The 223211-nt window shown below is 69.0% G+C and carries 230 protein-coding genes, 2 tRNA genes and 1 riboswitch (1 of these 233 running past the window's edge); of the genes, 105 read left to right on the forward strand and 127 right to left on the reverse strand.

Translation table 11 applies throughout. From position 1 onward, the window contains the following. Both EV668_RS20505 and EV668_RS20510 read right to left on the reverse strand, forming a co-directional pair. A partial coding sequence (locus tag EV668_RS20505) for a lysozyme (protein WP_166652570.1) occupies positions 1-185 on the reverse strand: 185 nt, incomplete at its 3' end. A 512-nt stretch (positions 186-697) separates the two neighbouring features. After that, complete coding sequence (locus EV668_RS20510) at positions 698-1990, reverse strand: tyrosine-type recombinase/integrase (protein WP_166652571.1); 1293 nt, start codon at positions 1988-1990, stop codon at positions 698-700. Between the two features lie 628 nt (positions 1991-2618). Between EV668_RS20510 and typA the strand changes: the two genes are divergently transcribed. After that, positions 2619-4442 carry a translational GTPase TypA gene (typA, locus tag EV668_RS20520; protein ID WP_133773652.1) on the forward strand — a complete coding sequence of 608 codons (1824 nt, stop codon included), beginning with the start codon at positions 2619-2621 and terminating at the stop codon, positions 4440-4442. Between the two features lie 134 nt (positions 4443-4576). Next, positions 4577-5323, forward strand: coding sequence for an SDR family NAD(P)-dependent oxidoreductase (locus tag EV668_RS20525; protein ID WP_133773654.1), 747 nt, complete (start codon positions 4577-4579; stop codon positions 5321-5323). A gap of 13 nt (positions 5324-5336) precedes the next feature. Here the strand turns inward: EV668_RS20525 and EV668_RS20530 are convergent, their stop codons facing one another. Then, a complete protein-coding gene (locus EV668_RS20530) occupies positions 5337-5918 on the reverse strand; it encodes a GNAT family N-acetyltransferase (protein WP_133773656.1) in 582 nt (193 codons plus the stop codon). Next, a complete protein-coding gene (locus tag EV668_RS20535; RefSeq protein WP_166652572.1) occupies positions 5869-6717 on the reverse strand; it encodes a thermonuclease family protein in 849 nt (282 codons plus the stop codon). Before EV668_RS20535 ends, EV668_RS20530 begins: the two co-directional genes overlap by 50 nt. Positions 6718-6888: 171 nt before the next feature. Between EV668_RS20535 and EV668_RS20540 the strand changes: the two genes are divergently transcribed. Continuing rightward, positions 6889-6965, forward strand: a tRNA-Arg gene (locus tag EV668_RS20540). A 103-nt stretch (positions 6966-7068) separates the two neighbouring features. Here the strand turns inward: EV668_RS20540 and EV668_RS20545 are convergent. Further along, a complete protein-coding gene (locus EV668_RS20545) occupies positions 7069-8124 on the reverse strand; it encodes a helix-turn-helix domain-containing protein (RefSeq protein ID WP_133773660.1) in 1056 nt (351 codons plus the stop codon). A 262-nt stretch (positions 8125-8386) separates the two neighbouring features. Here EV668_RS20545 and EV668_RS20550 point away from each other — a divergent pair, with 262 nt between their 5' ends. The 6 genes from EV668_RS20550 (at position 8387) to EV668_RS20575 (ending at position 15608) form a co-directional block, all read left to right on the forward strand. Next, positions 8387-10741, forward strand: coding sequence for a TonB-dependent siderophore receptor (locus EV668_RS20550; RefSeq protein ID WP_166652573.1), 2355 nt, complete (start codon positions 8387-8389; stop codon positions 10739-10741). A gap of 98 nt (positions 10742-10839) precedes the next feature. After that, a complete protein-coding gene (locus tag EV668_RS20555; protein ID WP_166652574.1) occupies positions 10840-11715 on the forward strand; it encodes an alpha/beta hydrolase in 876 nt (291 codons plus the stop codon). A gap of 4 nt (positions 11716-11719) precedes the next feature. Next, entirely contained in the window at positions 11720-12616 is an 897-nt protein-coding gene (locus tag EV668_RS20560) for a siderophore-interacting protein (protein ID WP_133773666.1), read from the forward strand. Beyond that, on the forward strand, positions 12606-13760 hold the full coding sequence (locus tag EV668_RS20565) for an ABC transporter substrate-binding protein (RefSeq protein WP_166652575.1): 1155 nt from the start codon (positions 12606-12608) through the stop codon (positions 13758-13760). The genes EV668_RS20560 and EV668_RS20565 overlap by 11 nt, the downstream gene beginning before the upstream one ends. A gap of 4 nt (positions 13761-13764) precedes the next feature. Further along, positions 13765-14826 carry a FecCD family ABC transporter permease gene (locus EV668_RS20570; RefSeq protein ID WP_133773669.1) on the forward strand — a complete coding sequence of 354 codons (1062 nt, stop codon included), beginning with the start codon at positions 13765-13767 and terminating at the stop codon, positions 14824-14826. Beyond that, positions 14823-15608, forward strand: a complete 786-nt coding sequence (locus EV668_RS20575; RefSeq protein ID WP_133773671.1) for an ABC transporter ATP-binding protein — start codon at positions 14823-14825, stop codon at positions 15606-15608. Before EV668_RS20570 ends, EV668_RS20575 begins: the two co-directional genes overlap by 4 nt. A gap of 74 nt (positions 15609-15682) precedes the next feature. Here the strand turns inward: EV668_RS20575 and EV668_RS20580 are convergent, their stop codons facing one another. The 12 genes from EV668_RS20580 to rimP form a co-directional block, all read right to left on the reverse strand. Further along, entirely contained in the window at positions 15683-15967 is a 285-nt protein-coding gene (locus tag EV668_RS20580) for an SH3 domain-containing protein (protein WP_133773674.1), read from the reverse strand. A 19-nt stretch (positions 15968-15986) separates the two neighbouring features. Further along, positions 15987-16478: a hypothetical protein gene (locus EV668_RS20585; RefSeq protein ID WP_133773676.1), complete on the reverse strand. Its 492-nt coding sequence runs from the start codon at positions 16476-16478 to the stop codon at positions 15987-15989. 74 nt (positions 16479-16552) lie between these two features. Continuing rightward, complete coding sequence (gene truB / locus EV668_RS20590; protein WP_133773678.1) at positions 16553-17581, reverse strand: tRNA pseudouridine(55) synthase TruB; 1029 nt, start codon at positions 17579-17581, stop codon at positions 16553-16555. Positions 17582-17585: 4 nt separating this feature from the next. Continuing rightward, positions 17586-18002 (reverse strand): 30S ribosome-binding factor RbfA, encoded by a 417-nt coding sequence (gene rbfA, locus EV668_RS20595; protein WP_133773680.1) that lies wholly within the window; start codon positions 18000-18002, stop codon positions 17586-17588. Beyond that, positions 17999-18208, reverse strand: a complete 210-nt coding sequence (locus EV668_RS20600) for a hypothetical protein (RefSeq protein ID WP_133773683.1) — start codon at positions 18206-18208, stop codon at positions 17999-18001. The genes rbfA and EV668_RS20600 overlap by 4 nt, the downstream gene beginning before the upstream one ends. Before the next feature lie 235 nt (positions 18209-18443). Next, positions 18444-18893 (reverse strand): YcxB family protein, encoded by a 450-nt coding sequence (locus EV668_RS20605; protein WP_133773685.1) that lies wholly within the window; start codon positions 18891-18893, stop codon positions 18444-18446. A gap of 334 nt (positions 18894-19227) precedes the next feature. Continuing rightward, complete coding sequence (locus tag EV668_RS20610; RefSeq protein WP_133773687.1) at positions 19228-19677, reverse strand: hypothetical protein; 450 nt, start codon at positions 19675-19677, stop codon at positions 19228-19230. A 137-nt stretch (positions 19678-19814) separates the two neighbouring features. After that, the gene (gene infB / locus EV668_RS20615) at positions 19815-22631 is read right to left on the reverse strand and encodes a translation initiation factor IF-2 (protein WP_133773689.1); all 2817 of its coding nucleotides are present in this window, start codon (positions 22629-22631) and stop codon (positions 19815-19817) included. 7 nt (positions 22632-22638) lie between these two features. Further along, positions 22639-23319 carry an RNA-binding protein gene (locus EV668_RS20620; protein ID WP_133773691.1) on the reverse strand — a complete coding sequence of 227 codons (681 nt, stop codon included), beginning with the start codon at positions 23317-23319 and terminating at the stop codon, positions 22639-22641. Positions 23320-23324: 5 nt separating this feature from the next. Beyond that, complete coding sequence (locus EV668_RS20625) at positions 23325-24062, reverse strand: restriction endonuclease (RefSeq protein ID WP_133773693.1); 738 nt, start codon at positions 24060-24062, stop codon at positions 23325-23327. Positions 24063-24113: 51 nt separating this feature from the next. After that, positions 24114-25724 (reverse strand): transcription termination factor NusA, encoded by a 1611-nt coding sequence (nusA, locus tag EV668_RS20630; protein WP_133773695.1) that lies wholly within the window; start codon positions 25722-25724, stop codon positions 24114-24116. A 5-nt stretch (positions 25725-25729) separates the two neighbouring features. Next, positions 25730-26464: a ribosome maturation factor RimP gene (rimP, locus tag EV668_RS20635; protein WP_133773697.1), complete on the reverse strand. Its 735-nt coding sequence runs from the start codon at positions 26462-26464 to the stop codon at positions 25730-25732. Between the two features lie 215 nt (positions 26465-26679). Here rimP and EV668_RS20640 point away from each other — a divergent pair, with 215 nt between their 5' ends. The 7 genes from EV668_RS20640 to EV668_RS20670 all read left to right on the forward strand — a co-directional run bounded on the left by EV668_RS20640 (position 26680) and on the right by EV668_RS20670 (position 31773). Next, the gene (locus tag EV668_RS20640; protein WP_133773699.1) at positions 26680-27945 is read left to right on the forward strand and encodes a BaiN/RdsA family NAD(P)/FAD-dependent oxidoreductase; all 1266 of its coding nucleotides are present in this window, start codon (positions 26680-26682) and stop codon (positions 27943-27945) included. Positions 27946-27958: 13 nt separating this feature from the next. Then, positions 27959-28213 carry an AbrB/MazE/SpoVT family DNA-binding domain-containing protein gene (locus tag EV668_RS20645; RefSeq protein WP_133773701.1) on the forward strand — a complete coding sequence of 85 codons (255 nt, stop codon included), beginning with the start codon at positions 27959-27961 and terminating at the stop codon, positions 28211-28213. Continuing rightward, entirely contained in the window at positions 28210-28593 is a 384-nt protein-coding gene (locus EV668_RS20650) for a type II toxin-antitoxin system death-on-curing family toxin (RefSeq protein WP_133773703.1), read from the forward strand. Before EV668_RS20645 ends, EV668_RS20650 begins: the two co-directional genes overlap by 4 nt. A gap of 72 nt (positions 28594-28665) precedes the next feature. Beyond that, positions 28666-30045 (forward strand): ABC1 kinase family protein, encoded by a 1380-nt coding sequence (locus EV668_RS20655; protein ID WP_133773705.1) that lies wholly within the window; start codon positions 28666-28668, stop codon positions 30043-30045. Positions 30046-30107: 62 nt separating this feature from the next. After that, on the forward strand, positions 30108-30401 hold the full coding sequence (locus EV668_RS20660) for an aa3-type cytochrome c oxidase subunit IV (protein ID WP_133773707.1): 294 nt from the start codon (positions 30108-30110) through the stop codon (positions 30399-30401). Between the two features lie 20 nt (positions 30402-30421). Beyond that, positions 30422-30979 carry a hypothetical protein gene (locus tag EV668_RS20665; RefSeq protein ID WP_133773709.1) on the forward strand — a complete coding sequence of 186 codons (558 nt, stop codon included), beginning with the start codon at positions 30422-30424 and terminating at the stop codon, positions 30977-30979. A gap of 11 nt (positions 30980-30990) precedes the next feature. Further along, positions 30991-31773: a YggS family pyridoxal phosphate-dependent enzyme gene (locus tag EV668_RS20670; protein ID WP_133773711.1), complete on the forward strand. Its 783-nt coding sequence runs from the start codon at positions 30991-30993 to the stop codon at positions 31771-31773. A gap of 58 nt (positions 31774-31831) precedes the next feature. On the opposite strand, the gene pntB is transcribed toward EV668_RS20670, so the two are convergent. Both pntB and EV668_RS20680 read right to left on the reverse strand, forming a co-directional pair. After that, positions 31832-33265, reverse strand: coding sequence for a Re/Si-specific NAD(P)(+) transhydrogenase subunit beta (gene pntB / locus EV668_RS20675; protein ID WP_133773714.1), 1434 nt, complete (start codon positions 33263-33265; stop codon positions 31832-31834). Positions 33266-33275: 10 nt separating this feature from the next. Next, positions 33276-34850, reverse strand: coding sequence for a Re/Si-specific NAD(P)(+) transhydrogenase subunit alpha (locus EV668_RS20680; RefSeq protein WP_133773716.1), 1575 nt, complete (start codon positions 34848-34850; stop codon positions 33276-33278). 169 nt (positions 34851-35019) lie between these two features. On the opposite strand from EV668_RS20680, the gene EV668_RS20685 reads away from it, so the two are divergent. Then, positions 35020-35412 carry a VOC family protein gene (locus tag EV668_RS20685; RefSeq protein WP_133773718.1) on the forward strand — a complete coding sequence of 131 codons (393 nt, stop codon included), beginning with the start codon at positions 35020-35022 and terminating at the stop codon, positions 35410-35412. A 59-nt stretch (positions 35413-35471) separates the two neighbouring features. Further along, positions 35472-36092, forward strand: coding sequence for a glutathione S-transferase family protein (locus EV668_RS20690; protein WP_133773720.1), 621 nt, complete (start codon positions 35472-35474; stop codon positions 36090-36092). Between the two features lie 26 nt (positions 36093-36118). Here the strand turns inward: EV668_RS20690 and EV668_RS20695 are convergent, their stop codons facing one another. The 5 genes from EV668_RS20695 to EV668_RS20715 all read right to left on the reverse strand — a co-directional run bounded on the left by EV668_RS20695 (position 36119) and on the right by EV668_RS20715 (position 40708). Beyond that, positions 36119-36817, reverse strand: a complete 699-nt coding sequence (locus tag EV668_RS20695) for an ABC transporter ATP-binding protein (protein WP_133774212.1) — start codon at positions 36815-36817, stop codon at positions 36119-36121. An 8-nt stretch (positions 36818-36825) separates the two neighbouring features. Then, positions 36826-37575 carry an ABC transporter ATP-binding protein gene (locus tag EV668_RS20700; protein WP_133773722.1) on the reverse strand — a complete coding sequence of 250 codons (750 nt, stop codon included), beginning with the start codon at positions 37573-37575 and terminating at the stop codon, positions 36826-36828. After that, positions 37572-38516 (reverse strand): branched-chain amino acid ABC transporter permease, encoded by a 945-nt coding sequence (locus EV668_RS20705; protein WP_245513334.1) that lies wholly within the window; start codon positions 38514-38516, stop codon positions 37572-37574. The genes EV668_RS20700 and EV668_RS20705 overlap by 4 nt, the downstream gene beginning before the upstream one ends. 3 nt (positions 38517-38519) lie before the next feature. Next, positions 38520-39440 carry a branched-chain amino acid ABC transporter permease gene (locus EV668_RS20710; RefSeq protein ID WP_133773724.1) on the reverse strand — a complete coding sequence of 307 codons (921 nt, stop codon included), beginning with the start codon at positions 39438-39440 and terminating at the stop codon, positions 38520-38522. An 83-nt stretch (positions 39441-39523) separates the two neighbouring features. Then, positions 39524-40708: an ABC transporter substrate-binding protein gene (locus EV668_RS20715; protein ID WP_133773726.1), complete on the reverse strand. Its 1185-nt coding sequence runs from the start codon at positions 40706-40708 to the stop codon at positions 39524-39526. Positions 40709-40963: 255 nt separating this feature from the next. On the opposite strand from EV668_RS20715, the gene EV668_RS20720 reads away from it, so the two are divergent. The 8 genes from EV668_RS20720 (at position 40964) to EV668_RS20755 (ending at position 47429) form a co-directional block, all read left to right on the forward strand. Continuing rightward, positions 40964-41818 (forward strand): D-amino-acid transaminase, encoded by an 855-nt coding sequence (locus EV668_RS20720; protein WP_133773728.1) that lies wholly within the window; start codon positions 40964-40966, stop codon positions 41816-41818. A gap of 68 nt (positions 41819-41886) precedes the next feature. Further along, positions 41887-42213, forward strand: coding sequence for a hypothetical protein (locus EV668_RS20725; protein ID WP_133773730.1), 327 nt, complete (start codon positions 41887-41889; stop codon positions 42211-42213). 86 nt (positions 42214-42299) lie between these two features. Continuing rightward, entirely contained in the window at positions 42300-42683 is a 384-nt protein-coding gene (locus tag EV668_RS20730) for a hypothetical protein (RefSeq protein WP_133773732.1), read from the forward strand. Positions 42684-42906: 223 nt separating this feature from the next. Continuing rightward, on the forward strand, positions 42907-43962 hold the full coding sequence (locus EV668_RS20735; protein WP_133773734.1) for an ABC transporter ATP-binding protein: 1056 nt from the start codon (positions 42907-42909) through the stop codon (positions 43960-43962). Between the two features lie 58 nt (positions 43963-44020). Beyond that, complete coding sequence (locus EV668_RS20740; protein ID WP_133773736.1) at positions 44021-45328, forward strand: ABC transporter substrate-binding protein; 1308 nt, start codon at positions 44021-44023, stop codon at positions 45326-45328. Positions 45329-45417: 89 nt separating this feature from the next. Further along, on the forward strand, positions 45418-46356 hold the full coding sequence (locus tag EV668_RS20745) for a carbohydrate ABC transporter permease (protein WP_133773738.1): 939 nt from the start codon (positions 45418-45420) through the stop codon (positions 46354-46356). Then, positions 46356-47258 (forward strand): carbohydrate ABC transporter permease, encoded by a 903-nt coding sequence (locus tag EV668_RS20750; protein WP_425359644.1) that lies wholly within the window; start codon positions 46356-46358, stop codon positions 47256-47258. The genes EV668_RS20745 and EV668_RS20750 overlap by 1 nt, the downstream gene beginning before the upstream one ends. Positions 47259-47354: 96 nt before the next feature. Further along, positions 47355-47429, forward strand: a tRNA-Gly gene (locus EV668_RS20755). Between the two features lie 275 nt (positions 47430-47704). On the opposite strand, the gene EV668_RS20760 is transcribed toward EV668_RS20755, so the two are convergent. After that, positions 47705-48028, reverse strand: a complete 324-nt coding sequence (locus tag EV668_RS20760) for a DUF1476 domain-containing protein (protein WP_133773740.1) — start codon at positions 48026-48028, stop codon at positions 47705-47707. Between the two features lie 269 nt (positions 48029-48297). Between EV668_RS20760 and purC the strand changes: the two genes are divergently transcribed. From purC to EV668_RS20775, 3 genes are read left to right on the forward strand one after another with little or no spacing between them, the layout of a single operon-like run. After that, entirely contained in the window at positions 48298-49092 is a 795-nt protein-coding gene (purC, locus tag EV668_RS20765) for a phosphoribosylaminoimidazolesuccinocarboxamide synthase (protein WP_133773742.1), read from the forward strand. A gap of 49 nt (positions 49093-49141) precedes the next feature. Next, the gene (locus EV668_RS20770) at positions 49142-49639 is read left to right on the forward strand and encodes a PaaI family thioesterase (protein WP_245513335.1); all 498 of its coding nucleotides are present in this window, start codon (positions 49142-49144) and stop codon (positions 49637-49639) included. Next, entirely contained in the window at positions 49617-50228 is a 612-nt protein-coding gene (locus EV668_RS20775) for a hypothetical protein (protein ID WP_133773744.1), read from the forward strand. Before EV668_RS20770 ends, EV668_RS20775 begins: the two co-directional genes overlap by 23 nt. Before the next feature lie 6 nt (positions 50229-50234). On the opposite strand, the gene EV668_RS20780 is transcribed toward EV668_RS20775, so the two are convergent. The 4 genes from EV668_RS20780 to EV668_RS20795 all read right to left on the reverse strand — a co-directional run bounded on the left by EV668_RS20780 (position 50235) and on the right by EV668_RS20795 (position 55229). Continuing rightward, positions 50235-50564, reverse strand: coding sequence for an NIPSNAP family protein (locus tag EV668_RS20780; protein WP_133773746.1), 330 nt, complete (start codon positions 50562-50564; stop codon positions 50235-50237). A gap of 214 nt (positions 50565-50778) precedes the next feature. Then, a complete protein-coding gene (locus tag EV668_RS25625; RefSeq protein WP_133773748.1) occupies positions 50779-53628 on the reverse strand; it encodes a beta strand repeat-containing protein in 2850 nt (949 codons plus the stop codon). Between the two features lie 108 nt (positions 53629-53736). After that, positions 53737-54006 carry a hypothetical protein gene (locus EV668_RS20790; RefSeq protein ID WP_133773750.1) on the reverse strand — a complete coding sequence of 90 codons (270 nt, stop codon included), beginning with the start codon at positions 54004-54006 and terminating at the stop codon, positions 53737-53739. Positions 54007-54107: 101 nt separating this feature from the next. Next, positions 54108-55229: a multidrug effflux MFS transporter gene (locus EV668_RS20795; protein ID WP_280960131.1), complete on the reverse strand. Its 1122-nt coding sequence runs from the start codon at positions 55227-55229 to the stop codon at positions 54108-54110. 338 nt (positions 55230-55567) lie between these two features. Between EV668_RS20795 and rho the strand changes: the two genes are divergently transcribed. From rho to EV668_RS20825, 6 genes are all read left to right on the forward strand, one after another. Further along, entirely contained in the window at positions 55568-56836 is a 1269-nt protein-coding gene (rho, locus tag EV668_RS20800; protein ID WP_133773754.1) for a transcription termination factor Rho, read from the forward strand. Between the two features lie 173 nt (positions 56837-57009). Next, on the forward strand, positions 57010-58380 hold the full coding sequence (gene mnmE / locus EV668_RS20805) for a tRNA uridine-5-carboxymethylaminomethyl(34) synthesis GTPase MnmE (protein ID WP_133773756.1): 1371 nt from the start codon (positions 57010-57012) through the stop codon (positions 58378-58380). Positions 58381-58382: 2 nt separating this feature from the next. After that, a complete protein-coding gene (gene mnmG, locus EV668_RS20810; protein WP_425359645.1) occupies positions 58383-60254 on the forward strand; it encodes a tRNA uridine-5-carboxymethylaminomethyl(34) synthesis enzyme MnmG in 1872 nt (623 codons plus the stop codon). Further along, positions 60251-60901, forward strand: coding sequence for a 16S rRNA (guanine(527)-N(7))-methyltransferase RsmG (rsmG, locus tag EV668_RS20815; RefSeq protein WP_133773759.1), 651 nt, complete (start codon positions 60251-60253; stop codon positions 60899-60901). The genes mnmG and rsmG overlap by 4 nt, the downstream gene beginning before the upstream one ends. Next, entirely contained in the window at positions 60882-61727 is an 846-nt protein-coding gene (locus EV668_RS20820; protein WP_280960132.1) for a ParA family protein, read from the forward strand. Before rsmG ends, EV668_RS20820 begins: the two co-directional genes overlap by 20 nt. A gap of 16 nt (positions 61728-61743) precedes the next feature. Continuing rightward, positions 61744-62661, forward strand: coding sequence for a ParB/RepB/Spo0J family partition protein (locus tag EV668_RS20825; protein WP_133773764.1), 918 nt, complete (start codon positions 61744-61746; stop codon positions 62659-62661). A 94-nt stretch (positions 62662-62755) separates the two neighbouring features. Here EV668_RS20825 and holA read toward each other — a convergent pair whose 3' ends face one another. Genes holA through leuS form a run of 3 tightly spaced genes read right to left on the reverse strand, consistent with a single transcriptional unit; the run spans position 62756 to position 66918 of the window. After that, positions 62756-63778, reverse strand: a complete 1023-nt coding sequence (gene holA / locus EV668_RS20830; protein WP_133773765.1) for a DNA polymerase III subunit delta — start codon at positions 63776-63778, stop codon at positions 62756-62758. A gap of 7 nt (positions 63779-63785) precedes the next feature. Then, positions 63786-64313: an LPS assembly lipoprotein LptE gene (gene lptE, locus EV668_RS20835; protein ID WP_133773768.1), complete on the reverse strand. Its 528-nt coding sequence runs from the start codon at positions 64311-64313 to the stop codon at positions 63786-63788. Then, positions 64300-66918 (reverse strand): leucine--tRNA ligase, encoded by a 2619-nt coding sequence (gene leuS / locus EV668_RS20840; protein WP_133773770.1) that lies wholly within the window; start codon positions 66916-66918, stop codon positions 64300-64302. Before leuS ends, lptE begins: the two co-directional genes overlap by 14 nt. Before the next feature lie 132 nt (positions 66919-67050). Here leuS and EV668_RS20845 point away from each other — a divergent pair, with 132 nt between their 5' ends. Then, positions 67051-67737, forward strand: a complete 687-nt coding sequence (locus tag EV668_RS20845; RefSeq protein ID WP_133773772.1) for a YggS family pyridoxal phosphate-dependent enzyme — start codon at positions 67051-67053, stop codon at positions 67735-67737. A gap of 4 nt (positions 67738-67741) precedes the next feature. Here EV668_RS20845 and EV668_RS20850 read toward each other — a convergent pair whose 3' ends face one another. Beyond that, a complete protein-coding gene (locus EV668_RS20850; RefSeq protein ID WP_133773775.1) occupies positions 67742-68275 on the reverse strand; it encodes a L,D-transpeptidase family protein in 534 nt (177 codons plus the stop codon). Between the two features lie 103 nt (positions 68276-68378). On the opposite strand from EV668_RS20850, the gene EV668_RS20855 reads away from it, so the two are divergent. From EV668_RS20855 to EV668_RS20865, 3 genes are read left to right on the forward strand one after another with little or no spacing between them, the layout of a single operon-like run. After that, positions 68379-69062 carry a response regulator transcription factor gene (locus tag EV668_RS20855; protein ID WP_133773777.1) on the forward strand — a complete coding sequence of 228 codons (684 nt, stop codon included), beginning with the start codon at positions 68379-68381 and terminating at the stop codon, positions 69060-69062. 7 nt (positions 69063-69069) lie between these two features. After that, positions 69070-69546: a cyclic nucleotide-binding domain-containing protein gene (locus EV668_RS20860; protein ID WP_133773779.1), complete on the forward strand. Its 477-nt coding sequence runs from the start codon at positions 69070-69072 to the stop codon at positions 69544-69546. A gap of 57 nt (positions 69547-69603) precedes the next feature. Beyond that, on the forward strand, positions 69604-70575 hold the full coding sequence (locus tag EV668_RS20865) for a Bug family tripartite tricarboxylate transporter substrate binding protein (protein ID WP_133773781.1): 972 nt from the start codon (positions 69604-69606) through the stop codon (positions 70573-70575). Positions 70576-70629: 54 nt separating this feature from the next. Here EV668_RS20865 and EV668_RS20870 read toward each other — a convergent pair whose 3' ends face one another. Both EV668_RS20870 and EV668_RS20875 read right to left on the reverse strand, forming a co-directional pair. Continuing rightward, positions 70630-70902, reverse strand: coding sequence for a hypothetical protein (locus EV668_RS20870; protein WP_133773783.1), 273 nt, complete (start codon positions 70900-70902; stop codon positions 70630-70632). A 170-nt stretch (positions 70903-71072) separates the two neighbouring features. Next, the gene (locus EV668_RS20875; RefSeq protein WP_133773786.1) at positions 71073-71528 is read right to left on the reverse strand and encodes a molybdenum cofactor biosynthesis protein MoaE; all 456 of its coding nucleotides are present in this window, start codon (positions 71526-71528) and stop codon (positions 71073-71075) included. A gap of 126 nt (positions 71529-71654) precedes the next feature. Between EV668_RS20875 and EV668_RS20880 the strand changes: the two genes are divergently transcribed. Continuing rightward, positions 71655-71831, forward strand: a complete 177-nt coding sequence (locus EV668_RS20880; RefSeq protein WP_133773788.1) for a CsbD family protein — start codon at positions 71655-71657, stop codon at positions 71829-71831. 14 nt (positions 71832-71845) lie between these two features. Here EV668_RS20880 and EV668_RS20885 read toward each other — a convergent pair whose 3' ends face one another. Further along, positions 71846-72268, reverse strand: coding sequence for a metallopeptidase family protein (locus tag EV668_RS20885; RefSeq protein ID WP_133773790.1), 423 nt, complete (start codon positions 72266-72268; stop codon positions 71846-71848). A 131-nt stretch (positions 72269-72399) separates the two neighbouring features. On the opposite strand from EV668_RS20885, the gene EV668_RS20890 reads away from it, so the two are divergent. Further along, positions 72400-72684, forward strand: coding sequence for a hypothetical protein (locus EV668_RS20890; protein WP_166652576.1), 285 nt, complete (start codon positions 72400-72402; stop codon positions 72682-72684). Between the two features lie 84 nt (positions 72685-72768). On the opposite strand, the gene leuC is transcribed toward EV668_RS20890, so the two are convergent. Further along, positions 72769-74175, reverse strand: coding sequence for a 3-isopropylmalate dehydratase large subunit (gene leuC / locus EV668_RS20895; protein ID WP_133773795.1), 1407 nt, complete (start codon positions 74173-74175; stop codon positions 72769-72771). A 121-nt stretch (positions 74176-74296) separates the two neighbouring features. Here leuC and EV668_RS20900 point away from each other — a divergent pair, with 121 nt between their 5' ends. Next, entirely contained in the window at positions 74297-74830 is a 534-nt protein-coding gene (locus EV668_RS20900; RefSeq protein ID WP_133773797.1) for a 4-vinyl reductase, read from the forward strand. A gap of 12 nt (positions 74831-74842) precedes the next feature. Here EV668_RS20900 and lysA read toward each other — a convergent pair whose 3' ends face one another. The 3 genes from lysA to argH are packed head-to-tail and all read right to left on the reverse strand — an operon-like array spanning position 74843 to position 77943. Further along, positions 74843-76111 (reverse strand): diaminopimelate decarboxylase, encoded by a 1269-nt coding sequence (gene lysA, locus EV668_RS20905; protein ID WP_133773799.1) that lies wholly within the window; start codon positions 76109-76111, stop codon positions 74843-74845. Between the two features lie 15 nt (positions 76112-76126). Next, positions 76127-76498, reverse strand: coding sequence for a hypothetical protein (locus EV668_RS20910; RefSeq protein WP_133773801.1), 372 nt, complete (start codon positions 76496-76498; stop codon positions 76127-76129). Between the two features lie 50 nt (positions 76499-76548). Next, entirely contained in the window at positions 76549-77943 is a 1395-nt protein-coding gene (argH, locus tag EV668_RS20915) for an argininosuccinate lyase (RefSeq protein ID WP_133773803.1), read from the reverse strand. On the opposite strand from argH, the gene tlpA reads away from it, so the two are divergent. The 5 genes from tlpA (at position 77942) to EV668_RS20940 (ending at position 80928) form a co-directional block, all read left to right on the forward strand. Further along, on the forward strand, positions 77942-78577 hold the full coding sequence (gene tlpA, locus EV668_RS20920) for a thiol:disulfide interchange protein TlpA (RefSeq protein ID WP_245513336.1): 636 nt from the start codon (positions 77942-77944) through the stop codon (positions 78575-78577). The two genes, argH and tlpA, sit on opposite strands and share 2 nt — an antisense overlap. Before the next feature lie 252 nt (positions 78578-78829). Beyond that, entirely contained in the window at positions 78830-79228 is a 399-nt protein-coding gene (locus EV668_RS20925; protein WP_133773805.1) for a hypothetical protein, read from the forward strand. Between the two features lie 213 nt (positions 79229-79441). Beyond that, positions 79442-79852 (forward strand): hypothetical protein, encoded by a 411-nt coding sequence (locus EV668_RS20930; RefSeq protein WP_133773807.1) that lies wholly within the window; start codon positions 79442-79444, stop codon positions 79850-79852. A 139-nt stretch (positions 79853-79991) separates the two neighbouring features. Further along, the gene (locus EV668_RS20935; protein ID WP_133773809.1) at positions 79992-80666 is read left to right on the forward strand and encodes a YiiX/YebB-like N1pC/P60 family cysteine hydrolase; all 675 of its coding nucleotides are present in this window, start codon (positions 79992-79994) and stop codon (positions 80664-80666) included. A 76-nt stretch (positions 80667-80742) separates the two neighbouring features. Then, positions 80743-80928: a hypothetical protein gene (locus EV668_RS20940; RefSeq protein WP_133773811.1), complete on the forward strand. Its 186-nt coding sequence runs from the start codon at positions 80743-80745 to the stop codon at positions 80926-80928. Between the two features lie 241 nt (positions 80929-81169). Here the strand turns inward: EV668_RS20940 and EV668_RS20945 are convergent, their stop codons facing one another. After that, positions 81170-83326 (reverse strand): malate synthase G, encoded by a 2157-nt coding sequence (locus EV668_RS20945; protein WP_133773813.1) that lies wholly within the window; start codon positions 83324-83326, stop codon positions 81170-81172. Between the two features lie 144 nt (positions 83327-83470). On the opposite strand from EV668_RS20945, the gene EV668_RS20950 reads away from it, so the two are divergent. Beyond that, on the forward strand, positions 83471-84334 hold the full coding sequence (locus EV668_RS20950; protein ID WP_133773815.1) for a DUF2076 domain-containing protein: 864 nt from the start codon (positions 83471-83473) through the stop codon (positions 84332-84334). A gap of 76 nt (positions 84335-84410) precedes the next feature. On the opposite strand, the gene EV668_RS20955 is transcribed toward EV668_RS20950, so the two are convergent. From EV668_RS20955 to EV668_RS20980, 6 genes are all read right to left on the reverse strand, one after another. After that, on the reverse strand, positions 84411-85193 hold the full coding sequence (locus tag EV668_RS20955; RefSeq protein WP_133773817.1) for a L,D-transpeptidase: 783 nt from the start codon (positions 85191-85193) through the stop codon (positions 84411-84413). A gap of 114 nt (positions 85194-85307) precedes the next feature. Beyond that, the gene (locus EV668_RS20960) at positions 85308-86747 is read right to left on the reverse strand and encodes a lipopolysaccharide biosynthesis protein (protein ID WP_133773819.1); all 1440 of its coding nucleotides are present in this window, start codon (positions 86745-86747) and stop codon (positions 85308-85310) included. A 107-nt stretch (positions 86748-86854) separates the two neighbouring features. Continuing rightward, positions 86855-88348: a hypothetical protein gene (locus EV668_RS20965; protein WP_133773821.1), complete on the reverse strand. Its 1494-nt coding sequence runs from the start codon at positions 88346-88348 to the stop codon at positions 86855-86857. 71 nt (positions 88349-88419) lie between these two features. Further along, positions 88420-89244, reverse strand: a complete 825-nt coding sequence (locus EV668_RS20970) for a TetR/AcrR family transcriptional regulator (RefSeq protein WP_133773823.1) — start codon at positions 89242-89244, stop codon at positions 88420-88422. 64 nt (positions 89245-89308) lie between these two features. Further along, on the reverse strand, positions 89309-90148 hold the full coding sequence (gene proC / locus EV668_RS20975; RefSeq protein WP_133773825.1) for a pyrroline-5-carboxylate reductase: 840 nt from the start codon (positions 90146-90148) through the stop codon (positions 89309-89311). Then, positions 90145-90645, reverse strand: coding sequence for a type III secretion system chaperone family protein (locus EV668_RS20980; protein ID WP_133773827.1), 501 nt, complete (start codon positions 90643-90645; stop codon positions 90145-90147). Before EV668_RS20980 ends, proC begins: the two co-directional genes overlap by 4 nt. 326 nt (positions 90646-90971) lie before the next feature. Here EV668_RS20980 and EV668_RS20985 point away from each other — a divergent pair, with 326 nt between their 5' ends. Further along, positions 90972-91523, forward strand: coding sequence for a DUF2336 domain-containing protein (locus EV668_RS20985; RefSeq protein WP_166652577.1), 552 nt, complete (start codon positions 90972-90974; stop codon positions 91521-91523). Positions 91524-91529: 6 nt separating this feature from the next. Here the strand turns inward: EV668_RS20985 and trmB are convergent, their stop codons facing one another. The 16 genes from trmB to EV668_RS21065 all read right to left on the reverse strand — a co-directional run bounded on the left by trmB (position 91530) and on the right by EV668_RS21065 (position 105425). After that, the gene (trmB, locus tag EV668_RS20990) at positions 91530-92240 is read right to left on the reverse strand and encodes a tRNA (guanine(46)-N(7))-methyltransferase TrmB (RefSeq protein WP_245513337.1); all 711 of its coding nucleotides are present in this window, start codon (positions 92238-92240) and stop codon (positions 91530-91532) included. Between the two features lie 10 nt (positions 92241-92250). Continuing rightward, the gene (gene metK, locus EV668_RS20995; protein ID WP_245513338.1) at positions 92251-93447 is read right to left on the reverse strand and encodes a methionine adenosyltransferase; all 1197 of its coding nucleotides are present in this window, start codon (positions 93445-93447) and stop codon (positions 92251-92253) included. A 124-nt stretch (positions 93448-93571) separates the two neighbouring features. Next, positions 93572-93982 (reverse strand): helix-turn-helix domain-containing protein, encoded by a 411-nt coding sequence (locus EV668_RS21000; protein ID WP_133773835.1) that lies wholly within the window; start codon positions 93980-93982, stop codon positions 93572-93574. Continuing rightward, positions 93979-95622: an apolipoprotein N-acyltransferase gene (gene lnt / locus EV668_RS21005; protein ID WP_425359646.1), complete on the reverse strand. Its 1644-nt coding sequence runs from the start codon at positions 95620-95622 to the stop codon at positions 93979-93981. The genes EV668_RS21000 and lnt overlap by 4 nt, the downstream gene beginning before the upstream one ends. Beyond that, positions 95619-96617, reverse strand: a complete 999-nt coding sequence (locus EV668_RS21010; protein ID WP_133773837.1) for a hemolysin family protein — start codon at positions 96615-96617, stop codon at positions 95619-95621. The genes lnt and EV668_RS21010 overlap by 4 nt, the downstream gene beginning before the upstream one ends. 19 nt (positions 96618-96636) lie before the next feature. Further along, positions 96637-97116 (reverse strand): rRNA maturation RNase YbeY, encoded by a 480-nt coding sequence (gene ybeY, locus EV668_RS21015; protein WP_133773839.1) that lies wholly within the window; start codon positions 97114-97116, stop codon positions 96637-96639. Continuing rightward, positions 97113-98198, reverse strand: a complete 1086-nt coding sequence (locus EV668_RS21020; protein ID WP_425359647.1) for a PhoH family protein — start codon at positions 98196-98198, stop codon at positions 97113-97115. The genes ybeY and EV668_RS21020 overlap by 4 nt, the downstream gene beginning before the upstream one ends. Next, positions 98195-99592, reverse strand: a complete 1398-nt coding sequence (miaB, locus tag EV668_RS21025; RefSeq protein WP_133773841.1) for a tRNA (N6-isopentenyl adenosine(37)-C2)-methylthiotransferase MiaB — start codon at positions 99590-99592, stop codon at positions 98195-98197. Before miaB ends, EV668_RS21020 begins: the two co-directional genes overlap by 4 nt. A 115-nt stretch (positions 99593-99707) precedes the next feature. Beyond that, the gene (locus EV668_RS21030) at positions 99708-100256 is read right to left on the reverse strand and encodes a hypothetical protein (protein WP_133773843.1); all 549 of its coding nucleotides are present in this window, start codon (positions 100254-100256) and stop codon (positions 99708-99710) included. Between the two features lie 123 nt (positions 100257-100379). Beyond that, positions 100380-101219: a lyso-ornithine lipid O-acyltransferase gene (gene olsA / locus EV668_RS21035; protein WP_133773845.1), complete on the reverse strand. Its 840-nt coding sequence runs from the start codon at positions 101217-101219 to the stop codon at positions 100380-100382. Between the two features lie 60 nt (positions 101220-101279). After that, positions 101280-101792, reverse strand: coding sequence for a GNAT family N-acetyltransferase (locus EV668_RS21040; RefSeq protein WP_133773847.1), 513 nt, complete (start codon positions 101790-101792; stop codon positions 101280-101282). Next, entirely contained in the window at positions 101789-102472 is a 684-nt protein-coding gene (tsaB, locus tag EV668_RS21045) for a tRNA (adenosine(37)-N6)-threonylcarbamoyltransferase complex dimerization subunit type 1 TsaB (protein ID WP_133773849.1), read from the reverse strand. The genes EV668_RS21040 and tsaB overlap by 4 nt, the downstream gene beginning before the upstream one ends. A gap of 13 nt (positions 102473-102485) precedes the next feature. Then, the gene (locus EV668_RS21050) at positions 102486-103052 is read right to left on the reverse strand and encodes a NifU family protein (RefSeq protein ID WP_133773851.1); all 567 of its coding nucleotides are present in this window, start codon (positions 103050-103052) and stop codon (positions 102486-102488) included. 134 nt (positions 103053-103186) lie between these two features. Further along, the gene (locus EV668_RS21055; protein ID WP_133773854.1) at positions 103187-103684 is read right to left on the reverse strand and encodes a universal stress protein; all 498 of its coding nucleotides are present in this window, start codon (positions 103682-103684) and stop codon (positions 103187-103189) included. An 89-nt stretch (positions 103685-103773) separates the two neighbouring features. After that, positions 103774-104403 carry a tetratricopeptide repeat protein gene (locus EV668_RS21060; protein ID WP_133773856.1) on the reverse strand — a complete coding sequence of 210 codons (630 nt, stop codon included), beginning with the start codon at positions 104401-104403 and terminating at the stop codon, positions 103774-103776. A 119-nt stretch (positions 104404-104522) separates the two neighbouring features. Next, a complete protein-coding gene (locus EV668_RS21065; protein WP_133773858.1) occupies positions 104523-105425 on the reverse strand; it encodes a LysR family transcriptional regulator in 903 nt (300 codons plus the stop codon). Between the two features lie 99 nt (positions 105426-105524). On the opposite strand from EV668_RS21065, the gene EV668_RS21070 reads away from it, so the two are divergent. Further along, positions 105525-105986 carry a YybH family protein gene (locus EV668_RS21070; protein ID WP_133773860.1) on the forward strand — a complete coding sequence of 154 codons (462 nt, stop codon included), beginning with the start codon at positions 105525-105527 and terminating at the stop codon, positions 105984-105986. A gap of 22 nt (positions 105987-106008) precedes the next feature. Here the strand turns inward: EV668_RS21070 and EV668_RS21075 are convergent, their stop codons facing one another. From EV668_RS21075 to EV668_RS21100, 6 genes are all read right to left on the reverse strand, one after another. Continuing rightward, the gene (locus EV668_RS21075) at positions 106009-106980 is read right to left on the reverse strand and encodes a Bug family tripartite tricarboxylate transporter substrate binding protein (protein WP_133773862.1); all 972 of its coding nucleotides are present in this window, start codon (positions 106978-106980) and stop codon (positions 106009-106011) included. 39 nt (positions 106981-107019) lie between these two features. Further along, entirely contained in the window at positions 107020-108003 is a 984-nt protein-coding gene (locus EV668_RS21080; protein ID WP_245513339.1) for a Bug family tripartite tricarboxylate transporter substrate binding protein, read from the reverse strand. 123 nt (positions 108004-108126) lie between these two features. Next, the gene (locus EV668_RS21085) at positions 108127-109128 is read right to left on the reverse strand and encodes an adenosine kinase (protein ID WP_133773864.1); all 1002 of its coding nucleotides are present in this window, start codon (positions 109126-109128) and stop codon (positions 108127-108129) included. Positions 109129-109185: 57 nt separating this feature from the next. Then, the gene (locus EV668_RS21090; RefSeq protein ID WP_133773866.1) at positions 109186-109719 is read right to left on the reverse strand and encodes a Smr/MutS family protein; all 534 of its coding nucleotides are present in this window, start codon (positions 109717-109719) and stop codon (positions 109186-109188) included. Next, entirely contained in the window at positions 109719-110843 is a 1125-nt protein-coding gene (gene mltA, locus EV668_RS21095) for a murein transglycosylase A (protein WP_133773868.1), read from the reverse strand. Before mltA ends, EV668_RS21090 begins: the two co-directional genes overlap by 1 nt. Before the next feature lie 90 nt (positions 110844-110933). Next, positions 110934-111665, reverse strand: a complete 732-nt coding sequence (locus tag EV668_RS21100; protein WP_133773870.1) for a Tim44/TimA family putative adaptor protein — start codon at positions 111663-111665, stop codon at positions 110934-110936. Between the two features lie 252 nt (positions 111666-111917). Here EV668_RS21100 and secB point away from each other — a divergent pair, with 252 nt between their 5' ends. Beyond that, positions 111918-112430 (forward strand): protein-export chaperone SecB, encoded by a 513-nt coding sequence (secB, locus tag EV668_RS21105; protein ID WP_133773872.1) that lies wholly within the window; start codon positions 111918-111920, stop codon positions 112428-112430. 245 nt (positions 112431-112675) lie between these two features. On the opposite strand, the gene dnaQ is transcribed toward secB, so the two are convergent. The 5 genes from dnaQ to EV668_RS21130 are packed head-to-tail and all read right to left on the reverse strand — an operon-like array spanning position 112676 to position 116338. Continuing rightward, positions 112676-113386: a DNA polymerase III subunit epsilon gene (dnaQ, locus tag EV668_RS21110; protein ID WP_133773874.1), complete on the reverse strand. Its 711-nt coding sequence runs from the start codon at positions 113384-113386 to the stop codon at positions 112676-112678. An 8-nt stretch (positions 113387-113394) separates the two neighbouring features. Further along, positions 113395-114021, reverse strand: a complete 627-nt coding sequence (coaE, locus tag EV668_RS21115; protein WP_133773876.1) for a dephospho-CoA kinase — start codon at positions 114019-114021, stop codon at positions 113395-113397. Next, positions 114018-114884 carry a shikimate dehydrogenase gene (locus EV668_RS21120; RefSeq protein WP_133773878.1) on the reverse strand — a complete coding sequence of 289 codons (867 nt, stop codon included), beginning with the start codon at positions 114882-114884 and terminating at the stop codon, positions 114018-114020. The genes coaE and EV668_RS21120 overlap by 4 nt, the downstream gene beginning before the upstream one ends. Then, positions 114881-115495: a Maf family protein gene (locus EV668_RS21125; protein WP_133773881.1), complete on the reverse strand. Its 615-nt coding sequence runs from the start codon at positions 115493-115495 to the stop codon at positions 114881-114883. The genes EV668_RS21120 and EV668_RS21125 overlap by 4 nt, the downstream gene beginning before the upstream one ends. A gap of 12 nt (positions 115496-115507) precedes the next feature. Beyond that, the gene (locus tag EV668_RS21130; protein WP_133773883.1) at positions 115508-116338 is read right to left on the reverse strand and encodes a pyruvate, water dikinase regulatory protein; all 831 of its coding nucleotides are present in this window, start codon (positions 116336-116338) and stop codon (positions 115508-115510) included. A gap of 378 nt (positions 116339-116716) precedes the next feature. On the opposite strand from EV668_RS21130, the gene hemE reads away from it, so the two are divergent. From hemE to EV668_RS21160, 6 genes are all read left to right on the forward strand, one after another. Next, the gene (hemE, locus tag EV668_RS21135) at positions 116717-117763 is read left to right on the forward strand and encodes a uroporphyrinogen decarboxylase (protein WP_133773885.1); all 1047 of its coding nucleotides are present in this window, start codon (positions 116717-116719) and stop codon (positions 117761-117763) included. A gap of 32 nt (positions 117764-117795) precedes the next feature. Then, a complete protein-coding gene (hemJ, locus tag EV668_RS21140) occupies positions 117796-118221 on the forward strand; it encodes a protoporphyrinogen oxidase HemJ (RefSeq protein WP_133773887.1) in 426 nt (141 codons plus the stop codon). A gap of 296 nt (positions 118222-118517) precedes the next feature. After that, the gene (gene rpsA, locus EV668_RS21145; RefSeq protein WP_133773889.1) at positions 118518-120221 is read left to right on the forward strand and encodes a 30S ribosomal protein S1; all 1704 of its coding nucleotides are present in this window, start codon (positions 118518-118520) and stop codon (positions 120219-120221) included. A 192-nt stretch (positions 120222-120413) separates the two neighbouring features. Then, entirely contained in the window at positions 120414-120662 is a 249-nt protein-coding gene (locus tag EV668_RS21150; protein ID WP_133773891.1) for a hypothetical protein, read from the forward strand. A gap of 334 nt (positions 120663-120996) precedes the next feature. Beyond that, positions 120997-121137, forward strand: a complete 141-nt coding sequence (locus tag EV668_RS24925) for a hypothetical protein (protein WP_166652578.1) — start codon at positions 120997-120999, stop codon at positions 121135-121137. A 130-nt stretch (positions 121138-121267) separates the two neighbouring features. After that, positions 121268-122083, forward strand: coding sequence for a HEAT repeat domain-containing protein (locus EV668_RS21160; protein ID WP_166652579.1), 816 nt, complete (start codon positions 121268-121270; stop codon positions 122081-122083). A gap of 262 nt (positions 122084-122345) precedes the next feature. Here the strand turns inward: EV668_RS21160 and EV668_RS21165 are convergent, their stop codons facing one another. Further along, positions 122346-123272, reverse strand: coding sequence for a DMT family transporter (locus EV668_RS21165; RefSeq protein WP_133773897.1), 927 nt, complete (start codon positions 123270-123272; stop codon positions 122346-122348). 179 nt (positions 123273-123451) lie between these two features. On the opposite strand from EV668_RS21165, the gene EV668_RS21170 reads away from it, so the two are divergent. Beyond that, a complete protein-coding gene (locus EV668_RS21170) occupies positions 123452-124426 on the forward strand; it encodes a hypothetical protein (protein ID WP_133773899.1) in 975 nt (324 codons plus the stop codon). A 15-nt stretch (positions 124427-124441) separates the two neighbouring features. Here the strand turns inward: EV668_RS21170 and EV668_RS21175 are convergent, their stop codons facing one another. Beyond that, complete coding sequence (locus EV668_RS21175) at positions 124442-124792, reverse strand: DMT family protein (RefSeq protein ID WP_133773901.1); 351 nt, start codon at positions 124790-124792, stop codon at positions 124442-124444. 158 nt (positions 124793-124950) lie between these two features. On the opposite strand from EV668_RS21175, the gene sppA reads away from it, so the two are divergent. The 5 genes from sppA to trpB all read left to right on the forward strand — a co-directional run bounded on the left by sppA (position 124951) and on the right by trpB (position 128828). Next, entirely contained in the window at positions 124951-125922 is a 972-nt protein-coding gene (sppA, locus tag EV668_RS21180) for a signal peptide peptidase SppA (RefSeq protein WP_133773903.1), read from the forward strand. Between the two features lie 7 nt (positions 125923-125929). Beyond that, positions 125930-126232: an integration host factor subunit beta gene (ihfB, locus tag EV668_RS21185; RefSeq protein WP_133773905.1), complete on the forward strand. Its 303-nt coding sequence runs from the start codon at positions 125930-125932 to the stop codon at positions 126230-126232. Positions 126233-126327: 95 nt separating this feature from the next. Then, positions 126328-126669 (forward strand): lipopolysaccharide assembly protein LapA domain-containing protein, encoded by a 342-nt coding sequence (locus EV668_RS21190; RefSeq protein ID WP_133773907.1) that lies wholly within the window; start codon positions 126328-126330, stop codon positions 126667-126669. A gap of 141 nt (positions 126670-126810) precedes the next feature. Next, on the forward strand, positions 126811-127518 hold the full coding sequence (locus tag EV668_RS21195) for a phosphoribosylanthranilate isomerase (RefSeq protein WP_133773909.1): 708 nt from the start codon (positions 126811-126813) through the stop codon (positions 127516-127518). Between the two features lie 146 nt (positions 127519-127664). Continuing rightward, positions 127665-128828: a tryptophan synthase subunit beta gene (gene trpB / locus EV668_RS21200; RefSeq protein WP_245513354.1), complete on the forward strand. Its 1164-nt coding sequence runs from the start codon at positions 127665-127667 to the stop codon at positions 128826-128828. 219 nt (positions 128829-129047) lie between these two features. Here trpB and EV668_RS21205 read toward each other — a convergent pair whose 3' ends face one another. The 4 genes from EV668_RS21205 to EV668_RS21220 form a co-directional block, all read right to left on the reverse strand. Further along, the gene (locus EV668_RS21205) at positions 129048-129320 is read right to left on the reverse strand and encodes a Txe/YoeB family addiction module toxin (protein WP_133773912.1); all 273 of its coding nucleotides are present in this window, start codon (positions 129318-129320) and stop codon (positions 129048-129050) included. Continuing rightward, complete coding sequence (locus tag EV668_RS21210) at positions 129317-129571, reverse strand: type II toxin-antitoxin system Phd/YefM family antitoxin (protein ID WP_133773914.1); 255 nt, start codon at positions 129569-129571, stop codon at positions 129317-129319. Before EV668_RS21210 ends, EV668_RS21205 begins: the two co-directional genes overlap by 4 nt. A 64-nt stretch (positions 129572-129635) precedes the next feature. Continuing rightward, entirely contained in the window at positions 129636-129881 is a 246-nt protein-coding gene (locus tag EV668_RS21215; protein WP_133773916.1) for a hypothetical protein, read from the reverse strand. A 45-nt stretch (positions 129882-129926) separates the two neighbouring features. Continuing rightward, positions 129927-130832: a LysR family transcriptional regulator gene (locus tag EV668_RS21220; protein ID WP_133773918.1), complete on the reverse strand. Its 906-nt coding sequence runs from the start codon at positions 130830-130832 to the stop codon at positions 129927-129929. 105 nt (positions 130833-130937) lie between these two features. Here EV668_RS21220 and EV668_RS21225 point away from each other — a divergent pair, with 105 nt between their 5' ends. Further along, on the forward strand, positions 130938-131711 hold the full coding sequence (locus EV668_RS21225) for an SDR family oxidoreductase (protein ID WP_133773921.1): 774 nt from the start codon (positions 130938-130940) through the stop codon (positions 131709-131711). 66 nt (positions 131712-131777) lie between these two features. Here the strand turns inward: EV668_RS21225 and EV668_RS21230 are convergent, their stop codons facing one another. The 4 genes from EV668_RS21230 to EV668_RS21245 all read right to left on the reverse strand — a co-directional run bounded on the left by EV668_RS21230 (position 131778) and on the right by EV668_RS21245 (position 138651). Continuing rightward, entirely contained in the window at positions 131778-132809 is a 1032-nt protein-coding gene (locus EV668_RS21230; protein ID WP_245513355.1) for a linear amide C-N hydrolase, read from the reverse strand. Between the two features lie 70 nt (positions 132810-132879). Beyond that, positions 132880-134988, reverse strand: coding sequence for a flagellar biosynthesis protein FlhA (flhA, locus tag EV668_RS21235; RefSeq protein WP_245513340.1), 2109 nt, complete (start codon positions 134986-134988; stop codon positions 132880-132882). A gap of 200 nt (positions 134989-135188) precedes the next feature. Beyond that, complete coding sequence (locus EV668_RS21240) at positions 135189-136847, reverse strand: thiamine pyrophosphate-binding protein (RefSeq protein WP_133773927.1); 1659 nt, start codon at positions 136845-136847, stop codon at positions 135189-135191. A 142-nt stretch (positions 136848-136989) separates the two neighbouring features. Then, the gene (locus EV668_RS21245) at positions 136990-138651 is read right to left on the reverse strand and encodes an adenylate/guanylate cyclase domain-containing protein (RefSeq protein ID WP_245513341.1); all 1662 of its coding nucleotides are present in this window, start codon (positions 138649-138651) and stop codon (positions 136990-136992) included. Positions 138652-138860: 209 nt separating this feature from the next. On the opposite strand from EV668_RS21245, the gene EV668_RS21250 reads away from it, so the two are divergent. From EV668_RS21250 to EV668_RS21265, 4 genes are all read left to right on the forward strand, one after another. Beyond that, positions 138861-139322 carry a DUF3859 domain-containing protein gene (locus EV668_RS21250; protein WP_166652580.1) on the forward strand — a complete coding sequence of 154 codons (462 nt, stop codon included), beginning with the start codon at positions 138861-138863 and terminating at the stop codon, positions 139320-139322. 51 nt (positions 139323-139373) lie between these two features. Continuing rightward, positions 139374-140657 (forward strand): ArgE/DapE family deacylase, encoded by a 1284-nt coding sequence (locus EV668_RS21255; protein WP_133773933.1) that lies wholly within the window; start codon positions 139374-139376, stop codon positions 140655-140657. After that, entirely contained in the window at positions 140644-141090 is a 447-nt protein-coding gene (locus tag EV668_RS21260; RefSeq protein ID WP_133773935.1) for an acyl-CoA thioesterase, read from the forward strand. Before EV668_RS21255 ends, EV668_RS21260 begins: the two co-directional genes overlap by 14 nt. Positions 141091-141152: 62 nt before the next feature. Beyond that, positions 141153-142034 carry a DUF3800 domain-containing protein gene (locus tag EV668_RS21265; protein WP_133773937.1) on the forward strand — a complete coding sequence of 294 codons (882 nt, stop codon included), beginning with the start codon at positions 141153-141155 and terminating at the stop codon, positions 142032-142034. A gap of 328 nt (positions 142035-142362) precedes the next feature. Here the strand turns inward: EV668_RS21265 and prfA are convergent, their stop codons facing one another. The 5 genes from prfA to EV668_RS21290 all read right to left on the reverse strand — a co-directional run bounded on the left by prfA (position 142363) and on the right by EV668_RS21290 (position 148042). Further along, positions 142363-143445 carry a peptide chain release factor 1 gene (gene prfA / locus EV668_RS21270; protein ID WP_133773939.1) on the reverse strand — a complete coding sequence of 361 codons (1083 nt, stop codon included), beginning with the start codon at positions 143443-143445 and terminating at the stop codon, positions 142363-142365. After that, entirely contained in the window at positions 143445-145724 is a 2280-nt protein-coding gene (ptsP, locus tag EV668_RS21275; protein WP_133773941.1) for a phosphoenolpyruvate--protein phosphotransferase, read from the reverse strand. Before ptsP ends, prfA begins: the two co-directional genes overlap by 1 nt. Before the next feature lie 271 nt (positions 145725-145995). After that, on the reverse strand, positions 145996-147237 hold the full coding sequence (locus tag EV668_RS21280) for an aspartate kinase (protein WP_133773943.1): 1242 nt from the start codon (positions 147235-147237) through the stop codon (positions 145996-145998). A 155-nt stretch (positions 147238-147392) separates the two neighbouring features. Next, entirely contained in the window at positions 147393-147806 is a 414-nt protein-coding gene (locus EV668_RS21285; RefSeq protein WP_133773945.1) for a type II toxin-antitoxin system VapC family toxin, read from the reverse strand. Then, entirely contained in the window at positions 147803-148042 is a 240-nt protein-coding gene (locus EV668_RS21290) for a type II toxin-antitoxin system VapB family antitoxin (protein WP_166652581.1), read from the reverse strand. Before EV668_RS21290 ends, EV668_RS21285 begins: the two co-directional genes overlap by 4 nt. Positions 148043-148163: 121 nt before the next feature. On the opposite strand from EV668_RS21290, the gene ubiG reads away from it, so the two are divergent. The 4 genes from ubiG (at position 148164) to EV668_RS21310 (ending at position 150491) form a co-directional block, all read left to right on the forward strand. After that, on the forward strand, positions 148164-148937 hold the full coding sequence (gene ubiG, locus EV668_RS21295) for a bifunctional 2-polyprenyl-6-hydroxyphenol methylase/3-demethylubiquinol 3-O-methyltransferase UbiG (RefSeq protein ID WP_133773949.1): 774 nt from the start codon (positions 148164-148166) through the stop codon (positions 148935-148937). Next, the gene (arfB, locus tag EV668_RS21300) at positions 148934-149359 is read left to right on the forward strand and encodes an alternative ribosome rescue aminoacyl-tRNA hydrolase ArfB (RefSeq protein ID WP_133773951.1); all 426 of its coding nucleotides are present in this window, start codon (positions 148934-148936) and stop codon (positions 149357-149359) included. Before ubiG ends, arfB begins: the two co-directional genes overlap by 4 nt. A 29-nt stretch (positions 149360-149388) precedes the next feature. Beyond that, positions 149389-150018 (forward strand): glutathione S-transferase family protein, encoded by a 630-nt coding sequence (locus EV668_RS21305; RefSeq protein ID WP_133773953.1) that lies wholly within the window; start codon positions 149389-149391, stop codon positions 150016-150018. Positions 150019-150083: 65 nt separating this feature from the next. Further along, on the forward strand, positions 150084-150491 hold the full coding sequence (locus tag EV668_RS21310) for a (R)-mandelonitrile lyase (RefSeq protein WP_133773955.1): 408 nt from the start codon (positions 150084-150086) through the stop codon (positions 150489-150491). 38 nt (positions 150492-150529) lie between these two features. Here EV668_RS21310 and EV668_RS21315 read toward each other — a convergent pair whose 3' ends face one another. Next, entirely contained in the window at positions 150530-151381 is an 852-nt protein-coding gene (locus EV668_RS21315) for a DUF1194 domain-containing protein (protein ID WP_133773958.1), read from the reverse strand. Between the two features lie 116 nt (positions 151382-151497). Continuing rightward, positions 151498-152022 (reverse strand): GcrA family cell cycle regulator, encoded by a 525-nt coding sequence (locus tag EV668_RS21320; RefSeq protein ID WP_133773960.1) that lies wholly within the window; start codon positions 152020-152022, stop codon positions 151498-151500. Between the two features lie 388 nt (positions 152023-152410). Between EV668_RS21320 and EV668_RS21325 the strand changes: the two genes are divergently transcribed. The 9 genes from EV668_RS21325 to dksA all read left to right on the forward strand — a co-directional run bounded on the left by EV668_RS21325 (position 152411) and on the right by dksA (position 160321). Then, positions 152411-152920, forward strand: coding sequence for a sigma-70 family RNA polymerase sigma factor (locus tag EV668_RS21325; RefSeq protein ID WP_133773962.1), 510 nt, complete (start codon positions 152411-152413; stop codon positions 152918-152920). After that, positions 152917-153732 (forward strand): anti-sigma factor family protein, encoded by an 816-nt coding sequence (locus EV668_RS21330; protein ID WP_133773964.1) that lies wholly within the window; start codon positions 152917-152919, stop codon positions 153730-153732. Before EV668_RS21325 ends, EV668_RS21330 begins: the two co-directional genes overlap by 4 nt. Positions 153733-153854: 122 nt before the next feature. Beyond that, complete coding sequence (locus EV668_RS21335) at positions 153855-155057, forward strand: aspartate aminotransferase family protein (protein WP_133773966.1); 1203 nt, start codon at positions 153855-153857, stop codon at positions 155055-155057. Beyond that, on the forward strand, positions 155054-156040 hold the full coding sequence (argF, locus tag EV668_RS21340) for an ornithine carbamoyltransferase (RefSeq protein ID WP_133773968.1): 987 nt from the start codon (positions 155054-155056) through the stop codon (positions 156038-156040). Before EV668_RS21335 ends, argF begins: the two co-directional genes overlap by 4 nt. Next, positions 156037-157047, forward strand: coding sequence for an Hsp33 family molecular chaperone (locus EV668_RS21345; RefSeq protein WP_133773970.1), 1011 nt, complete (start codon positions 156037-156039; stop codon positions 157045-157047). Before argF ends, EV668_RS21345 begins: the two co-directional genes overlap by 4 nt. A gap of 27 nt (positions 157048-157074) precedes the next feature. Beyond that, a complete protein-coding gene (locus EV668_RS24930) occupies positions 157075-157230 on the forward strand; it encodes a hypothetical protein (RefSeq protein ID WP_166652582.1) in 156 nt (51 codons plus the stop codon). Positions 157231-157383: 153 nt separating this feature from the next. Next, entirely contained in the window at positions 157384-158757 is a 1374-nt protein-coding gene (locus EV668_RS21350; protein WP_133773972.1) for an MBOAT family O-acyltransferase, read from the forward strand. Further along, the gene (locus EV668_RS21355) at positions 158723-159757 is read left to right on the forward strand and encodes a hypothetical protein (protein ID WP_133773974.1); all 1035 of its coding nucleotides are present in this window, start codon (positions 158723-158725) and stop codon (positions 159755-159757) included. The genes EV668_RS21350 and EV668_RS21355 overlap by 35 nt, the downstream gene beginning before the upstream one ends. A 198-nt stretch (positions 159758-159955) precedes the next feature. Then, positions 159956-160321, forward strand: coding sequence for an RNA polymerase-binding protein DksA (gene dksA, locus EV668_RS21360; RefSeq protein WP_425359648.1), 366 nt, complete (start codon positions 159956-159958; stop codon positions 160319-160321). Positions 160322-160367: 46 nt separating this feature from the next. On the opposite strand, the gene EV668_RS21365 is transcribed toward dksA, so the two are convergent. Continuing rightward, positions 160368-162164, reverse strand: coding sequence for an ABC transporter ATP-binding protein (locus EV668_RS21365; RefSeq protein WP_245513356.1), 1797 nt, complete (start codon positions 162162-162164; stop codon positions 160368-160370). A 222-nt stretch (positions 162165-162386) separates the two neighbouring features. Between EV668_RS21365 and EV668_RS21370 the strand changes: the two genes are divergently transcribed. From EV668_RS21370 to EV668_RS21380, 3 genes are read left to right on the forward strand one after another with little or no spacing between them, the layout of a single operon-like run. Further along, the gene (locus EV668_RS21370; protein WP_133773977.1) at positions 162387-162803 is read left to right on the forward strand and encodes an HIT domain-containing protein; all 417 of its coding nucleotides are present in this window, start codon (positions 162387-162389) and stop codon (positions 162801-162803) included. Between the two features lie 3 nt (positions 162804-162806). Next, entirely contained in the window at positions 162807-163736 is a 930-nt protein-coding gene (nudC, locus tag EV668_RS21375; RefSeq protein WP_133773979.1) for an NAD(+) diphosphatase, read from the forward strand. A gap of 22 nt (positions 163737-163758) precedes the next feature. Next, entirely contained in the window at positions 163759-164307 is a 549-nt protein-coding gene (locus EV668_RS21380) for a thioesterase family protein (protein ID WP_133773981.1), read from the forward strand. A gap of 27 nt (positions 164308-164334) precedes the next feature. On the opposite strand, the gene EV668_RS21385 is transcribed toward EV668_RS21380, so the two are convergent. Both EV668_RS21385 and EV668_RS21390 read right to left on the reverse strand, forming a co-directional pair. Further along, complete coding sequence (locus EV668_RS21385; RefSeq protein ID WP_133773983.1) at positions 164335-165162, reverse strand: NADPH-dependent oxidoreductase; 828 nt, start codon at positions 165160-165162, stop codon at positions 164335-164337. 10 nt (positions 165163-165172) lie between these two features. After that, complete coding sequence (locus EV668_RS21390; RefSeq protein ID WP_133773985.1) at positions 165173-166798, reverse strand: ABC transporter ATP-binding protein; 1626 nt, start codon at positions 166796-166798, stop codon at positions 165173-165175. Between the two features lie 294 nt (positions 166799-167092). Between EV668_RS21390 and EV668_RS21395 the strand changes: the two genes are divergently transcribed. Both EV668_RS21395 and EV668_RS21400 read left to right on the forward strand, forming a co-directional pair. Beyond that, positions 167093-168028: an ABC transporter ATP-binding protein gene (locus EV668_RS21395; protein WP_133773987.1), complete on the forward strand. Its 936-nt coding sequence runs from the start codon at positions 167093-167095 to the stop codon at positions 168026-168028. Then, positions 168025-168786, forward strand: coding sequence for an ABC transporter permease (locus EV668_RS21400; protein ID WP_133773989.1), 762 nt, complete (start codon positions 168025-168027; stop codon positions 168784-168786). The genes EV668_RS21395 and EV668_RS21400 overlap by 4 nt, the downstream gene beginning before the upstream one ends. A 58-nt stretch (positions 168787-168844) precedes the next feature. Here EV668_RS21400 and EV668_RS21405 read toward each other — a convergent pair whose 3' ends face one another. Continuing rightward, positions 168845-170050, reverse strand: coding sequence for an ABC transporter substrate-binding protein (locus EV668_RS21405; RefSeq protein ID WP_133773991.1), 1206 nt, complete (start codon positions 170048-170050; stop codon positions 168845-168847). A gap of 202 nt (positions 170051-170252) precedes the next feature. Between EV668_RS21405 and EV668_RS21410 the strand changes: the two genes are divergently transcribed. After that, positions 170253-170867, forward strand: coding sequence for a carbonic anhydrase (locus tag EV668_RS21410; protein WP_133773994.1), 615 nt, complete (start codon positions 170253-170255; stop codon positions 170865-170867). Positions 170868-170933: 66 nt separating this feature from the next. On the opposite strand, the gene EV668_RS21415 is transcribed toward EV668_RS21410, so the two are convergent. Then, complete coding sequence (locus tag EV668_RS21415; RefSeq protein WP_133773996.1) at positions 170934-171137, reverse strand: CsbD family protein; 204 nt, start codon at positions 171135-171137, stop codon at positions 170934-170936. Between the two features lie 114 nt (positions 171138-171251). After that, a complete protein-coding gene (locus EV668_RS21420; RefSeq protein ID WP_133773998.1) occupies positions 171252-173531 on the reverse strand; it encodes an NADP-dependent malic enzyme in 2280 nt (759 codons plus the stop codon). Between the two features lie 162 nt (positions 173532-173693). On the opposite strand from EV668_RS21420, the gene EV668_RS21425 reads away from it, so the two are divergent. After that, positions 173694-174929, forward strand: a complete 1236-nt coding sequence (locus tag EV668_RS21425; protein WP_133773999.1) for an argininosuccinate synthase — start codon at positions 173694-173696, stop codon at positions 174927-174929. 12 nt (positions 174930-174941) lie between these two features. On the opposite strand, the gene EV668_RS21430 is transcribed toward EV668_RS21425, so the two are convergent. Together EV668_RS21430 and EV668_RS21435 are read right to left on the reverse strand one after the other, a co-directional pair. Further along, complete coding sequence (locus EV668_RS21430; RefSeq protein WP_133774001.1) at positions 174942-175682, reverse strand: anti-sigma factor; 741 nt, start codon at positions 175680-175682, stop codon at positions 174942-174944. Then, a complete protein-coding gene (locus EV668_RS21435) occupies positions 175679-176233 on the reverse strand; it encodes a sigma-70 family RNA polymerase sigma factor (RefSeq protein ID WP_133774004.1) in 555 nt (184 codons plus the stop codon). The genes EV668_RS21430 and EV668_RS21435 overlap by 4 nt, the downstream gene beginning before the upstream one ends. 158 nt (positions 176234-176391) lie before the next feature. On the opposite strand from EV668_RS21435, the gene EV668_RS21440 reads away from it, so the two are divergent. Then, positions 176392-177165: a DUF4394 domain-containing protein gene (locus EV668_RS21440; RefSeq protein WP_133774006.1), complete on the forward strand. Its 774-nt coding sequence runs from the start codon at positions 176392-176394 to the stop codon at positions 177163-177165. A 19-nt stretch (positions 177166-177184) separates the two neighbouring features. Here EV668_RS21440 and EV668_RS21445 read toward each other — a convergent pair whose 3' ends face one another. After that, a complete protein-coding gene (locus tag EV668_RS21445) occupies positions 177185-177832 on the reverse strand; it encodes a DsbA family oxidoreductase (protein WP_133774008.1) in 648 nt (215 codons plus the stop codon). Between the two features lie 151 nt (positions 177833-177983). Between EV668_RS21445 and EV668_RS21450 the strand changes: the two genes are divergently transcribed. Next, positions 177984-178598, forward strand: a complete 615-nt coding sequence (locus EV668_RS21450) for a LysE family translocator (protein WP_133774010.1) — start codon at positions 177984-177986, stop codon at positions 178596-178598. 20 nt (positions 178599-178618) lie between these two features. On the opposite strand, the gene EV668_RS21455 is transcribed toward EV668_RS21450, so the two are convergent. The 3 genes from EV668_RS21455 to EV668_RS21465 form a co-directional block, all read right to left on the reverse strand. Next, the gene (locus tag EV668_RS21455) at positions 178619-179746 is read right to left on the reverse strand and encodes an NAD(P)-dependent alcohol dehydrogenase (RefSeq protein ID WP_133774012.1); all 1128 of its coding nucleotides are present in this window, start codon (positions 179744-179746) and stop codon (positions 178619-178621) included. A 100-nt stretch (positions 179747-179846) separates the two neighbouring features. Further along, complete coding sequence (locus EV668_RS21460) at positions 179847-180245, reverse strand: GtrA family protein (protein ID WP_133774013.1); 399 nt, start codon at positions 180243-180245, stop codon at positions 179847-179849. A gap of 4 nt (positions 180246-180249) precedes the next feature. Continuing rightward, complete coding sequence (locus tag EV668_RS21465; protein WP_133774015.1) at positions 180250-181023, reverse strand: SDR family NAD(P)-dependent oxidoreductase; 774 nt, start codon at positions 181021-181023, stop codon at positions 180250-180252. Between the two features lie 157 nt (positions 181024-181180). Here EV668_RS21465 and EV668_RS21470 point away from each other — a divergent pair, with 157 nt between their 5' ends. Further along, positions 181181-182098 (forward strand): 2-dehydropantoate 2-reductase, encoded by a 918-nt coding sequence (locus tag EV668_RS21470; RefSeq protein ID WP_133774017.1) that lies wholly within the window; start codon positions 181181-181183, stop codon positions 182096-182098. A gap of 207 nt (positions 182099-182305) precedes the next feature. Here EV668_RS21470 and EV668_RS21475 read toward each other — a convergent pair whose 3' ends face one another. Continuing rightward, positions 182306-183496 (reverse strand): amidohydrolase, encoded by a 1191-nt coding sequence (locus EV668_RS21475; protein WP_133774019.1) that lies wholly within the window; start codon positions 183494-183496, stop codon positions 182306-182308. Between the two features lie 194 nt (positions 183497-183690). Here EV668_RS21475 and EV668_RS21480 point away from each other — a divergent pair, with 194 nt between their 5' ends. The 4 genes from EV668_RS21480 to EV668_RS21495 all read left to right on the forward strand — a co-directional run bounded on the left by EV668_RS21480 (position 183691) and on the right by EV668_RS21495 (position 186962). Continuing rightward, positions 183691-184365, forward strand: coding sequence for an energy-coupling factor ABC transporter ATP-binding protein (locus tag EV668_RS21480; protein ID WP_133774021.1), 675 nt, complete (start codon positions 183691-183693; stop codon positions 184363-184365). Then, positions 184362-185012, forward strand: a complete 651-nt coding sequence (locus EV668_RS21485) for a CbiQ family ECF transporter T component (protein ID WP_166652583.1) — start codon at positions 184362-184364, stop codon at positions 185010-185012. Before EV668_RS21480 ends, EV668_RS21485 begins: the two co-directional genes overlap by 4 nt. Next, positions 184999-185556, forward strand: a complete 558-nt coding sequence (locus tag EV668_RS21490; RefSeq protein ID WP_133774024.1) for a biotin transporter BioY — start codon at positions 184999-185001, stop codon at positions 185554-185556. The genes EV668_RS21485 and EV668_RS21490 overlap by 14 nt, the downstream gene beginning before the upstream one ends. Positions 185557-185651: 95 nt before the next feature. Then, positions 185652-186962 (forward strand): capsule biosynthesis protein, encoded by a 1311-nt coding sequence (locus tag EV668_RS21495; RefSeq protein WP_245513342.1) that lies wholly within the window; start codon positions 185652-185654, stop codon positions 186960-186962. On the opposite strand, the gene EV668_RS21500 is transcribed toward EV668_RS21495, so the two are convergent. Further along, positions 186882-187949: a capsular polysaccharide export protein, LipB/KpsS family gene (locus EV668_RS21500; RefSeq protein WP_133774028.1), complete on the reverse strand. Its 1068-nt coding sequence runs from the start codon at positions 187947-187949 to the stop codon at positions 186882-186884. The genes EV668_RS21495 and EV668_RS21500 overlap by 81 nt on opposite strands. A gap of 129 nt (positions 187950-188078) precedes the next feature. On the opposite strand from EV668_RS21500, the gene EV668_RS21505 reads away from it, so the two are divergent. Further along, positions 188079-189260 (forward strand): pyridoxal phosphate-dependent aminotransferase, encoded by a 1182-nt coding sequence (locus EV668_RS21505; protein WP_133774030.1) that lies wholly within the window; start codon positions 188079-188081, stop codon positions 189258-189260. A 36-nt stretch (positions 189261-189296) separates the two neighbouring features. Here the strand turns inward: EV668_RS21505 and gpmI are convergent, their stop codons facing one another. Beyond that, positions 189297-190820: a 2,3-bisphosphoglycerate-independent phosphoglycerate mutase gene (gpmI, locus tag EV668_RS21510; RefSeq protein ID WP_133774032.1), complete on the reverse strand. Its 1524-nt coding sequence runs from the start codon at positions 190818-190820 to the stop codon at positions 189297-189299. Between the two features lie 151 nt (positions 190821-190971). Between gpmI and EV668_RS21515 the strand changes: the two genes are divergently transcribed. After that, the gene (locus EV668_RS21515; protein WP_208111598.1) at positions 190972-192084 is read left to right on the forward strand and encodes a Fic family protein; all 1113 of its coding nucleotides are present in this window, start codon (positions 190972-190974) and stop codon (positions 192082-192084) included. A gap of 3 nt (positions 192085-192087) precedes the next feature. Here the strand turns inward: EV668_RS21515 and EV668_RS21520 are convergent, their stop codons facing one another. After that, the gene (locus tag EV668_RS21520; RefSeq protein ID WP_133774034.1) at positions 192088-193350 is read right to left on the reverse strand and encodes a M20 family metallo-hydrolase; all 1263 of its coding nucleotides are present in this window, start codon (positions 193348-193350) and stop codon (positions 192088-192090) included. A gap of 66 nt (positions 193351-193416) precedes the next feature. Between EV668_RS21520 and EV668_RS21525 the strand changes: the two genes are divergently transcribed. Next, complete coding sequence (locus EV668_RS21525; RefSeq protein WP_133774036.1) at positions 193417-194544, forward strand: AI-2E family transporter; 1128 nt, start codon at positions 193417-193419, stop codon at positions 194542-194544. 117 nt (positions 194545-194661) lie between these two features. Continuing rightward, on the forward strand, positions 194662-195198 hold the full coding sequence (locus EV668_RS21530; protein WP_133774038.1) for a hypothetical protein: 537 nt from the start codon (positions 194662-194664) through the stop codon (positions 195196-195198). A 22-nt stretch (positions 195199-195220) separates the two neighbouring features. On the opposite strand, the gene EV668_RS21535 is transcribed toward EV668_RS21530, so the two are convergent. From EV668_RS21535 to argJ, 3 genes are read right to left on the reverse strand one after another with little or no spacing between them, the layout of a single operon-like run. Beyond that, positions 195221-195634: a (deoxy)nucleoside triphosphate pyrophosphohydrolase gene (locus EV668_RS21535; RefSeq protein ID WP_133774040.1), complete on the reverse strand. Its 414-nt coding sequence runs from the start codon at positions 195632-195634 to the stop codon at positions 195221-195223. Between the two features lie 16 nt (positions 195635-195650). Then, positions 195651-196367 carry an SIMPL domain-containing protein gene (locus EV668_RS21540; protein WP_133774042.1) on the reverse strand — a complete coding sequence of 239 codons (717 nt, stop codon included), beginning with the start codon at positions 196365-196367 and terminating at the stop codon, positions 195651-195653. Further along, on the reverse strand, positions 196364-197599 hold the full coding sequence (gene argJ, locus EV668_RS21545; protein ID WP_133774044.1) for a bifunctional glutamate N-acetyltransferase/amino-acid acetyltransferase ArgJ: 1236 nt from the start codon (positions 197597-197599) through the stop codon (positions 196364-196366). Before argJ ends, EV668_RS21540 begins: the two co-directional genes overlap by 4 nt. Before the next feature lie 152 nt (positions 197600-197751). Between argJ and EV668_RS21550 the strand changes: the two genes are divergently transcribed. Continuing rightward, positions 197752-198255, forward strand: a complete 504-nt coding sequence (locus tag EV668_RS21550) for a GNAT family N-acetyltransferase (RefSeq protein WP_133774046.1) — start codon at positions 197752-197754, stop codon at positions 198253-198255. 193 nt (positions 198256-198448) lie between these two features. Here the strand turns inward: EV668_RS21550 and EV668_RS21555 are convergent, their stop codons facing one another. From EV668_RS21555 to EV668_RS21565, 3 genes are all read right to left on the reverse strand, one after another. Beyond that, positions 198449-199429: a D-2-hydroxyacid dehydrogenase gene (locus tag EV668_RS21555; protein WP_245513343.1), complete on the reverse strand. Its 981-nt coding sequence runs from the start codon at positions 199427-199429 to the stop codon at positions 198449-198451. Positions 199430-199461: 32 nt separating this feature from the next. Beyond that, positions 199462-200436: a tripartite tricarboxylate transporter substrate-binding protein gene (locus EV668_RS21560; RefSeq protein ID WP_133774048.1), complete on the reverse strand. Its 975-nt coding sequence runs from the start codon at positions 200434-200436 to the stop codon at positions 199462-199464. 189 nt (positions 200437-200625) lie between these two features. After that, positions 200626-201702 carry a tartrate dehydrogenase gene (locus EV668_RS21565; RefSeq protein WP_133774051.1) on the reverse strand — a complete coding sequence of 359 codons (1077 nt, stop codon included), beginning with the start codon at positions 201700-201702 and terminating at the stop codon, positions 200626-200628. A 296-nt stretch (positions 201703-201998) separates the two neighbouring features. After that, positions 201999-202196, forward strand: a riboswitch (cobalamin riboswitch). Between the two features lie 27 nt (positions 202197-202223). On the opposite strand from EV668_RS21565, the gene EV668_RS21570 reads away from it, so the two are divergent. Continuing rightward, on the forward strand, positions 202224-204344 hold the full coding sequence (locus EV668_RS21570) for a TonB-dependent receptor plug domain-containing protein (RefSeq protein WP_133774053.1): 2121 nt from the start codon (positions 202224-202226) through the stop codon (positions 204342-204344). 9 nt (positions 204345-204353) lie between these two features. Here EV668_RS21570 and EV668_RS21575 read toward each other — a convergent pair whose 3' ends face one another. From EV668_RS21575 to EV668_RS21625, 11 genes are all read right to left on the reverse strand, one after another. Next, on the reverse strand, positions 204354-204836 hold the full coding sequence (locus EV668_RS21575) for a DUF2721 domain-containing protein (protein ID WP_133774055.1): 483 nt from the start codon (positions 204834-204836) through the stop codon (positions 204354-204356). A gap of 65 nt (positions 204837-204901) precedes the next feature. Then, positions 204902-208078 (reverse strand): efflux RND transporter permease subunit, encoded by a 3177-nt coding sequence (locus tag EV668_RS21580; RefSeq protein WP_133774057.1) that lies wholly within the window; start codon positions 208076-208078, stop codon positions 204902-204904. Further along, entirely contained in the window at positions 208075-209403 is a 1329-nt protein-coding gene (locus tag EV668_RS21585) for an efflux RND transporter periplasmic adaptor subunit (protein WP_133774060.1), read from the reverse strand. The genes EV668_RS21580 and EV668_RS21585 overlap by 4 nt, the downstream gene beginning before the upstream one ends. Further along, entirely contained in the window at positions 209400-210863 is a 1464-nt protein-coding gene (locus EV668_RS21590) for an efflux transporter outer membrane subunit (protein WP_133774062.1), read from the reverse strand. Before EV668_RS21590 ends, EV668_RS21585 begins: the two co-directional genes overlap by 4 nt. Before the next feature lie 133 nt (positions 210864-210996). Next, complete coding sequence (locus EV668_RS21595; protein WP_133774064.1) at positions 210997-212385, reverse strand: phosphopantothenoylcysteine decarboxylase domain-containing protein; 1389 nt, start codon at positions 212383-212385, stop codon at positions 210997-210999. Continuing rightward, positions 212382-212804, reverse strand: coding sequence for a PIN domain-containing protein (locus EV668_RS21600; RefSeq protein WP_245513357.1), 423 nt, complete (start codon positions 212802-212804; stop codon positions 212382-212384). The genes EV668_RS21595 and EV668_RS21600 overlap by 4 nt, the downstream gene beginning before the upstream one ends. Before the next feature lie 8 nt (positions 212805-212812). After that, the gene (locus EV668_RS21605; RefSeq protein WP_133774068.1) at positions 212813-213079 is read right to left on the reverse strand and encodes a type II toxin-antitoxin system Phd/YefM family antitoxin; all 267 of its coding nucleotides are present in this window, start codon (positions 213077-213079) and stop codon (positions 212813-212815) included. A gap of 52 nt (positions 213080-213131) precedes the next feature. Next, on the reverse strand, positions 213132-214697 hold the full coding sequence (gene ubiB, locus EV668_RS21610; protein WP_133774070.1) for a 2-polyprenylphenol 6-hydroxylase: 1566 nt from the start codon (positions 214695-214697) through the stop codon (positions 213132-213134). Positions 214698-214887: 190 nt separating this feature from the next. After that, positions 214888-215661, reverse strand: coding sequence for a bifunctional demethylmenaquinone methyltransferase/2-methoxy-6-polyprenyl-1,4-benzoquinol methylase UbiE (ubiE, locus tag EV668_RS21615; RefSeq protein WP_133774233.1), 774 nt, complete (start codon positions 215659-215661; stop codon positions 214888-214890). A gap of 279 nt (positions 215662-215940) precedes the next feature. Then, complete coding sequence (locus EV668_RS21620; RefSeq protein WP_133774072.1) at positions 215941-216195, reverse strand: DUF2312 domain-containing protein; 255 nt, start codon at positions 216193-216195, stop codon at positions 215941-215943. Between the two features lie 80 nt (positions 216196-216275). Further along, positions 216276-216578, reverse strand: a complete 303-nt coding sequence (locus tag EV668_RS21625; RefSeq protein ID WP_133774074.1) for a DUF1244 domain-containing protein — start codon at positions 216576-216578, stop codon at positions 216276-216278. Between the two features lie 89 nt (positions 216579-216667). Here EV668_RS21625 and EV668_RS21630 point away from each other — a divergent pair, with 89 nt between their 5' ends. The 4 genes from EV668_RS21630 (at position 216668) to EV668_RS21645 (ending at position 219998) form a co-directional block, all read left to right on the forward strand. Then, a complete protein-coding gene (locus EV668_RS21630) occupies positions 216668-217264 on the forward strand; it encodes a DUF1287 domain-containing protein (protein WP_133774076.1) in 597 nt (198 codons plus the stop codon). A 61-nt stretch (positions 217265-217325) separates the two neighbouring features. Beyond that, entirely contained in the window at positions 217326-218246 is a 921-nt protein-coding gene (locus tag EV668_RS21635) for a DMT family transporter (RefSeq protein WP_133774079.1), read from the forward strand. Continuing rightward, positions 218243-219529 (forward strand): glycerate kinase type-2 family protein, encoded by a 1287-nt coding sequence (locus tag EV668_RS21640; protein ID WP_133774081.1) that lies wholly within the window; start codon positions 218243-218245, stop codon positions 219527-219529. Before EV668_RS21635 ends, EV668_RS21640 begins: the two co-directional genes overlap by 4 nt. 58 nt (positions 219530-219587) lie before the next feature. Beyond that, positions 219588-219998, forward strand: coding sequence for a DUF1036 domain-containing protein (locus tag EV668_RS21645; protein ID WP_342636847.1), 411 nt, complete (start codon positions 219588-219590; stop codon positions 219996-219998). Positions 219999-220165: 167 nt separating this feature from the next. Here the strand turns inward: EV668_RS21645 and serA are convergent, their stop codons facing one another. The 3 genes from serA to EV668_RS21660 form a co-directional block, all read right to left on the reverse strand. Next, the gene (serA, locus tag EV668_RS21650) at positions 220166-221758 is read right to left on the reverse strand and encodes a phosphoglycerate dehydrogenase (protein WP_133774085.1); all 1593 of its coding nucleotides are present in this window, start codon (positions 221756-221758) and stop codon (positions 220166-220168) included. 121 nt (positions 221759-221879) lie between these two features. Then, positions 221880-222326 (reverse strand): SseB family protein, encoded by a 447-nt coding sequence (locus tag EV668_RS21655; protein ID WP_133774087.1) that lies wholly within the window; start codon positions 222324-222326, stop codon positions 221880-221882. Between the two features lie 169 nt (positions 222327-222495). Beyond that, positions 222496-223211, reverse strand: partial view of a phosphoserine transaminase gene (locus EV668_RS21660; protein WP_133774235.1) — the 3' portion only. The gene runs 463 nt beyond the window's last position; the window shows 716 of its 1179 coding nt (coding positions 464-1179); its start codon lies off the right edge, out of view; the stop codon is at positions 222496-222498.

A 223211-nucleotide genomic window follows, 5' to 3' on the forward strand; every position in this document is an offset into this window, starting at 1 on the left:
TTCCGGAAGAGCGCCAGGGACTCGGCGACCGTCAGGTCCTCCATGAAGGTCGCCGGATCGGGCGCCCCGGCCGCCTTGGTGTGACCGACACCGATCGTCCAGACCCCGACCGAGTCCTTGTAGCGGCGCGTGACAATGCCTTCGTGGCTCACGATCTCCGCGAGCCCCCGTGCGGACACGTTCATTGATGTCTCCAGATGTACGAAAGCCCGCGCGAGGCGGGCTGGTGGGTTGACTATGGAGGTCGATTTTCGCCGAGTGGCCGCGGCTCAGGATTTCGCCGCCCATCCCTGAGCCAGACCTGTCGGGATGGGTCAGCGCTCTCCCGGCAGGTCACCTCGGCATTGGCGGGCCGTAAGGCGGCTGTGCCGTCTCAGGTTGGAGCGGCAATGAACGAGATCGACCCGCTTGAGCCCCTCGTGCCATCAGCCGCCGACTGGCTAACCGCAATGTGGTCTGCGGCTTGGCTGGCTGTCGGCTTCCTGATCGAACTGGTGCGCTAATGATCACAGATAGAGACGCGCCGTCGTTCGGCTGTCGTTGCGAGGGGGCTCTTAGTGGGGGACTCGCGCTTGATGCGACCTGCTAAAGCTGAAAGCCGACAGGATCTATCGAGGGCGCGTTGGCTGCTGGATTGTCGCAAACGTAGCTGAAGTAGCAGTGTAGCAGGAAGCGATGTTGCGCGAGGTCCGTCCCCTCACTCCCGCACTCGCTCCAGCTTAATGACGTTGCTGACTTCCGAGGTCTTGCTTGTGACCTCAGCCGCCCAGGCTTCAAGCGCTCGCCTCCGCTCCTCCGCGAAATCGTGACGCTGATAGACGCTCGCAACGCCTTTGAGCTTCGCGGGCTTGTGAGCGAGGAGTTTGTCGGCGACGATTGAGTCGAAGCCCAAGGCCGCCAGGCGGGAGACGCCCGTTCGGCGGAAGTCGTGCAGGCGCCATGGGACCACCTTCTCGGGCTCGACGCTGGCCTCTTTCGCAGCCTTGGCCCTGGCCTTCATGATGGCGGCATCCAGGCTGGCCTTGGCCCGCGAATAGCCCGATACGGGTGTCTTGCCCGTCGTGGTAAAGACGAGGTCGATCGGCTTGCCCTTGTCGTCGACCTGACGGGGAATGCCGGCCAGGATCGTGCGGGCGGCTTCCGGTAGGTGGACGTCATGAGCCCGACTGTTCTTCATCCTAGCTGCCGGAATCGTCCACGTCTTGCCGTCCTTGGAGAGTTCCGACCAGCGCATGCCAGCGACCTCCTCGCGGCGCTGAAGGGTGAGCAGCGCGAGCCGATAGAATGGGCCGAAGGGGTATCCGAGGGCGCCAGCCGCCTCCCATATCTCGGCGACCTCGGTTGGTGACAGAACGCGGTCGCGCTCGGTCGTCGCGGATGCGATCGGGAGGCGATGGAAGGGGCTCGACGGAACTCGACCGCGCTTCTCCGCCCAGGCATAGCAGGCCCTTCCGAATGCGATGGTCTGGGCTACCGTGGCAGTTTTGCCCTCTGCCGCGATCTCGTCGAGCACGGATACGACATCAGCACGGGACAGCCGAGCGGCCGGGCGCTTGAGATAGTCGGTAAAGGCGAACTTGAGGGCGCGCTTAGCCTCGGCCGCATAGCGCGGGCGCCTAGAGGACAGGTGCAGGTCGCCCCATTGATCGATCAGCTTGTCGAGCGTCAGAGCCTTCTCTGCCTTCTCTGCCTCGGCCGCCGCCTTAGCCTTCCGCCGCTCGGCGGCCGGGTCGATTCCCTTCGCGACGTCGCCAAGACGGGTCCGCACCGCCAAGCGGGCTTGCTCGATCGTGATGGACCCCCAGGCGCCCAACGGTTCGCGAACCTTCCGCTTGGTCGCGGGATCAGTCCACTGGACGAGGAAGCTCTTGGTGCCGGACGACGTGATCCGGAGCCCGAGCCCGCGACACTCGTCATCGAACACGAGCATGTCCTTCCGGCCTTCCGGCAAAGTCAGAGCCTTCAGGGAACGGTCGGTGAACCTCGCCATGCTTGCGGACCCCATGCGGACCCCGACAGACCGTATCCCGTGACGGCTTGTGGCGGCCTATGGCGCATTCATGCTCAACAACATACTGTAAAGCAAGGCCTTATGGCATCGCGTGGCGACCCGTGGCGGATACAACCCGCTTATTCGTAATGAGGGGGTCGGGGGTTCGAATCCCTCTTGCGCACCATTTGGACATCCCAGGCCGTCCGTAGGCCACGTCTTTTCGGACCGACGGTCGCCGACAGCACCTGACCGGGTCGCGCATCCTTGTCGGGTTCCTGTGCCTCGCATCATCCTGGGCGCCTGCGACCCCGCTCCTCTGTCCCAGGGACACCGCTCGGACGCCCCTTCGCACCCATCCCGCATGCCTGGGCGAAAAATCCCGGACGCGTCGGGATCGAGCCGTCGCATCCGATCCCGGAACCGTCCACCTCCGCGCCGGGCAGCGCTGGTGTCCCGTTCGGCGACTGGCCTGCGTGCCGGCCTTCTGACGCCGAGGCGACGGCGACACCGTTGCGGAATTCGCAACTTTCCCCTATGTGCGGCGCAGCAACCCGAACGACATCCGATCCTCAGCCGCGCGTCCGCCGACACGCGGCCCGACGTGTTGAGCGCCCGAGCCGACCTCATGAATCTGCGCAACATCGCCATCATCGCCCACGTCGACCACGGCAAGACGACGCTCGTCGACAAGCTCCTGCAGCAATCGGGATCCTTCCGCGAGAACCAGCGCGTCGCCGAACGCGTGATGGATTCCGGCGACATCGAGAAGGAACGCGGCATCACGATCCTCGCCAAGGCGACCTCGGTCGTCTGGAAGGACATCCGCATCAACATCGTCGACACGCCGGGCCACGCCGATTTCGGCGGCGAGGTCGAGCGCATCCTCTCGATGGTCGACGGCGTCATCGTCCTCGTCGACGCCGCGGAAGGCCCCATGCCGCAGACGAAATTCGTCGTCGGCAAGGCGCTCAAGATCGGCCTCCGCCCGATCGTCGCCATCAACAAGGTCGACCGGCCGGACGCGCGCGCCAACGAGGTGATCAACGAGGTCTTCGACCTCTTCGCCGCTCTCGACGCGACCGACGACCAGCTCGATTTCCCGATCCTGTACGGATCGGGCCGCAACGGCTGGATGGCCGAGACGCCCGAACAGCCCGAGAATGCGGACCTCTCCGCCCTCTTCGATCTCGTCGTCCGGCACGTCCCGCCGGCCAAGGTCGAGGAAGGCCCGTTCCGCATGCTGGGCACGCTGCTCGAGGCCAATCCCTTCCTCGGCCGCATCATCACCGGCCGCATCGCGGCGGGCACCGTCAAGCCGAACCAGACCATCAAGGTCCTCGACCGCGAGGGGAAGGTCGTCGAGACCGGCCGCGTCTCGAAGATCCTCGCCTTCCGCGGCATCGAGCGGCAGCCGATCGAGGTCGGCGAGGCGGGCGACATCGTCTCGATCGCCGGGCTCGTGAAGGGCTCGGTCGCCGACACCTTCTGCGATGCCGCCGTGGACACCCCGATCCAGGCCCAGCCGATCGACCCGCCGACCGTGACGATGTCCTTCATCGTCAACGATTCGCCGCTCGCGGGCACCGAGGGCGACAAGGTCACGAGCCGCATGATCCGCGACCGCCTGTTCAAGGAGGCCGAGGGCAACATCACGCTCAAGATCGAGGAGGCGACCGACAAGGATTCGTTCTTCGTCTCCGGCCGCGGCGAGCTTCAGCTCTCGATCCTGATCGAGACGATGCGCCGCGAGGGATTCGAACTCGGCGTCTCCCGCCCGCGCGTCGTTCTCAAGAAGGACGAGGAGGGGCGCGTCCTCGAGCCGATCGAGGAGGTCGTCATCGACGTCGACGAGGAGCATTCCGGCATCGTCGTCCAGAAGATGAGCGAGCGGAAGGCGGACATGATCGAGATGCGCCCGTCCGGCGGTGATCGTCTGCGGCTCGTCTTCCACGCCCCGACGCGCGGCCTCATCGGCTACCAGTCGGAACTGATGACCGACACGCGGGGCACCGCGATCATGAACCGGCTCTTCAAGGATTACGAGCCGTTCAAGGGCGAGATGCCCGGCCGCACCAACGGCGTGCTCATCTCGAACGATACCGGCGAGGCCGTCGCCTATGCGCTCTGGAACCTCGAGGATCGCGGCCCGATGGTGATCGATCCCGGCGTCCGGGTCTATCAGGGCATGATCATCGGCATCCACAGCCGGGACAACGACCTCGAGGTCAACGTCCTCAAGGGCAAGAAGCTGACGAACATCCGCACGACCTCGAAGGACGAGGCGGTGCGTCTCACGCCCCCGATCAAGATGACGCTCGAGCGCTCGCTCGCCTGGATCCAGGACGACGAACTCGTCGAGGTGACGCCGAAGTCGATCCGGCTGCGCAAGGCGATCCTCGATCCGAACGAGCGCAAGCGGGCCGAGAAGTCCAAGGCCGAAGCGGCGTAAGCATCGCGGCCGGGTTCCGTGCCCTGCACGGGACCCGGCTGCCATCCTCCCGGTTGCGGCCGGGCTGAAAGGCGTCGATTGTCCCGACCGGGCCGTAGCGGATCGCAATCCGGCAGGCGCAGGGAGGGGACGACGTGAACCAGATCGATCTCAACGGACACGTGGCGGTCGTCACCGGCGGCGCGCAGGGCATTGGCCAGGCGGTCGTCGAGCGCTTCGCCGCGAGCGGCGCGACGGTCGAGATCTGGGACCTCGACGGAGACCTCGCGGCCGAGACCGCGCGGGCGATCGGCGGGTCCGTCACGGCCCGCGGGGTCGACGTCACGGATGCCGAAGCCGTCGAGGCGGCGGCAAAGGCGGTCGAGGCGGCGCTCGGGCCGGTCGATATCCTCGTCACCGCCGCCGGCATCGCCGGGCCCAACACCCAGACCTGGAATTATCCGATCGCCGATTGGCAGAAGATCATGCGGATCAATGTCGACGGCACCTTCCATTGCTGCCGCGCCCTGGTCCCGTCCATGATCGCTCAGGGCTACGGGCGTATCGTCACGGTGGCGTCGGTGGCGGGCAAGGAGGGCAATCCCAACGCCTCCGCCTATTCCGCCTCGAAGGCGGCCGTGATCGGGCTCACGAAGTCCCTGGGCAAGGAACTCGCCGGCTACGACATCGCCGTGAACACGATCACGCCCGCCGCGGCCCGCACGCGCATCTTCGACCAGATGACCGAGGAGCATGTGAACTTCATGCTCGCGAAGATCCCGCGCGGCCGCTTCGTCGAGACGCGCGAACTCGCCGCCATGATCGCCTGGCTCGCCTCGGCCGAGAATTCCTTCACCACCGGGGCCGTCTTCGACGCATCGGGCGGCCGCGCCACCTACTGACCCGTGCGGCGGGTCATCCGAGCCCGTCGAGACGGGCGATGAGGGCCGCGGGACCGTCCCAGGCATAGCGGCGAAGCTGATAGACGCGCCCGTCCGGCTGCCGCTTGGTCGGGTGCTCGACGAGCCTGCCCTGCCAGCGCTCGTAGGCGGCCTTGGCGCGCTCGTTCTCCTCGAGGACGGTGAGATGGAGCGGCGTCGCTTCGTGCGCGCCCCCGACGAGGAGGCGGGCCGCCTCGCGGAAGACGCGGCGCCCGAGCCGCAATCGAAGCGCGTCGGGATGGACGTGCAGGTTGTCGACCAGCGAGCCCCAGCGTGGGTCTGAGCCGGCGAGAATGCAGCAGAAGGCCAGCGGCTCAGCGCCCGGGCGCGAATCCGCCCCCTCCGCCAGCACGGTGATCTGGTTCGGATCGACGGAGCCGGCGAAGCGGCGGCGCCAGAGCGCCGTCCGTTCGGCCTCCAGCTCGTCGTCGAGATAGGCGTCGGTCAGGATGCCGCGATAGGCGAAGCGCCAGCTCGCCACCTGAAGCGCGGCGATCGCCTCCCAATCAGCGGGTTCCGCCTCCCGCAGGCGCACTCCCTCCAGCCCCCTGGTCATCGCCTCTCGCCCCTCCCGGTCGGGCGCCCCGCCCGGCCTTTCGGCCGGTGTCGGGGGCGTCGTCTTCGAGCTGCTCTATCACGTCTGCGGTTGCGATCTCCATGCCCGGCGCCCGGCGCATCTCGACGATGCCGCGGACACGAACCCTGCGTCCCCTGAGCGCGGCGGCCGACAATCCGCGCCGCTTCATCTCGTCCCAGCGACGGCGAGGGATCGAGACCGCGAAATCGCGCGCGAAGTCGCGGCCGAAATTCAGATAGGTCCATCGGGTGCGTTCGCCGACGCTCACGATCCGTCCCTCGACCAGGGCGAAGCGGCCGACGCTGCTCGCGATGACGGCGGGGTCGGCAGCCGGAAGCGGGATCTCGCTCTCCCACATCCCGACCCTCCGTCGCCGGGCGTCGTCCTCCACAGCGAGGAGGCCTCGCCGGCATAGGCCGTCCTGCTCGCCCGGATCGACGATCGCGAGCCCCTCCGCGACCAGGCTTTGGGCGAGATCCGTCCCTCCCTCGGTCAGGACGAGGCGCGCTGCGCGGCGCCCCCAGCGGTCCTCCGTCCCGGCCTTCGTTCCCGAGACCCGGGCTCCGCGCAGCGGCGCGAGCCGGCGGGCCGTCGCCGTCTCGTCGGCAGGGCGGATATCGGCGAGGCGGAGGACTTCGCCCTCTTCGAGCACGATCCGATCGACCTCGATCCGTGCGATCCGCCCGTCGACGATCCCGTCCTCGCAGGCCGCGTTCGCCGGCGCGGCCGCAGCCAGAGCGAGCCAGACGAGACATAGGGCGCGGGCCTGGAGGAGCATCGTAGCGGATCGCCGTCTCGTCGCCGCGATGGGCCGGATGCCAGCGCGGCTTCGTCCTGCGGGAACAAACCACCTGGCCGGGCCCATCCGCAACGGCTTATCGCCGCCGGCCTCTTGAACCTGAAGCCCTCTCGGCTCATACAGGCTTGCGAGTGACACGCCCTACGGCACGTCTCGGTAGCTCAGCAGGATAGAGCACAGGTTTCCTAAACCTGGGGTCGGGGGTTCGATTCCCTCCCGGGACACCATTTTCCCAAGCACTCTCAATATTTTAGAGACCGATCGGCGTCCGTAGCGGTGCGCTGGGCGCAGACGTCGCTTGCGGTCGGCCCATGAGCGCGAGGGCGTGCCTTACGAAGGGGCAGCGGGGCGCGCGCTCTCGCCATCGAGGTTGGCAGGACCGTTCCCCGCGCGCGCCTGCCGTGGCGTCAGACCGAACCGACGGCGGAAGGCCGTGGCGAAGTTCGCGGCGCTGCCGTAGCCGGCGAGTTTCGCGGCACTTGCGACCGTCTCGCCCTGCTCGAGACGGGCGCGGGCCGCATCCAGCCGGCGGCCCCGCACATATTCGTAGACCGAGCATCCATAGCCGGATCGGAACAGGCGCTGGAGGGACCCGGCCCCGAGACCCAGCCGGTCTCCGATGGCAGCGACGCTCAAATCCTCGGACAGGGCCGCCTCGATCACGTCCCGGGCGCGGCCGAGACGCATCGCATCCGTGCGGGCCAGCCGGTTGCCGGCCGAGGGCGGCTCGAGCGTCGCCAGGGCCTCCCCGATCAGGTCGAGAGCGATGCTCTCGTCGCGAAGGCGCGCCACGGGCGGCGTGCCGCGCGGATCGGTCTTCAGGAGGTCGCCGACCAGCGCGCAGAGCCGATGGGACGGGAACCAGCGCGAGATCGCCAGATGCTCGCTCGCCCCGACCGGCAGAACGGGGCTGCCGCGGCCGAAGGTCTGGTCGAGCCAATCCGGCGAGACGCTGACCATCGCCTTGTGGACGCGTGTCCCGCGCCGGGCCCGCCGCACGAAGCGGGCCGGGCGCTGCCAGCTCATCAGGAGGCCGAGGGGCGCGGCGTCCGGGCGCCGGTGCCGGCCGATGGGAAGCGTCCGCCCGCCGATCGACACGTCGAGGCCGTCCGTATCCTCGAGGAACAGATAGAAGCCGAGGCCGGGGCGCTGGAGGGCCGAGGTGTGCAGGTCGTGCAGGTCCTCCGTCTCCGTCACGTGCAGGACGAGGCCGTCGCGCAGGGAGAGGTGCCGAAAGCGGCCCGCCAGGACCGGCTCCTGGTCGTCGAGGATCGGCGCGACCGTGTACTCGCCCGACCGATAGGCGGCCGAGCTCGTCAGGAAGCTGAACGGAATGGGCGCGAGCCCTTCGCGCGAATCCGGCGTTATGGTTGGAGCCGAGGCCACGCGACCATAGACAACTTCCTTGCGGTATCGTCAAGAAAAGCAACAACAAATCAAAGTAGAATACTTCTAATCTATCTGATGTTGCACTTATGCATCGCCGAGCAAAAACAACAATCGGATGATCCGACCGCAAACATCCGTGCGCGTCTCACAAAGATCACGCCGTGGCGGGACGAAGGTCGCCCGGATAAGCCGGGCCATCGATCCGGGGCCATGAAGCATGACGATCCACTTTGACGAGGATGTGGCTGGACAGAGGGCCATGCCGACCGCCCTGAAAGCCTCGGCTGCGATGGGCCTTCTCGTCCTGCTGTCGACGACCGCGCTCGCCCAGCAGACGGGCGGCACGCTGCCGCCCGTCACGGTCGACCCGCCGGCGGAGCGTCGCATGGCGCCCCGCGCCGTGCAGCCGGCGGCTCGCGCCGAATCCGCGCGCCGGGCCGCCCCCCGCCGCGCCCGCCAGACGCCCGTCCGGGCCGTCGCCCATCCGAGCGCCGTTCCGGTCTCCGCCCCCGCGACCGCGCCCGTCCCGGTCGAGCGCGCCAACGGCCCCGTCGCCGGGATCGTCGCGACCCGCAGCGCGACCGGCACCAAGACCGACACGCCCATCCTCGAGACGCCGCAATCGATCTCCGTGATCCCGCGCGCGCAGATGGACCAGCAGGGCGTCGAGAGCGTCTCGCAGGCGCTGCGCTATTCGGCGGGCATCGCTCCCGAGGCCCGTCCGGCCAACAACCGCTACGACAGCATCTTCGTGCGCGGCTTCGGCGGCGGCGGGACGAGCGCGAACTACGTCAATTACTGGGACGGCATGCGCGTCTTGCGCGGCCAGAACTATCTCGTCCCGTCGATCGACCCCTATTCGCTGGAGCGGATCGAGGTCCTGCGCGGGCCGGCCTCCGTCCTGTTCGGACAGGTCAATGTCGGCGGCCTCGTCAACATGGTCTCGAAGCGCCCGACCGAGGTGCCGGTGCGGGAGGTCCAGCTCCAGACCGGCAGCTACGGCCGCATCCAGACCGCCTTCGATCTCGGCGGCCCGATCGACGAGCAGGGCCAGTTCCTCTACCGCGTCACCGGCCTCTTCCGGGATGCCGGAACGCAGGTGAGCCACACGGAGGAGCAGCGCATCATGATCGCGCCGTCCTTCACCTGGCGGCCGAACGACACGACCAAGCTCACCGTCTACGGCCATTACCAGCGCGATCCCGAGACCGGCTTCTACGGCTTCCTGCCGGCTCTCGGCACGCTCTACGCGAACAAGTACGGTGGCCGCATCCCGACGAAGTTCTTCACCGGCGAGCCCGGCTTCGAGGGCTTCCACCGGAATCAGGCCCATCTCGGATACGAGATCGAGCACAAGCCGATGGACGGCGTGACGCTGCGCCAGAACCTGCGCTTCGTCGACATGGATTCGAAGTTCCGCACGGTCGTCGCCGCGGGCCTCCAAGCCGACCAGACCACGCTGAACCGCCGCATCACCTATTCGCGGGAGGCCGCGAGGGGCCTGATCGTCGACAACCAGGCCCAGTTCGACTTCACGACCGGACCGCTCCAGCACAAGGTGCTGGTCGGAATGGACTACCTGAACGTCGCCTCGCATCACAATACGGGCGTCGCCAGCGGGAACCCCATCAACTACCTCGCTCCCGTCTACGGCCAGACGACGTTCGGCTCCCTGACGGCGCCGCGCGGCCAGCAGGACCAGCGTCAGCTCGGCATCTATGCGCAGGACCAGATCAAGTTCGAGCGCCTCGTGATCACCGGAGGCGTGCGTCAGGACTGGGCCGAGACGCGAACATTCGATTTCGGCAACTTCAGCAGAACGAAGTCGATCGAACAGGCGACGACGGGGCGTGTCGGCGCTGTCTATCTGTTCGATAACGGGCTCGCCCCCTACGCCAACTATGCGACCTCCTTCGACCCTCTGGTCTCGGGCAAGACCCTCGAAGGAACCCCGCTCGCCCCGACGACCGGCGAGCAATACGAGGTGGGCCTGAAGTACCGGCCGGTCGGCTACAACGCCTTCGTCCAGGTCTCGGCCTACGATCTCACCCAGAACAACGTGGCCTCGGCCATTCCGGGGCAGCCCGGCCTCTTCACCCAGATCGGACAGGTCCGCTCGCGCGGCATCGAGTTCGAGGCGCGGGCCACGGTCGCGAAGAGCCTCGACCTGATCGCGTCCTTCGCCACGATGGATGTCGAGATCACGCGCGCCGGCTGGAGGGATGCGACGGTCGGGCAGCGTCCGATCGGTGCTCCGGCCCATACCGCCTCGGGCTGGGCCTATTACACGGTCCAGGACGGTTGGCTCGACGGGCTCGGCTTCGGCGGCGGCGTCCGCTACATCGGCGGCACGCTCGGCCAGAACAATCCGACCGTAGCCCCGGTCATTCCCGGCGCCACCACCGGCGTGTTCAAGGTGCCGGCCTATACGCTCTACGATGCTGCCGTCAGCTACGATTTCGGGCGGAAGTTCCCGGAGCTGAAGGGCCTCAAGCTTTCGGTCAACGCGACGAACCTCACCGACAAGACCTACGTCGCGAGTTGCTTCGCCAGCGCCCAATGCGTCTACGGCTACCGGCGCGCCGTGCTTGGCACGCTCAGCTATCGCTGGTGAGCGGCACGCGTCGGCGCGGCCCAGGGCCGGCCGTTCTTCCGACGCGGCGGGCCTTGCTCGCCGCGTCGGCCTTTGCAGGGATGACGAGCACCTCCGCCATGGCCCTCGATAGCCTGTCGTCCGAACGGAGCGCCGTCGCGGTTCTGGGCGCCTTTTCGCTGGACGTCGCGACGCGCGGCGGCGCGGCCTACCGGATCTTCGTCTGGCGTCCGGACGCGCCGGCGCCGCCGGCCGGCTATCCGGTCACCTATCTCCTCGACGGCAACGCGGTCTTCGGAACCGCGGTCGACATCGCCCGGCTTCAGCAGATGGGCTTCGGCCCGAAGCCGAACCCGCCGGGCGCGATCGTGGCCATCGGCTATCCCGGCGACGATCCCATCTCGCCCGAGCGCCGGACGCTCGACCTCACGCCTGCAGCACCCGCGAAGCCCTTGCCGCCGCGGCCCGACGGCAGGCCACAGCCGCCGAGCGGAGGCGCAGACAGCTTCCTCGACATCATCGAGAGCGAGATCAAACCCGCCGTCGCGCGGCATCTGCCCCTCGATCCCGCGCGGACGACGCTGTTCGGGCACTCTTTCGGCGGCCTGTTCACACTGCATTGCCTGTTCACACGGCCCCACGCTTTTGCTGCCTATGTCGCGGCGAGCCCCTCGATCTGGTGGAATCCGGCGGCGATCCTCGGCAGCGAGCGGACCTTCGCCGCCCGTCCTGCCGCGGATCGCGCACGGCGCCTCCTCATCACGGTCGGCGACGGCGAGCAGCCGCCCGCCGACGCCGCCTCGGACGAGGCCTTCGCACGCCGCCTCGCGGAGGCACGCATGGTCGATCACGCGCGGGACATGGCCGCCCGGCTCGCCGCCATGCCCGGCCTGACGAGCCGTTTCCATCTGTTCGCCGGCGAGAGCCACGGCTCGGTCATTCCGGCGGCATTGTCCTTGGGGCTGCGCTTCGCGGCCGAGACGAGCGGAGGCTGAAGGGATGTCCGACGACGGCAAGCCGTGGACCAGGCGCTTCCGCCAGATCCGCGTGGTCGAGATGCTGCGGGCGACGAACGTCACGCCGCGGATGCGCCGCGTCACGCTGGGCGGGGCGGAGGCGGCCGATCTGCCGCTCGGCCCGACGCTCAAGCTGCTGATCCCGCCGCCGGGGCTCGGGCGGCTCGAATGGCCCGCGGAGACCAGACCGCTCGTCTGGCCCGACGAGGCCCTCCGGCCGGCCGTGCGCACCTATTCGGTCCGCCGCCAGGATCTCGCGGCGGGCGAGCTCGAGGTCGATTTCGTTCTGCATGGGGATGGGCCGGCCGCCACCTGGGCGGCAACGGCAAAGCCCGGCGACGTGATCGGCATCAGCCGTCCGAGCGGACGCGAGATCGCCAAGGCCGCCTGGATCTGCGTCGCCGGCGATCACACGGCCGTCCCGGCGATCACCGCGATGCTGGAGACGATGCCGCGCGAGACGACCGGCCACGTCTTCATGGAGGTGCCGGGTCCGGAGGAGGAGCAGCCGGTCTCCGCGCCGCCCGGAGTCGCGGTGACCTGGCTTCACGCGCGCCCGGACCAATCCCGGCTCGCGGCCGTGTTCAAGGACGTGCCCTGGCCCGATCATGACGATGTCGGGATCTGGGTCGGCGCCGAATCCGATACCGCGCGCAGCCTTCGTGCCTATGTGAGGGATGTGCGCGGCGTCGATCGCCGCCGGTTCCTGGTCATCGGCTATTGGAAGCGCGGCATGAGCGAGACGGCCTATGGCGAGGCGCTGGATCACGACCGGGACGCGGATTACTTCGCGGTCGCGCTCGAGGAGGAGGCGGCCCGCCACGGCCATGCCCATGGGGGCCATCGTCACCATGACGGCAAGCACGACCATGCGCATTGAGAGAGGCCGGACCGGGCTGGTGCGGGCGGCCTTCGCCGCTGTCCTCGCGGCCATGCTGCTCGTTCTCGCCCCGGCCGGCGGGGCGCGGGCCGAGCCGATCGCGCTGACCGACATCACCGGACGCAGCGTCACGCTGAAGGCGCCGGCGAAGCGCATCCTGCTCGCGCAGGGGCGGCATCTGAACGCCCTCGCGCTTCTCCATCCCGATCCCGCCAGTCTCGTCGTCGGCTGGGCGGGCGATCTCAAGCGGGACGCGGCGACCTACGACCTCTACCGACGCCGCAACCCCGCCATCGACGCGATCCCGGTCCTCAGCACGGGCACCCTCGACAGCCTGTCGATCGAGAAGGCCATCGCGCTCGAGCCGGACCTCGTCGTCCTCAGCCGTTTTGCCGACGGCGCGGGCGGGAAGGGGCAGGGAGGACTTCTGGCCCGGCGCTTCGAGGCCATCGGCATCCCCGTCATCGTCATCGACTTCTTCCAGGCGCCCCTGAAGGAGACGGAGGCGAGCCTGCGCATCCTCGGCCGGGCCATCGGGCACGAGGATCGGGCGCTCGCCTACAACGCCTTCTATCGCGAACGGCTCGACCGGATCGCGACGCGGCTCGCCGCGCCGGGCCTCGTCCGCCCCCGCGTCTTCGTCCACGCCCATGCCGGCGGGCCGACCTGCTGCTATTCGCCCGGACGGGGCACCTTCGACGGAATCATCCGCGCGGCAGGCGGGCACAATATCGGCGCGGACGTGATCCCCGGCCCGACGGGCGAACTCAGCCTCGAATATGTCGCGAGCGCGCGGCCCGAGGTCTATGTCGGCACCGGCGGTACCTACCAGGCCCGCAGCGGCGGGCTCGTCGTCGGCAGCGGGGTCGAGCCCGCCGAGGCGCGGCGCTCGCTCGAGGCGACGGTCGCACGGCTGAACCTGCAGGTGATCTCGAAGCTCGATCCGGCCCGCATCCACGGGATCTGGCAGTTGTTCAACGACACGCCGCTGCATCTCGTCATGGTCGAACTCCTGGCGAAATGGTTCCATCCCGAACTCTTCGCCGATCTCGATCCGGCCGCGACCTTGAACGAGATCAACACGCGCTACCTGTCGGTTCCGCTCGAAGGCGCCTATTGGACGAGCCTCGGCAGACCGGAGTGAGCCGATGACCGTTCAGGCGCCCGGCGGCGCGCCGGCGCTTGCGGCCCATGACCGGCGCGTCCGGCGGCGGCTCGCCATCCTGCTTCTGCTGGCGGCGATCGCCCTCTGCGGCTTCGTCCTCGACGTCTCGACCGGGCCGGCGAATCTCGCACCCGGCCAGGTCCTGCGCGCGCTGCTCGATCCGGGCGGCGTCGGCCGGGGTCTCGCCTCGATCGTCTGGGACGTGCGCCTGCCGATCGCGCTGCTGGCGCTCGGGGTCGGTGCCGCTCTGTCGCTGGCGGGGGCCGAGATGCAGACGGTGCTCGACAATCCGCTCGCGAGCCCTTTCACGCTCGGCATGTCCTCCGCCGCGACCTTCGGGGCCGCGCTCGCGATCGTGCTCGACCTCTCGGTCCCGGGCGTGCCGCAGGGCTGGCTGATCTCGGTCAACGCCTTCCTGTTCGCGCTCCTCTCCGCGATGCTGCTCCAAATGCTCGCCCGGCTGCGCGGCATCGCCGGCCCCGAGACGATCGTGCTCTTCGGCATCGCGCTCCTCTTCTCCTTCAACGCGCTCGTCGCGCTGATCCAGTTCGTCGCCAGCGAGCAGGCGCTGCAGCAGCTCGTGTTCTGGACCCTCGGCAGCCTGTCGCGGGCGAGTTTCGACAAGGCCGGCGCCGTCGCGCTGGTGATCGCCGTGACCTTGCCGCTCTCGGTCGCCTCGTCCTGGCAACTGACCGCGCTGCGGCTCGGCGAGGAGCGCGCCGCGAGCTTCGGCGTCCCCGTCGGCCGGCTGCGCTTTTTCGCCCTCGCGCGGATCAGCCTCCTGACGGGGACCGCCGTCGCCTTCGTCGGCGTGATCGGCTTCGTCGGGCTGATCGGGCCGCATATCGCGCGGCTGCTGGTCGGCGAGGATCATCGCTTCTTCCTGCCGGGAAGCGTGCTCGCGGGGGCGGCGCTCATGGCCTTCGCCTCGGTCGCGAGCAAGATCATCGTGCCCGGCGTGCTGATCCCGGTCGGGATCGTGACGGCGCTCGTCGGCATCCCGGCCTTTCTCGCGATCGTCCTGACGAGCGGGCGGCGAGGATGAGCGGGCTTCGCATCCGCGGCCTGTCCGCCGGCTATCGCGGCCGCGAGGTCGTCAGGTCGCTGGATCTCGAGGGGATCGCGCCCGGCACGGTGACTGCCCTCGTGGGTCCGAATGCAGCGGGCAAATCGACCCTGCTGCGCGCCATGGCGGGGCTCATCCCCGCCTCCGGATCGGTCGTGCTGGACGGAGAAGACCTCCTGGCTCTCGATCTCGATGCCCGCTCGGCGCGGATCGGCTTCATGCCGCAGTCGCTGCCGCATCGGGTCTCCCTGTCGGTCTTCGAATCGGTCCTCGTGGCTCTGAAAGCCTCCGGCGGAGCCGGCCGGATGGACCCGAGGGCGAGGGTGATGGCCGCCCTCGATCGGGTCGATCTCGGCGATCTCGCCAACGAGCCTCTCGACCGGCTTTCAGGGGGACAACGCCAACTCGCGAGCCTCGCCCAGGCGATCGTGCGCGAGCCGCGCCTGCTGCTGCTCGACGAGCCCACCAGCGCGCTCGATCTCGGCCACCAATTCGCGGTGATGAGCATGGCCCGCTCCCTCGCGGAGGCAGGGGGGATCGTCATCGTGGTGCTCCACGATCTGGTTCTCGCGGCGCGGTGGGCCGATCGCGTCGCGGTGCTGCGTCGAGGTGCCCTGCGTGCCTTCGGGCCGGCCGACGACGTCCTCACGCCGGAGGTCTTTGCCGATACCTGGGCCGTTCGAGGCCGCCTGATGCGCTCGCCGCTCGGCGTGCCATATCTGGATGTCGACGCGATCGGACGCGATACGCCCCCGGAATAGTGGCCGGCAGGGCCGGCTCGCCGGGCAGTTCGGGCCTCCGATCCGGCGGCGCGATCAAGGCCGCCGACGATCGATCAGCAGTTCAGGAAGTTCCGGTACACCCAGCCGATGCCCTGGTTCGTATCGAGGTTGCGGACGAACACCCAGAGGCGGCCGCGTTCGTCGCGGCGCGATTCCGAGATCGTCACCTGGGTGCCGTTGGCGATCACGCCGACGACGCGGCCGTTCGGCTCGATGCGGATGTTCAGCGGCGTCCCCGTCGGATCGGACACGTAGCAGAAGGTCTGGGCGGAGGCCGCGCCGGCAGCCAGCAGCAGGGCAGCGCCGCTCAGGGCACCGAGAAGGGCTCGATGGATCACGCTCGTCTCCGATCTGTCGTCATGAAGGGCTCAAGGCCGCACCGCTCCGCCGGACGAGCCGGCGCCCGCAGGCCTTCTCGAGGCGCTCGATCTTCGCGCGGGCGCCCGTCAACGGGAAGCTGCGATCCGGCCCAGGAATCTGCTCGGCCGCCCTGCCGGCGAGGACGAGCTCTTCGCCGGCCTTCGCCGCGGCGAGGAGGCCGTCGGTGACGCCCATCTTCGGGAGCGGGACGTCGGACAGGATGAAGGAATCGGACGCGCCGTCGATCTCGACCCGAAACGTCGTCCGTCCGATCCGGATCACGGAGGCCCGGTCGGCGAGCCAGCCGCGCGGCGGATTCGTGACACGGAGCCAGATCGCCTTGTCGGCGGCGCATTCGAACGCGAGGCGGCTCTTTCCGGCCCGCGCCGGGAAAGAAGTCTCGGGAGCCGCCGCTTTCGCCGCCATGCTCCCGGCCGGGACGGCGAGGGCGACGGCGATCACTCCGAGGGTGGCGGCGCGACGGGTCATGGCAAGCCTCCTAGATGACCATCATGAGGAGGCTATGTCGTCGCGCCGCGTTTTGTTTCGGCGGCTTTACGTCCTCAACCGCCGAGGCTGAAGACGCGGTGGGGCAGAAACTCTCCCTTCTCGACGTCGCCGACCGCGACCAGCATGTCGTTATAGGTGGCGTAGACGCGCCCTTCGAGCGGCGCATCGCGGCCGCGCAGGATCGCTGGCTGGCCGCGCATCAGGCGCCCGGCCTGATCGCGGGAGACCGGAACCGCCTCGAGATCGCAGAGCGCGATCACCACGGGTTCGAGAAGATTGGGCGGGATCTCGCCCGAGGTGCCCGCCTCCTGGAGGTCGCCGACGGACACCGAATTGCCCTCGTTGAAGGGGCCGACGCGGGTGCGGCGAAGCGCCGAGACGTGGCCGAGGCAGCCGATGGCACGGCCGAGATCGCGCGCGAGCGCGCGCACATAGGTGCCCTTGCCGCAATCGGCGCGCAGGATCGTGCGCTCGCCGTCATGAGCCATGATCTCGAGCCGCTCGACCTCGACGACGCGGGACTTCAGCTCGACCACCTCGCCGTCGCGCGCGAGGTCGTACGCGCGCTCGCCCTGGATCTTCACCGCCGAATAGCGCGGGGGGACCTGTTCGATCGTCCCGGTGAAGGTCGGCAGTTGCGCCTCGACCTCCTCGCGGGTCGGAAACCGGTTCGTCGCCTGGACAGGCTTGCCCTCGGCATCGTCCGTATCGGTCTCGACGCCCCAGGCGACGGTGAAGACATAGGCCTTCTTGCCATCCATCACATACGGCACGGTCTTCGTGGCCTCGCCGAGCGCGATCGGCAGGATGCCCGAGGCGAGCGGATCGAGCGTGCCGGCATGGCCGGCCTTCTTGGCGTTCAGCGCGCGCTTGACGAGGGCGACGGCATAGGTGGAGGTCATGCCGACCGGCTTGTCGAGCACGCACCAGCCGTTGATCGTGCGGCGCTTCGGCCGGTCCTGCTGGGGGCGCCGATCGCGCGGCTGGCGATGGCCCTCACGAGGGCGGTCCTGCGCGCCGTCATGCCTTGCGCCAGCACCTTCGGCCCGCGCTTCGGCGGGCTCCGTTTCATCGACGGTCATGTGATCAATCCTCTTGGGTATCGTCTTTGGCCGGCGTCGTATCCCGCCGCACCTTGTCGCTGTTCAGGAGCGCGTCGATCCGGGCCGCCTCGTCGAAGGTCTCGTCGCGGCGAAAGCGGAGGTCGGGCGCGTATTTCATGTTGGACAGGCGATGCGCGACCTCGGTCCGCAAGACCTTTCGGTTCCGCTCGAGCGCCTCGAGCACGGCCTTCTCGTCCTTGCCGCCGAGCGGCATGATATAGGCCGTGGCGAGCTTGAGGTCCGGCGACATGCGGACCTCGGGGATGGTCACGACATGGCCCGCCAGAACCGGGTCATGCACGTCACCGCGCTGGAGCACCTCCGCGAGGGCGTGGCGCACGAGTTCGGCGACGCGCTGCTGGCGCTGCGAGGGGCCTTTGGCTTCTGGGCGTTTGGTCATGGTTGCGTTGCTCTTTGGGGCCACAGGCAGTCGACAAGGAGCGGAAGCGCCAGAGCGACCGGAGCGAGGGCGGCATAGCCGAGGCTTCGGTTCAGCCCGTCCCGATAGGGCAGCCTGCAGCCCTCGCGGATCATCCCCTGCACAAACGGATCGGCGTCGATATTGCCTTCCAGCAGTGTCACGAGAAGCGGCGCGGTGAGCGCCAAGGCAAGCGCCCAAGCAGCCGCCTGCGACCGACGCGTGATTGCGGCCCAGGTTAAAGCCAGAAGGACAGCCCAAAGCAGAGGCGTTCCGAAGATCGCCAATTCTTCCCCCTTGTCACAGACCTCCGCGGATGCCGGAGACGAGACGAGAAGGGCGGCGGCGATCCAGCGAGTCTTACCTCTCCCGGGCGGGCTACGGCGTTTGCAGGGGGCGGAGCGGCAGTCGGTGATGATGGCGTCATCCCTCATGCGGCACCCTTTGCCTCAGGAGCGCGAGCGCGTCCTGCCACGAGGCGTCGTCCGGGAAGGAGCGGCGCGGGACGGTCAGAGCCTCCCAGCGGGCGATCTTCAGCAGCACCCTGTCGTCCTGCTCGATCCGGGCGGCGAACCGGTTCCACGGAACGTGGCTCGCGACGCCCTCCACATCCGCGTCGACGCCGTCCTCCGAGAAGGACAGGACGACGATCTTCCCGGCAATGGCGAAGGAGCTGAAGCGCGCCGTCAGGATCGCCACGGAGATCAGATGCATGTTCGCCCAGACGACGAGGAGCGCGAGCGTCATCGCGACGAGATCGGGTCGCCGCAGCAACGAGGCCCATTGGCGGCCATCCGGCCAGCCGCCGACGCCGTACATGACGGCCGCGAGCAGAAAGACGAGCGCGAGGAGCGGCAGAAGCAGACGCTTCATCCAGCTCGGCCTGTAAAGCGCGCGACCGAGCCGCCACATGTCCCGACGCTCGAACCGGTAGCGGATCGAGGGGAACGCCTCATGCGGGCCGATCCCTCCCCCAAGGGGAGGGCGAGTCGAAGCGGAGCTTCGAGCCGGGGTGGGGATATCCCGGCCGGGCGGCACCCCACCCCGGTCGGCTGTCGCCGACTCGCCCTCTCCTGAAGGGGAGGGATCGAGAGCAGCCTGCCCGTGGGGGCGAGGTCGCTGAATCCCCTGCTCCTCGTCCTGAGGAGCCCCGCCAAGCGGGGCCTCGGCATGAGGAAGGGAGGAGTCGGCGTCGCGCCGGAGGCTCTCAGGATGCATGTCGGAGCCCGTGCGAAACCCAGGCAGCGCCGGCCGCCATCGCCCAAGCGAGCGGAAGCCCGAGGGAGGGACCGGTTCCGATGTGGGCGAGAGAGGAAGCCGGCAGGCAGCCTTCGCGGATGGCAGCGGCGATGACGTCGTTCCCATCGCTCGCGTACAGCCCCCACAACAGGAGGGAATGCGCAGCCGCCACGGACAGGACCAAGGCAGCGATCCAGCGGAAATGTGGAAACCGCATTGCCGCCAGGACAGTCAGGACGAGCACGAGCGCGACGAGCTTCCAGGCTTCCACCGAAGCCCAGTTGCCCGCGGCCGGAGGCGTCCACGACACGGGTCCATGCTCACGGCGCCAGCCGTCACCGGCGACCTTGTCGCATACCTCCGCCCATGCCGGGGCGGCTGCGGCCAATGTGAAAGGCAGAATGAGAAGTCGGGTCATCGTCTCGGCCGGATTTGAACCGGCGTCCTCCATGCGTCGTTGCGTGACACGAAGCGACGAGGCAACCCGGCCCGCCGCACCGGCGTTCCAGATTGCCTCGCTTCGCTCGCAATGACGCGAAGCGCTCTCCGATCAGATCAGAGCGTGCGCTTCTCCGCGTGGACCAGGTAGCATTCGATGAAATCGCCCGCCTGGATCCGCTCGTAGTTCTCGAAGGACATGCCGCAATCCTGGCCGGCCACGACCTCCTTGACGTCGTCCTTGTAGCGCTTGAGCGTCGAGAGCTTGCCCTCGTGGATGACGACCCCGTCGCGAATGAGGCGGACATGGGCGCCCCGCTCGACCCGACCGTCCTCGACCCGGCAGCCGGCGACCTTGCCGATCTTCGAGACGTCGAAGACTTCGAGGATCTTGGCCTCGCCGAGGCGCTCTTCGCGCAGGTTCGGCGGCAGGAGGCTCGACATCGACTCGCGCACATCGTCCACGAGGTCGTAGATGATGTTGTAGTAGCGCACGTTGACGCCGGCCTGGTCGGCGGCCTCGCGGGCCTCCTTGTGGGCACGGACGTTGAAGCCGATGATCAGCGCACCCGTCGCCTGCGCCAGCGTCACGTCGGATTCGGTGATCGCACCGACACCGGCGTGAAGGATGCGGGCCGAGACCTCCTCGTTGCCGATCTTCTCGAGCGCGGCCGTGATGGCCTCGACGGAACCCTGGACGTCGCCCTTGAGGACGAGCGCGTAGTCCTTCCGGGCCGAGCCCTCCTGACGCTCGCGCATCAGTTCGGCCATGGAGGCGCGCTGGCCGGCGGCGCGGGCCGCCAGACGCTCGCGCTTCACGCGGGCACGGTAATCGACGATCTCGCGGGCACGCGCCTCGCTCTCGACGACGGCGAGCCGGTCGCCGGCCTCGGGCGTACCGTTGAAGCCGAGGATCTCGACCGGCGTGGAGGGCGGCGCGTCGCGCTGCGATTCGCCGTCATCCGAGATGAGGGCGCGGACGCGGCCCCATTCGGCGCCGGCGACCACGATCTCGCCGTTATAGAGCGTGCCGCGCTGGATCAGCACGGTCGCGACAGGGCCGCGGCCGCGATCGAGCTTCGCCTCGATGACCGTGCCTTCGGCCGAAGCCTCGGGATCGGCGCGCAGGTCGAGTAGTTCGGCCTGGAGCTGGATGCCTTCGAGCAGTTCCTTCAGGCCGGTTCCCTTGAGCGCGGAGACCTCGAATTCGAGGGTCTCGCCGCCCATGGATTCGACCTGGATGTCGTGCTGGAGCAGTTCCGTGCGCACGCGCTGCGGATCGGCACCCGGCTTGTCGATCTTGTTGATCGCCACGATGAGCGGCACTTCGGCCGCCTTGGCATGGCTGATCGCCTCGATCGTCTGAGGCTTCACGCCGTCATCGGCCGCCACGACCAGGACCACGATATCCGTGACCTTGGCACCGCGCGCCCGCATCGACGAGAAGGCCGCGTGGCCGGGCGTATCGATGAAGGTGATGAGCCCGCCGAGCGGCGAGCGCACCTGGTAGGCACCGATATGCTGGGTGATGCCGCCCGCCTCCCCGCGCACGACATCGGTCTTGCGGACCGCGTCGAGCAGCGAGGTCTTGCCGTGATCGACATGGCCCATGATCGTCACGACCGGCGGGCGCGTCTCGGTCTCGCTGTCGTCGTAGTCGGTCTCGTAGAGGCCTTCCTCGACGTCGGATTCGGCAACGCGCTTGACGGTGTGGCCGAGTTCCTCGGCGATGAGCTGAGCGGTGTCGGAATCGATCACGTCCGTGATCTTCATCATCTGGCCCTGCTTCATCAGCAGCTTGATGACGTCGACGGCCCGTTCGGCCATGCGGCTCGCGAGTTCCTGGACCGTGATGGTCTCCGGGATCACGACCTCGCGGGCGAGCTTCTCCTTCTCCTCCTGGTAGCCGCGGCCGGTCATGCGCTGCATGCGGCGGCGGTAGGAGGCGACCGAACGCGTGCGCTCGTCCTCACCGGACGTCGCGGAGGCGATGGTCAGGCGGCCGCCACGGCGTTCGCCGCCCCCGCCGCGCTTCGGCGGGGTGATGACCTTGGTCGGCATGCCGGGACGGCGGATGACGACCTTGCGATCGCTCTCGTCCTCCATCGCCGGAGTGCCGCGGCCGGCAGGGCGTGCGGCGGTCGCGGCCGGGCGCGCAGCCGCGCCGGCTGCGGGTTTCGCAGTCGCGGCAGCCGGCTTCTGCTCGGGAGCCGGCGCCGGGCGGCGGCCCAGCATGTCGAGATTCATGGGCCGACGATGGGCGTCGAGCGTGCGCAACTTCGCGGGCGACGCCGTCGGCGTCGCAGGCGGAGGAACAGGCGTCGGGGCCGAGCCCGAGGGCGCGGGCTGCGGGCGAGCCTGGGCCTCGCCCAGGCGGCGGCGAGCCTCCTCTTCGGAGCGGCGCTTGCGATCGTCTTCCTGACGGCGACGTTCGTCTTCGTCGCGCTTGCGCAGCTCGGCGGCTTCGCGCTCGACGGCTTCGCGCGCCTCACGCTCCGCACGCTGGCGGCTGGCTTCTTCGGCGACACGGCGGTCCTCGGCGAGACGCCGACGCTCCTCCTCCTCGCGGACGACGTCGCTCAGCACGTTCCGGCGTGCCTCGCGCTCCTGATCCGTCAGGGTCTGCAGGACGATGCCCCGCGGACGTGCAGCGGGCGCAGGGGAAGCGGACGGTGCCTTCGCCGGCTCGGGCGCCGCACTTGCGCGCGGCACGCTGACCGCCGGGCGCGCGGGCGCAGCCGGACGGGCCACCGGAGCCTCCTTGATGGGAGCAGCGGGCCCTTGACGGCGCTTGACCGTCTCGACCACGACCGTGTTCGAACGGCCGTGCGAGAAGCTCTGCCTCACAGTGCTCTGTTCGGCCGGGCGCTTGGGCAGCGACAGCGTCTTCGGGACGTGAAGCGTCTTGTCGCCCGGGGTCTTCGTGTCACTCATCCAGTTCTCAATCCTGCCCGTCGGGCCCAGCATTCCGGCTTGACCGATCAACGTCTCGCGGCTGCGTGGCCGCGTCGTCGTCAACGCCCCGGAATCGGCGAAGACGGCGCCAGCGCGCATGGCAGCCTTCGCTGCCGGCACCTGCGAGAAGAGCGGCATGTATCACATGGACACGGCCCAACGCCATGTCCAAATCGTCACCACTCAGATCATCGTAAGTGGGAACTGGGAATATTGGGGCTGGAGCGGCATTTCGCAATGCGTTTGCCAGTTTTCGCCGGCCGTCCTCTGCCGCCTCGCGGGCGTGAATCAGCACTGCCGCCTGTCCGGAGCGGAGCGCCGCCTCAACTTTGCCGAAGCCGCAGGTCAGCGCGCCTGCCTTGTTGGCGAGACCGAGCGCCCCTGTCAGATCCCGTACAAGGGCGTCATCGACCACGGCGACGAGGTCGGGCGACGCCTTGGCCTCGCGCTTGAAGGCGCGCGAGAACAGGCGGCGCTTGACCGCCTCTGCGAGAATCGCCGCGCTCGGCGTCACCCACGCCCCCCGGCCGGGAAGCCGTCCGCGCAGATCCGGCACCACCTCGCCCTCGGGGCCGAGGACGAAGCGCATCAGGTCCGATTGCGGCAGCGTCGTTCGCGTGACGATGCAGGTCCGCTCGGGGACGCGTTTCGAACCGGCCGGATTCATGACGCTCACTCCGGCCCGAGCCGGTCGAGGCCGGACATCTGCGTGTAGTGCAGCAGGACGACTCCGGTCGTCGCGGCGAGGTCGCGGGCCGAGCGCGTGAACTCGGCATTGGTCACGACGGCTGCGTGGTGGGCACCGTAATGCTCGCGCGCGGCGAAGGCTTCCTGGACCGCCTTGTTGCCGACGGGCCGCTGGAACAGCTTGCATTGGACGACGAGCCGGACACCGCTCTTCTCCGCGATGATGTCGGCGCCCTGATCGCCGCTCGCGACCGTCGTGCGGGCCGACCAGCCGCGCGCCGTCAGAGCGCCCGCGCAATGGGCCTCGAAGGCGCCGGGCGTGAGAGCGGAGACAGCCTGGTTCGCGCTTTCCAGGGATCGCGCCCGCGCCAGGACGCGATCCTCGATCTCGTCGCGGAAATGGCCCGCCAGCCAGTCGCCCCGCGCGACCGCCCGACGCTCCTCTTCAGAGAAGCGCGGGCGGATCACGTTGTCGACGAAGTGACGGATCTCGTCCTGCCAGCGCCCGGTATCGGCAACCCCGTAATCGTCGATGCGGATCAGCATGGCACGCCGCCGGGTCAGGGTCTCGAGATGCTCGCCGATGACGTCGGAGGCCGTCGCCATGGCGGAGCGGATGGCCGCGCTCTGGCGGCGATAGACGACAACGCAGAACAGGAGGAGCGGCGCGAGAAGCGCCGCCACCGCCACGAGAATTGTGTCGAGACCGATCGGGGCCGCCATGACGTTCTTGCGGTCCCTGGCACGGTTGCCCGCCTCAGGCTCCAGCCCCGATCAGCCCTGCGGCTCGCCCTCGGCCGGCTCGCCTTCCTCGGTCTCTTCCGGCTCCTCGGCCTGCGGCTCGATCCAGCCCGCCTTGATGCGCGCGGCGAGAATCAGAGCCTCGGCTTCCTGCCGGGAGAACTCGAACCCGTCGAGGTATCCCTTGTGATGGACGGCGTCCGCGCCCCGGCCTTCGGTGTAGCCGACGAGATCGTCGGTCGCGCAGCCCGCGAGATCCTCGACGGTCTTCACGTCGTTCTCGCCGAGCGAGACGAGCATGGCCGTCGTGATCCCGTCGATCTCGCGGAGCTCGTCCGCGACGCCGAGCTCCGTCCGGCGCGCTTCGTGCTCGGCCTCGATCCGGTCGAGATAATCCTGGGCGCGGCGCTGGATCTCGGCACCGGTATCCTCGTCGAAGCCCTGGATCGAGGCGAGCTCGGTCGGCTCGACCATCGCCAGCTCTTCGACGGAGCGGAAGCCCTCCGCGGCCAGGAGCTGGCCGACCGTCTCGTCGACGTCAAGCGCTCCCATGAAGACCTCGGTGCGCTCGAGGAACTCCTTCTGGCGGCGCTCCGATTCCTCGGCCTCCGTCAGGATGTCGATGTCCCAGCCGGTAAGCTGCGAGGCGAGGCGCACGTTTTGGCCGCGTCGGCCGATGGCGAGCGACAGCTGCTCGTCCGGCACCACGACCTCGATGCGCTCGGCCTCCTCGTCGAGCACGACCTTGACGACCTCGGCCGGCTGCAGGGCGTTCACGATGAAGGTGGCGCGGTCGTAGGACCAGGGGATGATGTCGATCTTCTCGCCGCCAAGCTCGCCCACGACGGCCTGGACGCGCGAGCCGCGCATGCCGACGCAGGCGCCGACGGGGTCGATCGACGAATCGCGCGAGGTCACGGCGATCTTGGCGCGGGAGCCCGGATCGCGCGCCACGGCCTTCACCTCGACGATGCCGTCGTAGATTTCGGGCACTTCCTGGCCGAAGAGCTTGGCCATGAACTGGGGATGGGTCCGCGACAGGAAGATCTGCGGCCCGCGCGCCTCGCGGCGCACGTCGAAGAGATAGGCCCGGATGCGGTCGCCCGGACGGAAGGTCTCGCGCGGGATCAGCTCGTCGCGGCGCACGATGGCTTCGCCCCGGCCGGCGAGGTCGACGATGACGTTGCCGTACTCGACGCGCTTGACGAGGCCGTTGATGACTTCGCTGATGCGGTCCTTGTACTCGTCGTACTGGCGGTCGCGCTCGGCGTCCCGGACCTTCTGCACGATGACCTGCTTGGCCGATTGCGCGGCGATGCGGCCGAAATCGAAGGGCGGCAGAGTCTCGGCGATGGCGTCGCCGACCTCCGCCGCCGGGTTGCGCCGGCGGGCGTCGACGAGGGAGATCTCGACCGCGTCGTTCTCGACCTGGTCGACCACCAGAAGGTGGCGCGAGAGGCGCAGTTCGCCGGTCTTCGGATGGATCTCGGCATGGACGTCGGTCTCCGCGCCGTAGCGCGAGCGGGCCGCTTTCGCGATCGCCTCTTCCATCGCCCCGATCACGATGCCGCGGTCGATGACCTTCTCCCGCGCGACCGCATCCGCGATCTGCAAGAGTTCGAGCCTGTTGGCGCTCACGGCCATGGTGCCTACTCCTCTGAAGACTGTGTCGGCTTCGGCCGCGCGAAGCGGCCGGGTCCGCGAATCGGTTTCGCCCTGGCTTTGGGAGCGTCGGATTTGGCCCGGCCGGCGGCCGGCTTCGCCGGAGACGCGATGCCTGCCTGTTCGGCGGCCTCGGGGGGAGACTCCCCTGCCTCGGCGTCGATCTCGTCCGCTTCCGCGTCCTCGATCTTACTTCGACGAAGCGACTCGCGGATCAACTCGTCGGTCAGGACGAGGCGGGCCTCGCCGATATCGTCGAGGGCGAGAGCGGCGACCACCTCGTCGCCGTCCTGGTCGGGCAATTCGATCAGGGCAGCGTCGTCGCCAAGCCCGCGGATGATGCCGCGGAAACGCTTGCGACCCTCGAGCGGCCGCGACAGCTCGATCTTCGCCTCGTGCCCCACCCAGCGCTCGAAATCGCTCGCCCGCACCAGCGGACGGTCGATCCCCGGCGAGGAGATTTCGAGATTGTAGTTGCCGGGCACCGGATCCTCGACGTCGAGCGCCGGGGAGATCGACTTGGAGGCGATCTCGCAATCCTCGACCGTCATGGTGCCGTCAGGACGTTCGGCCATGATCTGGACGGTCTGCGTGCCACCGGCCAGGATCTTCACGCGGACGAGGCGCAGCCCCACATCGCCGAGCGCGCGCTCGGCCACTGCGGCGACCCGGGCCGCGAGGCCCGTCTCGATAAGGAATCGTGGTTCGTGCTCGTCGGACATGGGAAGCCGTTCGGCCAATAAAAAAGAGCGGGACCCTCTCGGGCCCGCTCCCGACAAGGTGCTTTCGCACCACACCAGAGCTGATCTGCCTCCATTTAGTCGGTTGCGACGCGCCGCGCAAGATGGCCGATGCAGGTCGCGGCGAGCGGCCTCGCAAGTCGATCGAGCGTCCATCGGACTTGCATCGGGCGCCGAAGCGACGCCATAGCGGCGGCATGACGGGCTTCGGACGACAGCCGCGCTCGGTCGCGATCATCGGGGGCGGCCCGGCCGGCCTGATGGCGGCGGAGGTCGCGGCATCGCGGGGAGCGGCGGTCGCGCTCTACGACGCCATGCCCTCGCTCGGCCGCAAGTTCCTGATGGCCGGTCGGGGCGGCCTGAACCTGACCCATTCCGAACCTGTCCCGGCATTCCTCGCGCGCTACGGACCCGCGGCCCCGCGGCTCGGCCCCGCCATCGAGGCCTTTTCGCCGGAGGCGGTGCGCCGCTGGGCGGACGATCTCGGCGCCGAGACCTTCGTCGGATCGAGCGGCCGGGTCTTTCCGCGCGCCTGGAAGGCTTCGCCGCTGCTGCGGGCCTGGCTGCGGCGGCTCGACGGGCTCGGGGTCTCGATCGCCCTACGCCACCGCTGGACGGGCTGGTCGTCGGAAGGCGAGCTTCTCTTCGAAACCCCGGGCGGCGCCCTCGCCGCGCCGAAGCCGGACGCGACGATCCTCGCCCTCGGCGGCGCGAGCTGGCCTCGCCTCGGTTCCGACGGCGGCTGGGTGCCGATCCTGGAGCAGGCCGGAATCGCGGTCGCGCCGCTGCGCCCTTCGAATGTCGGCCTGCGGATCGGCTGGTCCGCGCCGTTCCTCGAGCGGTTCGAAGGCGCACCGCTGAAACGGATCGCGGCAGCCCTTGGCGGCTCGGTCCGGCGGGGCGAGGCGGTCGTGACGGCACAGGGCCTCGAGGGCGGGATCGTGTACGCCCTGTCGACCCCCATCCGGGAGGCCCTGGAGCGGCACGGCGAGGCGATCCTCGCGCTCGACCTGCGCCCCGACCTGTCGACCGAAGCGCTCGCGAGTGCTCTGTCGCGTCCGCGCGGCAAGCAGTCGATGTCGACCTTCCTGCGCAAGGCGGCAGGCCTTCCGCCCGTCGCGATCGCCCTGCTGCGCGAGGCGGCCGGGCGGGACATCCCGGCCGACCCCGCCGCCCTCGCTGGCCTCGTGAAAGCGGCCCCGCTGCGCGTGACCGGCACGGCGGGGATCGAACGCGCCATCTCCAGCGCCGGCGGCGTTCCGCTCGATGCCCTCGACGGCTCGTTCATGCTGCGCGACCGGCCGGGAACCTTCGTCGCCGGCGAGATGCTGGACTGGGACGCCCCGACCGGCGGCTACCTCCTCCAGGCCTGCTTCGCGACGGGCGCCGCAGCGGCGAGGGCGGCGGCGGCCGTCTCGAAGAACGTGCAGGACGACGCCATGCGTGTTATACGCTCCGTATAACGGAGATGACGTCATGGCTGACGATGTCCTTGATGCCGACGCGGAGGTCCTGCAGATCAAGAAGATCGGCAACTCCGTCGGTCTGATCTTGCCAAAGTCACTTCTGGCGCGCCTTCGGCTCGAAGTCGGAGATGTCCTGCATGTCGTCGATCAGCCGGAGCGCGGCTTCAAGGCGACGCCCTACGATCCGAAACATGCCCGCGCTCTCGCCATCGCCCGGAAGGCCTTCAAGGACTACGCGGAGACGTTCCGTGATTTGGCCAAATGACCGAGCCTGAATGGCTGACGCTCGAGATCGTGATGGATGCTCATGCTGAGCAACTCGCGATCTTCGGCGGCGGCGACGGCATTCGGGACCGCGGCCTGCTCGAATCCGCTCTTGCCCGCGCACCCAACAAATGGGCCTACGGGGAGGCTCGTCTGTCTGCGCTCGCGGCCGCCTACGGCTACGGCTTGTCGCGCAATCACGGCTTCGTCGACGGCAACAAGCGCATCGCGTTCGCGGCGATCCTCATGTTTCTGGGGCTCAACGGCGTTCGCTTCTCTCCGGGCAAGGCCGATGCGACCGTCGCGATGCTCGCCCTTGCCGCAGGCGAGATCGACGAGGACGGGCTGACGCAATGGATCGAAGATAACATCGTCGTGTGACGGGATCGCCGGAGGCTGGTGATCCCCGCCTCGGACCACCATCTTCGAGTCTCGATTTCCCGCAAGGATCTCATGCCCCAGGATCGCGACGCCCAAGACAGCGAAGCCAACCGCTTTTCAGCCCGCGCGGCGCGTTATGCGCGGGTCGGAGCCGGCGTCAGCGGGGTCGCGGCGCGGCTTGCGACGCAGCGGCTGCTCGGCCGCGACAAGACCGGTGCCTCAGACGCCGCCGCGCTCGCCCAGATGCTCGGCGGGCTGAAGGGGCCGATCATGAAGGTCGCGCAGCTTCTCGCGACGGTGCCGGATCTCGTTCCGCCCGAATATGCGAGCGAACTCCAGAAGCTGCAGAGCGAGGCCCCGCCCATGGGCGCCGCCTTCGTCACGCGCCGCATGATGAGCGAACTCGGGCCGGACTGGCGCTCGCGCTTCGGCTCGTTCGACCTGAAGCCGGCCGCCGCCGCTTCGCTCGGCCAGGTCCACCGCGCCACGTCGCATGATGGCGCCGGGCTCGCGGTGAAGCTGCAATATCCGGACATGCAATCGGCCGTCGAAGCGGATCTGCGCCAACTCGATCTTCTCTTCGCCGTCCATCGGCGCCTGACCAGCGTCATCGACACGCGCGAGATCGCCAAGGAGATCGGCGCCCGCATCCGGGAGGAGCTCGATTACGAGCGCGAGGCGAAGCATGCCCGGCTTTATGCGAACCTGCTCGCCCATGTGCCCGAGGTGCGGGTCCCGGGCGTCCACGGCGACCTCTCGACGAAGCGCCTCCTGACGCTCGACTGGCTGGAGGGACGCAAGATCCTCGGCTTCAAGGAGGCCCCGGTCGCGATCCGGAACCGGCTCGCCATCGCCATGTTCAAGGCCTGGTGGCACCCCGTCGGACAGATCGGCGTGATCCACGGCGATCCGCATCTCGGCAACTACACCGTGTTCGAGGAGGGCGGTGAGGCGGCCGGGATCAATCTCCTCGATTACGGCTGCATCCGCATCTTCCCGCCGCGCTTCCTGGCCGGCGTCGTCGACCTCTATTTCGGCCTCCTGCACGACGACCGCGAGCGGATCGTGCATGCCTACGAGACGTGGGGCTTCAAGCGGCTGACGAACGAGCTCGTCGACATCCTCAACATCTGGGCGCGCTTCATCTACGGCCCGCTCCTGGAGGACCGCGTGCGGACCATCGCGGACGGCGTGAAACCCGGCGAATACGGGCGACGCGAGGCGTTCCGGGTCCATCAGGCGCTCCGCGAGAAGGGGCCCGTGACCATCCCGCGCGAATTCGTCTTCATGGACCGCGCGGCCATCGGGCTCGGCGCCGTGTTCCTCCATCTCGATGCGGAGCTGAACTTCCACCGCATGTTCCAGGCCGAGATCGAGCATTTCGACCGCGATGCGCTCGCGGCCCGCCAGGCGGCCGCCCTGGCCGCGGTCGGGATCGCAGCATCGCCTTGACCGATTGCGAGCGGGTGCGCCTTCGGGTAACACGCCGCTAGCAGCAAAGGGGGAGCCGCCTGATGGCGCACGGGAACTTGGATCAGGCATCCGCCTACCGTCCGGAGATGGATGGGGAATCGCATGAGCGGACCTATGACGGCTTCATGCATTTCAGCATCGTCGGGACGGTCTTCGTCATCGCCGTGGTCGTTGGACTTGCCGTCGGCAGCCTGAAGCAAGCTTGGCCCTCCGCCGTCGTCATGATCCTGCTCGCCCATATCGCGACCGGGGTCGGCCTCGCCTCGAAGACGATCTCCTGGCGCGCTCCGGCGGTCGTCCTGGGGATCCTCCTGCTGATGCTGCTGCTCTACTGAGCCGCCGACGACCGGGCGGAATGCGCGGCTTTACCGGCCTGAGGCTGCTTCGACAGGGCGCCATCCTCCTGGCCGTCATGGTGCTGACGGCCGGCTCGATGGTCCCGGCCGCGGCTCGCGACCTGTCGGGGCTCGAACGGAGCGCCCTCGCCCGGACCGTGAGCCGTTTCGACGACGCGATGCGTCGCAAGTCCATCCCGACGATCATCGACATCGTCCCGCCGCGCATCGTGGCGCATATCGCGGCCCAGCACGGAATCGACCCGGGCACACTTCGCCGCTCCATGATCGAGCAGACGCGAGCGGCCTTGAACCCCTCGGTCCTGCGCGCCTTTCGCATGGATCTGGCGCGCGCCCGCTACGGCGCCACGCCGAGCGGCGCCCCCTACGCCCTGATCCCCACCGCGACGACCGTTCGTTCCGGCGGCCGGGACATCGAGAGCCGCTCCAACACCCTCGCCATGATGGATGGCGGGCGGTGGTACCTCCTCGATCTCAACCAACCCTCCCGCGTCGCGATCTTCACCCAGGTCTATCCGGAGTTCCGGGGCGTGCCCCTGGGCGGCCAGGGAATCTGACGGAGCGCGTGATGCCTGGCGACGAGACCCGAACCCGTTTCGGGGACGATCCCCGGGAGCGGTTTCGCCGGAATCTGGAAGCGGTCGAGACGCGGATCGCCGCCGCATGCGCGAGGAGCGGGCGTGCCCGCGCCTCGGTCCGGCTGCTGCCGGTCAGCAAGACCGTCCCCTCCGACGTGGTTCGCCTCGCCGTCGAACTGGGGCTCACGACGCTCGGCGAGAACAAGGTCCAGGAGGCGGCCGGCAAGGCCAGGGACCTCGCCGATCTCGGCGTGTCCTGGAGCGTCATCGGCCATCTGCAGACCAACAAGGCGAAGGCCATGGTCGCCTTCGCCAGCGAGTTCCAGGCGCTCGACAGCCTGCGGCTGGCCTCGCTCCTGAACGATCATCTCGTTGCCGCGAAACGGACCCTCGATGTCTTCGTCCAGGTGAACACCTCGAACGAAGAGAGCAAGTACGGCATCGCGCCGGACGATGCCGAGCACTTCGTCCGGGCTCTCGAGCCGTTCACCGCCCTGCGGCCGAAGGGCCTCATGACGCTCGCCCTCCTCGACGGCGGACCGGACGAGGTGCGGGCCTGTTTCCGGCGCCTCCGGGCCGTGAGGGACGGCTTGCGGAAGACCCAGCCGGGTAGCGGCATCGACCTCCTGTCGATGGGCATGACCGGCGATTTCGAGATCGCGATCGAAGAGGGAGCGGATATCGTCCGCGTCGGTCAGGCCATCTTCGGCAAACGCCCGACGAAGGACGGCCATTACTGGCCGGGCCTGCTCCCGGACACCAAGCCCGCCTGACCCCGAGGCCGGAGCCATTCCGGCCGCGGGCGTGCCGCGCGGCCGGAGGGACGATGCCTCAGCCGATCATCGGCAGCAGCTTGTCGATCGAGGCCTTGGCGTCGCCGTAGAACATCCGCGTGTTCTCCTTATAGAAGAGCGGGTTCTCGATGCCCGAATAGCCCGTGCCCTGGCCGCGCTTCGAGACGAAGACCTGCTTCGCCTTCCACACCTCCAGCACGGGCATGCCGGCGATCGGGGAATTCGGATCCTCCTGCGCGGCCGGATTCACGATGTCGTTCGAGCCGATGACGATGACGACATCCGTCGAGGGGAAGTCCTCGTTGATCTCGTCCATCTCGAGCACGATGTCGTAGGGCACCTTGGCCTCGGCGAGGAGCACGTTCATGTGCCCCGGCAGGCGGCCGGCGACGGGGTGGATCGCGAAGCGGACCTCCTTGCCGGCCGCGCGCAGCTTCCGCGTCAGCTCCGACACCGATTGCTGGGCCTGGGCCACGGCCATGCCGTAGCCGGGCACGATGATGACGCTGTCCGCATCGTTGAGCGCGGTCGCGACGCCGTCGGCATCGATGGCGATCTGCTCGCCCTCGATCTCCTGCGCCGGGCCGGTCGTGTTGCCGAAGCCGCCGAGGATGACGGAGACGAACGACCGGTTCATCGCCTTGCACATGATGTAGCTGAGGATCGCGCCCGAGGAGCCGACGAGGGCACCGGTGACAATCAGGAGATCGTTGCCGAGCGTGAAGCCGATCGCTGCGGCCGCCCAGCCCGAATAGCTGTTCAGCATCGAGACGACGACGGGCATGTCGGCGCCGCCGATGCCCATGATGAGGTGGTAGCCGATGAAGAAGGCGAGCAGCGTCATCAGGAGGAGCGCCCAGATCCCGGCCCCGTTCACGTAGAGGATCAGGAGCAGGAGCGAGAGCGCGGCCGCACCCGCGTTCAGCATGTGTCCGCCGGGCAGCTTCTTCGCCTTGCCGTCCACCTTGCCGGCGAGCTTGCCGAAGGCGACCACGGAGCCGGTGAAGGTGACGGCACCGATGAAGACGCCGAGGAAGACCTCGACCTTCAGAATCGCGATCTCGACACCCGTCTTGTGCGCCAGGACGCCGGCGAAGCCGGTCAGCGCCTGACGAGCGAAGACGTCGAGCCTCTGGACTGCGATCAGTTCGAGATGGGCGTTGAAGCCGATCAGCACGGCGGCGAGGCCGACGAAGGAATGCAGGGCCGCGACGAGCTGCGGCATTTCGGTCATCTGCACCCGGATCGCCACCTGCCAGCCGATCACGGCGGCGACAGCGAACATCAGGATGACGAGCCAGAGCTTGCCGGCGCCCGGCCCGAACACCGTCGCGACGACGGCGAGGGCCATGCCGGCGATGCCGTACCAGACGGCGCGCTTGGCGCTCTCCTGGTTGGACAGGCCGCCAAGCGACAGGATGAAGAGGATGGCGGCCGAGATATAGGCCGCGGATACGATACCAGCGCTCACCGCGACCTCCTCAGGACTTCTGGAACATGGCGAGCATCCGGCGCGTGACCAGGAAGCCGCCGACGATGTTGATCGAGGCGATGAGGATCGAGATCGCCGCGAGGAAGGCGACGAGCTTGCCCGAGGAGCCGATCTGGAGGAGCGCGCCCAGCAGGATGATGCCGCTGATCGCGTTCGTCACCGCCATCAGCGGCGTGTGCAGGGCGTGCGAGACGTTCCAGATCACCTGGAAGCCGACGAAGCAGGCGAGGGCGAAGACGATGAAATGGCTCATGAAGCTCGCCGGGGCGACCGCGCCGACGAGCAGCATCAGCACGGTGCCGATGCCGAGCAGCATGATCTGGAACCGGGTCTGCTCGCGGAAGGCGGCCGCTTCCTTGGCGCGCTTCTCCTCGGGCGTCAGCTCCTTGGCCTTTGCCGCCGGCTTCTGCGCGGCGATCGCCTGGACCTTGGGCGGTGGCGGCGGCCATGTGATCTCGCCCTGGAAGGCGACCGTCGCGCCGCGGATGACGTCGTCCTCCATGTTGTGGACGACGGCGCCGTCCTTGCCCGGCGTCAGGTCCGTCATCATGTGGCGGACATTCGTCGCGTAGAGCGTCGAGGACTGGGCCGCCATCCGGCTCGGGAAATCCGTATAGCCGACGATCGTCACGCCGTTCGGCGCCACGATCTTCTGGTCGGCGACGGTGAGCTCGCAATTGCCGCCGCGCTCCGCCGCGAGGTCGATGATGACCGAGCCGGGCTTCATCGCCTCGACCATGTCCTTCGTCCACAGGACCGGCGCATCGCGGCCCGGGATCAGAGCCGTCGTGATGACGATGTCCATCTCCGGGGCGAGCTCACGGAACTTCTTGAGCTGCGCCTCGCGGAATTCCGGGCTCGACGGCGCGGCATAGCCGCCGGTCGCCGCCCCGTCCTGCTGCTGATCCTTGAAGTCGAGATAGACGAACTGAGCGCCCATCGACTCGATCTGCTCGGCCACCTCCGGCCGCACGTCGAAGGCATAGGTGACGGCGCCGAGCGAGGTCGCCGTGCCGATCGCGGCAAGACCGGCGACGCCGGCCCCTACGACCAGCACCTTAGCCGGCGGCACCTTCCCGGCGGCCGTGATCTGGCCGGTGAAGAAGCGGCCGAAATTGTTGCCGGCCTCGATGACCGCGCGATAGCCGGCGATGTTGGCCATGGACGACAGGGCGTCCATCTTCTGGGCGCGCGAGATCCGCGGCACCATGTCCATCGCGATGACGTTGGCGCCCTTCGCCTTGCAGAGATCGAGAAGATCCTTGCTCTGCGCCGGATAGAAGAACGAGATCAGGGTCTTGCCCGGCTTCAGGCGCTCGGCCTCCGACGTCTCCGGCGGCCGGACCTTGGCGACGATGTCGGAGGCCTCCCAGAGGGCATCGGCCGTCTCGACGACCTCGACGCCCGCCGCGCGGTAGGCGTCGTCGGTGAAGCCGGCGGCGGCACCCGCCCCGGCCTGGACGAGGCATTCGTAGCCCAGTTTGCGAAGCTGCACCGCGCTGTCGGGCGTCATGGCGACGCGCGCCTCGCCCGCGAGCACTTCCTTAGGCGAACCGATCTTCACTGACGCCCCCTTTTTCCGCATCCGCCCGTCGGCCGAGCCGGGACGCGGTCGGATTTTGACGATCCCACCGCGCCTCGGTAAGTGGCAAAGGAGTTCGATTCAAGCCGGGTTCTGTCGAACGGCCCGCCGCACCGTGAATCGGACGGAATAAGAGGGGGAGCGCAGCGAGATGCCGAGTTTCGAGCCGGTCTTCGACCACATCCACCTGCGCAGCCTCGATCCGGACAAGGCCGCGACGTTCTACGTCGACAGGCTCGGCGCAAAGGTCGCCGACCGGATCGAGACCGACAAGATGCTCCGTGTCGCGATCCGGATCGGCACCCTCGACATCTTCATCGACCGCGTCCCGGACGGCACGACTCCCGCGGCGGCGCGGCCCCATCGCGGCCTCGAGCATTTCGGCCTCAAGGTCGACGACCTCGATACGGCCGTCGCCGACCTCAAGGCGCATGGCGTCGAGTTCACGATGGAGCCGGTCGAGTTCCGGCCAGGCCTGCGCATCTCTTTCATCCGAGGCCCCGACGACGTCTCGATCGAAATCCTCGAGCGCAAGACCGTCTGAAACCCCTCTCGATCGATCCCCGCGAACCCGCAGCGGCGGGTCGCATCACGGAGGACAGCATGAAGCTCTATTATGCGCCGGGCGCCTGCTCGATCGGCATCCACGCGCTCGTCGAGGAGATCGGCAAGCCCTACGAGGGCGTGCGGCTCAGCATCCCGTCCGGCGACACGCGGGCCGACAGCTTCACGAGCGTGAACCCCAAGGGCAAGGTGCCGACGCTCGTGCGCGACGACGGCTCGGTTCTCACCGAGTTTCCCGCCATCGCCGTCTGGCTCGCCCGCAACAGCCCCGAGAAGGGCCTCCTGCCGTCGGATGCCGACGGCGAGGCGCGGGTCCTCGAGGCGATGGACTACGTCGTGTCGACCATCCACATGCAGGGTTTCAGCCGCATGCTGCGACCCGGCAATTTCGCGCCGAGCGAAGCCGACCACGAGACGGTCAAGGCGCGCGGCCGCGAGATCTTCGAGGGCGGGCTCAAGACCATGGACAAGGCCCTGGCCGGGAAGGACTGGATCGCCGGGCCGCTCTCGGTCGCCGATTTCGCGCTGTTCTACGTCGAGTTCTGGGCGACCGCCCGCATGGCGATCACGCTGCCGCCGAACTGCGCGGCGCATTTCGACCGGATGAAGGCCCGCCCCGGCGTCCAGAAGACCTTGGCGGACGAAGGGTTCGGCGGCTGAACCCAGCCGTCCGAAGCTCCGCGCCGTCAGATGTGGAGATGGCGGTCCTTCACCTCCGGTGAGGTCCGCAACTCCGCGCTGGTGCCCGTCCAGACGACGCGGCCCTTCTCGATCACGACGTGCCGGTCGGCGAGTTCGGTGAGGATGTCGACGTTCTTATCGACGACGAGGATCGACTGACCCTCGGCCCGCAATCGGCGAAGCACGGCCCAGATCTCGGCCCGAACCAGCGGCGCGAGGCCTTCCGTCGCCTCGTCGAGGATCAGAAGCTTCGGATTCGTCATCAGGGCGCGGCCGACGGCCAGCATCTGCTGTTCGCCGCCGGAGAGCTGCGTGCCGAGATTGCGGCGACGCTCGGCCAGACGAGGGAAGAGTGCATAGACCTCCGGCAGCCGCCAGCGGTCGCGCCCGGCACGGATCGCGGCCGTCGCGACGAGGTTCTCCTCCACGGTGAGGGTCGGGAAGACCTGGCGGCCCTCGGGCACGTATCCGATCCCGGCCTGGCCGATGCGGAAGGGGGGCGAGCCCAGGACGACGCGCCCGTCGAAGGCGATGCGGCCCCGGCAGTCCCGGTGGAGCCCCATGATCGAGCGGATCGTCGTCGTCTTGCCCATGCCGTTGCGGCCGAGGAGGGCCACCACCTCCCCGGCACCGACCGAGAAGCCGATGCCGAACAGCACCTGCGCCGGCCCATAGGACGCTTCCAGCGCCTCGATCTCGAGCAGCGGCGCGCTCACGCGGCCTCCTCGCCGAGATAGGCCGCCCGGACCTCGGGATTGGAGCGGATGGCCTCGGGCGCTCCAGTCGCGATCACGCGGCCATAGACGAGGACCGAGACCCGGTCGGCGAGGGCGAAGACGGCCTCCATGTCGTGCTCGACGAGAAGGATCGCGACCGAGCCTGTGAGACCCCGAAGGATCTCGACGATGCGTGCCGATTCGGCATGGCTCGTGCCCGCGAGCGGTTCGTCGAGAAGGAGCAGCTTCGGCGCGGTCGCGAGGGCGATGGCAAGTTCGAGCTGACGCTTCTCGCCATGCGACAGCGCGCCGGCCGGCATCTCCGCCCGTTCGGCAAGGCCGAACCGGGCCAGAAGGTCGCGCGCGGGCCCGGTCAACGCCGCCTCGCCGTCGACCGGCGAGAGGAAGCGGAAGCTCGACCCGGATCGGGCCTGCACCGCAAGGGCGACGTTCTGGAGCGCGCTGAAGCGCGGCAGGATGGAGGTGATCTGGAAGGACCGGGCGAGCCCAGCGAGGGCGCGCCCGGCCATCGAGCGGCCCGTGACATCCTCGCCCGCGAACAGGATGCGCCCGGCATCCGGCGGCGTCATGCCGGAGATCTGGTGGATGAGCGTCGTCTTGCCCGCCCCGTTCGGGCCGATGACGGCATGCAGTTCGCCGGGCTCGACCGAGAGCGACAGCCCGTCCGTGACACGGAGCGCGCCATAGCTCTTCGACAGCCCTTCGACCCGAAGCAGCGCCGTCACGGCCGTGCCCCCTTCGTCAGGAGCCCCGCGAGCCCGCCGCGCGCGAACAGCACCGCGAGGATCAGGAGCGGGCCGAAGACGATGCGCCAGTGCTCGCTCCAGTGCGACAGGAGCTCCTCCGCCAGGATGAAGGCGATCGCGCCGAGGATGGCGCCATGAAGGGAACCGAGCCCGCCGAGGACGACGATGAAGATGAGCTCGCCCGAGCGCTGCCAGGCCATGGTGGCAGGGCTGACGAAGCCGGTCTGGTTGGCGAGGAGGACGCCGGCCACGGCCGCGATCATCGCCGAGATCAGATAGGCGGCGAGGCGGAAGCGAAATGGCCGGAAGCCGATCGCTTCCATGCGCACCGGGTTGTCGCGGGCGCCCTCCAGCACCCGCCCGAAGCGCGAGGCCGCGATCCGCCGCAGGAGGAGATAGGCTGCGAGCAAGGCGCCGAGCGCCGCGAGATAGAGCACCGTGTCGCTCGCGAGTACGTCGCGCCCGAGGACGGTGCTCCTGCCCGGCAGCGTGATGCCGTCATCCCCGCCATAGGCCGAGAGGGCCGTCGCCAGGAAGTACAGCATCTGGCCGAAGGCCAGGGTGATCATGATGAAATGGACGCCGTCGGTCCGCATCGCCACCGCGCCCGTCGCCAGCGCGAAGAAGGCCGCCGCCGCGATCGCGACGGCGAGATGGGCACCCCCGTCCGTCACCCCTTCGGCGGACAGGATCCCGACCGCGTAGGCGCCGATGCCGAGACAGGCCGCATGGCCGAAGCTGACGAGCCCACCCTTCCCGATGAGCAGATCGAGCGACAAAGCCGCGAGCGCCACGACCACGATCCGCGTCATCAGCGAGAGGATGAAGCTTTGCGGGCCGAGCGGCGCGAGCACCGGCACCAGCGCGAGCGCCAGGAACAGGCCGAGCGGCAGCCACTCGCGACGAAGACGGCGCGCCACGGGTCAGCGCCGTGCGGGAAAGAGGCCGGCGGGGCGCACGAAGAGCGTCACGGCCATGAGGATATAGACGAGCATCGGGGCGAGGGCGCGCCCGGTCTGGCTCGCGGCGGCGGGGTCGAGCAGGAGGCGGAGCAGCATCGGCGCGAGGAAGCGGCCGAGCGTATCGACGAGCCCGATCAGGAGCGCGGCCACGAAGGCGCCGCGGATCGACCCGATCCCGCCGATCACGATGACGACGAAGGCGAGGATCAGGATCCCGTCGCCCATGCCGGGCTCGACGGAGAGGATCGGCGCCACCATCGCGCCGGCGAAGCCGGCCAGCATCGCGCCGAAGCCGAAGACGAGCGTGAACAGCAGCCGGATATCGACGCCCAAGGCCGAGACCATCGGCGCGTTCGAGGCGCCGGCCCGCATCAGCATGCCGATGCGCGTGTGATGGACCGTGAGGTACAGGCCGATCCCGACGCCGAGCCCGGCCGCGATGATGACGAGCCGCCAGACCGGATAGAGCAGGCCCGGCGCGATCTCGATCGAGCCCGACAAGGCCTCCGGCATCTCGACGCCGATCGGGGCCGAGCCCCAGACCATCCTCACCGCCTCACCCAGGAAGATGATCACGCCGAAGGTCGCAAGCACCTGGTCGAGATGGGAGCGCTCGTACAGGTGGCGGAAGACGAGGAGTTCCAGCGCGAGCCCGATCAGGAGCGCCGCCGGCAGGGCGAGCGCGAGGCCGAGCCAGAACGATCCCGTCGCCGCGGCGAAGGCCGCCGTCAGATAGGCCCCGACCATGTACTGAACGCCATGGGCGAGGTTGATGAAGTCCATCACCCCGAAGACGAGCGTCAGCCCCGCCGCGATCAGGAACAGGATCACGCCGAATTGCAGGCCGTTGAGGATCTGGATCAGGAGGAGGGTGGAAGACATGGGACCGTCAGGGTGCCGTCAGGCCCCAGCCTTCCCTCGAGGCGGAGGGTTCGAGCCCACCGCCTCGGCCGAGAGCACCGCCCTCACTTGATCGAGCATTCCGGCAGATAGGAATCCACGTAGTCGCTGAAGACCTTCTCGACGATCTGCGTCTCGAGCTTGCCGTCCGGGCGCTTGCCGACCTTCGTCAGGTAGAAATCCTGGACCGGAAAGCCGTTACGGCTGAACTTGAAGGCGCCGCGCAGCGAGGTGAAATCGGCCTTGAGGAAGGCGGCCCGGAGCGCCTCCTTGTCGTCGGTCTTGCCCCCGGTCGCCTTGAGCGCCCCGTCGAGCAGGAGAGCGGCGTCGTAGGCCTGGAAGGCGTAGGTCGCCGGCACCGCCTTCTGCTGCGCGACATAGGCGGCGACGAAGGCCTTGTTCTGCGGGTTGTCGAGATCGGGCGCCCAGTTCGAGCCCGCGAACATGCCGAGCGCCGCGTCGCCCTGGGCGGGGAGCGTCGATTCGTCGACGGTGAAGGAGGAGAGCAGCGGGATGCGGTCCGCGAGCCCGGCCTGCTTGTACTGCTTGATCAGGTTTACGCCCATGCCGCCGGGCATGAAGGTGAAGACGGCGTCGGGCTTCGCCGCCGCGATCTTGGCGAGTTCGGACTGGAAATCGAGCGTGTTCAGCGGGACGTAGGATTCCTCGACGATCTGCCCCTTGTAGTCGCGCTTGACGCCGGCGATGGCATCCTTGCCGGCCTGGTAGTTCGGGGCGAGGAGATACAGGGTCTTGTAGCCGCGCGACTGGGCGACCTTGCCCGAGACCTGGTGGACCTGATCGTTCTGGTAGGAGGTCGCGAAGAAGAAGGGGCTGCAACCCTTGCCCGCGAGCGGCGAGGGGCCGGCATTCGGGCTGATCAGGAAGACCTTCGCATCCGTCACCGGCTTCGCGATGGCGCCGAGGATGTTCGAGAAGGTCGGCCCGACCACGACATCGACCTTGTCGCGATCGATGAGGCCCTTGACCTTGGTGACGGCGACGTCCGGCTTCAGTTCGTCGTCGGCCACGACGAGTTCGACCTCGCGGCCGCCGAGCTTTCCGCCGAGATCCTTCAGCGCCATCTCGAAGGCGGCGCGCGCCTGCTGACCGAGCGCGGCGGCAGGACCCGAGAGCGTCAGGATCAGCCCGACCTTGATCTTGTCCTGCGCGAGGGCCGGCGTGGACAAAGCCACGGCGGCGCATAGTCCTGCCGTCAGAAGACCCGACCGCGCAAAGCTCGACCTCATCCCATTCCTCCTTGATCCTGGGCTGATAGCGGAACGCGGCCGCCCTGTCGCGATCCTCGATGGTCTTACACTCAAATCGAGCGAACCATGACCTCCGCTATCAGTATGCGTGAAGCGCGCCATCGCGCGTGATCCATCAAGCGAAGACACACCGACCGTTGCATGCGTCGCAAATGAGCCACGGCCGCACGGGACTTGCATCCCCCCGCGGGCTCCGGCACCTCTGCCGGCCTCAGGCTCCCAGGAATCGTTCCCATGTCCCGTATCGTGTTCGTCAATGGCTCCTTCGTTCCCTACGAGGAGGCGAGCATCCCGATCATGGATCGCGGCTTCCTGTTCGCCGACGGCATCTACGAGGTTTCGGCCGTCATCGACGGCAAGCTGATCGACAACGAGGCGCATCTCGCCCGGCTCGAGCGCTCGCTCGGAGAGATCAGCATCAAGAACCCCTACACGACGGCGCAGTGGATCGAGCTCGAGAAGGAACTCATCAAGCGCAACAACGTGCGCGAGGGCCTCGTCTACATGCAGGTGACGCGCGGCGTCGCCGAGCGCGACTTCGCCTTCCCGAAGGGGGTCGAGCCGACCGTCGTGATGTTCACGCAGGAGAAGGCCATGCGCGCGTCGTCCGCCGCAGAGGCCGGCGCGGCCGTGATCACGGTCGAGGACCTCCGCTGGAAGCGCCGCGACATCAAGTCGGTCGCGTTGCTCGCCCAGGTCCTCGCCAAGCAGGCGGCGGCCGAGGCCGGCGTCGCCGAGGCGTGGATGGTCGAGGACGGCAAGGTGACGGAGGGCGGATCCTCGACCTCCTTCATCATCACGCGGGACGGCACGATCGTGACGCGGCAGCTGTCGAATGCGCTGCTTCCGGGCATCACCCGCAAGACGGTCATGCGGCTCGCCGAAGAGGCGCAGCTCCGCGTCGAGGAGCGCGCCTTCTCCGTCGAGGAGGCCAAGGCCGCGGCCGAAGCCTTCCTCACCAGCGCGACCTCGCTCGTCATGCCCGTCGTCACGATCGACGGCCATCCGGTCGGAGACGGCAAGCCGGGTCCGCTCGTGAAGCGGCTGCGCGAGCTCTATCTCGCCATGGCCGACGCGACGCCGGCCTGATCCGGAACCCCTGGGCGACGGGCCTGTTGACATCCGAAGGCCGGGCATGGCCCGGCGAGGAGGTTCGCATGTTTCGCCCGTTCGCCCGCGCGGCTCTCGCGGGATCGCTGAGTCTCGGCCTCGTGGCCGGGGCCGCGGCTCAAACCCCGGTCCAGCCCCAGCCGAAAGACCCCAACATGCCGGCGCCGCAGCACACGGTGCCCGAGAAGCTGGAAGGCAAGCCGGACGATACCACCGGCAGCCTGAGCGACCGGCTCGAACGCAGCGACGGCGTGGTGGCGCCCCCCGCTGGCGGAGCCGGCAGGACCATCACGCCGGCCGATCCGGGGACGACGCCCGTCATCCCGCCGCCCGGATCGCCGGGCAGCGGCCGTCCGGACGTCGAACCGAAATAGCTGTGGACGCGAAGGCTCGAGGCCGAGCAGGGGCGATCGGTTAACCGGGCCCTGGCAGTGTCGGGATGTCTCTAGCGGAGGCTTCCGTGCGGTTCATCGTTCTCTTCGCCGCCCTCATCCTGGCGGCGCCCGCTCAGGCGAAGGAGCCTGGCAAGATCCCGGCCCTGAAGCCCGGCATGGCCTATTCCGCCGCGCGCGGCGCGCTCATCGCGAAGGGTTTCCAGCCCGTCAGGTCGGCGGATCGCCGCGACGATCGCTGCTCTGCCGGGCGCCAGGACGTCTGTACCGCCTATCCCGAAACGGTCTCCTGCGACGGCACGGGAGCGGCCGCGTGCCGCTTCATCTTCTCGCGCAAGGACGGCACGACGCTGACGGTCGTCGCCGACGGAAGCGATGTCGGACGCCTCAAGGTCGCCGTGGTTCGTCGCTCGTCCGGGAAGGATGCGGCCTGGCAACGCTCGGGTCGCTGAGCGCCTGATTCCGTCTCGCGAGGCGGCCGATCCAGGGCGGAAGCAGGCGCCGCGTCCATCGCGCCAAGCCCTTTCCGCTCGGCGCGGAGGCATGAGGCTTCCCCGTGGTCAAGCCTTCGCGCCTCCTCTTATAGAACAAGCTCGAGGGGGTTGCCGCCCGGCTCTCGCGTGGTACGGATAAAGAAGAGGCCGGCTCAAGACCGTGCCCCCGCCGGGAGGAACGATGGCTTCAGTGACCATCAACGACGTGCGGAAGTCGTTCGGCTCGACGAAAATCCTGCACGGGGTCTCGGTCGATATCCGGGACGGAGAATTCGTGATCCTGGTCGGCCCGTCGGGCTGCGGGAAGTCCACGCTTCTGCGCATGATCGCCGGGCTCGAAAACATCTCCGGCGGCGAGATCAAGATCGGCAGCCGCGTGGTCAACGATGTCCCGCCGAAGGAGCGGGACATCGCGATGGTGTTCCAGAACTACGCGCTCTATCCTCACATGACCGTGAAGGACAACATGGCCTTCTCGCTCAAGCTGCGGAAGGCGCCGAAGGAGGAGATCGACCAGCGGGTCAATCAGGCGGCCGGGATCCTCGGGCTCGGCCAGATGCTGGAGCGCTATCCGCGCCAGCTCTCGGGAGGCCAGCGTCAGCGCGTCGCCATGGGCCGCGCAATCGTCCGCGACCCGCAGGTTTTCCTGTTCGACGAGCCGCTGTCCAATCTCGACGCCAAGCTTCGCGTCGCCATGCGGACGGAGATCAAGGAGCTGCACCAGCGGCTCAAGACGACCACCGTCTACGTCACGCATGATCAGATCGAGGCCATGACCATGGCCGACCGCATCGTCGTCATGCATGACGGCAAGGTCGAGCAGATCGGTGCGCCGCTCGATCTCTACGACAATCCCGCCAATCTCTTCGTCGCGGGCTTCATCGGCTCGCCCGCCATGAACTTCATCCCCGGCAAGCTCGGCCAGGGCAACGAGTTCCTGGCGGACGGGGGCTTCACCGTTCCGCTGGCGCAGCGGCCGGCGGGACAGGACGGCAAGGCGCTGATCCTCGGCATCCGGCCGGAGCATTTCCATCCGGCACCGGACGGCGTTCCGGTCGAAGTCGTCGTCGTCGAACCGACGGGCTCGGAGACGCTGCTGTCGGTCAAGGCCGGCAGCCAGGATCTCCTCTGCGTCTTCCGCGAGCGCGTCCTGCCGAAGCCCGGCGAGACGATCCACATCCGGCCCGACACGAACGTGCTGCATCTCTTCGACCAGACCACCGGCGATCGAATCTGACGACACCCGCAGAGCGGGGCATCGAACCCCGCCTCATCGTCTCTAGGGAGGACCATCGATGACGTTTTCCAGGCGCGACCTTCTCGCGACGGGCCTCGCGGCCGGCACGCTTCCCCTCGTCGGCTCCTCGCCTGCCTTCGCCCAGGCCGCACCCACCTTCACGCCCGAGAAGGGCGCGAGCCTGCGCGTCCTGCGCTGGGCTCCCTTCGTGAAGGGCGACGAGGATTCCTTCATCGCCAATTCGAAGAAGTTCACCGAGGCGACCGGCGTCGACGTCCGCATCGACAAGGAGAGCTGGGAGGACATCCGCCCGAAGGCCGCCACCGCCGCCACCGCCGGCTCCGGACCCGACATCATGATGGTCTGGTTCGACGACCCCTTCCAGTATCCCGACAAGCTCCTCGACGTGACCGACCTCGCAACCTATCTCGGCGGCAAGTATGGCGGCTGGTATCCGGGGCTCGAAGGCTACGGCAAGCGCGGCAACCAGTTCATCGCGCTGCCGCTCGCCGCGATCGCCAACGCGATCTGCTACCGCCAGTCCATGGTCGAGGCGGCCGGGTTCAAGGAATTCCCGCGCGACACCAAGGCCTTCCTCGAACTGGCCAAGGCTCTGAAGGCCAAGTCCAAGCCGATGGGCTTCCCGCACGGCAAGGCCGTTGGCGACGGCAACAACTACGCGCACTGGATCGTCTGGAGCCACGGCGGCAAGATGGTCGACGACAGCGGCAAGGTCGTCATCAATTCGCCCGAGACGATCGCCGCGCTGAAATACGCCCGCGAGCTCTACCAGCAGTTCATCCCTGGAACGGAATCCTGGCTCGACATCAACAACAACCGCGCCTTCCTCGCGGGCGACATCTCCGTCACGGCGAACGGCGTCTCGCTCTACTATTCGGCCAAGAACGATCCGAAGATGGCGGATCTGGCGAAGGACATCAAAACCGTCCAGCTGCCCATCGGGCCGGTCGGCAAGGGCGTCGAGCTTCACCAGACGACCGAGCTCGTCGCCTTCAAGCACACGAAATTCCCGAACGCCGTGAAGGCCTATCTGCAGTTCATGTACGAGAAGCCGCAGATGGAGAGCTGGATCACCGCTTCCTCGGCCTATTGCTGCCCCGCGCTCAAGAGCTACATCGACAACCCGGTCTGGACCTCCGATCCCAACCACGCCGCCTACAAGACGGCGTCGGAGACCCTGCGCCCGAACGGCTATTCCGGGCCGCTCGGGCCGGGCTCGGCCGCGGCGATGGCCGATTACATCATGGTGGACATGGTGGCCGAAGCCGCGACGGGGCAGCGCTCCCCTGAGGATGCGGTGAAGCGGGCCGAGCAGCGCGCGACGCGGGCCTACCGGAACACCTGACCGAGGCTCCTCGAGCGGGAGCCACGCGGCTCCCGTCCTGGTTCTCCCGCATGGGGGAACCCGTCATCAGGATCAGAGCGAACACCACCATGGCCCAAGCGACGCTGACGACGGCCCCGCCTCACAGGTCGCTTCTCGCCGATCTGAGTCATAACCGCGCCTTCCTCGGCATCCTGTTCATGGTGCCGGCGGCCTGCATCCTCCTGTTCTTCCTGACCTACCCCCTCGGCCTCGGCGTCTGGCTCGGCTTCACCGATGCGCGGCTCAACCGGCCGGGCTTCTTCATCGGCTTCGAGAACTACGTCTCGCTGTCGGGCGATCCGATCTTCTGGCTCTCGGTCTTCAACACGCTCCTCTACACGACCGTCGCGTCCATCCTGAAATTCGCGCTCGGGCTGTGGCTGGCGCTGATCCTGAACGAGAATCTGCCGTTCAAATCCTTCTTCCGCGCCGTGGTGCTGCTGCCCTGGGTCGTGCCGACGGTGCTCTCCGCCCTCGCCTTCTGGTGGATCTTCGACAGCCAGTTCTCGATCATCTCCTGGGTGCTGATGAAGGCCGGACTGATCTCCTCGCCGATCAACTTCCTTGGCGACACGACCAATGCGCGCGCCTCCGTCATCGCGGCGAATGTCTGGCGCGGCATCCCCTTCGTCGCCATCACGCTGCTTGCGGGCCTGCAGACCATCTCGCCCTCCCTCCAGGAGGCCGCGACGCTCGACGGCGCGACGCCCTGGCAGCGCTTCCGGCACATCACGCTGCCCCTGCTGACGCCGATCATCGCCGTCGTGATGACCTTCTCGGTCCTCTTCACCTTCACCGATTTCCAGCTGATCTGGGTGCTGACGCGCGGCGGGCCGCTGAACGCGACGCATCTCATGGCGACGCTGAGCTTCCAGCGCTTCTCCTCGGGCCAGCTTGGCGAGGGCGCCGCGATCGCGGTCGCGATGGTGCCCTTCCTGCTGGCCGCGATCCTGTTCTCCTATTTCGGCCTGCAGCGGCGCAAATGGCAGCAGGGAGGAGACGACTGATGTCCGCCGCCCAGAAAGCCATGGCCGAGGCCGATCTCGTCGACGACCGCGAGGGCATGACCTATCTGAACCGCCTGCCGAGGCGGATCGTGGTCATCTACATCCCGCTCGCGATCTTCGTCTTCGTGCTGCTCTTCCCGTTCTACTGGATGGGCGTGACGGCGCTGAAGCCCAATGCCGAGCTCAACAACTTCAACGACTACAACCCCTTCTGGCCGTCCTCCCCGACGCTGCAGCACATCAAGTACCTGCTGACGGAGACCTCCTATCCGGGCTGGCTCTGGAACACGATGCTGGTGGCCTTCGGCTCGACGGTGCTGTCTCTCTTCTGCGCCGTCCTCGCCGCCTATGCGATCGAACGGATCCGCTTCAAGGGCTCCCGCGTGACGGGGCTGATGATCTTCCTCGCCTATCTCGTCCCGCCCTCGATCCTCTTCATCCCGCTCGCCTACATGACGATCCGCCTCGGCATCTACGACAGCCGCATGGCGCTGATCCTCACCTACCCGACCTTCCTCGTGCCGTTCTGCACCTGGCTGCTGATGGGCTATTTCCGCTCGATTCCCTACGAACTCGAGGAATGCGCGCTGGTGGACGGCGCCTCGCGCTGGGAGATCCTGACGAAGATCATGCTGCCCCTCGCGGTGCCCGGCCTCATCTCGGCGGGCATCTTCGCCTTCACCCTGTCCTGGAACGAGTTCATCTACGCGCTGACGCTGATCGGCTCCTCGGAGAACAAGACGGTCCCGGTCGGCGTCCTGACCGAACTCGTGCGCGGCGACGTCTACGAATGGGGAGCCCTGATGGCGGGTGCGCTCGTCGGCTCCCTGCCGGTGGTGATCCTCTATTCCTTCTTCGTGGACTACTACGTGTCCTCGATGACCGGCGCCGTGAAGGAATGAGAGGCTTTCGACAGATCGCTGTCGAAAGCCTCTTGCCAAGCGCGCCGCGTTAGGGCACATGAGCCGCCTCGCTGCGGGGTCGCAGCCGAGACGGATGCGGGTGTAGCTCAGGGGTAGAGCACAACCTTGCCAAGGTTGGGGTCGAGGGTTCGAATCCCTTCGCCCGCTCCAGTCTCTCGAGGCGCCAGGATCAGCCAGTCATCTGGCAGGACCGGCATCAAGCGATCAGGGATCGCGCCGCTTTTCTATATTGTCGTTCGTTCCCCATCGGGCGTAGCGCGAGCGAGCATGCTCGATCCGCCGGTTCTCTCACGAGCCCTGCATTCGGCCGAATCGTGTTTGGCTGGAGATACCGTCAAATGCCGACATCATGCGCGTGGCGATTGCCGACGCGCATGATGAGAGAGAGGGTGAGTGCCCGGTTGCGGCCGCAGCCGCAGAGAGGATCAGCCGCCTGCCTGGATGTCCCGGATGGCCTTTTCCATCAACTCGATCATCGTGCGGTTGATGGCCTCGTCGCCGACCGAGACGCCGGCGGCTTCGAGATCGGCCTTGACCTTGCGGATCACGTCGCCGTCGCCGGCTTCCTCGAAATCGGCCATCACGACCGATTTGGCATAGGCTTCCGCATCCGCACCGGACTTGCCGAGCTGGTCGGCAACCCACAGGCCGAGCGCCTTGTTGCGGCGGGCCGTCGCCTTGAAGCGCAGTTCCTCGTCATGAGCGAACTTCTTCTCGAAGGCGTCCCGGCGGTCGTCGAACTGGGCCATGCTGCTCCGTCCTCTGGATGGTTCTGTCGCGAACGCATATGCGGTCGCGGCCAGCGATTGCCAAGCTCCTTGCCAGGGTCTTGCGGCCGGTTCGTGACGGAGGCCTTGGATATGCCGCTTTCCCGCACCATAATGACGGCAATTCCCCAGCCTGCGTTGCCCCGCACTGGTCGATCGTCTAGGTTCCGCCCGGACGCGACCGGTCTGCATCGCATTTCGGCCGCGCCGCGCACAAGCCGCGGACCAAAGTCGAGGAGCCCCGGCAGCCCATGGATTTTCTCAAACCACGGTACACGCCTATGAACCGCCGCCGTCGCATCTACGAGGGTAAGGCGAAGGTCCTGTATGAGGGACCCGAGCCCGGCACCTTGATCCAGCACTTCAAGGACGACGCGACAGCGTTCAACGCCAAGAAACACGAGGTGATCGACGGCAAGGGCGTGCTGAACAACCGGATCTCGGAATACGTCTTCCAGCACCTCAACGACATCGGCGTGCCGACGCATTTCATCCGCCGGCTGAACATGCGCGAGCAGCTCATCCGCGAGGTCGAGATCATCCCGCTCGAGGTCGTGGTCCGCAACGTCGCCGCCGGCTCGCTCGCGACCCGTCTCGGCCTCGAGGAAGGCACCCAGCTGCCGCGCTCGATCATCGAGTTCTACTACAAGAACGACGCCCTCAACGATCCGATGGTCTCGGAGGAGCACGTCACGGCCTTCGGCTGGGCGACGCCCCAGGAGATCGACGACATCATGGCCCTCGCCATCCGGGTCAACGACTTCCTGTCGGGCCTCTTCCTCGGCGTCGGCATCCGGCTCGTCGATTTCAAGATGGAGACGGGACGGCTCTGGGAAGGCGATCTCATGCGTATCGTCGTCGCCGACGAGATCTCGCCCGATTCGTGCCGGCTCTGGGACATCAAGAGCCAGGACAAGCTCGACAAGGACCGCTTCCGGCGCGACCTCGGGGGCCTGATCGAGGCCTATTCGGAGGTCGCCCGCCGCCTCGGCATCCTGGGCGAGAACGAGAAGATCCAGACCGGCGGCCCGCGCCTCGTGCAGTGAGCCCCACGGCAAGAACGACCCAAGCCCGGCCTTGCGCCGGGCTTTTCACGTGAAACGTCTCAGGACCGGTCCTGTCGTGTCGAACCCGCCGCCGAACGCGCCCCGTGACGACGTCTACGATCCCGCAGCCGATGGCTGGACGCCTCTTCCGGACCAGGGCTTCATCCAGCTCGTCGGCCCCGTCTGGACGAGGCGCCATGCCGATGGCCAGCGCCGCTACGGCTTCCTGCCCGAACCACGCCACGCCAATCTGGTCGGCCTCGTCCAGGGCGGGATGGTCATGACCTTCGCGGATCGAGGCCTCGGCCTCCTGGCCTGGGAAGCAGCGGGCGGACCGGCCGTCACGCTCTCCTACGAGCATCATTTCGTCGGTCCCGGCCGGATCGGCAGCTTTCTCGAACTCTCCGGCGAAGTCGTCCGCAAGACGACGGGGATCGTGTTCATGCGCGGGCTCGTCACGGACGGCTCGCAGGTCGTGGCGTCCTGCCAAGGGACCTGGAAAATCCTCTCGAAGCGCCGCGCCCATGCGCCCGTCGGGCTGGACTGACGCCATCCGGCGGAGGTGGAGGCCGGCCTGCGGCTGCGTCGCGGGGGCGGCTCTCGTCGTCCTCTCGGCGGGAGCCTGCCGCGAACTGGCGACGCTCGTCGACGTCGCCTTCCCGACGGCCGTGCCGGGCCTTCCGGGCGACCGGCCCTGGGTCTCGCTTCCCGTGAACCGCTGGCTAACCGAGCCTGGGATCGAACCGATCGCGATCTCGGCCTGTTTCGCACCCGCCTGCGCCGCGCCGGCGGCCGTGATGATGTTCCGCGCCCATGGGCCAGAGGGCATCCGCCTCGCCCAGGCGGCCGCCGATCCCGCGCGTCTCGTCGCTCAGTTGAAAGCCGGCCCTCGTGCGCCGGCCGACCGGCGTGGCCGCCGTCCGCCGCGAGCCCTGGCATCCGCCGAACCCGCATCGGAAGGCGGCCTGACCGGATACGCGATCCGTCTCGAGCGGCCCGGCGGCGGACGTTCGGCCGCCGGCTACGTTCTCGCGGCGAGCCGGGGAGGGGCGACCACGGCGCTCGTGATCGTCACCCCGACGCCCGACGAAGCCGCGCGGCTCGCCCGCGCCGTCGCTCCCCGTCTCGCGGACTGACGCCCGTCAGAGCAGCGATTTCAGCGCGCTGCGCCGGATCAGCTGGTTCTGCTGAGCGGTGATCAGATGAGCGGACGCCTGCAGATAGGCTGGCCATTCCGGATCCTTGTCCCGCGCGGCCGCGCGGCGCTCGAGATCGGCGAGGCTCTCGTATTCCCACAGGTGGATGATCTGGTTGAGCGCACCATGCGCGCTGACGAAGACCCCGATCGGCGGACGCAAATGCCGGAGCTGCACGGGCATCGCCAGACGATCGAACACGTCGAGAAACTCGGGCATCTTGCGAAGCGCGATCGTGTAGGTGCGCAGATCGACGAGGGGCAGGTTCTCGGCCACGTTTGTCCTCCTGGCGCCGTTTCGTCGACGCCGCCCGAGACCATAATCCGCTGGAGGGTCAGGTCCAGAGAAGGGAGCGACTGTCCGCGGCCCGCCCCATCGCCCGAAACAAACCCTTCAGCTCGACAGCCCTCGGCCGCAGGCCATCGGGCGACCTCTTCCTCTCATGATCGCGAGCCGTGTTGCCCTCCGCCGCACCGGTCATGGAGCCCCGTCAGGACCAGAGAAAATCGGAACCGCCGAGTTGAGCGGGATTCGTCATGCCCAGCATGCGGATGGTGATGTCGGCCCGACCATCGCCGTTGGCGTCGACCTGAAGCAGATCGGCTCCCGCGAAGCGGGCTTCGGAATTCCCGGTGCCCGAGAAGGTGCCGTCACCGAGATAGGCGAAGCTGCCGGCCAGCAACCCTTCGAAGACGAGCTTGTCCTGCTGGCCGCCCGTGCCGCTGAAATCGGTGACGGTATCGATCCCCGAGAGCAGCGACGTATAGACGAACTGGTCGGCCCCTACCCCGCCGGTCAGGGTATCGTCGCCTCGGCCGCCGACCAGCCGATCGCCGTCGAGGTGATCGCCCCCACGGATCGTGTCGGCCCGCTTGCCGCCGTTCACGACGAAGGCGATGTCGGCAAGGCCCGTCAGATCGAGCGTGTTGCCGCCGCCATGGAGGTTGAACACCTGCGTCAGCACATCCGCGTCGGTCAGGTCGACCGCACCGGCGGACATCAGCGTGATCGCCCCCGTCTCGAGACTCGTGAAGGCATCGAGCTGCGCGGCCGAGAGCGAGACGGCTCCCATGCTCTCGAGCCGCTCGATATCGTCGGCAATGGCGGCATGCGATAGCCGGATCGGTGCGCCGGCCACGTCGAGCAGCAGAGTGTCGAAGCCGCTTCCACCCCGATAGCTTTCGCCGATGACGATGTCGGCCTGCCCCGTGATGACGAGCGTGTCGTCGCCGGCGCCGCCGTCGATGACGTCCTTCGCGCGCCCTCCGGTGATGATGTCTCCCCAGACGCCACCGGTGATGATGTCGGCGCCAGCCCCACCGTTCAGGACGCCACTCCCGCTGATGACGTCGTTTCCGCTGCCGCCGTTCACGGTCAAGCAGCCGCAGCCGCCGAGCGTGATCGTGTTGCCGGCGGTCGCGAGGTTGATCGTGGACAGCGACAGATAGGACGCATCGGTCAGGTCGATCGTGCCCGCCGTCGTGACGCTCACCTCTCCGACATCCAGCCTGGAGAAGGTGTCGAGCTGCGCCGCAGTGAGGCGGACGGCTCCGTCGGAATCCAGCGCCTCGACATCCGCTCCGACCGTGACCCGGCTGATGTCGATCGTCGCCGGCGTGTCGGCCCGCAGGCGGAGGGTGTCGAAGCCGGCCCCGCCGATATAGATCTCGCCCGGAACGAGCTCCGCCTGGGAGACGGCGATGAACGTATCGTCGCCGGCTCCGCCATCGAGGACGTCGCGTCCCAACCCGCCCCATAGGGTATCGGAGTTCAGGCCTCCGCGAAGCAGATCATTTCCCCTTCCGCCGAAGAGATTGGACGGCCCGTCACCGCCGATGATCGTATCGTTACGCGTGCCCCCGAAAATGTCGTAACCCCACCATTGGCCTTTGAGATTGATCTCGTTTCCGAAGTTGCTCAGGTAGATGTTGTCGACATAGGCTTGGCGAGCAAACGTGGGATCCCCCGGAAGGTCGATCGATCCTCCTCTCGAGATGATCACCGTATCGCCCGACACCCTCTGGAACCCACCGAATTGCTGGGCGGTCATCGTCACAGCATTGTCGAAGATCAGTTCCTCGACATCGGCATCGACGATCACCCGCGTGATATCGTAGGCCTCCATCCCCAGAAGGCTGAGCCCGTCGTAACCGGCGCCGCCGGTATAGCGCTCGCCGACCGCGAGTTCGTCCTGAGCGCTCACGAGGAAGAGGTCGTGCCCGTCGCCGCCATCGAGCACGTCGCGGCCGAGCCCGCCGATCAGCACGTCGCTTCCGCCGCCGCCGAACAGCCTGTCGTGTCCCGAGCCGCCATCGATCAGATCGCCACCGTTGACGTCGTCGCTTCCCGTGATGTGGTCGGCTCCCGTCCCTCCCGCGATGGTCAGGACACCCGCCGAAACTCCGGCCAGGCTGAACGTATTGGTGCCGTTCGCCAGGACGAAACCGGCGACGTCCACGCTCCGCCCGGCCAGGTCGACGCCCCCCGCATCAGCGATCAGGATCGTGCCCCCTTCGAGGCTGCGGAACCCGGTCAATTGCGCCCGCGAGAGGGAAACGGCGTCCACGACATCCAGCACTTCCACGTCGCTGATGGTCACGCCGTCGAGATCGACGAGCTCGTCGGCCTCGATCGCGAGCGTATCGGTGCCCGCGCCGCCGTCGTAATGCTCGCCTGCGACGAGATCCGAGGCCGCCGCGATGACGAGGCGGTCGTTGCCACCGCCGCCGCTGACGGAATCCAACCCGCTTCCGCCGATGAGGACATCGCTCCCGGCTCCGCCGACGAGGATGTCGTCGCCAAAGCCGCCATCGATGACGTTGCCGGCCTCGCCACCTCTGACGACATCGTTCCCGATATTGCCGATCACTTGGTAGCGGGCATTGGCGGTTCCCACGAGCGTCAGGACATTGCCGTCGGCGTGGAGGTCGAACCGCGTGTTGAGGACGGCCGAATTGCTCAGGTCGACGAGACCGCCATCCGTCAGCGTGATGCCGGCCGCCTCCACCCTGGTGAAGGCCCCGAGTTGCGCCGACGCCAACATGACCGCGCCGCGCGCCTTGAGCTGCTCCACCCCGGTGATGATCGTTCCGGACAGGTCGATCGTGGCCGTGGTGTCCAGGAAGAGCTGATCGACACCGAGTCCGCCATCATAGGTCTCGCCGTCGACGATCTCGTTCTGCGCGAAGATATCGAAGCGATCGGCCCCGTTGCCACCGAAGAGCAGATCCCGCCCCCGTCCCCCGATCAGGATGTCGTTGCCGGCGAAGGCGTTGATCGTGTCCGCGCCGGCGGTTCCCGTCAGGGTTTCACCCGCATCCGTCCCGGTGATGATGGCCATGCTCGCACCCGCAGTCGAGGCGAAGTTCTCGCCAAGCTTTCAAGCTTGTCCTATCCGAAAACTCTTGGCTGTACAGGCCGACGAATGGCCGATCTCGGTATTTACTTCCTAGAGCCTCGCGAGCTGCCAGACGGCGAAGACCGCCAGCACCACCGGGACCGCCGCGACCAGGAGGAGGATGGGGAGTTCGGCACGAACCGAATAGCCCGCATGGCTGACGCCGATCCAGAAATTCACGGCGGCGATCACGACCCAGACCGGGATGAAGGCCTTGGCGGCCCCGCTCTGTCCCCCGACAGCGGCTCCCCAGAGGTGCCCGAAAAGGAGGAAAAGCCCGAGCAGCACGATGCCGCCGAAGATCACCAACGTCATATGCATCTTGCCGCCTCCCGCACATTCGAGCCCGGATGGGCCCCGTCAAACCGACCGCGAGCACCTCGCTCGGAAAACGCCTCGGCCTGCATCGCCCGAGCGGCGCGTCAGAGCCGCTGGAGCGCGATCGCCGAGGCGACCGAAACACTCGTCAGCACCACGGAGAGCGGCAGGGCCGTCCCGTCATACCAGAGACCGACCGCAAGCGTCGCGAGGGCGCCCAAGGCCATCTGACAGAACCCGTAGAGCCCCGACGCGCTGCCGGCCGCGGCGGGATCGACGCTCATCGCCCCGGCCACCGCGTTGGGGCCGCCGAGGCCGGCTCCGAAGGCATAGATCAGCATCGTCCCCGTGAGGGTCCCGACCGACACCATCCCCGCGAAATGCGCCGCCATGAGCAGAAGGGCGGCAAGGACGCAGATGCCGTTGCCGAGCCGGGCCCCGTGCCGGATCTCCATCCGGCCGATCAGCACCCTCACGGCCATCGCCCCGGCGGCAAGGCCCACCGAGACGACGACGCAGAACAGGCCCACCTCCTGCGGCGAGCGGTGCAGGAGCTCGATGTAGAGGAACGGCGCCGCGGAGAGGAAGGCATAGAGGCTCGTGCCCGCACAGGAGCCGGCCAGCAGGTAGCGCCGGAACTTGGCCGAGCGCAGCAACCTCGCGAACCCGCCGAGGACGAAGCCGACGCCGCGGCCGGAGACGGGATTCCGATTCGTCTCCGGGATGAGCGCAACGGCGAGGAGCAGCAGGGATCCGACGACGAAGGCCAGCACGACGAAGATGGCCCTCCAGCCGAGCCAGGCCTCGATCAGGCCGCCGAGCCCGGGAGCGAGCGTCGGTGTCAGCGTCATGCAGGTGATGAGAACCGCGAGCCGCTTGGCGGCATCGGTCTCGTTCGAGATGTCGCGGACCATCGCTCGTCCCAGGACCAAGGCCCCGCAGGCGCCAAGCGATTGCAGCACGCGGGCGACGATCAGCGCCCCGATCGATTCGGCCGGAATCGCGAGCAGCATGCCGAGGAAATAGGCGACGAGGCTGCCGAGCAGCACTGGCCGTCGGCCGAAACGGTCCGATAGCGGCCCATAGACGAGTTGCCCGATCGCAAGGCCCACGAGATAAAGCGTGATGGTCAATTGCGCCGTCGCAGGCGAGGCGCCAAGCTCCCGACCGGCCGTCGAAAGGGCCGGAATGAAGATGTGCAGAGCGACGGTGCCGGACATCGTCACGGCGATGAGGAGGGGGAAGGGCGGAACCGACCGCCGCCTCTCAGGATGAATAAATGATTGGAAAGACAATGGCTTGACCCAAAGGTTCTGTCTTCTAGCATCGCGCGTGCCGCGGTGCTGCGCAAGAATCCGGCCGGCAGCCTGCGTCTCGCTGAAAGCTTGAGCGTTCCGGCTCTTGAGCGATGGACGGAATCTCCCTATAGAGAATCGTCCCCAATTCGACAGGTCGCCGTGCGCGAGGCCTCCCCGGCCCACCTCGGTCGGGCACGCCCAGCCGGGCTCGCCTGCCGAACCCGCACCGCCATTCTCCTGCCGCCTAATCCGCGAGAGTGTTCCCGATGAGGGAAGTCAAACTTGAAGACCTGAAGGCGAAGTCGCCGACGGAGCTATTGGCCTTCGCCGAAGAGGTCGAGGTCGAGAACGCGAGCACCATGCGCAAGCAGGAGCTCATGTTCGCCATCCTCAAGCAGCTCGCCGCCCGCGAGACCGAGATCGTCGGCATGGGCGTCGTCGAGATCCTGCTCGACGGCTTCGGCTTCCTGCGGTCCTCCGATTCGAATTATCTGCCCGGGCCGGACGACATCTACGTCTCGCCGTCGCAAATCCGGCGCTTCGGCCTGCGCACGGGCGACACCGTCGAAGGCCCGATCCGGGGACCGAAGGAAGGCGAGCGGTACTTCGCCCTCCTCAAGGTCAACACGATCAATTTCGAGGACCCGGAGAAGATCAAGCACAAGGTCCATTTCGACAACCTGACGCCGCTCTACCCCGAGCAGCGTATTCGCCTCGAGCACGTCGAAGAGACCGGTAAGAAGGATTTTTCGGCCCGCATCATCGATGTGGTCTCGCCGATCGGTAAGGGCCAGCGTGCCCTGATCGTCGCGCCGCCCCGCACGGGTAAGACGGTTCTCCTGCAGAACATCGCCAAATCCGTCACGGCCAACCACCCCGAATGCTACCTCATCGTGCTGCTGATCGACGAGCGGCCGGAGGAAGTGACGGATATGCAGCGCTCCGTGAAGGGCGAGGTCATCTCCTCGACCTTCGACGAGCCGGCCCAGCGCCACGTCCAGGTCGCCGAAATGGTGATCGAGAAGGCGAAGCGGCTCGTCGAACACGGACGCGACGTCGTCATCCTGCTCGATTCGATCACGCGCCTCGGCCGCGCCTACAACACGGTCGTGCCGTCCTCCGGCAAGGTTCTGACCGGCGGCGTCGACGCCAACGCCCTCCAGCGCCCGAAGCGCTTCTTCGGCGCCGCCCGCAACATCGAGGAAGGCGGCTCCCTCACCATCATCGCAACGGCCCTGATCGATACGGGCTCGCGCATGGACGAGGTCATCTTCGAAGAGTTCAAGGGCACCGGCAATTCGGAGATCATTCTCGACCGCAAGGTCTCCGACAAGCGCATCTTCCCCGCGCTCGACATCACGCGCTCCGGCACGCGCAAGGAAGAGCTCCTGGTGCCGTCCGACACGCTCAAGAAGATGTACGTCCTGCGCCGCATCCTCAATCCGATGGGCACGGTCGACGCGATCGAGTTCCTGCTCGACAAGCTGCGCCAGACCAAGACCAATCAGGACTTCTTCGATTCGATGAACACCTGAGGACGGGCGGGGCTGCCATGGGCGCCCCTCCTTTCTCGCTGTAACCGGATCAGAGTCACGAATCGGCAGGGCCTCCTCGGCTCCTTCGCCCGCAAGGGGAGAAGGCGTCGCGTGCCGTCCGTCCCGAGCGAAGCACGGGGCCGTGTGAACGCCGAAGCGGGCGGGAGTGCCGCGTGACCCTCGACACGATCTTTGCAATCGCCTCGGGGATCGGCCGCTCGGCCGTCGCCATCGTCCGGATCAGCGGCCCGCAGACGGATGCCGTCCTTGAACGGCTGCTCGGCGGTCGTCTGCCCGAGCCGCGCCGTGCCGTCCTGCGACGCCTGCGGGATCCGGCGACAGGCGAGATCCTGGACCAGGCTCTGGTCCTGCGCCTGCCGGGACCCGCCAGCTTCACCGGCGAGGACCAGGCCGAGCTTCAAATCCATGGCAGCACGGCCGTCCGGACTGCCCTCTTGCGCGTCCTCGCCGCCATGGCCGGCTGTCGTGCAGCCGAGCCCGGCGAGTTCACGCGCCGTGCCTTTCTCAACGGCCGGCTCGATCTCACGGAAGTCGAAGGTCTCGCCGATCTGATCGACGCGGAGACCGAGGCGCAGAGGCGCCAGGCTCTGCGCCAGATGGAGGGGGCGATCGGGCGCGACGTCGCGCGCTGGCGAGACCGCCTCGTCGATGCCCTTGCCGCCTGCGAAGCGGCTTTGGATTTCGCCGACGAGGACGATGTCCCGGACGATGTGGCGTCAGGGGTCGCTGCGGCGACAGCAGGAATCCATGCCGAGATCGCCGCAGCGCTTGCCGGTGCCGCGCGCGGCGAACGCGTGCGCGACGGGTTCCAGGTCGTGATCGCGGGGCCGCCCAATGCCGGCAAATCGACCCTCCTCAACGCGCTCGCGCGCCGCGACGTCGCCATCGTCTCGCCGATCCCCGGCACGACGCGCGACCTGATCGAGATCCGCTGCGATCTCGGCGGATTGCCTGTGGTCTTCGTCGACACGGCAGGGCTGCGCGAAAGCGAGGACCTCGTCGAGCGCGAGGGAATCGCGCGGGCTCGCGACCGGGTGCAGCGCGCCGACCTCGTCCTTTGGCTGGTTGCTGCGGATGCGGAGGCTTCTTCCGCTCATCCCGGCGCAAGCCGGGATGCGGCGGCGGTCGAAACCTGGATCCCGGCTGCCGCCGGGATACGCGGCGTCGAGGTTCTGACGGTCGCAACGAAGTCCGACCTCGGGCAGGCAGGTGATGGCTCTCTTGCGGTCTCGGCGAAGACCGGCGAGGGCGTCCCGGCGCTGATCGCTCGCGTCGAAGCCGTCGCGGCCGCCGCCATGACCCATGGCAGCGATGCCGTTCTGACGCGCGAGCGCCACCGCGCGGTTCTGTCGTCGGTCGCTGATTGCCTCGATCGTGCCGCTCTTGCGCGTCAACACGGCGGCATCGAACTCCTGGCCGAGGATCTCCGCTTGGCACTGCGCCATTTGGGGCGCATGACCGGCGAGGTCGATGTCGAGGAGGTGCTGGACCGCATCTTCGCAAGCTTCTGTATCGGGAAATGAACGTGAGCGGGTTCGACGTCATCGTGGTCGGGGGAGGGCATGCCGGGGTCGAGGCCGCCGCCGCGGCCGCACGGCTCGGCGCTGCGACCGCCCTCGTCACGCAGAGCCTCGCGACGGTCGGCGTCATGTCCTGCAATCCCGCCATCGGCGGGCTCGGCAAGGGCCATCTCGTCCGCGAGGTCGATGCATTGGACGGGCTGATGGCGCGAGCGGCCGATGCGGCCGGAATCCAGTTCCGCCTTCTCAATCGACGCAAGGGGCCGGCTGTTCGAGGGCCTCGCAGCCAGGCGGATCGCAAGCTCTACGCGCGGGCGATCCGGACGCTCGTCGACGAGACGCCGGGCCTCGTCGTCGTCGAAGGCGAAGCGGCCGATATCGAGATCGCCGGAGACCGGGTCGAGGCACTCGTCTGCGCCGATGGCCGCCGCTTCCCCACCGGAGCCGTGGTCCTCACCACCGGCACGTTCCTGGGCGGCCTGATCCATATCGGCGAGACCCGCATCCGGGCCGGCCGCTACGGCGAGCAGCCGTCGGACGCGATGTCGCGGACGCTCGCACGCTTCAACCTGCCGCTCGGCCGGCTCAAGACGGGCACGCCGCCGCGGCTCGATGGGCGAACCATCGATTGGAGCGCGGTCGAACACCAGCGTGCCGACGACGAGCCGGAGCCGTTCTCGTTCATGACGGACCGGATCACCGTGCCGCAGATCGAATGCGGCATCACCCGCACAGGGCCGGCCGCGCACGATCTCATCCGCGCGAGCCTGCACCGCTCACCGCTCTATGGCGGCGCGATCCAGGGGCGGGGACCGCGCTATTGCCCCTCCATCGAGGACAAGGTGGTCCGTTTCGCCGACCGCGACTCGCACCAGATCTTTCTCGAGCCCGAAGGCCTCGACGACCCGGTCGTCTATCCCAACGGGATCTCGACCTCGCTGCCGGAGGATGTCCAGCACGGCGTCGTGCGCAGCATTCCCGGTCTCGAACGCGCGACGATCCTGCGCCCGGGCTACGCCATCGAGTACGATTACGTCGACCCGCGCGCCCTCCACGCGACGCTCGAGACGAAAGCGGTCGGCGGCCTATTCCTGGCAGGCCAGATCAACGGGACAACCGGCTACGAAGAGGCTGCGGCGCAGGGCATCGTCGCAGGGCTGAATGCGGCGCGTCGAGCATCGGGCGCCGACACGGTCGTCTTCCCCCGCTCCGAATCCTATATCGGCGTGCTGATCGACGACCTCGTCACGCGGGGCGTGACCGAGCCCTATCGGATGTTCACCTCCCGGTCCGAGTTCCGGCTGAGCCTTCGGCCCGACAATGCCGACGAGCGGCTGACCCCGCTCGGCACCCGCCTCGGCATCGTGTCGTCCGATCGCACCGCGCGGTTTGCCGCGTGGTGGAGCGCGTTGGAGGACGGCCGTCGCCTGCTGGGACGATTGAACGCCACCCCGAACGAGGCGGAGGCTCGGGGCGTGCGGGTCAACCAGGACGGCATCCGCCGCTCCGCTTTCGAGCTGCTATCGCGGCCCGGCTTCGACGCCTCCTCGCTGGACGCGATCTGGCCGGATGCCTGCCGCGAGATCCCACCCCGGGTGATGGAGCGGCTTCGCACCGATGCGGTCTATTCGGTCTATCTGGATCGCCAGGACCAGGACCTCGCCACCTTCAAGCGTGACGAGAACGCCCTTCTGCCTGCGGATCTCGATTTCGAGACCCTTCCGGGGCTGTCGAGCGAGATCAAGGGCCGGCTCTCCGCCCTGCGTCCGGCGAGTCTCGGCCAGGCATCGCGCATGGAAGGTATCACCCCGGCCGCACTGACCATCCTCGCGGCCCATGCGCGCCTCGCGGCGGGCCAGCGGGCACCCAGCGCGTGAGCCGCCGCAACGCGAACGGCCCGGTTGTTTCACGTGAAACACGGGACCGCCTGAGCATCTTCGCCGATGAACTGACCCGCTGGCAGCGCGCCCTGAACCTCGTCTCCCCCGCGAGCCTGCCCGACCTCTGGACCCGGCATATCGACGACAGCCTGCAGCTCGCGGACATCGCGCCCGATGCCCGCACCTGGGTCGATCTCGGCTCCGGCGGAGGCCTTCCCGGCCTCATCGTCGCCGCGGCCGACCCGACGCGGCGCGTCGTCCTGGTCGAAAGCGACTCGCGCAAATGCGCCTTCCTTCGAAGCACTGCCCGCCGCATGGACCTCAGCGTCACCGTCATCGAAGCGCGAATCGAGACGGCGCTGACCGATGCCGCGATCGAGGCCGAGGTCGTCAGCGCCCGAGCACTCGCCCCTCTGGCGCGTCTGATTGCTTATGCACAGCCATTATTGCTCAACGGCGCCATCGGACTGTTTCCAAAAGGCCGTAACGTCTCGCGCGAATTGACCGAGGCGCAAGAATGCTGGAATTTCGAGGCGGAGCTCCTGGCGAGCCGGACGGAGCCCGATGGGCGGATCGTCAGAATCCAAAATTTCGCCGGCCCTGCACTCACTGGCGGCAGACATCGTGACGACATCGCCCCTTAGTTCAGCCTTCCAGGGACAGCGGATTCCGCGCGTCCTCGCCCTCGCCAATCAGAAGGGTGGTGTCGGCAAGACCACCACCGCCATCAATCTCGGCACCGCCCTCGCCGCGATCGGCGAACGCGTGCTCGTGATCGACCTCGATCCGCAGGGCAACGCATCGACCGGTCTCGGCATCGATCGCCGCCACCGCGCTGTCTCGACCTATCACGTCCTGTCGGGCGAGGCCGACCTCGCAGACGCGGTGCAAGAGACCGTGGTCCCGAACCTCTCGGTGGCTCCTGCCACGATGGACCTTCTCGGTCTCGAACTCGAGATCGCGCAGGAGCGCGATCGGACCCAGCGCGTCCGGCGAGCGTTGGCCGGCCTGCCCACGGGGGCCGAATCCCAGCCGGCCTACACCTACGTCCTGATCGACTGCCCCCCCTCGCTGAACCTCCTGACGATCAACGCCCTCGCGGCGGCCGATGCGGTGCTGGTTCCGCTTCAATGCGAGTTCTTTGCTCTCGAGGGGTTGAGCCAATTGCTCAAGACGGTCGAGCAGGTCCGCACGACCCTCAATTCGCGCCTCTCCATCCACGGGGTCGTGCTGACGATGTTCGACCCTCGCAACAACCTCGCCAACCAGGTGGTCGCGGATGTGCGCCAGTTCATGGGGGCCAAGGTCTACGAGACCGTCATTCCGCGTAATGTCCGCGTCTCGGAGGCCCCGTCGCACGGCAAGCCGGTGCTGCTCTACGATCTGAAATGCACGGGATCGCAGGCCTACCTTCGGCTCGCGTCGGAGATCATTCAAAGGGAACGAGCGCTTGTCGGAGCGGCCGCGTAAGGGGAGTGGTGCGAAGGTGAGTCGAAAGACCACGACGGAAGAACCGATCCGGTCCCGGCTAGGGCGGGGCCTCGCGGCCCTGATCGGCGATGTGGGCGAGGAATTCGGTGGGACCGGCGAGCGCCCGGCGCCCGGTACGCGGCGCGTGCCGATCGAGTTCCTGCGTCGGAACCCGCATAATCCGCGCACCCATTTCGACGAGACCGAGCTCGCCGAGCTCGCCGAATCGGTCCGCGAGCGGGGCATCATCCAGCCGATCGTCGTCCGCGCCGTCCTCAACCTGCCGGATGTCTACGAGATCATCGCGGGAGAGCGACGCTGGCGCGCCGCGCAGCGGGCCGAATTGCACGACGTGCCGGTCGTCGTCGTCGAAGCGGACGACAAGCTGGCTCTCGAACTCGCCATCATCGAAAACGTCCAGCGGGCGGACCTCAATCCGCTCGACGAGGCTTCGGGCTATGAGCGCCTGATCGACCAGCACGGCTACAGCCAATCCGACCTTGCCGGCACGCTCGGGAAGAGCCGCAGCCATGTCGCGAACACGCTCCGTCTTCTCAAGCTGTCTCCCCATATCCGCGGCCTCATCGAGCAGGGCAAGATTTCGGCAGGGCATGGTCGCGCCCTGCTGGCGGTCGAGGATGCGGACACGGTCGCAGACCGGATCGTGGAGCGTGGCCTCACGGTCCGCGATATCGAACGGCTCGGTCGGGACGAGGCCGAGGAGGCCGTCGACGGGGACCAGGCCAAGGCGAAGGCCGGCAGGCCTCGCCGACAGCGCACGGTCGACAGCGATACGCGCGCCCTCGAACGCGAGATCGAGGATGCGCTCGGTCTCTCGGTCCAGATCGACCATCGCGGTCCGGGCGGCGATGTCCGTCTGCGTTACACGTCTCTGGAACAGCTCGACGCCTTGGCCGCACGGCTGCGCGGCTGAGAGGGCCCTACCCGCGCGCTCGATCGACAAGGCTTCTTCGTCGGCAGGAGCCGGCGCCGAGGCGGTCCGAGCGACGGCCAGGGCGAGTTCCGCCTCAGCGCCGCGAGGCCGCCTGGGCGATCCGGAGCAATGCGGCGCCGGCAACGGTCTGAGCGAGCCCCGGGTTGCGGCGTGACTGGAGCGTCGCATCCTGCAGCGCGTCGACGACGCGTCGAAGGCTCGGCTCCCGCCAGCGTGCAAGTTGCCGCTCGACGGCATTCCTGCGCCGGAAATGCAGTCCGCGCCACGACCGCACGGCCGCCTCCGGGTCGCTGCCCGAATCGATCCCCGCCCGCCCGGACAGAAGCTGGAGCGTATGGCGGAGGGCGAGAATGAGGATCTGCGCCGGCGCGACGCCATTCTGGGCCAACTGGCGGAGCGAATCCTCCAGCGTCGCAAGATCGCCCCCGAACGCCGCATCGAGGGCCATGTCGACACTCTGGCTCGAGACATCGCTCACGACGGCCGCGACATCCTCGGCGGAGACCCTCTCGCGACCGAGACAATAGAGCATCAACTTCTCGAGCTCGCCCCGGCTCGCCAGACGGTCGCCGCCGAGCGACTCGATCAGGAGTTCGCGGGCATCCGCGTCGATCCGAAGGCCGCCAGCGGCCAGAGTATCGGTCACGACCGTCGCGAGATCCCGCGTCTCGTCCGCATAGCAGGGCAGGGCGAGCGCCCTGTTCGACTTCTCGCAGGCGGCGCGCAGCGGTGAGGTCTTGCCGAGATCCCCGGCCTCGACGACGACGAGCGTGCCATCCGGCGCCCCCTCCAGGCAGGCGGCGACGGGGCCGGCGATGTTGCGGGAGGTCGGCCGGACCCAGATGACGCGCCGTTCACCGAACAGCCCATACGTCGTCGCTTCCTCGACGAGCTTGCCCGGATGGTCGAGGAGATCGTCCCCATCCAGCCGGATGAGCTGGAATGGATCGGCAGGATCGGAGACGGCGGCCTCCGCAGCCGCCCGGGCCCGTTCCGAGACCCGGCCGGAATCGGGCCCGTAGAACAGAAGCACGCAGATGTCGGGGCGTCTCGCCTTGACGGCGCGATCGACGTCCCCGGCCTTGACCGCCGTCACGAGGTGATCAGCGCGTCGTCGCGAAATGCGCCGCGATGCGGTTCTTGATCTCTTCCGCGATCTGCTTCGAAGCCCTGATCTCGGCATCCCGCGCGGCCCGCACCGAAGCGAAGCGCTGAGGGTCGCGGAAATAGGTCGCGGAGGTCTTCGCGGTCCCGGTCAGGACCTCGCGCTTGCCGTCGAGCGACGTCAGCGTGTAGCGCGCGGTGACGTTCAGCTGCGCGGCATCCGCCCGGCCGGTGATCGTATCCGTGATCGTGATCTGGATCGCCTCGGCCGCGTTGACCGCGAGCTGATAGCGTTTCTGGGACACGGTGCCCGAGCCGTCGAGCTCGAAGACCAGCTCGCTCCGCAGGTAGTGGGAGAGCTGCTCCTGACCCTGCGGCACGGTCACTTTGGCGACCTCGATCGCGGCCAGCGATTGCTGGACCGGGACGCCCGACGCCGTGGGGCCGTAGAGCGGCCGGAAACAGCCGGCCAAGGGGAGGGTGAGAGAGGCCGCCAGGAGAAGGCGGCAAAGCTTAGACGACCACATTGACGATCCTCTGTGGCACGACAACGATCTTCCGCGGCGTCTTGCCTTCGAGCGCGCGGATCACCGCATCGAGCGATAGCACGGCCTGCTCTACGAAACTGTTGTCCGCAGTCCGCGCCACCGTGACTTCCGCTCGCTTCTTGCCGTTGATCTGAACGGGCAGGGTGACCTCGTCCTCGACCAGCAGGGAGCGGTCGAGGGTCGGCCATGCCGCCTCCGCGACGAGGCCCGGCCGTCCGAGGATCCCCCAGCATTCCTCCGCCAGATGCGGCATCATCGGCGCGAGCATCTGGAGCAGCATGCCGGTGGCAGCCCGGATTTGCTCGACGGCCGACGGGTCGGCCGGAGGCGCCGGCGGGGCGTCCTTGGCCCGATCCGCGGAGACGCCGGAGAGAGCATTCACCAGCTCGTTGATGCGGGCGACCGCGACGTTGAAGTGAAGGCGCTCGAACGCCTCCTCGACCGCGGCCAGCGTCCGATGCGCGGCCTTCGCGGCATCCGGCGCGGCCGGCCCGAAATCGGGCGCCGCGATACGGTTCACCAGGCGGTAGACGCGCTGCATCAGGCGGTTCGCACCCTGCACGCCCTCGTCCGACCAGATGGCGTCCCGCTCGGGAGGCGAATCCGACAGCATGAACCAGCGCGCGGTATCGGCACCGTAGCTCGCGATGATGTCGTCGGGATCGACGGTGTTCTTCCGCGACTTCGACATCTTCTCGATCGGACCGATGACGATCGGCGCGCCCGTTTTCACGTGAAACGCCTGCCGCTCACCCGTCCCGCTCTCGAACCGCACGTCGACGGGCTGAACCCAGGTGCCGTCCGCCTCGCGATAGGTCTCGTGAACCACCATGCCCTGGGTGAACATGCCCTCGAACGGCTCGTCGAGGCCGACCCAGCCGGTCTTGCGCATCGCCCGCGTGAAGAACCGCGAATAGAGGAGATGCAGGATCGCATGCTCCACGCCGCCGATATACTGGTTCACGGGCAGCCAGGAATCGGCGATCGCCTTGTCGGTCGGCGCCGAACCGAGATGCGGCGCCGTGAAGCGCGCGAAATACCACGAGGAATCGACGAAGGTGTCCATCGTGTCGGTCTCCCGCCGCGCGGGCTTGCCGCAGGCCGGACACGGAACGTCGCGCCACGTCGGATGCCGGTCGAGAGGGTTCCCCGGCCGGTCGAAGCTGACATCGTCGGGGAGGAGGACCGGAAGATCCTCCGCCGGCACGGGCTGGGTGCCGCAATCGCCGCAATGGATGACCGGGATCGGGCAGCCCCAGTAGCGCTGGCGGGAAATCCCCCAATCGCGCAGCCGATAATTGGTCCGCCGCTCGGCCACCGCTCCGCCGCCCGGCGCGGTCTCGCTCTCCAGCCGGCGCGCGACGTCGTCGAAGGCCTCCTGCGGCGTCATGCCGTCGAGGAAGCGCGAATTGATCATCCGGCCCTCGCCCGTATAGGCCGTATCCGTGATGACCACGCTCGCCGGATCGGTACCGGCCGGGCAGACCACCGGAACGGCGCCGAGCCCATAGGCCTGCGCGAAATCGAGGTCGCGCTGGTCGTGTGCGGGACAGCCGAAGATCGCGCCGGTGCCGTAATCCATGAGGACGAAATTCGCGACATAGACCGGCAGGGTCCATGACGGATCGAAGGGATGGACGGCGCGGATACCCGTGTCGTAGCCCTTCTTCTCGGCCCGATCGATCTCCTCTTGCGCCGTCCCGTGCCGCCGGCACTCCTCGGCAAAGGCCGCCAGTTTGGGGTCGCGCTTCGCGGCCTCGAGCGCCAGGGGATGGTCGGCGGCGATGGCCATGAAGCGGGCCCCGAACAGCGTGTCCGGCCGGGTCGTGTAGACGGGAAGCTCCCGCTCCCCGGCGGGCGTCGTCGCGGGATCGAGCGCGAAACGGACGTGAAGTCCATCGGAGCGGCCGATCCAGTTGCGCTGCATCAGCCGGACCTTCTCCGGCCAGCGCGTCAGGGTGTCGAGCTTCGCATCGAGATCGGCGGCGAAATCGGTGATCCGGAAGAACCACTGCGTCAGTTCGCGCTGCTCGACAGCCGCACCGGAGCGCCAGCCCTTGCCATCGATCACCTGCTCGTTGGCGAGCACGGTCTGGTCGACGGGGTCCCAATTGACCTTCGCGGACTTCCGATCGACGAGCCCCGCGGCGAGGAAATCGAGGAACAGGCGCTGCTGCTGCTTGTAATAGGCGGGGTCGCAGGTCGCGAATTCGCGCGACCAGTCGAGCGAAAGGCCCATCGACTGGAGCTGAGCGCGCATCGTCGCGATGTTGGCGTAAGTCCATTCCTTGGGATGGACCTTGTTCTGCATGGCGGCATTCTCGGCCGGCATGCCGAAGGCGTCCCAGCCCATCGGATGCATCACGTTGAAGCCGCGCGCCCGCTTGTAGCGCGCCAGGACGTCGCCCATCGCATAGTTGCGCACATGGCCCATATGGATGCGCCCCGACGGGTAGGGGAACATCTCCAGGACATAGTATTTTGGACGCGGATCGTCGTCGCGCGTGAGGAAAAGCTGGCGATCAGCCCAGGCCTTCTGCCATTTCGGCTCGGCCTCCTTGGCGTTGTAGCGCTCAGACGACATCGTTACACGGTGTTTCGGTGAGAGGGCGCGCCCTCGACGAGGGCACCGACGCGTAGCGTCAAACACGATTTGCAGAAGAGGGTCAACGTCTTCGGCTCGGCCGCCGACGAGGCCTGCAGGGTGACGGAAAGCATGGGCGATCACGATGTTGCCGACAATCTGGCATTGATCCGGCAGGCCATCGCGCGGGCCGAGGCCGATTGCGATCGGCCGCCCGGCGGCGCGGCGTTGATCGCCGTCTCGAAGACGGTCGAGGCGGTGCGGATCGAGGACGCGCTGAAGGCGGGGCAGCGCCTGTTCGGCGAGAACTACGTCCAGGAATCACAGGCCAAGTGGCCGGAGCTGCGCGAGCGCTGGCCCGACGTCGAGCTTCACCTGATCGGCCCCCTCCAATCGAACAAGGCCGGCGAAGCCATTGCCTTGTTCGACGTGATCCATTCGCTCGATCGCCCGTCCCTCGCCAAGGCGCTGGCCAAGGCCGTTCAGCGTGCGGGACGGCAGCCCGCCCTCCTCTGTCAGGTCAATACCGGCCGCGAGCCGCAGAAGGGCGGCATCGATCCCGATGCGCTTCCGGGCTTTCTCGAGGAATGCCGGACGAGCTTCGGCCTCGCCATATCCGGACTGATGTGCATCCCGCCCTTCGACGAGCCGCCATCGCCGCATTTCGCCTGGCTCGCCTCGCTCGCGGCCGATCACGGTCTCGCGCTTCTCTCGATGGGCATGAGCGCGGATTTCGAGGCGGCGATCCAGCTCGGCGCCACCCATGTCCGCGTCGGAAGCGCGATCTTCGGCAGCCGCCCGCAGCCCGCGGCTGCGTGACAGCTCAGCCCCGCACGACGATCCGCGTCCTCGGCCCGATCCGCTCGACCAGACGGGCAATGACGGCCCGCCCGACGGCGACACAGCCTTCCGTCGGCGTGAAATCCGGACGCGCCGAGTGCAGGAAGATCGCGCTGCCCCGGCCCCGCCGGATCGGGCGCCGGTTCCACGAGAGGTCCACGACGATGTCGTACAGCGCATCGTCCCGCCACATCCGCTCGTGCGACGGGTGTGCCGGAAGGCGGATGGGACGGTTGTAGAGCCGGGAGGCAGAGTCGTCGCACCAGCCATCCGCCTTGCCGATCCGAACGAGAGGCAGGGACGTGCGGGGGCGCGGTGTTCGATCGGGCCGGTAATGGACGCCGAGCGCCTTCAAGGAGGCGACGGGTGTCCCGCCATCGCCCTCCCGCTTGTCGCGGATCATGCCGCCCCGGCCGAGAGCACAGCGCAAGCGGAGCGGGCCGGCCACGACGACGCCCTTGCGCTTGTCGCTGGGCGAGCGGAAGACGAAGATGACGTCGAGGCTGCGGCGCTTCACGTGGCGGCAGGGACTTCAACCCCAGGGCCCTGTCAAGCTATAGGATGCTCATGCGCGAGAATGCCCCGGCCGCGCGGCCCGCCGCCGCGTCCTGCCGTTCCTGATGCCGGCGGCTCGTATCCTCGTCGTCCAGGGCGACAAAGCGCTTCACGACGTGCTTGTGGAGCAGCTCGATCCCTCGCCGGATTTCGAGATCTGCGGTTGCGCAACCGGTGACGAGGGTCGACGCGTGCTGCAGGAGCGGCCCTTCGATCTCGCTCTCATCGACTCCGACTTGCCCGACATCGACGGACGAGACCTCATCGCCCAGCTTCGGCAGGACGGCTTTCGCGGCCCCGCCCTCATGATGACATCCGCCGCGAGCGATCCGGAGGGCGCCCACGATCCCGACTCGGGCGCCAGCGACACGATCTCGAAGCCGTTCCGATTCTCCGCGCTCCTGCCCCGCATCCGCGCGCTCATCCGCGCTCATGAGGCGTCCGACGAGGCGGCCTTCGCGATCGGGCCGCATCTTTGCCATCCCGGAGCGAAATCGCTGGTCGGCCCCGACGGGACGAGCCTGAAACTGACCGAGAAGGAGGTGGCGATCCTGCGCTATCTCCACCGCGCGGGCTCCTCGACCGTGAGCCGGGACGAGCTCCTCCAGGAGGTCTTCGGCTATCATGCCGACGTCACCACCCACACGCTGGAGACGCATATCTACCGGCTTCGGCAGAAGCTCGAGAGCGATCCGTCCGCTGCCCGGCTGCTCGTCACCGATCCGGGCGGCTACCGGTTGATGGGGTAAGACAGCGATGCCCCTCGACGATCTGATCGATTTGCTTGCGAAGGTTCCGGTCTTCGACCTGCTGGGCCGGGATGCGCTGCGGCTGATGGCATTCGCGGCCGAGACACGGCGCCTGCGCACGGGCGAGTACCTGTTCCGGCAAGGCGAGCGGTCGGATGGCGGTTATGTCGTGCTGTCGGGCGAACTCGAGACGCGGCGGGAGGATGCCGAAAGCGGGCGCATCCAGCCCAAGGGCGCCCTGATCGGCCGGACGGCGCTGTTCCTGCGGACCAAGCGACCGGTCTCGGCCATCGCCCGGGAAAGGTCGGAGGTCCTCCGGATCTCCCTGACGCTGATGCGGCGGACGCTCGAGGAATATCCCGACGCCGCGCTCGCGATCCGAGAGGCCCTCGCCGAGGACCTCGACGCCCTGGCCGGCGATCTCGACAGGGCGCGCCAGCTTCTCGACGCCGTCACGCCGAGCGAGCGGCGCAGCGGCGGCTGATCGAGCAACAGACCATCACCGACCCAAGATAGGGCCGCTCACCGGCCGGAGAATGAGATGATCGATCGCAGACGGGCTCTGATCGGGGGCGCTCTCCTGGCGGCCTCCTCCCGCGCGGCTCGGGCGGAGTGGAGCCCGAGCCGGCCTGTAACCATCATCGTGCCCTATCCGGCAGGAGGCGGGACCGACGTGCTCGCGAGGATCGTGGCGCGAGACCTCTCCGCCTCGCTTCGGGGCAATGCGGTGGTCGAGAACGCGCCGGGTGCCTCCGGCGCCATCGGCTCCCGCCGCGTGGCCAAGGCGGATCCCGACGGACACACGCTGCTCGTCACCACCAACCAGACCCACGCGACGAACATCTCGCTCATGAAGGATGGCGGCGGCTATCATCCGATCGACGATTTCACCGTCCTCGGCCAGCTGGCCGATCTCCAGCATCTCCTCGTCGTCCGGGCCGATCTGGCGGCGAAATCCGCGGCCGATGTCGTGGCGCTGGCGAAGTCGTCGACGAAGCTGACCTGCGGCTCCACGGGCATCGGGTCCGCGTCGCATCTGACGATGGAGCTCTTCAAGGCGAAGACGAGTCTCGACCTCGTCCATGTTCCGTATCGCGGAGCCGCTCCGCTGCTCCAGGATCTCGTCGGCGGCCGGATCGACATGGCCTTCGCCACCGTCCCGACCGTGCTCGGGCAAGTTCAGGGAAACCAGGTCAGGGCGCTCGCCGTCGCCTCGCCCGCTCCCTGCCCGCAACTGCCGGGCCTGCCGACGCTGGCGGGGGAGGGGATCGCGGGGGTCGAGGCCGATGCCTGGATCGCGGCATTCGGGCCCGCGAAACTGCCCCCGGAGATCACGCGCCGCTATGCGTCCGCCCTGCGGGCGATGATCGCGCAGGCTGACATCGCCGACAACATCAGGACGCTCGGCATGCTGCCGAACTGGCGCGAGCCGACTGCCTTCGCCGCCTTCCAGCGCCAGGATATCGATCGATGGGCGGCGATCATCCGCGCCGCGAGCGTCGCGGCGGAATAGACAAGGTGCGACGCTCCCTTGGGAGCGCCGCTTCCTCTGTCGGGTGCGCCCGGGTTAACGGCTGCCGGGCCGGTAGACCCGACCGTGCTTCGCCTCCCAGGCCGCCCAGCGGTCATCCCATCCCTCGCTGGGATAATAGGCGCGGTAGCGCTCCCGCGAGGCCTTGCTGTTGGGATCCAGTAGCGCCGGGTTCTTCACCGCGTCGTTGAGATAGGAATCGCCGGCCTCCGAATTGCCGCCCAGGCGGCCGAAAGCGCTGGCGCTGGTGGACAGCGAGGCGGCGGCGAGTGCGCCGGCCCCCAGCACGAGGATGGTCCGTAGCAGCATTGTCGGTCTCCCGATTCTTCCAGATCGGCCGATTCGCATCGGCCTGAGCGGATCGACATGATCCTATATGGGAAGGGAACGCCGGAGGACGCAACCTGGTTCAGGTGCACCACATCACAGGCCTGCCGTCACGGTTATCGGGACGTTCAAGCCGGCGGCGCGGGCGTGCGTCAGCGCCAGACCGCCGCTGCGAGATCGTCGCTGGCCTTCGCAGCGACCCATTCTCCGACGCGTCCATCCGCGCGATGCTCCCGCTTCCAGAAGGGCGCGCTGGTCTTCAGGAAATCCATCATGAAGGCGGCTCCCGAGAACGCCGCCTCGCGATGGCTCGCCGCCGCGGCGACGATGACGATGCGGTCGCCCGGCCGGACCAACCCGTGACGGTGGATGACGGTCAGGCCGAGAAGAGGCCAGCGCGAACAGGCCTCGCCGGCGATCCTTCCGATCTCCTCCTCCGCCATGCCGGGATAATGCTCGAGTTCGAGCGCCGCGAGTTCCCCGCCCTCGTCACGGCAGAGGCCGACGAAGCTCACGACCGCACCCACACCCGTCCGGTCAGCGGACAGCGTCTCGACGACGGCGCCGGGGTCGAAATCCGCGAGCTGGACACTGATCGTGGGGACCATGAGAATACCGTGCCGATCACCCTCGCTCGTGGCAAGCCGTGCCATCCGAGCGAGGCGGGACGAATGCCGGAACGGATCGCCGCAGCGGGTCGTTATCGGCCGGTTCGACGCCGGGAGCACGACGACATGGACAGGGACCGCATCGAGGGCGCCGTCGAGAAGGCCAAGGGCGCGGCGAAGGAGATTGCCGGCAAGATCACCGGCGATGCCAAGCTCGAAGCCGAGGGGAAGGCGCAGAAGGCCGCCGGGTCGGCCCAGAACGCCGTCGGTGGTCTCAAGGACACGATCAAAGGCGACGCCTGATCGCTGAGACGCGCTCAGCCGGCGGCGGCCTCGACGCGCTCCATGTCGTCGTCCGACAGGCCGAAATGATGGCCGATCTCGTGGATCAGGACATGCGAGACGATGGCTCCCAGCGTCTCCTCGTGCTCAGCCCAATAATCGAGGATCGGCCGCCGGTAGAGCCAGACCATGTTCGGCATCTGCCCGGTCTGGAGCGCATCCGGAAAGGCGCCCTGCGCCAGCCCGAGCCCCCGGAAGAGGCCGAGGAGATCGAACGGGCTTTCGATCTCCATCTCTTCGAGCGTCTCGTCATCGGGAAAATCGACGACCTTGATGACGACGCCGTCGCATAAGGACTTGAAGGCATCCGGCAGGTTGCCGAACGCTTTCCTGGCGATTTCATCCATCTCATCGAGCGACGGTGCGCGACGTTCCTCCCATCCGATCTGATCGCTCATGTCAGGTTCATCTCTGGTGTTCTAGAGAGACACGATGCGATCATCCCGACCGATCGCGGATATCGACGCAATAGGAGGAGAACACATGACTCTTCGTCGGATAGTCATGGCCGTTGCGCTAACATTCGGTCTTGCAGGCGCAGCATCCGCTGCGCCGATCCCGTCGGCGCAACCCGCCGCATCCGAGGACCTCGTCCAGACGGTCCAGCACTGGCATCACCACCACCACCGCCGAAACTTCCACGGCCATCGTCACCGCCATGGCCACTGGCATCATCAGCGGCGTTGGCACCACCATCATCATCCTCGCCGGCATTGGCACCATGGCGGGCGCCACCATCACCACCACCGTTCGCGCGCTCCGCGCGTCTACTTCTACTGACGCGGAGCGCGTCGTCGCCGGAGAACCCGGCTGACGATGAAATGGTCCGGAGCGCGGGCAAAGACCGCGCTCCGGACGGACCCGCCAGGGCCGATCGGGCCCCGCGAATCCACACGCCTCAAGCGAGGGTACGGACGTCGACGAAATGTCCGGCAATGGCCGCAGCAGCCGCCATCGCCGGCGACACGAGATGCGTGCGGCCCCGATGGCCCTGCCGCCCCTCGAAATTGCGGTTCGAGGTCGAGGCGCAGCGCTCGCCGGGCGCGAGCCGGTCTGCGTTCATGGCGAGGCACATCGAGCATCCGGGCTCGCGCCAGTCGAAACCCGCTTCCTTGAAGATCTTGTCCAGGCCTTCGGCCTCGGCATGCATCTTCACGATGCCGGAGCCCGGCACGATCCAGGCATTGACCCGCTCGTGGACCTTCTGGCCCGCGACGATCTGGGCAGCGGCCCGCAGATCCTCGATGCGGCTGTTGGTGCACGAGCCGATGAACACGCGGTCGATCGGAATGTCGGTGATCTTCGTGCCGGCCGTCAGCCCCATATAGGCGAGGGCGCGCTGCTTGGAGGCGCGGGTGTTCTCATCCTCGATGAGGTCGGGATCGGGCACGATCCCGGTGATCGAGACGACATCCTCGGGGCTCGTGCCCCACGTCACGAGCGGAGGCAGGTTGGAGCCGTCGAGGCGGATCTCCTTGTCGAAGAAGGCCCCCTCGTCGGAACGCAGCGTCTCCCAGTAGCGCCGCGCCGCGTCGAAGGCCGCGCCCTTCGGCGCCTTCGGCTTGTCCTTCACATAGGCGAAGGTGGTCTCGTCCGGCGCGACCATGCCGGCCCGCGCCCCGCCCTCGATCGACATGTTGCAGACCGTCATGCGGCCTTCCATCGACATGGCCCGGAAGACCTCGCCCGCATATTCGATGACGAAACCCGTGCCCCCGGCCGTGCCGGTCTCGCCGATGATGGCGAGCGTCACGTCCTTCGGCGTCACGCCGTGCGGCAGCGTGCCGTCGACCGTGACCCGCAGGTTCCTCATCTTCTTCTGGATGAGCGTCTGGGTGGCAAGCACATGCTCCACCTCGGAGGTGCCGATGCCATGCGCCAGTGCACCGAAGGCCCCATGCGTCGAGGTGTGGCTGTCGCCGCAGACGATCGTCATGCCGGGCAGGGTGAAGCCCTGCTCCGGACCGATCGTGTGCACGATGCCCTGACGCACGTCGAGTTCGTCGTAATATTCGATGCCGAAATCGCGCGCGTTCATGGCCAGGGTCTCGACCTGGATGCGCGATTCCTCGTCGGCGATGCCGGCTCGCCGGTCCTCGGTCGGGATGTTGTGGTCGACCACCGCCAGCGTCTTCTCGGGCGAGCGCACCTTGCGGCCGGCGACGCGCAGACCCTCGAAGGCCTGCGGGCTCGTGACCTCGTGGACGAGATGGCGATCGATATAAAGGAGGCAGGTCCCGTCCTCGGCCCGGTCGATGACGTGGTCGTCCCAGATCTTGTCGTAGAGAGTGCGCGGGGCGGACATGGTCTCTGCCTGTTCTTGGTTACTCAGACTGGATCGTCTCTAATCGGGGTTCGGCCGGATCGGAAGGGTCTTTCGAGCGCAGCCGGTCCAGGCCTAGATAGGCGTGTTTGGAGGAACATCCATGGGCGAGCCGCAGGTCACAATCAAGGTGGACGACGAGACCGGGCGTTGGTCCGTCGATTCCGTGCCGATGATCCTCGTGCCGCAGCACTTCTTCCTCAACAATCACCTCGCCGTCGAGGCGGCTCTCGGGGCCGAAAGGCTCGAGGAGATCCTGCGCCCCGCGGGCTACAAATCCGCCTATGTCTGGTGCGAGAAGGAGGCCGCCTTCCACGGCCTCTCCGGCGTCGAGGTCTTCCGCCACTACATGAAGCGTCTGTCGCAGCGCGGCTGGGCCCAGTTCGACGTGCTGGAGGTGGACGAGGCGGCGGGCACCGGCCGCATCCGCGTGCGTCATTCCTCGCTCGTCGACGAGGCGCGCGCCAAGGCCGGCCGCAAGCTCTGCTACATGTTCAATTCGTGGTTCGAGGGGTCGCTGGAATACGTCATGGCGAGCGCGGGGCATCCTCGCACCCTGAAGGCGCGGGAGGTCTATTGCCGGGCGGAAGGCCGGCACGACCATTGTCTGTTCGAGGTCACGCCGGCCGAGGGTTGAGCCGGACGCCGCTCAGCCGAGCCAGGCCGGAAGCTTGTCGAAGGCGATGAGTTCGTCGAGCGACAGACGGGGGCGCACGACGGCGCTCTCGCCACCGCGCACCAGCACCTCGGGCACGAGCGGACGCGTGTTGTAGGTGCCGGCCTGGACCGCGCCATAGGCGCCGGCGGTCAGCACGGCCAGGAGATCGCCCGGCCGCACGGGCGGCATCTCGCGGCCGAGGGCGAGGAAATCGCCCGTCTCGCAGACCGGCCCGACGACGTCGGCCACGATCCGGTCCGGACCGGCCTCGGACTGCCGGACGGGGAGGATGTCGTGATGCGCCTCGTAGAGCGTCGGGCGGATGAGGTCGTTCATGGCCGCGTCGACGATGACGAAGACCCGCCCCTCGCCCTTCTTCACGTAGATCACGCGCGTGACGAGGATGCCGGCATTGCCGGCGATCATGCGGCCGATCTCGAAGACGAGCTTGAGGCCCAGCCCCTTCGTGCGGGAGGTGATGATCTCCGCATAGGCCTTCGGATCCGGCGGGGGCGGATCGTCGTGCCGATAGGGAATGCCGAGCCCGCCGCCGAGATCGAGATGCTCCAGCCGGTGGCCTTCGGCCATCAGGTCGCGGGCGAGCTCGACCAGCAGATCCGTCGCATCCGCGAAGGGCCGCAGATCGGTGATCTGGCTGCCGATATGCATGTCGATGCCGGCGACGCGCAGGCCAGGAAGGCGCGCGGCCTCGGCATAGGCGCCGCGCGCCTTCGAGATCGGGATGCCGAACTTGTTGTCGAACTTTCCGGTCGAGATCTTCGCGTGGGTCCTCGCATCGACGTCCGGATTGACGCGGATCGAGACCGGCGCGATCCGCCCCATCGAGACGGCGACCTCGGAGAGCGCCGCGAGTTCGGGTTCGCTCTCCACGTTGAAGCAGAGGATGCCCGCGTCGAGCGCGGCGGCCATCTCGGCCTTCGTCTTGCCGACGCCCGAGAACACGATCCGGTCCGCCGGCGTGCCGGCGGCGAGGGCGCGGCGCAGCTCGCCTTCGGAGACGATGTCCATGCCCGCGCCGAGCCGCGCGAGGGTCGCGATCACCGCTTGGTTGGAATTCGCCTTCATGGCGTAGCAGACGAGCGCGTTCTCGCCCGCGAACGCCTCGGCGAAGACGCGGTAATGCCGCTCAAGCGTCGCCGTCGAATAGCAGTAGAACGGCGTGCCGACCTCGTCGGCCAGCACCCGCAGGTCGACGTCCTCGGCGTGCATCACGCCGTCGCGATACTCGAAATGGTGCATCGGACTGCCGGCGCGTCAGAGAAGGCCGTCGAGGATGAAGGGCTGCTTCGGAACCTGATAGGCCGGCGCCTTCTTGCGGCTCGACGGCATCGGCTGCGGAGACACGAGCGAGGTCGGGCTCTCCTCCTCGTCGTCGTCGTCCGCAGCCTGGCTGCCGGCGCCCGCGCGGGACGCCATCGCGGCCTTCGACGCATCGGCCTTCGACGCATCGGCCTTCGCAGCCGATTTCGGCTGCGTCTGGACGGGCTGGCTCGGATCCGGCGGCGGCTCGGGACGGCCACGCCGGCCGCAGGCTCCGACGCTCAGCGCCATCGTGCCGGCCAGCAGAACGGCCAGCAGCGCGCTGCGGCGGGAGGAGGGAGAGGGCATCATCGCGACGTTCCGCATGAACGCGTTCCTAAGCACAGTCGGCGGCTGCCGACGAGTGCCGCCAAGCCTCAGCCGGCGGACTCTTTGCCGAGCCGGTCGAGCCACGCCCTCGCCTGGGCGGCGACGTTGTCGGGCGCGGTGCCGCCATGGCTCGTGCGGCTCCGCACGGAGGCCTCGACGCCGAGCACGTCGAACACCGCCGGCGTGATCCGGGGTTCGACCTCCTGCATCTCGGCGAGCGACAGCTCCTCGAGCCCCACATCCTTCGCCGAGGCGAGCCCGACGATGCGGCCGGTGACGTGGTGGGCATCGCGGAAGGGCAGGCCCAGCACCCGCACCAGCCAGTCGGCGAGGTCGGTCGCCGTGGCGTAGCCCGCCCCGGCCCAGCGCCGCATCGTGTCGCGGTCGGGCTCCATGTCGCGCACCATCCCGGCCGTCGCCGCGAGGCAGAGCGAGAGGGTGTGGATGGCGTCGAAGGCGCCTTCCTTGTCCTCCTGCATGTCCTTGCCATAGGCGAGGGGCAGCCCCTTCAGCACCACGAGCAGGCCCTGGAGCGCGCCGAAGATGCGGCCCGTCTTGCCGCGCACGAGCTCGGCCGCATCGGGATTGCGCTTCTGCGGCATGATCGAGGAGCCGGTCGTGAAGGCGTCCGACAGCTTGACGAAGGCGAATTGCGGCGTCGTCCAGAGGACGATCTCCTCGGCGAAGCGCGACAGGTGCATCGCCGCGATCGAACACGCGGCCAGCGTCTCGAGCACGAAGTCGCGGTCGGAGACGGCGTCCAGCGAATTCGCGGTCGGCCGGGTGAAGCCGAGCGCCTCGGCGGTCGCGTGGCGGTCGATGGGGAAGGAGGTGCCGGCGAGCGCGGCGGAGCCGAGCGGGCATTCGTTGAGCCGGCGGCGGGCGCATTTGAACCGGCCCCGGTCGCGGCGGATCATCTCGACATAGGCGAGCAGATGATGGCCGAAGGTGACGGGCTGGGCCGATTGCAGATGCGTGAAGCCCGGCATGACGGCGTCGGCATGGGCGAGCGCCTTCTCGGCGAGGGCCTGCATCAGGTCGGCGAGCTGAGCGTCGATGCCGTCGATGGCGTCGCGCATCCAGAGCTTCATGTCGGTCGCGACCTGGTCGTTGCGCGAGCGGGCCGTATGCAGCCGCCCGGCCGCCGGGCCGATCAGGTCCCGGAGGCGGCTCTCGACGTTCATGTGAATGTCTTCGAGCTCGCGCGAGAAGGCGAATTCGCCGCTTTCGATCTCTCCCGCGACCCGGTCGAGCCCCGCGACGATCGCCTCGACATCCTCGGCGGAGAGGATGCCGGTCTGGCCCAGCATCGCCGCATGCGCCTTTGAGCCGCGGATGTCCTGGGTCGCCAGACGCTTGTCGAAATCGATCGAGGCGTTGATGTCCGCCATGATCTCGGCGGGTCCGCTGGCAAAGCGGCCGCCCCACATCCGGTTGCTCATGGTTCGACGCTCTTCCGCCTTCCGCCGCACGGCGCTCACTTTCGCCGCCGCGCTCGCCGTGACTGGGCTCGGCCTATACGGGACGGCTCGCCTATGGGGCAACAGCGCCGGCGGATCCTGCTCCGCCTCGAGCGCCATCGCCGCACGCCTCGCCCCGCTCGCCAAGGGCGAGATGGCCGCCTTCCAGACCGGCGTGAGGCCGCTGCCCGATCTCGGCTTCCACAGCCCGGACGGTGCACCGCTCACCCTCGCCTCGTTCGAGGGGCGGACCGTCCTTCTCAATCTCTGGGCCACGTGGTGCGAGCCCTGCAAGCGCGAGATGCCTGCGCTCGACACGCTGCAGGGCGAATTCGGCGGCCCGCTTTTCGAGGTCGCCGCCGTCAACATGGACACGCGCAACCTCGACCGGCCCAAGGCCTGGCTCGCCGAGGCGAAGATCGGGCGGCTCGCCTATTACACCGATCACAAGACGACCATCTTCAAGGAGCTGCGCAGCCTCGGCGAGGCTGAGGGCCTGCCGACGACCGTTCTCGTCGGGCCGGACGGCTGCAAGATCGGCAAGCTCTCCGGCTGGGCCGAATGGGCCAGCGACGAAGGCCGCGCCCTGATTCGCGCGGCCCTGCCGGAGAAATAGCGGATCGTCCTTGCGAGCGCGGCGAGGCAACCCAACCGGCAAGCCGGCAGCCCGAGCCTCCGTGTCCCTGCCGTGGACATGATTGTGCAAGACGTACAGGTCGTCGCAGCGGGATGGATCGCGATCGGAGGGCGCATCTCTGCTCGAGTTTACTCCCGAATAATCGAGTTTCGGATCGATGTCCGCCAATCATCGTCAGCGGAACATCCATCGAATTCGGATAGAACGAGCTCGATCGGAGCAGCAGCCGCCATGGCCGACACCGTCCTGAGATTCGTCACGCGCGAAACGCATCCACCCTACGGCTTCCGCACCGGGGTGTTTCAGACGGCCTACGGGCTCCGCGACGAGATTTCTCCTGCCGATCCCGTCGGGAAGGCCCTCCATGTCGAGTTGACGTGGTTCGAGAAAAACATGGCCACCCCGACGCGCTTTTCGGTGTCACGCCACCCTCGCGCGGCCGAAACGGCCATTTCCTGGATCAAGGCCAGCGCATTTGAGCATGTCGGCCGGCTGCGGTCGCTGGCGACCCTGGTCGAAAGGGCGCGACAGGTTCAGCTTGACGAACTGCGCACGGAACGGCCGGGCTACGTGGTTTTCGAGGACGACCATCAAATCGTCGCGCTGCCCTTCTCAGACACGCCGCGATGACCCCCTTCCATTCTCACAGATACGCCTGACGGCACGCCGTCCTTGCAGGCGCAGCGAAGCAATCAACCCGGCAAGCCGGCGGCCCTGGCTTCGTCGGCTACGCCTCCTCGCAATGGCGGGGGATGCGCCATCGCCCCGCCCTCCGGGACCGCACTGGCGGGCGTCGTCAAGCCATGCGACGATCGCGAGGTTTCCTCTCTCGGAGGAGAGAACATGTTCGTGAAGCTGGCCGCGATCGCTGCGTTGACGTTGACGGCGGTGACGCCGAGTTCAGCCCAGATGGACGGCTCAGCGGGCCAATGGCGCTGCCGACATGCGAACCAGACGATCTCCAACAATCCGTTCGAAACGTGGATGTACGAGTTTCAACTCAACTTGGGCGGCCATGGCGGCTTTCGCGCCCAAGGCACCTACACGGCGATGACGGCCGGATTCGGCGTCGCATTCCAGGCACAGGGCCGCTGGCAGCAAAGTTCCGAGGGCATCATGGTCCAAGGTACAGAGCAACGCTCCGACGGGACGCAGATGCGGTTCCTTCTGGTCTTCACGTCGATCAGCCCGGACGTCATCTCGAACCGATACCAGAGCCCGAACGGGATCCTCGTGACCCACTGCGAGCGTTAGGTCGGCTTCGAGCGACGAGGAATGCCAGCGCCCAAGCCCGTCGCATCGCCCGGATGATCGCGCACGGCTCACATCACGACCCGCTGCTCCCGTCCGCGCAGGAGGGCGGGAACCCGGACCGAGGAAAGAGGCAGCGCGGATGACGGGGATCACGAGGCTTCTGGGACCTCTCGTGCTGTTGCTGCTGGCGATGACGCACGACGCACGCGCCGCGGACCGTTTTCGCGACTGGCAGACCGGCGACCTCATCTTCCAGGAATCCCTCAGCCCCCAGGCGACCGCCATCCGCGTCGCGACGGGGAGCCGCTACTCCCACATGGGCATCGTGCTGCGGTCAGCGGGCGGCATTCGGGTCATCGAGGCGGCGCGGACGGTCTCGGAGACGCCGTTGAAGGCGTTCATCGCCCGGGGTGCCCGTCAGGATTATGCCGTCTATCGCGTGAGGAGACTGACGTCCGGACAGGCCGCCGCCGCGGTCGAGGCGGCCAGGACCTATCTCGGCCGGCCCTACGACATCTTCTTCCGGCTCGATCCGTCCGCGATCTATTGCAGCGAATTGCCGTTCTATGCCTTTCGCGCCGTCGGCCTCACGATCGGCCAGGCCGAGCGCCTCGGCGACCTCAAGATCGAGACACCGGAGGGGCGCGGCATCTTCCTGGCGCGCTGGCGGGACCATCCCGATTGCCGGGCCGGCGTATCGGCGCAGGACGAGTGCTGGAGCCTGATCAAGACGCAGGAGATCGTCACTCCGGTGAGCATCGCACGAGACGCCGCCGTGAAGCGCGTCGTGTCGACCTTCGACGACGCGCCTTAGGCGGCATCGGGGATCGGAACGGCCACCTCCGCGTTGCCGATCACGACGACGGCCGCTCTCCGGCCCAGGAGGATTCATGACGACCGACACGACGACCGCCAGGGACAAATCGCAGAAGCGCACCGGCGCCGGAGCCACCGCCCAGCCGACCGACAAAAAGCTCCCGGAGAACTCGAAGGAGAACCTCGACAAGCGGCTCGATCAAGCAGCCGAGGAGAGTTTCCCCGGCAGCGACCCGGTCTCGGTGAAGATCACGAAGTGATTGGTCGGTGGCGCGCCTGCACGCGCCACCCCTTATCTCCCCTCCCCGGCCTGAGAACCTGGCCCGACAGAGGCATCCCTATGCTCCTCATGCTGAGGCGCCGACCGAAGGTCGGCCTCGAAGCGTGCACCGTCCTGCGTCCTTCGAGGCTCCGCTTTGCGGAGCACCTCAGGATGAGGAGGTTGGGGATTACCGGCCAAACTCCTTGGCGGGACGAGAAACCCCGCCGACCGGCGGTGCCTCAGGCTCCCGCCTTGGCCTGGCGGCGGCGGCGGTGGAGGATGAACTCCGTATAGCCGTTCGGCTGCGTGCGGCCGAGGAAGACGAGGTCGCAGGCTGCCTGGAAGGCCGGGCCGTCGAAATTCGTCGCCAACGGCTTATAGCTCGGATCGCCTTCATTCTGCCGGTCCACCACCTCAGCCATGCGGTGCATGGTCGACAGGACCTTGTCCTTGTCCACCACGCCGTGATGCAGCCAGTTGGCAATGTGCTGGCTCGAGATGCGCAGCGTCGCCCGGTCCTCCATCAGCCCGACATCGTGGATGTCCGGCACCTTCGAGCAGCCGATCCCGGCATCGATCCAGCGCACGACATAGCCGAGGATGCCCTGGACGTTGTTGTCGAGCTCCTGCTGGACGTCCTCCGGCGGGAAGTTCGAGGTCGCGACGGGGATGGTGAGGATGTCGGCGGCCTTGGCCGGCTCGCGTCCCGCGAGTTCCTTCTGCCGGCCCGCGACGTCGACCTCGTGATAATGCAGCGCGTGCAGCGTCGCGGCGGTCGGGGACGGCACCCAGGCGGTGTTGGCGCCGGCCTTCGGGTGGCCGATCTTCTGCTCCAGCATCGCCGCCATGGCGTCGGGCATCGCCCACATGCCCTTGCCGATCTGCGCCTTGCCGGGAAGGCCGCAGGCCATGCCGACATCGACGTTGTTGTCCTCGTAGGCCTTGATCCAGGCCGTGCCCCGCATGTCGTTCTTGCGGATCATCGGCCCGGCTTCCATCGAGGTGTGGATCTCGTCGCCCGTGCGGTCGAGGAAGCCGGTATTGATGAAGACGACGCGGTTGCGCGCCGCGCCGATACAGGCCTTGAGGTTCAGCGTCGTGCGCCGCTCCTCGTCCATAATGCCCATCTTGAGCGTGTGGCGGGCGAGGCCGAGAAGGTCCTCGACGCGTCCGAACAGGTCATCGGCGAAGGCGACCTCCTCCGGCCCGTGCATCTTCGGCTTGACGATGTACATCGAGCCCGCTCGGCTGTTGCGGAGGGGGCCGGGGCCCTTGAGGTCGTGGAGCGCGACGAGCGCGGTGACGGCGCAATCCAGGATGCCCTCGGGGATCTCCTCGCCGCCGAACGTCACCGCATCCGTGAACATGTGGTGGCCGACATTGCGCACCAGCATGAGGGAGCGGCCGGGCAGCGTGACGTCGCCGCCTTCGGGCGCCGTGTAGGTGCGGTCGGGGTTCAGGCGGCGCTCGATCGTCCGCCCACCCTTCTCCAGCTCGGCGACGAGGTCGCCCTTCATGAGGCCGAGCCAGTTCCGGTAGACGACGACCTTGTCCTCGGCATCGACGGCCGCGACCGAATCCTCGAGGTCCATGATGGTCGTGACCGCCGATTCGATCACGAGATCGGCGATGCCGGCCGGATCGTCCTTCCCGATCGGATGGGAGGGGTCGATCACGACCTCGAGATGCAGGTTGTTGTGCCGGAACACGAGCTTCGAGGGCGAGGCGGGATCGCCCGCATAGCCGACGAGCCCTTCCGGCCGGGCGAGCGGCGTCTCGTCGCCGTCCGCGAGGCGCACGCTCAGCATGCCGTCCTCGATCCGGTAGGCGGCGGCTTGCGTATGGCTCCCCTCGGCGAGGGGCGCAGCGCGGTCGAGCACCGCGCGCGCCTTGGCGATCACCTTCGCGCCGCGCAGCTTGTTATAGCCGCCGGCGCGGGTCGCGCCGCCCTCCTCCGAAACGGCATCCGTTCCGTAGAGGGCGTCGTAGAGCGAGCCCCAGCGGGCATTGGCCGCGTTCAGCGAGTAGCGGGCATTCGAGATCGGCACGACGAGCTGCGGGCCGGCGATGGTCGCGATCTCGGCATCGACGCGATCCGTCTCGACCTGGACCGGCCCGGGATCGGGCAGGAGATAGCCGATCTCCGTCAGGAACGCGCGGTAGGCCGCCGGGTCGAAGGCCCGGCCCGCCTGGTCCTTGTGCCAGCCGTCGATCCGCTCCTGCATCGCATCGCGCCGAGCGAGGAGATCGCGGTTCCGCGGCGCGAGATCCCGCACGATCGCGGCGAAACCCGACCAGAAGGCGTCGGGATCGACGCCCGTTCCCGCGGCGGCTTCCGCGACGAAGCCGTGGAGCACCCCGTCGACCTCAAGACCTGCGACTGCGACACGCGTCATTCCGTCCTCCCTGCTGGCCCCATCCTTAGCAACGCCGCCGGCCCCGCGACAACTTCCCGCGCATGGCCCCTATGCAAGCCCCGCACGGCACCCCATCTACCCGGACGGCCGTCCCAACCGGCCTCCTTGCAAGGGGACCAACCAGTGAACGACCAAGAAAAGCAGATCATCTCCGACATCTTCAAGCGGCTCGAGCAGACGGCCGGGCAGTCTCGCGACGGGGACGCGGAGCGCTTCATCAACGACAAGGTGCGCACGCAGCCCTACGCGCCCTACGCCATGGCGCAGGCGCTCTACGTCCAGGAAGAGGCGATGAAGAGCCTCAACCAGCAGCTCGAACAGGCCCGCGTGGAGAACGAGCAGCTCCAGCATCAGGTGCATCAGGCCGGCCAGAACCAGGGCGGCTTCCTGTCCTCGATCTTCGGCGGCGGCCAGCGCCAGGCGCCTCCGCCGCCGCAGGGCTTCGGCCGTTCCGGCCCGCCTCCCGGCTACGGCCAGGGCGGTCCGCAGGGCTATGCGCCGCAGCAGGGCGGCCCCTGGGGCGGTCCTCAGGCCCAGGGCGGCCAGCCGCAGGGTGGTCCTCAGGGCGGACCTTGGGCCGGCCAGCCGCAGGCTCAGCAGCAGGCCCCCCAGCAGGGCGGCGGCTTCCTGCGCGGCGCGCTCACGACGGCCGCGGGCGTCGCCGGCGGCATGGTGGTCGGCAACGCGCTGATGAACGCCTTCTCGGGTAGCGGCGGCGGCCATTCGACGCTCGGCAACCTTTCGCAGAGCGACATGGCGTCCATGGGCATGCCTCAGGGCGCCGAGGGCGCCGGCTTCCAGGAGGCGAGCTTCGGCGATGGCGGCAGCTCCTGGGGCGGCGGCAACGATGCCGGCGGCTTCCAGGAAGCGTCCTTCGGCGACGGCGGCAGCTCCTGGGGCGGCGGCGGCAACGATGCCGGCTTCCAGGATGCGAGCTACGACGACGGCGGCTCCGATTTCGGCGGCGGCGACGACGGCTGGGCCTGATCGCAATCCCTGTCGACGACAGGAAGGCCGGGCTCGCGCCCGGCCTTTTTCGTGTCGAGCGCCGGCGCCGCCGGCCTCAGATCACCTTGACCCGCGCGCCGACGCCGACCCGTCCGTAGAGGTGGATGACATCGTCGTTCATCATCCGGATGCAGCCCGACGAGACGTTCCGGCCGATCGTATGCGGCTCGTTGGTGCCGTGGATGCGGTAGAGCGAGGAGCCGAGATACAGCGCGCGGGCGCCGAGCGGGTTGCCGGGACCTCCCGCCATGAAGAGCGGCAGGCCCGGCTGACGCTTGCGCATCTCCGGCGGCGGCCGCCAATCCGGCCATTCCCGCTTCGCCGTGACGGTCTTCATGCCCGCCCAGGTGAAGCCCGGCCGGCCGACGCCGATGCCGTAGCGCATCGCCCGACCGCCCGGCAGGACGTGGTAGAGGTATTTCGAGGGCGTATCGACGACGATCGTGCCGGGCGCTTCCGGCCCCTCATAGGACACCTCCTGCCGCCGGAACTGCGCACGCGGAGCCTGCGAGACGGGCCCGAGATCGGCACCGGGCGCAATGGCGGCGTGCCGGCCACGCCGCGGCGCGGGCGCAGGTTCGACGAAGGGATCGGCAAAGGGATCGCCCGCGCCGCCATAGACGACGCCCGGCCGGGCCGCCTGCACACCGCGCCGCGTCGGCTGCTGGAACGGGTCCGCGGCCCCTGAGCGCCCAGGGTCGCGTCCTGTCGCCAGGAATTCGATGAAGCCGCCGCCGAGCCCGCCGCCGCGCGCCGGCTGGTTGTAGCTCACCTGGGCCGATGCGGCTCCGGTCCACAGCGCGGCCGTCAAGGCCGCCGCAAGCGCGACACGTGTCATGATCCCGTCCTCGCCGATCCGGACAACCCGCATAGGCATGGGGGAGGAGGCTCGCCGTCCGGTGAACGGAGGCCCTGCCGGACGGGAGAACCGGGAAACGTCGTCAACCGGACCTTAACGCCCCGGCGTCCCCGGCCCCCCTGCGCGCCGGTTCAGCGCCTGACGCAGCAGGGTGCGGCAGCCGGCGAGGTCGAAGGCGAGAGCGAGGGCGAGGTAGACGCCCCCGCCCGCCGCGACCTGCACCAGCAGCGCCGTGACGGGCGCGAAGAGGCCGCGCGTCGGCAGGAGCAGCAGCGTCATCGCCGCCGCCCCGCCCATCGCGACGGCGAAATCCCGCCACGGCAGCCGGGCTCCGTCCGCGATCGCGAGGGCGAGGAGGACGGCGAGCCCCGCGGCCACGCCCGCGATCTGCGCCGCGGCGAAGCCCACCGAGCCGCCGAGCCTAGGCCAGGCCAGGATGACGCCGACATTGACGACGACGGCCGCGAGCGCGGCCATGACGACCGGTGCGGTGCGGTGGCGGAGCTGGAAGAAGGGGTTCAGCGCATATTGCAGGAGCGCGAACCCCGCGAGGGCCGGAACGAGGAGCGGCACGGTGCCGTCGAGATGACCGCGGAAGGCTTGCGGAATGAAGATCGCCTCGAAGGCCGGCCAGACGAGCCAGAGCCCGGCAGCGGCCGGGATCACGATCGCAGCGATGATGCCGGCATTGCGCGCGACCTGCCGTTCGGCCTCCTCCCGGCCGTGCTGTTCCTCGGCCCGCACGGCGAGCTGGAACAGGACGAGGTCGAGCGCGGCGCCGAGATTCTGGAAGAGGCGCGTCGTGAGCTCGCTGACGAGGGCGAAATAGCCCGCCTCCGTGAAGCCGTCGCGGCTCGCGAGAACCGTCCGGTTGATCAAGGGCAGGAGCTGGTAGAGCGCGCTCGCCGCGACGAGCGGCACCGCGTAGCGGGCGAAGAGCAGGAGCCGGTCCCGCTCGAACAACCGCCAGCCGGCATGCGGATCGGCGAGACGGCCGCGCACGAGAAGGATCGGCAGCAGCGTGGCGAGCGCGAAGCCGCCGAGGACATAGGCCGGCTCGCGGGTCGCGTAAGCCAGGCCGGCCGCCGCCAGGAAGCCGAGCATGGCGCGGGTGAAAGCGAGAATGACGTAGGGCCGTTCCAGAAACAGCGCGCGCGACAGCGCCAACCGGTATTCGCTGAAGCCATAGGCCAGTCCGCAGAACGCGGCCGCGGCCAGGAGGCCACGCGACAAGCCGGGCTCGGGCCCCAACCCGATCACCAGGGCGGATAAGAGCCCGAGCACGGCCCCGCAGACCCAGTAGGCGAGGTCGAGCGTCGAGCGGACGCCGCGAGCCGCCGTCTGGGTCTTCCGGCTGTAGAAGCGGGCGGTCGACAGCCGTAGCCATTCGAACAGGCCCGTATAGATGACGAGCGTGATCGACACCGCGATCGCGTAGCGGCCGAAGGCGTCCGGGCCGAGCAGCGACGCCAGGACCAGCGACAGCGCGAAGGCGAGGCCGGCATTGACGAGGAAAATGGCGACGAGCGTCATGGCGGCTGGCGGGAATCGGGACGGCGGTCAGGCGGCGCGAACGGAGACGCCGTCACCTCCCCCTTTGGCCCTCCCGGCGATCCGGCACAACGGCAGGCCCCACGGCGTCAGTCGAGTGAGCCGCGAAGCCTCTCCTTCGCGTAGACCGCGGCGGTCCCGTCGCGATGGATCAGCCGCCAGGCCGGCATGGCCGCGAAATGGGCCTGTTCCTTGCCCTTGCTCGGCACGATCGCCCAGGTGACGCGGTAGCGGTCGATGAAGTCGAAGAAGGGCTGGTGCTCGGCTTTCCCCACCGCCCCGAACAGGCCCGAGATGAAGCCGCCGAGATAGAGCTGGTCGGTCCTCCCGTCGATGAAGGTCGGAACGCCCTCGGCGATGAGGAAGCCGCCGTAATCGTAGCTGTTATAAACCGGCCCGCGCAGCCCGGCCTCGCGCGCGGCCGCGAGCGCCTCGCGGGGCGTCACCTTGGGACCCGGTTCGGGCCCCCTGACGAATGCCGCGACGAGGCCGGTCGCGGCGAGCAGCAGGATCGCGAGGCGTTTCGGCCATTCCCAGCGCTCCCGATCCGTCGGCGTCTCCGCGCCGAGCTCGGGGAAGCGCGTCGCCAGCGGCACGGCGACGAGGAGCGGCACGACCAGCGCGAAGACGTCGAGGAAGCGCGAATGGCGGATGGTCATCGCCGCCAGGAGGCCGATGGCCGCGATGCGGATCGCGTTCCGCCAGCCGCCCGCGAGGAGCGCGCCGGACAGCGCAACCGCGAGGCCGACGGACAGGAAGCCGAGCATCGTCCAGCCGATCGGCTGCCACTCGTTGATATAGGGCAGCGATTCCCCGCTGCCGAAGACGGTGAAGGTCACGAGCAGCGAATGGACGCCGTAGGGCGTCAGGCAGCCTGCCAGAAGCGCGGCGAGGCCGAAGGCGCCCCAGCGGATGATCGTGCCGAGATGGCGTCCGGTCGGTGCCGTCAGCACCGCCTCGAGCGCGAGGAGCGCGGCGAGCGGATAGGCGAAGGTGAAGCTGCCGTGCAGATTGGCCCAGAGCACGATGACGAGCAGCAGCCACGGCGAGGGTGCGCGTCGCTCGTCGAGCGCATCGACGAGGCCCCTGACCCACAGGAACAGCGGCAGGAACGCGAAGACGTGGGGCCGGGCGAGGAAATGCGGCGCCAGGAACAATGCCGTGAGCAGGGCCAGCGTCATCGCCGCGGTGATCCGCAGCCGGCGTTCGAGCCAGGCGAAAAGCAGCGTGAAGAGAAGGCCGAGCGCCGCGCCGGTCACGAGGACGACGCCTGTCCAGCCCCCGGCCCGATGGGCCGCGAACAAGAGGAGCTGCGAGAGCCACTCCTTCGCGATCCAGGGATCGCCGAGCACGGTGTGCGAGAACGGGTCGGTCCAGGGAACCGCGCCGCCGTCCCAGATCAGCCGTCCGACAGCGACATGCCAATGGCTGTCCGGATCGCCGAGCAGCGACGGGCTGGCCAGCATCAGCAGCGCGAAGAGCGCGGTGCCGAACAGGACCGGATCCGTCCAGCGCCACGGCCGGACGGCGACGAGCGTCGCGCCCATTGCGACGGGCGGCTGGAGAGCCGTATGCACTGCCATGGAGACCTCCCGCAGGAGGCCTCGCTAGCATCGTCGTGGTTGCGGTCCCGTTTACGCGACTGCGGGCGATGTCAGATCGCGGCGGCCGGGTCCTCGCGCTCGCCCTCGGCGGGATCGCGCTCGCTCCGCGAGGAGCGGCGGCGCATCCGGTCCCGGCCGTCGAGCAGCGCCTGTCCGAAGGCGCGAAGCGGCGCGGTCAGGCGCCTCATGTCCTCGGCGCGCCCCATCAGCTTCTCGCCGCGCCCGAGCTCGCGGTCGAGCCGCGCCATCGTGCGGGCGAGCGTCGGATCGTCGTCCTCGAACCAAGTCTCCATCACGTTCGCCTGGGCCAGGACGAAACCCTGGAGCTTGACGAAGCCGAGCGGCCCTTCGGTCGGCACCCCGGCCGCGGCGAGCATGTAGCGCGCGGAGTTCAGCGCCATCCGGTTGAGCGCCCCGAGCGAGGTCAGGTCGGTGCGCAGCGCCCAGGTGATCCGGCGGAGCGCAGGCCGGTAGGGAGCCACCGCGTCGAGCCGGCGCATCATGACGTCGAAGATGCGCTCGCGCGCGGGCTCGCCCACGAGATCGTCCGAGGTGCCCTCGATCACGATCTTGTCGATCATGCGGGTGAAGCCCTCGAGGATCGCGCCCTTCGACGGGAACAGGTCGCGCATCTCAGAGAGGGTCAGGTCCGCCTCGCGGGCGACGTCCGAGAGTTCGATGTCGCTCCAGGGCCGGTCGGAGGCGAGACGCATCAGCGCCTCGACGGCGCGGGAGCGCTTGTCGCCCGGCGGAGGCGCGGGAGAGGCCGGCGCGGTGGCCGCCTGAGGGGCGGCGCTCTCCACGGAGGCCTTGGCGGATTTGGCCGTCTTACGGCCGGAACCCGTGGACGGGTCTGGCGTGATCGGCTCGGACATGGATCTTCGACTCCGGTGGACGGGGCTCAGCTTAGAGCGTCCCGTGCCTCACCGGAATGCCTCCTCAGCCCGAGAGTTCCCCGGCGCGTCGCTTGGCCGCCGCCACGGCGCGGGTCATCAGCGCAGGCAATCCGTCCTGCGCCATCAGCACCTCGAGGGCCGCCGCCGTCGTGCCGCCCTTCGAGGTCACGTTCTCGCGAAGCTGCGCCGCCGGAAGCTCGCTCGCATCCAGCAGCGCGCCGGCGCCTGCGACCGTCGCCCTCGCCAGCCTCTGAGCGAGGCCCGCTTCGAGACCCGCGGCCTCGCCGGCCGCCGCCATCGCCTCGACGAGGTGGAAGACATAGGCCGGCCCGGAGCCCGACAGCGCCGTGACCGCGTCGATCAGGCCCTCGTCACCGACCCATTCGACGACGCCGTTGCAGGCGAGGAGCCGTGCCGCCATGTCGCGCTGCGCGGCACTCGTCTCGGGGCTGGCATAGGCGCCGGTCGCGCCGCGCCCGATCGAGGCCGGCAGGTTCGGCATGGCCCGGACCACGGCGCTGACGGCCGGAAGCGCCCGGCGCAGATCCGCGACCGTCTTGCCGGCGAGGATCGAGATGACGAGCGTGTCAGGCCCCGCATGGGCGCCGAGCAGCGAGGCTGCCTCCTCGAGGCTCTGCGGCTTGATGCCAAGCACGAGAACATCCGGAGGACTCGACGCATCCGCCCCCGCGATGCGGATGCGGCCCGTCTCGGCGAGACGCCGGATCGGCTCGGACGGGTTCGGATCGAGCACCGTCGCCGCGCCGTCGGCCAGACCGGCCGCGAGCCAGCCATCGAGCATCGCCCCGCCCATCTTGCCGGCCCCGGCGAGGACCAGCGAGGCCGGCAGCGGCCCCGCTCCGGATGATGTCGGCGCCGTCATGCCTCCCCCTCCGTGACGAAGAGCACGCCCTCGATCGCCTCGCGGGCGCTCTTGCCGGCCCAGAGGACGAACTGGAAGGCCTGATAATATTGCTCGCAGGCATCGACCGCCGCCTTGAGCATCACCTCGCATTGGCCGTCCGTCGGCTCGGCGCCGCCCGCCAGCAGCAGCGCGTGCCGGAACATCACCACGTTCTCGGAGGACCACAGATCGAAATGGCCGACCCAGAGCTGCTCGTTGGCGAGCGAGACGAGTTGAAGCACTTCCGAGCGCAGCCGGTCCGGCACCTTGAGATCGAAGGCGCAGGCGACGTGCAAAGCCTCGTATTTGTCGATCCAGCTGAACGAGATCCGGTACTCGGCCCAGCGTCCCGTCACGATCACCGACATCTCGTCGTGATCGCCGCGGTCGAAGCTCCAATCTCGGCTCGTGGCGAAACGCTCGACGATGTCGAGAGGGTGTTCGCTGCGGGGAACGTCGAAAAACGATTGAGGCATGCTGAGCCCGGTAAGAAGACGGGAGGAAACGCGGCGAAACATGGAAACGAGATCAGGGCTAAGCGGTGGTGGAGCCCCGAATCAGCCTCGTCTCGGTTATAGCCCGCACCGCGAAGGCCGGTCACAAGCCCCGGATGATTCGTCCACAATTCGCTGGAACACCTGTCGAAAACGCTCCGCGTCAACCTCCCGTTAAGGCTTTGCTAACGGTTCGCTCACGCGCCGCGCCTATTCTTGCCGGCCGGCGCGAGGTCGGCTTGCGTGACAGACTTGCGACGGACTCGCGCCCGAAAGGCGTTTCCCGGCGCCGGGCGCGGATGCGGCAGATGGCGTCGATCGAACACATCCTGGCGGAAATGGATGCGGCCGCCGGCCGGCAGAGCACCGGGGAGCTCAGCCGCGTCCTCGCCCTCGCGACCGGCCATCTCGCCTCCGGCGGCGAGCCCCATTCGCGTCTCGACCGGGCGATGCAACGGCTCGTCCGTGCCGCCGGGCCGGAGGAGCGCGCCGAGATCGCCGGCCAGCTCGCGCCGCTCGAGACCTCTCCGCCCGGCCTCGTCGGCATGCTCGCTCTCGACGAGATCGCCATCGCGCGCCCAGTGCTGATGCGATCGCCGGTCCTGACGGACCAGCATCTCCTCATGGTCGTGCTGTTGCGGGATCGCGAGCATCATCTCGCCATCTGCGAACGGGCCCTGCTGGCCGAGCCGGTCGGCGATCTTCTCGTCACCCGCGGCGACCGCGGCGTGCGGGCCGCGCTGGCCCGCCACGCGGGGGCACGGCTTTCGGCCTGCGCCCTGGCGACGCTGATCCAGCTCGCTCGGCGCGACGAGGCGCTCGCGCAGGCTCTCGCCAGCCGGCGCCGCGCTCACGCCTGAAGCGGATCAGCGCCGGGCGAAGGTCAGGTAGGAGGCGCGGCGCCCCTCGCGCTTCGCCTTGGCCTCGTAGCGCGTGCCGGGCCAGCCGGCCCAGGGCAGGCGCCAATCGTCGGGGCCGTGCGGGCGCCAATCGAAATCGGGCGAGCGGAGAATCCGCGCGAGCGTCCAGCCGACATAATCGTCGATGTCGCTCGCGAAGCGGAAGACGCCGCCCGGCCGGATGACGCGGGCCAAGGCCGCGAGGTTCTCGTCGGAGACGAAGCGTCGCTTGCGCTGCCGCCGCTTCGGCCAGGGATCGGGAAAGAGAAGGTCGGCCCGCTCGAGCGATCCGGGTGCGAGGCGAGCGAGGAGCCCGGTCGCGTCCCGGTCGAAGACGCGGATATTGGCGATGCCCTCGGCCTCGATCACGGCGAGCAGCTTCGCCATGCCGTTCACGAAGGGCTCGCAGCCGATGAAGCCGATCTTGGGGGCGTTGCGGGCCGCGTCGAGCAGATGCTCGCCGCCGCCGAAGCCGATCTCGATCCGGCAGGCCTCGACCGGCGCATCGAAGAGCGACCGTGGGTCGAGCGTGGTGCCGTCACCGGGCAGTTCGACCTGCAGCCGGGGCAGCAACTCGCGCACGAGCCGGTCCTGGCCGGCCCGCAGCGCCTTCCCCTTGCGGCGCCCGAAGAAGGAGCCGCCGGAGACGGGCTCGTCGGCCGGCTTCTCCCCCGTCACGGCGTGCCGGTCAGGCGAGAGCCGACTTGAGCTGGTCGGCGAGGTCGGTCTTCTCCCAGGAGAAGCCGCCGTCGGCGTCGGGCTCGCGGCCGAAATGGCCATAGGCTGCCGTCCGGGCATAGATCGGCTTGTTCAGATCGAAGTGGGTGCGGATGCCGCGCGGCGAGAGGTTCATGATCTCGCCGAGGACCCTCTCGAGCTTCTCGGTATCGGCGTCCGCGCCATGCAGATCGGCATAGATCGAGAGCGGGCGGGCGACGCCGATGGCGTAGGAGAGCTGGATCGTGCAGCGATCGGCGATGCCGGCCGCGACGACGTTCTTGGCGAGGTAGCGGGCCGCATAGGCCGCCGAGCGGTCGACCTTGGTCGGATCCTTGCCCGAGAAGGCGCCGCCGCCATGGGGGGCCGCGCCGCCATAGGTGTCCACGATGATCTTGCGGCCGGTCAGACCGCAATCGCCGTCCGGACCGCCGATGACGAACTTGCCGGTCGGGTTCACGTGCCAGACCGTCTCCGGGCTGATCCAGCCGTCCGGCAGCGCCTTCTGGATATACGGCTCGACGATCCGCCGCACGTCCTCGGAGGAGAGATCGGGATCGAGATGCTGGGTGGAGAGGACGATCTGCGTCGCGGCAACGGGCTTGCCGTTCTCGTAGCGGACCGTGACCTGGCTCTTCGCGTCCGGGCCGAGCTTCGGCTCCTGGCCGGACTTCCGCGCCTCGGTGAGGAGCCGCAGGATCTTGTGCGAGTAGTAGATGGGGGCCGGCATCAGCTCCGGCGTCTCGCGGCAGGCATAGCCGAACATGATGCCCTGGTCGCCCGCGCCCTCTTCCTGGTTCGTGGGCTGCTTGGCGTCGACGCCCTGCGCGATATCGGCCGATTGCGGGTGCAGCAGCACCTCGATCTTGGCGTTCGCCCAGTGGAAGCCGTCCTGCTCGTAGCCGATATCCTTGATCGCCTTGCGGGTGATCTCGGTGATGGCGGCTTCGTCGACGCTCTTCGGACCGCGATACTCGCCCGCGATCACGACCCGGTTGGTCGTCGCGAGGGTCTCGCAGGCGGCCCGGATCGTCCAGGGATCGATGCCCTCCTTGGCGCCAGCCCGGTAGAAGGCGTCCACGACCTCGTCGGAGATGCGGTCACAGACCTTGTCGGGGTGGCCTTCCGAAACGGATTCGCTCGTGAAGAGGTAATTGGCACGGGCCACGCGTCGGTCTCCATGTTCGGGAGGAGGGCGAGGGCGCGATCGGACCTGCCCGGCGCGCGATGTGCCATCCGCCATTCCGTAGGTCAAGACGGCCGTTGCGTTCTTTGATCCGAACGCGCCTGCGCTATTCGTCGCTGCTTCCGGCGATGGCCGCGGCCAGCTCGGCCAGCTTGCGCCGGACCCGCGCGTCCCGGATCTTGTTGAACGAGCGCAGGAGTTTGAGGCTCTCGCCGGTCAGGATATCGGCTTCGTAGGGCGCCGCGGCTCCTTCGGCGAAGCCGCCCGCGCCGGCCGTCGCGGCTTCCGCGCCGGCGTAGAAATAGTCGATGGTGACGCCGAGCGTGGTCGAGATCTGCTGCAGCCGGCTCGCGCTGACGCGATTAGTCCCCTTTTCGTACTTCTGCACCTGCTGAAAGGTGATCCCCAGAGCTTCCCCAAGTTTTTCCTGGCTCATTCCCAGCATCGTGCGCCGCATACGGATGCGAGTTCCGACATGGCGGTCGACATCGTTCGGGGCTTTTTTTGTGTCACTCATGACATTCTCGTTCGCGACGATGGGGGAGCGCTCCTCGGATGCAGGTGCCTCGCACCGATAGCGATAATCAACACCGCTGTACACAAGCCGAGAAAAAGAAGGCTGGCGAAACGGGCGGCAAGAGGCGCCGGAATGCTGCTCGGAAGCGAGGCATCGAGCACCCCTTCCTGGCCGAGCGAAAGGGCCGCGGTCACACGCCCATAAGGGTCGATGACGGCCGAGATGCCGGTATTGGCGGCACGAACGAGAGGCAGGCCCTGCTCCACGGTCCGGAGGCGCGCCTGAGCGAAATGCTGGTAGGGCCCCGGAGTGTCGCCGAACCAGCCGTCATTGGTGACGTTCAGGATCCAGCCCGGCCGATTGCCGGGCAGGCCCACCTCGTCCGGAAAGATCGCCTCGTAGCAGACGGTCGGCGCGGCAGGAGGAAGCCCCGCCACCCGGAAGGCGGTCCGGTTCTCGCCCGGCGTGAAGCCGCCCGGCATGTGCACGAATTGCCGGATGCCGATCGCGCGCAGGCCCGCGTCGAGGACGTGCGGGACGTATTCGCCGAAGGGCACGAGATGCACTTTGTCGTAGGTCGCCGTGATGGCGCCGTCCGTGTCCACCGCCTGGATAGCATTGAAGTAGCGCCTTGGCTCCTCGCCGGGCAGGCCCGCGCCCTGCCGCGCCGCGCCGGTGATGAGGGTCGTGTTCGGCGGCAGGAGCGAGGCGATCTGCGCCAGCGCGTTCGGCTCGCGGTGGAGCAGGAACGGGAAGGCCGATTCCGGCCAGATCAGATGCGTGACGTCGGCGAGGCCGGTGGTCCGAGGCGAGGTCGAGCGGTCGCTGAGGGCGAGATAGCGCTGGAGGATGGCCGGGCCGTTCGAGGGCCTGAACTTCTCGTCCTGCGGCAGGTTCGGCTGCATGATGCGCAGCTTGACGCCCGCCACCGAAGGAGCCGCCTCGGCCGGGATGCGGAGCGCGCCGAACACCGCCATCGCAGCGACGGCCACCAAGCCCAAAGTCGCGGGAAGGTAGCGGCCGCGCGACGAATCCGCCGTTCCCAGCGTGGCGGGAGCGGACAGGACGAGGGTCGCGATCAGCGTCAGGCCCCACAGGCCGACCAGCGAGGCCGTCTGCATCAGCCAGAGGTTCTGGCCGAAGGCCATCCCCAGCGTGTTCCAGGGAAAGCCCGTGAAGAGATGGCCGCGCAGCCATTCGGAGGCCGTCAGGGCGATCGCGAAGGCCGCGATCCGGCCCGCTCCCGGCGACCAGATCAGACGCGCGGCGGCGAAGCCGAAGGCGGGAAACACCGCGAGCACGGCCGGAAGGCCGAGCACGCCGAAGGGCAGCAACCAGGCGAAGACATCGGCCTCGACCAGGAAGGCGGCGCCGAGCCACCAGAGGCCGGCCACGAAATAGCCGAAGCCCCACAGCCACCCGGCCGCCGCGGCCCGCCCGAGCGTCGACAGCCAGGACAGGCGCCGGCCGGAGGGCGAGCCGTCGATCAGCCAGACGGCGATGGTCAGCGAGACGGCGAGGGCGGGCCAGAAGCCGAAGGGCGGCATGGCCAGCGCACCGACCGCCCCGGCCCCGAAGGCCAACAGGGCCCGCCGCCAGCCGGAGGCGAGGATCACCGCATCCGCAAGAGCGGCGATCAAGCGGCGGAGCCCGAGTCGGGCGACGACGGACGGGAGCCCTCGGCGGAATCCTCCGGCTTGCGGCGGTGGATCCGGACGCGCTTGAGACGCCGGGGGTCGGCGTCCAGCACCTCGAACTCCATCCCGTCCGGCCCCGCGATCAATTCGCCGCGCGAGGGCACCCGGCCGACGCTCGTGACGATCAGACCGCCGAGCGTATCGACCTCGTCATGCGCGGCTGCGAGCCCGAGATCCTCGCCGAGCGCCTCGGACACCTCTTCGATGCTCGCGCGCGCATCGGCCAGGAACGTGCCGGCCTCTTCCGCCACGATCATGTGCTCGGTCTCGTCGTGCTCGTCCTCGATGTCGCCGACGACCATCTCGACGAGATCCTCGATCGAGACCAGCCCGTCCGTCCCCCCGTATTCGTCGATGACGAGGGCCATGTGCGTGCGCGAGGCCTGCATCCGGGCGAGGAGATCGATCGCCGGCATCGAGCGCGGCACGAAGAGCACCGGCCGCAGGATGTTCGCCGCGGCGAGACTCGCGCCGAGATCGATCCCGGCAAGGTTTTGGCGCGGGGAATCGTCCGCCGCCGCGTCCTCGGTGCTGGCTCCCGTTCCGCCCGCGGCCAGATGGTCGAGGAAGTCGCGGATATGGACCATGCCCAGAGGCTCATCGAGCGTCTCGCCATAGGCGGGCAGGCGCGAATGGCCGGCCGTCCGGAACAGGGCGAGCACCCCGCCGAGCGTCGTCTCGGCCGGGACGGCGACGATGTCGGCCCGCGGCACCATCACGTCGCTGACCCGCACCCGATGGAAGGCGAGCACGTTCTTCAGCATCAGCCGCTCGCGCGGCGACAGGTCTCCAGCCTCGGCGGCCTCGGACAGCACCTCTTCGAGGTCGTCCCGGGCCGAATGCGCACGGCCTGAGAAGCGGCCGATCACCCGCTCGAGCCAGCTTTCGCGGTGACTCTCCTGCGGCTCGGGTTTCGGGTCGCTTCGCTCGTCGCTCATGGTGATGGGTCGTCAGCTGTCAGGCGGCAGGACCGTAGGGATCGGCGATGCCGAGCCGCGCGAGGGCTTGCACCTCCAGCCGCTCCATGGCCTCCGCCTCTCCCTCTTCGAGATGATCGTGCCCGAAGAGATGGAGCACGGCATGGACGACGAGATGCGCCGCGTGATCCGCCGTCGTCTTTCCCTCGGCCTCCGCCTCCCGCGCCACGGTCTCGTAGGCGAGCGCGATCTCACCCAGATGACGCGGCCGGCCCGGTGCCGAGGGCATGTCCGGCGAGGGGAAGGACAGCACGTTGGTCGGCTTGTCCTGGCCCCGCCAGCCCCGGTTGAGCTCCCGCACCGCCTCGTCATCGGCGAGGAGCACGGTGGCGGCGAGGTCGGTCTTCGTGTCCTGCGGCAGAACCGCGAGGGCGGCATCCGCCGCGCGCTGCAAAAGGCCGTCGCGATCGGGCACGGCGTCCCAGCGCGGGTCCTCGGCCTCGATCTCGAGCGCGATCACGGCCGCTGCCCTCCGGCCGGCGGCTCGCCCCGCGCGGCCGCGTCATAGGCCGTGACGATTCGGCGGACGAGATCGTGCCGCACGACGTCGACGTCGCGGAACTGGATCCGAGCGACGCCCTCGACGCCCTCGAGGACGCGGACGGCCTCGATCAGTCCCGAACGCTGGCCGGGCGGCAGATCGATCTGGCTCGGATCGCCGTTGACGATCATGCGCGAGCCCTCGCCGAGCCGCGTCAGGAACATCTTCATCTGCATCGAGGTCGTGTTCTGGGCCTCGTCCAGCAGGACCACGGCGTTGGTGAGCGTGCGCCCGCGCATGAAGGCGAGCGGCGCCACCTCGATCATGCCGGTCTGGAGCCCGCGCTCGACATGGCGCGCCTCCATGAAATCATAGAGCGCGTCGTAGATCGGCCGCAGATAGGGATCGACCTTGTCGCGCATGTCGCCGGGCAGGAAGCCGAGCCGCTCGCCGGCCTCGACCGCGGGCCGCGACAGGATCAGCCGCTCGGCCTGTCCGGCCTCGAGCAGGGACACGGCGAAGCCGACGGCGAGCCAGGTCTTGCCGGTCCCGGCCGGCCCGTCCGCGAAGACGAGTTCGTTGTGGCGCAGCGCCTTGAGATAGAGGTCCTGGGCGGCGTTGCGGGCCCGGACGGGGCCGCGCTTGCGCGTCGCGATCTGCTCGAACCGCGCCGGCCCCTGCGGCGCGAGCTCCGCCTGCGGGAAGAGGCTGCCCTGGAGCGCGCTCTCCTGGATGGCGCCATCGAGGTCGCCAAGCGTCACCGCCCCCTCGATCTGGACGCGGTCGTAGAGCCCCTCGAGCACGAGGCGCGCGCGGGTCGCGAGATCGGGCGGGCCCTTGATCACGACCCGGTTGCCGAGCGCGTTCAGCATGATGCCGAGGCGGCGCTCGATATGGGCGAGATTCTGGTCGTAGAGGCCGAAGACGAGGCTCGCCTTGGCATTATCCTCGAAGGCGAGAGTGATCTCCGCCGTCTCGCCGATGCCGGACGGCGGAGGCGGGGCGGGAGCCGGGGCCACGGAGGAGGAGCCGATGATCGGCCGGGCACCGGGACGTTTCACGCAGCCGCCATCCCGCTGATTGCCGCCGCGTCCGATCCCGCCGGACGGGCGAAGAGACTGTTCGATGCGAGCCCGGTCACGGTGACGGGCACGACGGACCCGACCGGCGCGTCGATCCCCTCGACCTGGATCGCCTGGAGATAGGGCGACTTGCCGGCGAGCTGACCCGGATGACGGCCCGGCTTCTCGATCAGCAAATCGACCGTCCGCCCGACCGTGTCGCGGTTGAAGGCCTGACGGTCCTGCTCCAGCTGGGCCTGAAGGCGGGCGAGGCGCTCCGCCATCACGGCCTCCGGAACCTGGCCGCCGAGATCGGCCGCGGGCGTGCCGGGACGCGGGCTGTACTTGAAGGAGAAGGAGGCCGCGAAGCCGATCTCGGCCGCGAGCCCGAGCGTGTCCTCGAACTCGGCATCCGTCTCGCCGGGGAAGCCGACGATGAAATCCGACGACAGGGCGATGTCGGGCCGGGCCTCCCGGATGCGCGCGATCAGGCGCCGGTAGCTGTCGGCCGTATGCCTGCGGTTCATCGCCGCGAGGACCCGGTCGGACCCGGCCTGAACGGGCAGGTGCAGATAGGGCATCAGCATCGGCAGATCGCGATGGGCGGCGATCAGGTCATCGCCCATGTCGTTCGGGTGGCTGGTCGTGTAGCGCAGCCGGGCGAGGCCCGGCAGGAGCGCGAGCCGCTCCATGAGGCCCGCGAGCCCTGTGGTGGCGCCCCGCTCGTCCGGGCCGTGATAGGCGTTCACGTTCTGCCCGATCAGGGTCAGTTCGCGCACGCCCGCCTCCAGCAGCCGCTTCGCCTCGTCGACGATCGCCATGACCGGGCGGGAGACCTCGGCGCCGCGCGTGTAGGGCACGACGCAGAAGGCGCAGAACTTGTCGCAGCCCTCCTGGACCGTGAGGAAAGCCGAGACGCCGCGCGTGCGGACCCGCGCCCGGGAGGGCGCCGGCAGATGGCGGAACTTGTCGTCCGCCGGAAAGTCGGTGTCGACGGCGGGGGCCGGTCGCGGCCCCTCTGTGCCGGCCCGGCGGGCCTCCTCGAGCAGAGCCGGAAGGCGATGATAGCTCTGCGGGCCGATCACGGCGTCGACGGCGGGCTGGCGGCGGATGATCTCCGCGCCCTCGGCCTGGGCGACGCAGCCGGCGACGACGATCTCGGTGCGGCGGCCGTCGGCCCGACGCTCCTCCTTGAGGACGCGCAGCCGCCCGAGTTCCGAATAGACCTTCTCGGCCGCCTTTTCGCGGATGTGACAGGTGTTGAGGATGACGAGATCCGCCTCCTCGGCGCTCGCCGCCAACGTGTAGCCTTCGCGCGCCATGACGTCCGCCATCCGGGCGGAGTCGTAGACGTTCATCTGGCAGCCGTAGGATTTGACGAAGACGGTCTTCACGCGGGGCGAGGCCTGGAGGCTGCTTGGGGCATGGCGGCGATCATCCCCTCATACGACCTCCGGGGCCTCAAGAGAATAGCGGGCGGCCAAAAAGGCCGCCGCGCCGTCATCGGCCTCAGGCGGCCGGGGGTCCCATGGGCGTTCGGGGCTGGCCCGCGAGGGACTCGTCGGGCTTCGAGCGCAGGCGCGCGAAGAGACCGAAGATGAAGCCGCAGCCGATCAGCCCGATCAACCCGACGATGCTCCCCCCGATCATCATGAACCGGTCGAGCGCGAGCTCCTCCTTGATGTCGTCGACGAGGACGACGCCCGCCTTGCCGGGGCTGTCGGCGAGATATTTGATCCGGACCGTGTCCACGACGATCCGGTCCCCCCGGAACAGCCGGTTCGACAGAGCCGTCGAGACCCGTACCTCCTCGGCCGTCCGGTCGGCGCCCTTGTCGTCCTTCCAGGCGAGATCGACCGCATAGCTGGTTCCGGACCGCCGGCCTTTCTTGCGGACCGCGCTGACGATCGTCGCCTCCGCCTCCTGGCCCTTGGCCACGACGTCGTTCACCCGCTGGACGTCCTGCCAGCCGATGAAGGCCGAGACCGGGCCTCCGATCGCCGCGATGATCAGAAGCCATTTCAACTTCCCGACGACCCAGTTCACGATAGATCCCATGCGCCCACTCCACATCACCGCCGCAAGACGACAGTGACCATCAGATTAGAATACGAAAAAGAAAGATCGATCGGTCCGATCATCATTCCGTCCAGGCATCACGCCGACGAATGATGCTGACAATCACGAATCGATGCGACGGTCAGACTTAGATGATCCATCGCGGCAAAGATGTGGCGCGGAGGATTTTCGGATTTCAGCCATGGATGCCCGCACGGCCGCCGCCGCCGCCGCTGTCGCGCGCTTGCGGTCGGTGGCGGCATGGAACGGGATCGGCTCGCCCCAGGCGACCGTGACGTCCACCACGCCGCCGCGCAGGAAGGCCGCGAGATGGGGCGCGAGATCCATATCCCCGTACCAGGCGATCTGCGGCATCTCGCGACGCGTGATCGGCAGGCCCTCCCGGCGCCGGTAGGCGATCGCGACCGGCTGGAGCGCGATCGCGGCGAGGGACGGCTCGGTCAGCGCGGCGCGGGCCGCGCCGACGAGGGAGGAGCGGAACGGCAGGAGGCGGATGCCATCGCCCGTCGTCCCCTCGGGGAAGAGCACGATCGCGTCGCCCTCGGCGAGCCGATGGGCGACGACGGCATTGACCTCGGCCGTCGCCACCTTGCGGGCGCGGTCGATGAAGACGCAGCGCTGCAGGCGCGCGAGCGCTCCGATGACGGGCCAGGCGGCGATCTCGCTCTTGGCGATGAAGGAGAGCGGCGCGAGGCTCGCGAGCACCGGGATGTCGAGCCAGGAGACGTGGTTCGACAGGATGAGCGTCGGGACGGCCCCGGAGGGCGGCGTGCCCTCGACATGCACCCGGATGCCGAGGAGGCGCAGCAGGATGCGGTGGAAGACGACCGGCAGCCGGCCGGCCAGACGATGATGCCGGCGCGCGGCGACGATCTGCACGGGCACGAGCGCGGCCAGCACGAGTGCCAGCATCGCCAGCCGCAGCCAGAGTCCGGGCCTCATCGCGGCGCTCTCACGGCTGCGACCATCATGGATGGGCCGGCGCCGTTCGTCGCCTCCGGCTCACGGGCGCGTCCCGCCACCGAGATCCTTCGTCATCGAGACGGCGGTCGCGCGGCTGCCGTCGGGGCGGGCGTAGTAGCCCGGCCGCAATCCGGACTGGGCGAAGCCGAGCCGGCGGTAGAGCGCGAAGGCCGGCGCGTTGCCCTCCTCGACCTCGAGATGCACCCGCGCCGCGCCGGCATGGGCGAGCGCCTGGAGGTGCTGGACGAGAAGCAGCCGGGAATGGCCGCGGCCCCGCGCCGCCGCATCGAGGGCGACGGACAGGATCTCGGCCTCGTCGAGGGTCAGGCGCGAGAGCACGAAGCCCGCCGGCTGGCGAGCACGGCCGTAGAACAGACCGTCGGCGTGGACGGAGCGATCGGCCAGGAAGCCCTCGAAATCGAAGGCCGACCACGGCCGCGCGAAGGCTGCGCCGTGGATCGCGGCAAGCCGGTCCGCATGGGCCACCGACAGGGCTTCGACGCGGGGTATCTCGTCGGCGCGGCCGAGCCCCAGACGGGCGAGCCAGGTCAAAGCCGCGCGAGCCTCGCTCCGTCCTGCGGACGCGCATCCGGTGCGGCAAGATAGTAGGGCTTTGCCAGGGCCTCGTCCGGCTCGGCGGCCGCGCCGATCCGCGCGACCCAGGCAAGGTCCGGAAGAACGAGGTCGTCGTGCAGGACCGCGTCGATCCCGACCGCGCGCGCCTCGGCGGCGATCATCGTCGCGCCGGGTCCGACGAGGGCAACCGAGCCGGAGCCGAGATTGCGCACCACGTCCCGGATGGTCATGACGCAGGGCTGGATGATGAGCCGCCCGGACGGCCCGATGGCCTGGACGAAGACCCGCCCACCGCGCGCATCGATGGCCGCGACGGTCAGGCGCTTCGGCCCGTCCTCCATGAGCGGCGCCATCAGGGCCGACAGGGTCGTGACGCCGACGGCCGGGATGCCGATTGCGAGCGCGACGGCGCGGGCCGCCGAGATGCCGATGCGCAGGCCCGTGAAGCTGCCCGGCCCGATCGTCACCGCGACGCGGTCGAGGGAATGGAAACCGCCATCGACCCGCGCCATCACCCGGTCGAGCAGAGGCAGCAGCGCCTCGGCATGGCCGCGCTCCATCGCGATCGCCTCCGCCGCGATCGTCGTCTCGGAGGCGACGTCCAGAATGGCCGCCGCGCATTGGCCGAGCGCGGTATCGATCGCGAGGATACGCATGGGGGTCGTGCGCTCAGACGGCCTCGACCTGTTCCACTTCGGGCACGAAATGGCGCAGGAGGTTCTGGATGCCGTGCTTCAGCGTGGCGGTCGAGGAGGGGCAGCCAGAGCAGGAGCCGCGCATCGTGAGATAGACGGTGCCGTCCTTGAAGCCCTTGAACGTGATGTCGCCGCCGTCGCCGGCGACGGCCGGGCGGACGCGCGTCTCGAGCAGGTCCTTGATCGTCGTCACGAGATCGGCATCGGCCGGATCGAAGAACTCCTCGTCGTCCTCGCCGAGGGCCGCCGCCGCGGAGGATTCCGCGAGGACCGGGGCGCCGGAGACGAAATGCTGCATGATCTCGCCGAGGATGGCGGGCTTCAGATGGGCCCAGTCGCCGTCCTTCTTGGTCACGGTGATGAAGTCGTAGCCGAGGAAGACCCCGGCGACCTCGGGCAGCGCGAAGAGGCGCTCGGCAAGGGGCGAGCCGGCGGCCGCTTCCGGTTTCGGCGCGTCGAAGGTGCCGGCCGGCAGGACGACGCGGCCGGGCAGGAACTTCAGGGTCGCCGGGTTCGGCGTGACTTCGGTCTGAATGAACATCGGATAATCCTCCGATCCCGACGGGCCGCAGGGGAGCGGCACCGGGCGTTGGCGATCCCGTAGCACGGGTTTCGTCGGATGTGATGCCGATCCGCTGCATTTCCAACCGGCGCCGGGCGCCGGAGCGCGCCCGCTCAGCCGGCGAGCGCGTCGATCTCCTCGTCGGAGAGGTCCCCCGGCACGATCACGATGGGGATCGAGAAGCTCTGCGGCGCGGAGGCGACGGAGCTCACGAGCGGCCCGGGGCCCGCGCTGTCCGTCGAGGCGGCGAGGACGAGGAAGGAGATGTCCTGGTCTTCCTCGATGAGCTCCCGGATGCATTCCGCCTTGCCGCCCTCCTTGACGACCTGCTCGGGCGCGACGGAGGCCGCCTCCTTGGCATGGTCGGTCGCGGCCGCGAGAAGGCGTGTGACCTCTTCCTCGGCCTCTTCGCGCAGCGCATCGCCGACGCCGAGGAATTCGAACGTGTCGGGGATCGTCGCGATGCCGAGCATGATCAGGCTCGCCCCCGTGCGGGCGGCGCGCCGGGCCGCGAAGTGGACGGCGCGGCTCGATTCGGCCGTCCCGTCCACCACCACCAGGAATTTGGGGCGATGCCCCGCCTCGAAAGACCGTCTCTTGGCGCCCGACATGGCCTACCCCTCCGCCGCGCGCGGAATGTGCAGAAGCCGGCCGGCAGGAGCAAGCGGCCGTCCTGTCGGCCTCCGATGCTGCGACGCGCCTACAGGTCCCGCCCGTCGACCTCCGGCGCGAGGCGCTTTTCCGCCTTCTCGGCATCGTCGAGGAACGGGTGGATCTTGAGCGCCCTGCGATAGGCGGCGAGGGCCCGCGCCTTGTCGCCCGATGCCGTTTCGAGACGACCGAGCAGGGTCCAGGCGACGAAATGGCGAGGCTCGCGCGTCAGCGCCTCTTCGAGATCCATCATGGCGCGGCTGGGATCGTCGAGCTGCCAGAAGGCGACGGCGCGGCGGGTCCAGGCCTCGGCCCAGCCCGGCCGGAGCACCGTCACCCGGTCGAGCAGTTCCACCGCGAGCGCGCCGTCCTTCGACGTCAGCGCCACCATGGCGCGCGACAGAAGGAGATCGGCGGTGTCGCTGCCGGAGCGGGCGAGACGGCGCTCGATGAGGCTCGCGATCCCCTTCGCCTCGTCGGCGTCCTTGGCTGCGGCGAGGCGACCGTAGAGCTCGTCGAGCGTGGAGGCCGCGTTCGATGCCGGCTTGGTCGCTGCCTCCGGCTTCGCGGGCGCGCTGGGAGGCGGGGGGACCTTGCCCGGATCAGGCCGCCCCTGGGCGAAAGCCGGCTGCGGCGCGCCGAACAGGCAGGCCGAGATCAGGAGCGCAGACAGAGGCATGGGACCATGTCGCATGGCGGGATCATCCGGGCGCCCGGCCGCCTCTGTCAAGGCGCGACACCGTCGCGGCACGGCCGGGCTGGACCTCGCGCACCGGAGGACTTCAACGCAAATTGAAGTCAGGCGGTCCAGCCCGGCCAGGAGGCGAGACCCCTCGCGAGATGATCGATGAAGGCGCGCGTCCTCGCCGGAAGCTGCGGCGTCGGCGACCAGACCGCATGGACGGGCGCGGGCTCCGGCTCGTAGTCGTTCAACACCAGCTCGACCCTTCCGCCCTCGACCAGCGCGCCAATCTGCCATAGCGGCGCCACGCCGATCCCCGCGCCCAGCACGACGGCCTCGTTGCAGGCCGCCGCGCTCGTCGACGAGAAGGAGCCGGAAACGTCCACGATCCTGCTGCGGCCACTTTCGCGGAACGTCCAGTGGGTCGGGTTCGCGACGCCCGTCCGAATGACGCAACGATGCCGAGTCAGGTCGTCCGGCGTCCGGGGTCGCCCCCGATGTTCGAGATAGCCCGGCGATGCGAAGATCACTCGACGCAAGGCACCGAGCCGGCGGGCCCTGAGCCCGCTGTCCGAGAGGACACCGATCCGGACGGCGAGATCGAGGTCGGACGCGACGAGGTCCTCGAACGCGTCCGCGAGGACGAGTTCTATTCCGACGCGGGGATGCTGCTGCTGGAACCCGACGGCGACCGGCACCAGATGCGCCGGTGCGAAGATCGTCGACGCCGCGACGCGAATAAGACCCGTCAGCTCGGCGCCGGACCGGACGAGGTCATCGCGCGCATCGGCGATCTGAGCCATCGCGCCCCGCAACCGGGCGCCGAAAGCGAGCCCGGCCGGCGTCGGATGAAGACGGCGCGTCGTGCGCCGGACGAGACCGACGCCGAGTTCCGCCTCGAGCGAGGCCAATGATCGGCTGACCGACTGCAACGAGCGGTCGAGGCGCCGCGCCGCCGCTGTCAGGCTGCCGGCATCGAGGATCGCGAGAAAGATCTCATAATCGGAGAGCCGTGCCATTTTATTCTCTCGATGATCGGGAGAATGTATCAAACGCAGGCCTGATTATCATCAGACCCTCCCAGCGCCATCCTCACGGGCACAACGGAGGAAAGACCGATGGTTCAACCGATCTCTGAGGCGATCACCGGCGCGGAGCCGAACGACGATCCCGGGACCCCTGAAGGCGCGCTGACGGAATTCTATCGCGCCTTCAACGAGCGTGACGCGGAACTGATGGCGCGGAACTGGATCGACGGCGACGAGGCGGCAATGGACAACCCCCTCGGCGGCATCAAGCGTGGATGGAACGAGATTCGTCAGGTCTATGAGCGCATCTTCGGCGGCCGGGCGCGCGTCCGGGTCGCGTTCCACGACTATACGCTGCACCTAGCCGGCGAGAGCTTCCTCGCCGTCGGCCGCGAGCGGGGCACCTTCAAGACGGACGACACCGAACTCTGCCTCGCGATCCGGACGAGCCGCTGGTTCCGCCTGGTCGATGGCCGCTGGCGGCAGATCCACCATCACGGCTCCATCGAGGATCCCGAACTACTGGCGCGCTACCAGGCCGCCGTGCGTTGAGGCGCGGGCGGCGAGCCGCTTCTCAGACCGGCTCGAGGCCGATCTGCCGGATGAGATCCTGATACTTCGCCCGCTCCGCCTTGCCGAAGGCGGCGAAATCGGCGGGCGACATGGGGCGCGCCACCGCCCCGATATCGAACAGCCTCTTCTTCACGCTCTCGCTCGAGAAGACCTGCCTGACGTCGGCCGCGAGCCTGTCGACGATCTCCTTCGGCGTCCCCGCCGGCGCGTAGAGGCCGTGCCAGGAGCCGATGTCGAAGCCGGGGAAGGTCTCGGCCATTGCGGGGACGTCCGGTGCGGTCGGGCTGCGGTCCTTCGTCGTCACCGCAAGCGCCGTCACCTTGCCGCCCTGCGCCTGCGGCCAGGCGAGCGTGATGTTGTCGAAGGCGAGGTCGACATGGCCGCCCGCCAGCGCGTTCATGATGTCGCCCGAGGAGCGGTAGGGCACATGGACCAGCCGCACGCCGGTGAGCTTGGCGAGGAGCTCGGCCGTCAGGTGGTTGGAGGAGCCGGCGCCGGACGAGCCGAAGCTGAGCTTGCCGTCATTCGCCTTCGCATGCGCGACGAAGTCCGCGAGGGTCTTCACCGGCATCTTCGGCGTCACCACCAGCATGTTCGGCAGCGTCGCGAAGAGGCTGATCGGCGCGAAGTCCTTCTCGGCGTCGTAGGCGAGCTTCTTGAAGACATAGGGCGCCGTCGCCTGGGTCGCGACGGTGCCGACGAAGAGCGTGTAGCCGTCTGGCGGGGCCTTGGCCGCGAAGGCGGCGCCGACCGTGCCGCCGGCTCCCGCTCGGTTCTCGACGATGAAGGGGTTGCCGGTCTTCTCCTGCAGAGCCTGGCCGAAGATGCGCCCGAAGAGATCGGTCGTCCCGCCGGCCGTGTAGGGCACGATGATCGTCACGGGGCGGGCGGGCCAGCCCTGGGCGGAAGCGGGCCGCCCCAACGCGATGCTCGCCGCACCGCCGGCCAGAAGACTTCGTCGGTCAAGTCTCATGCCGTCCTCCCAGGACCATTCGCCCCTCGACCGGAGGCGCTATTGCGGAGTGAGCCCCGCTTCCGAGACGATCTTCCCGTATTTCTCGCGCTCCGAGCGGCCGAGCGCGGTGAATTCCTCGGGCGTGTTGGGCGAGGCGATGGCGCCGAGCTCGAAGAGCTTCTTCTTCACGTCCTCGGCCGAGAAGATCTCCTTCGCATCGGCGGCGAGCTTGTCGACGATCGGCTTCGGCGTCCCCGCCGGCGCGAAGAGCCCGTGCCAGGAGCCGAGATCGTAGCCGGGATAGGTCTCGGCGATGGCCGGCACCTCGGGCGCGGTCGGGCTGCGGTCCTTCGTCGTGACCGCCATCGCCTTGGCCGTGCCGCCCTTGGCCTGCGGCCAGGCGAAGGTGATGTTGTCGAAGGCCATGTCGACATGGCCGCCGGCGATCGCGTTCATGATCTCGTTCGAGGAGCGATACGGCACATGGGTCATCTTCGCGCCGATGAGCTTCGCCATGACCTCGGCCGGGAGGTGGTTGGCGGAGCCGACGCCGGAGGAGCCGTAGCTCAGCTTGCCGTCATTGGCCTTCACGTAGGCCACGAACTCCTTGAAGTCCTTCACCGGCATCTTGGGCGAGACGACAAGCATGCCCGGCACGATGGCGAAGCGGCTGACGGGCTGGAAGTCCTTGTCCGCGTCGTAGCCCGCGCGCTTGTAGACGAAGGGCGCGATGGCGTGGGTCGAGGCCGTGCCGACGAAGAGCGTGTAGCCGTCATTGGCCGCCTTCGCGGCGGCCGCCGCGCCGATGGTGCCGCCCGCTCCGCCCCGGTTCTCGACCACGAAGGGCTGGTTGTACTTCGCCTGCATGGCATTGGCGAAGATGCGCGCGAAGAGATCGGTGGTGCCGCCCGCGGTGAAGGGGACGACGATGGTGACCTGACGGGCCGGCCATTCCTGGGCGGCGGCAGGCTTCGCCCAGCCGCCGATAGCCGCCATGAACCCGGCCGCACACAGCGCAGCCGACAACGCACGTCTCACCATCCCTGTCCTCCCGAGGCGCCTTCATGCGGGCGTCCTGGGCGGTATTGTCGCGGCTCGGGCGACCGATGGCAATCGGGATTGAGACCGTTTCTAACCTGATCCGGCTGGATCAGGGTCGATCGCTCAGCCGAGCAGGCCCTCGCGCCGCGCGAGCTCGGCGATGTCCTGCTGCGGGCGCGCACCGATATGGGAGATCACCTCGGCCGCCGCGAGGCCGCCGAGCCGGGCGGCGCCTCGTCCGTCGAGTCCCTTCGCGAGCCCCGCGAGGAAGCCGGCCGCGAAGAGGTCGCCCGCGCCGGTCGTGTCGACGACGCGCTCGACGGGGAAGGCCGGGACCGCCTCGGTGCTCTCGCGCGTGACGACCAGCGCGCCCTCGGCCGAGCGGGTCACGACCCCGAGCGCCTTCTCCTCGCGGAAGGCGGCAAGCGCGGCTTCGAGGTCCGCCGTCTGGTAGAGGCTCAGGAGTTCGTGCGAATTGGCGAAGAGGATGTCGAGGCTGCCATCCTTGAGGAGGCCGCGGAACTCGTCCCGATAGCGGTCGACGCAGAAGGGGTCGGAGAGCGTCAGCGCCGTGCGGTTGCCGGCCGCATGCGCGACGCGGATCGCCTCGCGGATCGCCGCCTTCGCGTCGGGCGCGTCCCAGAGATAGCCCTCGATATAGACGATCGAGGCCGAGGCCACGGTCTGCGCATCGATATCGGCCGGGCCGAGGCCGGTGCAGGCGCCGAGATAGGTGTTCATCGTGCGCTCGCCGTCGGGCGTGACGAGCACGAAGCAGCGCGCCGTCGCCGGCCCTTCGCTCGCGGGCTTCGTTCCGAACTCGATGCCGACCGCCTTCATGTCGTGCGTGAAGAGGCCGCCGAGTTCGTCGTCGCGGACCTTGCCGATATAGCCCGTCTTCGCGCCCAGCATCACGGCGCCGACGGCCGTGTTCGCGGCCGAGCCGCCCGAGACGATCGTGGCCGGGCCCGTGAGGCCGTAGAGCGCTTCCGCGCGGGCCTCGTCGATGAGCGCCATCGTCCCCTTCGCCAGCGCCTGCTCGACGAGGAAGCGATCGTCGGTCTGCGAGAGGATGTCCACGATGGCGTTGCCGATCGCGAGGATGTCGAGGCCGGTATCGGTCATGGGATCGCTTCTGCGGGGAGGGAGGTGGCGCCGTGTGGCATCGCGGCGCCGAGAGGGTCAAGTGCGGAGCCGTCGCAGCCGCACGTAGAGGGCGCCCGCTCCGCCCTGGCGGGTGCCGGCCTCCTGGAAGCCGAGAACGAGGCCGCGCAGATCCGGCGCCCCGAGCCAGAGAGGAACCATCCGGCGCAGCACGCCGCGCCCCTCCTGCCCGTCGCGTCCGCGCCCGGTGACGACGAGAACGAGGCCATGCCCGGCCGCCTGGCCGCGCCGCAGGAAGCCGAGCAGGCGCTGATGCGCCTCGGCCTGCGTCAGGCCGTGGAGATCGAGCGTCCCCTCCGCTCTCGTCTGGCCCCGCGCCAGCGCCCGCACCATGCGCCGCTCGAGGGGAGCGAGCGGCGGAGCGGCCTTCGGCGGCGGCGGCACGGCCGCGATGGGGACGACTTTCCGCGAGGGCACCTCCGTCGCGGCAGGCGGCTCCGCCGCGGGCTTCGCCGGAGCCGGGCGGGCGCGGCCCGGCAAGGGCAGGACCGAGCGCGCGACATCGGCCCAGAGCCGATTCTCCTCGTCCGACAGGGATCGCCGCCGGCGCATCACCGGCCTCCGCCTCGCGGCTTCGCGGGTTCGACGGGGCGCAGAACGATCCAGCGGACGGGATGCCGCACGATGCTCGCCTCGCGACCGGCCTGATCGCCCGAGCCGAAGAACAGATCGCCGCGTGCCCGGCCGACGATGGCGGTGCCGGTATCCTGGGCGACGACGAGCCGTCGCAGCCGCCGGGTGCCGCCATCCGGATGCGGCAGATCCGCCTCCAGCCAGACCGGCGTGCCGTAGGGCCAGACCTTGCGGTCGACGGCGAGGCTCCTTCCGGCCGTGAGCGGAAGGCCGGAGCCGCCGATCGGCCCCAGCGACGGATCGGTCTGGAGCCACCGGAAGAAGATGAAGGAGCGGTTGGCCCGCATGATCGCGGGCGCCTTGGCCGGATGGGCCTTGAGCCAGGCCCAGAGCCTGTCGGCCGTCACCTGAGCGGGCGGGATGCCCTCCCGCTCGGCCAGGACCCGGCCGATGGCCGTGTAGGGATAGCCGTTCTTCCCGTCATAGCCGACACGCAGCACCCGCCCATCCGCGAGGCGGACCCGCGCCGATCCCTGGACGTGGATCATGAAGGCGTCGACCGGATCGAGATAGACGATCGGCCGCGCTTCGCCGTCGAGCGCCCCCGCCTCGATGGCGGCGCGATCCGGCATCGGGGCGTAGCCCTTGGCGGTGCGGCGGGCGGCGACGAGGCCCGCCGGGTCCGCCGGCCAGCCGGACGGGGTGCCGGCCCCCTTCATGACGAGCGAGGGCGGCCGGGACCGGAGCGGCATCGTATGGACGGCGTCGGGAACGAGGGAGCCCGGCACCTCCGGCTCGAAATAACCGGTCAGGAAGCCGTCGGCCGCGATCTCGACGGGCCGGAACCATGTCTCGAAGAAGCGCCGCGGCGCCTCGCCCCCGGACAGGGCAGCCTGCTGGGCCGCCCGGCAGCGGGCGCTCGCAGCGACGCAGCTTCGCCGGAACGCGGAGAGGGCGGCGGCGACATCGTCGTCACGCCAGCCCGGCAGATCGGAGAACGAGAGGGGCGGGCGTGACGGGGGCCTGTCGGCCCGCGCGGATGCCGGGCTTCCAGCCAGAAGCGCCGCCGCCATGATCCCGGCGGCTGCGATGAGGCGCGCCATGCCCCGGCCCGCTGGCTTCGCCGTCGACCCTCCCCCGCCAGGGGAGGGTGGCCGGGCCGCCATCGATTCGCGAAGCCCCTGCCGCGGCCGTTACTGACCGGCTTCGGTCGCGACCAGCAGCCAGTTCGGATCGCGTGCGCCGAGCGTGCGGGCAAAGGTCCAGACATCCGTGACGTCCACGACCGCCTCGGGGCTGCCGTCGATCACCTGTCCGCTCGCGTCACGCGTCGCGGTGATGAGCTTCGAGACGAAGCGGAGCGTGACCTGGGCGACGCGGTTGCGCACGTCGACCCCGATCATCTCGGCCTTGTCGAGCGACACGAAGGTCGTCTCGGACTTCTCGCCGCGCGATTCGCGATCCTTGATGGCACGCTCGAAGCCATCGAAGACGTCCTTCGACAGGAGGCCCTTGAGGGTCTTCGTGTCGCCCTGCGCGAAGGCCGTCACGATCATCTCGTAGGCCGATTTGGCGCCCTCGACGAAGCCGCGCGCATCGAAGCCGGCTTCGATCTTGGCGATCTCGTCGAGACCGCGCGCCACCGGCGAATCCGCCTCGGCGACGCCGGCCCAGCGATCCGGGGCGGGAGCGGCCGGCGCGGCGGGGCGATCGCCCGCCCCCGTCGGGAGGCGAACGACATTGTCGCCCTGCGCGGATTGAGGAGCGGGGCCCGCCGGGGGCCGCGCCTGCTCACGCCGCTGGAAGGTGTCGACCGGCGGCTGCTCGTGCCCGGTCTTCTGGCCGAGAACCGACCGCAGCCGCCAGATGACGAATACGGCCAGGGCCAGGAAAACGACGGTGGTCACGTCGAACTCTGCGAACATCGAGCGTCCTTGCCCTCGAATCCGTTGGCTGGATAGCCGCCACGATCGAGCGGCTCCTGTGACGATATGGGAACTCAGACGCCTAACATCCACGGGTCGGCACGACAAGCAAGGCACGACGACGCGCCTCCCCCCTCCTTTGCTTGTGAGCCTCGGGAAAGCATGATAGCGCGACCCCGCCGGCCGGGGGTCGCACGAGGCGACAGCCCGCACATGACGCGGGACCGGCCTTCCCCATTAGGAGCGGACACCATGGCCGAGAACCCGGCAGCCAACGGCGCACAGCCGAACCCCGAGGCGCCCGGCAACGACGCGCAGCTCAACGCGCTCGCGCAATATGCCAAGGACATCTCCTTCGAGAACCCGAATGCGCCGCGGTCCCTGCAGCCGCAGACCGAGCCCCCGCAGATCGGCATCCAGGTCAACGTCAACGCCAAGCAGCTCTCCGAGACCGATTTCGAGGTCGATCTCACCCTCGAGGGCAGCGCGAAGATCGGCAACGACACGCTCTTCGCCTTCGACCTGACCTATTCGGGCGTCTTCCGCGCCGTGAACATCGCTCCCGAGACGCTGCACTTCGTGATCATGGTCGAGTGCCCGCGCCTGCTGTTCCCCTTCGCGCGGCAGATCGTGGCCGATCTCGTCCGGAACGGCGGCTTCCCGCCGCTCTATATCGACCCGATCGACTTCATCGCGCTCTATCGCCAGAAGGCGGCCGAGAACGCGGGCCAGGGCCTCGCTCCGGCCGCGCCGCTCGCGAACTGAGGGCTCCCTCTCTAGCGGGCACCTCCGTGCCCCTCTGTAGGGGCTACCGGATTCACCTTTCTCCGTAGGAGTACCGCGTACTCCTTCCCTCCCCCTTGTGGGGAGGGCGGACTCGGCCATAGGCCGAGCCGGGTGGAGGTGGCGCCGGTTCGCAGGACGGTGTCTTCTTCCGCACCACCCCCACCCCGGTTCGAAGCTGCGCTTCGACTCGGCCCTCCCCACAAGGGGGAGGGAAGTTGCGGGCCTCAGGGCGCCTCGCCCGATCCCAGATAGCGGCGCCAGATGGCCTTCTCGCCGAGCGTCGCGACGAAGGCCGCGTGGGCCTCGCGCTCGGCATCCGACAGATGCGACCGCACGATCCGCTCCGCCCTGACGACGGGCGCGGCCGCACCCGTGCCGATCGCACGGGCGAGGCTCGGCCGGATGGTGAGGCCGAGCATCGTCTGCTTGCCGCCGATCAGCTCGATATAGACCTCGGCCAGCAGCTCCGAATCGAGCAGCGCGCCGTGCTTGACGCGGCGCGAGGTGTCGATGCCGTAGCGGCTGCAGAGAGCGTCGAGGCTGTTCGAGGCACCCGGATGCTTGCGCCGCGCCAGCGCCAGCGTGTCGATGATCCGTCCCGGCTGAATGGCGGCGTGTCCCGTCCGCGCGAATTCGGCATTGACGAAGCCGAGATCGAACATCGCGTTATGTGCGACGAGCTTCGCGTCGCCGAAGAAGTCGGCCAGCTCGTCCGCCACCGCCGCGAAGACCTTCTTGTCGGCCAGGAACTCGTCCGAGAGCCCGTGCACGTCGAAGGCTTCCTTCGGCATGGAGCGTTCGGGATTGACGTAGACGTGGAAGCTGCGCCCGGTCGGGATGTGGTTGAGGAGCTCGATCCCGCCGATCTCGACAATCCGGTCGCCCGAGGCCGGATTCACTCCCGTCGTCTCGGTGTCGAAGACGATCTCACGCATCTCGGAACTCAGTCGGAAGGACGGGCAGATCCCGCGAGGCGCCGCCCCGGACGGCCCGCGAGAGCCCGCAGGATAGCCCCGACCTCCTCCTCCGCGCGAGGGAAGCCCGAGCCGCTATCCACGAGGAAATGCGCGCGGGCCCGCTTCTGGCGGTCGGGCATCTGCCGGGCGAGGATCGCCTCGAAGCGCTCCTCGGTCATGCCCGGCCGCGCGAGGACGCGGTCGCGCTGGATGGCGGGCGGCGCGGTCACGACGGCGACGGCGTCGGTACGGCCGGTCCCACCGGATTCGAAGAGGAGGGGGATGTCGAGGACGACGATCGGCCTGCGCGTCCCGCGCGCGGCGTCGAGGAAGGCCTCCTCCTCCGCGCGGACGAGCGGATGGACGATGGCCTCGAGGCGTCGGAAGGCCTCGGCGTCGCCCATCACGGCCGCACCGAGCGCCACGCGGTCGACGGCACCGTCGCGAACCGTGCCCGGAAAGGCGGCTTCGATCAGATCCGCCGCCGGGCCGCGATAGAGCGCGTGCACGGTCGCATCCGCATCCCAGACCGGCACGCCGCGGTGCCGGAACATGGCCGCGGTCGCGCTCTTGCCCATCCCGATCGAGCCGGTGAGGCCGAGGACGAAGGTCACGCCCCGGCTCCGATATCGGCCTCGATCGCGGCGCGCAGGGCCGGCGTGACCGCCGGGCGATGCCCGAACCAGGCCTCGAAGCCCGGCACGGCCTGATGCAGCAGCATGCCGAGGCCGCCGACGCGCCGCAGCCCCCGCGCACGGGCGGCGGCGAGAAGCGGCGTCTCGGCGGGGACATAGACGATATCGGCGACGATCGCCCTCTCCGGCAGATCCGCGAGGTCGAGATCGAGGGCCGGCTGGCCCTTCATGCCGAGCGTCGTCGTGTTCACGAGGAGCCCCGCCTCCCGCATCGGGGCGGCGAGATCAGCCGAGGCGACGACCTCGATGCGCTCCGGGGCGAAGCGGCGGAGACCCTCGGCCTTGGCGGGGGTCCGGTTCGCGACGACGATCCGGCGCAGGCCCCGGTCGAGCAGCGCGCCGACGATGGCGCGGGCGGCTCCCCCCGCGCCGAGGACGATCGCGGTTCCGGCCTCGTTCTCCCAGCCCGATCCCACCGCCTCGTCGACGCTGGCGACGAAGCCGGCACCGTCCGTGTTGTGCCCCCGGAGCCGGCCCTCCGGGAGGGCGACGAGCGTATTCACGGCGCCGAGCCGCCGGGCCTCGTCCGAGAGCTCGTGGCCGCCTGTCGAGAGCAGAGCGAAGACGGCCTCCTTGTGCGGCACCGTCACGTTCCCGCCCACGAAGCCGCGCGACGCGAAGCCCGCGATGAACTCGGCGAGCATCTCGGGCGCGACGTCGATGCGCTCGTAGCTGCCGGGCAGGCCGAGTTCCGCGAGCCAGTAGCCGTGGATCAGGGGCGAGCGCGAATGGGCGATCGGATGGCCGATGACGAAGGCCTTGGTGGCGGAGGGCTCACTCATAGTTCGAGCACCCCGAGGCTGCGCAGATTGGCGAGGAGCGGAACGAGCGGCAGGCCGAGGATCGTCGTATGCTCACCGTCGATGGCCGAGAAGAGATGGATGCCGAGGCCCTCGATCTCGTAGGCGCCGACGCTGCGCGTCACCGCCGGGCCGGCGAGATCGACGTAACGGGCGATGGCGGCCGCATCGAGCGTGCGCATGGTCAGCCGCGCCTCCTCGCAGAAGGCCGCCTCGACCATGCCGGACCGGGCGATGGCGACGCCGACGAAGAGCTGATGGGTCCGGCCCTGAAGCTCCGCGAGGCGGGCGCGGGCCTCCTCCTCGCTCGTCGCCTTCGAGAGCACCCGTCCCTCGCAGACGAGGATCTGGTCTGCCCCGATCACGAAGCGGTCGGGATTGCGGGCGGAGACCGAGAGGGCCTTGGCCTCCGCGATCTTCAGCGCGACCTCGGGCGGCGGGATCGGGCCGAGGCTCGCCTCGAGCGCCCGCTCGTCCGTGCCGGGCGCCTCGGGCTCGACCGGCAGGCCGCAGGCGGCAAGGAGCCGCCGCCGCGTCCCGCTGGTCGAGGCGAGGAGAATCGGGCGCGCATGCCGCCAGGGTCCGTCGATCACGCCAACCGTCCGCTACGTCACGATGAATTTCAGGGCATGCTCGCGATGCAGGTCGAGGATGGCCGCGGCCGTCTCCTCGATCGAGCGCCGCGTCACGTCGATGACGGGCCAGTTGCGGCGGGCGAAGAGGCGCCGCGACAGGGCGATCTCCTCCGCCACCGCCGCCTTGTCGACATAGGCCGTGTCGTCGTCGGCGTTCAGCGAGAGCAGCCTGTTCTGGCGGATCTGGACGATCCGCTCGGGAGAGGCCACGAGGCCGACGACGAGCGCCTTGCGGATCGAATCCAGCTCCTCGGGCGGCGATTGCCCCGGCACGAGCGGGATATTGGCCGTCTTGAGGCCGCGATTGGCGAGATAGATGGCGGTCGGGGTCTTGGAGGTCCGGCTCACGCCGAGCAGCACGACGTCCGCCTGGTCGAGATCGTCCGGCAATTGCCCGTCATCGTGCATCAGCGTGAAGTTCATCGCGTCGATGCGCTTGAAGTACTCGGCGTTGAGCATGTGCTGGGCGCCGGGCCGGGCCGTCGAGGCCGCGCCGATATAGGATTCGAGCAGCGCATGGACCGGCGCCAGAACCGACAGGTGCGGGCAGCCGAGTTCGCGGCATTTCTCCTCGAGCCGCGTCGCGAGATCGGGCTCGACCAGGGTGTAGAGGACGATGCCGGGCGCGGTGTCGATCTCGTTCAGCACGCGGTCGAGCTGTTTCGACGAGCGCACGAGCGGATAGACATGCTCGATCGCGGACACACCCTCGTATTGGGCCGCGACCGCGCGCGCGACGGCGATCAGCGTCTCGCCCGTCGAATCGGAGACGAGATGGAGGTGGAAGTAGCTGCGCCCCAAAAGACCCGTCCGTGACCCGTCCGCACAGCCCGCCATCGGTGGATGGGGAGTCGACGAGTGTGGATAAAGGAGGGGCGCGGCGCGGTCCAGGCGAGGGGCCCTGTGGGAGACTCGGGACGTCGTCCCCAACCCCGTCCTGTGGGACGAGCCGGGGACTCGAATCGGTGATCGAATCGCGACGGCCCGAGGGCCGCGGCCGTTAACAGGCTCTTAACCTTTACGATTCCTTGCCGGCGCGGCACCGCCGCCAACCCCGTCGGCAGCCGGTCGGAATGTGGACGGGCTGTGGACGGGATTGCGGCATCGTTGGTCACGCTCCAAGAGAAGAAAGAGAGATTCAGGATCTGATTTTAGATTCTTAGGAGGGATGAAGGCTTGGTGGCGGACAACCCGAGGGGAGACGAGGCGAGAACGATCCTGCGGGTGCTCGGCGGCGAGGCCGTCTGGCCGCCGCCGGTCTGGGTGATGCGCCAAGCGGGACGCTATCTGCCCGAATATCTCGCGACCCGCGCCGAGGCCGGCTCCTTCACGAAGCTCTGCTACACGCCGGCGCTCGCGACCGAGGTGACGCTCCAGCCGATCCGCCGCTACGGCTTCGACGGGGCGATCCTGTTCTCCGACATCCTCGTCGTGCCGGATGCGCTCGGCGCCGAGTTCCGGCTCGATGCCGGCGAAGGGCCGCGCCTGCGTCCCGTCACGAACCGCGCGGAACTCGATGCGCTCGCACCCGGCCTGCCGCTCGAGCGCCTCGCACCGGTCCTGGACGCCGTCCGGCGCATCCGTGCGGCGCTGCCCGCCGAGACGACGCTGCTCGGCTTCTGCGGCGCGCCCTGGACGGTCGCGGCCTACATGGTCGCGGGCCGGGGCACGCCCGAGCAGAGGCCGGCGCTCGATGCGGCCGAGCGCGATCCGGGCTTCATGCGGGCGCTGATCGATCTCCTCGTGCGCTCGTCGGTCGACTATCTCTGCGCTCAGATCGAAGCCGGCGCCGATGCCGTGCAGATCTTCGAGAGCCATGGCGGCGCCCTGCCCGACCAGCTCGTCGAGCCGCTCTCCCTCGGGCCGATCGCCGCGATCGTCGCGGGCGTCCGGACCCGCCATCCGGGCGCGCGCATCATCGTCTTCCCCCGCGGGCGGGCCGACCGGCTCGCCGATTACGCGGCGACGGGCGCCTCCTGCATCGGCATCGACCAGCACACGGATCTCGCCCGCGCCGTCGCGGCTCTTCCCCCCGGCGTCGCATCCCAGGGCAATCTCGATCCGGAGGTGCTGCTCGCCGGCGGCGAGGCGCTCGACCGGGCGGTCGACGCGGTGCTGGACGCCGCACGGGGCCGTCCGCATGTCTTCAATCTCGGCCACGGCATCATCAAGGAAACGCCGGTCGAGAACGTCGCCCGCATGATCGCGCGGGTCCGCGCCGCATAGACAGCCAGGCCGCGGACGGGCAAAGCCGGGCCATGCTGTATCTGTGGCTCAAGGCCCTGCATATCGTCGCGGTGATCGCCTGGATGGCGGGCATGCTCTACCTGCCGCGCCTCTTCGTCTATCACGCCGACGTGCCGGCGGGTTCGGCCCGCTCCGAGATGCTCAAGGTCATGGAGCGGCGGCTGCTCAAGGCCATCATCAATCCGGCCATGATCGCGGCCTGGCTTCTCGGTCTCGCGCTCGCCTGGACGACCGGATTCTACGCCGATCCGTGGTTCTGGGCGAAGTTCTCGCTGGTCTTCCTGCTGTCGGGCGTCCACGGCCATCTGGCGAAGACCGTCCGCCTGTTCGCACAGGACCGGAACACGCGGTCCGCGCGCTACTACCGCATCCTCAACGAGGTCCCGACGGTGCTGATGATCGGGATCGTCATCCTCGTGGTGCTGAAGCCGTTCTGACCTGCCCTTCGCGCAAGTTGTAATCCCGCAAGACGGTTTTTCGACGTCTTCGCGCTTGTCCACAGCCCTCTCTTCGACTACATGCGAGCAGTCTCCGGACATGCTGTGGTGAGGTGCGGCTTCTGCCGCCCCCTTTGGCGTATCCGGCGGCCCGATTCCGCCCGCCGGCGACGCGCCGGCCCGCCTCACGAGGCGGCTTGCCCCAGAGCACGATCAGCTCCGGGCCGCGGCGGATGGGATCGGCGTGCAACACAAACCCGAGCCGGCGCCGCCCTGATAGGGCACCAGGAGAATCAATGTCAGCAGCCATGCAATCGCCGTCGCGCGAGGATTTCGCCGCGTTGCTCGCGGAATCCTTCGAGAAGGCCGAGGTCCAGGAGGGCTCGGTCGTCAAGGGCAAGGTCGTCGCCATCGAGAAGGACGTCGCGGTCATCGACGTCGGGGCGAAGACGGAAGGGCGCGTCGCGCTCAAGGAATTCCAGGGTCCGGGCCGCGGCGACCAGCCGCTGAAGGTCGGCGACGAGGTCGAGGTCTATCTCGAGCGCGTCGAGAACGCCCTCGGCGAAGCCGTCATCTCGCGTGACAAGGCCCGCCGCGAAGAGAGCTGGGTCAAGCTCGAGAAGGCCTTCGAGGCCAACGAGCGCGTGACCGGCCAGATCTTCAACCAGGTCAAGGGCGGCTACACGGTCGATCTCGACGGCGCCGTGGCGTTCCTGCCGCGCTCGCAGGTCGACATCCGCCCCGTGCGCGACGTCTCGCCCCTCATGGGCACGCCGCAGCCCTTCATGATCCTCAAGATGGATCGTCGCCGGGGCAACATCGTCGTCTCGCGCCGCACCGTGCTCGAGGAGAGCCGGGCCGAGCAGCGTTCCGAGCTCGTGGCCAACCTCGAAGAGGGTCAGGTCATCGACGGCGTCGTCAAGAACATCACCGAATACGGCGCCTTCGTCGATCTCGGCGGGATCGACGGCCTGCTCCACGTCACCGACATGGCCTGGCGCCGCGTCAACCACCCGTCCGAGGTCGTCAACATCGGCCAGACGGTCAAGGTCAAGATCATCAAGATCAACCACGAGACGCACCGCATCTCGCTCGGCATCAAGCAGCTTCTCGCCGATCCGTGGGAGGGCATCGCCGCCCGCTACCCGGTCGACGCCAAGCTCAAGGGCCGCGTGACCAACATCACCGATTACGGCGCCTTCGTGGAGCTGGAGCCGGGGATCGAGGGCCTGATCCACGTGTCGGAAATGTCCTGGACGAAGAAGAACGTCCATCCGGGCAAGATCGTCTCCACCTCCCAGGAGGTCGAGGTCGTCATCATCGAGGTCGATCAGGTCAAGCGCCGCATCTCGCTCGGCCTCAAGCAGGCCCTGCAGAACCCGTGGGAGGCCTTCGCCGAGCAGCACCCGGTCGGCTCCGCCGTCCAGGGCGAGGTGAAGAACAAGACCGAGTTCGGCCTGTTCATCGGCCTCGACAACGACGTCGACGGCATGATCCACCTCTCGGATCTCGACTGGAACCGTCCGGGCGAGCAGGTCATCGACGAGTACAAGAAGGGCGATGTCGTCAGCGCCCAGGTGCTCGACGTCGACGTCGAGAAGGAGCGCATCTCGCTCGGGATCAAGCAGCTCGCGGGGGACCCCTTCGCCGAAGCCGGCGAGATCAAGAAGGGCCAGATCGTCACCTGCGAGGTCGTCGAGGTGAAGGATTCGGGCATCGAGGTGAAGATCGTCGATACCGACCTTCAGTCCTTCATCCGCCGCGCGGAACTCGCGCGCGAGCGGCCCGACCAGCGCCCCGAGCGCTTCGCGGCCGGCGAGCGGGTCGATGCCCGCGTCACCATGTTCGACCGCAAGGCGCGCCGCGTCACGCTGTCGATCAAGGCGCTGGAAGTGGCCGAGGAGAAGGAGGCGATCGCTCAGTTCGGCTCGTCCGACTCGGGCGCCTCGCTCGGCGACATCCTGGGCGCGGCCCTCAAGAAGGCCACCGACAAGAAGTAAGCGGCTCCGCCCGCTCGTCCCGGCGTAGGCCGGGACCTCGTTCAAAGCCCGGGTCGGAAACGGCCCGGGCTTTTTGTTGGGCGCGATGCGCAAGCCCCACACGATCGCCGATCACGACGGATGGGCCGTTCGGCAGTCTTGTCGTGTCATCGGAGTTGGGCGTAGCTGAGGGCTGGCGGCGGTCTTACGTCCATGTCTCTGCTCGGCTTCTATGACTTCGTATCCACTCTGATCGAAGGCGCGATCAACCTCCGGATGAAGGAGCGCGCGCTCGTCAGGCGGGAGGCCGAAGCACTCACGCGGCAAGCCGGAGCTGCCGCCTTCGACACCGCCCAGCAGGTCGCCGCCATGGCGCGGGAGCGCGGCGACCACCAGTCGACCAAACTCTGGCTCAAGATCGCCAGCGAGATTGCGCGGCGCGAACCGTCGCAGCGGACCTGACCATCCCCCGCTTGCCGGGAAGCCCCTGAATGCCGCTGAGCCAGGACAGGCTCTCAAGCACAGTCGCTGCGGCGACGATCCCAGGCTTGAACACGAGGCGGAATAACTCCGACCCTCCGGCTCCCCATGCGCATAGAATTGTCGTGAGCAGCCCGATCAGACCGGCAATGAAGATGCATAACGCCATCGGGACCTGTCGCTGCTTCGAGGCTCACAAGTTCCCACTGATGCAATCGGGAGTATCGCATTTCATGCCGCCGATCAGCGGTGCCCGGTACCAGTAGACGACCGTCCCGCCGCAGATTGGACATGGAGCCTGGGAGTCGAACGGTCGATGGTCACGTTCGCGCTGGAACTGCATGAACAACCCATCGATAGCGGCTTTCACTGCGTCGATGCGCTCGCGGAAATGCGGATCCTCAAGGTCCGGGGGATTGCCGGCCTTGGCTTTGAGGCTGTCCCAGATGGACTTTAGGTCGTCTACCATGACGGTGAGGTACGACCTTTTCAGCTCGTGGCGAAACCTCCAGTTTCGCGGGCTGCGGAAGTGGCTGCCGCCGCGTTGGCGATTGTAGCGGCACGCCCCGAGCGCGCGATGATGGGAGGTGTCGGTGCAGTCTCTGCCATCAGTCGATATCGATGACCTCTTCAGGCGGGCCATGATCGGCCTGGATGATGACGACCTCGGGTCGATCGACGATCCGACCGGATGGATCGCCATCGGCCGCCTTCAGCGGATGGCGAACCGGGCCGTGCTCGAGATGGCGCTGACGTTCTGTGTCGATACGGACCCGCTGAAACGACGGGTGGGTGCGCATGTCCTCGCGCAGTTGGGTCATTCGAAGCCGGGATTCGAACCCGTCTTCGTGGAAGAGCGCCTGGCCGGTCTGATCGGTCTTCTGGAGGCCGAGCGGGACGGCAGGCGCGATCCCGGAGTCCTCGCCGCCGTTTGCACGGCGTTCGGCCATCTTCCCGATATCCGGGCGATCCCGTCACTTCTGGCGCTGATGTCTCACCGGGACCCGAACGTCCGCTCAGGCGTCGTCCACGGTCTGAGCGGTCACGAAGACGACGCGGCCATCGAGGGACTGATCGCCCTGTCGGAGGACCCTGCCGATCGCGTGCGCGACTGGGCGACCTTCGAACTCGGACAGGTGATCGAGATGGATACGCCGACGATCCGGGCAGCGTTGCACGCGCGCCTGGATGATGCGTGCCACGACGTCCGAAACGAGGCCATCGAAGGGCTCGCCCGCCGGGGCGACCGATCGGTCCTGCCGTTTCTGATCCGCGAGCTGGAGGCGGGTGTCGCGCTGCCGCTGCTCGATGCGGCGACGATGCTCGCGACGCCCGAATTGTGCGAAGCCCTGGCCGCCACGCAAAAAGGCGGCCTCGTCATTGGCGCGAAACATGGTCCCTAAGACCTGACGTAAGCCTGGAACGAGGCACGCCGCGCATGCGGCTGCGAATAGGAATCCCTACCCTCCTCATGCTGAGGTGCCGGCTGAAAGCCGGCCTCGAAGCACGCACAACCGCGGTGCGTCCTTCGAGGCCCCGCTGTGCGGGGCACCCCAGGATGAGGACGGAGGGAGTTTCCGGCCAGGCTCTGAGAAGCCTTCCTCGAAAAGGGGGCCATCTGCATTAGCCCGTGAAAGACGGGGCGTCGGCCAGACCGCAGATGCATCACCCCCGCGCTGCGCGGGCCTCGCGCAGGCGGATGCGCTCGCGATGGGCGGTGTAGACGCCGCTGGCGATGATGATCGCGGCGCCGATCCCGGTCCAGCCGTCCGGCAGGTTGCCGAAGACGAGGTAGCCGAGCGCCGTCGCCCAGATCAGCTGGACATAGGTGAAGGGCGCGAGGAGCGATGCCGGGGCGCGCTGGAAGGCGAGGACCGTGAGGTACTGGCCCGCCGTCGCGGCGCAGGCGAGGAACGCGGCGAGGCCGATCTCGCGCCAACTCGGCATGACGAAGACCGGGATCACGGCGACGCTCAGCACGATGAAGCCAACGATGGCGGAGTAGCACATGGCCGTCCAGGGCCGGTCGATCCCTGCGAGCTTGCGCGTCAGGATGATGGCCATCGCCCAGCTCGCCGCCGAGAGCATCGGATAGAGGACGGCCGGATCGAACGCGCCCGATCCCGGCCGCACGATGATCACGACGCCGAGGAGGCCGACGGCGATCGCGCTCCAGCGCCTGATTCCCACCTGCTCGCCGAGGAGGGGGATCGAGAGGGCCGTCACCAGCATCGGCGAGATGAAGTTCAGCGTCGTGGCCGATGCCAGAGGCAGCGACGAGACGCCCATGATGAAGAACAGGCTCGACCCGATCAGGCAGATGGACCGGCCCATCTGCAGGGACGGCCGGCGCGAGCGCAGGATGTCGCCCCGGCTATAGACGATGATCGGCGTCACGATGGCGAGGAAGCCGAACCAGCGCATCCAGGCGATCTCGATGACGGGCAGGGTCGGCGTCAGGTACTTGGACGTCGCGTCCGAGGCCGCGAAGAAGACGCCCGCCGAGATCGCGAGCACGATCCCGGCGAGGGGACGGTCGAGCGGCGCGCCGACATGGACGGGCGGCTTCGGATGGAGGGTGGGGACGGGCACGGTGCTGTGCGGGGCGGCAGGAGAGGGGAAGGCTTAACAGGACGCACCTGATTCGGCCTGCCCGATCGACCATTCGAAACACATCCCTGTCTTGCGCCGTCTTGATGCCAACCCGGCTGATCTGTCTCCGGCGGGCCTTCGGGAAGACGGCCGCCCGTTTTTGCTGTAAGCGCCCCTCCATGCTGCCCACCTCGCTGCTCCGCGCCCTTCGCGTCTCCGCCATCCTCGCGGCCGGCCTCCTGTCGGCCGGAGCGGCCCTCGCTCAGGCCGTCACGATGGTGCCGGGTACGGGGGTCGGCCTCGTCCCGCCGAAGGCGCTGCCCCTGTCGAAGAGCTTCTCGGGTTTCGGGGATCAGGCGCTCGCCTCCTCGATCCTGATCGTCGAGTTCCCGGCCGAGGCCTATGCGCAGATCCTCCCGAGCTTCACTCCGGAAGGCATGAAGGCGACCGGCGTCGAGGCGACGGGACCCGCCGTGGATTGGCGGATCGCCGGCGGCCAGGGCGGGCGACTGATCCGAGGCAAGCAGACGGCCGGTGGCCTGGTCCTGCGCAAATGGATCGTCCTCGCCAAGGGACCCGGTTCGACGGTGATGGTCACGGCGCAATCGCCGGAGGACAAGGCCTCCGCCCTGCCGGATGCGGCGATCGAGGCCGCCTTGAAGACGATCGCGCTCAAGGCTCCGCCCGCCATGTCCGAGCAGATCGCGGCGCTGCCCTTCGCGGTCGGCGACCTCGGGGGATTTCGCCCCGTGCGGGTCCTGTCGGGATCGGCTCTTCTCCTGACGGAGGGCCCGAGGGACACGATCCCCGACGCGTCTCAGCCCGTCGTCATCGTCGCATCGGGAGTCGGGGGAGGCGAGCATGGCGATCAGGCGTCTCGCTCCTCCTTCGCGCGGGAGGCTATGGCGACGGTCGCGGGGGTGAGCGATCTCATCGTCGACGACGATACCAGCTTCGAGAAGGACGGCGCCTCCTGGAGCCGGCTCGCCGGTTTCGGCACCTATCGCGCCTCCAGCGAGGCGATCTGGGTCGTGCAGGTCGTCCGCTTCGCACCGGGCGGCTATATCCGCACGGTCGCGATCACGCGTGCTCACGACAAGGATCGGCTCGCCGACCGGATCGACGCGGTCGCGGGGTCGGTGAAGCCGAAGTGATGCCGGGCCTCGGCCTCAGCCGATGGGTCCCTTGAACACGAAGAAGGCTCCCGCCACGATCAGCGCGAAGCCGACGGCGTGGTTCCAGGTGAAGGCCTCCCGCAGGTAGGTGACCGAGAAGATCGCGAAGACCGCGAGGGTGATCACCTCCTGCATCGTCTTCAGTTCGGCGGCGCTCCAATAGGTGTGGCCGATGCGGTTCGCCGGCACCGCGAGCCAGTATTCGAAGAAGGCGATGCCCCAGCTCGCCATCACGACGATCCAGAGCGGCTGGTTGCCGAAGCGAAGATGACCGTACCAGGCGAAGGTCATGAAGACGTTGGAGGCGACGAGCAGCAGGACCGGGAGATAGGCGGCGACGGGCATGGGGATCTCGCACGGGTGAGGCCGAGGGGTTTCGCGCTTTGCACCCATCGGGGCGTTTCGCCCAGGGGCTCCTGGGCCGCGGCGGCGGTCGCTTGCGGCGAGCATGGGCTCGGGGCTAGGGTGCGCCGCCCGCCAGACCGGGCTGCACGGACCTCCTGATGGCAGCGGATGCCGAATTGATGGCCGACCGGAGACGTCTCCGGCGGAAACTGACGCTGTGGCGGGTGCTGACCTTCGCCGTGTTGATGGTCGCCGTGGTCGGGCTGGGCATCCTCGCCTCGGGCCGGGCCGGGCGCCTCGGGGTCGCCCAGCAGCAGATCGCCCGCATCTCGGTGACGGGGATGATCACCGGCGATTCGCGCATGGCCGACCTCTTCCGCCGGGTCGGCAATTCCTCCTCCGTCTCCGGAGTCGTGATCTCGATCTCGTCGCCGGGCGGCACCACCACCGGTTCGGAGGAGCTGTATCGGGGCATCCGCGAGCTCGCGGCCAAGAAGCCGACCGTGGCCTTCGTGGACGGCACCGCGGCCTCGGGCGGCTACATCACCGCCCTTGGGGCCGACCGGATCGTGGCGCGCGAGACCTCGCTCGTCGGCTCGATCGGCGTCCTCTTCCAATATCCCGATCTCTCGAAGCTCCTCGGCAATGTCGGGGTGGCGGTCGAGGCCGTGAAGTCGAGCCCGCTCAAGGCCGAGCCCTCGGGCGTCAGGCCGACGACCCCCGAGGCGAGGGCTGCGCTCCAGGCGGTCGTCAACGACACCTACGCCTGGTTCAAGACGCTCGTTCAGACGCGCCGCGGCCTGTCCGAGGCAGAGCTCGCCGAGGTCTCCGACGGCCGCATCTTCAGCGCCCGCCAGGGATTGCCGCTCAAGCTCGTCGACGAGCTCGGCTCGGAACGCGACGCGATCGCCTGGATGGTCCGCGAGCGGAAGGTGACGCCGAACCTGCCGGTCCGTGACTGGAAGGTCGCGGGACGCTCCCGCTTCTCGCTCTGGACGGCGGCCGCCTTCGGGGCCGAACTGGTGGGACAGGCCGAATTCGCCCAATCGATCCGCCACGCCGCCTCCCTGTCGGCGCAGGCGCCGCTTCAGGGCCTGCTCGCGCTCTGGCAGCCCTCTCTCGACCGATGAGGCCGCGATGATCAAATCGGAACTCGTCCTTCGGATCGCCGCCCAGAATCCGCATCTCTACCAGCGCGATGTCGAGACGATCGTGAACGCGATCCTCGACACGATCGCCGAAGCGCTCGCCCGGGGCGACCGGGTCGAACTGCGCGGCTTCGGCGCCTTCTCGATCAAGAAGCGGGACGCCCGCGCGGGACGCAACCCGCGCACGGGCGAGGCGGTCTCGGTTCAGGAGAAGGTGGTCCCGGTCTTCAAGACCGGGAAGGAAATGCGCAAGCGCCTGAACCTCGAGCCCATCCAGCCCGCGGGGTCCTGACCCTCCGGCGCGGCGACCGGGGACCGGATCGCCGCCGCCATCCCGAACCGCCGCCGGATGGCGGCCATCCCGAAGAAGCCAGCCGGACCCATCCCATGCTCGCGCTGCTCAAGGCCATCATCTTCCTTCCGATCGCGGTGATCGTCATCCTCCTGTCGATCGCCAATCGCGGGATCGTGCCGGTCTCGTTCGACCCCTTCGCGCGCGGAGCGCCGGAATTCGTCGTGAACGTGCCGCTCTATGCGCTCGTGCTCGGCGCGCTCGCGGTCGGCGTCGTGCTCGGCGGGACGGGAGCCTGGCTCGCGGCCGGGCGCCAGCGCCGCAGCGGACGCGCCTCGCGCCGCGAGGCGAACCGCCTGCGGCGGGAGACGGACCGTCTGCGCACCGATCTCGCCGAGACCCGGACGGCTCTGCCGGCGCCGCGCCGGGCGGCGTGACGCGCACGATCGCTGCGGCGGGCCGCCGGCCCGCCATGTCGATGTGGTCGCCAGGGCGGTTTCCCCTGGATACGGCATGGTCTATAGGCCGCCGATGAAGAGCCGCCCCACCGGCGGCTTGCGGCTCTGTCCGGCATCCCGATGTCCCTCGTGAAGATCTGCGGCCTGCGGACGCCCGAGACGCTCGAGGCGGCTTTGGCCGCCGGGGCGGACATGGTCGGCTTCGTGCGCTTCGCGCGCTCCCCGCGGCATGTCGATCTCGAACTCGGACGCGCTCTGTCCCGGGAGGCCGCGGGCCGTGCCCGGCGCGTGCTCCTGCTCGTCGATCCGACCGACGGCGAGCTCGACGAGACCATCCGCGCGATCGAGCCCGATCTCGTCCAGCTCCATGGCGGGGAATCGCCCGAGCGCGTCGCTGCGATCCGTTCGGCCACCGGCAGGCCGGTCATGAAGGCCCTGCCGATCGGCGAACGGGCCGACCTCGCCCGGATCGACGCCTATCGCGACGCTGCCGATCGCATCCTGCTCGACGCGAAGCCGCCGAAGGACGCCGCTCTTCCGGGCGGGAACGGGATCGCCTTCGATTGGTCGCTGCTGGGCGACCTGCCGGGGCGTGCCGGGTCCGCGACGCCGCTCTGCGCCGCCCTCGGCATGACGGCGGCGACCCGCCCGCGCCCGGACCTGATGCTCTCCGGCGGGCTGACGCCCGAGACGGTCGGGGAGGCGATCCGGATCTCGGGCCTTGCCGCCGTCGACGTCTCCTCCGGGGTCGAATCGCGTCCGGGAGAGAAGGACACGGCGAAGATCGCAGCCTTCGTCCGGGCCGCCCGAGCGGCCTTCGCCGCCTGACATATTGTAATCGCCCGCCATTTGCGGAAAACCGGATGCCTCTTCCGCAGCAGGCTCCAGGACAGGAGATTGGCGTGACCGCCTCGACCGCCGATACGGCGCCCACGACCCCGAACACCTACCGGGCCGGTCCCGACGAGCGCGGCATGTTCGGCATCTTCGGCGGGCGCTTCGTCGCCGAGACGCTGATGCCGAACATCCTCGAGCTCGAGCGCGAATACGAGCGCGCCAAGGCCGATCCCGCCTTCAAGGCGGAGATGGACCATAATCTGGAACATTATGTCGGCCGGCCCTCGCCCCTCTATTTCGCCGAGCGCCTGACGGAGCATCTGGGCGGCGCCAAGATCTACCTCAAGCGCGAGGAGCTGAACCACACCGGCTCCCACAAGGTGAACAACGTCACCGGGCAGATCCTGCTCGCGCGGCGCATGGGCAAGAAGCGGATCATCGCGGAGACGGGCGCGGGCCAGCACGGCGTCGCGACGGCGACGCTGTGCGCGCGGTTCGGCCTGCCCTGCGTCGTCTATATGGGCGCGGTCGATGTCGAGCGGCAGATGCCGAACGTCATCCGCATGAGGATGCTCGGCGCCGAGGTCGTCCCCGTCCAGTCGGGCACGAAGACGCTCAAGGACGCCATGAACGAGGCGCTCCGCGACTGGGTCACGAATGTCGCCGACACGTTCTATTGCATCGGCACGGTGGCGGGCCCCCATCCCTATCCGGCCATGGTGCGCGACTTCCAATGCATCATCGGCCAGGAGACGCGTGAGCAGATGCTGAAGGCCGAGGGGCGGCTGCCGGATTCGCTCATCGCCTGCATCGGCGGCGGCTCGAACGCGATGGGGCTGTTCCACCCCTTCCTCGACGACCGCGACGTCAAGATCTGGGGCGTCGAGGCGGCGGGGCACGGTCTCGACAGCCTGCACGCGGCCTCGCTGACCGGCGGGCGTCCGGGCGTGCTGCACGGCAACCGCACCTATCTCCTCATGGACGAGGACGGGCAGATCAACGACGCCCACTCGATCTCGGCCGGGCTCGATTATCCCGGCATCGGGCCGGAGCATTCCTGGCTGCACGAGACCGGGCGCGTCACCTACATCTCGGCGACGGACGAGGAGGCGCTCGAGGCCTTCCAGCTCCTCTCGCGGCTCGAAGGCATCATCCCGGCCCTCGAATCGGCCCATGCCCTCGCCAAGGTGAAGGACCTCGCCCCCACCCTGCCGAAGGATCACCTGATGGTGGTCAATCTCTCGGGCCGCGGCGACAAGGACGTGCCGCAGGTCGGCGAACTGCTGGCGGGGCGGCTGTAGCGTTCCGTCATGTTCGGAGCTCGGCGTCGCTGCAGGGCATGCGAGCACGTCGGCCCAGGGTGGATCGTCTGCCCGAACTGCCGGGCGCCGTTCTCGCCTGAGCGGAACCATCGCTGGCAAAGCCGGCTGGCGACCGCCCTCCTCGTCGTCGTGGCGGTTGTCATCCTCTGCCGCTGGCTCATCGCCGAAGGCGCGAGTTAGACTGGAAGACGCCAGCTCTCAGCGCCTGTAATGGAAGCGGCAGGCCAGGATTTCGAGCGCCTGATCCTCGCCGGTCCCGGTGACACGGTAGACAAGCCGGTGCTCGCTCGTGAGGCGGCGTGACCAGAAGCCCTTGAGGTTTCCGCGTAGGGGTTCGGGTTTGCCGATCCCCTGGAAGGGCGAGCGCCGGGTATCGCGGATCAGGTCGTTGATGCGCGATACCATGGCGGGATCATGCGCCTGCCAGAACAGGTAGTCGGCCCACGCCGTGGGGGCGAAGAGGATCCTCATCCCTCCGGAAGCTCGAAGAGAATACCCTCCCCGCGGTCGAGCTGGCCGATGCCCTCCTGCAGTTGCGCTGCGTTGGCCTCGTTGCCGAGGAGATGAAGGGTCTCTCGCAGCCCCTCCAGTTCGGCGAGCGGCAGGATGACGACCGCCTCCTTCTTACCGCGCGTGACGACGAGTTCCGTCCGATCGCTGAGGACCCGGTCGAGATGGGACGCCATATTGGCGCGAAGCTCGCTGAAGCTGACAGTGGTCACGGCCGTTATCCGTACAGGATGATGTACATCTATAGCGCGGTTGCGGCCGTTGGCAATCGGGGCCTCAGGGGCGGTCGTCATCCGCGGCGTGGACCCGGCGCTGGGCATAGGAGCGCACGAGAAGCTCGGCCACCAGCACGAGTGCGGTGCCGCCGCCGATCAGCCACCAGCGATAGGGCACGAGCCCCTCGAAGAAGAAGAACGTCAGGAACCCGAGGGTGCTGGCGATCGACCCTGCGAGCGAGAGGAGCTTCAGGAGGAAGATCGGGCCGACGGTCTTCGCGGCGAACTGGGCGGCGTCCTTGTCCATCGGGGCCTTATACCGGCTGGGCGCCGCGAGGGCGAGCCCGGCCCGTCATCCCGGCATCAGCACCTCGTCGGCGAAGAGCCGTCCGGCCCAGTCCATGAAGACCTTCAGCCGGCGCGAGAGGCGGCTGCGATGCGCGTAGACGAAGGCGAGCGGCATCGGCTCGGCCCGCAGATCGGGCATCACCTCGACGAGGTCGCCCGCGGCGAGGTGGTCGCGCACGTCGTAGGCCGGGATCTGGATCAGGCCGAGGCCCGCGAGGCAGCAGGCGATATAGGTCTCGGCGCAATTGACCGTGACCTGACGTGGGACCTCGACCCGGTGGGTCTCCCCGTCCCGGACATACTCCCACTCCGCGATCCGGCCCGAGCCCGGCGAGGCGTAGCCCACCTCGAGATGGGCCGCGAGATCGGCGACCTCGCGCGGTGCGCCGTGCCGGGCGAGATAGGCCGGGCTCGCGCAATTGATGAGCGGCAGGTCGCCGATCGGCCGCGCGATCAGCCCCTCGTCGCCGACGCCGCCCACCCTGACGGCGCAGTCGAACCCGCCCTCGACGAGATCGACCGGCCGGTCCTCGACCCCGATCTCCAGCTCGAGCTCGGGATAGCGCGCGAAGAAGTCCGGCAGGGCGGGCGCCACGACGAGCCGGCCGAACCGGCCCGGCACGCTGACCCGCAATCGTCCGCGGGCGGGTGAGCCGCCCCGGAACAGCGTCTCGGCATCCTCGTAATCGGCAAGGAGCCGCAGGCAGCGTTCGTAGAAGGCCGCCCCGTCCGGGGTCAGTGAGACGCGGCGGGTCGTCCGATGGAGGAGCGTCGTGCCGAGCCGCGTCTCCAGATCCTTGACGCAGGTCGAGACCGAGGAGCGCGGCATGCGCAGTGTCTCGGCCGCCCGCGAGAAGCTCTCGCAGTCGACGACGCGGGCGAAGACGCGCAGGGCATCGAGGCGGTCCATGGGATTGTTCGCTCATGTCGACAGGTTTGGTCGGAACGATGATATTTATCCTGCGTCACCGCGACAATAGCCTGCTCCCGACACCACGAAAGCGGGAGAGAGCACATGGCGGATCACGGTCTGAAGGGGAAGGTCGCGCTCGTCGCGGGGGGCGCGAAGAATCTTGGCGGATTGATCTCGCGCGACCTCGCGCAGCAGGGCGTCAAGGCCGTCGCGCTGCATTACAACAGCGCCGAGAGCGAGGCTGCGGCGAACGAGACCGTCGCGGCCGTGCGGGCGGCGGGTGCGGAGGCTGTGGCGCTCGCCGGCGACCTCACCTCTGCGGCGGCGATGGAGAGGTTGTTCGCCGATACCGTCGCGGCCGTGGGCCGGCCGGACATCGCCATCAACACGGTCGGCAAGGTGCTCAAGAAGCCCATGGCCGAGACCACCGAGGCCGACTACGACGAGATGTCGGCGGTGAATGCGAAGGCGGCCTTCTTCTTCCTCAAGGAAGCCGGCCGGACCGTGAACGACAACGGCAAGGTGCTGACCCTCGTCACCTCGCTCCTCGGCGCCTACACGCCCTTCTACGCGTCCTATGCGGGCACCAAGGCGCCGGTCGAGCATTTCACCCGGGCGGCCTCGAAGGAATTCGGCGAGCGGGGCATCTCGGTGAACGCGATCGGCCCCGGCCCGATGGACACGCCCTTCTTCTACCCGGCCGAGGGTGCCGATGCCGTCGCCTATCACAAGACCGCCGCCGCCCTCTCCGGCTTCAGCAAGACGGGGCTCACCGATATCGAGGACATCATCCCCTTCATCCGCCTCCTGGTCTCGGACGGATGGTGGATGACCGGCCAGACGATCCTCGTGAACGGCGGCTACACGACGAAGTGAAGTCTGCTCGTCCGGCGCGGATCTCTTGCGCGCCGGACGTCTTGCGCCGGATCGGGGAAGCCGCGGTCAGATCCCGAGGAACTTGAACGGCGCGCTCTCCTTGAACTGACCGTTCGCGACGCCCGAGAACGTGTTCGTCTGGTTCGGTCCGAGATTGAGCTTCCTCACCGTCCCGGTCTTCTCCGAGAAGTCGATTGTGTTGAGGTCGACCCAGAAGATGTTCGGCGTCAGCGCGGATTCGAAGAAGTAGAGCTTGCGCTTGTGATCGGCCACGGTGCGCCAGCGCGTGGAGGAGATGTTCGGCTGGTTCTCGGTCGTGATGCCGTAGGGGACCGAGACGTTGCGGATCACGCCGAAGACGCTCGCCAGCGCCTCGACCGCGTTCTCCGATTTCGGGATCGCGTTCACGTAGAAGGAGGCGCGGGCGAAGCGGTCGGCAGCCCGGTTGGTGCCGGGCAGCATGACCGTCCCGCCGATCTCCTTCCAGTAGGAATTGAGCGCGAGCTGCTGCTCGAAGAGCGGCGAGTTGGTCATCACCTGGTATTGCCGGCCATGGTGGATGATCTGCTTGCCGCCGACATATTCGACGATGGCGCTGTCGCCCGAGGAATCGGATATCGCGAGGTGCAGCGTCGCGAGGCGATCCTCGCCGGGCGTCGCGGCGGTGACGACGTCGAACGGCTCCTTCGACAGGGCCGCGACGGCCTCCGCGACGGTCGCGTAATTGTCGAGGACGTATTGCGCCCAGGCCGCGATCGACAGGGCCGGCCTGTCACCGCCCGCGGGCGGATAGCTGGATTCGCTGAGCCAGAGGACGTTCGCCGCGAGGCCCGCCTCGTTCAGCCCGTCCGTCGTCGAGACGTCGTAGCCGGTCGCGATGACGCTGCCGTGCTTCGACGTCCAGGAGACGGATTTCGGCCCGGCCTCGCCCGTCCGCTTCATCCCGCGCGGGAACATCCAGAGATTGGTCCCGATCTCGCGGACCCAATCCATCGAGCGGGCGGTCATCACCTGCCCGTTCGCGCCGTGATAGACGAGGCGGGAGCAGGCCTCGGCGAGAGATGCGCTTGCCACGCTCCCCGCCGTGAGGACGGCCATGCAGAGGGTGGCGAGGCGTTGCGGGAATGCGACCATCGACGAGCGTCCTTTCGCGCAGACGGCCGGACCGTCAGATGCTCCCGGCCGTGCGCAGCTTCACCCTGGCATGGATTTCCGCCTGGCCCATCACCGGCGTCTCGCGGCGGAAGCGCTCGATGATCGAGCGGACATAGGGGCGGGCGGCGGTGGAGGTGACGAGGACGGGCATCTCCCCCATCCGGGCCGCGTCCTCGAAGCGCTCGCGCACGAGGGTCACGAACTCCGTCAGGCGCGAGGGCTGCATGGCGAGATGGCGCTCCTCGCCCTGCCCGACGATCGAATCCATGAAGACGCCCTCCCACGCCGGCGAGAGCGTGATGATGGGCAGGTGCCCGAGCGGGGAGGTGTATTGCGCGCAGATCTGCCGGGCGAGGCGCATGCGCACGTGCTCGGCGATCTCGCGCGGGTTCTTCAGCGCCGCGACGACATCGGAGACGCCTTCGAGGATCGTGCCGAGATCCCGGATCGAGACGCGCTCGGCGAGGAGAAGCTGGAGAACGCGCTGGAGCCCGGTCGTCGAGATCTGCGAGGGAACGATCTCGCGCACGAGGTCGGCATGGTCCTTGGGCAGGTCGCGGATCAGCTTCTGCACCTCGACATGCGAGAGCAGCTCGGCGGTGTGGCCCTTGATGACCTCGGTGAGATGCGTCGAGAGCACCGTCGCCGCATCGACCACGGTATAGCCCCGCATCGCCGCTTCGTCCGCGAGGGCGACGTCGATCCAGGTCGCGGGCAGGCCGAAGGTCGGCTCGAGCGTGTGCTGGCCGGGAAGCTGGACCTGACCGCCGGCCGGGTCCATCGCCATGACGAGGCCGGGATAGATGTGGCCGGAGCCCGCCTCCACCTCCTTGACCCGGATCGTATAGGCGTTCGCCTCGAGGAGGACGTTGTCGACGATGCGCACGGCCGGCATCACGAAGCCGAGCTCGCCGGCGAGCTGGCGGCGCAGCGCCTTGATCTGATCCGTGAGCCGGTCGTCGGTGCCCTGGCCGTTGACCATGGGGAGCAGGCCGTAGCCGATCTCGATCTTGAGGTCGTCGATCTTGAGGAGGTCGGCGACGGGCTCCTCGGCCGGGCCTCCGGCCGCGGGCGCGCCGGCTTCGGACTCGACGGCGGCCTTGATCTTGTTCTCGCGTTCGAGCTTCCAGGCGAGCCAGCCGGCCCCTCCGGCGAGGAAGGCGAAGGGCAGGATCGGGATGCCCGGCAGGAGGCCGATCGCGGCCATGACCACGGCCGACATGCCGAGGGCGCGCGGATAGCCCTTGAGCTGCTTGACGAGCGCGCCGGAGGCGGCGCCGCGCACGCCCGCCTTCGAGACGAGAAGGCCGGCCGCCGTGGAGACGATCAGCGCCGGCACCTGGCTGACGAGGCCGTCGCCGACCGTGAGGAGGGTGTAGGTCCGGCTGGCGTCGCCGAAGGTCATGCCCTGCTGCGCGACGCCGATGATGATGCCGCCGATCACGTTGATGAAGGTGATGAGCAGGGCCGCGATCGCGTCGCCGCGCACGAATTTCGAGGCGCCGTCCATGGCGCCGTAGAAGGCGCTCTCGTCCTCGAGGGCCTTGCGGCGCTCGCGGGCGGCGTGGTGGTCGATCAGCCCGGCCGAGAGATCGGCGTCGATCGCCATCTGCTTGCCGGGCATCGCGTCGAGCGTGAAGCGCGCCGCGACCTCGGCGATGCGGCCCGAGCCCTTGGTGATGACGATGAAGTTCACGAGGACCAGGATCGCGAAGACGATCGCGCCGATGACGAAATTGCCGCCCATCACGAAACGGCCGAAGGCCTCGATGACGTGACCGGCCGGCGCGCCGGCCTCGTGCCCATGCGCGAGGATGAGGCGGGTCGTCGCGAGGTTCAGCGCGAGCCGCAGCATGGTCGCGATCAGGAGGACGGTCGGAAAGACCGAGAACTCCATCGGGTTCTCGATGAAGAGCGCCGTCATCAGGATCAGCACCGAGACGATGATCGAGACGGCGAGCAGCAGGTCGAGCAGAAGCGGCGGTAGCGGCACGATGAGCACCACGAGGATGCCCATCACCGCGATGGCGAGGAGGATGTCCGGGCGCGTCGTCAGGCGCCGGACATCGCCCAGGGTGGGCAGGCCGAGCCCTCCGGGAAGGCCGAGCGACGCGGGGGCCATCCGGCCCGCCGCCGCCACTGCCTGGGGCCCGCCTGAAACCGCTCCGACGTCGTTCATGTCCGGCCCGAGCCACGGCGGCACCCGGCAGGGGCGCGCTCACCCGGCAAGTTCTGCCGGGTTTATGGTTAGCGGAAGGTTAAGGGCCGCAGGGTCGGAGGATGCGGGCCCTGTTTTCGCTCACCTCCGGGGCCGCGCTGCCGTCACACCGTTCCGTCCACCATCACCTCGATCAGCTTCGTCCCGGGCCGGCCGAAGGCGTCCTTCAGGCGGGCTCCGAGTTCGGCCGGGTCGGAGACGCGCTGCGATTCGAGGCCCATCGACGCCGCGAGGGCGGTGAAATCCACCGCCGGCTTCTCGAAATCCATGCCGATGAAGTTGCTGTCGCCGTGGAACGAGAGGAGGCGCTGCTTGATGATGCGGTAGCCGCCGTTATTGGCGATGACGAAGGTCAGCGGCAGCTCGTGGCGGGCTGCGGTCCAGATCGACTGGATCGAATACATCGCGCTGCCGTCGCCCGAGAAGCAGACGACCGGACGATCGGGATTGGCGAGGCTCACCCCGACCGCCCCCGGCAGGCCCCAGCCGATCCCGCCCGAGGCGAGGGCATGGAAGCCGTAACGGTCGCGATGGGCGCGCAGAGCCGGGATCTTCACCGACGAGGTCAGCGCCTCCTCGACGAGGATGGCCTTCTCCGGCATCGCCTCGACGATCGAGAGGGCGAGCCAGTCCGGATCGATGGGCGAGCGGGCCGAGCGAGTTCCGATCTCGGCGACGAGCTTCTGCCGCTTCGCGGTCCAGTTCACCGGGGCGAGCGCGGCGATGCCGGCTTTCGCCTTGTCGGCGAGGACGCGCCCGCCGGCCGTCGCCAGGGCGGGCACGAGGTCGCGCAGGGTCTCGCGCACATCGGCCTTGAGGGCGATCTCGGCGGGATAGTTCTTGGCGAGGTCGTGATCGACGAGGCCGACCTGCACCATCGCCATGCCGTCGGGCATCGGGTCGATCTCGCTGAAGACCGACATGCGCAGCGGATCGGAGCCGAGGACGACCAGGAGGTCGTAGGGGGAGAGCGCCTCGCGCACCTGCGCCTGGTTGCGCGTCAGGGCGCCGAGGAAGCAGGGATGCTCCGAAAGGAAATGCGCGCCATGTCCGACGGTCTGCTGGAAGACGGGGCAACCGAGCGTCGTGGCGAGGTCGGCGGCCTCCTGGAGCGCGTCGCTCTTCACGATCTCGTCGCCGACGATCATCACCGGCCGCTCGGCCTTGAGGATGCGCTGCGCGAGGGCGTCCAGCGCCTCGGCCGAAGGACGCACGCGGGTGTCGACGCGCGTCGAGTGGCCGAGATCGATCCCAGCCTCGGCGTTCAGGATGTCGCCCGGCAGGGAGATGAAGACGGGCCCCGTGGGCGGGGTGGTCGCGATCTTGGCGGCCCGGCGCACGATGCGGGGAAGGTCTTCGAGGCGCGTCACCTCGACCGCCCATTTCACCAGCGGCTCGGCGATGCGCACGAGCGGATCGTAGAGCAGCGGCTCCATGAGCCCGTGGCCCTGCTCCTGCTGCCCGGCGGTCAGGATCATCGGCGTGCCGGTGAACTTCGCATTGTAGAGCGCGCCCATCGCGTTGCCGAGGCCGGGCGCGACATGGACGTTGCAGGCGACGAGGCGGCCGGAGGCGCGGCTGTAGCCGTCGGCGATGGCCACGACGAGGCTCTCCTGCATCGCCATCACGTAGGTCAGGTCCGGATGGTCCTTCAGCGCATGCATGATCGGCAGCTCGGTCGTGCCGGGATTGCCGAAGAGATGCGTGATGCCCTCGTCCTTCAGGAGGGCGAGGAAGGCCGAGCGGCCAGTGATCCGGTTCATGCGGTCTCCATGATGGGCGGTGCGGCCCCGGGGCGCCGATGCGCCGACGGCGACGCCGTGACGGTTTCCTCCCGCGCTTTTTTGACGATGCGCGGCGAGACGACCTTTTCCGCCACGCCGCCCCATGTCCAGAGCTTTGCGCTCAATCCCCGCCTGCAGCGGCCATCGCCTCCCGCGCGACGACCCTGATCCAGAGCCGGCCGGAGCGGCCTTCGATCTCGACCTCCTCCTGCGGCAGGTCGGTCTGCCGGCCGGCCGCCTTGAAAACGGCATCGGAGACGAGCGCCTCGACGCCGAAGCGCTTCGTCAGGCCCTGGAGGCGCGAGGCGACGTTCACCGGATCGCCGATCGCGGTGAAGACCGCGCCGCCATAGCGCCGATCGCCGATCTCGCCGAGCACGGCCGTGCCTGCATGCAGCCCGATGCCGTAGCGGATCGGCTCGTCGAGATTGGGCGCGAGCGTGGTGTTCAAGGCGTCGATCGCGGCACCGATCCGGTCGAGCGCGGCAAGGCTCTGCCGCGCGGCCCCCTCGCGGTCTCCTGCGAGCCCGAACAGGACCATGACGCCATCGCCCAGATACTGGTTCGGCGAGCCGCCCTCGGCCGCGACGGCGCCTCCGACCGCTTCGAGGAAGCGGTTGATGACGAAGATCGTGTCGAAGGGCAGATGGCGCTCGGCGAAGCGTGTCGAGCCGCGCATGTCGATGAACATGGCGACGATGAAGCGCTCCTCGCCGAACCCGCCCGGCACCTGCGCTCCCCGCTGGCCATGGGGTCGCTCGCTGCCGACCAGGGGCGCCACGGTCAGCGAGGCGGCCGGGCGGAGCTGGCAGGCGAGGCGGACATCCTCGCCGGCCCCGATCCGATCGAGCACCGCCCGCTCGGCCGCGCTCGCCGGATGAAGGCGATTCGCGCCCTCGACGACTCGGATCCGGCAGGTCGAGCAGCGTCCCTTGCCGCCGCAGACGGCGGTGTGCGGGATGCCGCTCAGCCGGCTGGCCTCGAGCACCGAGGTGCCGGCCGGAACGCGGATCCGGCGGCCGTCCGGATAGGTGATCGCGATCAGCCCGCGGCGCGCCGCGAGCCACGACCGCAGGACCCGCGCCAGCAGCGCCGCGACGATCAGCCCGGGATAGGCCAGCAGCAGATGGTCGGAATATCGGCCGAGTTCGGCGCTTTCGGCTTCGGTTCCGACACGCCCCGGCGTCAGGTTGGCCTCTCGCCAGGCCGGGTCCTCGGCGAGGCGCAGGATCTCGCGTCCGCCCTGCAGGATGCCGAGAAGCGCGAGGATCGGGATCAGCAAGGCCAGACAGAGCAGCCAGGGGGCGAAGCGAGGATAGGCCGGCTTGGAGCGAAGCCAGAAATGCAGGCCGAGGCAGCCATGGCCCCAGACCATGAGGAGGAGGAGGGTCTGGCGGATCCCGGCCTCAGGCGCGGCGACGAAGAAGGCGTAGAGGATCTGGGGATAGCCCTTCTCCGTGCCGTACAACTCGAAGGCGAGGCGCGTCGCCACGATGTGCTGCAGCAGGATGAAGGGGATCGACAGGCCGAGCAGGATCTGCGCCGCTTCGGCCGGGCGGTACCGGAAGGGGCGCCGGGCATAGAGAGCGTACAGCCCGAGACCGAGATGGGTCAGGAAGGCGCCGTAGAGCAGGATTTTTCCCGGCAGGCTGAACAGGACGATGCCGGCCCAGTCGAGCCCCCTCTCCATCGCCGCCACGGAGATGTTGCCCAGGGCATGGTTGAGGAGATGCGCCAGCACATAGGCGAAGAGCGCGAGGCCGCTGGCCAAGCGGGCGCCCACCACGGTAAGCCTCCACCGGGAGGCGCGAGGGCCTTGGCCGGACGAAGGTCTCGATGCGAAAGATTCGGCCATCGCCCAGCGCTGTAGAGGTGCCGCTGCCCTGCCATCGGCGCCCCCGGAAGGAAAGTCCCCTGAGACGATACGCGATCATCGCCGCTGCCGCGATCCCGGCCATCGCGTGGGCCGCGGGCGCGCCCGCCAGGGCCGAGGTGACGGCCGAGATCGTCGATTGGGGCGTCGTGAGCGGGGAGCGCAAGGCTCCGGCGCCCGAGACCGGCGATCGCGGCCTCAGCGGCGCCCGCCCGATGCGCAACGTGCGCTACGAGGAACGGACCGATCGGATCGTGGCGAAGCTCTGCCGCTCCTTCGGCATCACCGTGACGCTGTCGGCCCCGACGCCCCGCCAGATGCCGAGGCGCGTCGAGGTGCGCGTCGCCCATCCGACGATGACGCGCGCGGACGGCGCGGCGAGCAGCGAGCACCGCTTCTCGAGCCATGTGATCGACGGCGAGACCCATATCGGCTTCGGTTTCGACCACGATTACGAGTTGCAGCCCGGCGCGTGGTCGATCTCGGTGCATGCGCGCGGCACCGAAATCGCGCGCAAGGCCTTCACGGTCGTCCTTCCGCCGCCCGGCGCGCCGCGCTCGGAATGCGGCGAGGTGTCCTGATCGTTCTGGATCCGAGCCAGCTTTTCTTGTCCTCCCAGGAGTCCTTGTCCCATGCCTCTCGATCCCGCTCTCGCGGAGCGTATCGCCGCCTCCGTCGAGGAAGGCTTTGACCAGCAGGTCGCCTTCACCCAGGGCCTGATCCGCTTCCCCTCTACGCGCGGGCAGGAGCACGCGATCCAGGACCACCTCTTCCGCGAGTTCCGGGCGCGCGGGCTCGCGATGGAGCGGTTCGAGATGGACCGCGACGCGCTCGCGCGCCATCCGGGGGCCGGCTCCTGGTCGGAGGAGCATTCGGAAGCCCCGATCGTGGTCGGCATCCACCGTCCCAAGCAGGAGACCGGCCGCTCGCTCATCCTGCAATCGCATGTGGACGTCGTGCCGGCCGGCCCCGCCGACATGTGGAGCGCGCCGCCCTTCGACCCCGTGATCCGGGGCGACTGGCTCTACGGCCGCGGCGGCGCCGACATGAAGGCGGGCGCGGGCGCCAATCTCTTCGCGCTCGACGCGCTGCGGCGCATCGGCTTCCAGCCGGCGGCGACCGTGACGGTCCAATCGGTCGTCGAGGAGGAATCGACCGGGGACGGCGCGCTGATGACGCATCTGCGCGGCTACAAGGCCGATGCGGTGCTGATCCCCGAGCCCGAGGACGAGAAGCTCGTCCGTGCCAATACCGGCGTCCTCTGGTTCGAGGTCGAGGTCCGCGGCGTGCCGGTCCATGTCCGCGAGATGGGCACGGGCGCGAACGCGATCGACGCCGCCTACCGGATCGTCGGAGCCCTGCGCGAGATCGAGGCCCGCTGGAACGCCGACAAGGCCGGCCGCCCGCATTTCGAGGGCGAGGAACACCCGATCAACCTGAACATCGGCAAGATCGAGGGCGGCGACTGGGCCTCGTCGGTGCCCTCCTGGTGCCGGCTCTCCTGCCGCGTCTCGATCTATCCGGGCACGAGCGCGGCCGAGGCGAGCCGCGAGATCGAGGCCGCCATCGCCGCCTTCTCGCGCGCCGACCCCTTCCTCGCCAACAACCCGCCGCGCGTCGCCTTCAACGGCTTCCGGGCCGAGGGCTATGTGCTCGACGAAGGCTCAGAGGCCGAGGCCGTGCTCGGGCGCGCCCACGAGCGCGCGACCGGCGACGCGCTGCAGAGCTTCATGACGGCGGGCTATCTCGATACCCGCGTCCATGCCCTCTACGACCGCGTGCCGGCCCTGTGCTACGGCCCGATCAGCCGAAACATCCACGGGATCGACGAATGCGTGAGCCTGGCCTCCCTCAAGCGGATCACGACGACGATGGCGCTCTTCATTGCGGAATGGTGCGACCTTGAGCCGGTCTGAGGTCGATCTCGCCGCGCTCGAGGCCGATCCGCGCGTGACCTGGACGGAGGACGTCCTCCGGTTCCGGGACACGGATGCGAACGGCCACGTCAACAACGCCGTCTTCTCGACCTTCTGCGAGAGCGGGCGGGTGCAGGTGCTGCACGAGGTGCTGAAGGAGGGCCGCGAGGCGAACACCTTCTACGTCATCGTGCGCCTCGTCCTCGAGTTCAGGGCCGAGCTGCACTATCCGGGCCGGGCCCGGGCCGCGACCTGGCTCGTCGCCGCCGGGCGGACCTCCATGACCTTCCGGCAGGCGCTGTTCGACGACTCGGGCCAAGTCTTCGCGACGGCCGAATCGGTGGTCGTCTACATGGACACCCCGACCCGCCGCCCCAAGCCCATGGGCGAGGTCCTGCATGCGCAGGTGACGTCTCTCGTCCGGGAGGAGTGAGGCCGGCAAGGATACGGATTATCTGGTTGACTCTGAGTTGAAGCTTTTGCTTTGCTAGTCGAATGTCTGACTCTAAGCTGGAGCAGCCCTATCGATATGTAGCCTATATCGACGAGTCCGGCGATGACGGGCTCAGAAAGATATGGCCGCTGGACTCGGAGGGCGCCTCCGAGTGGCTTGTGCTTTCAGCCGTGGTAGTTCGGGCAGAGCGGGAACGTGACGTTCTCGCCTGGGTAAAAGAAATAAAAGAAGAGATACGGCACCGGCAGACACCAGATCTGCATTTTTCAAGACTCAGCGACGACAGCAAACGTCTTGCGGTGTGTCAGCAAATAGCAAAACGCGATGTTAGGTGCTTTGCTGTTGTTTCAAATAAGAAAAATATGCGAGGATATGCAAACCCTAGGGCAGCGAAAGTTCCGGCACGCAACTGGTTCTATTGCTGGATGTGTCGGCTACTTTTGGAGCGTGTAACATCATTTTGTGGACATCGTAATAAGATTGAAAAAACGCCTCTCAGCAAGCTCAAGTTCGAGTTTTCTGAGCGAGGAGGCATGTCCTACAGCCAGTTCCGTGCTTATCTTGAGTGGATAAAGCTGCAAAGCAAGTCAGATAATTTATATCTTTCGAGAGGAGATCTAGATTGGTCTGTCGTCGATACGACGCTAGTCGAGTCGTATAATCATCGTTTGCGCGCAGGACTACAACTGGCCGATGCTGTTGCAAGCGCTTTTTACCAGGCAATCGACGTCCGATCCAATGGGACGTGTAAGCCCGAGTTCGCCAAAGCCCTGCGTCCTAGGATGTGGCAAGGCGACGACGGCCAGATCGCAGAGCGCGGTCTGAAAGCCATGCCATCTCCGCTTTGGAGAGCGCGTCTTTTGCCTCAGCAAAAAGATATCTTCTCGTTCTACGGCTACGCCCCAGAGCAGATAGGGCGGTAGGCCCCTGGACCTGTGTACCGGCGGCTCGTAGCGCAACCATCCAGCGGGTTGGCGTCCATCCGGCTGCCGCTTGCGCGACCAGGCGCTCCAGCGTTGCCTACCTCTTATGAGACTAGCAGAGTTTGCGATAAACTCAAGATTCGTTTCTAATAATCAATAGGTTACCCTAAGACGTTGATCGAGAATCGCTTTTCCAGGCGTGCCCCACACAAGCGAGCGCTGCGGCAGGTGATAACCTTCCGTCTCCTCCCGCTCGACACTCGTTGCGTTTGCAGCTTCACGTGGGGACAGGAAACGGCCAGAGAAGCTGAAACAACACGGCTGAAACTCAGTTCAGGCCTTCGGCCGCCAGCAGCGCGGCCTGGTGATCCGCAATCAGCGGATCGACCACCTCGTCGAGCCCGGTCCCGGCCAGGACCTCGTCGAGCTTGTAGAGGGTCAGGTTGATGCGGTGATCCGTCACCCGCCCCTGCGGGAAGTTGTAGGTGCGGATGCGCTCGGACCGGTCGCCCGAGCCGACCTGCGAGCGCCGGTCGGCGGCGCGGGCCGAATCCTTGGCGGTGCGCTCCTGGTCGTAGAGCCGCGAGCGCAGCAGCGCCATGGCGCGGGCCCGGTTCTTGTGCTGCGAGCGCTCGTCCTGGACGAAGACGACGATCCCGGTCGGGATATGCGTGATGCGGATCGCGGATTCGGTCTTGTTGACGTGCTGCCCGCCCGCGCCCTGGGCGCGCATGGTGTCGATCTTGAGATCGGCGTCGCTCACGACGACGTCGACCTCCTCGGCCTCGGGCAGGACGGCGACGGTGGCGGCCGAGGTATGGATCCGGCCGGACGCCTCCGTATCGGGCACGCGCTGCACCCGGTGCACGCCGGATTCGAATTTCAGCTTGGCGAAGACGCCGCGGCCCTCGACCGAGGCGATGAGTTCCTTGAGGCCGCCGACCGTGCCCTCGCTCTGCGAGAGGATCTCGACGCGCCAGCCCTTCTGCTCGGCGTAGCGCGCATACATCCGGAAGAGGTCGCCCGCGAACAAAGCCGCCTCGTCGCCGCCCGTGCCGGCCCGGATTTCGAGGATCGCGCTCTTCTCGTCGGCGGCGTCCTTCGGCAGCAGCATCAGGTTCAGCGCCGACGCCGCGTCTTCGAGAGCGGCCTCGGATGGCGGCCGCTCCTCCATCGCGAGCGCGCGCATCTCGTTATCGAGCGAGGGCTCCGCGAGCATCGCGTCGATGCCCTTCAGCTCGTCCTCGGCAGTCCGGTAGGCCCGGATCGCCTCGACGACCGGATCGAGTTCGGCGAGCTCGCGCGAGGTCGCGACGAAGACCTCCGGTTCCGGCCCGCCGTTCAGCGTGGCGGTCAGGATGGCGTGGCGGGCGAGGATGGCGTCGAGCTTGTCGGCCGGAGGGGCGGGCATCAGATGGGGATCTGGTTCTGTTCGGCGAAGGCGAGAAGGGCCGGACGCAGGGTCTCGACGTGATCGTGGCCGGGTGCGACGGCGTCGAGCGAGCGGTCGAGGAACTCCGTCAGCGGACGCGTGTCGAGCGCGAGCAGCATCGCCTTCACCGGCCCGACCGAGGCCGCGGACATCGAGAGCCGGCGGAAGCCGAGGCCGATCAGCGTCATCGCCTCCAGCGGACGCCCCGCCATCTCGCCGCAGACCGTGACCGGGCAATCGGCGGCGCCGGCCCATTGCGCGATCCGGCGCAGGGCGCGCAGGGCAGCCGGACTGAGGTTGTCGAAGCGGCCTGAGACGAGCTTGTTGCCCCGGTCGGCGGCGAACAGGAACTGCATCAGGTCGTTCGAGCCGATCGAGAGGAAATCGGCCGCGCGGGCGATCTCGTCCATTTCGAACAGCAGCGAGGGCACCTCGACCATCGCGCCCATCGAGACCTGGGTCGGACGGGGGCTGCCCTGACGGGCGAGATAGTCGAGCTCGCCCTCGACCAGCGCCTTGGCGCGGCGGAACTCGGCCGAGGTCGCCACCATCGGGAACATCAGGCGCAGATGGCGGCCGGCGGCGGCCTTCAGGAGGGCCCTCGCCTGGATGCGCAGGAGCGCGGGGCGATCGAGCGCGATGCGGATGGCGCGCCAGCCCAGCGCCGGGTTCTCCTCCTCGACGCGCGGCATGTAGGGCAGCAGCTTGTCGCCGCCGATATCGAGCGTGCGGAACGTCACCGGACGATCGCCCATGCTGGCGAAGACGTCGGCATAGAGCGCCTGCTGGTCCTTCGCCGAGGGCATGCGCTCGGCGATCATGAACTGGAGCTCCGTCCGGAACAGGCCGACCCCGTCCGCCCCGGTCTCGCCGAGATGCGGCAGATCGACGAGGAGACCGGCATTGAGCAGGAGCGAGACGGAGACGCCGTCGATGCTCCGGGAGGGCTTGTCGCGCAGCAGCCGATATTGCGCCTGGCGCCGCGCGCGCAGCCGCGCCTTCACGGCATAGGAGGATTCGATATCCGCCGGCGGGCGGATCTGGACCTCGCCGGCATCGCCGTCGACGATGATGGCGTCGCCGGCCTCGACGAGCGAGGTCACGTTCTCGACGGCGCTGACGACGGGGATGGCGAGCGCGCGCGCGACGATGGCGATGTGGCTCGTCTCGCCGCCCTCCTCCAGAACGAGGCCGCGCAGGCGGCTGCGGTCGTAGTCGAGGAGAGCCGCCGGCCCCATCGCGCGGGCGACGAGAACCGCATTGTCGGGCAGGGCGTCCTGCTTCTCCACCATGTCGCGGCCGACGAGCCGGCGCAGCAGGCGGTTGGTCAGGTCCTCGAGATCGTGCAGCCGCTCGCGCAGATAGGGATCGGTCGAGCGCATGAGGCGGGCGCGGCTGTCCGATTGGACCCGCTCGACCGCCGCCTCGGCGGTGATCCCGGTGCGGATCGCCTCGCGCATCCGCCGCAGCCAGCCCTGGTCGTTGGCGAACATGCGGAAGGTTTCGAGCACGTCGCGGTGGTCGCCTTGGTGGGCGATGTCGCCGCGCTCCAGCATCTCGTCGATCGAGGAGCGCACGGCGGCGATCGCGGCTTCGAGCCGGGCGAGTTCGGAATCGACGTCCGAGGCGATGATGTTGCGCACCACGACGCGCGGCTCGTGCAGCACGACATGGCCGAGCCCCAGCCCGTCCGCGAGCGCGACCCCGCGGCAATGGAGCGGGCGGCGCGCGGCGGTCTCCGTCCCCGGCTCGCCGAGGCCGGTGAGTTCGCCCGAGGCGATCAGCTCCGCCAGCACCATGGCCGTCGTCTGGAGAGCCTCGATCTCCTCCTCGGTATAGACGCGGTAGGTGCGGTTCTGGACGACGAGGACGCCGAGCGTGTTGCCCGCGCGCAGGACCGGCACGCCCATGAAGCCGTGATAGATCTCCTCGCCCGTCTCCGGCTTGTAGGAGAAGGCGGGATGGTTCTGCGCGTCGGACAAGGCGAGCGGCTCGGCGCTCTCTCCGATCAGGCCGACGAGGCCCTCGCCCAGGCGCAGCTTGGTCTGGTGGACGGCCTCGCGGTTGAGACCCTCGGTCGCGTAGAGCTCGAGCGTCTCGTCCGCCCGCATCACGTAGAGCGAGCACACCTCCGAGACCATGTTGGCCGCGATGAGGATGACGATCCGGTCCAGGCGTGCCTGTGCCGGCACCGGCTCCGCCATGATCTCGCGGAGGCGGCGCAAGAGGATACGCGGTCCGCCCGGAGCGCTTGGCATCGTCCCTTCCCGCAACGAAGGCAGCCGCAGCATCATTGCAGCAAGTCCGGAATTGCGCCGGGACTCAGGCCTTGTCGAGGTCGTATAACGAGTGCGCGCGCGCGGGTGCAAGGTCCGTGGCAGACGCCACGCCGCGCTCGCTGTCCCGATCCGTCATGCCCGATCCTCTCAGCCCCGCGCCCGGCATCGATCGTCGCCGGCCGCTCCTCGCCGCGCGACTGCGGCGTCGGCCGATGAACAGAGCATGAATTCCGGGCGGCTGCCGGCCGCGTCAGGCCTCTTTGTCGAGGCCGTACAGGGAGTGCAGCGTGCGGACCGCGAGTTCCGTATAGGCGGAATCGATCAGGACCGAGAACTTGATCTCGGAGGTTGTGATCGCCCGGATGTTGATGCCCTTCTCGGCGAGGGCGGCGAAGGCCCGCGAGGCGACGCCCGCATGGCTGCGCATGCCGACGCCGATGGCGGAGACCTTCACGACGTCGGTCGCCCCCTCGATCTCCTGGGCGCCGATCGCGTCCTTGTGGCTGTCGAGGATGGCGCGGGAGCGCTCGTAATCGGCGGTGGGCACCGTGAAGGTGATGTCCGTGGTCGCCTTGTCGTCGGACACGACCTGGATGATCATGTCGACATTGACGTTCGCCTCGGCGAGCGGGCCGAAGATGGCGGCGGCGACGCCGGGCTTGTCGGCGACGCGCCGGAGCGTGATCTGGGCCTCGTCGCGCGAGAAGGCGATGCCCGTGACGACGGGGTTTTCCACGATATCCTCCTCGTCGCAGATCAGCGTGCCGGGATTGGGGTTGTCGGGATCGTCGAAGGACGAGCGCACATAGGTCGGCACCCGGTGCACCATGGCGAGCTCGACCGAGCGCACCTGCAGCACCTTGGCACCGAGGGAGGCCATTTCGAGCATCTCCTCGAAGGCCACCTTGTCGAGGCGCTGGGCCTTCGGCACGATGCGGGGATCGGTCGTGTAGACGCCGTCGACGTCGGTATAGATGTCGCAGCGCTCGGCCCCGAGCGCGGCGGCGAGCGCGACGGCGCTGGTATCGGAGCCGCCGCGGCCGAGCGTCGTGATGCGGCCGGTCTCGGGATGGACGCCCTGGAAGCCGGCGACCACCGCGACCTCGCGGGCCGCCTCGAAGCGCTCGCCGATCCGCGTGCCGCCGATCGCCGTGATCCGGGCCGAGCCGTGGCCGCTCGTCGTCTCGACCGGCACCTGCCAGCCCTGCCAGGACCGGGCCGGGAGGCCCATCCGGCGGAGCGCGACGGCGAGGAGGCCGGAGGTCACCTGTTCGCCGGAGGCGACGACGGCATCGTATTCGGCGGGATCGTAGAGCGGATCGCTCTCCTTCACCCAGCCGACGAGTTCGTTCGTCTTGCCCGACATGGCCGAGACCACCACGGCGACGTCGTAGCCGGCCCGCACCTCGCGGGCGACGTGGCGGGCGACGTTGGCGATGCGCTCGACATTGGCCACCGAGGTGCCACCGAATTTCATCACGAGACGGGGCATGGCGGCGACGCGGGAGCTCCAAGGCAGAGGGATGAGGAAGCCGGCGGGACCGCCAGCCTGGAAGCGGGCCTATACAGAGGCGGCCGGGGAATGCCAACGGGCTCCCCCGCCTCTCGGCAAGGCTGCCATGCGGGGAAGGAGGCCGCCCGCCCGCTTCAGCCCGCGGCGAGGTCCGTCCGGGAGAAGTCGTCGCCCTTGTAGAGCAGGCTCGCCCCGAGATGCTTTGCCGTGGCGTAGGAGAAGCAGTCGCCGAGATTGAGGATGCCTGGCCGGCCTGCACCGAGGCCGTAGCGCTCCGCCGCCCTCACGGCGAGCATCGTGATGGTCATATCCGGTGCAACCGGGTCCACGTGCGCCTCGGTCAGAAAGGCGTCGACGGCTTCGAAGCCGGCGTCGCGGTCGCAGCGCCAGATCCTCGCGACGGCGCAGGCCGTTTCCCAAATCGACACCGTCGAGACGAAGCGGGCGGCGAGGATCGGCGGAACGCCGTCCAACCTCCGGGACAGCTCGCGCCCTTCCGGCTCGCCGGCCATGATCGCCACGATCGCCGAGGCGTCGACGACGATCACGATTCGCCGCTGAGTTCGTCGTAGAAGGCGCGATCGGCCGGAAGACCCGTGCGGCCCATCTTCTCGAGCCGCTCCCGCAGCGGCGCGAGCTTCTCCCACAGGCTCGGCTCGGCCGCCTCGCGATCGGCCATCTCCTGCAGGGCGCGGCGGATGATCTCGGTGACGCCTGTGCCGTGGCGGCGGGCGAGATCGCGGGCGAGCGCCTCGACCGCCTCGTTCTTGATGCTGAGCCCCATGGCGGCCCCCATTCTAGAATGACCCATCCGGCTTTCTAGAAAGTAGGCCTTCGCCCCGCTGGCGGCAAGCGGATCCTCCGGGTAAGATCGCGGGCCTGCGGGCATCAGACAGGGGCTTTCGGTGTCATCATCCGGTCGAGGCGCGCCGCGCCGCGCCTCCACCCTCGTGAGCGGGGAGGTCGACAAGTTCGACCGCCTCGCGCAGGACTGGTGGGATCCGGCCGGGCCGATGCGGCCGCTGCACCGGATCAATCCGGTTCGGCTCGCCTATATCCGCGAGGAGGTCTGCCGCCATTTCGGGCGGGAGGATCGCGCCGCCTTTCCGCTCGAGGGGTTGTCGGTGCTCGATGTGGGCTGCGGCGCCGGGCTGCTGTCGGAGCCAGCCGCGCGGCTCGGCGGCGCCGTCACCGGCCTCGATCCCGCGCCGGGCATGATCGAGGCCGCCCGCCGCCATGCCGCGGAATCCGGCCTCGCCGTCACCTACCGCGCCGATACCGTCGAGACCCTGGCGGCCGAAGGCGCCTCGTTCGACCTCGTCATCGCGATGGAGGTCGTCGAGCACGTCGCCGACGTCGATCTTTTCGTGGGCTCCTGCGCCGCCGTGCTCAAGCCGGGCGGCCTCCTGCTGCTGGCCACGATCAACCGGACCTTGCGCGCCTTCGCCCTCGCCATCGTCGGGGCGGAATACGTGCTGCGCTGGCTGCCCAAGGGCACGCATGACTGGGAGCGCTTCGTGACGCCCGAGGAGCTGCGCCGCTCCTGCGAGGCGGCCGGGCTCGCCGGCTATGCGACGCGGGGCATGGTCTTCGATCCGCTGGACCGGGACTGGCGGCTCTCGCGCGACACGGCGGTCAACTACCTCGCCCGCGCGGCGAAGCCCGGCTCCGCCGCATGATCCGCGTCACCTCGCGCCTCGCCCTCGACGAGAGCGAGATCGAGGAGAGTTTCGTGCGGGCCTCCGGGCCGGGCGGGCAGAACGTGAACAAGGTCTCGACCGCCGTCGAGCTGCGCTTCGACGCAGCCGGCTCGCCGAACCTCACCGAGGCCGTCCGCGCGCGGCTGCGGGTCCTGGCGGGGCGTCGGATGACGCGGGACGGCGTCATCGTCATCGACGCGCAGCGCTTCCGCACGCGCGAATTGAACCGGGCCGATGCGCTCGAGCGGCTCGTCGACCTCATCCGCGCCGCGACCGTCGTGCCCAAGGTGCGGCGGCCGACCCGGCCGACCCTCGCCTCGAAGGAGCGGCGCCTCGAAGGCAAGGAGCGTCGCAGCCGTGTCAAAGGTCTGCGTCAGTCGAAACCCGACCGGCACGACTGATCGTCGTGCCCCTCCGCGAAGGAACACGCATGAGCCAGCCCCTCACGCTCTACACCAACCCCCAGTCGCGCGGGCGCATCGCACGCTGGATGCTGGAGGAGGTCGGCCGCCCCTACGAGACGGTCCTGCTCGATTACGGGACGACGATGAAGGCGCCCGACTACCTCGCGATCAACCCGATGGGGAAGGTTCCGGCGATCCGGCACGGCGAGACGGTCGTCACGGAAGCGGCGGCGATCTGCGCCTATCTCGCCGATGCCTGCCCCGAGGCGGGGCTTGCGCCACCTGCCGGCGATCCGGCGCGGGGCCCCTATTACCGCTGGATGTTCTTCATCGCGGGGCCGCTCGAAGCCGCCGTCACCAACAAGGCTCTGGGTTTCGTCGTGCCGCCCGGCCGCGAGATGATGGCCGGCTACGGCAGCTTCGAGGACGTTCTGAACGCGCTCGAAGGGATGCTGTCGGCGACCGATTACATCGCCGGGGGCCGGTTCTCCGCGGCGGACCTCTATGTCGGCTCGTCGCTCAATTTCGGCATGACGTTCGGCGTCGTCGAGAAGCGGCCGGCTTTCGAACGGTACTGGGCGCGGCTGGCGGAACGCCCGGCCCTGACGCGCGCCAATGCCATCGACGACGCGCTTCTGACGCCCAAGGCGGATTGAGCCGTCCCGAAGGCAGCTTGCCGCCCCCCGGCCCGGCCGCTACCAGAGCGCCCAGGAGGACACCCATGGATATTACCGCAGCCCATCAGAAGCCGAGCCGCCGGGCCAATTCGGACTGGTTCACCGGCACCGTCTGGCAGGATCCGATCGTCGACGCCCCGGCCCCCGCCCGCGTGCGCTCGGCCCGCGTCGCCTTCGAGCCCGGCGCCCGCACGAACTGGCACACCCATCCCCTCGGCCAGACGCTCTACATCGTCCACGGCATCGGCCATGTTCAGACGGAAGGCGGACCGGTCCAGGTCGTCCGCGCCGGCGACACGGTCTTCATTCCCCCGAACGAGAAGCATTGGCACGGGGCCACGCCGACCCACGGCATGGTTCATATCGCCATCCACGAATTCGACGGCGAGAAGCACGTCACCTGGATGGAGCCGGTGACGGACGCCGATTACGCGGTCGCGCCCACGGCCTGACCCCGGGCGCGGGCTCTAAGGTATTGTTGCAGCATGCTTTAATTCCCCATCCGCTCGCGCCACTGCATCTCGCCGATCAGGCAATTGACCGGCGCCCCCTGCCGCTGGACGGGAACGACGAGGCCGCCGCCCTGCTCGGGCGGCGCGCGTCCCGGCGACGGTAGCGCCGCCACCTCCATGATGATCTTCGTCTTCACCGCCGCGACGAATTGCTCGCGGCTGCGCACCGGCACGAGGAACGAACCCGGGCCGCCGATGACGCAGGCGCGATAATAGGCGTCCAGATCGGCGAGGTCGAAGACGCCGCCTTCCTTGAGCATGATGGGCAGGCCGTTGACCGTGATGCCGCGCTCGACCGCGTCGTCGCGGGCGGCGGTGACGGGGCGGCCCGCATTGTTGGGTCCGTCGCCCGAGATGTCGATCACCTGGCGGGAGGCCTGAAGCTCGCTCGCGGCCAGCAGCTTGGCCGAGAACTCGATCGCGCCGGAGATCGAGGTCCGCGAGGCGCGCCGGGTCGGCTTCTGGGACAGGCTGGCCGCGAAGGCCGTCGCGGCCGCGGCCCCGTCGATCACCGTCCAGGGCAGGACGACCTGCTGGTCCTGCGCTCCGGCCCATTCGACATAGACGACGCCGATCCGGCCGATCGTCCCGCGCCGGATCGCGGCATGGACCTCCGGCGAGCGGAAGGCCTGGATGAAGCCCTCGCGCTGGAGAAGCTGCTCGTCGGGATCCATCGAATAGGAAATGTCGACCGCGATCACGAGCGCGAGGTCGACCTCGGTCTGGGCGCGCGCCGGGGCTAGGGCGGCGAGGCAGAATTCGAGGCTCGCCGCGAGGCTGGTGGCGATCAGCGCGGAGCGCGTCCAGGAACCCGTCGAGGAGCGTCGCATGCGGAGCCTCCCTGGTCCCGATAGCCGGGACCCCGAGCCTCCTCCTCACGCAAGTTTTGCGCAAGAGGCATCCGCAAGAGGGCATCCGCGCCGCCGGCGCGGATGTCCCCACAGCGTCAGGCGCGCAGGCGCTTGCGCTCCGCGGCAGGCTGATAGGCGATGCGGCAATGCGCCTCGCAATAGGGCAGGCCCGTCACGGAGCGGCCGCCGCAGAAGCCGAAATCGGCGCTCGTCGGATCGCCGAGCGGCCAGCGGCAGGTCGTCTCCCGAAGTTCCATGATCGAGATGCGCTCGGAGACCGGGATCGCCGGCTCGGCCGCCGGGACCACGGCGGCAGGCGGCAGCACGAGCACGGTCGCGCTGGCGGGCTCGGGTGGCGGGGCCTCGGGGGTGCGGGGCCGCAATTCCTGGACGGGGCCGGGCGCCGAGGGCGCACGGGGCTTCGCCGCACGGGGCGCGGGAGGCTGGCTGCCCTTCGTCCGGCCGGAGAGGCCGAGCCGATGAACCTTGCCGATCACCGCGTTGCGGGTGACGCCGCCGCCGAGCGCCGCCGCGATCTGGCTCGCGCTCAGACCCTCGCTCCACAACTTGCCCAGGAGCTCGACGCGTTCATCCGTCCAGCCCGTTACCGCATCCGACATCCAGTCGCCTCCTCGCCACCTCCCCCTCGGAATCCGTCATGCCGCAGACGAACAGGACGTTCGGCCACGCTGAGCGAACTCGCGATGGAGGTCGGGGTCGCCGGACGAAATCCTCGTGTCCGACGACCGGAATCTAGCGTTACCGTTGACTCCGGCGCAAGAGTCTCGCGAATCAGGCACCGATTAATCCCCAGCGTTTGCCTCTGCGCATGGCTCCGCCGCGATTTCAGGGCCGGAATAAGGCAGCCTGGAACAGCGTCTGTCATCGAGGCGTGCAGAAGCGGAAGCGTGCTCATGGATCGGTCCCGAGACGGAAGGGCAGGCCTGACGGCCCGTGGCCGCGCATGCGCAGGGCTCCGGCCCGCCCGCCGGCAGGCGTGACCGGCGCATGGACGAGATCGCCGGCCTGATCGAGCCGCATGTTCCGGCGCTTCGGCGCTATGCCTGGGCGCTGCTGCGCGACGAGGCGGGCGCGGACGACCTCGTGCAGGACTGTCTCGAGCGCTCGCTGTCGCGCTGGCATCTGCGGCGTGACGGGGGCGATCTGCGGGCTTGGCTCTTCACGATCCTGCACAATCTCTTCATCGACGGCATGCGCCGCCGCCGGCGCGAGGGGCTGCGGGTCGATATCGACGAGATCGTCGATCTGGCCGCGCCGGCACAGGAGCCGGAGAGCCGGCTCGTCGTGCGGGACGTCCTCGATGCGGTCGAGTCGCTTCCCGCCGACCAGCGGGCGGTGCTGCTTCTCGTCTGCGTGGAGGACCTGTCCTACGAGGCGGCCGCGCGGGTTCTCGGCGTGCCGATCGGCACGGTCATGTCGCGCCTCAGCCGGGCGCGCGAACGGTTGCGGCGCCTCGTGACGGCACCGCCTCCGCCCGTTCTCAGGAGGGTGAAATGAACCGGTCCGACCTGCCGGTCGGCGAGGACGATCTCACGGCCCATGTCGACGGCCGGCTGCCGCCCGAGCGCTGGGACGCGGTGGCGACCTATCTGCGGGCCAATCCCGAGACGGAGGAGCGGCTCGCCCTCGACCGCTCGCTGCGCGATGCGCTGCGGGAGCGGTTGCGCTCGAAGGCGGAGGAGCCCGTTCCGGCTCGGCTGCGGGTCGCCCTGATGCGCGCCGACCGGCGCCGCTCGTGGCGGCAGACCCTGGCCTATGCGGCAGCCGCCTCCATGTTCCTGGCGGTTGGGGCGGCCGGCGGCTGGTTCGCGCGGGATTTCACGGGCGGGCCGCGCCCGACGGCGGGCCGTGCCTGGGCGGGGCTCGCACGCGACGCGCTCTCGGCCCACCGCACCTTCTCGGTCGAGATCACGCATCCGGTCGAGGTGAAGGCCTCCGAGGAGGAGCATCTGAGCCGGTGGCTGTCGAAGCGACTGAAGCGTCGTCTCGTGATCCCCGACCTGTCCGACCAGTTCGGGCTCGAACTCGTCGGCGGGCGGCTGCTGCCGGCGGGGCCGGACGTCGCCGCGCTCCTGATGTATGCCGATGGCAGCGGCAACCGGCTCACGCTCTATGTCCGCTGCGGCGAGACGGGGCAGACGGCGCTCAACTTCATGCGCGAGGGCGAGGTCTCGACCTTTGCCTGGATCGATGACGGGGTCGGCTACGTCGTCGCCGCCGCCATGGATCGCGAGCGCCTGCAGAAGGTCGCGCGGGCGGTTTCGCAGGAATTCGACATGGAAGCGGTCAGGAGCCGAAGGGCCCTGTAGCGTGCTGTCACGGAACGTTCATTGACAAGAGGCCGTGCGACAATAGATTCGAGCTTGGTGCCGCCGTCAGGGCGGCGCTTTCATTTTGGACCGGCCCGGCCGGTCCGACCGGAGACGCTCTCGTGACCTCCTCGCTGCTGCCCGTCTATGCGCGTGCACCCCTCACCTTCGAAAAGGGAGAAGGCGCCTGGCTCGTCGCGACGGATGGCCGACGCTATCTCGATTTCGGCTCCGGCATCGCCGTCAACGCGCTCGGCCACGCCCATCCGCAGCTGATGGCGGCCCTGCACGACCAGGCGGCCAAGGTCTGGCACATCTCGAACCTGTACCAGAACCCGGTCGCCGAGGCGCTGGCGAAGAAGCTGACGGACGCGACCTTCGCCGATCTCGTCTTCTTCACGAATTCCGGCGCCGAGGCCCTCGAGGCCTCGATCAAGATGGCGCGGAAATACCAGGCGGTGAACGGCCGTCCGGAGCGCAACCGCATCGTCACCTTCGAGGGCGCCTTCCACGGCCGCACGCTCGCGACCATCGCGGCGGGCGGTCAGCGCAAGTACATGGAGGGCTTCGGCCCCGACATGCCCGGCTTCGACCAGGTGCCCTTCGGCGACGAAGCCGCGCTCAAGGCCGCGATCGGGCCCGAGACGGCCGCGATCCTGCTCGAGCCGGTCCAGGGCGAGGGCGGCATCCGTCCGGTCCCGCCCGAGACGCTGCGCCGGATCCGCCAGCTCTGCGATGAGAACGGGCTGCTCCTCATCCTCGACGAGGTCCAGACCGGCGTCGGCCGCACCGGCAAGCTGTTCGCGCATGAATGGGCCGGCATCCAGCCGGACATCATGGCGATCGCCAAGGGCATCGGCGGCGGCTTCCCGCTCGGCGCCTGCCTCGCGACCGCAGAGGCCGGCAAGGGCATGGTTCCGGGCACCCACGGCTCGACCTTCGGCGGCAATCCGCTCGCGGCGGCCGTCGGCAACGCCGTCATGGATGTCGTGACGGGCGAGGGCTTCCTCGAGCGCATCCAGCAGGTCGCCCTGCTCCTCAAGCAGCGCCTCGCCGAGATCAAGGACCGTCACCCGGCCGTGATCGCCGAGCTGCGCGGGGAGGGCCTGATGGTCGGCCTCAAGCTGCACGCGCCCAACGGCGAACTCGTCCGCGCGGCCCAGGAGGAAGGCCTCCTTCTGATCGCCGCGGGCGACAACGTCGTGCGGCTCCTGCCGCCGCTCGTCATCACCGACGAGGACGTGGCGGAGGCGGTCGGCCGGCTCGATCGCGCCTGCGCGACGATGGAGGCCGGCATGAAGCCTGCTATGCGGGGGGCGGCATGACGGCACCTCTCCCCGCCCCCCGGCATTTCCTCGACATCGCCGATTTCTCGGGCACCGAACTTCGGCATCTTCTGGACATCAGCGCCGCCCTCAAGGCGCGCCGCGTGCGCGGGCGCGTTCCTGCCGAGACGCCGCTCGCGGGGAAGATGCTGGCGATGGTGTTCGACAAGCCGTCGACCCGCACCCGCGTCTCCTTCGACGTCGCCATGCGCGAACTCGGCGGCGAGACGCTCATGCTGACCGGCGCCGAGATGCAGCTCGGCCGCGGCGAGACCATCGCCGACACCGCCCGCGTGCTGTCGCGCTATGTCGACGCGATCATGATCCGCATCCTCGAGGCGGACATGCTGGCCGAACTCGCCGCCCACGCGACGGTACCCGTCATCAACGGCCTGACCAAGGTCTCCCATCCCTGCCAGATCATGGCCGACATCCTCACCTTCGAGGAGCATAAGGGGCCGATCACGGGGCGGACGATCGCCTGGACGGGCGATGCGAACAACGTCCTCGCCTCCTGGGTGGAGGCCGCGGCGCGGCTCGATTTCAGGATCCGCGTCGCGACCCCGGCCGAGCTCGCGCCGGGCGAGGAGCTTCTCGCCTGGGCCGAGCGCGAAGGTGCGGATCTCGTCGTCGGCCGCGATCCCTTCGAGGCGGTGGCGGAAGCCGACGCGATCGTCACGGATTGCTGGGTGTCGATGGGCGATGCGGACGAGAGCCGCCGCCACAACCTGCTGGCGCCCTATCAGGTCAACCAGCGCCTGATGGCCGCGTCGGATCGCGATCCGATCTTCATGCATTGCCTGCCCGCCCATCGCGGCGAGGAGGTGACGGACGAGGTCATGGACGGGCCGCGTTCGGTTGTCTTCGACGAGGCGGAGAACCGCCTGCACGCCCAGAAAGGCATCCTGGCCTGGTGCCTCGACGGCAGCGGCGGCGCGGCGGGCGTCGCGCCGGCGAACGACGCAGCCGGCCGGGCCGCATGAGCGGCGAACGGCTCGAAGGCCGTCTCGAGGGGCACGACGACATCGTCCTGCCCTTCGCTGTCGAGGCGCTGGACATCCGGGGCCGGGCCGTGCGGCTCGGCTCCTCCGTCGACACGATCCTCGCGCGCCATCGCTATCCCGACGCCGTCGCCCGCGCCATCGGCGAAGCGGCCGTCCTCGCCGCCATTCTCGGCTCCTCGCTCAAGCTCGAAGGGCGCTTCCAGCTCCAGACCAAGTCGGACGGCGCGATCGAGATGCTCGTCGTCGATTTCGACGCACCCGACCGCATCCGCGCCTATGCGCGCTTCGACGAGGAGCGTCTCGCCGCGCTCGGCGAGCATCCGCGCACGGCCGACCTCCTCGGCCACGGCATCCTCGCGATGACGATCGACCAGGGCACGGCGGCGAGCCGCTACCAGGGCGTCGTTGCCCTCGAAGGCCAGGGGCTGGAAGAGGCGGCGCACCAGTATTTCCGGCAATCGGAACAGATCCCGACCCGCGTCCGCCTGGCCGTCGCCGAGGAATTTGCCGAGGGAAGGCGGCGCTACCGGGCCGGCGGCCTGATGGTGCAGTTCCTGCCGGCCGCGTCCGAGCGCGCCCGCACCGCCGATCTCCATCCCGGCGACGTGCCGCCGGGCCTCGAGGCCGACGTCTCGGAGGAGCCGCGCGAGGACGATGCCTGGCAGGAGGCCCAGGCCCTGGTGGGCACGGTCGAGGACCACGAGCTGATCGATCCCCAGGTCTCGAGCGAGCGTCTACTCTACCGCCTGTTCCACGAGCGCGGCGTGCGGGTCTTCGACGAGCAGCCCCTCCGCGAGGCCTGCCGCTGCTCGCGCGAGCGCATCCTCGCCATGATGCGGAACTTCTCCGCGACGGACCGCCGCGACATGGTGGGCGACGACGGCCGCATCGGCATCACCTGCGAATTCTGCTCGCGCCACTACGATCTCGATCCGGCCGAGGTCGAGGCCGAGATCGGCGCGGAAGGTCAGCCCGGACCGGGGTGAACCGGCGACCGCCGGGTCGCTGCGGGAGTGGCGACATCAGCTCGGCCCGAAGCCCGGCTGAGGCTCGGCTCGCTCCTCGCCGAGATCGGCCGCGAGGCGCGGCTGACGGACGCGGACTGGGCGGCCTTCGATGCGGCCACGGCACGCGACCGGACGCCCGACGAGCCGATCGCCTTCGAGTGACGATCATCCTCGATACGAATGTCGTCTCGGAGGGCCGCCGGCTGACATCGCGCACGCGATCCGGACCCGGTGCGGCCATCTGAGGGGCACCGTCGCGGGCCCATGACCTTGCGGGAGGACGCCGCTTCGCGTTAGGCGACCGGCGGTTCACCGATGCTCTTCAACTCCTTCCCGTTCCTTTTCGCCTTCCTGCCGACGGCCTTCGTGCTGCATTGGCTGGTCGAGCGCTTCCGGCCGTCCTGGCGGGTGGGCGTCCTCGTCCTCCTGTCGCTCGTCTTCTACGGCTACTGGGACTGGCGGCTGCTGCCGCTCCTCGTGATCTCGATCGGGCTGAACTGGCTCGTCGCGGAGCTGTTCCACAAATCGCCGCGCGGCGCGCTCATCGCCGGCGCGATCGTCGTCAACCTGATCGTCCTCGCGATCTTCAAATACGCCGTCTTCACGGTCGAGGCGCTGAACCTGCTGCCGGGGATCGACCTCGCCAGGCCCTCGATCGCCCTGCCGCTCGGCATCTCGTTCTTCACCTTCCACCACATCATGTATCTGACGGACCTGAAGGCCGGCCGCGCGCCGCGTTTCGGGTTCCTCGACTACGCCTTCTACATCTCGTTCTTCCCGCAGGTCCTCGCCGGCCCCCTCGTCCGCTGGTCGGAGGTGATGCACCAGCTCGGCGAGCGGCCCTATCTGCGGCCGGATGCCGCCGAGCGCATCGGGCGAGGGCTGATGCTCCTCGTCATCGGCCTGTCGAAGAAGGTCTTCGTCGGCGACCCGCTGGCGGATTACGTGAACCCCGTCTTCGCCGCCGCGGCGGCCGGCAAGGCGATCACGGTGGCGGAGGCCTGGCAGGCGACGCTCGGCTTCACCTTCCAGATCTATTTCGACTTCTCCGGCTATACCGACATGGCGCTGGGGCTCGCGCTCCTGTTCGGGATCGTGCTGCCGCAGAATTTCGACACGCCCTACCGCGCGACCTCCCTGCAGGATTTCTGGCGGCGCTGGCACATGACGCTGTCGCGGTTCCTGCGCGACTACCTCTACGTCGCGATGGGCGGCAACCGGCACGGCCTTTCCGTCCAGCTCCTCGCGCTCTTCGCGACCATGGCCCTCGGCGGGCTCTGGCACGGCGCCGGCTGGACCTTCGTCGCCTGGGGCGTCGCGCATGGGATCGGGCTCGGGATCGGCGTCCTGTGGCGGCGGGCGGGCCTGCCGATGCCGGTGCTCCTCGGCTGGGCGCTGACCTTCCTGTTCGTCGTCCTGACCTGGGTCCTGTTCCGGGCCGAGACCTTCGACGTCGCGGTGACGATCTTCAAGGCGCTGTTCGGCTTCGCGGAGATGGGCGGCGGCTTCAAATGGCGCTCGATCGTGCTGGCGGCGGCCATCGCCATGATCGGCCCCACCGCCTGGGCCTTCGTGCACCGGCTGCCGCCCTGGCGCTCCATCGCGATCGCCTTCGCGGTCGTGTTCGTGATCGTGCTGTTCAAGATCGGCGACGATGCGAATTACGAGTTCATCTATTTCCAGTTCTGACGGCCCCGGCCCGGCGGCCTGGGCGTCGTTCGTCGGGACGCTGCTCTGCGGCGCCCTCGTTCTCTTCGTCGCGCTCTTCGGCTTCGTCGTCGCGTCCGATCCCTACGATACCGGCCGCCTCGCGCTCGTGCGCACGCCCGGCGTGCCGGCTCAGGGGCCGCGCACGGCCAATGCCAGCCGGGCGCGCGATCCCGCCTTCCAGGGCGCCGTCTTCGGCAATTCGCACATCCAGCTCGTCTCGCCCGAGCGGCTCGGCGCCGCGACGGGCATCCCCTTCGTCTCGCTGATCGTGCCCGGGACCGGCGCGCGCGAGACGCTTCATCTCCTCGATTACGCCCGGCGCCGGCATTCGGCCCCGCTCCGCGCCGTCGTCATCGGCATCGACGCGGCCTGGTGCCGGCCGGAGGCCGATCCGCCGCTCGACCATCCCTTCCCGTTCTGGCTCTACGAGGACAGCCTGGCGCTCTATCTGCGGGGCCTCCTGCGCAGCCAGAGCATCGACGATGCCGTCAAGCGCGCGCGCTACGCGGCCGGCCTCTCGAAGGCCCGCCGCGCCCGGCCGGACGGCTACTGGGACTACGATTCGGGCCTCGTCTGGTCGGATGCCGTCCAGGGCGCCGCCATCCGGGCTGCGCGGCCGGCGACGGCCCCGAACGAGACGGGCGTGTTTCCGGCCCTCGACGAACTCGGCGCGGCGCTCGGGCGGATGCCGCCCACGACCGCCGTCATCCTCGTCCGGCCGCCGGTCTTCGTGGCCTCGCTGCCGCCGCCGGGGTCGGACCTCGCCCGCTCGGACGCGGCCTGCCGCGACGCGCTCCGGCGAATCGCCTCGGCGCGGCCGCGGACGCGCGTGGTCGATTGGCTCGTCGACCGCCCCGAAATCCGCATCCCGCAGAATTTCATCGACCCGACGCATTATCGCGGCGATATCGCGCGTGCGCTCGAAACAGACATCGAAACGTCGCTTCGGGGCCTCGAAACGGCTGCCGGGACGCGGTGATCGCGTGTTTCCCGCAGGCTTTGGGCAGGTTGCACAACTTTCGACCCATTGCCGCCGCGTCGTGATCGCGTCATGGGCTCAAGACAGTTGTCCGGCCACCGTGGTTCGCTGTATAGGCGCGCCCCACAAACCGGCTCGGAGGGTTTGACGGTGGTAAATGAACAGGACGCCTATCGACCTGTCGACGACGAGCCGTTCATGAATGAACGCCAGCGCGAATATTTCAAGCGCAAGCTCGCCGCCTGGAAGCAGGACATTCTGCGCGAAGCGCAGGATACGCTGGCCGCGCTCGCGAACGAGAACCCGAACCATCCCGATCTGGCCGACCGGGCGTCGTCCGAGACGGATCGGGCGATCGAGCTTCGCGCCCGCGACCGGCAGCGCAAGCTGATCTCGAAGATCGATGCGGCCATGGCGCGGATCGAGGAAGGGACCTACGGCTATTGCGAGGAGACGGGCGAGCCCATCTCCCTGCGCCGCCTGGAGGCGAGGCCCATCGCCACGCTGTCGCTCGAGGCGCAGGAGCGTCACGAGCGCAAGGAGCGCATCCACCGCGACGATTGAGGCCGCCGGCCCCTGCGGGGGCCGCCAGGGCGGCCGTGGAGCGGCTTCAGGCCGGCTCCTGTTCCCCGGCCTCGGGCAGGAACTCGCCGAGGACCTGGAGGCGCTGCAGGCGGGCATAGATGCCGCCCTGCTGGCCGAGCTCCTCATGCGTGCCGCTCTCCGCGATCCGGCCGCCGTCCAGCACGACGATGCGGTCGGCGTCGCGGATGGTCGAGAGGCGATGCGCGATCACGATGGTCGTGCGCCCGCGCATCAGCGAGCGGATCGCATCCTGGACGACGCGCTCCGCCTCGGCGTCGAGCGCACTCGTCGCCTCGTCGAGAAGCAGGATCGGCGCGTCCTTGAGGAAGGCGCGGGCGATCGAGATGCGCTGGCGCTCCCCGCCCGAAAGCCGCATGCCGCCTGGGCCGACCTCGGTGTCGTAGCCCTGCGGCAGGGCCGAGATGAAGCCGTGCGCCGCCGCGGCCGTCGCCGCCCGCTCGATCTCCTCGCGGCTCGCCCCCGGGCGGCCGAAGCCGATATTCGCCGCGATCGTGCCCTCGAAGAGGACGGTCTCCTGGGCGACGACGGCGATGGAGGCGCGCAGGCTCGCGAGCGTGACGTCGCGGACGTCCCGGCCGTCGATGAGGACGCGGCCCGACGTCGCGTCGTAGAGCCGCGGAAGGAGCGAGAGGAGGGTCGTCTTGCCGGAGCCCGAGCGGCCGACGACCGCCGTGATGCATCCGGCCGGCACGACGAGGTCGATCCCCTCCAGGGCCGGCGGCCCGTTCTCGTAGAAGAAGCCGACATTCTCGTAGCGGATCTCGCCGGGCGAGACGACGAGGGGCGTCGCGTCCGGCTTGTCCCGGATCGAGGGCCGCTCGTCGAGGATGGCGTAATAGCGCTTGAGGGCGGCGGCAGCCTCCTGCACGATCGCGTTGAGGTTGCCGAGCGCCCGCACGGGCTGGGCGGCGATGATGAGGGCGGTGACGAAGCCCGCGAAATCGCCGACGCTCGAGCGCCCCTCGAGGATGCGCCAGCCGATGATGGCGAGCACGACCGCGACCGCGATCCCGCCGCCGACCTCGAGCAGCGGGTCGAGCCGCGCCCGCGCATTGGCGGCCTTCATCTTGAGACGGCGCACGCCGTCGAAGGCGGCCGCCGTGCGGTCCTTCAGATAGCCTTCGAGGCCGTACGCCTTGGCGATCCGTGCCCCGGCGAGGCTCTCGGAGACGAGCGAGGCCATCTGGCCGACCTGCTCCTGGGTCGAGGTCGAGTTCCGGCGCAGCTTCTTGCCGATCCGCGCGATGGGATGCGCGACGAAGGGCACGACGCAGGCCGCGACCAGCGTCAGGGCCGGGTCGATCAGGAACATCGCCGCGACGAGCGCCGTCACCGTCGCGAGCTCGCGCAGGAACACCGTCGAGAGCCGCGTCAGCGCCTCCTTGATATAGGCGAAATCGGTCGTGAAGCGCTGCGTCAGGGCGGCCGGGCTCTCCTGGCCGAGCCGGGCGAGATCGGCGTCGATCAGGTGCCCGTAGAGCTTCGACTGCATGTCCGCCTCGATCCGGGTCACGACCCGGTTCGTCAGCAGCGTCATGGCATAGAGCGCGAAGCCCTTGATCGTGGTCACGAGGATCACGAAGAGGGGGCCGTAGACGATGGCGTCGCGGCGCTCGACGAAGAACCGCGTGAAGCCCAGATTGATCTTGATCGGATCGCCGGTGCCGTAGCGGTTGGTGAAGGCCTCGAAGGCCGCCTTGATCAGGACCGGGTAGAGGCCGGTCGAGGCGGCGACGATCGTGATGAAGACGAGCACGAGCGCCAGCGTGCGCGCATGCGGGCGCACCCAGTCGCGCCACATGCGGCGGACCAGGGCGACGGTGTCGCCCGACGGCAGGACGTCCACCGGCAGGACGCCGGGGGGCAGGACCCCGGAGGGCTTGGCGCGGCGCTTGAAAAGGGAGCTCACGGCGGGACGCATACAAGCAGCGCCGGGAACCGGCAAATCGGCGGATGGGCGCGGATCGCGCCCTGGCCCATCGTCGCGCTTGCCGGACGGCCAGCGGACGGCTACCTCGCAACCATGGATTCCGGCTTCACGCTCGATCCGCGGCTCGCGGGCGACACGGTCCCCGTCGGGGACCTGCGGCTGTCGACCGTCCTTCTCGTGGACGATGCCCGCTTTCCCTGGCTGATCCTGGTCCCGCGCCGGCCCGGCCTCAGCGAACTCACCGACCTCTCGCCGGAGGATGCCGGCACGCTGATGGACGAGATCCGCGTCGCGACGCGCGTGATGCTGGACCTCGCCAAGCCCGACAAGGTCAATGTCGGCGCGCTCGGCAACGTCGTCGCCCAGTTGCACGTCCATGTGGTCGGGCGCTTCCGCTCCGATCCCGCCTGGCCCGGCCCGATGTGGGGGCACGGTGCGCGCATGCCCTATCCCTCCCACGCAGCGGCCTCCCTCGCGGACCGCGCCGCCTCCCTCTTCGCGAAGGCCTGATCCATGACCCGCCCGCTCGAACTCGGCTTCGCGGCCAATCTCATCGACCGGTCGGGAGCCGAGCGGGAGGCCGAGAGCTATCTCGCCGTGGTGGACAGCCCGAACACCCTCCATGTCGTGATCGCTGGCGAATCGGCGATCCTCCTCGATCCGGGCGATGGCGGGCCGACCGCCTTCGTCCCGACCGAGGCCTTGGCGGGCGAGACGGTGATCGAACGCACCTTCCTCGGCCGGCTCGACGGGCGGCCGATCCTCGGAGCGCTGCTCGAAGCCGCGCGCGGGCAGGAATTGAAGGACGATCCCGGCTTCTTCGTCTCGGATCTGCGCTCGATCGCCATCGACCGGCCGCTCCCGGCGGGCGAGATCGGCCTCCTCGCCCAGGCGAAGTCGCTGCTGCACTGGCATCTGCGCCATCGCCATTGCGCCAATTGCGGCGCCCAGACGGCTCCGGCCCAGGCCGGCCAGCGCCGCGACTGCGCGACCTGCGGCGCCCAGCATTTCCCGCGCACCGATCCCGTCACCATCATGCTGATCGCGCGCGGCGACCATTGCCTCCTCGGCCGGCAGGCCCGGTTCGTCCAGGGGAGCTATTCCTGCCTCGCCGGCTTCGTCTCGCCGGGCGAGACGATCGAGGCTGCGGTGCGGCGTGAGGTGATGGAGGAGGCGGGCATCCGGGTCGGCACGGTGCGCTACATGTTCTCCCAGCCCTGGCCTTTCCCGTCATCCCTGATGATCGGCTGCATGGGCGAGGCGCTCGACGAGACCCTGACGGTCGATCTCGAGGAACTGGAGGATGCCCGCTGGTTCCCCCGCGAGGAGGTCGCCGCGATGCTGGAGCGCCGCCACGAGGGCGGGCTGATCACGCCGCCGCCGATGGCGATCGCGCATCACCTGATCCGCGCCTGGGTCGACGGCGCGACGCCGACCGGATGACGGCGCGCGGGGAGGGCGGCGCATGAACCTCTGGCTGCGGCTCCTTGCGACGATCTGGGCGGCATGGCGCGGCGCGCCGCTCGTGCCGCCGGGCGATGTGTCGCGGATGAACTTCCGGGTCTGGCCGCACGATCTCGACGTCTCGCTGCACATGAACAACGGCCGCTATCTCGGGATCATGGATCTCGGGCGGCTCGACCTGATCCTGCGCTCCGGCCTCTGGCGGTCGGTCCTGCGCCATCGCTGGACCCCGGTCCTCGACGGCGCGATCATCCGCTATCGACGCGAATTGCGGGCCTTCAAGCCCTTCCGCCTCGAGACGCGGATCCTCGCCTGGACGGGCGCGACGCTCCTCATCGAGCAGCGCATGCTGTCGCAGAACCGCGACGGGGCCGAGGTGCTCAACGCCATCGCGATCCATCGCGCCGCCCTCTACGACCGCCGCGCCAAGGCCTATGTCACGATCGACCGGCTGATGCGCGAGATCGGGATCGAGGCGACGAGCCCCGAGCTCCCCGACCATGTCGCGGCATTCCTTGCCGCCGAGGACGCGCTGCGCCGGGCAGGATAGGACGCGCCCTCACGACGCGTCCGGTTCTCACTTCAGCGGAAAACCCATCCTGCGCAGGGCGGGCTTCAGGCCATCGCGCCCGGCGAGCTGGCTGATCCGGCCGAGCCGGTTGCGGACGCGGTCGGTCCAGCTTCCGCCGCCGCCGTGGCGCGAGCCTTCGAAGGTCGCGTCGTAGGAGGCGAGCAGGTCCGCATCGACGCCGGCATCGTAGCGCTCGTCGTGGAAGACGGCCGCCTGGGGCAGGCGCGGCCTGATCCCGGCCGGGACGTCACGGTCGGCATAGCCGACGCAGAGGCCGAATACCCCCATCGCGCCCGGCGGCAGGCCGAGCGCCGTCGCGACGCCTTCGGGATCGTTCCGGAGCGCGCCGATATAGAGCGTCGAGAGCCCGAGCGATTCCGCCGCGACGACCGCATTCTGCGCCGCAAGCGCCGCATCGATCGAGGCGACGAGGAAGGTCTCGAAATAGGGCAGGTTCTCCATCGGCTGCCCGATCCGCTCCCCGATCCGTCCCGCGCGCGACAGGTCGGCCAGGAAGACCAGGAAGAGAGGGCATTGCTCGACATGCTTCTGGTTCGCCGCGATCGCGGCGAGCTTCGCGCGCGTTCCGGGATCCGAGACCGCGACGACCGACCAGGTCTGCATGTTGGACGAGGTCGCGGCCGATTGCGCCGCCGCGACGAGGAGCGGCAACGTGCCCTCGGGCACGGGATCGGGCTTGTAGGCGCGCACCGAATGGTGGCGCATCAGCAGCGCGATCGTGTCGTTCCACGGGAGGGCCTCCGGGGCCGCTCCCTGGCCGTAGCGCTCGCGCCAGGCCGCGTCGATGCGCTGCCGAGTCGTATCCGCGTCCATGCTTGCGTCCTTAGGCCGAGGCTTCCGCCGCGAGTTTTGCGCCGACCTCGTGGCCGCCGGGCACCGCCGCGAGAAGCGCCTTCGTATAGGCGTGTTGCGGGGCGGCGAAGAGGGCATGCGTCGATTGCAGCTCGACGATCCTGCCCTTCTGCATCACGGCGATGCGGTCGCACATCTGGGCCGCGACGCGCAGGTCGTGCGTCACGAACAGGATGGCGAGGCCGAGGCGCTTCTGCAGGTCCTGGAGCAGCCGCAGCACCTGCGCCTGGACGGAGACGTCGAGCGCGGAGACGGGCTCGTCGGCGACGAGGACCTCGGGGTCGAGGGCGAGCGCACGCGCGATGCCGACGCGCTGGCGCTGACCGCCGGAGAATTCGTGCGGGTAGCGGTCGATCACCTCCGGCCGGAGGCCGACGAGGTCGAGGAGGTTGCGCGCCCTGGCGAGCGCCTCCTCGCGCGGCACGCCCTGCGCGATCGGTCCCTCGGCGATGATGCGCCCGACGGTGCGGCGCGGGTTCAGCGAGGCGAAGGGGTCCTGGAAGACCATCTGGATGCGCTTGCGCAGCGGCCGGAACTGGGATTGCGACAGGCGCTCGATATCGGTGTCGCCGATCCGGATCGAGCCGGCATCGGGCTCGATCAGGCGCATCACGCAGCGGCTGACGGTCGACTTGCCGGAGCCCGATTCGCCGACGAGGCCGAGCGTCTCGCCGCGCTTGATGGCGAAGGTGACGTCCTCGGCCGCCCGCACTTCGCGGCCTTTCCGGAAGAAGCCGCGGCCGCGATAGACCTTGTTCAGCCCCTTCACGTCGAAGGCGACCGTCGCGCCCGAGAGGTCCTTCGCCGGCGGCGGTTCGAGCGAGGGCACGGCCGCGAGGAGGCGCTTCGTGTAGTCGTGCTGCGGGTTGTGCAGCACCTCCTGCGCGGTGCCGCGCTCGACGCAGATGCCGTGCTGCAGCACCGCGACCTTGTCGGCGATCTCCGAGACGACGCCGAAATCGTGGGTGATGAAGAGGACGGCGGTGCCGTGCTTCTTCCGCAGGGCGTCGAGCAGCTTCAGGATCTGGGCCTGGGTGGTGACGTCGAGGGCGGTCGTCGGCTCGTCGGCGATGATGAGCTTCGGCTCCATGGCGAGGGCCATGGCGATCATGACGCGCTGGCGCTGGCCGCCGGACAATTCGTGCGGATAGGCACGGGCGATGGCCGGCGGGTCGGGCAGGCCGACCTCGGTGATGAGCTCCAGAGCCCGGGCCCGGCGCTTCGCGCGGTCGAGCGCGTTATGGGCCTCGAAGGTCTCCTCGATCTGCTCGGAGACCCGCATCACCGGGTTCAGCGAGGTCATCGGCTCCTGGAAGATCATCGAGACGTCGCGGCCGCGCACCGACCGCATCTCCGTCTCGTTGAGCTTGAGGAGATCGCGTCCCTCGAGCCGGATCGCGCCGCCCGTCGCCTTTACGGCGCGGGGCAGCAGCCCCATCGTCGCGAGCGCCGTCATCGACTTGCCGGAGCCGGATTCGCCGACGACGCAGAGCGTCTCGCCGCGCTCGACCGTCAGCGACAGGTTCTGGATGGCGAAGGCCCGGTCGCCGGCCATCGGCAATGCGAGGGAGAGGTTGTCGATCTCGAGAACGGCCATCGGATCACCTTTCGCGCGAGGCGCGCTGCCCGCGAGGCGGGCTGGTCGGATCGGCGAGGGCCGCTGTCGAACGCACAGATGTCGTCATCGTCTCGCCGGCTCCGCTGCGGCTGCCGTCGAGCGGCGGGTTGCAAGGATTAGACCGGCCCGGTTTCCGGCCGTCAACGCTGCATTGCCGGGGCCGGGGGCGGCGGCGGCATCGAGGGAGGGGTCCAGATCGCCCGACACCGGCGTGCGTCGCAGCACGGCGGCCGGCTGGACGCGGCCGGCAAAGCGCGGCATGCCAGCGCCGCAATGCAACCCGCCATTTCCATCCAGACAGTATCGAAGACCTACAAGAGCGGCCCTCCGGCGCTCAAAACGGTCGATCTCGACATTCGGCCTGGAGAAATCTTCGCCCTGCTCGGTCCGAACGGCGCCGGTAAGACGACCCTGATCGGCATCTGTTGCGGCACCGTCCGGGCCTCGACCGGGAGGGTTCTGGTCGAGGGTCACGACGTCGTTCGGGACTATAAAGCGGCACGACGCCGCGTCGGGCTCGTGCCGCAGGAACTGCACACCGATTCCTTCGAAAGCGTCTGGGCGACGGTGAGCTTCAGCCGAGGCCTCTTCGGCCATGCGCCGAACCCGGCCCATATCGAACGCGTCCTGCGCGACCTGTCGCTCTGGGAGAAGCGCGACGCCAAGATCATCACGCTCTCGGGCGGCATGAAGCGGCGCGTCCTGATCGCCAAGGCACTCGCTCACGAGCCGCGCGTCCTCTTCCTCGACGAGCCGACGGCCGGCGTCGATGTCGAGCTGCGCCGGGACATGTGGGTCCTCGTCCGGCGCCTGCGCGAGCAGGGCGTCACCATCGTGCTCACGACGCATTACATCGAGGAGGCCGAGGAGATGGCCGACCGGATCGGCGTCATCAACCGCGGCGAGCTGGTCCTCGTCGAGGAGAAGGCCGAGCTCATGCGCCGGCTCGGAAAGAAGCGGCTCACGATCGATCTCGACGCGCCGCTTGCGGCCTTGCCAGACGGCCTGCCGGCCGAGCAGCTCGCCCTCTCCGAGGATGGCCGCCGCCTGACCTACAGCTTCGACGCGAAGGCGGGGGGAAGCGGCATCGGCACGCTGATGGAGCGGCTTCGCGCGGCGGGCGTGCGGATCGCGGACCTGAACACGGAGCAGTCGACGCTCGAGGACATCTTCGTCGAGCTCGTGCACGACGAGAGGCCGGCGGCATGAACTGGTACGCGCTGCGCGCCATTTACCGGTTCGAGATGAACCGGACCCGGCGCACGCTTCTTCAAAGCATGGTCTCGCCCGTGATCTCGACGGTGCTCTATTTCGTGGTCTTCGGGGCCGCGATCGGCGGGCGCATCCAGGAGGTCGACGGAGTGCCCTACGGCGCGTTCATCGTGCCGGGGCTGATCATGCTCTCGCTCCTGATGCAGAGCGTCTCGAACGCCTCCTTCGCGATCTATTTCCCGCGCTTCACGGGCACGATCTTCGAGCACCTGTCGGCGCCCGTCTCGCCCTTCGAGCTGACCTCGGCCTATGTCGCCGCGGCGGCGACGAAATCGGTCATCCTCGGGCTGATCATCCTCGCGACATCGGCGATCTTCGTCCCGCTCAAGATCGCCCACCCGATCTGGATGGTGTCCTTCCTCGTCCTCACCTCCGTGACCTTCAGCCTGTTCGGCTACGTCATCGGCATCTGGGCCGACAGTTTCGAGAAGCTTCAGCTCATCCCGATGCTGATCATCACGCCGCTGACCTTCCTCGGCGGCAGCTTCTATTCGATCGACATGCTGCCGCCCTTCTGGCGCAGCGTCAGCTTCCTGAACCCGGCCTTCTATCTCGTCTCCGGCTTCCGCTGGAGCTTCTTCGGCACGGCCGAGATCGGGATCGGGATCAGCCTCACGATGACGCTGATCTTCCTCTTCGCCTGCGCGGGCATCGTCACCTGGATGTTCCGCACGGGGTATCGGCTGAAGCCGTAGCGTCGCCCCGGCGCGCTTGGGCCCGGGGCGACAGGTCGGGCGGATCGGAGGCTGGGCCTCAGCCCGCCGTGTGCGGGCAGCCGCTCTTCTCCGGCGACAGGAACAGCTTCTCGGCCGGGATCGTGTCGACGATGCGGTAGATGTCGGCCGGACCCTTCGAGTCCTTCGGGCTCTTCACCTCGACGAGGTACATGTCCATCGTCACCCGGCCGTTGGACTGGATGCGCGGGTTCTTGAGCATGCCGCCGGTGATGGGCAGGGCCTTCATCGCCTTGTCGACGGCGGCGGGCTCGGTCGTCTTCGCCTCCGCGACGGCGCGCAGGTAGTGGGTGGTCGCGATATAGGCGAGGGCGTGGCCCATCGTCGGCACCTGATTGCCGTTGCGCGCCATGAAGCGCTTCGCCCAGGCGCGGGTGTCGTCGTTGGCGTCCCAGTAGAAATTCACCGCGAAGCGGAGGCCCTGCGCCGTATCGAGGCCGAGGGCGACGACGTTGTTGGCGAAGACCAGCATCGAGATCAGCTTCGACGAGACGCCGAATTCGCGCGCCTGCTTGATCGTGTTGACGAGGTCGGGCCCGGCATTGGCGAGGCCGATCACGTCGGCCCCCGAGGCCTGGGCGGTGAGAAGGGGCGAGGACATGTCGGCCGTGCCGAGCGGGTGGCGCGTCTCGCCGACCACCTCGCCGCCCGCCGCCTTCACGGCCTTGGTCGCATCCGCCGAGAGATTGTGGCCGAAGACGTAGTCGGCGGTGAGAAGATACCACTTCTTGCCGCCGCCCTTGACGACGGCCTCGGCGACCGCGTTGGCGAGTTCGCCGGTCGACGGCGCCCATTGCGTCCCGTAGGGCGAGCAGCCGGTGCCGGAGAAATTCGCCGCGTAGCCGCCCGAGATCAGCGTCGTGAACTTGCGCTGCTTGGCATAGGTCTGGATGGCGAGGCCGACGGAGCTCGCACCGCCATTCACCACCGCGACGACACCCCTCTCATCCACGAACTGGCGGGCGAGGGTCGAACCGATATCGGGCTTGTTCTGGTGATCGGCGGAGATCACCTCGATCGGCCGGTCCAGGACCTTCCCGCCGAAATCCTCCACGGCCATCTGCGTCGCGAGCACCGTGTTGGGGCCGCCATTGGCGGAATACATGCCGGACAGATCGTCGATCACGCCGATCCGGACGGGTTGCTGCGCCGTGGCGACCGTCGCGCCCGCCAAGGTGAACCCAAGCGCCAGACATGCGCATGACAGCGTCAGACCCGTCCTCATCACTGCATTCCCTCTCCGGTCCCGTGCCGTCGAAGCGGCATTCGGCGAGCCTGCGGCTCCGGCCGAGCTTTGCGGCAGGGCAGAAGCGGAGTCCATTGCGGAAAATCGACGCGAAGCGGACGGATCGCCCTGTCGCCCATCCGAGCGGTTGACAGCCGCGCGACCCGCGGCAACTGGAATGCGCATGTGCAAGACAAATCACATGCTCGATCATCTGAAGGATCGGAACCGCGTCTGGGCGAGCCGCAAGGTCGAGGCCGATCCCGGCTTCTTCAAGCGCCTCATCGGCCAGCAGGCACCCGAATATTTCTGGATCGGATGCTCCGACAGCCGCGTTCCGGCCTCCGAGATCGTCGACCTCGATCCCGGCGAGGTCTTCGTGCACCGCAACGTCGCCAACCTCGCCCCGCCGCAGGATGCGAACTACCTCTCGGTGCTGCAATTCGCCGTCGACGTGCTCAAGGTGAAGCACATCCTCGTCGTCGGACATTACGGCTGCGGCGGCGTCGCGGCCTCGGTCGATGGCAAGCGACGCGGCCTCGTCGACCACTGGCTCCAGCCGATCCGCGAGGTCGCGCGCTTCCATTGCGAGGAACTCGAAGCCCTGCCGGAGGGCCGCGAACGCCTCGATCGCCTCTGCGAACTGAACGTCATGCGGCAGGTCAGGAATGTCGCGACCGACGTCTTCGTCCAGGATGCCTGGGCGCGCGGCCAGACCTTGGCCGTGCATGGCTGGGTCTATTCGATCGGAAACGGGCTCGTCACGGACATGAACGTCACCGTGACCAATGCCGCGGAAGCCGCGGCGCTGTTCTGATCAGCGCGCGGCACGAAAAAGGGCGGCCATCCGAGGATGACCGCCCCATGATCCGAGATTGTCGGATCAGAACTGCTTCTTGACCGTATCGGCGGCCTTGGACGCCTGGTTCTTGACCTCGCCCATCGTCTGCTGGGCTTCGCCCTTGGCTTCCTGGGCGAGGCCCTCGGCCTGAAGCTTTTCGCTTCCGGTCATCTTGCCCACGCCCTGCTTGACGTTGCCGGCGGCCTCGTTGGCCATGCCCTTGATCTTGTCGGTCGTGCCGCTCATCGCTGAACTCCCTCGTGCGGGCCGTGAGGCGCCGCTTCATGGGCATTGAACGACGCTCCCATCCGCAATGTTCCTGGGCGTAACCTTCCGGACGCACGCCCTCCCGGAGGGAACTCAGCCGCCCAGGCCGTAGCCCGCCAGAGCGGCCATGCGCACGATGTCGGCATCCGTGGCACCGAGCGAGACGATCTGCACGGGCTTGTCCAATCCGACGAGAAGCGGGCCGACCACCGTCGCGCCGCCGAGCTCCTGCAGCATCCGCGTCGAGATCGAGGCGGAATGGAAGGCCGGCATGACGAGGACGTTGGCGGGGCCGGTCAGGCGGCAGAACGGATAGGCCTTCATGTGCTCGGGGTTCAGCGCGACGTCCGCCGCCATGTCGCCGTCGTATTCGAAATCGACGCGCATGGAATCCAGGATCTTGACCGCCTCGCGCACGTGCCGCGAGCGCTCTCCCTCCGGATGGCCGAAGGTCGAGAAGGCGAGCAGCGCGATCTTCGGGTCCATGCCGAGCCGCCGGGCCACGCCCGCCGCCTCGATCGCGATCTCGGCGAGGGATTTCGCGTCGGGCATCTCGGTCACGGCGGTGTCGGCGACGAGCACGGTGCGCCCGCGCGTCAGGCAGAGCGAGACGCCGATGACGCGGTGCCCCGGCTTCGGCTCGATCACGCGCCGGACCTCCTCGAGCGCGACCGAGAAGTTGCGGGTGACGCCCGTGACCATGGCGTCGGCATCGCCGAGCTCGACCATCGAGGCGCCGAAGGAGTTGCGGTCCTGGTTGATCAGGCGCTGGCAGTCGCGGAACAGATAGCCGTGTCGTTGCAGCTTCTCGTAGAGATATTGCGCATAGGCGACGTTGCGCTTCGAGACGCGTGCGTTGTGGATCTCGATCCCGGGCCGATCGATCTCGATGCCGGCGGCCTCGGCCGAGGCCTTCACCGTGTCCTCGCGGCCGACCAGGATCGCGGTGCCGAGCCCCTGGTTCACGAAGCTCACGGCGGCGCGGATCACCTGCTCCTCCTCGCCTTCGGCGAAGACGACGCGCTTCGGGTATTTCCGGACCCGGTCGAAGACCTGGGCCAGGATGCCGGCGGTCGGATCGCGCCGCGCCTGGAGTTGGGCCGCGTAGTTGGGGGGGATCGGACGGCCGGCGACGCCGGTCGCCACCGCGGCCTCGGCCACCGCGACCGGGATGGTCGAGATCAGGCGCGGATCGAACGGCACCGGGATGATGTATTCGCGCCCGAAGCGCGGCCGCGCGCCCTGATAGGCGGCCGCCACCTCGTCCGGCACGTCCTCGCGCGCGAGATCGGCGAGGGCGCGGACCGCGGCGAGCTTCATCTCCATGTTGATCGTCGTGGCGCGCACGTCGAGCGCCCCGCGGAAGATGTAGGGAAAGCCGAGGACGTTGTTGACCTGGTTCGGATAATCCGAGCGGCCCGTCGCCATGATGGCGTCGCCGCGCACCTTCGCGACGTCCTCGGGCGAGATCTCCGGATCCGGGTTCGCCATGGCGAAGATGATGGGATTGGCCGCCATCGAGCGGATCATCTCCGGCGTGAAGGCGCCCTTGGCCGAGAGGCCGAACACGGCGTCGGCCCCCTCAAGCGCCTCGGCGAGCGTCCGCGCCTTGGTCTCGACCGCGTGGCCGGACTTCCACTGGTTCATGCCCTCGGTGCGGCCGCGATAGATCACGCCCTTCGTGTCGCAGAGGACGACGTTGTTCGGCGTGAAGCCGAGCGCCTTCAAGAGCTCGACGCAGGAGATGCCGGCGGAGCCGGCTCCGTTGACGACGAGCTTGGCGTCCTTGAGGTCGCGGCCCGTGAGCTGGAAGGCATTGAGGAGGCCGGCCGCGGCGATGATGGCGGTGCCGTGCTGGTCGTCATGGAAGACCGGGATCGGCATCAGCTCCTTGAGCCGCTCCTCGATCATGAAGCATTCGGGGGCCTTGATGTCCTCGAGGTTGATGCCGCCGAAGGCCGGGTGGAGATGGCGCACGGCCTCGATGAAGGTGTCCGCATCCTCGGTATCGACCTCGATGTCGAAGGAATCGACATCGGCGAAGCGCTTGAAGAGGACGGCCTTGCCTTCCATCACCGGCTTCGAGGCGAGCGCGCCGCGATTGCCGAGCCCCAGGATCGCCGTTCCGTTCGTGATGACGGCGACCATGTTGCCCTTGGCGGTGTAGTCGTAGGCCGTGGCCGGATCGTCCGCGATGGCGAGGACGGGGACGGCGACGCCCGGCGAATAGGCGAGCGAGAGATCGCGCTGCGTTGCCATGGGCTTGGTCGCCACGACTTCGAGCTTCCCGGGGCGGCCGACCGAATGGAAGTTCAGCGCCTCCTGGTCGGTAAAGGTCGGCCGCTTGCCGCGCGGAGGGCTGCTGTCGCTCATGTCCTCGGGTCTTTCGTTTCCTCGAGATTCGACCGTAGGGAGCGGAGTCGGCTCGCTCAAGCGTTTTTGGCCCGTTTTCCGGCAGGCGGGGCGCGTCTTTCCGGCCCCGTTGCACGCGTCGGCGGCGGGCGATATGCCCTGCGCCATCTTCCGGAGCTCCGAATGTCCGACACCAAGCAAGTGAAGAAGGTCGTCCTCGCCTATTCGGGCGGCCTCGACACCTCGATCATCCTGAAATGGCTGCAGACCACCTATGGCTGCGAGGTCGTCACCTTCACGGCCGATCTCGGCCAGGGCGAGGAGCTGGAGCCGGCCCGCAAGAAGGCGGAGCTGCTCGGCATCAAGCCGGAGAACATCTTCATCGAGGACCTGCGCGAGGAATTCGTGCGGGACTACGTCTTCCCGATGTTCCGGGCGAACGCCCATTACGAAGGCCTCTATCTCCTCGGCACCTCGATCGCGCGCCCGCTCATCGGCAAGCGCCAGATCGAGATCGCGGAGGAACTCGGCGCCGACGCGGTCTGCCATGGCGCGACCGGCAAGGGGAACGACCAGGTCCGTTTCGAGCTGACCTATTACGCGCTCAAGCCCGACGTCACCGTCATCGCGCCCTGGCGCGAATGGGACCTGCGCTCGCGCGAGCAGCTCATCGACTTCGCCGAGAAGCACCAGATCCCGATCGCCAAGGACAAGCGCGGCGATGCGCCCTTCTCGGTCGACGCGAACCTCCTGCACTCCTCGTCCGAGGGGAAGGTGCTGGAGGATCCCGCCGCCGAGGTGCCGGACTACGTCTTCTCGCGCACGATCTCGCCGGAAGAGGCGCCCGACACCCCGACGATCATCACGATCGGCTTCGAGCGCGGCGACCCGGTCTCGGTCGACGGCACGCCGATGTCTCCGGCGACGCTGCTCAAGCATCTCAACGATCTCGGCCGCGACAACGGCATCGGCCGGCTCGACCTCGTCGAGAACCGCTTCGTCGGCATGAAGAGCCGCGGCATGTACGAGACGCCCGGCGGCACGATCCTCGCCCTCGCCCACCGCGCCATCGAATCGGTCACGCTCGATCGCGGGGCGGCGCATCTCAAGGACGAGATCATGCCGAAATATGCCGAGCTCATCTATAACGGCTTCTGGTTCTCGCCCGAGCGCGAGATGCTCCAGGCGCTGATCGACAAGAGCCAGGAGCTGGTCTCCGGCACGGTGCGTCTCAAGCTCTACAAGGGCGGCGTCCACGTCCTCGGCCGCGAGAGCCCGAACTCGCTCTACGACCAGGACCTCGTCACCTTCGAGGAGGGCGCCGTCGCCTACGACCACCGCGACGCGGCCGGCTTCATCAAGCTGAACGCGCTGCGCCTGCGCACGCTCGCCCAGCGCAGGAAGAAGCTCGGCCTCTGACGAGTTCGCCGTCTACAGCGTCGGGCTCGTCGTTCCCTTCATCAGGATGGGGCCGGTCGGCCGACCGGTCGGCGAGCCGGCCTTCGGTTCGAGCGTGATCTCGAAGAGCTGGTTCGGGATCGTGCGGGGCAGGTTCTCGACGGGAAGCCGGATCTGGCGCGCCCGGTCGAGGATCCCGAGCGAGACGGGGCCATGAGCCCTGTCCCAGAGCGTCCAGACCTGGAGCGATCGATCGTCGGGGACCGCGATCGACTCCAGCGGCAGCAATCGTGCGCGGCCGTCGGCGAAGATGTCGACAACCGCCGCGGCGCGATGGGTATCGGTGAGCAGGACGGCGACCATGATCGGGCTCGGCTGCCGCGTGGCGGTGACGAGGCCGATCGCCAGGGCCGCCGAGGCAGCCGCGAAGGTCGCGGTCCGCCAGACGGGGAGGCTCTGCCAGAAGCCGGCGAGCCAGCCCGATTTCCCCGCTCGCAGGACGGACCGGCGATCGGCGGCCTGCGCGGCGGCGGGAGCCGCGATCGCGTCCTCGATTCTCTGCCAGAGCGCGTCGTCGGCCGGCACCGGCTCCGCCGTCGCATCGAGTTCGGCCATCCGCTCCCGCCAGTGCGCGACGGCGGCTGCGAAGGCCGGATCATGCACCTCGCGCTCCGCGGCACGGGCGGTGTCGACCTCATCGAGGAGGCCAAAGACGTAGAGCCCCGCATCGAGGTCGCTCTCGTCGTCCGGCGGGGTCGGGGCGGTCGGGCTCATGCCATGCACCGGCGCAGGAGGATCAGCGAGCGCCGCATCCAGGATTTCATCGTGCCGAGCGGCACGCCCAGCCTCCCGGCCAATTCGCCATGGGTCAGGCCACCGGCATAGGCCAGCAGCACGGCACGGCGTCGGATCGGATCGAGGCCCTCGAGGCAGCGCCGCAGCCGTCCGGCTTCCGAGAGGCGTTCGACCATCGCATCGGCGCGCTCCTCCCCGCTTTCGAGGGCCATGGGCTCGAAATCGTCGACGAGATCCGTCTTCCGCTCGCTGCGCAGGATGTTCAGCGCCCGGTTGCGGAGGATCGCGTACAGCCAGGTCCGGGCCGACCCGCGGGTGGAATCGAAACTGGCGGCATGCTGCCAGACGCGGACGAACGTGTCCTGCACCGCCTCCTCCGCCAGGGCCTGCCGGTGCAGGACGCGCTTCGCGACGCCGAGCATCGAGCGGGATTCGCGCTCGTAGATGAGCCGCAGCGCGGATCGGTCGCCGGCAGCGCAGCCTCTGACAGCTGCGCCGAGTTCATCGCGCCGCTCTGGATCCGTCCCCACGCGTCCTCCGTGCCCGTCGAGAGGAGACTACACGGCGGCTCGCCCGCTGGATGCTCGGTGCCGGAAAAAAAAATCTGCGGTGCGGTGCATCCGTCCGATGCCGTGCCGTGTAGCCCCTCCGACCGGTCGCCTCGGCCGGATGTCCAGGGAGATCCATCATGCTGAAATCAACCGGCCTCGCCCTCCTCGCCGTCGGCCTCGCCGCGGGTGCCGCCAGGGCGGAGATGGTCGCCGCGCTCGTCGGCGACGACACCATCGCCATGGTCGATACGAACGCCAAGAAGGTCACGGGGTCGATGAAGGTGTCGGGGATCTCCGGCACGATCCTCGGGATCGACGTCCGCCCGGCGGACGGGATGCTGTACGCGGTGATCTCCGACGGCCACATCGTCACGATCGACAAGAGCGGCAAGGCGGCGGTCAAGTCGAAGCTCGAGACCATGCTGCCCGCGGGCGTGATGGCGACGGTCGATTTCAATCCGGTCGCCGATCGCCTGCGCGTCATCGGGTCCGACGGCACCAACCTGCGCGTCAATGTCGACGACGGAAAGGTGGTCAAGGACGGAAGCCTGAAATTCGCCGATGCCGACACGATGAAGGGCAAGACGCCGAAGGTCGTGGCCGGCGCCTATACCAATTCGATGAAGGGCGCGAAGGAGACCGTTCTGTTCGACATCGATGCGTCGGGAACGCTGCTGAAGCAGGCGCCCCCGAACGATGGCGTCCTCAACACGGTCGGGCCGATGGGCATGAGCGGCGACGGCGTCGCCTTCGACATCGCCTCGGACGGCAAGGGCGGCAATTCCGCCTGGGTGATGGCGGGCGACACGCTCTACAGCGTCGACCTCGCCACCGGAAAGGGCACCAAGGCCGCCACGATCGCAGGCGTGTCCGGCAAGGTCCGCGACATCGCGGTCATGCCGAAGATGTGACGGCCCGGCGCCGTAGCCGCTACTCGGCCGCGGCGCCGGTCTCCGTCCGCTGGCGCAGGGCCGCGATCCATTGATCCGGCGTCTGGGCGCCCGAGACCGCCCAGCTGTGGTCGACGATGAAGAAGGGCACGCCCTGGACGCCGATCTCGCCCGCGCGCCGCTCGAGGGCGACGATCTCCCGGCCCAGCGCCGGGTCGGACAGGGCGGCTTCGGCCGCCGCGCGGTCGAGACCCTGCTCCTCGGCGATGGCGAGCAGCACGTCGTCCGCGCCGATCTCGCGAGCCTCCTCGAAATAGGCGTGGAGCAGCGCCTGGTTCACGGCCTCGCCGCGCCCATTCTTGCTCGCATGGGCGATCAGCCGATGCGCCTTGCGGGTGTTCGGCGTGCGGGCGATCCGGTCGAAAGCGAAGGCGATTCCCTCCTCCGCGCCGCGGGCGGTCATCTCGCGATCGAGCGTCGCGGCCCGTTCCGAGCCGAATTTCGCGGCCCGGTAGTGCGCGCGCTCCATCCCCTCTTCCGGCATGTCCGGATTGAGCTCGAAGGGCAGCCACTCGACCGTCGTCTCGCCCCGCAGGCCGAGCTCGTCGAGCGCCTTCTCGAGGCGCCGCTTGCCGATGAAGCACCAGGGGCAGATCACGTCGGAAAAGACGGCGATGGACAGCGTCATGACGGTCTCCTTTCGCGGAGCCTAACCCATCCTTCGGGTCGCGCGAACCCGGAGGGGCCGATCCGACGCGCTCGGTCGCGCCGTGTCCGGATCGCCCCGCCTGTCCCGTCTCCCGTCGCGAGGGCCGCTGCGGCTCCGTGGGGGACACGATATGGAGATCGGTGCGGAGCAGGCTGCGGGGCTTCCCGAATTCGCGCTCGCCTACCTCCTGATCATGGCCCTGCCCGGCGCGAATCTTCTCGTCGTCGCTCGCGCGGGCGCGGCCGCCTCCCGCCGCGGAGCTCTTGCCGCCGCGCTCGGGATCGGCTGCGGCGCCGGGATCCTCGCGATGGCGGCGGCTTCCGGTGCGAGCCTATTCGCCGCCGATCCCCGAGCCGCGACCCTCGGCAAGCTCGTCCTCGCTGCGATGTTGCTGCTCATCGGCCTCGGCGCGCTCCGCCGGGCCTTCCGCGCCCTCCCGTCCGGCGGCTGCTCCGACGAGACGCGGATCGCCGGCCATTTCGGGCTGGGCCTGCTCACCGCCGTCACCAATCCCGTGACGAGCACCTTCTTCGTCGGTGCCGTCGTCGGTGCGCGCATTCCGCCCGGCTCGTTCGTCCTGACCGTCTTCGTCCTCGCGACCGCATGGTTCGGCGGGGTTGCCCTCGGCCTGTCAAACCGCCATCTCCGCCGCCTCTACGAGCAATCGCGGCGGAGGGTCGATCTCGCGCTCGGGGTCGTCCTGACCGGGGCCGGGATCGTCACGGCGCTGCGGATCCTCGCGTGACGGAGCCGCAGCCTGGACGCTCAGGGCGTGATCGCGACCTTGAGGACGCCGTCGCGCTGATGCGAGAACATCTCGTAGGCCTCGGTGATGCGCTCCAGCGGGAAGCGGTGCGTGACGAGCGCGCCGAGATCGGCGCGGCCGGTGGCGACGACATCCATCAGCCGCCGCATCCGCTCCTTGCCGCCGGGGCAGAGCGCGGTCACGATCCGATGGTCGCCGAGCCCGGCCGCGAAGGCGCCGAGGGGGATGGTCAGGTCGCTCGAATAGACCCCGAGCGAGGAGAGCGTTCCGCCCGGCCGCAGCACCCGCAGGGCCGCCTCGAAAGTCTTCTGCAGCCCGAGCGCCTCGATCGAAACGTCGACGCCGCGCCCGTCCGTGAGGCGCATGATCTCGTCGACCGGATCGACCTTCGAGAAATCGACGATCTCGTCGGCGCCGAGCCGCCGCGCCACGGCCTGCCGCTCGGGGATGCTCTCGACTGCGATGATCCGCGTCGCGCCCATCAGCTTCGCCCCCGCCGTGGCGCAGAGCCCGATCGGTCCCTGGGCGAAGATCGCGACGCTGTCGCCGATCTTCACGCCGCCGTTCTCGGCGCCGGAAAAGCCGGTCGACATGATGTCCGGGCACATCAGGACCTGCTCGTCGCTGAGCCCGTCCGGGACCGGCGCGAGATTGACCATGGCGTCGGGCACCAGCAGGAAATCGGCCTGTGCGCCGTCGATCGTGTTGCCGAAGCGCCAGCCGCCCATCGCCTTGAAGCCGTGCTTCTCGCCGGGGCCGTCCTGCGAGGAGCAGCCGCAGAGGCAGGCGGCGCTGTGGCCGGACGGCGTGATGGCGCCGGCGATGACGCGCTGGCCCTCGCGGAAGCCCAGAACCGAGGAGCCGAGCTTCTCGATGATGCCGACCGGCTCGTGGCCGATGGTGAGGCCGCGTGCGACCGGGTACTCGCCCTTCAGGATGTGGACGTCCGTCCCGCAGATCGTGGTCGTCGTGATGCGGATCAGGGCGTCGAGCGGCCCGATCTCGGGGACGGGCTTGTCGTCGAGCTCGATCCGGCCGGGCTCGACGAAGATGGCGGCCCGCATCTTGGGCGGCCGCGGTCTCGTGCTCGTCGTCGAAGCGGGGGAGGCTTGGGGCGATGTCGGCATGGGGAGAGCTCCGTCTGCTGTCGCGAGAGCGTCGCTTATCATCCCGAGGCCGTCCCGACGAATTGATCCAGCGCAAAAGGCGCGGCTCGGGCTCTCGCGCTCAGGGCGGCGGCGCCCGGAATGTCCAGAGCCTGTGCGCGCCGAAGCTCCAGAACAGGACGGCGGCCGTCGTCAGGAGCTGCGCGGCGAGATAGGGCATCCCGGCCCCGCGCACGAGGCCGGCCACCATCGCCCAGGTGATGAGGAAACCCGTGCCGGCGACGGCGGCGAAGCGCCAGGTCGCCTCGCGATGCGGGCGGGCGCTCGCATAGGTCAGGCGCCGGTTGAGGAGATAGGACACGATCCCGCCAGCGACATAGCCGACGAGGGTCGCGGGGACCGGATCGACCCGATAGCCTTCGACGAGGCCGATCAGCAGGCCGTAATGGGCGATCGCCGCCGCGAGCCCAACGGCGACGAAGACGCCGAACTGGCGCCCGAGAGCGGCCGGAAGGGCCATTCCGTCAACCCTGGAGCCAGCCCGCGACGCGGCGGGCGACGATCCGCGGCACGAGCCGCGAGCCGAAGCCGGTCGCCCGGTTGCGCAGGCCCGGGATCACGACGGCCCGTCCCGCCTCGTGCCCGTCGAGCCCCATGCGCGCGACGGCGGCGGCGTTCATCGGCGCCATGTTGAAGAGCTTCGACTTCTCCATGTCGGCGCGGATGGCGAACTCGGTCGTGGTGGGGCCCGGGCAGACGGCCGTGACCACGACGCCGTGCCGGCGCACCTCCTCGTGCAGGGCTTCCGACAAGGACACGACATAGGCCTTGGTGGCCGCGTAGACGGCGAAGAAGGGGATGGCCTGCCAGGCGGCCAGCGAGGCCACGTTGATGATCCCGCCCCGCCGCTGGGCGACGAGATCGGGCAGGACGAGCCGGCAGAGCCGCGTCAACGTCGTCACGTTGAGCTCGATCATGGCGATCTGCTCCTCGTAGGGGAGGGATGCGAAGCCGCCGCGGAGCCCGAACCCGGCATTGTTGACGAGCGTCTCGACGACGATGCCGCGCTCCTGCAGCGTCGTCACGAGCGCCTGCGCCGAATCGGGTCGCTCGAGATCGAGCGCGACGGTCTCGATCCGCACCGCGTCGCTCGCGAGGCCCTGGGCGAGGCCGGCGAGCCGCTCCTGCCGCCGCGCGACGAGGACGAGGGAGCGGCCGCGGGAGGCGGCGATGCGCGCCATCTCCTCCCCGATCCCCGAGGAGGCCCCGGTGATCACCATCCAGCGCGGGTCGTTCATGCGGCGAGTCCCTGGCGGCACGACATTGGCATCTCTAGAGGCTGTTCTAGGAATCCGGCGCGAATAGGAACCCCTCCCCGTCACGGGAGGACGACGCGGTCATCCGGATGACGGATGCGGAAACGGCGCAAAGCCGCAGCAGGGGCAGGATAGCAGCATGGGTCGAGAGACGGACGGAGCGGCGGATCACGTCGCCGTGATCGGCAGCGGCGGGATCGGCGGCTATGTCGCGGCGAGCCTCGCGGAGGCCGGCCGCAAGGTCACGCTCTGCGTGAGGACGCCGTTCGACCGGCTGACGGTCGAGGAGGGCGGCACCGTCCGCGAGGTGCCGCTCCCGATCACGGCCGATCCGGCCGGGATCGCCCCGGCGCGCTGGATCCTCCTGACGACGAAATCGCAGGACACGGCGAGCGCCTTCCCTTGGATCGAGGCGCTGGCGCGGCCGGGCTCGACCCTCGTCGTGATCCAGAACGGGGTCGGCCATGTCGAGCGCGCCGCGCCGATCGCGGGGCCGGCGGCCGTCCAGCCCGCGATCATCTGGTGCAGCGTCGAGCGGCGGGCGCCCGGGGAGATCGTCCATCACGGGGCGAAGCGAATCGCGGTTCCCGCCGGCGAAGACGCGGCGGCGCTGGCCGGGCTCTTCGCGGGGACGGGCTTCGCGATCGAGCCGACGGAGGATTTCGTCACCGTCGCCTGGCGCAAGCTCCTGTCGAACCTCGTCGCCAATGCCTTGACCGCGCTGACGCTCCGGCGAACCTCCCTCTTCCGCGAGCCCCAGGCCCGCGACCTCGCCCGGCAGATCCTCGAAGAGGCCGTCGCCGTCGCCCAGGCGGAAGGTGCGAAGCTCACGGCGGACGATCTCGAGCGGGCCCTGGCCGCGCTCGGCACCCACGGCGCCGATGCCGGCACCTCGATGCTCTACGACCGTCTTTCGGGCCGCCCGCTGGAGCATCGCTATGTCACCGGCGCGCTCCTCGAGGCCGCCGACCGCCACGGCATCGCCGTGCCCGTCAACCGCACGCTCTACGCGCTGCTGGAGACGGTGAGCGGGCAGAAGCTGAGCGAGGTGCGGTAGGCCGGGAGCGGTCGACGAGCGATGACCGCTCCTCCCGCCCTCCCCTGGAGGGGGAGGGTCGACGGCGAAGCCGGCGGGGTGGGGTGAACCCCGCCTCTCCTCATCCTTGACGTCGTCGAGGTGGATGCCGCGCATCACCCCACCTCGGACCTTCGGTCCGACCCTCCCCCTCCAGGGGAGGGTGAGCGTGCCGCTGTCGGGTAGCCTTCAGGCCCCGAGTTCCTGCCGCACGAGCGCGACCCAGTAGCCGACGCCGAGCGGGATGATGTCGTCGTTGAAGTCGTAATGGGGCGTGTGGACGGAGTGGAAGGAGCCATCCTCCTTCACGCCGTTGCCGATGAAGATGAAGGCGCCGGGCCGGGCCTGCAGCATGTCGGCGAAATCTTCGCCACCCGTAATCGGCGGGGCGTTGCCGTCGACCGCTTCCTCGCCGACGAGGAGGGAGGCGGCCCGCACCGCCTTCGCGGTATGGTCGGGGTCGTTGACGAGGACGTTGGTGAAACCGGAATAGGCGACCTCGGCGCTGCATCCCTGAGCCTGGGCATGGATGGCGGCGAGTTCGCGCAGGCGCCGCTCCATCAAGGCGCGGACGGTGTCCGAGAAGGTGCGGACCGTTCCGGTGATCACGATCTCGGCCGGCATCACGTTCGGCGAATCCGCCGAGCCGCCATGGATCGAGCCGATCGAGACTACCGCCGGCTCGACGGCCGGCACGTTGCGCCCGATCACGTTCTGGAGCGCGAGGCAGAAATGGGCCTGGGCGATGGTGACATCCGTCGCCAGATGCGGCGTCGAGCCGCCATGCCCGCCGGTGCCGCGGAAGGTGACGGTGAAGAAGTCGACCGCCGCCATCATCGGGCCGGAGCGGATCCGGAACTTGCCGACCGGCAGGCCGGCCCCGTTATGCATCCCGTAGACCGCATCGCAGGGGAAGCGCTCGAACAGCCCGTCGGCGAGCATGGCCGCGGCGCCTCCGCGGCCCTCCTCGGCGGGCTGGAAGATGAATTGCACCGTGCCGCCGAAATCCGGCCTTGCGGCGAGGGCCTTGGCTGCGCCGAGCAGCATGGTCGTGTGGCCGTCATGGCCGCAGGCATGCATGGTGCCCGGCGTCGTCGAGGCGTAAGGCAGGTCCGTCTTCTCGTGGATGGCGAGCGCGTCCATGTCGGCGCGCAGGCCGATCGCGCGGTTCCCGGGCCGGTTCCCGCGCAGCGTGCCGACGACGCCCGTGCCGCCGACGCCTTCCGTCACCTCGAGCCCCGCCGCCCTCAATTCCCGCGCCACGAGGGCCGCCGTCCTCGTCTCCTCCATGCCCATTTCCGGATGGGCGTGGATGTCGCGGCGGATGGCCGTGAGCCCGGCTGCCAGGGGCTCGATCTCGGCGAGGATGGAACGGGTCATGCGATACCTCCGCCTTGAGGCTTAGCCCGCGCTATCGGGCACGGCTAGTGGCACGCCGCGGGCAAGCCCCTGTACCCGCTCGCCCGCGCATGGCATCGGGGCGGCCCATGTCGAGGAACCGTCATGAATCCGCCGCCCGCACCGTCGCGGGGTCGCCGCGTCTCCCATCGTCACGTTGAACCCGGGATGACGCGGTGATCCGGTTCGACGAGGTCTCCGTCACGCGGGGGGAGCGTCGCGTCCTCGCGGAGGTGAGTTGCGTGCTCCCGGAGCGGCGCATCGCGATCCTCGGCCCCAACGGCTCCGGGAAGAGCACCTTCGTGCGGCTCATCAACGGCCTCGTCGTGCCGAGCGCCGGACGGCTGGATGTCGACGGCCTGGATCCGGCGGCCGATCCCAAGGCCGTGCGCCGCCGCGTCGGCTTCGTCTTCCAGAATCCCGACAACCAGATCGTCTTCCCGATCGTCGAGGAGGACATCGCCTTCGGCCTGCGCAATCTCGGCCGGTCGCGGATGGAGGCCGCGGAGGCCTCCCGCGCGGCGCTCGACGGCTTCGGCCTCGGCCATCTCGCGGCTCAGCCCGTCGCGACCCTCAGCGGCGGCGAGAAGCAGCTCGTCGCGCTGCTCGGCGTCCTCGTGATGCAGCCGGCCATCCTCGTCTTCGACGAGCCGACGACCCTCCTCGACCTCCGCAACCGCAACCGGATCGCCGCCGCGATCGGCGGGCTCGACCAGCAGGCGATCGTCGTGACGCACGACCTCGACCTCGTCGCGGGTTTCGACCGGGCCCTCGTGCTCGACGGCGGCCGCATCGTCGCCGACGACGAGCCGGGCGCCGCCATCGCCTGGTACCGGGAGCGCATGGCGTGAGCCGCGAGGCCTGGTCGCCCTCCCTCCGCGCGGCGGTGTCGAGCTGGCCGGCCGGATTGAAGCTCGCCGCGCTCGTGGTGCTCGCGACCGGATTGCTTCTCATCCAATCCGCGGCCGTGCTGGGCGTCGCCTCCGCCCTCGTTCTTCTCGCAGGCCTTCTGGTGCTCGGGCCTGCCGGGCTGTCGCGGGCGGCCGGCCGCTGGCTCGTGCTGACGATCGGCTGCCTCGCGCTGCTGACGCTCCTCATCGAGGGGCCGGAGCGGGCGCTCGTCGTCCTGCTGCGGCTGTCGAGCCTCCTCGTCCTCGCCGAGCTCGTCACCGGCACGACGCGCGCGAGCGCGATCCAGGACGCCATCGTCGCCGCGCTCCGCCCCTTCGAGCGGCTGCCTTTCGTCTCCGCCGACAAGGCGGGACTCGCGCTCGCGCTCGCGCTGCGCTCCCTGGCGCTCGTGCGCGGGATGGCCGAGGAGTTGCGCGAGGCTCAGGCCGCGCGCGGCCTCAGAGCGTCCCCGAGCCGCCTGATCATCCCGCTCGTGGCCCGCATCCTGCGCGAGGCCACGGAAACCGCCGAGGCCATCGACGCCCGCTCCTGGACGGGCGAGAAGGCGCGATCGTCCCCGAAGGAGCCGCCGCGTGACCACCCATGACATCGTCCTCACGGCCCTGTTCGCGGCCCTCATCGTCGTCCTCGGCACGATCCCGCCGATCCCGATCGGCATCATTCCCGTGCCGATCACGCTGCAATCGCTCGGGGTGATGCTGGCCGGCGCGCTGCTGGGCCCCTGGCGCGGCGCGATGGCGGCCGTGATCCTGATCGCCCTGGTGGCGATGGGGCTGCCGGTCCTCTCCGGCGGCCGGGGCGGCCTCGGCGTCTTCGCCGGCCCGACGGTCGGCTATCTGATCGGCTTCGTTCCCGCGGCCTTCGTGACGGGCTGGGTCGTCGGCCTCCTGGGAGCGGACAGGCGGCCGCCGCTCCCCGCCTTCGGCGCGACGGTCCTCGCCTGCATCCTCGGCGGCGTCGTGATCGACCATCTCTGCGGCGTCATCGGCCTCGTCGCCGTCACCGGGATCGCGTGGCAGAATGCGGCCTTGGGCACGCTGGCCTTCGTGCCGGGCGACCTGATCAAGGCAGCGCTCGCGGGCTGGATCGCGGTCGCGATCCGCAGGGTGCATCCCATCGCTGTGCATTGAAGCAGTGACGGGCCCTCGGGCCCGCCGGTCCGACATTGCCGTGGGCTCCCGCCCATGACATGGAGGGACGACGTCAACGGAGTGGGTCGCGCCATATGCGCTCTGGCCATGCCGGCCGACAGGTTTTTCTGTTTCTGCAAGGACCGATCACGCCCTTCTTCGCGGAGGTGGCGGACGCGCTTGAGGCGCGTGGGCACAAGGCCCTCCGGATCAATCTCTGCTACGGGGACAGCCTGTTCTGGCGCCGCGGCGGCGCGACGGATTATCGGGGTCCGCTCGAGGCCTGGCCGGCCTTCGTGTCCGAGTTCCTCGACAGCAGGGGCGTGACCGATCTCGTCCTGCTCGGGGAGCAGCGTTTCTACCACAAGGTGGCGGTGGCGGCGGCCAAGGCCCGCAACATCCGCGTGACCGTGACCGATTTCGGCTATCTGCGGCCCGACTGGATCACGCTGGAGCCGGACGGCATGTCGGGCGACAGCGCCTTCCCGCGCGAGCCGGACGCGATCCGGGCGCTCGCGGCGGCGGCGCCGGAACCCGATCTCACCGTCAAATACGGCGACAGCTTCTTCACCCAGGCCGTGTGGGACATGGCCTATCACCTGTCGAGTTCGCTTCTCTCCTTCCGCTATCCCGGCTACCGCTCCCACCAGGTCCATCATCCGGCCTTCGTCTATCTCGGGACCGGGCTTCATTTCCTGCGGGCGAAGCGCGGGCACAAGCGGGCGAATCGCCTGATCCAGTCCGTCCGCGAATCGGGCGTGCCCTATTGGGTCTTTCCCCTGCAGATGGAGAACGACTTCCAGCTTCGCGCCTATTCGCCCTATCCGGACCTCAAGACGCCGATCCACGAGGTCATCCGCTCCTTCGCGGCCAATGCGCCCGCGGATGCGCGGCTGCTCGTGAAGATCCACCCGCTCGATCCCGGGATGCGCAACTGGGGCCGGCTGGTCCGGCGGTCGGCCGCGAATTGGGGCGTCCGCAACCGGGTCGACTTCCTCGATGGCGGCCAGCTCGACACGCTGCTGGACGGCGCGCGCGGCGTCGTGACGGTGAATTCGACCGTCGGCCTGTGGGGATTGCGCTCGGGCAAGCCGCTGATCACGCTCGGGGCGGCCGTGTTCGACATCGAAGGCCTCGCCTTCAAGGGCCATCTCGACCGGTTCTGGGCGGAAGCGCAGCCGCCGGATCAGGAGCTTCTCACCGCCTTCATCCGGGCCATCGCCTCGGAGATCCAGATCCGCGGCGTCTATTACGGCCGCGAAGGCCTGTCGGCGGCCGTGCGGGCGGCGGCGGACCGCCTCGACCTCGCCGCTCAGACGAACCCGTCAGTTCTTCGGCAGGAGGTGTCGCAGGCCGGACCGGAAGATGCCCAGGCGCTCGAGCCCGATCGAGCCTCGGTTGCGTGAGCGAGCGGTGGTCGCCGTCCGGGAGGCGGCGACCTCGTCCTTCAGCAGCGCGAGGGCGTCGGCGAAGCCGATCATGCCGCCGGTCTTCGGATCGTAGTACCGGGAATAGTGCAGATAGGCGGCGGCGAAGACCTCGAGCGCGCTGCGTCGGCGTGTCCGCCGGCTGGCGACGAGGCGATCATCGGTGAAGCCCCAGCCGGAATAGAAGGCGATCCCGAAACAGACGACGGGAATGCCGGCCAAGGCCGCCTCGAAGCCGAGATGCGTGCAGACCGTATAGAGACGATCGGCCCGGTCGATGATCGAGCGGCTCGTCACGGGCTCGTAGACGGGAAACACCCCCTCCGGAAGCGGGCGCCGGAGCAGATGGCCGGCCTCGGCAACCGCGGGCCCCGCCGGGTCCGTGACGACGACGATCATCGCGTCGGGGTTCTCCGCACGCGCATATTCCAGCATGGCGCCGAACCGGCCGGCACCGGCCAGCGAGAAACCGACCGTCTGATCGGCGATCGGCTGGTCGACGACGACCACGACCTTCCCTCCCGGGCCGAGATCGAGGTCTTCCGCGGCGTCGAGAAGCCGGCCGAGATCGCGCCGTCGCGGATCGTTGTCCAGCGAAAGGCCGCTCTGGCGAAGGGCCGCGATTCCGGCCTCGGCCTCGGCCATGAGTTCGTCGCTTTCCCACCCGCCGCGCTCGAGCAGCATCTCGAGTTCGCTCGGAGCGGTGGCATCGTAATAGATGCCCATCGAATCGACGACCCAGGACAGGGGACGGCTCGCGGAGGCGAGCGGAAGCCGAAGGAAGCCGGGTTCCCAGCGATCCTCGAAGGGGCGAAACCGCGAAACGGGCTCGCTCGCGAGTCTGGGAGGGAACCGCAGCGGACCGGCAGGAGGGCGTTCGCTCTCCGGCGTCCGGGCGATCAGCCCCTTCCGCTTCGCCAGGTTCATACGCGCCCCTGCGGTCAGCACCAGGGCTGGCCAGGCCACCCTTTGAACCGCTCCAATATCGTCCGAACCCCTGGACCGTCAATTCTCGGATCGCCCGCGGGCTCTTGAGCGTCGCCCGCTTCGGCCATAGGAGGGCGAACCTGCCAAGGGCAGGAGGGAGAAAACGTCATGTTTCGGACGGTGTCGAATTTCGACCGGATCGGCGAAGAGAACGCCTTCGCGGTCCTGGCTCGGGCGACCGAACTCGCCTCGCAGGGCCGGGACATCGTCAATCTCGGCATCGGCCAGCCCGATTTCCCGACCCCGCCGCATGTCGCCGAGGCGGCGGCCAAGGCGATCCGCGACGGACATCACGGCTATACGCCCGCGACCGGCATCCTGCCGCTGCGCGAGGCGGTCTCCGGCGACCTGCATCGCCGGTTCGGCGTCTCGGTGGATCCCGGTAGCGTCATGGTCGTGCCGGGTGGCAAGGTGACGATGTTCGCCGCGATCCTGATGTTCGGCGAGCCCGGCGCGGAGATCCTCTATCCCGATCCCGGATTCCCGATCTACCGCTCGATGATCGAGTATACCGGCGCGACGCCGATCCCGATCCCGATCCGGGAGGAGAACGGCTTCGCCTTCTCGGCCGAGGAAGCCCTGTCGCTGATCGGGCCGAAGACGCGCCTCGTCATCATCAACTCGCCGGCGAACCCGACGGGCGGCGTGACGCCGAAGGCCGAGATCGACGCGCTCGTCGCGGGCCTCGCGAAGCACCCCGACGTCGCGATCCTCTCCGACGAGATCTACGGCACGATGACCTATGACGGCGAGCAGCACGTCTCGCTGCTGTCCTATCCCGAGATCCGCGACCGGCTGATCTATCTCGACGGCGCTTCCAAGACCTATGCCATGACCGGCTGGCGGCTCGGCTGGTCGGTCTGGCCGGCGCGGCTCTACGACATGGCCCGCAAGCTCGCCGTGAACTCCTTCTCCTGCGTCAACGCGCCGACCCAGTTCGCCGGGATCGCGGCACTGAACGGCCCGCAGGATTGCGTCGCCGAGATGATGGCCGCCTTCGACAAGCGCCGCACACTCGTGACCGAGGGCCTGAACCGGCTGCCCGGCGTCTCCTGCATCGTGCCGAAGGGCGCGTTCTACGCGTTTCCGAACATCTCGCAGACGGGGTGGAAGGCGAAGAAGCTGGCCTCGGCGCTGCTGGAGGAAGCGGGCGTCGCGACCATCGGCGGACCCGATTTCGGCGTCCACGGCGAGGGCTATATCCGCGTCTCCTACGCCAATTCCGCCGAGAACATCGCGCGGGCGCTCGACCGGATGGGGAGCTTCCTGGCGGACCGGAAGGCCGCCTGAGGAAGCCGGCCGGTCCAGGGCCGGCCGGCTCGGGGATCAGGCCGGCTCGGCCAGGGGCCGGCCCGTCATCTCCGCCGGCTGGGCGATGCCCATCAGCGCGAGGAGGGTCGGGGCGATGTCCGCGAGCCGGCCGTCGTGGAGCCGCACGCCCGGCACGCCCGCCAGCACGACGGGCACGGGGTTGGTCGTGTGTGCCGTGTGCGGGCCGCCGGTCGCGGGATCGCGCATCAATTCGCTGTTGCCGTGGTCGGCGGTGACGAGGAGCGCGCCGCCCTCCGCCTTCACCGCCTCCCAGATGAGGCCGAGCCCGGCATCGGCCGTCTCGACCGCCCGGATCGCAGCCTCGAGGCTGCCCGTATGGCCGACCATGTCGGGATTGGCGAAGTTCAGCACGATCAGGTCGAAGCGCTTCGAGCGGATGGCCTCGGCCGCCTTGCCGGCGAGTTCCGGCGCCGACATCTCGGGCTGGAGATCGTAGGTCGCGACCTTGGGCGAGGGCACCATGACGCGCTCCTCGCCGGGATAGGGCGTCTCCTCGCCGCCGTTCAGGAAATAGGTGACGTGCGGGTACTTCTCCGTCTCCGCCATGCGGAGCTGGGTGCGACCTGCCTTCGCGACCACCTCGCCGAGGATGTTGGTCATGCTCTGCGGCTTGAAGACCGTGCCCATCAGCCGGTCGAGGGCGGTCGAATATTCCGTCATGCCGAGGGCCGCCGCGACCCGGTGCGCCTTCGCGCGCTCGAAGCCGGCGAAGGCCGGGTCGAGAAGGGCCGCCAGGATCTCGCGCACCCGGTCGGCGCGGAAGTTGAAGCAGAGGATGCCGTCGCCATCCGCCATGCCGGCATAGCCGCCGAGCACCGCGGGGACGACGAACTCGTCGGTGACGTCGGCCGCATAGGAGGCGGCCATGACCGAGGCCGCGTCGGGGAAGGGCGCGCCCTGCCCGTCCGCCATGGCCCCGTAGGCCTTCGAGACGCGCTCCCAGCGGTTGTCGCGGTCCATGGCGTAGTAGCGGCCGCTGACGGTCGCGATGCGGGCGCCGTCCGGCAGCGCCGCCGCGAGGCGCGCGAGGTCGTCCGCGCCCGAACGGGGGGGCGTGTCGCGCCCGTCCGTCCAGGCATGGACGGCGACCGGCACGCCGGCCGCGGTCACGATCCGCGCGAGGGCGGCGGCGTGGTCCTGATGGGCATGGACGCCACCGGGCGAGACGAGGCCCATCAGGTGGCAGGTGCCGCCCGTCTCCTTGAGCCTGGCGACGAAGCCGGCGAGCGTCGCATCGGCGGCGAGGCTGCCATCGGCGATGGCGTTGCCGATACGGGGCAGGTCCTGCATCACGACGCGGCCCGCGCCGATATTGAGGTGGCCGACCTCGGAATTCCCCATCTGCCCGTCCGGCAGGCCGACATCCGCCCCGCTCGTGCGCAGGAAGGCGCGGGGGCAGGTGCTCCAGAGCCCGTCGAAGACCGGCTTGTGCGCCTGCGCGACGGCGTTGTCCGCCCTCTCCTCGCGCCAGCCGAAGCCGTCGAGGATCACGAGCATGACGGGACGTTGCTTCTGCACGGCGGAAACCTCTGACGGCGACGGAACGATGACGCCGCTCAGATAATGTCTGCCGCGCGCTTTGTCGCCTGCGAGCCTCGTGAGAGGCCTCGACACACGGTTGCCGATGCGGCGATTGCAGGACATATTCGCCGCAGATGGTGCGGTGATTATGCCCTATATCTACCAGAGGCCGGATTGGCCGGGCTTTCGCTGGGACGCTGCGCGTCTTTCGGCGCCGCTCGCGGCCGTGAGGCACCGGCAAGGGCGGCTGATCGGGCGCATGCAGGGGCTGGGTCTCGCTCTCCGCGATGAAACGGCCTTCGACATGCTGGCGGAGGATGCGGTCAAGACGAGCGAGATCGAAGGCGAGGTTCTGGACATGTCGGCCGTGCGCTCGTCGCTCGCGCGCCGGCTCGGCCTCGACGATCCCGTTCCCGCCGCGATCCGCCGGGACGCCGACGGGATCGTCGAGATCCTCGTCGACGCAGTCCAGAACCACGCGGCGCCCCTGACCGAGGAGCGGCTCTTCGCCTGGCACGCGGCGTTGTTTCCGACCGGCCGCAGTGGTCTTCGCCGGATCACGGTCGGAGACTGGCGCAAGCCCGATGGCGGGCCGATGCAGGTCGTCTCCGGGCCGCTCGGTCGAGAGACGGTCCATTTCGAGGCCCCGCCGGCGGAGCGCGTGGCCGATGAGATGAGCCGTTTCCTGGCCTGGTACGAAGCCGAGCATCCCGATCTCGATCTCGTGCTCAAGGCGGCCGTGGCCCATATCTGGTTCGTGACGATCCACCCCTTCGACGACGGCAACGGACGGATCGGTCGCGCCCTCGCGGACATGATGCTGGCCCGCGCGGAAGGGCTGGCTCAACGCTTCTACAGCATCTCGGCGCGGCTACGGGTGGAGAGGAGCGCCTATTACGCAACGCTCGAAGCGGCGCAGAAGGGCGATCTCGACATCACGGCGCGCCTCGTCTGGTTCCTCGGCATCCTCGACAAGGCGATCGCCGACGCCGAGGTGCATCTGGCGACCGTCCTGCGCAAGGCGCAGTTCTGGGCGCAACCGAAGCTCGACGGCATCAGCATCCGGCAGCGGAAGGTGCTGGCCAAGCTGCTGGACGGCTTTCAGGGCAAGCTGACGGCATCGAAATGGGCCGCCCTCGCCGGCTGCTCCCCCGACACGGCACTTCGCGACATCGACGACCTCATCGGCCGCTCCGTCCTCGTCCGCGCCGATGCCGGAGGCAGAAGCACGCATTACCTGTTCGTTGCGTCCGACGATTGAAGCTCACCCCTCCAGGGTCGCGTCGTAGGCGAGGACGGCGTTGAGCAGCACCTGGGTGCCGGCGGCGCATTGCTCGAAGGTGCTCTCCTCGGCCTCGTTGTGGCTGATCCCCTCCTTGCAGGGCACGAAGACCATCGTCGTCGGGCAGATGCGGGCGGTGTAGACCGCGTCGTGGCCCGCGCCCGAGGCGATGTCGCGGTGGCGGAAGCCGAGCCGTTCGGCCGCCTCGCGGACATGGCCGATCAGGACCGGGTCGAAATGCACCGCGGGCGAGACCCAGATGCGCTCGAGGCCGAATTCGAGCCGGCCCTGGATCTCCGCGAGTCGCGCCCGCAGGTCCTCCTCCATCCGCGCCACCACCTCGTCGAGCGGATGGCGGAGGTCGATGGTCAGGAAGACCTCGCCCGGAACGACGTTGGTCGAGCCGGGCCGGCATTCGAGGATGCCGACCGTGCCGACGCCATCGGGGGCATGGGCGAGCGCCACCGCCTCGACGGCCTCGATCGCGCGCGCCGCCCCGACCAGGGCGTCGCGCCGCGCCGGCATCGGGGTCGCGCCGGCATGGGCTGCCGCGCCCGTGATGGTGAGCTCGAACCAGCGGATCGACTGGACGCCCGTGACGACCCCGATCATCCGGTCCTCGGCTTCGAGGATCGGGCCCTGCTCGATATGGAGTTCGAACATGGCGCCGAGCTTCCGGCCGCCGAGGGGCGTGTCGCCCCGATACCCGATCGCGTCCATGGCGTCGGCGAAGGTCGTGCCCTCGCGGTCGGTGCGGGAGAGGATGTACTCCTCGGTGAAGACCCCCGCGAAGGCGCCCGAGGCCATCATGGCCGGCGTGAAGCGCGCGCCCTCCTCGTTCGTCCAGTTGATCACCTCGATCGGGGCGTTGGTCTGGTAGCCGATCGCGTCGAGGCTGCGGATCGCCTCGAGCCCCGCCAGCACGCCGAGGATGCCGTCGAACTTGCCGCCCGTCGGCTGGGTGTCGAGATGCGAGCCCATGCAGATCGGCGGCAGGTCGGGGTTCTTGCCCTCCCGCCGCGCGAACATGTTGCCGATCGTGTCGACCGTGACCGTGCAGCCCGCCGCCTCGCAGGCCGCCTTGAACCAGTCGCGGACGCGCTTGTCCTCCTCCGACATCGTCAGCCGGCGGATGCCGCCCTTCGCCGTGCCGCCGATCTTGGCGGTCTCCATCAGCGTTCCCCACAGGCGCTCGCCGTCGATGGTCACGTTCGTCAAGGCAGGCACTCCATCCGGTCTCGTCATGGGATCGCGGAGTTGGTAGCGATTTTCGGGCCGGGTGTCCCGGGCCGCGGCCGCAACGAGGGCGAAATGAGCGAACCCAAGGCATTCGAAACGATGCCCCACGATCCGCCGAGCCCGGCCCAACGGCGGACCTTCATCGTCCTCTGCCTGCTGCTGCTGGTGGCGGGCCTCTGGACGATCCGGTCCTTCCTGCCGGCCCTCGGCTGGGCCGCGATCCTCGCCGTCGCGACCTGGCCTCTCTATGCACGCGTGCGCGCCATGTACCCGCCGCGCGGCCACGACATCCTGTGGCCGCTCGTCTTCAGCGTCGCGGCGGCCCTTCTGGTCCTCGTCCCCCTTGCCGCCGCGGGAATCCAGGTCGCGCGGGAGGCCCACACCGTGCTCTCGCTGGTCGAGGAGGCGCGGCGCTCGGGCCTTCCGCCGCCACCCTGGCTCGGCGACCTCCCCCTCCTCGGGCCGGCCGCCTTGTCCTGGTGGACGGAGAACCTCGCCAGCGGCGCGGCCGCCTCCGGCCTGATCGAGCGGTTCAACCACGACGCCGTCGCCGGGCTCAGCCGCTCGCTCGGCGGGCAGTTGCTGCACCGGAGCATCGTGTTCGGCTTCACCATCCTGACGCTGTTCTTCCTCTACCGCGACGGCCTCTGGCTCCTCGACGCCCTGAGGCGGGCGAGCGAACGCGCCATCGGGCCTCACGGGGAGCGGATCGGCCGGCAGATGATCGCCTCGATCCATGGCACCGTGGACGGGCTCGTCCTGGTCGGGATCGGCGAGGGCATCCTCATCGGCATCGCCTATTGGTTCGCCGGCGTGCCCCATCCCGCCCTGTTCGGGGCCGCGACCGCGATCGCGGCGATGATCCCGTTCGGGGCCGCGGCCGTGTTCTGCGCCGCGGCGCTGCTCGTCCTCGCCGACGGCTCCGTCGGGGCCGCGGTCGCGATCGTCGCGGTGGGGAGCATCGTCGTCTTCGTCGCCGATCACGCCGTCCGTCCGGCCCTCATCGGCGGGGCGACGAAGCTGCCCTTCCTGTGGGTGCTGATCGGCATCCTCGGCGGTGTCGAGACCTTTGGTCTGCTCGGCCTCTTCCTCGGGCCGGCCCTGATGGCGAGCCTCCACCTCCTGTGGAGGGACTGGATCGCGGGGCCGGCGGACGAGGTCCCGGCCCCGCCGTCCTCGGCTTCGGCGGCGCGGCGTTAAGCCTACGGAGAAACAGGACCGGGAGAATTCGTTCGCTGTCGCAGCAAACCCCTTGCCGGGCCGCAGCCCGCCGATTAGGCCTCCCCTCGCCCGCCTGATTAACCTTCGTTAACCCGCATGCGCCCCGTCGCTTCGCTTCTTCCGATCCTCGCGCTCGCGCTCGGCGCCGGGATCCTGATTCCGGGACCGGCGAAGGCGGCGGGCCTGCTCGACTTCCTGTTCGGGCGGCCGACCACGGTGCAGCCGCCGGGCTTCGATTCGAAGCCGCTCGACGTGACCGTCCGGCCGCGCGGCAAGGGCAGGCGGGATCTGCAGAAGACGCTGTCGGACCGGGCCGCCCTCGGCGCCCGCGAGCGCAAGCCCGTCCTCGTCAAGAGCATCGATCCGGTCGCCAATCCGGACTGGTATCTGAAGGATCCGACGCTCCGTCACGGCGACATCGTCGTGCTGAAGACGGGGCCGGTCGTCTATCACGGCTCGCGGCGCGCCATCCGGACGGATGCGGATTTCGTCGCGCTCACGCAGAGCCGCCTCCTCTCGAGCGCCACCCGGCGCACCGTGACGATGATGGCGAGCGGACACTGGATCATGCCGCAGATGAGCCCGGCACGCCCCGCACGCAGAACGCTTCGGCGCCAGGCCGAGGCCCGGTAGGTTTCCGAAGACGCAGCGGGATCTAGGCGCCCAGCGGGGCCAGGAGATCGATCAGCGCCGGGATGAGCGGCTCGTCGGCCGGCGGCATCGGGTAGTCGCGGAGCTTCGTCGGCCTGACCCAGGCGAGGCGCTGGCCTTCCACCGGTTGCACCGAGCCCTTCCAGCGCCGGCAGACATAGAGCGGCATGAGGAGGTGGAACTCCTCATAGGCGTGGCTCGCGAAGGTGAGCGGCGCGAGGCACGGCTCCTCGACGTCAATGCCGAGCTCCTCCTTCAATTCGCGGATCAGGCTGCGTTCGGGCCGCTCCCCCGGCTCGATCTTGCCGCCCGGAAACTCCCAGAGGCCCGCCAGGGCCTTGCCCTGCGGCCGTTCGGAGATGAGGACGCGCCCGTCGGCATCGACGAGCGCCACGGCGACGACGAGAAGAAGTTTCACGGCCCGAACGCGATGGTCAGTTGAAGGAGAACGTGACCTGGACCTCGGACTGCACGTCCAGGGACCCGGCCTCGACCGGCACGTCGGCGCGCTCGCGCGCCATGGCGCGCGGTGCCGATGCGACCCGTGCCATCGGCCGATAGCCCTGCGAAACCGAGATCGATTCGATCCGGGCGATCTTCACGCCCGCCGCTTCGGCGATGATGTCGGCCTGCCGGCGCGCGTCCTTCACGGCGGCGGCGAGCGCCTCGCCCTCGAGCTTGGTCGAATCGGAGAGTTCGAAGGCGACCCCGCCGATATGGTTCGCGCCGCCATCGACGACGTTGCGGAGGAACTCGCCGAGCTTGCCGAGATCGCGGACGCGCACCACGACCGAGTTCGAGGCCGAATAGCCGTCCGGCTTCTGCTCGACGACGCCCGAGGGGTCGCGCACGGGGCGGTAGGCCGGCTGGAGTGAGACGTAGCTCGTCTGGATGTCGCGCGGCTCGATGCCGAAGGCCTTCGCGGCGGCGGCGATCTTGCCGGCGGCGGACGATGTGGCGTCGATCGCGGCGGCCGTCGTCTGGGCCTTGTTCGACACCCCGATCGAGACGGCGGCGTAATCGGGCTTCGCCTCGATTGTCGCCCGGCCGGTGATGGACATGGTCGGAGGGGTCTTGTCGTCGGCCATGGCCATGGTGCTCGCCGCGGTGAGGGCGGCGAGACCGAGCAGCGCCGCCAAATGGATTCTCATGAACGGTAATCCCCGTTGATTTCGACATAGGCCTTGGTGAGGTCGCAGGTCCAAACCCGCGCCTTGCCCTCGCCGAGGCCGAGATCGACCGTGATCGTCACCTCGTCCTTTTTCATGGCCGCCGATGCCTCGGCCTCGTCGTAATCGGGATCGCGCGCCCCCTGGTGCGCCACCCGCACGTCTCCGAACGAGATCGAGAGGAGGTCGCGGTCGGCCGGCTCGCCCGCCTTGCCGACCGCCATGACGACGCGGCCCCAATTGGCGTCCTCGCCGGCGACGGCGGTCTTCACGAGGGGCGAATTGGCGATCGACATCGCGATCCGGTGCGCGGAGGCGTCGCTCTCGGCGCTCTCGACCTTCACCGTGACGAATTTGCGCGCGCCCTCGCCGTCGCGCGCGACCTGCTGGGCGAGATCGATCAGGAGGTCGTCGAGCGCCGCCTTGAAGGCCGGCAGGCGCGGATCGTCCGCGTTCTCGATCGCCTTCCCGCCGCTCCGTCCCGTGGCGAAGGCGAGGAGGGTGTCGGAGGTCGAGGTGTCGCCGTCGACCGTCGTGCAGTTGAAGCTCGTATCAGCCCCCTCGGAGACGAGGGTCTGCAGCACGGGGGCGGCGATGGCGGCGTCGGTGAAGACGAAGGACAGCATCGTCGCCATGTCGGGCGCGATCATGCCGGAGCCCTTGGCGATGCCGTTGATCACGACGCGTTCGCCGTTCCCGAGTTCGACCGAGCGGGTCGCGACCTTCGGGAAGGTGTCGGTCGTCATGATGGCGCGGGCGGCCTCGAGCCAGCCGCCGGGCGCGGCGCGCGACGCGCAATCGGCGAGGACGCCCTCGAACCGCGTCGCGTCGAGCGGCTCGCCGATGACGCCGGTCGAGGCCAGCATCACCTCCTCGGGCCGGCAGCCGGCGGCCCGCGCGGCGATCTCGGCGGTCAGCCGCGTCGAATCGCGGCCCTTCCCGCCGGTGAAGGCGTTGGCGTTGCCGGAATTGACGACGACGGCGCGGGCCGTGCCGCCGGCGAGGTTCGCGCGGCACCAATCCACCGGCGCCGAGGGGCAGCGCGAGCGGGTGAAGACGCCCGCCGCGCTCGCACCCTCGTCGAGCGCGACGTAGAGCACGTCGGTGCGGCCCTTGTAGCGGATGCCGGCTTCGGCCGTCGCGAGGCGCACGCCTCGGATCTCGGGGCAATCGGGCACGGATTTCGGCGCGAGCGGCGAGACGGGGTGCGACACGAGAGGTCCTCGACATGGCGGCCGGATCGATCCGGCCTTGCGCTCGCCGCTTTCCACATCCGCAGGCCGGTCGCAACCGTTCCCCCGCCATCCGCGGCCGCCCTTCGCAGGAAGGGGCTGGCTCCGTCCGCGCAATGCTGTAGCGGAAGCGCATGACGACGCTGCCGCTCTCCATCCTGCCCGAACGTCCGGAAGACGCCGCCCCGATCGAGCGCCTCCATGAGCGCGCCTTCGGACCGGGACGCTTCGCCCGAACCGCGTTCCGGCTGCGCGAGGGCGCGGAGGCGACGCCGGAGCTCTGTTTCACGGCCCTCGTCGGCACGCTGCTCGTCGGGTCGATCCGGCTTTCGCCGATCAGCCTCGGCGAGGTGCCGGGGCTGCTGCTCGGGCCGCTCGCGGTCGATCCGGCCTTCGAGGGGCGCGGGATCGGCGCGGCCCTCATCGGCCGTTCGCTGGAGCGCGCGAAGGCGGATGGGCACCGGCTCGTGATCCTCGTCGGCGACGAGCCGTATTACGCCCGCTTCGGCTTCGCCCGCGCCCCGGCAGGGCGCCTGCAGATGCCGGCCCCGGTCGATCCGGCCCGCCTTCTCGCGGCTGAACTGGAGCCGGGCGCTCTCGACGGCGTCGCGGGCCAGGTCGTCGGACGGCGCGGCTGAGGGCAGGGGGCGGCGCTCCCAACCCTCCCCTGGAGGGGGAGGGTCGACGGCGAAGCCGGCGGGGTGGGGTGACAACCACCTCGCCTCATCACCGACGTCTTCGAAGTGGATGCCGGGTTTCACCCCACCCCGGACCTGCGGTCCGACCCTCCCCCTCCAGGGGAGGGTGGTCGCCGTGGCAGGCAGGGCGAGGTCAGACGATCTGGTTGACCAGCCGCTCGCCGCGCCGGAGCCGGCCGATATTCTCGACGAGGAGTTCGGTCACGCTCGCCTCGTAGGCGCGCGTCTCGCCGCCCGTATGCGGCGTGACGAGGACGTTCGGCATCTCCCACAGGGGCGAGGCGGCGGGGAGCGGTTCCTCGACCGTGACGTCGAGCCCGGCCGCCTCGAGATGGCCCGAGCGCAGGGCCGCGATCAGATCCGCCTCGACGACGCAGCCGCCGCGGGCGAGATTGACCAGGATCGAGCGCGGCTTCATGGCCGCCAGCGCGCGGGCATCGACGATGTCCTTCGTCTCGTCGGTGAGTGGGCAGGTCAGCGCGACATAGTCGGCCCGGGGCAGGACGCCGAGGAGATCGCGCGTCGCCACCACCTCGTCGGCACCGTTGAGGCCGGCGGAGGGATCGCGGCGGACGCCGATCACATGCATCCCGAAGGCCTTGGCGAGCCGCGCGAGGCGGCCGCCGATCCGGCCGAGCCCGATGATGACGAGCGTCTTGCCGCCGATCACGTCCTCGCGGAGCCCGTGGTCGCTCTGCATCGGCCGCCAGACGCGCCTCGCCTGGTTGTCCCGCGCCTCGTGGATCCGCCGGGCGAGGGCGAGGAGCATGGCGATGGCATGCTCGGACACGGCCTGCTCGTTCGCGCCCTGGGCGCTCGCGAGCTGCACCCCATGCGCCGCGAAGGCTGTCGCGTCGAACTGGTTCACGCCCGCCGAGACCGACTGGACGAGGCGCAGCCGCGGCGCCTTCGCGAGGAGGGCGTTGTCCCAGAGCCCCGAGGCGACGACGATATCGGCCTCGCCGATCCGTGCGGCGAGTTCCTCGCGACTCGCGACCTGGAAGGCGCTCGTGCCGGCCGGCCTCTCTGAGGCCGGCAGCGCATCGTAGGCGTCAAGCAGGCCGTAGGCCGCGTGAGCGAAGCAGATGACCGGGTTCTCGGAGAGGTTCGTCACGGGCTGTCCTTCTTTCGCCGCGGCGGCGATGGCTATTGGGCAACGGCACCCGCTTTCTTGATCACCGGCACCCACTTGTCGATCTCGCTCCGGACGAGTTCGGCCAGGGCTTCGGGGGTCTGGCCGGCCGGCTCGGGCACGACGACGCCCAGTTCGGCGAGGCGTGCCTTCAGCTTCTCGCTTGCGAGCGCCGCCTTTCCGGCCGCGTTGAGCGCCTCGACGATCGGCTTCGGCGTGTCCTTGGGGGCGAACATCGCGTTCCAGCCCATCGCCTGGAAGGCCGGCATGCCCTGCTCGGCCGAGGTCGGAACGTCCGGCACGACGGGCAGGCGCTTCTCGACCGCGACGACGAGACCCTTCACGGCCTTCGCCTGGATCTGCGGAACGACCGTGACGGTCTGGTCGCAGACATAGTCGATCTGGCCGGCGAGAAGCGCGTTCAGCGCCGGCCCCGAGCCCCGGAAGGGCACGTGCTGCGGCTTCGCCTCCATCAACGCGTCGAGATACAGGCAGGTGAGGTGCGAGGTCGCCCCGACCCCGCCCGTGCCGTAATTCATCTTCGCGGCATTCGCCTTCACATAGGCGACGAATTCGCGGAAATCCTTCACCGGCAGGTCGTTCTTGGCGACGACGAGCATGGGCGTTCCGCCCGAATTGATGATCGGTTCGAAATCGGTGCGCGGGTCGTAGGCGAGCTTCGGATAGAGGCCGACGCTCGCCGCCTGCGTACCCATATTGCCCATCAGGACGGTGTAGCCGTCCGGTGTCGCGCCCTTCACCCGCGTCACGCCGACCGTGCCGCCCGCACCGACGACGTTCTCGACGATGATCTGCTGGCCGAGGGTCTTCGACATCTCGTCCGCCATCAGGCGCGCGATGATGTCGGTCGTGCCGCCGGCCGCGAACGGCACCACCATCGTGATCTGCCGGGTCGGATAATCCCGGGCCGCAGCCGGCTGGACCAGTGCGAGGAGAGCGGCGCCGGCCGCCGCGAGAACGGTTTTCATGATGAGGACCTCCCTGATGGTTCTTTGGCGGCCGTACCGCGTTTGATCCCTCCCGGAGGGGAGGGCCGAGTCGGCGTCAGCCGACCGGGTGGGGGGACCGGGGGCGGGTAGCCCCACCCAGGCTCGAATCTTCGCTTCGACTCGCCCTCCCCTCCGGGGTGGGATCAGGCGGCTGTCGGTGCGTCGGTCTCACGCGTTGTCGCCGCGGACGGCCTGGATGACGGCCTCCGTCACGTCGCGCGTGCGGGCCGTGCCGCCGAGATCGGGCGTGTGCAGGGCGGGATCGGCCGTCACGCGCTCGATCGCCCGCATCAGGCGGGCGGCGGCTTCCGTCTCGCCGAGATGATCGAGCATCATCGTCGCCGACCAGAAGGTCCCGACCGGATTGGCAATGCCCTTGCCCGTGATGTCGAAGGCGGAGCCGTGGATCGGCTCGAACATCGAGGGGTAATGGCCCTCCGGATTGATGTTCGCGGTCGGCGCGATGCCGATCGAGCCCGCGAGCGCGGCGGCAAGGTCCGACAGGATGTCGGCATGGAGGTTCGTCGCGACGATCGTGTCGAGGCTCTCGGGCTTGAGCGTCATGCGCACGGTCATCGCGTCGACCAGCATCTTGTCCCAGGCCACGTCGGGGAACTCGGCCGCGACCTCGGCCGCGATCTCGTCCCACATCACCATGGCGTGGCGCTGGGCGTTCGACTTGGTCACCACGGTGAGGAACTTGCGCGGCCTGGACTGCGCGAGGCGGAAGGCGAAGCGCATGATCCGCGCAACGCCCGCCCGCGTCATCATCGAGACGTCGGTCGCGACCTCCTCGGGCAGGCCGCGATGCACGCGGCCGCCGACGCCGGCATATTCGCCCTCCGAGTTCTCGCGCACGATCACCCAGTCGAGCTCGGGGCCGGCGACGCCGCGCAGCGGGCTCGTGATGCCCGGCAGGACGCGCGTCGGACGGACATTGGCGTATTGATCGAAGGGCTGGCAGATCGCGAGCCGGAGGCCCCAGAGCGTCAGGTGGTCGGGTACGTCCGGCGCGCCGACCGCGCCGAAGAAGATCGCGTCGTGATCCTTGATCCGCGCGAGGCCGTCGGCCGGCATCATGACGCCGTGCCGCTTGTAGTAGTCCGAACCCCAGTCGAAATGGTCGAAGGCGATGCCGAAGCCGGCCCGTTCGGCGAGGGCCGTCAGCACCTCGACCCCCGCCGCCACCACCTCGATCCCGATCCCGTCGCCCGGAATGGCGGCGATGCGATAGCTCTTGGGCAAGACGGTCCTCCCAGCGTTTTCTGCGCCATCCCTTATCGGGTCTGCAGCCGGCGCCAACCCCCACCCTCCCCTGGAGGGGGAGGGTCGGACCGCAGGTCCGGGGTGGGGTGAAACCCGGCATCCACTTCGAAGACGTCGGCGATGAGGCGAGGTGGTTGTCACCCCCCCGCCGGCTTCGCCGTCCACCCTCCCCCTCCAGGGGAGGGTGGGGAAGCCCCCCTGTGGCGGGATTGCCGCACCTGCGCCGCGCCGTCTCACGGGAGCCGCTCGGCGCTTGCCGCATGACGGTGCCTGGTCGACAAGGCGGCGTGTCCGGTGCCCTTCGGGGTGAAACGGGAACGCGGTCGGCGCTCTGGAACTCGAGAGCGCCAAGCCGCGGCTGCCCCCGCAACTGTGAGCGGAGCGCGATCCTCAGATGCCACTGGCTTCGGCCGGGAAGGCGGGGAGAGCGAGGCTCCGCGAGCCAGGAGACCGGCCGGACGCACCCATTCGAAGCGTGGCGGTGGGCCACCGGAGTTTTTATGTCGCGTTTCCAGGCCGTCTCGGCCCTGTCCTCGTTCGTCTGTCTCGCCGCTCTCACGGCACCTGTCTCGGCCCAGCCGGCCGTCCAACTCCCCGACATCGTCGTCGAGCCGACCCAGTCGGCGCGCTCGCAGGCACGGCCGACCCGCACGGTCCCGGCCGCCGCCCGCGCCGGGACGTCCCGCGGCCGGGCTCCGTCCGCGGCCTCCCCGTCGGGCACGGTGAGGCCGGCCTCCGCTGCGCCGGAGGTCGTGGTGACGCCGAACCGGCAGCCCGAGCCGCTCGCCCGCCAGGGCAGCGCGATCTCGGTCGTGACCCGCGAGGAGATCGAGAACTCGAATCCGACCTCCCTCGTCGATGCGCTGCGCGGCGTGCCGGGGCTCGACATCACCGAGAACGGCGGGCCCGGTGCGACGACCTCGGTGCGCCTGCGCGGCGCCAATCCCGGCCAGACGCTGGTCCTGATCGACGGGATCAAGGTCAACGATTCGATCCCGGCCAGCGGCGATTTCGATTTCTCGACGCTCCTGCCTTCCTCCATCGACCGGATCGAGGTGCTGCGCGGACCGCAGAGCGCGCTCTACGGCTCGGACGCGATCGGCGGCGTCATCAACATCCTGACGAAATCGGGCGGCGGCGAGCCGCGCTTCTCCTTCCGGCAGGAGGCCGGGAGCTACGGCACGGTGAATACCAGCGCGACCGCGACCGGCTCCTTCGGCCCGTGGTCGTATGCCTTTTCGGGCGGCGGCCAGAAGAGCGCGGGCTTCTCGCGCTACGGCTACCGGATCCGGCAGCTCGAGCGGCGCTTCGGCGCCTTCGAGCCGGACGGGTTCGCGCGCTGGGGCGGCTACGGCAAGCTCGGCTACGATGCGGGCGAGGGCGTGAAGCTCGAGATCGGCGTCATGAGCGTCAAGACCCATGCGGAGCTCGACGCCGCCTCCTCGACGCTGCCGAGCCTGATCTCGCCCCTGCCCAGCCGGCGCATCTGGCCCGACACGCCGGGCGAGGTCGAAAGGCTGTTCTCCCAGGTCTTCGCGCGGGGCACGCTCGAACGCGGGCCGCTCACCCACACGCTGACGCTCTACGCCAACCAGACCGAGCGGACCTTCGACGAGACGAGCTACCGGGCGGGGATCGGGCCGGTGAGCCCGACCCGCACGATCACCGATTTCCGGAGCGAGCGCGTCGGCGCCGAGTATCAGGGCCAGGCCCGCCTCGACGCCTTCGGCTCGCTCACCTTCGGCGGCAAGTACGAAACCGACAAGGGGCGCTCCTACTCGACGCCGATCCTGCCCGTCTCGCGAACGAAGACCGGCACGCTCAGCGCCGACCAGACGACGCGCTCGCTCTTCGCGCTCTGGCAATTGCCGATCGGCGAGCGGATCGTCCTCACGGCCGGGGGGCGGCACGATTCGGTCGGACGCGAGGAGTTCAACACCTGGCGCGCGACCGGCGCCTATCTCATCCCCGAAACCGGCACGAAGCTGCGTGCGAGCGGCGGCACGGGCGGCAAGGCTCCGACGCTGTACCAGCTCTTCTCGCCCCAATACGGCACGGCCGGACTCGCCCCCGAGACCTCGATCGGCTGGGATGCCGGCATCGACCAGAGCCTCTTCGGTGGCCGCGCGAGCGTCTCGGCGACCGTCTTCGGCAACCGGTTCTCGGACCTGATCGAGTTCGATTCCGTGACGATGCGCTACCGCAACGTCGCCCGCGCGACGACCTCAGGGGTGGAGGTCGAGGGCCGCGTCACCCTGCTGCCCGGCCTCGTCTCCCTGTCGGGCGCCTATACCTACCTGCACGCCAAGAACGACGAGACCGGGCTGACCCTCCAGCGCCGCCCCGACCACACCGCCCGCATCTCCCTCGCGCTGACGCCGATCGAGAACCTCCTGATCGAGCCGCGCGTGACGATGGTCTCGCGTCGCTTCAGCGATTCGGCCGAGAAGCAGCGTCTGCCCCGCTATGCCCGGCTCGACGTCTACGGGGAGTACAAGATCGACGAGACCTGGAAGGTCTTCGCCCGCGTCGAGAACGTCACCGCCACGCGCTACCAGGACATCCTGAATTACGGCACGACCGGCCGCGCGGCCTATGGCGGGTTCAGCGCCACCTGGTGAGGCGGCGCGTCAGCGGGCGAAATCCCTCTCGGCGGCGGCCTGCGCGGCATCCTGCCGGTCGACCGTGGCCCGGATGGCCCGGCCCGAGAGCAGCGTCTCGCTGAGGAAGAGCGAGAGCGCCGAGATGGCGAAGCAGAGGGCGAGGCCGAAGGTGCCGACGATCAGCTTCGCGACGATCGGCTCGTGCTGGCTCGCGAAGAGCAGGAGGGCGGTGAGACAGGTCAGGGCCGCACCGATGCCGGCGAGAACGACAGCGGCGTCGAGAAGGATCGCTCGCCGCCGCAGCCGGTCGAGCTGGCGCGTCAGGAACGCCATGTCCTCCTCGGAGGCGTTGCGGATCTGAGCCGTGACGAGATCGACGCGATCGGCCACCCGCCCGAGGCGGGTGCTGAAGACGTTGAGCAGAACGGCGATGCCCGAGAGCAGGAAGACCGGCGTCAGCGCGATCTGGATCGAATGGGCGATGGTCTCGGCTGGCAGGGTGGGCGGCATCGTGGCTTTCCGTCAGGACGCCTCCTCGATGCGGTGTCGGCGACGAGAGATCAACCGGGCGTCGATCACCCCGCGATGCGCCCGCCCCGCAGCGGCAGTTCGGGCTGGAAGGGCTCGCGGGCGGCGCTCCCGCCCCAGCGGCGGCGCAGCCCCTCGAAGCCGAGATAGATGACCGGCGTCGTGTAGAGCGTGATGAGCTGGCTCAGCACGAGGCCGCCGATGATGGTGATGCCGAGCGGCACCCGCAGCTCGAAGCCCGGGCCGTGGCCGATGGCGAGCGGGACGGCGCCGAGCAGCGCGGCGAGCGTCGTCATCATGATCGGCCGGAAGCGCAGGCGGCAGGCCTTCACGATGGAATCGAGCGGCGACAGCCCCTCGTCGCGCTCGGCGACCAGGGCGAAGTCGATCATCATGATCGCGTTCTTCTTCACGATGCCCATCAGCAGGATGATGCCGATCAGCGCGACGACCGAGAGGTCGTGCCCGAAGGCCATCAGCGCGAGGAGCGCCCCGACGCCCGCCGAGGGCAGGGTCGAGAGGATCGTGAGCGGGTGGATGAAGCTCTCGTAGAGCATCCCGAGGACGATGTAGATCGTGATCGCGGCGGCGAGGATCAGCCAGGGCTGGCCCGCGAGGGCGTGCTGGAACTCGGCCGCGTCGCCCGAGAAGGAGCCCGTCACCGAACTCGGCAGGCCCGCCTCGCGCTCGACGCGGGCGACGGCCTCGACGGCCGTGCCGATGGCCGAGCCCGGCGCGACGTCGAACGAGATCGTCGCGGCCGGGAACTGCTCCTGGTGGGCGATGGAGAGCGGCGCGGTGGTCCGCTCCATCCGGGTGAAGGCGGAGAGCGGGATCTGCGGCGCCCGCGCGCCCTGCGCGGTGGTCGGGGCGGCGCCGGTCGTCGACAGCGTGACCTGCAGGCTCGCCGGCACATAGAGCTTCGAGAGGGCGTCCGGGCTCTGCTGGTATTGGGGCGAGGCCTCCAGCACGACGCGAAACTGGTTCGACTGGCCGTAGATGGTCGAGATCTGGCGCTGGCCGAAGGCGTCGTTCAGCGCATCCGTCACCGTCTGGATCGAGACGCCGAGCCGGCCCGCGGTCTCGCGGTCGACGATCAGCTTGGCGCGCAGCCCTCCCTCCTGCGTCTCGAGCGCGACGTTGCGCAGGGCGGGATCCGCGCGGAGGGCCTGCGCCATCCGGGCGGCCCAGGCCGAGACCTCGGCCGCCTCCACCCCCGAAAGCGTGTACTGGTACTGAGATCGGCTCGCCCGCGTCGCGATGCGGATGTCGGGCACGGTCTGGACGTAGAGCGTCGCGCCGGGAATGCCGGCGGCGGCCGCCTTCAGGCGCTCCCCGATCTCGGCCGCGGAGGCGCGCCTGTCGGCGAGGGGCTTCAGCACCGCCGTGAGCCGGGCGACGTTGGGAGTCGGGTTCAGCGGCCCGACGCCGACGACGCCGGTCACGGACACGACGTCCCCGTCGCGCCGGATCACGGCCGAGACCTCGTCCTGCAGCCGCGTCATCTCCGCGAAGGAGGCGTCGGGCGCCGCCTCGACCACGATCGAGAGCAGCCCCGTATCCTGGTCCGGAAGGAACCCCTTTGGGATCACGACGTAGAGCCAGCCGGTCAGAGCGAGGGTCGCCGCCATCACGGCCATCATCAGGCTCGGCCGCTTCAGCACCCAGAGCAGCGTCACGTCGTAGACGCGGCTCATCCAGCGGATCGGCGCCTCGACGATGCGCTGCCAGCGCGACTCGCCCTCTTGGCGGCGCAGCAGCATCGCGCACATCATCGGCGTCAGCGTCAGCGAGATGATCGCCGAGACGACGACCGCGATCGTCAGGGTGAGGGCGAATTCGCGGAACATCCGGCCGACGAGGCCGGTCATGAACAGGAGCGGGATGAAGACCGCGACGAGCGAGACGGTGAGCGAGATGATCGTGAAGCCGATCTCGCGCGCGCCCGAGAGCGCCGCCTCGAAGGGGCGGTCGCCCTCCTCGATCTTGCGCACGATGTTCTCGATCATGACGATGGCGTCGTCGACGACGAAGCCGGTGCCGATCGTGAGCGCCATCAGGGACAGATTGTCGAGGCTGAACCCGGCGAGCCACATCACCCCGAAGGTCGCGACGATCGAGAGCGGCAGCGCGACGCCCGCGATGATCGTCGCCCGCACCGTGCGCAGGAACAGGAGCACGACCAGCACGACCAGCACGCAGGACAGGACGAGCGTGAACTGGACCTCGTGGATCGAGGCGCGGATCGTATCGGTGCGGTCCTGGACGAGCTTCAGCTCGACCCCGGCGGGAATGGCGTTCTGAAGGCGGGGCAGCTGCGCGCGCAGGCGATCGACCGTGTCGACGACGTTCGCGCCCGGCTGGCGCTGGACGTCGAGGATGACCGCCGTGTCGGCGCCGAGGCGCCCGGCGACGCGCGAATCCTCGAGCCCGTCGACGATCTCGGCCACGTCCCGCAGGAAGACGGGCGCACCGTTGCGATAGGTGAGGATGATCTCACGATAGGCTTCGACCGCCGCCAGCTGGTCGTTGGCCGCGATCGTATAGGCCTGGGCCGGCCCGTCGAGCGCGCCTTTCGGGCCGGCGACGTTCGCGGCGGTGACGGCGGTGCGGATGTCGGCGAGGCTCATCCCGTAGGCGGCGAGGCGCGCGAGATCGGCCTGGATGCGGATCGCCGGGCGGACCCCGCCCTGGATCGTGACCGCACCGACGCCCGAGACTTCCGCCAGCCTCTGCGCGATCAGCGTGTCGGCGAGGTCCGACAGCGCGCGGAGCGGCACCGTCTTCGAGGTCAGCGCGATGGTGACGATGGCCGCATCGGCCGGGTTCACCTTGTTGTAGGTCGGCGGGTAGGGGAGGTTTCGCGGCAGGGTCGAGCCGGCGGCGTTGATGGCCGATTGCACGTCCTGGGCGGCCGAATCGATGTCGCGGTCGAGCTCGAATTGCAGCGTCACCTGCGACAGGCCGAAGCTCGATTGCGAGGACATGCCCGCGAGGGCCGGGATCTGCCCGAACTGGCGTTCGAGGGGCGCTGTGACGAGCGAGGCGATGGTGTCCGGATTGGCGCCCGGCAGGCGGGTCGTGACCTGGATCGTGGGGAAATCGACCTGCGGCAGGCTCGCCACCGGCAGCCGCAGGAAGCCGAGGATGCCGCAGATGAGGATCGCGATCCCGAGAAGCGAGGTCGCGATCGGCCGCCGGATGAAGGGCGAGGAGACGCTCACGGGCGCGGCGAGCCCGTCCCCGTCGGAGCCTCGGGCCGGGGAGTGGCGGGCGTGCCGTCGGGCCCGCCGCGCCGCGGCTCGCGGCCCTCGCCGGGCGGCTGGGCGCGGCGGCCCGGACGGGACTCGCCGCCTGCGGGCGGAGCACCCGGCTGCGCGCGCTTATCGGGCGGATCCGTGACGGAGATGCTCGCGCCGTCGGTCAGGCGGACGAAGCCCGCCGTGACGATCCGCTCCGGCGGGGTGACGCCCGAGGCCAGCACCGTGATCGCCTCCGTCTGGCGCGCGATCGAGACCGGCCGCAGCACCGCCTTGTCGCCCTCGGCCACGTAGACGAAGGGTCCGCTCGGCCCGCGCTGGACCGCGGCCGTCGGCACGACCGTGACGTCGCGCAGGATCTGCGTCGTGAGACGCACGTTCACGAAGGCGCCCGGCCAGAGGGGAAGGGCGTCGTTCGGGAAGACGGCCTTCAGCCGGACCGTCCCGGTCGCCTGGTCGACCTGGTTGTCGATCACCTCCAGCCGACCGCGCTCGATCACCGTCGTGTTGTCCGCCTCCAGCGCCTCGACGGGCACCGGGCCGGCGGCCATCGCCGCGGTGACGGCGCGCAGATGCTGCTGGGGCAGGTTGAACAGGAGCGCGATGGGCTTCAGCTGGGTGATGACGACGAGCCCCGTCGTGTCCCCGGCGCGGACGATGTTGCCCTGGTCGACGAGACGGATGCCGAGGCGGCCGTCGAGGGGGGCGCGGATCACGGTGTAGTCGAGCACCGCCTTGGCGTTGTCGATCGCGGCCTGATCGGCCTGGACCTGGGCCTCGAGCTGGGCGACCAGCGCGCGCTGCGTGTCGGCCTGCTGGCGCGAGCCGGAATTGGTCGCGGCGAGCGCGACGTAGCGCCGGAGGTCGAGCCTCGCATTGGCGAGGCTGGCCTCGTCCTGGGCCTTCTTGGCGACGGCCTGATCGTATTGCGCCTGATAGACGGCCGGATCGATGCGGGCGAGGATCTCGCCGCTCTTGACGTCCTGGCCCTCCCGGAAGGCGAGTTCGATCAACCGCCCGTCGACCTGCGAGCGCACGGTGACGGTGTTCAGCGCCTGGACCGTGCCGACGGCGTCGAGCGTCACCGGGACATCCTCCTTGCGCGAGGCCTCGACCACGACCGCCGCCGGCCCCTCGCCGGGGCCGCGCCGCCCTCCTCCGCGTCGCGTCGGGCGGCCCTGCCCCTCGCTCACGCCCGGTCCTGCCGGTCCCGACATCTCCTTCCAGACGTACCAGCCGCCGGCGGCGACCAGCAGAAGAAGGATCAGGACCTTGGTGGCGCGCGTCATGGCGCCTCGGACCCGACCGGCATGACCAGAGGCGCGACGCCGGTCGCCACGGGCTGCGCCCGGCTCTGCGTGAAGCCGCCGCCCAGCGCCTGGAACAGCGAGACGGCGGCGTTGAAGCGCAGGAGACGCGCCTGGGCGAGCGCGTCCTGCGCGTTGAAGAGAGTCGTCTGCACGGTGAACAGCGTCACGGTGTCGATCGTGCCGGCCCGAAGCTGCGTCTCGGTGATGTCGAGCGCCCGGCGCGAGGCGGCGACCGCGTCGCGCTGGCGGGCCTCGAGCTCGGCCGTCTGGCGGACGGCGATGAGCGCGTTCTCGACATCGGCGAGGCTCTGCACGATGGCTTTCTTGTAGGCCGCCGCGAGTTCGGCCGTGCGGCCGCGCTCGAAATCGAGCCGTCCCTTGAGCGCGGCACCGTCGAAGATCGGCTGCGTCAGGCCCGCCGCCGCCGAATAGATCGCCGTGTTCGGGCCGAGCAGCGAGCGCAGGGCGACGCTCTGGAAACCGCCGGATCCCGTGAGCTGGATCGTCGGGAAGAAGGCCGCCCGAGCCGAGGCGACGGAGGCCTCGGCCGAGGCGAGGCTCGCCTCGGCCAGCCCGATGTCGGGCCGCCGCAGCAGCAGCGCCGAGGGCAGACCCGGGCGTGGGGAGGGGATGCGGAGCGCGTTGAGGCTGCCGCCCTTGATCGCGACGCTCTCGGGCGTGCGTCCCATGAGGACCGCGAGCGTGTTGCGGTTCTGCTGCACCGCCTGGACGAGGGGCGGGATGCGCGCGCGCTGCGTCGCGACCACGCTCTCCTGCTGCGCGGTGTCGAGCGCGGTCCCGGTCCCGGCGCCGAGCCGGCTTCGCACCGCGTCGAGCACGCGCTGGGCGATACGCAGGTTCTCCTGCGCGATCCGCAGCCGATCCTGTGCCGACAGCACGTCGAAATAGGTGTTGGCGACGGCCGCCATCGTGGCGAGCGCCACCGTATCCCGGTCGAAGCGGCTCGCCCGCGCCGAATCGTCGGCCGCGCGCGCCGCGAAGCGGTTCTTGCCGAAGAGGTCGAGTTCGTAGGACGCCGTGAGGCCGAGGCCGACCCGGTTCGAGATCACGGGCCCCGCCCGCGTCGCGGTCTGGACCCGCGAGCCGTCGCCCGTGCCCCCGAGGAACGGGAACAGGGCGGAGCTCGCGATCACCGCCTGAGCCTCGGCCTGGTTGATCCGGGCGATGGCCGCCTCGACGTCGAAATTCTGCGCCATCGCCACGGCGACGAGCCGGTTCAGCTCCGCCGAGCCGAACCCCGTCGCCCAGTCCGGCCTCGGCGCGGGAGCCGGTGCCCCACCGCCGCCCGCGCGAAACGCGGTCGGGATCGGCAGGGCCGTATCGGGCGGGACGATCTGGCAGGAGGCGAGCGCCAGCGCGGACGCTGCGATGAACGGGATCCGATACCGAGAGGGCGAGGGGAGGCGCGAATTCGGCATCGGAATGTCAGGCCGGGGCAGCGGCGATCCTCGTCGAGGTCCTCTTGTCCGAACGATCCTGACCGGAGAACGGGGCCGTTTTACGGGTGCCCGCACCGGCCGAGAAGAGGCGGTCGGGCCACATGGAGAAGAATTAATCCGGTTTAACGTTTGCGCGCGGGGCGAGTTCGGCGAACCGCGCCACGAGCCGGCGCGCCACCTCCTCCTTGCCGAGGCTCGGCCAGGATTCGACCCCGGCCGCCGTCACGAGATGCACCGCGTTCTCGGCGCCGCCCATGATCCCGGTGCCCGGCGAGACGTCGTTGGCGACGATGAGATCGCAGCCCTTGCGCGCGAGCTTCGCCTGCGCGTGCTCGATCACCCGTTCGGTCTCGGCCGCGAAGCCGACGACGAGCGGCGGCCGGCCGGCCGGAAGGTGCGCGACGGTCTTCAGGATGTCGGGGTTGAGGGCGAGGCGCAGAGGCGGAGGCTCGCTGCCGTCCTTCTTCAGCTTCTGCTCCGATTCGCCCGCCGCCCTCCAATCGGCGACGGCTGCGGCGAAGATCGCGATATCGGCTGGCAGCGCCTTTTCCACCGCCGCCAGCATCTCGCGGGCGCTCTCGACATGGACGATCTCGACGCCGGCCGGATCGGGGATCGCGACCGGCCCGGAGACGAGTGTCACCCGCGCCCCCGCTGCCGCCGCCGCGGCGGCGATGGCGTGGCCCTGGCGGCCCGAGGAGCGGTTCGCGATGTAGCGCACGGGGTCGATCGGCTCGTGTGTCGGGCCGGAGGTGACGAGGACATGGCGGCCGGAGAGGGCGCGCCCAGATTCCTTGCCCACTTCTCCGGACCGGGGACTCCCTCCCTCCTCATCCTGAGGTGCCTCGCAAAGCGAGGCCTCGAAGGACGCACCGCCCTGGGTGCTTCGAGGCCGGCCTCCGGCTGGCACCTCAGCATGAGGACGCGAGGGGATCGGGCGCTCCGGTGTGATGCCGCTCGCGATCATCCCCTCGAGCGCCGCCACGATCTCGAGCGGCTCGGCGAGGCGGCCGGGGCCCCATTCGGCCTCGGCCATGGCGCCTTCGTTCGGGCCGACCACCTGGACGCCATCGTCTTTGAGGGTGGCGAGGTTCCGCTGCGTCGCCGGGTGCTGCCACATGCGCACGTTCATGGCGGGCGCGATCAGGATCGGCAGCGTCGTCGCGAGGAGGATCGTCGTCGCGAGGTCGTCGGCATGGCCGCCCGCCATCCGGGCCATGAGATTGGCGGTCGCCGGCGCGACGACGATGGCATCGGCGTCGCGGGCGAGGCGGATATGGCCGATTTCGGTCTCGAGATTGCGGTCGAAGAGGTCGGTATGGGCCGGCTCGCCGCACAGGGCGGCCGCCGAGAGCGGCGTGATGAAATGCTGCGCTCCGGCCGTCAGGACCGGCCGCACCCTGGCGCCACGTTCGCGCAGCCGCCGGATCAGGTCGAGCGACTTGTAGGCCGCGATGCCGCCGCCGATGACGAGAAGGATGCGCCGGCCGTCGAGAATCATCGGACATCCTCGGGCGCCCGGAACGGAACGCCGAAAGCGGAGAAGTGGCGGGCGTTGAAGGTCACGACCGTGCGATCCGTCAACTGGGCGCAGGCCGCGATGCAGGCATCGGCGAGGCCCGGAGAAATCCCGGCCGTTTCGGCTTTCGCCAGCAATTGACCGGTGCGTGTCGCGACGCGCGCATCGACGGCCAGGAGGCGCGAACCGAAGAAGTCCTCAATTCCGTCCACCCAAGCATCGAGGATCGACGCTTTTCGTGTCGCGCCGCGGAGCTTCAGCCGGTCGACGCCGAAACGCAGCTCCGTCAGCGTGACGACGCAGACAAAGCTCAAGCCCTTGTGACGTGACAGCCAGCCGTCGACCAGCTCGAAGTCCCGGGAGACCGGCGACGTCCGTGAGACAACGTCGGTATCGAGCACGAACAAGCCTATTCGCCGAAGAGCGGCTTGGACCGGAGAGGAATCGGACCGGGCGCAACTTCGAGCCATTCGTCGTGGCTCAGAGGAAAGCAGCGGAGGTGTTCCTCGAAGGAGCGAGTGGGGCTGCCCTCCCGCGCCCGCTCCCACTCCGCTTCGGACACGACGACGACCGCCTCGCGTCCCCGTCGGGCGACCCGCTGCGGCTCGCCCGCGAGGGCGGCATCCATCACGTCGCCGAGATGGGCCCGGGCGTCCCTGACCAGCCACGTCTTCATGCATCGTCTCCGATGTACAAGATGCACATCTCGCGCGCAGGTCGCAAGGCGGCTAGAACCCGGACGCGATCCCGATCAGCAGAAGCGCGACGATGACCCAGAGGCCCCAGGCGATCCAGCCCAGGGCGCGCGCCGGACGACGGCCGATCCCGGTGATGGAATCGTGTTCGAGCTGGAGAGACCGATCGGTCACCGTCTCGAGCTTGGTCAGGATGCGCTCGGCCCGCTGCGCCATCTCGGGCGCGTCGGCCAGCACGCGGGCGAGATCGGCGAGGCCGCGTCCCGCCTGCTCAACGCGGCCGATGGGGCCGAGATGCCGCTCGATCCAGCCCCGCGCCACCGGCTCGGCGGCGGCCCAGATGTTGAGCTTCGGATCGAGCGAGCGCGCGACGCCCTCGACGACGACCATGGTCTTCTGGAGCATGATCAGCTCGGTGCGGGTCGTCATGTCGAAGAGGGCCGTGATCTCGAACAGAAGCGTCAGCAGCTTCGCCATCGAGATCTCGTCGGCCCGCCGGTCGTGGATCGGCTCGCCGATGGCGCGAAGCGCCTGGGCGAAATCCTCGACCGAATGGCTCGGCGGCACGTAGCCGGCCTCGAAATGGACCATGGCCACCCGGCGATAGTCGCGCAGGATGAAGCCGAGCAGGATCTCGGCGAGGAAGCGCCGCTCCTTGAGGCCGAGGCGGCCCATGATGCCGGTATCGACGGCGACGAGACGGCCTTCCGCATCCACCATCAGGTTTCCGGGATGCATGTCGGCGTGGAAGAAGCCGTCCCGGATCGCCTGTTTCAGGAAGGACTGGATCAGGTTCCGCGCGAGGGCCGGCCGGTCGTGCCCCGCCGCCTCGATCGCATCGAGCCGGTGGAGCGGGATGCCGTCGATCCATTCGGTGGCGAGGATGTCGCGGCTCGTCAGCTCCCAATCGGGCTTCGGGACGCGGAAATCGGTGTCGTCCGCCGTGTTCTCGGCGAGTTCGGAGAGCGCCGCCGCCTCGAGCCGGAGGTCCGTCTCGACGGCGACCGAGCGGGCGAGAATCTCGACGGTGCCCGTGGGCTTGAGGCGCCGCGCTTCCGGCAGGCGCCGCTCGGCGATGCGGGCCGAGAAGCGCATCGCCTGGAGGTCGCGGGCGAAGCGCTCGCGCACGCCGGGCCGGATGACCTTGATCGCGAGGACGCGGCCGTCGCGGGCGGTCACGGCCTTGTGGACCTGCGCGATCGAGGCCGCCGCCACCGGATCGCTGAAGCTCGAGAAGACCGCATCGACGGGCCGGCCGAGCGCGGCCTCGATCGTCGCCTCCGCCTCCGCGCGCGGGAAGGGCGGCATCCGGTCCTGCAGGCTCTCGAGATCGCGCGCCGCCTGGACGCCGACGATGTCGGGCCGCGTCGCGAGGAACTGGCCGAACTTCACGTAGGATGGGCCGAGCCGGGTCAGCGCGGCGGAGAGCCGTGTCGCCCCCGTGCCTGCATCGCGCCGCTCGACCAGGCGAGCGATGCGCAGGCCGAGCCGCGCGCCCGGCGGCAGCACCGAGGCGTCGACCAGCGACAAGGCTCCCTCGCGGGCGAGCACGAAGCCCGTGCGCAGGTTCCGGACGAGATGCGCGATGGATCCGATCATCGGGAGGTCTCACCCTCCCTTGGAGGGGGAGGGTCGGACCGTAGGTCCGGGGTGGGGTGACGCGCGGTGTCCGCCTCGATGGCGGGGGACGATGATAAAAGGCGGGTGTCACCCCACCCCGACGGCTTCGCCGTCGACCCTCCCCCTCCAGGGGAGGGTGAGCACGCCGTCCGCTCCACCGGGATGCCCACTAGATCTTCCAACCCGAATGGATCGCCACGACGCCGCCCGTCAGCGGACGATGCGAGACGCGGCGGAAGCCGGCCTCCTCGATCATCCGCTCGAAGGTGGCCGGCGGCGGGAACTGGCGGATCGATTCGACGAGGTACTGGTAGGAGGCGCGGTCCTTGGTCACCCATTCGCCGAGCTTGGGGATGACGTTGAAGGAATAGGCCTCGTAGATCGCGTCCAGGCCCGGCACGTCGACATGCGAGAATTCGAGGCAGAGGAAGCGCGAGCCGGGTCGCAGCACCCGGTGCGCCTCGGCGAGCGCCCGCTCGATCCGGGGCACGTTGCGGATGCCGAAGGCGATCGTGTAGCCGTCATAGGAGGCGTCGGCGAAGGGAAGCTCCTCCGCATTGGCCTCCACGAACTCCGCCCGCTCGATCCCCCGCTTCTCCGCGCGCTCGCGGCCGACGGCGAGCATCGCGGCGTTGATGTCGGCGACCGTGACCGAGGTCTTCGCCCCGCCCGCCTCGAGGACGCGGAAGGCGACGTCGCCCGTGCCGCCGGCGACGTCGAGATGGCGGAAAGGCCGCGTGCGCGAGGGCCGCAGCATCGAGACGAGCGCCTGTTTCCAGAGCCGGTGAAGGCCGGCCGACATCAGGTCGTTCATCAGGTCGTAGCGACCCGCGACCGAATGGAAGACTTCGTCGACCCGCCCCTGCTTCTCGCCGAGCGGTACGTCCTCGAAGCCGAAATGCGTGGTGTCGTCGCCGCGCGGGCTGTGGTTCGCGTCCTGCATGAAGCCGGCATAGCGAAAAGCCGGGAGCAGCGCCACGCGGGGCGGCGGTCCGAATGAAGGCCGGGACGCGACCGGGAGTCACGGAGCGCGCCGATCCGGCTCGACCTCGCGTCTCACCCTCCCCTGGAGGGGGAGGGTCGCCGGCGAAGCCGGCGGGGTGGGGTGAAAACCACCTCGCCGTCGGCTTCGACGTCGTCGCGGAGGATGCCGCGCATCACCCCACCCCGGACCTTCGGTCCGACCCTCCCCCTCCAGGGGAGGGTCTGTGCCCGCCGCCGCTCAGTTCATCCCTAGGGCCTGCATGTAGAGGTCGAGGATGGCCTCCTGCTCCTGCCGCTCCTCATGATCCTGCTTGCGGATGCGCAGGATCTGGCGGACGGCCTTGGAATCGAAGCCGCGGCCCTTCAGCTCCGCGAAGACGTCCTTGATGTCGCCCGCGATGCCGGCCTTCTCCTCCTCGAGACGCTCGATACGCTCGATGAACTGCTTCAGCTCTTCGGCTGCAACGCCGGATTCGGCGACATCCGCGACCATGGCCGGGGCATCCTCTTGGACGGTTGAAACAAAAAGCCGCGCGGCCGTGGACCCACGGCGACAAGCGCGGCCAGGGCGTCTTAATGCCTGTGGCCGGCCTTGTCGAACGCCGCCGCCTGGGCGGGCGTCGCCTCCGTCTGGTGCTTCGCCTTCCACTCCTCGTAGGGCATGCCGTAGACCTCCTCGCGGCTGGCCTCCTTCGAGAGCGCGACGCCGCGCTCGTCGGCTGCGTCCTTGAGCCAGTTCGACAGGCAGTTTCGGCAGAACCCGGCGAGGTTCATGAGGTCGATGTTCTGAACATCGGTGCGCTCGCGCAGGTGCCGGACGAGCCGCCGGAAGGCCGCGGCTTCGAGTTCGGTGCGGGTTTTGTCGTCGAAATCCATGCTGCCCTTCCTTCTCCTCGGACCCGGCCCGGCCTCAAATTCGGCCGATTGCGGCGGCGCCTGTCGATCGAACGTATATCGGAGCCGCCATGATCCTTCACCGCCGTTCGGTGCTCTTCGGCCTTGCCGGCCTCGTCCCGTCGCTGGCGGCGGCCGATGAGTGGAGCGCCCGGCTCGTCGCGGCCGCCCAGGGGCAGGTCGGCGTGACGACGATCTACGATCCCGCCTATGTCAGGCTGGATTATCCCGGAGGCGATGTGCCGCGGGCGCGCGGGGTCTGCACCGATGTCGTCATCCGCGCCTATCGCGACGCCTTCGCTGTCGATCTGCAGAAGTTCGTCCACGAGGACATGCGCTCGGCCTTCGCGGCTTATCCTAAGATCTGGGGCCAGACGCGGCCCGACCGCAACATCGACCACCGCCGCGTGCCCAATCTCGAGACCTTCTTCTCTCGCCGGCGGGCCGCGCTGCCGGTCTCGGAGACCGGCGCGGATTATCGACCCGGCGATCTCGTGACCCAGCGCCTACCGGGCAACCTGCCGCATATCGCCATCGTCACGGCCCGGACGACGCGGGACGGAAAGCGGCCCCTTCTGGCGCACAATATCGGCTCCGGCACCCAGGTCGAGGACATCCTCTTCTCCTATCGGATCGTCGGCCATTACCGCTGGCGGCCGGCGGCCTGACCCGCGGCGAGCGGCCGGCGTGGCGCGGCACCTGGAAATGGCCTAGGAGCGGCCCGTCGCCATGGCCTCCCTCCCCCGATCCGATACGGCCGGTTCCGGTCTCGCGCTGCCGCTCGCCGCGTTGATCCTCGGCGCCTGGGCGATGGGCATGTCGCCGATCTTCGTGCGGCTCGCCTCCCCCGAGGTCGGGCCCTTCGCCTCGGCCTTCTGGCGCGTCGCGCTCGCCCTGCCGCTGCTTTATGGCTGGATGCGGATCGAGGACCGCACCGGAAGCGGACGGCGCGGGCCGATCCGCCCCGCGGCCCTTCTGGCGGGTGCCGCCTTCGCGGGCGATCTCCTGTTCTGGCACCTCTCGATCATGGCGACGAGCGTCGCCAACGCGACCTTCTTCGCCACCACCGCCCCGGTCTTCGTCGTCCTCGCGACCTGGCTCGTGCTGCGCCGGCGGGTCTCGGGCGCGACGCTCGGAGGCCTCGCCCTCTGTCTTGCGGGCGGCGCGGCGCTCGTCTTCGAGAGCCTGGCGGTCGATCCCGGCCGGCTGCGGGGCGATCTCTACGGCGTCGTCACGGCCACCTTTTTCGCGATGTACCTTCTCGCCATGGCGCGGGCGCGCGAAGGCGAAGGCGCTGCCCGTGTCACGTTCTGGTCGTCGGTCGTCACCGCCGCCATCCTCCTCGTCGCGGCGGTTCTCTTCGACCGGGACGTGTTCTGGGCGCAGCGGGCCGAGACCTGGGCGGCCCTCGCGGGGCTCGCTCTCGTCAGCCAGGCGGGCGGACAGGGGCTGCTCGCGGTCGCGCTCGGCCGGCTTCCGGCCGTGTTCTCCTCGCTCGTCATTTTCCTCGAAGCGGTCTTCGCGGCCGCTGCCGGCTGGATCGTGCTGGGCGAGCCGCTTTCGCTGGTCCAATATGGCGGCGGCGCGCTGATCCTCCTCGGGATCGTTCTCGCGCGTCCGAAACGGCCGACGGAAGGGGAGGCGCCATGATCGAGCCCGACGCGCGCACGCGCCACCTCCTGCTCCGCCTGTTCGAGACGGCCGTGGAATCGGCCCATCCGCGCCATTGCCTCGCGCCGCATCTGCCGGAGCCGCCGGCCGGGCGGCTCATCCTGCTTGCGGCCGGCAAGGCGGGCGCCTCGATGGCGGCGGTCGCCGCCGCGCATTACCGCCGGCTCGGACAGCACGACATCGCGGGCCTCGCGGTCTGCCGGCACGGCTACGGCGAGCCGGTCGACGGCATCGAGGTGGTGGAGGCCGGCCATCCGGTCCCCGATGCGGCGGGCGTCGCCGCGACGGAGCGCGTGCTCGACCTCGCACGGGGAGCCGGCGCGGACGATCTCGTCCTCGTCCTCCTCTCGGGCGGCGGCTCTGCCAACTGGATCGCCCCCGCGCCGGGCCTCCCGCTCTCGGCGAAACAGGCCCTGACCAAGGCGCTTCTGCGCTCGGGCGCCGATATCGGCGAGATCAACACGGTGCGAAAGCATCTCTCCCGCATCAAGGGCGGGCGCCTCGCGGTGGCGGCCGCCCCGGCCCGGCTTCTCACGCTCGCGATCTCGGACGTGCCGCACGACGATCCGAGCGTCATCGCCTCCGGCCCCACCGTGCCCGACCCGACCAGCCTCGCCGATGCCCGCGCCGTCCTCGCCCGGCGTGGGATCGAGCCCGGCCCCGAGGTCGCGGCGCTCCTCGCCGATCCCGCGAGCGAGAGCCCGAAGCCCGGCGATCCGGCCTTCGACCGCAGCGAGTACCGGATCGTCTCCCGCCCGGCCGACATGATCGCCGCCGTCTCCGAGGCGGTCCGTGCCGCCGGCTACGAGCCGATCTCGCTCGGACCCGATCTCGAAGGCGAGGCCCGCGAGGTCGCCGCCGCCCATGCCGAGATGGCGAAGGAGCTCAAGGCGGCGGGGCGTAAGGCCGCGCTGATCTCGGGCGGCGAGCTGACGGTCACGATCCGCGGCGAGGGCGGGCGCGGCGGCCCGAACCAGGAATACGCGCTGGCGCTGGCGCTCGCCCTCGGCGGAGCCGAGGGGATCGCGGCGATCGCGGGCGACACCGACGGCACCGATGGCGGCGCGGGATCGGCGAGCGACCCGGCCGGCGCACTCGTCGACCCGACGCTTCTGGTCCGCGCCTCCGCCCGCAGCCTCGATGCCGCGGATTGCCTCGCCGCCAACGATTCGACCACATTCTTCGACAGAACGGGCGATCTCGTCGTCCCTGGCCCCACCCGCACCAACGTCAATGATTGTCGCATTATCCTGGTCGGCTAGCCCCCGTTCGGCCCGCCTCCTCATCGCCGCCGGAGCCGCCTGCATCGGCCTTCTGGCGATGCCCGGATCCGCGCGCGCGGATCTGCGCATGTGCAACAACACCGAGAGCCGGGTCGGCGTCTCGCTCGGCTATCGCGATGCGAGCGGCTGGGTGACGGAGGGCTGGTGGAACCTCAAGGGCCGCACCTGCGAGACCCTGGTGCGCGGCGAGCTCTCGGCGAAGTACTTCTACGTCTACGCGGTCGATTACGACCGCGGCGGGGAGTGGAACGGCCGCTCCTTCATGTGCACGCGCGAGCGCGAATTCGTCATCCGCGGCGTCGAGGATTGCCTCGCCCGCGGCTTCGATCGCTCGGGCTTCATCGAGATCGATACCGGCCAGCAGAAGGCCTGGACGATCGAGCTGACCGATCCCGGCCGGAGCATGCCGGGCGCGCCGCCCGCAATCGCGGCGGCGCCGCGGGGATAGGCGCCGCGCCGGCCGGGGCTCGGAGCCTGGCGCGAAGGACGCCCCACCGTTCCTCATGCTGAGGTGCCGATCGGAGATCGGCCTCGAAGCACGCACAACCGTGGTTCGTCCTTCGAGGCCTCGCGTCGCGAGGCACCTCAGGATGAGGTGGGCGAGTGCCCGGCCTCTCAGAACGCGAGCGGCTTCGCCTGTTTCACGCCCGGAATGGTCTGCACGCGGGCCAGCACGTCGGCGGGCAGCGGCCCGTCGACCTCGACGAGGGCGATGGCCGAGCCGCCGGGCTGGTCGCGGCCGAGGGCGAAGGTCGCGATGTTGACGCCGGCATCGCCCAGCGTCGTCGCGAAACGGCCGACGAAGCCCGGCTTGTCCTCGTTCGAGACATAGATCATCGAGGGCGCGAACTCCGCCTCGACCTTGAGGCCCTTGATGTCGACGATGCGCGGCCGGCCGTCGGCGAAGACCGTGCCGGAGACCCCGCGCTCGCCGCGCTCGGTCTCGACCGCGACGGTCACGAGCGAATCGTAATCGCCGCCCGCATCGCGGATCATCTCCTCGACGATCACGCCCCGCTCCTTGGCGATCGAGGGGGCGGAGACGACGTTCACGTCGGCCAGCATCGGGCGCAGGATGCCCGCGATGGCGGCGCTGGTCAGCGCCTTCGTCTTCATGCCGGCGACCTCGCCCTCGTAGGTGATGCGCACGCGGCCGATCCCGGTCTCGGTGAGCTGGCCGGCGAAGGAGCCGAGCTTCTCGGCGAGGGCGATATACGGCTTCAGCCGCGGCGCCTCCTCGGCGGTGATCGAGGGGAAGTTCACCGCATTCGTGATCGCGCCCTTGAGGAGGTAGTCCGACATCTGCTCGGCGACCTGGAGCGCGACGTTCTCCTGCGCCTCCGAGGTCGCCGCGCCGAGATGCGGCGTGCAGACGACGTTCGGATGGCCGAAGAGCACGTTCTCCGTCGCGGGCTCGGTGACGAAGACGTCGAAGGCCGCCCCCGCCACATGGCCCGAATCGAGCGCGGCGCGCAGGGCCTGCTCGTCGACGAGGCCGCCGCGGGCGCAATTGACGATGCGCACGCCCGCCTTCGCCTTGGCGAGGTTCTCGGCCGAGAGGATGTTCTTCGTCTTCTCCGTCAGCGGCGTGTGGAGCGTGATGATGTCGGCGCGAGCCAGAAGCTCGTCGAGCTCGACCTTCTCGACGCCGAGATCGAGCGCCCGCTCCGGCGACAGGAAGGGATCGAAGGCGACGACGCGCATCCGGAGCCCGATGGCGCGCTCGGCGACGATCGCGCCGATATTGCCGCAGCCGATGATGCCGAGCGTCTTGCCGGTGATCTCGACGCCCATGAAGCGGTTCTTCTCCCACTTGCCGGCCTGGGTCGAGGCGTCGGCGGCGGGGATCTGGCGCGCGAGCGCGAACATCATGGCGATGGCGTGCTCCGCGGTCGTGATCGAATTGCCGAAGGGCGTGTTCATCACGATCACGCCGCGCGCGGTCGCCGCCGGGATGTCGACATTGTCGACGCCGATCCCGGCCCGGCCGATCACCTTCAGGCGGGCAGCCTTCTCGAGAATCTTCGGCGTGACCTTCGTCGCCGAGCGGATGGCGAGGCCGTCATACTCGCCGATGATGGCGGCGAGCCTGTCCTTGTCCTTGCCGAGATCGGGCTGGAAATCGACCTCGACGCCGCGATCCTTGAAGATCTGCACGGCGGCGGGCGAGAGGGCGTCGGAGATGAGGACGCGGGGCTTGGTCGTCATGGGAGGCTCCTTGGAGGCCTATCCCGTCATTGCGAGGAGGCGAAGCCGACGAAGCAACCCAGGGGTCGCCGCACGGAAGCTGGGTTGCTTCGCTTCGCTCGCAATGACGGGGCGATGGGGTTCAATGGGCGGTGAAGCCGCCGCGCAGCAGCGCGGCGGCGTCGTCGGAATCGAGGTCGAGCGCGTAATCCGAGCCCGGATTGAGCACGAACCGCGCGCCCGGATGGCGGGCGAGGAGGTCGCGCACCTTGTCGGGCGCGATCACGTGGTCCCGCTGGTAGAAGGCCTGGGCCCGGACGGGGGCCGAGAAGAACGGCACGGCGGGCTCTCCGCCCCGTTCGGCGGCGCCGAGTTCGAGCCGCACGCCCTCCGGAATGATCGCCCGCCCGTCCGCTCCCGTCTCGACGCGCGAGCCGTCGGCGAGAAGGAGGGCGAGATAGACCTCCCGGTCGAGCAGGTCGCGCATGAAGGCGGTCCGCAGATGCGGCTCGTGCGCCGCGCGCACGAGCTCGATCTCGAGATCGTTCTGCGGCGAGAAGGCGTCGGTGCCGATGCTGTCGTCGGTCATGGTGATGCTCCAACCTCCCCTTCTCCCCTTGCGGGAGAAGGTGGCCCTCGCGTCAGCGAGGGTCGGATGAGGGGTGGACACGCGACGGATGCGGAGTTTCGCCCCTCATCCGTCAGCGCTTCGCGCTGCCACCGTCTCCCGCAAGGGGAGAAGGAAGGGGTGGCGGATTCTACGCCGCCTTCTGCGCCCGCTTCGCCTTCTCCGCGGCGAAGGCCCAGTCGAGCCAGCCGGTGAGGGCGGCGACATCCGCCGTCTCGACGGTCGCGCCGCACCAGATGCGCAGGCCCGGAGGCGCGTCGCGATAGGCGCCGATATCGTAGGCGACGCCTTCCGTCTCGAGCGCGGAGGCGAGGGCCTTCGAGAAGGCGGCGACCGCCTCCTGGCCGCCGGCCGTGATCTCGGGATCGGTGACGACGAGGCAGACGCTGGTGTTCGAGGCCGTCTCTGGCAGCTTGGCGAGGTTCTCGATCCAGGGCGTCCTGGCCACCCAGTCGAGCACCGCCTTCGCGTTGGCGTCCGAGCGGGCGACGAGCCCGTCGAGCCCGCCTTCCGCCTTCGCCCATTGCAGGGCGTCGATGTAATCCTCGACGCAGAGCATGGAGGGCGTGTTGATCGTCTCGCCCTGGAAGATGCCCTCGATCAGCTTGCCGCCCTTGGTCAGGCGGAAGATCTTCGGCATCGGCCAGGCCGGCACGTGGCTCTCGAGGCGTTCGACGGCGCGCGGCGACAGGATCAGCATCCCGTGCGCGGCCTCGCCGCCCAGCGCCTTCTGCCAGGAATAGGTCACGACATCGAGCTTCGCCCAATCGAGGCGCTGCGAGAACGCGGCCGAGGTGGCGTCGCAGATCGTCAGGCCCTCGCGGTCGGCCGCGATCCAGTCCGCAT

The organism is Enterovirga rhinocerotis, from assembly GCF_004363955.1.
GTDB classification, from domain to species: domain Bacteria; phylum Pseudomonadota; class Alphaproteobacteria; order Rhizobiales; family Beijerinckiaceae; genus Enterovirga; species Enterovirga rhinocerotis.

Coding starts and splice junctions, on each gene's coding strand:
- EV668_RS20985 (WP_166652577.1), top strand. CDS start 90,972: ATGGCGTCGATCGAACACATCCTGGCGGAAATGGATGCGGCCGCCGGC.
- EV668_RS20775 (WP_133773744.1), top strand. CDS start 49,617: ATGCGCCCGTCGGGCTGGACTGACGCCATCCGGCGGAGGTGGAGGCCG.
- flhA (WP_245513340.1), bottom strand. CDS start 134,988: ATGGCCCCCGCGTCGCTCGGCCTTCCCGGAGGGCTCGGCCTGCCCACC.
- EV668_RS21655 (WP_133774087.1), bottom strand. CDS start 222,326: ATGACCGACGACAGCATCGGCACCGACGCCTTCTCGCCGCAGAACGAT.
- EV668_RS20945 (WP_133773813.1), bottom strand. CDS start 83,326: ATGACGCGTGTCGCAGTCGCAGGTCTTGAGGTCGACGGGGTGCTCCAC.
- EV668_RS20620 (WP_133773691.1), bottom strand. CDS start 23,319: ATGAATCCGGCCGGTTCGAAACGCGTCCCCGAGCGGACCTGCATCGTC.
- argF (WP_133773968.1), top strand. CDS start 155,054: ATGACGGCACCTCTCCCCGCCCCCCGGCATTTCCTCGACATCGCCGAT.
- EV668_RS20910 (WP_133773801.1), bottom strand. CDS start 76,498: ATGCGGAACGTCGCGATGATGCCCTCTCCCTCCTCCCGCCGCAGCGCG.
- EV668_RS20845 (WP_133773772.1), top strand. CDS start 67,051: ATGGGCGATCACGATGTTGCCGACAATCTGGCATTGATCCGGCAGGCC.
- EV668_RS20690 (WP_133773720.1), top strand. CDS start 35,472: ATGAAGCTCTATTATGCGCCGGGCGCCTGCTCGATCGGCATCCACGCG.
- EV668_RS20530 (WP_133773656.1), bottom strand. CDS start 5,918: ATGACCAGGGGGCTGGAGGGAGTGCGCCTGCGGGAGGCGGAACCCGCT.
- EV668_RS21230 (WP_245513355.1), bottom strand. CDS start 132,809: ATGGCCGTCCTCACGGCGGGGAGCGTGGCAAGCGCATCTCTCGCCGAG.
- EV668_RS20625 (WP_133773693.1), bottom strand. CDS start 24,062: ATGGCGGCCCCGATCGGTCTCGACACAATTCTCGTGGCGGTGGCGGCG.
- EV668_RS20880 (WP_133773788.1), top strand. CDS start 71,655: ATGGACAGGGACCGCATCGAGGGCGCCGTCGAGAAGGCCAAGGGCGCG.
- EV668_RS24925 (WP_166652578.1), top strand. CDS start 120,997: ATGGTCACGTTCGCGCTGGAACTGCATGAACAACCCATCGATAGCGGC.
- EV668_RS21540 (WP_133774042.1), bottom strand. CDS start 196,367: ATGAGAATCCATTTGGCGGCGCTGCTCGGTCTCGCCGCCCTCACCGCG.
- EV668_RS20970 (WP_133773823.1), bottom strand. CDS start 89,244: ATGTCCGAGCCGATCACGCCAGACCCGTCCACGGGTTCCGGCCGTAAG.
- EV668_RS21645 (WP_342636847.1), top strand. CDS start 219,588: ATGCCCGGATCCGCGCGCGCGGATCTGCGCATGTGCAACAACACCGAG.
- lptE (WP_133773768.1), bottom strand. CDS start 64,313: ATGTGGTCGTCTAAGCTTTGCCGCCTTCTCCTGGCGGCCTCTCTCACC.
- EV668_RS20510 (WP_166652571.1), bottom strand. CDS start 1,990: ATGGCGAGGTTCACCGACCGTTCCCTGAAGGCTCTGACTTTGCCGGAA.
- olsA (WP_133773845.1), bottom strand. CDS start 101,219: ATGAGGCCCGGACTCTGGCTGCGGCTGGCGATGCTGGCACTCGTGCTG.
- EV668_RS21445 (WP_133774008.1), bottom strand. CDS start 177,832: ATGACGCTGTCCATCGCCGTCTTTTCCGACGTGATCTGCCCCTGGTGC.
- EV668_RS20965 (WP_133773821.1), bottom strand. CDS start 88,348: ATGGCAGTGCATACGGCTCTCCAGCCGCCCGTCGCAATGGGCGCGACG.
- rho (WP_133773754.1), top strand. CDS start 55,568: ATGAGGGAAGTCAAACTTGAAGACCTGAAGGCGAAGTCGCCGACGGAG.
- EV668_RS21190 (WP_133773907.1), top strand. CDS start 126,328: ATGCTCGCGCTGCTCAAGGCCATCATCTTCCTTCCGATCGCGGTGATC.
- EV668_RS21415 (WP_133773996.1), bottom strand. CDS start 171,137: ATGAGCGGCACGACCGACAAGATCAAGGGCATGGCCAACGAGGCCGCC.
- EV668_RS20900 (WP_133773797.1), top strand. CDS start 74,297: ATGGGCGAGCCGCAGGTCACAATCAAGGTGGACGACGAGACCGGGCGT.
- ubiE (WP_133774233.1), bottom strand. CDS start 215,661: ATGCAGGACGCGAACCACAGCCCGCGCGGCGACGACACCACGCATTTC.
- EV668_RS21255 (WP_133773933.1), top strand. CDS start 139,374: ATGCCTCTCGATCCCGCTCTCGCGGAGCGTATCGCCGCCTCCGTCGAG.
- EV668_RS21030 (WP_133773843.1), bottom strand. CDS start 100,256: ATGGGATCTATCGTGAACTGGGTCGTCGGGAAGTTGAAATGGCTTCTG.
- EV668_RS21430 (WP_133774001.1), bottom strand. CDS start 175,682: ATGAGCCCGACCGCCCCGACCCCGCCGGACGACGAGAGCGACCTCGAT.
- EV668_RS21525 (WP_133774036.1), top strand. CDS start 193,417: ATGAGCGAACCCAAGGCATTCGAAACGATGCCCCACGATCCGCCGAGC.
- EV668_RS21520 (WP_133774034.1), bottom strand. CDS start 193,350: ATGACGAGACCGGATGGAGTGCCTGCCTTGACGAACGTGACCATCGAC.
- EV668_RS21195 (WP_133773909.1), top strand. CDS start 126,811: ATGTCCCTCGTGAAGATCTGCGGCCTGCGGACGCCCGAGACGCTCGAG.
- EV668_RS21060 (WP_133773856.1), bottom strand. CDS start 104,403: ATGCCTCTGTCTGCGCTCCTGATCTCGGCCTGCCTGTTCGGCGCGCCG.
- truB (WP_133773678.1), bottom strand. CDS start 17,581: ATGACCGTCGATGAAACGGAGCCCGCCGAAGCGCGGGCCGAAGGTGCT.
- EV668_RS21345 (WP_133773970.1), top strand. CDS start 156,037: ATGAGCGGCGAACGGCTCGAAGGCCGTCTCGAGGGGCACGACGACATC.
- leuC (WP_133773795.1), bottom strand. CDS start 74,175: ATGTCCGCCCCGCGCACTCTCTACGACAAGATCTGGGACGACCACGTC.
- rbfA (WP_133773680.1), bottom strand. CDS start 18,002: ATGACCAAACGCCCAGAAGCCAAAGGCCCCTCGCAGCGCCAGCAGCGC.
- EV668_RS20885 (WP_133773790.1), bottom strand. CDS start 72,268: ATGAGCGATCAGATCGGATGGGAGGAACGTCGCGCACCGTCGCTCGAT.
- EV668_RS21505 (WP_133774030.1), top strand. CDS start 188,079: ATGTTTCGGACGGTGTCGAATTTCGACCGGATCGGCGAAGAGAACGCC.
- EV668_RS21120 (WP_133773878.1), bottom strand. CDS start 114,884: ATGAGTGAGCCCTCCGCCACCAAGGCCTTCGTCATCGGCCATCCGATC.
- EV668_RS21440 (WP_133774006.1), top strand. CDS start 176,392: ATGCTGAAATCAACCGGCCTCGCCCTCCTCGCCGTCGGCCTCGCCGCG.
- EV668_RS21595 (WP_133774064.1), bottom strand. CDS start 212,385: ATGATTCTCGACGGCCGGCGCATCCTTCTCGTCATCGGCGGCGGCATC.
- EV668_RS21570 (WP_133774053.1), top strand. CDS start 202,224: ATGTCGCGTTTCCAGGCCGTCTCGGCCCTGTCCTCGTTCGTCTGTCTC.
- EV668_RS20605 (WP_133773685.1), bottom strand. CDS start 18,893: ATGAAGCGTCTGCTTCTGCCGCTCCTCGCGCTCGTCTTTCTGCTCGCG.
- EV668_RS20710 (WP_133773724.1), bottom strand. CDS start 39,440: ATGTCTTCCACCCTCCTCCTGATCCAGATCCTCAACGGCCTGCAATTC.
- EV668_RS20715 (WP_133773726.1), bottom strand. CDS start 40,708: ATGAGGTCGAGCTTTGCGCGGTCGGGTCTTCTGACGGCAGGACTATGC.
- EV668_RS20555 (WP_166652574.1), top strand. CDS start 10,840: ATGGCCCTCGATAGCCTGTCGTCCGAACGGAGCGCCGTCGCGGTTCTG.
- typA (WP_133773652.1), top strand. CDS start 2,619: ATGAATCTGCGCAACATCGCCATCATCGCCCACGTCGACCACGGCAAG.
- EV668_RS21620 (WP_133774072.1), bottom strand. CDS start 216,195: ATGGTCGCGGATGTCGCCGAATCCGGCGTTGCAGCCGAAGAGCTGAAG.
- EV668_RS20960 (WP_133773819.1), bottom strand. CDS start 86,747: ATGACGCTCGTCGCCATTTTCCTCGTCAATGCCGGCCTCGCCTTCGCG.
- EV668_RS21470 (WP_133774017.1), top strand. CDS start 181,181: ATGGGTCGAGAGACGGACGGAGCGGCGGATCACGTCGCCGTGATCGGC.
- EV668_RS20745 (WP_133773738.1), top strand. CDS start 45,418: ATGGCCCAAGCGACGCTGACGACGGCCCCGCCTCACAGGTCGCTTCTC.
- EV668_RS21010 (WP_133773837.1), bottom strand. CDS start 96,617: ATGAGCGACGAGCGAAGCGACCCGAAACCCGAGCCGCAGGAGAGTCAC.
- EV668_RS20855 (WP_133773777.1), top strand. CDS start 68,379: ATGCCGGCGGCTCGTATCCTCGTCGTCCAGGGCGACAAAGCGCTTCAC.
- lysA (WP_133773799.1), bottom strand. CDS start 76,111: ATGCACCATTTCGAGTATCGCGACGGCGTGATGCACGCCGAGGACGTC.
- EV668_RS21205 (WP_133773912.1), bottom strand. CDS start 129,320: ATGAGGATCCTCTTCGCCCCCACGGCGTGGGCCGACTACCTGTTCTGG.
- EV668_RS20735 (WP_133773734.1), top strand. CDS start 42,907: ATGGCTTCAGTGACCATCAACGACGTGCGGAAGTCGTTCGGCTCGACG.
- EV668_RS21240 (WP_133773927.1), bottom strand. CDS start 136,847: ATGAACCGGATCACTGGCCGCTCGGCCTTCCTCGCCCTCCTGAAGGAC.
- EV668_RS21365 (WP_245513356.1), bottom strand. CDS start 162,164: ATGTGGCGCGACTGGGTGCGCCCGCATGCGCGCACGCTGGCGCTCGTG.
- EV668_RS21515 (WP_208111598.1), top strand. CDS start 190,972: ATGCCCTATATCTACCAGAGGCCGGATTGGCCGGGCTTTCGCTGGGAC.
- EV668_RS20870 (WP_133773783.1), bottom strand. CDS start 70,902: ATGCTGCTACGGACCATCCTCGTGCTGGGGGCCGGCGCACTCGCCGCC.
- EV668_RS21400 (WP_133773989.1), top strand. CDS start 168,025: ATGAACTGGTACGCGCTGCGCGCCATTTACCGGTTCGAGATGAACCGG.
- EV668_RS21220 (WP_133773918.1), bottom strand. CDS start 130,832: ATGGACCGCCTCGATGCCCTGCGCGTCTTCGCCCGCGTCGTCGACTGC.
- EV668_RS21050 (WP_133773851.1), bottom strand. CDS start 103,052: ATGTTCATTCAGACCGAAGTCACGCCGAACCCGGCGACCCTGAAGTTC.
- EV668_RS21170 (WP_133773899.1), top strand. CDS start 123,452: ATGCTGCCCACCTCGCTGCTCCGCGCCCTTCGCGTCTCCGCCATCCTC.
- EV668_RS21055 (WP_133773854.1), bottom strand. CDS start 103,684: ATGTCGGGCGCCAAGAGACGGTCTTTCGAGGCGGGGCATCGCCCCAAA.
- EV668_RS20860 (WP_133773779.1), top strand. CDS start 69,070: ATGCCCCTCGACGATCTGATCGATTTGCTTGCGAAGGTTCCGGTCTTC.
- EV668_RS21605 (WP_133774068.1), bottom strand. CDS start 213,079: ATGAAGACGTGGCTGGTCAGGGACGCCCGGGCCCATCTCGGCGACGTG.
- EV668_RS21395 (WP_133773987.1), top strand. CDS start 167,093: ATGCAACCCGCCATTTCCATCCAGACAGTATCGAAGACCTACAAGAGC.
- leuS (WP_133773770.1), bottom strand. CDS start 66,918: ATGTCGTCTGAGCGCTACAACGCCAAGGAGGCCGAGCCGAAATGGCAG.
- EV668_RS21000 (WP_133773835.1), bottom strand. CDS start 93,982: ATGAGTGACACAAAAAAAGCCCCGAACGATGTCGACCGCCATGTCGGA.
- EV668_RS21460 (WP_133774013.1), bottom strand. CDS start 180,245: ATGGCCCTTCCGGCCGCTCTCGGGCGCCAGTTCGGCGTCTTCGTCGCC.
- arfB (WP_133773951.1), top strand. CDS start 148,934: ATGATCCGCGTCACCTCGCGCCTCGCCCTCGACGAGAGCGAGATCGAG.
- EV668_RS25625 (WP_133773748.1), bottom strand. CDS start 53,628: ATGGCCATCATCACCGGGACGGATGCGGGTGAAACCCTGACGGGAACC.
- EV668_RS21330 (WP_133773964.1), top strand. CDS start 152,917: ATGAACCGGTCCGACCTGCCGGTCGGCGAGGACGATCTCACGGCCCAT.
- EV668_RS20720 (WP_133773728.1), top strand. CDS start 40,964: ATGTCCCGTATCGTGTTCGTCAATGGCTCCTTCGTTCCCTACGAGGAG.
- EV668_RS20535 (WP_166652572.1), bottom strand. CDS start 6,717: ATGCTCCTCCAGGCCCGCGCCCTATGTCTCGTCTGGCTCGCTCTGGCT.
- EV668_RS20550 (WP_166652573.1), top strand. CDS start 8,387: ATGCCGACCGCCCTGAAAGCCTCGGCTGCGATGGGCCTTCTCGTCCTG.
- ubiB (WP_133774070.1), bottom strand. CDS start 214,697: ATGATCGGATCCATCGCGCATCTCGTCCGGAACCTGCGCACGGGCTTC.
- EV668_RS21150 (WP_133773891.1), top strand. CDS start 120,414: ATGTCTCTGCTCGGCTTCTATGACTTCGTATCCACTCTGATCGAAGGC.
- EV668_RS21560 (WP_133774048.1), bottom strand. CDS start 200,436: ATGAAAACCGTTCTCGCGGCGGCCGGCGCCGCTCTCCTCGCACTGGTC.
- dksA (WP_425359648.1), top strand. CDS start 159,956: ATGAATGAACGCCAGCGCGAATATTTCAAGCGCAAGCTCGCCGCCTGG.
- EV668_RS21310 (WP_133773955.1), top strand. CDS start 150,084: ATGGATATTACCGCAGCCCATCAGAAGCCGAGCCGCCGGGCCAATTCG.
- EV668_RS20740 (WP_133773736.1), top strand. CDS start 44,021: ATGACGTTTTCCAGGCGCGACCTTCTCGCGACGGGCCTCGCGGCCGGC.
- EV668_RS21080 (WP_245513339.1), bottom strand. CDS start 108,003: ATGGTGAGACGTGCGTTGTCGGCTGCGCTGTGTGCGGCCGGGTTCATG.
- sppA (WP_133773903.1), top strand. CDS start 124,951: ATGGCAGCGGATGCCGAATTGATGGCCGACCGGAGACGTCTCCGGCGG.
- EV668_RS21405 (WP_133773991.1), bottom strand. CDS start 170,050: ATGAGGACGGGTCTGACGCTGTCATGCGCATGTCTGGCGCTTGGGTTC.
- EV668_RS21370 (WP_133773977.1), top strand. CDS start 162,387: ATGGATTCCGGCTTCACGCTCGATCCGCGGCTCGCGGGCGACACGGTC.
- nudC (WP_133773979.1), top strand. CDS start 162,807: ATGACCCGCCCGCTCGAACTCGGCTTCGCGGCCAATCTCATCGACCGG.
- EV668_RS20570 (WP_133773669.1), top strand. CDS start 13,765: ATGACCGTTCAGGCGCCCGGCGGCGCGCCGGCGCTTGCGGCCCATGAC.
- tlpA (WP_245513336.1), top strand. CDS start 77,942: ATGGTTCGACGCTCTTCCGCCTTCCGCCGCACGGCGCTCACTTTCGCC.
- secB (WP_133773872.1), top strand. CDS start 111,918: ATGGCCGAGAACCCGGCAGCCAACGGCGCACAGCCGAACCCCGAGGCG.
- EV668_RS21085 (WP_133773864.1), bottom strand. CDS start 109,128: ATGACCGATACCGGCCTCGACATCCTCGCGATCGGCAACGCCATCGTG.
- EV668_RS20725 (WP_133773730.1), top strand. CDS start 41,887: ATGTTTCGCCCGTTCGCCCGCGCGGCTCTCGCGGGATCGCTGAGTCTC.
- EV668_RS20930 (WP_133773807.1), top strand. CDS start 79,442: ATGTTCGTGAAGCTGGCCGCGATCGCTGCGTTGACGTTGACGGCGGTG.
- prfA (WP_133773939.1), bottom strand. CDS start 143,445: ATGCCCGCCCCTCCGGCCGACAAGCTCGACGCCATCCTCGCCCGCCAC.
- EV668_RS20575 (WP_133773671.1), top strand. CDS start 14,823: ATGAGCGGGCTTCGCATCCGCGGCCTGTCCGCCGGCTATCGCGGCCGC.
- EV668_RS21320 (WP_133773960.1), bottom strand. CDS start 152,022: ATGTCGGATGCGGTAACGGGCTGGACGGATGAACGCGTCGAGCTCCTG.
- purC (WP_133773742.1), top strand. CDS start 48,298: ATGGATTTTCTCAAACCACGGTACACGCCTATGAACCGCCGCCGTCGC.
- hemJ (WP_133773887.1), top strand. CDS start 117,796: ATGCTGTATCTGTGGCTCAAGGCCCTGCATATCGTCGCGGTGATCGCC.
- EV668_RS21265 (WP_133773937.1), top strand. CDS start 141,153: ATGTCTGACTCTAAGCTGGAGCAGCCCTATCGATATGTAGCCTATATC.
- dnaQ (WP_133773874.1), bottom strand. CDS start 113,386: ATGCGTGAGATCGTCTTCGACACCGAGACGACGGGAGTGAATCCGGCC.
- EV668_RS21425 (WP_133773999.1), top strand. CDS start 173,694: ATGTCCGACACCAAGCAAGTGAAGAAGGTCGTCCTCGCCTATTCGGGC.
- EV668_RS21280 (WP_133773943.1), bottom strand. CDS start 147,237: ATGCCCCGTCTCGTGATGAAATTCGGTGGCACCTCGGTGGCCAATGTC.
- EV668_RS21090 (WP_133773866.1), bottom strand. CDS start 109,719: ATGCGCCGGCGGCGATCCCTGTCGGACGAGGAGAATCGGCTCTGGGCC.
- EV668_RS21225 (WP_133773921.1), top strand. CDS start 130,938: ATGGCGGATCACGGTCTGAAGGGGAAGGTCGCGCTCGTCGCGGGGGGC.
- EV668_RS21100 (WP_133773870.1), bottom strand. CDS start 111,665: ATGTTCGCAGAGTTCGACGTGACCACCGTCGTTTTCCTGGCCCTGGCC.
- EV668_RS21305 (WP_133773953.1), top strand. CDS start 149,389: ATGAGCCAGCCCCTCACGCTCTACACCAACCCCCAGTCGCGCGGGCGC.
- EV668_RS20685 (WP_133773718.1), top strand. CDS start 35,020: ATGCCGAGTTTCGAGCCGGTCTTCGACCACATCCACCTGCGCAGCCTC.
- EV668_RS20790 (WP_133773750.1), bottom strand. CDS start 54,006: ATGCATATGACGTTGGTGATCTTCGGCGGCATCGTGCTGCTCGGGCTT.
- EV668_RS20560 (WP_133773666.1), top strand. CDS start 11,720: ATGTCCGACGACGGCAAGCCGTGGACCAGGCGCTTCCGCCAGATCCGC.
- infB (WP_133773689.1), bottom strand. CDS start 22,631: ATGAGTGACACGAAGACCCCGGGCGACAAGACGCTTCACGTCCCGAAG.
- EV668_RS21215 (WP_133773916.1), bottom strand. CDS start 129,881: ATGGACAAGGACGCCGCCCAGTTCGCCGCGAAGACCGTCGGCCCGATC.
- EV668_RS20585 (WP_133773676.1), bottom strand. CDS start 16,478: ATGACCCGTCGCGCCGCCACCCTCGGAGTGATCGCCGTCGCCCTCGCC.
- rimP (WP_133773697.1), bottom strand. CDS start 26,464: ATGTCCGACGAGCACGAACCACGATTCCTTATCGAGACGGGCCTCGCG.
- EV668_RS21465 (WP_133774015.1), bottom strand. CDS start 181,023: ATGAACGACCCGCGCTGGATGGTGATCACCGGGGCCTCCTCGGGGATC.
- EV668_RS21625 (WP_133774074.1), bottom strand. CDS start 216,578: ATGGATTTCGACGACAAAACCCGCACCGAACTCGAAGCCGCGGCCTTC.
- EV668_RS20645 (WP_133773701.1), top strand. CDS start 27,959: ATGGCTGACGATGTCCTTGATGCCGACGCGGAGGTCCTGCAGATCAAG.
- EV668_RS21410 (WP_133773994.1), top strand. CDS start 170,253: ATGCTCGATCATCTGAAGGATCGGAACCGCGTCTGGGCGAGCCGCAAG.
- nusA (WP_133773695.1), bottom strand. CDS start 25,724: ATGGCCGTGAGCGCCAACAGGCTCGAACTCTTGCAGATCGCGGATGCG.
- EV668_RS20670 (WP_133773711.1), top strand. CDS start 30,991: ATGCCTGGCGACGAGACCCGAACCCGTTTCGGGGACGATCCCCGGGAG.
- EV668_RS21355 (WP_133773974.1), top strand. CDS start 158,723: ATGCGAATTACGAGTTCATCTATTTCCAGTTCTGACGGCCCCGGCCCG.
- EV668_RS21315 (WP_133773958.1), bottom strand. CDS start 151,381: ATGCGACGCTCCTCGACGGGTTCCTGGACGCGCTCCGCGCTGATCGCC.
- tsaB (WP_133773849.1), bottom strand. CDS start 102,472: ATGCGTATCCTCGCGATCGATACCGCGCTCGGCCAATGCGCGGCGGCC.
- EV668_RS20660 (WP_133773707.1), top strand. CDS start 30,108: ATGGCGCACGGGAACTTGGATCAGGCATCCGCCTACCGTCCGGAGATG.
- EV668_RS20760 (WP_133773740.1), bottom strand. CDS start 48,028: ATGGCCCAGTTCGACGACCGCCGGGACGCCTTCGAGAAGAAGTTCGCT.
- EV668_RS20650 (WP_133773703.1), top strand. CDS start 28,210: ATGACCGAGCCTGAATGGCTGACGCTCGAGATCGTGATGGATGCTCAT.
- proC (WP_133773825.1), bottom strand. CDS start 90,148: ATGACGGCGCCGACATCATCCGGAGCGGGGCCGCTGCCGGCCTCGCTG.
- EV668_RS21290 (WP_166652581.1), bottom strand. CDS start 148,042: ATGGGGCTCAGCATCAAGAACGAGGCGGTCGAGGCGCTCGCCCGCGAT.
- EV668_RS21530 (WP_133774038.1), top strand. CDS start 194,662: ATGCGCCCCGTCGCTTCGCTTCTTCCGATCCTCGCGCTCGCGCTCGGC.
- EV668_RS20935 (WP_133773809.1), top strand. CDS start 79,992: ATGACGGGGATCACGAGGCTTCTGGGACCTCTCGTGCTGTTGCTGCTG.
- EV668_RS21635 (WP_133774079.1), top strand. CDS start 217,326: ATGGCCTCCCTCCCCCGATCCGATACGGCCGGTTCCGGTCTCGCGCTG.
- argH (WP_133773803.1), bottom strand. CDS start 77,943: ATGAGCAACCGGATGTGGGGCGGCCGCTTTGCCAGCGGACCCGCCGAG.
- EV668_RS21350 (WP_133773972.1), top strand. CDS start 157,384: ATGCTCTTCAACTCCTTCCCGTTCCTTTTCGCCTTCCTGCCGACGGCC.
- EV668_RS21420 (WP_133773998.1), bottom strand. CDS start 173,531: ATGAGCGACAGCAGCCCTCCGCGCGGCAAGCGGCCGACCTTTACCGAC.
- EV668_RS21450 (WP_133774010.1), top strand. CDS start 177,984: ATGGAGATCGGTGCGGAGCAGGCTGCGGGGCTTCCCGAATTCGCGCTC.
- trpB (WP_245513354.1), top strand. CDS start 127,665: ATGTTCGGCATCTTCGGCGGGCGCTTCGTCGCCGAGACGCTGATGCCG.
- EV668_RS20655 (WP_133773705.1), top strand. CDS start 28,666: ATGCCCCAGGATCGCGACGCCCAAGACAGCGAAGCCAACCGCTTTTCA.
- EV668_RS21630 (WP_133774076.1), top strand. CDS start 216,668: ATGATCCTTCACCGCCGTTCGGTGCTCTTCGGCCTTGCCGGCCTCGTC.
- EV668_RS20565 (WP_166652575.1), top strand. CDS start 12,606: ATGCGCATTGAGAGAGGCCGGACCGGGCTGGTGCGGGCGGCCTTCGCC.
- rpsA (WP_133773889.1), top strand. CDS start 118,518: ATGTCAGCAGCCATGCAATCGCCGTCGCGCGAGGATTTCGCCGCGTTG.
- EV668_RS20980 (WP_133773827.1), bottom strand. CDS start 90,645: ATGCCTCAATCGTTTTTCGACGTTCCCCGCAGCGAACACCCTCTCGAC.
- EV668_RS20610 (WP_133773687.1), bottom strand. CDS start 19,677: ATGACCCGACTTCTCATTCTGCCTTTCACATTGGCCGCAGCCGCCCCG.
- EV668_RS20875 (WP_133773786.1), bottom strand. CDS start 71,528: ATGGTCCCCACGATCAGTGTCCAGCTCGCGGATTTCGACCCCGGCGCC.
- EV668_RS21640 (WP_133774081.1), top strand. CDS start 218,243: ATGATCGAGCCCGACGCGCGCACGCGCCACCTCCTGCTCCGCCTGTTC.
- EV668_RS21065 (WP_133773858.1), bottom strand. CDS start 105,425: ATGGCACGGCTCTCCGATTATGAGATCTTTCTCGCGATCCTCGATGCC.
- EV668_RS21325 (WP_133773962.1), top strand. CDS start 152,411: ATGGACGAGATCGCCGGCCTGATCGAGCCGCATGTTCCGGCGCTTCGG.
- EV668_RS20640 (WP_133773699.1), top strand. CDS start 26,680: ATGACGGGCTTCGGACGACAGCCGCGCTCGGTCGCGATCATCGGGGGC.
- EV668_RS21075 (WP_133773862.1), bottom strand. CDS start 106,980: ATGAGACTTGACCGACGAAGTCTTCTGGCCGGCGGTGCGGCGAGCATC.
- EV668_RS21070 (WP_133773860.1), top strand. CDS start 105,525: ATGGTTCAACCGATCTCTGAGGCGATCACCGGCGCGGAGCCGAACGAC.
- EV668_RS21590 (WP_133774062.1), bottom strand. CDS start 210,863: ATGCCGAATTCGCGCCTCCCCTCGCCCTCTCGGTATCGGATCCCGTTC.
- EV668_RS20750 (WP_425359644.1), top strand. CDS start 46,356: ATGTCCGCCGCCCAGAAAGCCATGGCCGAGGCCGATCTCGTCGACGAC.
- EV668_RS21550 (WP_133774046.1), top strand. CDS start 197,752: ATGACGACGCTGCCGCTCTCCATCCTGCCCGAACGTCCGGAAGACGCC.
- EV668_RS21385 (WP_133773983.1), bottom strand. CDS start 165,162: ATGGACGCGGATACGACTCGGCAGCGCATCGACGCGGCCTGGCGCGAG.
- EV668_RS21175 (WP_133773901.1), bottom strand. CDS start 124,792: ATGCCCGTCGCCGCCTATCTCCCGGTCCTGCTGCTCGTCGCCTCCAAC.
- EV668_RS21390 (WP_133773985.1), bottom strand. CDS start 166,798: ATGGCCGTTCTCGAGATCGACAACCTCTCCCTCGCATTGCCGATGGCC.
- EV668_RS21585 (WP_133774060.1), bottom strand. CDS start 209,403: ATGACGCGCGCCACCAAGGTCCTGATCCTTCTTCTGCTGGTCGCCGCC.
- EV668_RS21475 (WP_133774019.1), bottom strand. CDS start 183,496: ATGACCCGTTCCATCCTCGCCGAGATCGAGCCCCTGGCAGCCGGGCTC.
- mltA (WP_133773868.1), bottom strand. CDS start 110,843: ATGGCGCGCCTCATCGCAGCCGCCGGGATCATGGCGGCGGCGCTTCTG.
- EV668_RS20925 (WP_133773805.1), top strand. CDS start 78,830: ATGGCCGACACCGTCCTGAGATTCGTCACGCGCGAAACGCATCCACCC.
- ptsP (WP_133773941.1), bottom strand. CDS start 145,724: ATGCCAAGCGCTCCGGGCGGACCGCGTATCCTCTTGCGCCGCCTCCGC.
- EV668_RS21575 (WP_133774055.1), bottom strand. CDS start 204,836: ATGCCGCCCACCCTGCCAGCCGAGACCATCGCCCATTCGATCCAGATC.
- serA (WP_133774085.1), bottom strand. CDS start 221,758: ATGACGACCAAGCCCCGCGTCCTCATCTCCGACGCCCTCTCGCCCGCC.
- EV668_RS21455 (WP_133774012.1), bottom strand. CDS start 179,746: ATGCCGACATCGCCCCAAGCCTCCCCCGCTTCGACGACGAGCACGAGA.
- EV668_RS20665 (WP_133773709.1), top strand. CDS start 30,422: ATGCGCGGCTTTACCGGCCTGAGGCTGCTTCGACAGGGCGCCATCCTC.
- ihfB (WP_133773905.1), top strand. CDS start 125,930: ATGATCAAATCGGAACTCGTCCTTCGGATCGCCGCCCAGAATCCGCAT.
- EV668_RS20955 (WP_133773817.1), bottom strand. CDS start 85,193: ATGACACGTGTCGCGCTTGCGGCGGCCTTGACGGCCGCGCTGTGGACC.
- EV668_RS21380 (WP_133773981.1), top strand. CDS start 163,759: ATGAACCTCTGGCTGCGGCTCCTTGCGACGATCTGGGCGGCATGGCGC.
- EV668_RS20940 (WP_133773811.1), top strand. CDS start 80,743: ATGACGACCGACACGACGACCGCCAGGGACAAATCGCAGAAGCGCACC.
- EV668_RS21495 (WP_245513342.1), top strand. CDS start 185,652: ATGCGCTCTGGCCATGCCGGCCGACAGGTTTTTCTGTTTCTGCAAGGA.
- EV668_RS20865 (WP_133773781.1), top strand. CDS start 69,604: ATGATCGATCGCAGACGGGCTCTGATCGGGGGCGCTCTCCTGGCGGCC.